The organism is Mesorhizobium sp. MC2-1-1 (assembly GCF_057597255.1).
Map to the genome: position 1 here is coordinate 5,639,507 of NZ_CP195205.1, position 230,686 is coordinate 5,870,192.

A 230,686-nucleotide genomic window follows, 5' to 3' on the forward strand; every position below is an offset into this window, starting at 1 on the left:
GATGGCCCGAAGCATCGGCCCGACTACAGTTACATACCTGCGTCGCTCTACAGCATACCGGCGGTGGCGGCCGTCGGTTTGACCGAGGCCCAGGCGAGGGAACGTGGTTTCACCGTCAACGTCCACCTGAACGACATGCACGGCTGGCTCTCCACCAGGACTTACGCGGAGCCGGTGGCGTGGTCGAAGATCATAGTCGAGGAAACGACAGGCAGGATCCTCGGAGCCCATCTGGTTGGCCATGCCGGCGAAGAACTGATCCACATCTTTGCGCTCGCGATGAAGCACGGCATCACGGCACCAGAGTTGTCTGAAATGGTCTGCGCTTTCCCGACTTTTGCAGCGGATATCAGGAACATGGTGTAACGCGTCGGCTCGGCCCGGCGAAATACGACATAGACCTGGCATGTATCGATGCACGCAGGGCATCAAAACCATGCAGGAAAAACATGGCGATTGCCGTGGGGCCACGGTGGTAGGCTATGCTGAACGCGTGAAAGTGCAGACATGGCCGCCGACGACCAGACAATGACATTCGAGCAGTCCGTCCAGGCAGCCATCGAACTTGATGCGCCCCTTAATGAACGGCTGGCCGTGATTGCCACGGCGGTTCGCCGTCTGAACCCGGAATTCGCCGACGCCGTAGAGCGACTTGTGGACCGCCTCGAGAAGCAGGGTGCCGGCACAATGGCGCCAGCTGCGGGCGAAGCCATGCCTGGTTTCCTGCTGCCTGATGATGAGGGCAGGCTCGTCAGCCTTGCCGAAATCCTGGCAAAAGGGCCGGCCGTCATCACCTTTCAGCGTGGTCACTGGTGTCCTTACTGCCGCTTGAACGCCATCGGCATTGTCGAGGTGCACCACGAGATCGCGGAATTGGGGGGACAGGTGGTTGCGATCATGCCGGAGCGGCGCAAATTCGCGAAGGCAATGAAGGCTCTGGTCGGCGCACAATTCCCGTTTCTGATCGACATGGACAATGGATATGCGTTGTCGCTCAATCTCGCGATCTGGGTCGGCGCTGAAATGGAGCGGCTCATGGGCTTGGGGCTCGACATCCCTAACTATCAGGGCAACAGCGGCTGGTTTATGCCAATTCCAGCCACGTTCATCGTCGGAACGGATGGGATCATCAAGGATCGTTTCGTCGATCCGGACTACCGTCGTCGCATGGACATCGACGACCTGATCGCGGCGCTCAGGCGGGCTCGCTGACGCCGAAGGTCGACCAGTCCGCCGCCCTCAGCAGATTGAGCAGCGTTGTCGCGACAGGCGAGCGATGCCTGCCGGCCACAGCATAAACCGAAACGATCCTCGAGACATCCAGGTCGCGAAGTTTGAGCCGGCGTGTGGTCGGGGACCGCGGCGCCGTAAGCGTGACAAAACCCACTCCGGCATTGGCCTCAAGCAGTGCGAGCAGATCCTGGTCCGTCTCGACTTCATGCGCGGTCCGGGGCGTATATCCCTTGGCGGAAAGGCAGCGCGCCAGTTCCTCGCTCGTCTCCCAATCGATCCGACTGAGCACAGGTTCGGCGGCAAGCTGCGCCAGCGCGACATCCGCCTCGTTTCGCCGGGCGAGCGGGTGATCCGAATTTACGGCGAGCTCGATTCCTTCCTGGAACAGCGGCCATGTGTCCAGACGATCCCAAGCCTGGCCGAGCGGGCCGGCAATCGCCAGCTCTGCTTCACCGGCTTTCAGCGCCTCTATCACGGCTGCCGGCGAGCCGCGGTGGATCTTGAGATGCACACCCGGGTAGGCTCGAAAGAGCTCGGTGAACGGCGAAACCAAAAGCGCAATGTTGATGCTGTTGGAAATGGTGACGTTGAGCGGTGCAACGTCGCTGCTTTGCACGGCCTTGGCCAATGACTTGGCGGAAGTGGCCGCATCATAGCACTGTTGCAGCAAGGGCAGCATGCGGCGCCCGAGTTCCGTGAGATGCGAATGCTGACGCTCGCGCCTCAGGAGCTCCCCACCCAATTCGTCTTCAAGCGTTTTGATGGCGCGCGTAAGGGCCGGCTGGGTGACGTTGCACTCCTCGGCCGCTCTCGTGAAATTCAACGTGTTCGACAGGGCCAGAAAGTATCGGACCTGCTGCATCTCCATGAAATCTCGCCCCCCTCAGCGAATGGTTTATCAGCGATGTCGCATATTGCGAGACTAACCCAACTGATCGCATTGAGCAAAGTGGCCCGCATTGCGGACCAGGTGTGATACCGCTGTGCGGCGGCACCGACTTATTGCGACGAACCGAGTGATTTGCTCAACCAGTCGGCAAATCCTCTGGCCCGCTTGCTCGGCTGGCGCCCGGCCGGGAACAAGGCATGGATGGGTATGGTCGGCAGCGCAAAATCCGGCAGCAGCCGACACAGGCGACCGTCCTCCAGTTCGGCGTTAAACATCCATCCCGAACCGAATGCTACGCCAAGCCCAGCCACAACACATGCTGTAACCCCGGCCGAGCTCGAGACCCTGATGCGAGGACTTTCGGGCAACACAAAGCGGAGCTGCGGATCGATCAGATCCTGAAAAGTAGCGCCGGAACTGTCGGAGGGCCCGAAGATCACCTGGTGCTTGGCCAGATCGGCAGGGCTGCTCGGCTGGCCGTGTCGGGCGATGTAGTCCGGCGCGGCAACGAGCAACCGAGGTGTCTGCCCGACTTTGCGGGCCATCATGCTGGAGTTGTCGAGCAGGCCAAGCCGTATCGCGACATCGGCGCCTTCCTCAGCGAGACTGCGCCGGCGATCGTCCATCATCAACTCGACGGAGAGATTGGGATGCTCCGCAAGAAGGCTGGGCAGGCGAGGAATGAGTGCGCGCACTGCGAAGGTGACCGACAGCTCGACGCGCAGAACCCCGCGCAATTCCTCATTGCCAGCGGCTGTGTCAGCAGCCGCCCCGAGATCTGCCAGCAGCGGCCGTATCTGGTCGAGGTAGACCTGTCCCGCCTCGGTCAGTGCGACCTTGCGACTGGTGCGGAAGAGAAGACGGGCGCCGATGCGCGCCTCCAAATCGTTGAGAATGCGTGACACCGATGGCTGCGACAGCCCGATTTCCCGCGCGACCTGGGAGAGGTTTCCGCGCTCGGCCACCCGCACGAAAACCTCAAGTTCCTGTAGTCGATCGGCCATTCGTTTTCTGGATGCTTGCTATGCTTTCTGGCAAGCTACCCCTCTTTCTGGAAATAGGCGAGGACATTCCGCCGCAAGCCATGCGGCCAACATTTGGAGTGTCTCATGTCTCTTCAGGAAAAGCTCGACGCCTTCAAAGCCGATTTTGAAGGCAAGGCCCCCAAGCAAGCGGTCGAGATAATGCATCGCGCGACGACTGAACTCATTGCGTCAGGTCAGGCCGCCCAGGCCCTGAAGGCAGGCGACGTTGCCCCGGCGTTCACGTTGTCGGAGGCTGATGGCGGTTCTGTCGCATCCGGTGATCTGCTTGCACACGGGCCGCTGGTGCTCAGCTTCTATCGCGGCGTCTGGTGCCCCTATTGCAACATCGAACTCGGCGCCTTGCAGGAAGCCTGGCCGGCCATCCAGGCCATGGGTGCGCAACTGGTCTCCATCTCGCCGCAGTCGCTTGCGAACGGCCGCAAGGCCAAGCGCGACAAGAAGATAGATTTTCCGATGCTGAGCGACCCCCACGGCAAGGTCGCCGATGCTTTCGGCCTGCGGTTTCGCCTGCCGGATGACTTGATCGAGCTGTATCGAACCTTCGGCGTTGATCTGCCAACGATCAACGAGGACCCGTCCTGGAAACTGCCGATGCCGGCTCGCTTCGTGGTCGGACAGGACGGCATCATCGCCCATGCCGAAGTCAGTCCGGACTACACACGCAGACCGGACCCGGCCGACCTTTTGCCGGTGCTCAGGCAACTGCAGGGCTCCATTGCGGCGTGAACCGATGGACATGGACCACCTGCCAGTCACCAACCTTATCACAGCCAGCGCATGCCGGCGCTGGCTGATGCTGATCGTCATTTCGATCGGCTCCTTCCTGCCAATGACGACATGGTTCTCTGCAACGGCCATCGCTCCGCAACTGACTGAGTTGTGGAACATTTCTCCGGCGCAGGGCGCATGGCTAACCGGCGCCGTGCAGATCGGCTTTGCCATCGGCGCATTGGCCTCCAGCATGGTCGGCCTTCCGGATGTGTTCTCACTTCGCAAGCTGATCGGCGTCAGTGCCTTTGCTGCGGCGGCCGCCAACCTCTGCCTGTTGTTCGCACCCTCGGTCGGCTTGCTGATGGTCGCCCGCTTTGTTACCGGCTTGGCGCTCGCCGGCGTATATCCACCAGCAGTGAAACTGATGTCGACCTGGTTCAGTCGCGGGCGGGGAACGGCGCTCGGCGTCCTCCTCGCAGCGCTGACGCTCGGTTCCGCATTTCCTCATCTGGTGTCCGCACGAGCCGCCGAATTGGCGTGGCAGGACGTCATCGTCACGACCTCCTTTGCTGCATTTGTGGGTGGAATATTGATCTTTTGGCTAGGCGGGGAAGGGCCTCATCCTTTCGCGAGATCGGCATTCGACCCTCGCCATATCAAGACGCTGGTGCGCAATCGCGCGCTGATGCTCGCCAATCTCGGCTATCTCGGTCACATGTGGGAGCTCTACGCCATGTGGGGCTGGATTTTGGCTTACATCAGGGCAGGCAGTCCCGGTCTGGGTATTGTTGGCCCGGGGGCTGACTCCCTGCTGGCGTTCTTCATTGTGGCGTCGGGTGGCATCGGCTCAATTGCCGGCGGCATTGTGGCGGATCGCATCGGCCGCACTGCTGCAGCGGCTGCGATGATGGCGATGTCGGGCCTCTGCGCACTGACCATAGGCTTGACCTTCGCCGGTCCGCTCTGGTTGTTCACCGTCGTCGCCATCCTCTGGGGAGCGACCGTCATCGGGGATTCTGCGCAGTTCTCAGCCATGGCAACCGAATTGAGCGATCAACGCTACGTGGGCACGGCGCTTTCCCTGCAACTAAGCGTCGGCATCGCACTCACTTTTTGCTCCATCCATCTGGTGTCATTCATGGCGGAGACGGTAGGTTGGCGCTGGAGCTTCCTGGTCCTGGCGCCTGGCCCACTGCTTGGTGTTGTCGCAATGGTAGCGCTTCGGCGGATGCCGGCCGCGCAGTTAATAGCGCATGGGCTGATGTAGAGGTCCGGCTCTGTTTTTTCGGCTCATTTTGCTGGTCGTCACAACGTTACAAACAATACAGTAAGTTATTGGCCTATATAATATATTTCAGAGTTCAGTCCTCTTCTCGCGGCACCAGTTTCCCGAAACGCCTAATTGGGCCTATACGGGGATTGCGCCGGCTCAGCTTGAAGAATCACACAGGGGTGTCGTCCTTCCTCGACGTGCGGTTGGTCGATTGCGGGTCAGTTTGTGGTAGCGGTCTCTCGGGACCTCCATTACTGCGACATGGTCAAGGTTAGCATATCGCGCCCGATAGTAGCCCTCTTCCTCAACTTCCGCGAAAGTGCATGGGAAAACGTTAAAAGTCGCAGCTTCCAATTCGAAGAAAGTGGCGGCGCTTCCGTCGTCTAGAAAATTCCACTCATCCTGTCCATTTTTGTACGTCACACGAACATATGAGACCATCCGCATGGCTTCTTCCTCGCCGATCTCTGCGATGATGATCTCGCATTCGGTTTTCACTTTTTCAGGGACCTTGGCCGTTTCCCAATCATCGAAAGCTCGATACAGTTCTGGGCGATAATATTGTGGCATCGCCACCACGTCATCCCCAACCAACTCGACGGATTGGATATAATTCGGATTAACTGCAACGATCTTGTTATTGAGGGTCAGGAAATGAATCCAATTTCTATTTTTATTTAGAGAACGAGAATTATGAAGTAATTTGAGTTGACCCAAAATAAGGGCACGGGCGCACTCATTGATTGGATATTTACGTGTTCCGACGGTCGTTTTTATCTTGAAAGTACCATAACGAATGTTTTCGCCACAGTTTGGTGAATAACTATTGAGTTCATGGCCAGTGCGTTTTTTATGGCCAAACAGCTGGTCCGTTGTGCATTTTAAAGCCATGCAAAGATCCTTCGTCTGCTCAGTGCTCAAGGGTTCCTTTCCTGTCTCCCATCGGGAGACGATCTTGGGGGTCGTTCTCATATCCATCGCCAGAGCTTTTTGGGTGGCTCCCAGCCGAGTCCGAAGCTCGCGCAGACAGATGGCGACGTGCATCCGATTCGACAGTTGGACGGCCGTCATCGCATATATCTCCTTCTCAGCTCACTTCTCGTGTCTGAAAAATTCAGTGAACGGACCCCTGAGCCGGGTCACGACCATGTCGGTTTCGGACTGCATGTCCAGGATGCGCTCGAGAAGGTTGTCGGTGGCGGTGCGCAATCGTTGACGTCGTACCTGACGGCCGGCCGCTGCAGAATGGAGGCGCGGGATTGGCAGAGTGATCAAGCTCGTCGCGCTGAGACGTCCGCGACATATAGGACTGCAAAGGTTGCGCTTCTTGGGCATTCGCAAAGTTTCGCTGTTTCCCTTCAAATTCGGAATAGCCTATTCCCCGTCGTTTGCCGCCGATTTCCCTCCCAGGACGGCTATGCAGCTGATTAAGAGGGTCGACGTGGGCACGACGCGGCCGCACTTGGAGGTCAGCATCCAATGGCAGCCGCGCCCTGCAGACGGGGAGGGGACTGTGCTAAACCTCAACCAGGAATTGGCAGGGTCGGCGGCAAAGCTGGCTGCGCTCTAGGCCCTTCGCCGCTTGGAAACCGGCCGCAAAAGGTCCGCTCCGTCTCTCGTTCCGTCATTGAAAACCTAAGGGACTTCCATAGCCAGGAATTCGCGCTGGTCCCGATCTTTTTTTGCCAACCGGCGTTCGTCGCACAAGCGGTCAAAGACCCGCTGGAGCCTGTCCAGATCAGCGCGTCAATAGACACCGCTCGGCCAAATCGCAGAAAGCCCATCGCTTACGCCTATTAGCTGCGACGGGCTTTTTCGTTTCGAAATGAGCGGAAACATTCTGCTTTTGGAGCAGCCCTAATATTGCTCCAGTTTTTAGGATTATGCCTGCTCACCGACCTCGTCCCATTTCAGGGAAGTAGGCGACGGTCCGGCCTTCCGATAGGACCGACGTCACCAAGGCGACCGGCAAGCAATTGTCGCAGGAGGCAGGAAGATCGCGAGCTCTTCCTCGCTCAAGCCCTCGCGAATGTGGCGCTGCTCTTCGTCATCGAGTTCGCCTACGAAGGCCGTCAGTTGAGCGGATCGTCACTCAACTGGCCGACGCTTTCCAAGGTTCACTCACGGGCAGCTGCACGGCCATTAGTCGTTCTATTCGAGGAGTAGGCGCCGACCGTGCGGATGATGGCGTCATCGTTTGGAAAGATGCCGTGGTAAAGTAGCTGTTCGTTCGGGCGCCGTTTAAGAGCGCACTCGCGAGGGGCGAGACCGAATAGTCTTAACGGATGTTAGTCCACCCGAAGAACTGCGATCCAACCATGGCAGGTCCGCAACATGGATGAATGGGGAGTCGGTGCGTGTCCGCCGTAGCCGGCAATTTTCGCATCGGCCCTCCAATCACTTCCGGTCCAAGCTCATTTCCACCAAGCGACGAATCGCCTCCGATCGAGTAGGCAAGTCCGGTTGTTTGCGACGCCATTCGTCAATCCGGGCTAGCAAGTCGCCCGACAGGCGCAACTCGAAACGCTCATTCTTCACTTCCGATGGGTTCGGTGTATTTGACAATCTCAATATCCGTAATGTACGGTATGTACGTAGGTGGTCACTACCCGCAGCCGAACGACGTGCCTTCAACACGCCGCCCGGCCTGACCACATCCCAAGCTGACTGGAGCTCGGATCATGGCTGATTCCGACAATACCACGAGTTTGCCTTTCGTCATCGGCCAGCAAGGCCGCAAGCGCAACGCGCCGGCAGGGGCAGAAATGGACCCCGCTTTGAGCCTCTGGGGCCGGTGGCATCAAGCTCGATACGTCTCATTGCTATTGTGTCGGGTTCAACAGCGTTTGGAGGCCCGAATAATGGCCAATACCGGAATTCAGGTATTGACCTCTGATAAGTCCGTGTCTCGGCGCATGCAGGGGGCCACGCCAGGACCGAGGACGGAATATGAGGTAGCTTGCGAGGCCGAAGTATTTGCCATGACGGAGGAACTAAGATTTCAGGATTCTATCCCCGGCGTCGCAGCTCTGTCGCTTGCTGGGATCATCGCGAAGCTGGAAATGATAGTGGGCGCCGACCGGGAAATCGGCGACCCGACGGATTTCCCGTGGCCACACATCGCGTCCGTATTGCGCGACCTGAAGGCACTTGCGGGCGATCTGCCTGCCTATCGGTCAGCCCGCGCTAATACGCGTGCGGACGTGGCGCTGCATTGGAAGGGGGCCGCGAAGCTCGTTGCCGCTTTGGAATTGGAAGAGGCCCCGGGGAGCAGCAAACAGTCTGCGCGCGTGATCTAAGCTTGAAGTGCGTAGGAGCCGACTTCATCGCCGGCAAGCTGAGCGTGGTCAGGCTGACCAAGTGCTTCGCTTCGACGCAAAACTGGAGCCGACAAATGATGTGCTACCAAACTCGACAACTGATTAGCTCCCCACACCTCTGCAGGGAAGCGCGGAGAGACGGTGTGGCGGCCGAACTGAAATCCGCAGTTCATAGCTCCGGTGTTGTAGCTCAGTTTGTGACATGCGACAGCCGCAGGCCGGCTTCGTCCGGGGCCTCGGCCATGCCTTCCTCCGCGAAGCGGAACATGTCCTCGAAATCCAGCTCATGTTCGAAGACGACGCCGCCGACGCTGATCGCAAGCGCGTCCTTTTCGCCTTTCGGTGCGAAGTAGATTTCGCCGACCGCGCCGCGAACGCGCTCGCCGATGTCCTTGGCGTCCTGTTCGCTCGCGCCCGGAAGGAAGACACCGAACATCGAGGTTCCGATCCGGCCGATCAGATCGTCCTTTCGCACCGACGATCGGATGGCCGATGCGATCAGCCGCAGGGCCTCGTCGCCCCATTCGAGACCGAACCGCAGATTGATCGTAGCCAAATGCTGCGGATGGACGACCAGAAAGGCGCCGGAGCGCGGACCTGCCGGTCTGGCCGCCCTCCTGTCGACCATCGATGTGAACACTTTGCCGTTCAGGCAGCCGGTCAGTTGGTCATAGGTGCCGGATTTGGTGAGCTCCTGCCGGTAGCGGCGGATTTCGATCTGCTGCCGGCCAAGCAGCGCGAACAGCGGCAGGCCGATGGCGATCGGCACGGCGATTGCCGTAACGGCCCCGCGGGCGAACGGCGTCAAGCTGTCGCTGAACATGAGCAGGTAGTTCAACCCGAGCGAAAGGCCGACGCAGCCGGCGGTGCCAAGCACGGCCAGCCAGAAAACCTGCTTCCATGTCCGAAACGGCGCGGTCGGCGTTCTCGTGGTCACGAGCCAATCTCCTGTTCGACGCATCGTCCTACAGGAGGTCCGTTACGATTTCGGTGTCAGGCAAGCCTACAATTTTATGCAAAGTCGGCTTCTTCTCCATGGTAAGCGGTATATCCGGCCCACGCATGTGGCCGCGGCTTGCGCGCTTGAAGCAGTCCACGGTTCTAGAATCGCTGGATCGCTCTTACCATTCTGCTTTCACGCAATTCCATGACGGAACCGGTGACGGGCTTCCAGCGATTGCGCTATTGCGGCGGGCCGAAAATGCCCATCCTGGCGTCTCTCGCCACAGCTTCGGCCTTGCCGTAGATGCCGGTCCGAGCAGCCGTGGCCCAGCCGTTCGAAACCAGCCAGGCGCCGACATCCTGCTTGCCGAGCGTGCATGGCGCGGCGATGGCGAAGCGGTCTGCGTCCGGCGGCAGCAGGCATTTGAGCGCCCGGCCGCGCAGCCAGGCGTTGAAGGCGGCTCGCGCGCGCTGGCCGCAGGGCCACCGCGTCTCGCCGAACCTGCAGGTCTGGTTGGGATCTATGTCCACCGTCCCGCTGATAGCCACCGTGCGCCCCATGGCTTCGAAGACCGTCGAGGAGGTCGCAACCGGCTGGAAGAGCAGCGTCTCGCGCCAATCCCGCGGCATCGGCGTCTTCGGGCGCGGTGCGAGCCCGAGTTCGCCGAGCGGGGCACGCGGCTCGATGCGCTCGATCCCGGATGGGTCCAGAGGCGGCGGCGCGATCAGATGCTCGGCGATCCTGCGCGCCGGCTCGCCCGGCCGCGTGTTACGAGGCGAAGGCTGGGAGGTCGGTCCAAGGTCGACGGCGTTGCGAACCGGCTTGAGCGAAGACGGGTCGGGCGGCAGCCGGCGCCCGCCCTCGGCGATCAGCAGTATGCCTGCAATCAGCCCGAGGCGGCCGAGCGTGCACGCCACCAACGGCCGGCCGGCGGGGTTCGCCAGGCTCACGCTCGGGCCTCCGCGGGATCGCGACGGCTGTTACTGTCCGCGTCCAGCCAGTTAGCTCCTGTCGGCACGGCGCCATCCCCGTTGAACCGGGTCATACATTAGACATGAGCGACATTCCTTGAAAAGCAAGGCGTTGCGTTAAGCCTCAGGCAACCAATGCGGCCTAGGATCGGCCATCGGATGTCGAGGGGATGACATGACGCGCAAGCCGATCCTGCTTTTTGCCTTTCCGGCCCTGATGCTGCTTCTGCTGGCGGCGGAGCGAATGGCGGCGCTACTTCTCGGCTTGTACCCGGCGAGCCCTGCCGTGTGGCATGCCTGGCTCGAGCTGCGCCCGTTCTCGACCATGTTCTGGCAGCAGGCGCACCTCTATCTCGGCGGGTCGATGGCCCTCGATGCAGCCGTCATCGTCTTTGCGGCAGGCGCCTGCTGGATGATCTGCCAGGCAAAAAAATCCGCGGGGTTTTTCCTCGCCAATCATGCCGCGCTGATCTTTGCCGGCAAGATGATGGCGCTGAGCAGCAGTGCGGAAACGGCGAGCATCATTGCCGCCTTCACCATACCGAACGGCTTGCACTTCTCGTTTATGCTCGATTTCAGCATTGAGAATTGCGTTGTGCTGTGCCTCGGTCTCGCGGCCTGCACCTATTGCCACGTCGCTTTCCTGCGAGAGGCAAAGCTGCGCGCCGAAGCCCGCGCGGTCCGCATGCTCTCGCTGCAGCGCGATCTGTAGCCGTCGGCTCAGGCGGCAGCGACAGCTCGCGCTCAGTTGATCTTCTTGTAATAGACCTTGCCGTCGGGCTGCTGGATGCGCTGATAGGACGGGTTCGGGCCGGGAGGCGCAGCCTTCCTGTTGAACGAGCGCCGCGCGTCGGCTGAGTCGGCGCCGCTGTCGTCGGCCGCGGATGCGTCAGCCACCCTGATATTGTCGAGCACTGTCGGCTCGCGCGCGCCAGGCGCCTGCTCGCTGGCCGCGACGGGTTGGCCTTGCTCCAGCTTGGCGATATCGCCGTTGATGCGGCCGAAATTCGCCTGCAACTGGCGGTCGAGCGTCTCGAACCGGCTCTGGAACCCGTTGTTGACGGTGTCGATTCGGGCGCCGATCCGCTGCTCGAACTGGCCAAGCTGCTCCAGCCGGGCCTCCACGGTCTTGAGGTCATTGACGCCCCGATAGAGATATACCGCGGCCGTCACGTTGACGAAGGTGACAAGCACCGCGCCGACAGCGAGGACGCTGATCATCTTGGCCCGGCTGGGTGTTCCCGGCGCGGCTTCCTTGTGGCCGAGTTCGATTGCCGGGACGTCCGGCTCGCTGATCATCGTCATTCAACCACCACCTTTGCGCCCACCGCGACGCGCTTGAAGAGATCGATCACATCGGTGTTCGTCAGCCGGAAGCATCCGGACGTGCCGTCGAACCCGACACCCTTTGGGTCGTTCGTGCCATGGATGCGATAGAGAGTGTCGCGCCCGTCGCGTGAAAGATAAAGCGCCCTCGCGCCGAGCGGATTGTAGGGACCGGCCGGCACCATCGCCGGCAGCTCCGGCTGGCGTGCGCGCATTTCCTTGGGCGGACGCCATTCCGGCCACTCGGTCTTGGAGGCGACCTTGACCGTTCCGGTCCAGCCGAAGCCGTCGCGGCCGACGCTGATCTGGTAGCGCAGCGCCTGGCCCTGGCCCGTCACCAGATAGAGCGCCTTCTCGTTCTTGCGGATCACGATCGTGCCCGGCTGCTCGCCGGTCTGGAAGGCCACCGCCTTCCGCAGGCTGGGGCCCATGGCGGGTAGCGGCGGCAGGCTCGATCGGGCCATTGCCACATCGCAAGCCGATGCCAGCGCGATGCCGACCAGGCCGGCAGCCGCAAGACGCCTGGCTATGCGAAGCACTTGCTTTGCCGCAATTCCGGACGGAAAACCGCTTCGCACTTTTCCTGGAATTGCTCTAGCGCTGGGCATTGTCCAGCCGCTCCTTGAACATGCGTTTCAGTTCCTTGTTGAAGCGCGCGCGTCCGTCAACCTCGGAAGGCAGGATCGCGCGGTTCAGCGCATCGGCCAAAAGCGCGTTGTCGAGCGCCAGCGACTTGATGTGCGGCGCCTTGAAGATCTTCTCCAGCTCGCTGCGCGAGAAGTGGTTCCCGAACCATTTGCGCTTGTGCTTGTTGGCCACCAGCGTGATGCTGACCTTGTTGCCCCGCAATTCGCGGATCTTCTTGTAGAGCCGCTTGCCTTGTCTCAGCGAAGCGACGTTGAGCTCGAAGACGATGAAGATCTCGTCGCTCGTTCGCAGTACAGAGTCATGCCACGGCGTCTCGATGTTGGGCAGGTCGATGACGATGTCGTCGAAGCGGTAGGCGATGAGGTCAAGCAGCCTGAACACGAAGTCGGAACCGTGCGGCTCGAACGGCAGTTGCGGCCGCTCGAAGGAGTAGAGCGTCAGGCCGGACGGCCGCGACAGCTTGATGACGTCCATCAATTCGACATCGAGCCGGTCCGGCTGGCCGATAATGCCGGAAAGGTCGAACTGGTTGAACTGGTTGAGATAGGCGCCGCAATTGGCGCTCTGGAAATCGAGGTCGACGAGGCAGGTGGCGGCCGCCCGCTCGGCCGACTTCGAGGCGAGGTGCTCCGCCGCCGAGATCGCAAGCGTGGTGGCGCCGGCGCCGCCGCTGGCCGCGATGAAGGTGATGATGCGGCTCTTGGTGCCCTGGCTGCCGGTGTCGTGGAAGGTGACGGCGTTGAGCAGTTCCTTGGCGTCGAGCGGCTTGTGCAGCCAGTCGGACGCGTTCATGCGCACCAGCACGCGCGTCTGCTCGGAGGTGAGCTCGTCGGAGATCGCGATCAGCGGCACCGAAGCCCAGGCCGCGCGCGCGTCGATGATCGCCGGATCGGCGAGCAGTTCACCCTTGCCGAGATCGAGGATAATGATTCCGGGTCGGCTGTCGGCGGGCGGCCCCTTCAGGAATTCCGCCGCGTCCGAGACCTTGACGTCGTAGATCGCCAGCGCGTCGAGGCGCGTGGTCACATCGCGCTTGAAATTCGCATCGCCGGAAAACAGCGCCACCTGCTTTCGCTTGGTCGGGAGAACTCTGGTGTCGATGGCGTTCATGGTGAGGTACTCTTCAAATCTTCGCCCGTTACAGTACTCAGCATGGAAGGCATGGCCATGTCATCGAGCCCGAGCAGTCCGCCCAGGAAGAAGAAGTGGTAGTTTACATTCTGCAGGCTGATGGTGATCGTCGGCACAGCGCCGCCTAGGCGCGTCTGATAGCCCAGGCCTGAGGCTGTATAGTGAATTAGGACGTTCGCGGGTGTCAGGAAGGGGTAAAAGTGGCACATGCCCGGCCGCTGGTTCGCCGCAAGCGCGGGGCAGGTGCCCGTGCCGGTCGCATCCCCCTGAAAGATCCGGTTAAAATTCGCCGCTGTCCAAGTGCCGGCCACACAGTTTGCCCCGGTGCAACTGCAGGTAGAAGTTGCGCCATCGCAAGTATAGTCGTAAGAACCGGCTACGACCGGCGCTCCTGGCATCGTGGTTGCGCCCGCTGTCGAGATCTGCGGAGCGACCGGGTCGGATATAGAAGCCAACCGTGCGCCTGCCTGCACCGCTTTGGTCGCCGCATTCCATTGATAGAGTGCGTAGCCGTAGTCGACGAAACCGAGGGTGAGAGTAAGCAGCAGCGTCATCGCGATCGCCATCTCGACCATGGTCGTTCCATCTTCTGATTCCGTGAAGCGCCTCAGCATCATCAAAATCGGATCAACCGCTCCTGATGTGCGCCTGCGATCGTTATGGAGCTAAGGCCGACGAGCGATAGCATGCCCAGGTCCTGATAGTGGAAACTGGTGGACGCCGTTACCACGCAAACTTGCGAGGTGGTCGAGAGATAGAGAACCGTGCCGGTGCCGGGATCGATCGCGTTCTGGCAGGTGCTGCTGTCTATAGTTACGTCGGCCGCTCGCCAGCCGTCGACACGCGGCGTATCCGTGGCCGTCCAACTCGTCTTGCCGAATACGGCAATACTCGCCGCCACGTTAGCGCAGTTGATCGTGAGTCCGGCATCGGTGTAGAGTTGACCGTTGCAGCGTGCGGCGAATCGAGCCGCGTCACTGAGACCGGCTTCTACGAGCAGTTTGTCGTGGAGAAACCTCCCAAATTCGAATACGCCGGCCGACAACAACACCATCAGTGGAACGATCAGTGCCATCTCGACCAAAACCGTGCCCTGCCGCTCTAGCCAAAACCGCCTTAGGCGATGTGACAACATGCTCCCCATCTGTCGTCACCGATAGAGCTGCGCTTCATCGCGCAGGAAGTTGTCGAGCGTCCCTTGTCCGCCCCGGCCGGTGATGTCGACCAGTTCGACGAACACGGAGCCGCCCGCATTGGCTCCCGACACGGGCTCGGTCATGAAGAAGCTGGCGAATGCCTCCACAGGAAGATTGGTGCTGTTGCCGTTAAGGTTGTTCCCGGCCGCCTGCAGCGCGTTGCAATTCAAAATGGCGCCGTATAGCAATCTGCGGTCGACGGTGGTTACAGGCGGCTGGCACGAACTCGGCGGCGTGCCCACCTCCCCGCCTGTCGAGGGGTGTCCAACCAAATTGTTGGCGATCTCGTATCTGTAAACTTGGTATCGGGTCGGCTTGGTGCTGTTCCATGATGAAGGGTAGCTCGTTGACCCGAAATTGGTGCTCCAGTAGCCGGACAGGTTCCAATTTCCGTCTCCCATTCGGCCGCCCATATACGGCGTGGTGGCGTCGCGCGGCAGCCCCATGTTGCCCGTCGCGTTGAAAGTCAGTTGATTGTAGGACGGGCACTGGTTGCTATTCCCGTTCCCATTGCCGTTGCCATTCCCATTGCCGCCGGTGGACGCGCCCTTACGCACATTCGTGGCCGGGCCATACTCGGCGCTGTTGAACGCATTGCCGCTGGCGCTGATGCCGAAGCGGACATTGAATGCATCCTGAATAGGCCCGTTATTCTGGCCGGTCTTGGTGCTGACCCCTTGCGCTGAGTAGCAGCCTTGGGGCCGCGAAGTTGCTATCGTCTGCGCCAGCGCCTGAGCGCCATTTCCAACGCCGTCTGGCGGCGCCAGAAAGCCGAAATTACCTGGCCCATAAGCTGCATTGTTTCCCACCAGCCTAAGTTCGATCAGCCGTCGATGCACTGCCGGATCAACAACCGCCTGTTCGAGGGTTACGCCGCCCGCGCTGTTGGTACCATTCACCATCTCATACGGGTTGCACATGAAGACCGGGGTATAGTTGCAGACCCCGGACGTGAAACCCGCAACCGAAACTGCTCCGAAACGGATGTGATCGTCGGTGGCATTTCCAGAAAGGAAGGAGACAGGGAAGATGGTCGAGAACGTCTCCGGTTGAGCCTCCACCATGATGAACCGGGTGACGGAAGCCGATGCGGCATAGTTCGCCGATGTAATCAGCGAGGCATCACTTGCAGGGATGCTGGATAGGAAACACCAGGATATTTGTCCCCGAGAGCGACAGGCCGAATAGTTCGCGTCGACGGTAGTTGTACCGGTTCCGGGCAAGGTTACGATGCCCGCATCCGAAAATGTCGTGTCGTTCGAAAGCAGATTTGAGAGCGCATTCTCGGCTCGGGTCCATGCATCCGATCTGCCGTTCAACTCGGCTGCAGCGGCAAGTGCCAGGGCGTCCGTGGCCTTTTGCATGTCGTTGTGGAGATTGTTGACGCGGCTCATGTCGATGGTAAGCGCCGAAAAGCCGATGATGGCCGGCAGCATGATGCTGAGCAAAATCAGCGCTATACCTCTCTGATCGTGCCAGAACGCGCGAATAATTCGCAACATGGCCCTGCCCCTTAGGCTTTCGTGCCGGGCTCCTCGCATGCCCGACACGCCGCATCCTTCTCTTTAGTTCGCTCCGGTGGTCGCGCTCGCTGGCCCGGCATTGACTGTCATGTTCGTCGCCGGCGCGGTTGTGCTCGGCGGGAGCTTGTATTTCTGCACGACGCCGACGGAGCGCGCCCCGTCGCCTTCGATCTTCGTGTTGTTGGAAGCCGGATTGTATGGGTCGACCGTCTGCAGCAGTTGATTGGCCTTCTGCGAGTCGCCCGCAGCCAGCGTCACCGTGTCGTAATTGTTCAGATAGTCGGCCGCGCAGCCTGCGAGCAGGCTGGTGCCGAGAAGGAGGAGCAGGAGCTTACTTCTTGACATAGAGCAGCTTGTCCTTCGATTTCACATCCAGCATGTGGCCATAAGGGCCGGTGACACCGTCGCCATGCTCATATTTCCGGATCATGTCCTTGTTGACCTCAAGCTGGCCGAGCAGCATGAGCTCCGGATCGTTGGCGGGCTTCGTCTTGTCGAAGGGCGTCGCCAGTTCCTCGCCGGGCTTCACCGGCCGCACCAGATGCGGCGTGACGATGACGACCAACTCGGTCTCCTTCTTCTGCGTGCTCGAATTCCGGAACAGCGCGCCGACAATTGGCACCTGGCCGAGCCATGGCACCTGATTCTGCAGTCGCGTGTTCTTGCTTTGGAGCAGTCCGCCAACCGCGAAGCTCTGGCCGTCGCGCAGGTCGACCACGGTCTGCAGCTTGCGGCTGGTGAAGATGGGATCACCCGCGGGCGTGAAGTCGGTTACATCGCTGACTTCCGGCGCCAGCTTCATGTGGATCTTCCCGTCGTCCAGAACCACCGGCGTGAAGTTCAGGGCCACGCCGAACTGCTTATAGTCGATTTGGACCTGACCCAACGCTCCGACGGTGCGGATAGGAACTTCGCCGCCAGCGTTGAAGCTGGCAGTCTCGCCGGAAACCGTTGTCAGGTTAGGTTCCGCAAGAGTGCGGACCACTCCCTTCGCCTCAAGTGCCTCAATGTACAAGTCAAGCTTGATGTTGCTGTCTATGACACGGGTGAGCAAGGCTCCGAACGGCGAAGAATTGGAAAGCAGGTCGCTCAGCAGGGCGCCTGATCCCAGCACCGTGCCAGTCTTATCTACCGCAGCGATGCCCGTCCCAACTTTGGTAGTGCCATCGCTATTCGTGCTCTTGATGGACACGCCAAGATCGCGGCCGGCATTGCGACTTGCCTCGAGGATGCGAACTGACAGATTGACCTGCTGACTGTCATCGATCGTGACGGCATTGATGATGGCGTCAGGGCCATATTGCTGAGTCACCTCGACGATCTGCGCCAGCGTCGCGGCATCCTTGACATGGCCGCTCAGCCTAACCTTGCCGTTGATAGAGCCGATCTCGATGCGGGCCTTTGGCGCAACCTGGCGGATCGCGGCCGCCATGTCGCCGACATCCTGGCCGACCTCGATCTGGATGGCGCCCAGCGAGCGCTTGTCGTCGGAGAAGAGGTTTACGGTCGTGGTGCCGACCGCTTTCCCGATGATGTAGAGCGTCTTGTCGGTCATCGGCTGCGCGTCGGCGATCTTCTCGTCGCCAACCACGATGTCGCCCAGCGTCGCGTTGACTGTGATCGTCGTTGATTGAGAAACGGGTACGAACACGCGGTGCAGCGATGGGTTCGATACGTCGATGAAGCGGTCAGCCCCCATGGCCGAATGGTCTGAAATCGCCGTCAACGCCACAACGGATAGCGCGGCCGCCGCAATCCTTACCCAAAACCGCTGCATCCCGTAGTCTCCCCTCTTGCCGCCAAATGGCCGCCCTCGTCTTGCCGCTCGCTTTTTAGCGCTGTCGCGGCACGTCATAGGTTTCCAGCTTCACGCCACGGAAGACACCCACCGTCGCGCGTGCCGGCGGTTCCGGTTGCACATACTTCACGGCTTCCTTGACGATCTCTGATGGTTGCGCCGCGGCCACCACCGGTGCAGGCTTGGCTTTGCTGAGTTCGTCAATCTGACTCCCGACCCGCTCGACTGCCTGGGCCAATCCATCGATCTTTTCATCAGCGCGCTTTCTGTCTGCGGCGGCGGCTGCGTCGGCAGCCTTCTGTCTGTCGAGTTCCGCCTGCCGTTTGGCGACATCTTGGGGCGTGTCGCCGGTCAGGTCCGACAGTGTGATGCGTTCGGTGGTCTCGCCCTTGTTAGCTGCGGCTTGTCGGAGCGCCAGAGACAACTGGCCAGCGCCCGCGGCAAGCGTCAGCTTCTGCGCATCCTTGGTGCTGACCTCCACAGTCACGGCTTTCACCACGGTCGGGTTGTCCTTGCTTTCGTCCGCAACCTGATCGACTGCGAGAACCTTCACGCTCTGCAACAACACGTCAACGAAGCTCTTGTCCGCTCCCTCGGCGTCGTGCTGGGTTCGTGTCAGCAATATATCGACGCGGTCCCCGGGAAAAACGAAGCCCGCCACGCCGAGCACGTCGTTGACCCTTATGGAAACCGCTTTCATGCCTTCGGTCAGCACCGCTGAAAGCGTTGCTCGCTGACCAGGACCGGTGATCTTGGTGGCAAGTATGGGCTCGTTGGGGCCGATCGCTTGTAACGCCTGTTTAGCGCCGTCGCCAGCAAGCAGGTCCTTGGTGGTTTTGAATGAACCTGCAGGAACGGCGCCCGCGGGCCACGGTATTTCACGCAACTTTTCCGTACTCAGGGTGTCGCCGAACTTGAGCGGTACAGCCGCGACCACCACTGTTTCGCGCGGAACGTCCCCGGTTCGCGCCATGGCGCTGCGCTGATTGGCAAGCCAGATATTAGCAAGCACAACCGCCAGTATGCCGAACACTCCGGCAAGCACAATCATTATAAGTGTGTTGGCGCGCATACCCCGAGCCCCTATCCATGATGCGAGCGTTTTGCCCGCTGCTTCAGGCCCGGGTCGTTCGACCCGGGCCTGAATTCAAGAATCAAGTCGCCGCAGCGCAGGTCGTGTGGCCGGTAGCGCCGTGACCGTTAAGCGAGGCGCAGAGACCGGTGAACTGTCCGCCGACCCAACCGCCGATAGCGATGATCACCAGGATCGACGCCGCAGCGATGATGCCGATCAGAATCGAGTACTCGACCATAGCAGCGCCGTTATCGTCGTCGCGGAACTGCCGGGCCATCGTCATGAGCTTCTTCATGCCAATTTCTCCCTTTGGAGGTTTGAACCCGACGAGACAGAGCTAAGGATGAACCCCATACCCAAGCATCCCCCGTCACGTTCAATCCTAGGTCGTGCGGAAAAGCAGTGTCAAACGGATTAACGGAGCTTTAACCTTGCAATACCTGAATCGAAAGAATTTAATTTTGGACAAGATCTTGATTCGGCTCGCTTTTCAAACTGTCTTAACCATTTGTTCACAATTCGGCCACTGCTCCGCCTTTGGGTGCACCTAATTAGGTACTGTGCATATACGTTTATATCGAACGGGTTAGATTCGCTATTGGACGATGCTGCGACGTAAGTCCTAAGACTTTAGTCTGCAGACCATATCCGAGCTAAATAAAAGGATTTCCGGCAGATCGATTTTTTAACTATGTTGCAAGTAATACACGATTGCAGTCACTTCGCTGCTTGTGCCCCTCGTGGTTAACGCTTAGTTTCGAGCATGGGGATTTGGCAGGGGGCTAGAGCGGCATGTTGGGTCGCTTCATCAAAGGACCGAATGAGCAGCGGGTGCCGCAGACGGTCTCCGGGCCAGGGACACCAAATGGGCCTGTGTCTGCTCCGGCAATCGAAACGGAAGAACAAAGTGACGATTTCCTCTCGCTCAAGGTCGATCTCCACCGCCACCTTATCGACCGCTTCAATCTGACCGCGCTCGAAAACGCTTCGAAGGACGAGATACTCAACGAGATCCGCCCGATCGTGCGCGAGTTCGTGCGCGGTAGAAGTGTGCCGTTGAATTCGCGCGAGCTCGATCAACTGGCCAGCGATACCGCTGACGAAATGCTGGGGCTTGGGCCAATCGAGCCGCTGCTCAAGGACGATTCGATCGCAGACATCCTGATCAACACTCACAACCACGTCTTTATAGAGCGTCGCGGCGTGCTCGAGGAAACCTCGATCCGATTCCGCGACGAGGCGCATCTGCTGCGGGTCGTCAATAAGATCGTCTCCAATATCGGCAGGCGGGTCGACGAATCGGCGCCGATGGTCGATGCCCGCCTGGACGACGGCTCGCGCGTCAACATTGCTGTGCGGCCGATCTCTGTCGATGGTCCATTGGTGTCGATCCGCAAATTCTCCAGACGCCCCTATTCACTAGAGAGGCTGGTCGCCTTCAATTCGATCCGCCCGCCAATGGTGGACCTCTTGCGCATCGCTGTGCAGTCTCGCAAGTCGATCCTGGTCTCGGGCGGCACCGGCAGCGGCAAGACTACCTTGCTCAACGCGCTGTCGAGCTACATCCCTGCCAGGGAACGTCTGATCACCATCGAGGACGCGGCGGAACTGCAACTGCAGCAGCCGCATGTCGGCCGACTGGAAACGCGTCCGCCCAATGTCGAGGGCAAGGGCGAGGTTCGTCAGCGTGAACTTGTCAAAAACGCGCTGCGCATGCGTCCAGACCGCATCATCGTCGGCGAAGTGCGCGGCGAGGAGGCCTTCGACATGCTCCAAGCCATGAACACCGGCCATGAAGGCTCGATGACAACCATTCACGCCAACACGCCGCGTGATGCGCTTTCGCGACTGGAGCAGATGGTCGGTATGGCGGGCATGCCGATGACCCACGAGTCAATTAGGGCACAGATAGCCTCGGCCATCGACATCATCGTGCAGACGCAGCGCCTTTCCGATGGCGGTCGGCGGGTCATTTCGATATCGGAGCTCACCGGCATGGAAGGCAACGTAGTGCAGTTGCAGGAACTCTATCACTTTGTTCGCCGCGATGTCGCGGCGGACGGCCAGATCGTCGGCGAATTTCGCGCCACCGGCATTCGACCGCGTTTTGCCCAGGAGGCAGCAACCCTTGGCCTGCATTTTGGCAAGGATGCATTCAACCCTCAGGTAGCGCTCTGATGCTAACAGGGCAGGCGTTGCTCTATCTTATCTACGTTTTGGCTGCGGCTGCGGTGATCCTGGCGGCCGAGTCGCTATATGTATCCTACGCCGGTCGACGCACCAGGGCTGGCACGATCAACCGGAGGCTCAAGCGTCTCGCTGAGGAAGCGCCGGCGGCAGAGACCCTGCAGGGTCTGTTGCGAGAGCGCGGCTTGACGGACAAAGGCGACTTTATCTTTCGCATAATCGGGTTGAACCGGCTTTATACCCAGTCCGGCATCACTGGCAGTCCTATCGCCTTTGCCGGTATGTTCGCGCTGGCCGGCCTTGTTCTGGCGCTTGCGTCCTCACTGCTTCTCGATTTCTCCATCACTTTCGCCCTGCTCATTTTTCTTCTTGTCGCGGTAGGTCTGCCGTTGCTCGTGCTTCGGCGTTCCCGCAACAAGCGCATTCAAAAATTTGCCAGGCAATTACCTGACGCGCTTGACATGATCGTTCGTTCTTTGCGTGCCGGCCACCCGGCATCGGTGGCAATTGGCCTCGTTGCACGAGAGATGCCCGATCCGCTCGGGACAGAATTCGGCATCGTTTCAGATGAGATTACGTTTGGCCTCAGTCTCGAAAACGCGGTCCGCAAACTGTCGCAACGCGTCGGTTTCGAAGGTCTGAACCTGCTTTCGATCTCGTTGTCCATTCAATCCAAGACCGGCGGCAATCTCACTGAGATACTCGACAACCTGGCTAAGGTGCTGCGCGAGCGGCAAAAGCTCAGGATGAAGATAAGGGCGCTTTCGGCCGAAGGCCGGCTTTCGGCCTGGATAATTTCACTGTTCCCGATCGTCATGTTCTTGATTCTCCAGGTACTCGCACCGGCTTACTACGGGACGATCTGGCACAACCCAGTCGTCTTCCCTGTGTTTGTGGTTTTCGGAGTCTGGGCCCTCCTCGGGGACTACATCATGTACCGAATGGTCAATTTCGACTTTTGACGGGAGCAAGCCATCAGCCTGTCTTCAAATATACAGGATTTAAGCTTCCTGATCTCCATCGCAGTCTTTATGGCCGCGGTGGCGCTTTTCCTGGTCGGTGCGCTGATTCTTTCGCCGGCCTTGCAGACACGAAGGCTGGTCACGCGAAGCCTGATGGCCGAGGGGATTACTGATCGTAGGTCACTTGCCGGACAAGAGGAACTCGCCAGGATTTCCGCCCAACGGCCTATCGAGGCCTATTTTCGCGCCGTTGAGAAGGAGCGGCGCGAGCCGAACGCGCTCGAGGCCAAGTTGTTTCGTGCTGGCTTCTACCAGTCAAGCGCGCCTCTGATCTATACGCTGGCGCGAATCTGCGCCGTCGGCGTCGGGTTCCTTCTGATCTATACAGTCCTGTCTCGGATAATCCCCCCGCAGGTGCCCGGTTTCATTTCACTGTCGGCTGCTGCTCTCTTCGGCCTCGCCTGCATGGTTATTCCGAGCGTCATGCTTGACCGGTTTGAGAATGCTCAGAAGCAGATCTATCAGCGTGGGTTTCCCGATTTCATGGACATGATGATCACCTGCGCTGATGCCGGCATGAGTCTGGAGGCTGCGGTCGAGCGTGTCAGCAACGAACTGGCGGGTACGCACAAATGGCTAGGCATTCAACTGGCCATCATGAATCTGCAACTGCGCGCCGGCAAACCGCTGCGGGACGCATTGCGCGAACTTGCCGATCGCATCGGACTTGAGGAGGCCAAGGCGTTGGCGGTGCTGTTTCGACAGTCTGAAGAGCTCGGCACAAGCCTAACCGGGGCACTGCGTGTCTACAGCGACGAAATGCGCAGCCAGAGAATCCTCAGGGCGGAAGAGCGCGCCAATTCACTGCCGGTCAAAATGATGGTGCCATTGGGGTTGTGCATCTTCCCTGTGGTGCTGATGATCATCATGCTGCCGGTGATCATTCGCATGAGAGGCATTTTCTTCTAAGTCGCCATATGATTATCTTCTAAAACAGAGTCTGGGACTCGGGACACACAATGACACGGCCAAAGCGCCTCGCATTCGCGGCCAGCCTCCTGCTGATCTTCCTTGCAGGTTGCCAGACGAATGACACCACGGGTGGTGTCGTTCGCGCCAACGAGCCAGCCAAAGGCGATTATACCGCCTTTGGTGACACCTTCGACGGGCTGAAGACGATCAGCGATGTGGACTATTATGCTTCAGACCAGGCGGTTGCCGAAGCTAAGACCCAGTTTCGTTCCGAGAATTATGGCAATGCAGGCGCCCTGTTCTACAAGGCCACTCGGTTGGCGCCCAATGATGGGGTCGCCTGGCTGGGCCTTGCCGCTTCTTGCGACCGCATCCGGCGCTTCGACCTTGCAGACCTCGCCTACGGACGCGCATATCGCCTGCTCGGCGCAACGCCAGAGTACTACAACAATCTCGGCTACTCCTATTTGCTGCGCGGCAAGCTGCAGAATGCACGGACCAATTTCCTCAAGGCCTATGAGCTAGCACCCAACGATCCGACGGTGGCTAACAATCTGAAGCTGCTATCGTCTAGCGTGCAGAATACTGAGCGGTCATGAGCATACTCGTCGCCGTCTCTCTCTTGCTCAAGGCGCTGGCCGTTCCGCTGCTTGGTAAGGTCGCGTGGGTCGATTTCACTACGCAGAAAATATCCAACCGTGACGTACTCTTGCTGCTGTGCCTCGCACTTGCATCACTGCAACTATTATCGCTTCAGTCGGGATCGTGGTGGAGCATGGGTTCAAGTGCGGTTGCCGGATTGTTGCTGTTCGTCGTCTTCTTCCCGTTCTGGGCTTTGCGCAAGGTCGGTGCCGGCGACGTCAAGCTGATGGCGGTCGTGCCACTCGTGATCGGGAGCGGTGATCTGACCGTATTTTCGCTGCTCCTGCTCGTATTCGCTGTAGTCATGGCGGTGGTTGTGAAAAACCCTTTCCTCCTGCCCGAAGGCGCTTTTCGCTTCTATGTCGAGCATTTGGATCGCAAGCGCGTTGTGCCGTTTGGTGTGGTGATTTCGATGGCGTCGATCTGCACGATAGCGTTTCAGATTTACGCAATTTTGACGCCGCGCCCTGGTCCAGCGATCTGAAAATCGCCGTTGCGGATCCTAACTAACCTGCTAGCGAAGTCCTCCTCGATGACGCCGAAAGTGGAAACTGAAGTTCGCAGAAATCCGGCAATTTGGCGCAGCAATCAACCATTCTTCGTGGTATTTATTTTCTATGTGTTGGCGGTCTTTGTAGCCGCAGTGCATTGGCACATTGTGCTCGACCCCGAACTTTACGGCATGCTGTTCGTTTTGTTTGGAATTGCCATTTCGACCGGTGTGCTTGTTGTGATGTCGGTCGGCGTCATGTTGCAGAAGCCGGAGCGTCTGTTTCCCGCTCTCGTCGACAGTTTCCATGCAAACGACTTCCCTGATCGGCTCGCGGTCGGCCTGCCGGTCGCGCTTGCGTTGCCTATCTTCTTCTCGCTTTTCACCAGTGTGAAAAACGGTCTCAGTAAGATGGTGCCCTTCTATGCCGATCCGATGTTGATCACCATCGATCGAAAAATCCATGGCGGCATGGATGCTTGGAAGACATTGCACCCGCTATTGGGGAATGGACCGGCTATATTCATATTGAATTTTGCTTACAATAGCTGGTTTGCCGTAATGTTCATCGTGCTGTTCTGCGTGGCTTTCTCGACAGGAACCGAGAGAGCCAGGGCACAGTATCTGGTGGCGTTCTTGCTTGTATGGGGAGTGTTGGGAAACCTAACTGCAACATTGTTCGCGTCGGTGGGACCGGTCTTCGTTAGTTCGTTCTATAGTGACGCCACCTTCGCGCCTTTAGTGGACTACCTCCAGGCGATTAACGTGCACTATCCCGTCTGGGCGCTCAGGACGCAGACGATGCTGCTGGCCAATGCAACTTCGATCGGCCCGAAGGTGGGTAGTGGGATATCGGCATTTCCCTCAATTCACGTAGCTGTGGCAACGCTAAATGCCATTTATTTTTGGCGTTTCGGCGGTTTCCTGAGATGGGCTGGGATCGCCTTTTTAGTCATGATTCAGCTGGGGTCCGTTCACCTTGCTTGGCATTACGGAGTCGATGGCTATGCTTCGCTATTGGCAACGGCAATCCTATGGATCTTCGCTGGCTGGTTTTGCCGGGGTCAGTTGAGATGGATGCGGTGACGTTTCGTATCGTATCATCGGTTATCAGTTGGATTGTTGGCGGAGCCTAGGGGCTGGTTAAGCCTCGTTCGGAGGGAAAGTTGCTCACGGAAGATTTTCTTGGTCGGATTGCCATTGTAATTGTCATGACGGTGTTAGTGATATTTAGTGGGGCGCCTCTATTGGATCATTTCAATCAGGAGATCTCCGCAAGCGCTCTAGCCGTCACCACCCAAGTCGCTTCAACAGCTTTTCTCGCGTTGCAGCTGGTTATGACGGTTGGCCGCATCCCTCCAAAAGGAACGGCGAAGGGGATCGAGCCGAGGCTTACGTCGATAGCTGGCGCGTTCCTGATATTGGCGGGACTGTTTCTAACGCCGCCGATGGAGAACGAAACCATCCAGCTGATAGCTCTCTGCTTGGTCTTTATAGGTACGGTTTGTTCGATCTTCTGCCTTTATTGGCTCGGTCGTTCGTTCTCGATCATGGCAACGGCGCGTCGCCTAGTCACGACTGGACCGTACTCATTTGTCCGCCATCCGCTGTACAGTTGCGAAGCCGTCTTCGTTTCTGGGATGATCCTGTCGCACTTTTCGGCTTTGATGATTGCGCTCGGCTTACTGCAGTTCTCATTGCAATATCGCCGCGCCAGAAATGAAGAAGCGATCCTGCGGCAGACTTTCCCCGAGTATGACGAGTATGCCCGGCGAGTGCCGATGCTCATACCGCGGTTCTTTCCTGCACGCCAAGCGGCCACTTCTCGAGATAGCTGATCTGCGGCTAAAACCCCGCCGTTTGCTTTTCCACCAGCTTCAGCTGGCCCTTTTCCACCTTGAAGAAGGGCATCGACCTTTGGCTGGAGCCGTCTGCGCGGAAGCGGAAAAGGCCGGTCGAACCTCGGAAGCCGGTCGTGTTCTCCAGCACCTTCTTGTTGAAGCCGTCGGGGCCGGCCGAGCTCGCTATGCCCGCGCTCAGCGCTATCATGTCGTAGGCATAGGCCACATTGACGTCCGGCTGGTAGTTGTAGGTCGCCTTGAAGCGGTCGGCGATCGGGCCGGTCTCGCTCTCGTCGAGCGTCGCGATGTAGGCGCCCTCGTAGAGCGGATCCATCGGGCGCTCGAGCCAGCGGTCGGTGCCGATCAGCGTCACGGCCTTGCCCGGAATGCCTTTCGCCTTCAGCGCGGCGAGCACCGCGGTCGGGGTGCCGTCGCCGCAGGCGACGACCACGGCATCCGGTGCCTCCACCAGCGAGCTCATGTCGGAGACAACCTTTGCGCCCCCGTCCCTCGCCGAATAGGGCAGCGTCACCGCAAGTGTGGCGCCGTAGATGCTGAGTGCGTTGGCGACCCGGGATTCGATGGCGCCCGAGTCCGCGCCCGCCGGCACCATCAGCACGAACTTCCTGGCGCCCTTGCCGGCGATCGCCGCCGCGCCCGCCGCGGCGCTGTCGGCTTCGCTCAGCCGCACGGAATAGACGCCGGCGCCGCCGGCGAAATTGTCGGCCAGCGCCAGCACCGGAGGCCGCTTCGTGCCGGAGAGCTTGGCAAGATGCTGCGCGGCCGCAAGCTCGGACGGCCCGATGACGACCTTCGCCGTGCCCGACGTGATCGCCTTCACCGCGAGGTCCTTGGCGTAGCCGCTGTCGCCGCGCGTGTCCTGGATGGTCAGCGTCAGAAGCTTGTCGCCGAGATCGGCCATCGCCAGCCGCGCGCCGTCATACATCTTCCTGCCGTTCTCGCCCGTGCTCCCCGGGGCGGAAAGCGGCAGCAGCATTGTCACCTTGGTAGACCCGGTGCCGAACGTCAGGTTGGCCTTGGCGGCCGCGGCCGAGGTCGGGCCGCCCGAGGTCGCGCTGCCCAAGGTCTGACTGCTTGCCTGCGGGGAGGGGGCCGCGCCACCCGCCTGGTCGGCCGGGGTTGCTATCGCCGACGGATCGAGCACGTCCGAGGCGCCGCTCTTGGACTGGCAGCCAGACGCTGCAGCCGCGACGATAATGGCCAGGGCCAGTGTTCGCGAACGCGCGCGTCGGAGATAGGCCTGGCGCGTCATGCCGGCCCGCGCGGCAGCTGGCGCCGTGGCCGCGCAGGCGTCCGCTTCCACCCCGGCTTGCGTCGTCATCACTGCAAACGGTCGGTGCTATGCACGCCCGTCAGCTCAATGCATGTACTCGACCATGCGGTCGTGGAAGCACTCGCATTTGTTGAGCGTGTCTTCGTCCTTGTAGTTTGTCTTGAGGTAGCCATAGGCCATGCCGCAGGCGACCTTGGCTTCCGAAGCCCAGACGAAGGCGGGGCGCGACGAATTGATCCATTCCGGGCTGTTGGCGACAGCGACCGATTCATTCATCAGCTTCACCACATGGTCCTTGAGCTCGACCATGTTGTCGGTCAGCACCAGGTCCGAAGTGCCCACGGTGCGGCAGTAATTAACCGCCGGCTCGCCGATGATGTCGGCGGCGAAGCCCGCCGATCCGGCCAGCAGAAGCACCGTGGCCGACGCCAACAATCTTGCGGAATGTTTCATATAAGCCCCTCTTCGAATTGCGAATTCACGGTTCTCTAATGCATAGCACAAGCATGCAGCCTTGCGCTACGCTGCCGAAAAGTCTGCGTCGTCCAAACCACCACACCGTCAAGTCACGGTTTCTGTATGGGCCGGCTGATTGTGATCGTAAAGGATGCTGATTACGGAGCCGCTTGCGACTCCCGTCAACGAGGCCACCTCGACCATGTTTCCGCCAGCCGCTGTACCATTGTTGTCAACCATCACGTGAGCCGCGCCGCCCGAGAAGGTAACATCGATCGAGGCGCCTGCCTGCGAATCGGTGGTCGGCGCGCCGGCACCCAGCGATTTGAGGAGATCAGAAAGGTCAATAACGTCCTGGCCGGGTGTGTAGTCCGCGATTACATCGGCAATGTGGACCGAAAGCTTGGATGGATCGATCACAAACGTGTCGTTGCCGGCACCGCCGGTCAAATGGTTTAGCCCCGAGCCGCCGACCAGCAGGTCATTGCCGGCGCCACCGATGAGAGTGTCGTCGCCGGAACCGCCATAGAGCTTGTCATTTCCGTCCATGCCAGTCAGCGTATCGTTGCCTTGTCCGCCAGCCAGGATGGTGTCGTGACCATTGATGCCGGTGAGTGTGTCGTTGCCGTCCTGGCCCATCACCGTCGTCTTGGTCGCGGTCGCGGTCAGCGAGTCGACGCCACTGGTGCCTTCCAGCGAGGAACTCGTCGGATAGAGGTGCGCGGTTAGGCTGCCGGCCGCCGTGTCGCCGTCGCCATCAGTTCCGGTCACCGGGATCTTGATATCGAACGGATCCACGGCGTTGGCGGTCGAGAAGCTGGCCGAGCCGAGCTTGAAGGTTCCCGACGACGCGCCATAGATCTCGACTGCGCTGAACGGATCAGAATTTGCCGCGACAGTGAAGGTGTCTCCTTGTGCCATCCCATGCAGCGTGAAAGAGCCGTCGGCATTTGCCGTCACCGTCGGCGCGGCTCCGCCTGATCCGTTCACGACAGTAACCGTGATACCGGTGGCTGTGGTTTCCCCCGAAGCGTCGCCGATGAAGACCGAGTCATTGTCGGCATTCACTGCCCGGATCGTAAGGTCCACCGTGCCTCCAACAACCTTGGTTAGCCCCTGAGTGAAGCTCGCGACTTCATAGTGGTCGGTGTAGCTGGTGCCGGCCACTGTGCCGCTGGTCGATGCATTGGTCACGAAGTCGAAGCGGATCGCCTCACCGTTCGTGATGCTCTGGCCAGAACCGACACCGAAGTTGCCGGTGCTGGTGTTGACATTGTTCGAACCATTCGCCGTCACCAGCAGATCATTCGGAGTATCGGGACTCGTCAGCGTGGTGAACGCGTTGACCTGATTGTTGCCGCCCGTCGCCACGGCCCCCTGCGTCGTGAACTCGGCTCCATTGAAGATCGTCCCGTTCAACGTGAAGGACCACGTGTCGGTTGCCGGGTCGAGCGTAGCGGTAAAGCCAAGATCAGAGCCGTTTGCAACCGATGTGAGTCCTTGCACCGTGTGGCCGTCTGGCGTGATGTGGTAGAAGAGTTGCTCGCCATTCAGGAAGACACTCGCACCATTGGCGTCAGTGACTGGAGCACCTTCGGTTACTTTGAACACGACATTGCCGACTCCGTCGGCACCGGCGCCTGGGGCAAAATTGAGATGCTCCGTCAAGGTGGTGTGCAGCGAGTCGGGCAGATTTATTCCGTCGCCGATGAACGGGCGTGGGACATCGTCCAAGACTGTCAGATTGACAGCGCCGGAGACATGATCGCCGCTGGTGTCGGTTGCCACCACCTGCAGTCCATTGATGGTTATATTTCCGGAGCCGGCAGTATGCTGCAGCTGGTCAGTCAGCGTCGCGGTGACCACAGGGGTCAAAGTGCTGTTCGGGCCGGCGCTGGTGTTCGACAGCGCCAGATAGATGGACGCTCCAAGATTAGTGGCGCCTTGCATCAGCGTGCCGACCAGTTGGCCGCCGACGAGCGACCAGCTGATTGAATATCCTGCGGCAAGACCGGAGACGGTTGGTGCCACCCAGTTCGGATCCCCTGTTGGGTTTGCGAATGCGACGCTGATCGCTTCGCCAGTGGCAGTGAAGGTGATGCCGCTGCTGGCCTGCGCAGTCTCCCCTCGGCTGCTTGGATCGGTGCCAGTCACGACGCCCGCTTGCAAGTCAGCAGGGGCCGCAAGGTCGAGCGTTGTATCGAGCGCTGCCTCATTCAGCGTCAGTGATGCAGTACCGCCGCCTGTCGGAACGGTATTGGTGTTGATGTTGACGGTGACCGTCGCCGTAGAGGTGTCGCCGTCGCCGTCCTTGATGGTGTAGGTAAAGGTGTCGGCTCCGACGTAGACGCCGGTCGGCGTGTAGGTGAACGTTCCGTCGTTGTTGTAGACGACCGTCCCGTGAGCCCCGTTCGTGGTCGTTATCACGCCGGGCGTTGTTGTCGCCACGCCATCGGCACCGAAGACGTCGTTGCTCAGCAGACCAGTAAGGGTCGTCGGACCGGTGATGGGCGAGGCCAAGGTGTCATTATGCGCCGTCGGCACGTCGTCGACGATGTTGATGACCAGGTTGCCGGCGGGCGCGCTGTCACCGTCGGTGTCGGTGACGAGGACCGCGAAGGAGGTGCTGGTGTTGTCGCCCGATGTATTGGTGGTGAGCGTATAGGCGTAGCTGATGGTGCCGGCGCCGGTGGTGGCGTCATAGACATAGCTTGCCGTCAGTGAGCCGGTGGCGTCGGTGAAGGTCTGCGGCACGCCGCTCAGCACATGGCCACCGAGCGAGACGACGGAGATGCCGTCGGGCGAGGTGAAGCCGATGGTGCCGGACGTGGTCTCGGAGGTGTTGGAGTTGTTGTTTGGATTGCCGTCGGCGATCTCGCCGGAGCCGGCCGGCAGTCCGCCATGCGGCGGCAGGCCCGCTTCATAGACGGTGGTCGAGGCGAGACCAGGGGCCGGGATGCTGTCGCTCGGCGTGGAGTCGCCGATCGAGATGGTCAGCGTGGTGTGCGACAGGTCGCCGTCGCCGTCCTTGATGGTGTAGGTGAAGACGTCGTCATGGCCGCCCTGGGTGCCGGCGTCGCGCACATAGGAGTAGGAGCCGTCTGCATTGAGCGTCAGCTTGCCGTAGGTGCCCTGGATGACCGTGCCGAGGGTCGCGGCGCTGTCGAGGTTGGCATTGGTGTTGCCGGCGGCGACGCCGGCGACGGTTGCGCCATCGGCGCCGAGCACGTCGACGCCGGTGACCGGCGAGGTGGTGCCGACTGCCGTCAGCACGTTGCCGGTCTCGGCGCTGAACTGGTTGGCGGCGACGCTGTCGGTATCGGCATGCGCCGTCGGCACGTCGTCGACGATGTTGATGACCAGGTTGCCGGCGGGCGCGCTGTCACCGTCGGTGTCGGTGACGAGGACCGCGAAGGAGGTGCTGGTGTTGTCGCCCGATGTATTGGTGGTGAGCGTATAGGCGTAGCTGATGGTGCCGGCGCCGGTGGTGGCGTCATAGACATAGCTTGCCGTCAGTGAGCCGGTGGCGTCGGTGAAGGTCTGCGGCACGCCGCTCAGCACATGGCCACCGAGCGAGACGACGGAGATGCCGTCGGGCGAGGTGAAGCCGATGGTGCCGGACGTGGTCTCGGAGGTGTTGGAGTTGTTGTTTGGATTGCCGTCGGCGATCTCGCCGGAGCCGGCCGGCAGTCCGCCATGCGGCGGCAGGCCCGCTTCATAGACGGTGGTCGAGGCGAGACCAGGGGCCGGGATGCTGTCGCTCGGCGTGGAGTCGCCGATCGAGATGGTCAGCGTGGTGTGCGACAGGTCGCCGTCGCCGTCCTTGATGGTGTAGGTGAAGACGTCGTCATGGCCGCCCTGGGTGCCGGCGTCGCGCACATAGGAGTAGGAGCCGTCTGCATTGAGCGTCAGCTTGCCGTAGGTGCCCTGGATGACCGTGCCGAGGGTCGCGGCGCTGTCGAGGTTGGCATTGGTGTTGCCGGCGGCGACGCCGGCGACGGTTGCGCCATCGGCGCCGAGCACGTCGACGCCGGTGACCGGCGAGGTGGTGCCGACTGCCGTCAGCACGTTGCCGGTCTCGGCGCTGAACTGGTTGGCGGCGACGCTGTCGGTATCGGCATGCGCCGTCGGCACGTCGTCGACGATGTTGATGACCAGGTTGCCGGCGGGCGCGCTGTCACCGTCGGTGTCGGTGACGAGGACCGCGAAGGAGGTGCTGGTGTTGTCGCCCGATGTATTGGTGGTGAGCGTATAGGCGTAGCTGATGGTGCCGGCGCCGGTGGTGGCGTCATAGACATAGCTTGCCGTCAGTGAGCCGGTGGCGTCGGTGAAGGTCTGCGGCACGCCGCTCAGCACATGGCCACCGAGCGAGACGACGGAGATGCCGTCGGGCGAGGTGAAGCCGATGGTACCGGACGTGGTCTCGGAGGTGTTGGAGTTGTTGTTTGGATTGCCGTCGGCGATCTCGCCGGAGCCGGCCGGCAGTCCGCCATGCGGCGGCAGGCCCGCTTCATAGACGGTGGTCGAGGCGAGACCAGGGGCCGGGATGCTGTCGCTCGGCGTGGAGTCGCCGATCGAGATGGTCAGCGTGGTGTGCGACAGGTCGCCGTCGCCGTCCTTGATGGTGTAGGTGAAGACGTCGTCATGGCCGCCCTGGGTGCCGGCGTCGCGCACATAGGAGTAGGAGCCGTCTGCATTGAGCGTCAGCTTGCCGTAGGTGCCCTGGATGACCGTGCCGAGGGTCGCGGCGCTGTCGAGGTTGGCATTGGTGTTGCCGGCGGCGACGCCGGCGACGGTTGCGCCATCGGCGCCGAGCACGTCGACGCCGGTGACCGGCGAGGTGGTGCCGACTGCCGTCAGCACGTTGCCGGTCTCGGCGCTGAACTGGTTGGCGGCGACGCTGTCGGTATCGGCATGCGCCGTCGGCACGTCGTCGACGATGTTGATGACCAGGTTGCCGGCGGGCGCGCTGTCACCGTCGGTGTCGGTGACGAGGACCGCGAAGGAGGTGCTGGTGTTGTCGCCCGATGTATTGGTGGTGAGCGTATAGGCGTAGCTGATGGTGCCGGCGCCGGTGGTGGCGTCATAGACATAGCTTGCCGTCAGTGAGCCGGTGGCGTCGGTGAAGGTCTGCGGCACGCCGCTCAGCACATGGCCACCGAGCGAGACGACGGAGATGCCGTCGGGCGAGGTGAAGCCGATGGTGCCGGACGTGGTCTCGGAGGTGTTGGAGTTGTTGTTTGGATTGCCGTCGGCGATCTCGCCGGAGCCGGCCGGCAGTCCGCCATGCGGCGGCAGGCCCGCTTCATAGACGGTGGTCGAGGCGAGACCAGGGGCCGGGATGCTGTCGCTCGGCGTGGAGTCGCCGATCGAGATGGTCAGCGTGGTGTGCGACAGGTCGCCGTCGCCGTCCTTGATGGTGTAGGTGAAGACGTCGTCATGGCCGCCCTGGGTGCCGGCGTCGCGCACATAGGAGTAGGAGCCGTCTGCATTGAGCGTCAGCTTGCCGTAGGTGCCCTGGATGACCGTGCCGAGGGTCGCGGCGCTGTCGAGGTTGGCATTGGTGTTGCCGGCGGCGACGCCGGCGACGGTTGCGCCATCGGCGCCGAGCACGTCGACGCCGGTGACCGGCGAGGTGGTGCCGACTGCCGTCAGCACGTTGCCGGTCTCGGCGCTGAACTGGTTGGCGGCGACGCTGTCGGTATCGGCATGCGCCGTCGGCACGTCGTCGACGATGTTGATGACCAGGTTGCCGGCGGGCGCGCTGTCACCGTCGGTGTCGGTGACGAGGACCGCGAAGGAGGTGCTGGTGTTGTCGCCCGATGTATTGGTGGTGAGCGTATAGGCGTAGCTGATGGTGCCGGCGCCGGTGGTGGCGTCATAGACATAGCTTGCCGTCAGTGAGCCGGTGGCGTCGGTGAAGGTCTGCGGCACGCCGCTCAGCACATGGCCACCGAGCGAGACGACGGAGATGCCGTCGGGCGAGGTGAAGCCGATGGTGCCGGACGTGGTCTCGGAGGTGTTGGAGTTGTTGTTTGGATTGCCGTCGGCGATCTCGCCGGAGCCGGCCGGCAGTCCGCCATGCGGCGGCAGGCCCGCTTCATAGACGGTGGTCGAGGCGAGACCAGGGGCCGGGATGCTGTCGCTCGGCGTGGAGTCGCCGATCGAGATGGTCAGCGTGGTGTGCGACAGGTCGCCGTCGCCGTCCTTGATGGTGTAGGTGAAGACGTCGTCATGGCCGCCCTGGGTGCCGGCGTCGCGCACATAGGAGTAGGAGCCGTCTGCATTGAGCGTCAGCTTGCCGTAGGTGCCCTGGATGACCGTGCCGAGGGTCGCGGCGCTGTCGAGGTTGGCATTGGTGTTGCCGGCGGCGACGCCGGCGACGGTTGCGCCATCGGCGCCGAGCACGTCGACGCCGGTGACCGGCGAGGTGGTGCCGACTGCCGTCAGCACGTTGCCGGTCTCGGCGCTGAACTGGTTGGCGGCGACGCTGTCGGTATCGGCATGCGCCGTCGGCACGTCGTCGACGATGTTGATGACCAGGTTGCCGGCGGGCGCGCTGTCACCGTCGGTGTCGGTGACGAGGACCGCGAAGGAGGTGCTGGTGTTGTCGCCCGATGTATTGGTGGTGAGCGTATAGGCGTAGCTGATGGTGCCGGCGCCGGTGGTGGCGTCATAGACATAGCTTGCCGTCAGTGAGCCGGTGGCGTCGGTGAAGGTCTGCGGCACGCCGCTCAGCACATGGCCACCGAGCGAGACGACGGAGATGCCGTCGGGCGAGGTGAAGCCGATGGTGCCGGACGTGGTCTCGGAGGTGTTGGAGTTGTTGTTTGGATTGCCGTCGGCGATCTCGCCGGAGCCGGCCGGCAGTCCGCCATGCGGCGGCAGGCCCGCTTCATAGACGGTGGTCGAGGCGAGACCAGGGGCCGGGATGCTGTCGCTCGGCGTGGAGTCGCCGATCGAGATGGTCAGCGTGGTGTGCGACAGGTCGCCGTCGCCGTCCTTGATGGTGTAGGTGAAGACGTCGTCATGGCCGCCCTGGGTGCCGGCGTCGCGCACATAGGAGTAGGAGCCGTCTGCATTGAGCGTCAGCTTGCCGTAGGTGCCCTGGATGACCGTGCCGAGGGTCGCGGCGCTGTCGAGGTTGGCATTGGTGTTGCCGGCGGCGACGCCGGCGACGGTTGCGCCATCGGCGCCGAGCACGTCGACGCCGGTGACCGGCGAGGTGGTGCCGACTGCCGTCAGCACGTTGCCGGTCTCGGCGCTGAACTGGTTGGCGGCGACGCTGTCGGTATCGGCATGCGCCGTCGGCACGTCGTCGACGATCTGGACCGAGAGCGTTCCGGGAAGCGAGACATCGCCGTTGCCGTCAGTAACGGTCACCGTGATATTGTCGAAGATTGAATCGGTGCCCGGGTTGGGCTGGTGCGCGGCGTGCTGCAGCGTGTAGGTATAGCTCACTTGGCCGGTGGCGGAGTCGTAGCCGTCGATGGTCAGCGTGTTGCCGAGCGGTGTCGCGATGTTGATCGGCGTCGACGCGCTGTTGGCAAGGGCTGCGCCCGAGATTACCACGCCGTTGATCGTCACCGAGCCGACGCCGTCGGGCGAGTTGATGGTGAACGTCCCGGTGTTGATCTCGGACTGGTCGGTGTTGGGGGCAGGATTTTGCGCCTCGCCGGAACCTTCCGACCCTGAGCTTGCCGGCAGGCCTTTCTCGTTGACGGTGGTGTCGCCGCCATCGACGGAAGGCGTCAGGTCGATGATCGTAGGAATGGAATTCTCGCGCACCAGGCCCGGGAACAGCTCGCGGTGTTCCGGCTGGCCGAATGCCAGGTCCGTCGGCGGCAGCAGGGCGGTGAGGCCGAAGCCGTCGCCGATGCCGCCGGCGGGATGTTCGAAATTGCCGCCCGCGCTGCCCGGCGAGCCATTGCCGCCGGCCGAGATCGAGCCGTCGGCGCCGAAGGCGACATCGACATGGCTTGCCTCGAGCGCGGCGATCAGGGCGACGCGCGGCACCTCGACGTCGCCGAGGATGAAGGTCGGCACGTTGAGCGCGCCGTCCTTGATGACGATCTCGGATCCGTCGGGCTGCACCAGCACGAGGTTGTGCCCGTCGACCTTGATGTTGTCGATGGAGACATTGGCCGGGAGCTTCACGACGTTGCCGGCTTCGGCGTGATATTCATGCGGAACGTTGGAGGCCGCGGTGTTTGCCGCCGGTGCGTTTCCCTTGGCGGCATTGGAGGCCGGGGCGTTGGAAGCGGGGGCGTTCGCGTCGGCCGGCGGCTGGTTTGCGGCCGGGGCATTGGTCGCGCCCTGGGCCGGCGCGCCGCTGCCGACATCGACCGGCACCGGTTCGCTCGCCGTGGTCGCCTGTGCGACCTGCACACCTGCCGGGATATGATCTTCACCGGCGCTCGCGTGCTCGTCCCAGGAATTTGAAACGGCGTCGAATTCGATATTGGTCGTCATAGCTCAAGCCCCTTCGGTATTTCCCGGAAAGAGACATGTGAGGCCTGGACTTTGCAACAGAGCCTCAATCCATTTAATATATTGGGATATGTAGCGAATTGCATTTTTTGCACTTGGTAAATCGCGATGATATATTGGGATATGCCTCTTATTGAGAGGTGCGCGGCAGTCAGCGGAACGCCGCACCAGCTTGGTAAACAGAAGTATAAATTTGAATAAAATTTGATGGAAAATAGAATAGGGTGATTCGCGGAAATTTACCCAAATTCCTTTCCTTTAATTTGAGACAAGATTGGTAGCGTCCACAGTCAAAGGTGGGCGTTATGAAAATACAAAGAGCAGCCCCGGGGATGACGGGGATCAGGCTTCTTTTGCTGGCGATCGGGCTCGCCGTTCAGGCAAATCCATCCTCGGCCAGCATGGATTTGGGGACGGATCCAGCATTGCAAGGGGTGCTTGCGCCGGCGAGCCTCGGCGGCGTTTCATTGACCCGGCCGCAGCCGTGGCGGCCAGCAACTGCATACCGCTTAGCGAATCTTTCGCCTGGCTACGCGCCGGCGGCGTCCGACGCGGATGGGACGCTTTCCAAAGCCAAGGCCGATCCCGGCGTTGACCCCATCCAGACCGCCGCGATCATTCCCGGCGTCTTCGGCTCGGTCGCGCTGTCGATGCGCAACTTCCCGGTCTCGGCGCACTGGGCTCCGGTCTATAAGGCGATCGTCGATTGCAAGGCCGGCAGCCCCTGCGATCGCAAGAACGCGGCTTTCGGCGAGATCATCGACATTGCAAGCAGGAAGGCTTTCCGCGAGAAGCTGTCCTTCATCAACAGCAGCATCAATCGGCTGATCGCCTACAAGTCGGATATGGCCGTCTATGGCGTGATGGACCATTGGGCTACGCCCTCTGAAGTGCTCGAACATCGCGCCGGCGATTGTGAGGACTACGCAATACTGAAGATGGCGGCGCTGCTGCGCGCCGGGATTCCCGCGCAAAGCATGTCGCTTGTGGTGCTTCAGGATCGCCGTCGCAAGTTCTTCCACGCCGTCGTGTCGGTGAGCACCGGAAGCGGCAATTTCATCCTCGACAGCCTCAGCAATCTCGTCCTGGCCGATACCCAGCTGCCCGACTATGTTCCGCTCTATTCCTTCAGCACGGATCGCGCCTGGATCCATGGGTCGAAGACCGGCGCGCAGGTCGCGGATATTGCCGGCGGCTTTGCGACGATCGCGCCCGGCGAAGGGGTGCCGGAAGCATCGGCCGCTTTGAATCCGAGACCGTAGCTGGTCCGTTTCGAGCCTTCGTTGAAGGGGCAGCACTCCGTCAGGTCGCACTGTCCGGCGCCGAGCGAGCAGCCGAGCTGCCAGGCACTTCAGCCGTTGAAGACGAATGCCATCAGCAGTTCCGGCTCGGCGACGGGCGCGCGCACGGCGCTGAGCTGGCCACGATAGCGCCGTTCGCCGGCGCCGATGACGAACCCGCTGGTGACGGGCGTTTCGCCATTGGCGTCGAGCCTGGCGAAGACGTCGGTGACGTTGAGGTCGAGCGCCAGCTTCAAGTCCTGCCGTCCATCCTCGCCGGGCGCGCTCGGCAATTGGCGCCTGACCAGTTGCTGGAAGGGCGCGTTGAAGGCCAGGATCTTCTTTGATGACGACAGCGCGAAGGCGGGCGACGGACAAGCGACCAGGATCGCATTGATCGTGCGGATCGATGCGAGCTTGCGCAATTCCATGCTTTCCTCGGCCAGGCCGCGCATGCAGGCCACCCGGATCGCCGAGGTGAGATTGCCCTGATCGGGATGATGTTCGGCAATCTCCTCGACCAGCATGCCGATCGTGCATTTGCGGCTTTCCGCCATCTGCTTCAGCGACACCCAGAAGGCGCGTTCCAGGCGGATGCCGCGACGCACGCCGCCGCGTGCCACGACGCGGAATTCCGGGCCGAAATCCTCGGCCGCGAGCGCCGGCAGCAGCTTTTCGCGGGACGCGGCTGGGCGGATGGCGCTATCGCTCACTCATCGCCTCCTGACGCGCCTTGTTGATCGGCTTCAAGAGATAGTTGAGTATCGTCTTGCGTCCGGTCTTGATGTCGACCGAGCAGATCATGCCGGGGATGATCGAATAGGTCTTGCCGTTCCTCATCAGGGTCGACTTCTCGGTGGCGACGCGCACCTGGTAGTATGGTTCGCCGGTCTTCTGGTCGACGAGGCTGTCGGCGGTGATGTTGGAGACCTTGCCCTCGATGCCGCCGAAGATCGAGAAGTCGTAGGCCGTGACCTTGATCAGCGCGTCCTGGTTAGGCTGGATGAAGGCTACGTCGCGCGGCGATACCCGGGCCTCGACCAGCAGCGTCTCTGATGTCGGCACGATGCCCGCCACGACCGCTCCCGGCTGCACGAAGGCGCCGATCGTATTGACGTCGAGCGTGTTGACGATGCCGTCGACCGGCGAGCGTATATCGGTGCGCGCGACCTTGTCGGTGGCGCCCCGGATGGTTTCGTCAACCACGGACAGGTCGGCGAGCGCTTGCGTCAGGTCGCTCAACGCTTCCTGCTGCAACTGCAGGCCGAGTTCGTTCACCTGAAGCTGTGCCTCGGTGATTGCCGACCGGGTCTTCTTGATCGTCTCTCCGGCGAGAGTAAGCTGTCCGTGCAGGTCGGTCTGCTCGCGCTCGACGCGGAGCTGCTCGGTCCTGGCCATCAGGCCTTTCTTGACCATCGGTTCCACCAGCGCCGCTTCCTGGTCGGTCACGGCCAGGCTCTTGGACAGGCGGTCGGAATTGGCGACCGCCTCGTCCAGTTCCTTCTCCCGCTGATCGAGGCGCGATTTGAGAACCGACAGCTTGACCTCGAAATTGTCGCGGCGCGCCACGAGCAGCTTCTGCTCGTTGTCGCAGATTTCCGGCGCGACCTTCTGGATTTCCGCGGGGCAGGGGAACGCCCCTTCGACATTGCCGCTCTGCTCGAACTGCAGCCGCGCGATGCGTGCCTGCAGGGCTCGCGCCTTGGCCTTTTCTTCGCCGAGGCTGGACGTGTTGCCCGAATTGTCGAGCCGGATGATGAGGTCGTTCTTCTTGACGATCTGGCCGATCTGGACGGCGATCTCCTGCACGACGCCGGGTTCGCTGGCCTGGATCACCTGCGTCTTCGAGGCGGGTATCACCTTGCCGTCGCCGCGCGCGATTTCGTCCACCTCGGCGAACGATGCCCAGGCCGTGAAACACACGAAAAGGGCGCCGATGATGTAGACGGACGCCGAGGCGAAAAGAGGTGGTCGGTCTTCCTTTGCAAGCATGTTCACATTCCGGTCAGGCACTGCTCTTCTGCAGCGCCTGGATGACCTGTTCCTTGGGCCCGTCGGCGACGACGCGGCCTTGCTCGATGACGATGAGGCGGTCGGCAAGTTCCAGCATGCTGTAGCGATGGGTCGATACGATCAGCGTCGTGCCGCGGTCGAACGCCACCTTGAGCTGCTTGATCAACTGCCGCTCGGAAGCGAGGTCCATCGAGCCCGACGGCTCGTCCAGGAAAACGATCTTAGGCTTGGTCAGAAGCAGTCGGGCGATCGCCACGGCCTGCCTTTGGCCCCCCGAGAGATTGGTGCCCCGCTCGCCGACATTCATGTCGTAGCCGCGCGGGTGCCGCGATACGAAGTCGTCGACGCCCGCGGCTTTCGCGGCATCGATGATCTCCTCGTCGGTCGCTTCCGGCGCCGCCATCAGGAGGTTTTCCTTGATGGTTCCCGAAAACAGGTCGCCGGCCTGCGCGACGATGCCGACCGCGGCACGAACCTCCGAAGGATGGTATTGGCGGATGTCGATGCCGTCGAGCAGCAGTTCTCCCGACGTCGGCAGGTAAAGCCTGCCAATCAGCCGGCCCATCGTGGTCTTGCCGGAACCGATGCGGCCGATGATGCCGACCCGCTCGCCGGGTCTGACCGCGATGTTGAGCCCGCTCAGGACCTCGTTTTCCGTGCCGGGATAGGCGAAGCCGACATTCTTGAAGACCAGCGCGCCGCTGCGGATCGGCCGGTTGACGAAACCGACCGTGTCGGGGCGATCCTCCGGCTGTGCCATGATCGTGTTGATGATCCTGAGCGACAGCATGGCCTGCCGGAACCGCGCGAGCGTGATGGCGATCTGGCCCAGCGGCGCCACGGCGCGGCCGGCAAGCATGACGGTGCCGATGATGGCGCCAGTCGAGACCTGGCCTTCCGAGAATGCGTAGGCGCCGGCCACGACCAGCGCGACCGTCACGAATTGCTGGATGGCGCCGGTGATGTTGCCGGCCGCTGCAGAGAGCTCCTTGATCTTCTCCGACGTGTTGGCCGCGTTTTTCGAGTGCTCGCCCCATTTGCGCAGCAGGTAGGCCTCGGCGCGCAGCGACTTGATCGTCTCCAGCGTCGAAATGGATTCGACCAGCAGGGCCTGGCGCTGCGACGCCTCGTTCATCGAGGCCGCCACCCGCTTGCCGATCCGCCGCTGCGTTATCAGCCCGACAATGACGGAGATGATGAAGGCCAGCGCCGGTATGATGACGAGCCAGCCGCCGATGGCGTAGATCACAGCCAGGAAGACGAAGACGAAGAGCGTGTCGATGAACACGCTGATGGTATTCGAGGTGAAGAATTCGCGCACGAATTCGTACTGCGTGACACGGTTTGCATATTCGCCGGTCGACCCCGGCCGCGCCGACAGCGAGGAATTCAGCACTTTCTCGAACAGCAAATAGGAGATCCTGAGATCCGCCTTGCGTCCGGCATAGTCGATCAGTGAGGCCCTGGCCGTCTTGAGAAGCAGGTCGAACAGGATGGCCGCGCCGATGCCCAGCGCCAGCACCCACAGCGTGGAGATCGCCTTGTTCGGCAGGATGCGGTCGTAGACATTCATAGTGAAGATCGGCGAGGCGATCGCCAGCAGGTTGATGAAGACCGCCGACAGCACGACCTTGGAGTAGGTTCGCCAGAAGGCCCCCATGGTGCCGGTCAGCCAGTGGCGTCTTTCTATCCGCGCGGCGGTGCCGACCGTCATCTCCTCGGCGGTATTGGCGTAGGTGATCGAAAAGGATGTGCCGCCGCTGATATAGCTTTCGGAAAGTTCCGCCCTGTCGATCGTGGTGCGGCCGTTTTCCTGGGGCGCCGTCAGATATTGTCCGCCTTCGATTTCCGCCAGGATGGCGATCGGCAATTGGCTGACGCGGAAGACGATGGCCGGAAGATCGAAGCGGCCGCGCAGGAAATCGCGATGGCTGAAATCCTGGACCTCGAGGCCGATGCGCTCGGCCAGGTGGCGGATTTCATCCGGCTCGATGCGCGTCTCCGAGATCGGCACACCGGCAAAGAGCACGGTTTCCGCGCTCGGCCTGCCGAGATAGGCCGCAACGGCGCAGAAGCAGGCTTTGAAGGCCTCCTTGGGCGACAGGATATTGGGTTGCTGGTTCACGATCTGCCCCGAAGGACCTGAGATCGACGCTTACATCTACTACTTCTTCCTGACCGGCGCGAGTATGTCGAACGGCAGGTCGTTCTTCTGCTCCGACGGAGTCCGCGCATAGGTTTCGGTGTCAGCCGTCGCGGGCACGCCGAACTCGGTCTGCGCGTACGCGGTGGCCTGCTTTGGCGGCTGTATGTTCAGCGTCTTCAGCAATTCCCCGGTTGCGGCAAGCAGCCGGTATTGCGCAAACAGCGACGCGTAGGAAGAGGTGTCGGCCAGCGTTGCGGTGTTGAAGCGCGTGTTCTGCGCATCGAGCACATCGAGCAGCGAACGCTGTCCGACCTTGAATTGCTCGCGATAGGAAGCCACGAGCTTTTCATTGGTGGCTGCCTGCTGTCGCAGCGTCTTTGCGAGCTCCGCCTGGCGGAACCGGCGGTCCCACGAGGTGCGGACGGCTTCCTCGATTTCGCGCAGCACCTGATGCATCGCAAGGCGCTGCTCGCTGGTGCGGCGGATTTGTTCCTGCTCATTGGCCTTGTCGATGCCGCCGCGATAGAGGTTCCAGCGCAACACCACCCGAGCCTGCAGGTCGCTCGTGTCACCATTGTCCCCATCTATGTCGTACCCGCCCCGGGCAACACCCTCGGCGGTGATCGTCGGGCCGTATTTCGCCCGCGCCGCGTCGACCAGGGAAGCCGCGGCGTCGATATCGCTGTTGGCCATATGGACGCGCGGATTGTTCTGTCTGGCGAGCCCGATCGCATCGTCCAGCGACCGCGGCAGGGCGGCCGAGACGTCGGCCGGCCGCGACGGGCTGATCAGGGGCTTACCGACATTCTTGAAGAAGCGGATCTTGGCCGCCTCGAGTTCTTCGGTTGCCTCCTGCATCCGCGCCTTGGCGGCAAAGAGGCGTTCCTCGGCCTGCTGCCGGTCGGCGTCGTTGAGCGCGCCGCCCGCGATGCCTTGCTTGATGTCGCCGAGAATTGACTGGTGGAAACCAAGGTTCTTCTTGGCCTCGGCCACGATCGAAGCCTGCAACATGTATTCCAGATAGTCCTGGACGACCGCAAGCCCGATGAACTCGGACCGCTCCAGAACCCGGAAGGAAGCTCCATCGACCCGCGAGGCCTGGCGTTCCAGTTCCGCCCGCCGTGCGCCGCTGTCATAAAGCGTCTGCGAAACCGTAAGATCGGCCTCGTTCGGATAGAGAGCTTTGTGATCCTCGTTGAGCGCGCGCCTTGTGTCGTTGTCCAGGCGGCGAACGCCTGTCGATGCTTCCAGATCGACGCTGGGAAGATAAAGGCCCTTTGCCTGGCGCAGCTCGAATTCAATCGCTTCGCGGTTTTCGATCGCCTGTCCAATCTCTGGATTGGATTCCACAGCGACGGCAACGGCTTCTTTGAGCGTGAGTGCGCCGGCACCACCACAAGCCAGCATCGACACCGTGACGGCAAGCGCTATGCGCCAGCCGACGGTCACTTTACCCGTCCTGGTCATTTCTACCCCGTGACTATCCCCGCGCCATTATTTTTTTGTCGGCGCTTATTGCCCAAGCCTGCCACCGGAGCTTGCGGCCACTATCTATCAGATTTTTCGGGGATGTGAGTGCATAATGGATTAGACACCTCTGAAAAGTGCGATTCCTGGCATTAGCGCAAAAACCTGTAGCAAAAATGGCACAGAAGCCCGGCGTGGCGGCAAGGCCTTTTCAGGTTAGGGCGGATCGCAATGGTTAATGACCTGGAAGAAGTGACGAATCGTGCGGTTGCTACGCACGAGCTCCTGGGAAATCTGCTGCGGCTTTGCAAAGCATGCGCAAGAAATCGCCATGTAGGTCTGGTCTTGTTGGCAAACGGCGGTCGTTCCCTGTATTGCGAGCCGGAGCAAAAAGCCGTGGATTTTCTTGTATGACCAATGTTGCCCTGACCGGACTTGCGCGTGATCTCGCCCGTCGCGCGGCCGAAGGGCGCCCCGTGCGCATTGGCGTCATCGGCTCCGGCGAGATGGGCACCGACCTGGTGACCCAAGGCATGCTGATGCCGGGCATTTCGATCGCGGCCATTTCCACCCGTCGTCCGCACACCGCCCGCGAGGCGATCCGCATCGCCTATGGTGACGAGGCGATGGCGGCCGAGGCCGAAACCGCCTCTAGGGTCACCCAGGCGATCGAGGGCGGCAGGATTGCCATCACCTCGAACGAGATGCTGGTCACCAACCCGCTCGTCGACGTCGTCATCGACGCCACCGGCAAGCCAGGCGTCGCCGCTGATTTCGACCTGATGGCCATGGAGCACGGCAAGCATCTGGTGATGATGAACGTAGAGGCCGACGTGACCATCGGCTGCTACCTGAAACGGCAGGCCGACCGGCTCGGTGTCGTCTACTCGGTCGGGGCCGGCGACGAGCCGTCAAGCTGCATGGAACTGGTCGAATTCGCCTCGGCGCTTGGGCTAGCCATCGTCGCGGCTGGCAAGGGCAAGAACAATCCGCTCAACCACGACGCCGTTCCGGACGACTATCGGGAGGAGGCGGCCCGCCGCAACATGAACCCGCGCATGCTGGTCGAATTCGTCGACGGCTCGAAAACCATGGTCGAGATGTGTGCCATCGCCAACGCCACCGGCCTGGTCCCCGATGTTCCGGGCATGCACGGACCCAGGGCGGATCGTGATCAATTGGCCAAGGTACTGATCCCGAAGGAGGATGGCGGCCTCCTGTCGAGGAAAGGCGTCGTCGACTACACGGTCGGCAAGGGCGTGGCCCCGGGAGTTTTCGTCATCGTCGAGGCTATGCATCCGCGCGTCGTCGAGCGGATGGACGACCTCCATGTCGGCCGCGGCCCGTATTACGGCTTGTTCCGGCCCTATCACCTGACCTCGCTGGAGGTGCCGCTGACCGCCGCCCGCATCATGCTCCACGGCAAGCCCGACATGGTGCCGCTGCCAAGGCCGGTGGCGGAAGTCTGTGCGGTCGCCAAGCGCGACCTTGCCGCGGGGGAGACCTTCGATGCGATCGGCGAGACCTGTTACCGCTCGTGGACCACGACGATTTCCGATGCGCGCGCCAGTCGTGCCGTCCCGGTCGGACTGCTCGAGGGCGGCAAGGTGCTGAAGCCGGTCAGGAAGGGTGAGCTTTTGACCGAGGACAATGCCGCGCCGGACAGGACGACGCGGCTGTACGCCCTGCGCAAGCTGCAGGACGAAATGCTCTACGGGGCGGCTCTTACTTCCCCAGTTCTATCGACCTCAGCCGGGCCGCTTCCACGGCTTCGGTAACGAGCTTCGTCAGCCGGTCCCCGCCCATCAGCACGGCAAGCGCGGCTGCGGTGGTGCCGTTGGGGCTTGTCACCTGCTGGCGCAGCACGCCGGGCTCCTCGTCGCTTTCGGCGGCGAGCGAAGCAGCGCCGAAGACCGTCTGCATGGCCAGCAGCTTGGCGGTTTCGCCCGGCAGGCCGGCATTCTCGGCCGCGACCGTCAAAGCCTCGATGAAATGGAAGACATAGGCCGGGCCGGAGCCGGAGACGGCGGTCACGGCGTCCATCAGGCCCTCGTCGTCGATCGTCGTCACCACGCCGCTTGCCGAAAGCAGTTCGGTGACGAAGCGCCGGACGTCGTCGGAAACCAACGGGTTTGAGAACACCACCATCATGCCCTTGCCGATCGCGGCCGGCGTGTTCGGCATGCAGCGGATGATCGGCGCGAGCTCGCCCAGGATTTCCTCGAAGGTGGCGACCGGCGTGCCGGCGGCGATGCTGAGAAAGCTGGTCCTGCCATCGCCGAAGCGTTTGTAGTGCGCCGTCACCTCGCGGATCACCTGCGGTTTTACCGCAATGACGACGAGATCAGGCACGGCATCGGCCGGAATGGCTGCGGCGTCGGCGGAGACGCGGCAGCCGAGATGTTCTGCGCGCCGGCGGAGCTCCGCTTTGGGCTCGATCACGAACACCGCTTGCGGCTCGAGCCTCGCGGACTTCAGCCAGCCCGAGAGCATGGCGTAACCCATATTGCCGCAGCCGGCGAGAACGAGCCTGATCGTCATGAAAATCTCCATACCACGGTTCTCCTTAGACGCTTGCGCGGCCACGGAAAAGCCCAGCGCGAGGGAGATCGATCGTCCAGGGCTGAGTGCAATTCCAGGAAAAGTGCGAACGATTCTCCGGCCTGAATTGCGTCAAGACAAAGAGATGGAGCGGTTCGCTGTTTGCGGGGTGAGACACCCTAGCGGGAAAGGCGAACCGGGATAGGTCGCAGCGAGACTTGCCTGAGGCCAAGGACGCCGAGCACGAAGAACAGCCAGACGGGATCGCCGCGGTGGAAGAAGAAGCTTTCCAGGAAAGCATTCAGCGCCGTGAACAGCACCACCATCATGAAGAAGTCGCCGAGGAAGATGTTTTCCTTGCGGAGCGGGATGCGCATGTAGTCGCGCAAGGGGGCGATCAGGAAGGTGTATACGGCGACGCAGAGCGCCGGGATGCCCATCAGCACGGCGATGTCGAGATAACCGTCATGGCCATGGACGATGGTGCGTATATCCCATGGCCGGTCGAAGGGCTGGTCCTGGTTGAGCAGCAGCGGCGTCCCCCAGAAGCTTTCATAGCCGTAGCCGGTCCACGGCCTCTTCGCCAGCATCTCGCCGGCGAACTCCCAAAGCGTCGTGCGTCCCGTATAGGTCAGGTTCGGAAAATAGATCGCCGCCAGATCCTTCGCCGGCGCGATGAAGACGATGCCGAGTGTGCCCACGGCTGTAGCGACGATCGCCAGCGCGAACAGGATCGGCGTGCCGAGCCGCATTCCGACGAGGCTGGGCAGCACGACGATCATGATCGAGAACGGCACCAGCCCGGCGGTCGTCTTGGAGCCGGTGTGCAGCATGAACACCATCGCGGCACAGAAAATGCCGGCGCCCCACCAGCGCTGGCCGCGCCGGAACAGAAAGAGCCCGGCGAAGCTGAAACAGGCCATCACCGGACCGGCGATGTTCTTGTGGGTGAAGACGCCGCGCCACAGGCCCGCATGCTCCGGTTCCTGCGAGTCGGCCGTGTGCAGCGCCTCGTGCGGAAAGACGATCAGCCCGACATAGGAAAGGCCGATCACCACGACGGCGGTGAAAATGATCACGCGGGCGAAGGAATCGGCGTCGCGCGGCAGCACCAGGATCGTCGCCATGGTGATGATGCCGATCATGGTGAAGGAGGCTGCGCGCATCGCCGCCGGCGGGTCGGAGGCGAGCACCACCGACAGGAAGAAGAAGCCCAGCATCAGCGCCCAGGAGGGGCTCACCAGCGAGCGCACAACACGCGGATCGGCGAAGGCAAGCAGCGCGAAGATCGAGACGGCGCCAAGTGAGCCGAAGCCGAGCTGGTTGACGATGTCGCCGCCGTCGCCGGTCAATTCCGCGCCGGCCGGCTGGAACGGGCGGAAGGAGACGATGATGACGGTGAATAAAAGCGCGGCGATGGCCGTCGCCACACCTTGACTGGTGAAGGCGGCGCCGAGCGGCGCGCGCTCAATTCTTCTCAGGCTGCCGGTACTGCTCATTGGCATATCCGAATTCGGCAAGCAGCCGGCCGAGCGCGACATAGACCGGATAAAGGCCTGTCGTCAGCGAGCCGGTGCGCGCCAACCGGACGGCGCCGCGCAGCGGCGAAGCGGCAAGCAGCGCCAGGCTCTTTAGGAGAACCTTAGGGCCGGCAAGCGGCGTGCCGGCCCGCTTCTTCTTTTCGACCAGTGTCGAGATCACGCCATTGCGCAGGCTGCGGGCACGGATCCAGTCGGCTTCGACGCGCCTGGCCGGCACGGCTTCGTTGACCTTTGCCTCGGCGCACCAGCCGAGCACGAAGCCTTTCTGCGCCGAACGGCTGAGGAAATCGGAATCGCCGCCGCCCATGAAGTTGAACCTGAGGTCGAGGAAGGGCGGCCCCATGGCTGTCAGCACGTTGCGGCCGACCAGAAGGTTGCCGGATGAGAAAAGCGTCGGCACGCGGCTCGTTTCACGATAGGGCGGCGCAAAGACGGGGTGCTCGGACCATCTGGCATGGCTCGGATCGGCGAAGACCGGCACTTGCGGGCCGCCAACGATATCGGCCTGTAGCGTCTCGGCCGTCTTGCACATGCGCTCCAGCCAGTCGGGCTCGGCGATCTCGTCATCGTCGATGACCAGCAGGTGCCTGAAGTTGGGAAATTGCAGGATCGCCGTCTGCCAGCCGGCATTGTAGGCGCTGCAATTGCCGCGTTCATGCGCGATGACGACCAGGCCCTGCATTTCGTCCCGCTCGAACAGCGGTAGCACCGCCTTGGCGCCCTCGCGCGCTTCGTCCTCGTTTTCCATGACGATCACGGCGAAACGCCTCTCGGTTCGCTGGGCCTTGAGCGAAGCGAGCGTTTCCAGCACCTGCTTCGGCCGCTTGAAGGTCGGCAGCGTCACCACAACCTCGACGGTCTCGGCGGCAAGACCCGGCGACCGTCCCGCGATCGATACAGAAGCGTCGGACGGCAGAGGGATCATTCCGTTTCCAGCAGCGTGGTTTGAGCCTCGATAGCATCGCGGTGATAACGTTTCGTTAATCACCTTCCCGCCCTGCTTCCGGAAAAGCCGGGTCGTTGGCCTTTGACAGTGCCATTTAATCAACGCTTCACCGCGCTTTGCTACCGGCTGCAACCATGGATAGTGAGATGCATCTGCTGTTCGCCACATCGATCGTGCCTGATGGCGCTCTCGCTTCGGGCTACGAGATTGCCAACGCCGCGATCATCGACGCGCTGCGGCGCGCCGGCGTGCGCGTGACGGTGATCGGTTTCATCTGGCCGGGCAAGGTCCCATCCGACCCGCAAAACACCATCGTGCTCGGCGCCGTCGAAGTTCGCACCGAAAGCGCCTCGCCGCTGCAAAAGCTTGCCTGGTTGGGCAGGGCGGTGCTCTCCGGCCTTACTTTCTCCTCGGTCAAGCTGCGCGTCGTTTCCGACGGTGAAGTCCGCGCCGCCATCGAACGCGCCGGTCCCTTCGACGGCTATGTCCTGAATTCGGTGCAGTTCGCCGGCGCCTTTGAGCAGGTTCTGGCTGGCCCGCCGTCGATCTTCGTTGCGCACAATGTCGAGCATCGTTCCGCCGAGGAAAACGCGGCCGCGGCCGGCAGCACGCTTCAGCGCTGGATGTTCCGCCGCGAGGCCAGGCTGCTGAAGGTCATGGAGGAACGCCTCTGCGGCGCCGCGCGCTTTGTTTTCACGCTGGCCGAGGAAGATCGCGCCGCGCTTGGCGTCGCTTCCGGCAGACGCTCGGAGGTGCTGCCGCTGGTGACCCGCGCGCAGGCGCCGACGGCCAAGGCGCCGCGCCACATCGATTGCGACGCCGCGCTGATCGGCACCTGGACCTGGCAGCCCAACCGCATCGGCCTCGACTGGTTCCTGACCAAGGTGGTGCCGCATCTGCAGCCGGATTTCCGCATCAGGATCGCGGGCAACATGCCTTCCGGCGTCAGTTCACCGCATCCCGGCGTCTCCTTCGTCGGCAGGGTTCCGGATGCCCAGGCCTTCGTGCGCGGTGGCGCTGTCGTCCCCTTGATCAGCACCGCCGGCAGCGGCGTGCAACTGAAGACCATCGAGACCTTCGAGCTCGGCCTGCCGTCCGTCGCCACCAGCCGTTCGCTGCGCGGCATCGGCTATCGTCCCGACAATTGCGTGGTGACCGACGATCCGATCGCTTTCGCGGCCGCCCTCCAGGCTGCGGCCGCCAATGTCCGCGACTTGGACGGCAGCGCCTTCCATCGCCGCCAGCTCAAGGCGCTCGACGCCGCGATCGGGCTTGGCCTGGAGAGGCTCGGCATCGTCAGGGAGGAGGTCGCCGCATGAACATGCACACCGTGCGCGCCGCCTTCGGCTTCGATACGCTCAAGACCATTTTGGGCATTCCGGTTCTGGCGATACGCTGGGACGAGGCCATTGCCTTGCTCACAAGGCTGATCGACGAGCGTCGCTTCACCAAGGTGAGCTTCCTCAATGCCCACAATGCCAACCTTGCCTGCACCGACCCGGTCTTTGCCGAGGCGCTGGAGAACTTCCTCATCCTCCCGGACGGCGTGGGCGTCGACATGGCGGCGAAGCTGCTTTACGGCGAGCCTTTCCCCAGCAACCTCAACGGCACCGATTTCATTCCGGCCTTCCTGCAGGCTTCGTCGCACCCGCTGACGGTGGCGCTTCTCGGCACGACGCGCGCCAGTGCCGAGGCAGCATGCGCGAAGCTTTCGAAGCTCGCCATGCAGCACAATTTCGTCGTCATCCATGACGGCTTCTTCTCCGACGCCGAGGAGCCGGCGATCCTCGATCGCATCGCCAGGCTGCGCCCGGATGTGCTGCTCGTCGCCATGGGCGTGCCGCGCCAGGAACTGTGGATCGAACGCCATATCGACAGCCGCCATTGCACGCTCCCGGTCGCCGTTGGCGCGCTGCTCGATTTCATGAGCGGCTCGGTGCCGCGCGCGCCGCTGTGGCTGCGCCGGTCGCGGCTCGAATGGCTGTTCCGCTTGTGGATCGAGCCCGGCCGCCTGTGGCGCCGCTACATCGTCGGCAATCCGGTCTTCCTGTGGCGCGTCGCCAGACAGAAGCTCTCGCTCGGGCCGCGGCGCCCGGCGGAGGCGCGCCGATGAACAGCCGCTTCGTGCCGGATACCTCCGCGGCTGTCGAACCGCTGCCGCGCGCGCCTTCGGCCGCGATCGTCACGGCGAGCTACGCGCCCGATTTCGAGCGCTGCCGGCTCTTGTGCGAGACCGTCGACCGCCATGTCACCGGCGCGGCGCATCACTACATCCTCACAGAGCATCGCGACGTCTCACTCTTTCGCCGGTTGGAAGGTAGCCATCGCAGCGTCGTCGACGAGCGGGATCTGCTGCCGCGCTGGCTGCATGTCCTCGACGACCCGCTGAGCGGCTTCCGCCGCCGCGTCTGGCTGAGCTTGAGGACACAGCCGTTGCGTGGCTGGCATGTGCAGCAGCTGCGCCGTATCGCCATCGCCGGCCACGCCGCGGAAGATGTGCTGGTCTTCTGCGATTCCGACGTTGCCTTCCTGAAACCGTTCGATGCCGGCGCCTTGTGGCGCGACGGCAAGGTGCGGCTGTTCCGGCGCGACAGCGTGCTGTCGAACGATGGGCATGACGAGCATCGCATCTGGTCGCGCAATGCCGGCGCAGCACTTGGCATCGATCCCGCCGATCAATCGAGCCACGACTACATCTCGACACTGATTGCCTGGCGCCGCGAGACGGTCAACGCGATGTGCCGGCGCATCGAGAAGGTGCATGGCCGCGACTGGGTCAGCGTCGTCGGTTCGGCGCGGCAGTTCTCCGAGTGCATGATCTATGGCCGCTATGTCAATGACCTGCTTCAAGGCGCCGGTCATTTCCACGGTTCGGAGGAGCTGTGCCGCGTCCACTGGAACGGCGAGCCGCTTTCGGACGAGGAATTCCGCCGGTTCGTCGACACCATGGCGCCGGAACAGGTGGCGATCGGCATGCAGTCCTTCATCGGCACCGATATCGGCCGCATCCGCCGCCTGATCGGGCTTGTTTAGCTGCGAAGGATACAGATCAGGCCGCGTCGAAAACAGTGGCTTCCGAGAACCGGAGCGGAGCGTACTTTTCGTACTGAGTATCGGAAGCACAGGAAGCCGCTGTTTGCAGGCCGGCCTCACCTCAATCAGATCGCCTTCGCCGGCCGGCGCATGGCCGAGTAAGTCAGCAGCATCGAGGCGAGATAAAGCAGCAGGAAGACGGTGTTGAGCGACAGGACCAGATTGGCCGTGTCGGGGATGGTCGTCAGCACATAGGTGAGCAGCACCGCCTTCAACCCGGCGAGCAGGCCGAGATTGATCGCGCGCACCGCCGTCTGGCCTCGTGCGAATAGAAGCTCGGCCTGGTATTCGACGAGGTTGCGCAGGCCGGGCACGCAGACCGCCAGCGCCACCAGGGGAGCCGCCTCGGCGACATTCCTGCCAAGCGCGTTCGGGAAGAAGTGCAGCACGATGCCGAGCGCCGCCAGCGAGAGCGTCGAGACCAGAAACACGCCGCCTTCGATCCCTCCCTTGACCGCCAGCCGCGACAGAAGCTCCGGCGCCCTCATCATGCGCTGCACCAGCATCATCGAGAAGGTGCGGATCGGGATCGCGGTGAGATCGACCAACCGCATGATGATCGCGTATATGCCGGCCAGATGCGGTCCTCCGATCGACAGCACCAGCAGCTTGTCGAACTCCATCTGCAGGTAGAACAGCACCTCGGAGCCGGCGACGTAGACGGAATCGAGAAGCCGCCGGAAATAAAGCTCGCTCCGCAGCCTCAGCCGCTGGCGCGGATAGAAGAAGGCGAAGGCGACGATGAGCGAGGAGGCGTTGGCGCCGATATAGAACAGCGACCAGACACCGATGCTGTGTTGAGCGACAAGCATGAAGAGCACCGCGCCGACTGCCCGCAGCGCAGTGGTCAGGATCGCGAGCACCGCCGCGCGTCCGAATTTGCCGAGACCGTTGTTGACGATCAGCACCACCTCGACCGGTCGCCACAGCAGCGCCTCGGCGAAGACCACCGCGGCGAAGGCCGGCAGCGGCACGGAGCCGGAAAAGAAGATCAGGTAGACGACGTAGGACGCGGCGGCGAGGAACGGCAGCGAGAACAGGCCGAGAAGCAGGAAACCGGCGGTGAAGGTGCCGATCAGATTGGGTCGGATCGTGGCGGTACGGTAGAGCGCCGAGATGAAGCCGAAGGCGAGGATGCGCGACAGCATGATGCCGGCGGCCGAGGCGGTCGCGAACATACCGAACTCGGCGATCGAAAGCGTATTGGCCAAGGCCACGAAATAGGCGAGCGAAAACACCAACCGACCGCCGGCGCCGCTGATTGCCGAGAAATAGTCGAACACCAGTTTTCGGCGGGTGGCCACGAAGTGGCCGATCCGCGCGAAGCTCCGCCTTTGCGGCATGTCGCTGGCCTGGGTCATATCCGGGGCGATAGATAGGCCGGAAAGTTTAACGCGGCGTTCTGGCGCCCGCTCCGACGGCGCCGAAAGGCCGCGAACAAGGCGAGAAACCAGGTCCGGCGGAGCGCAAAATTAACCTTTTGTTTCCTATGCCTGTTTAGCGTGGCTTAACGATTGGCCGATCCGCAGCGCGCAAGCCGCCATAGAGCAAGTTCCAGGACAATGGTCGACAGGGATAACCGTGATGACTGGAGGCGCGAGCGTTCCCTGCTCGCGCTCGGCCAGGCCATGCGCGGCGAAGACAACACCGTTTCCATCGGCGGCCGGGCCCACTCCTCCTGGCGCGAGGACGCAGCCGCGCGCCATCGTGCCACGCGTTCCGAGCGCGAAGGAAAGTTGAGTCCGCGGCCCGCCGAGACAGGCGGATTTGGCGACGATCAGCCGCAACCAGATTCGAATCCAGCCGAGACCGCGGATGGCCAGGCTCCGGGAACTTGGCCGCCTTCGCCAGAGCAGGGTTATGAGGCCTATTCGGAAGTCCACCGGCCGGAGGCCGCTCGCGAACCTCGTCATGCCAGCCGGTCACCCGCCGGCGCCGATTCCGAGGAGTGGAAACCGCTGATCGACCCGATGCAGGTCGTTCACGGCATCACGCGATCCAAGACGCTGATCCTGTCGACAACCATCCTGGGGGCCTTTCTCGGTGTCGCCGTCGCACTGTCGACGCCGAAGAAATATGAAGCCACCACCGACGTCATCGTCGACCCGCGCGACCTCAAGCTCACCGACCGCGACCTGACGCAGAACGTGGTCGCTTCGGATGCGACGCTCGCCATTGTCGAGAACCAGGTTCGCATCCTGACCTCCGGCACCGTTCTCAACAAGGTCGTCACCGATCTCAACCTCACCAACGATCCGGAGTTCAACGGCCAGGGCAAGGGCGGCCTCGGTCTGATGTCGACGCTGCGCTCGATCCTGTCGCGACAGGACGCTGGCACGGCTGACGAAGCGCGCAAGCGCGCGCTGGCGGTCGGCAATCTTTACGAGAGCCTCGACGTCGAGCGCGGCGGCAAGACCTTTGTGGTCTCTGTCAGCGCCACCACCCAGAACCCCGAGAAATCAGCCCTGATCGCCAACACCATGGTCAAGGCCTTCAAGCAAATCTCCAGCGACATCCAGTCGAGCACGGCGGGCCGCGCCAATGACGAGCTCACCGCCAGGCTCGACGAATTGCGCAAGGGCGTCCAGACGGCCGAGCGCGCCGTCGAGGATTTCAGGGCGACGCACGACCTCGTCGACGCGCAGGGACACCTCATCAGCGACGACCAGATGCTGAAGCTCAACGAACAGCTTTCGGTCGCCCGCGCCCGCACGCTCGAGCTCAACGCCCGCGCCGCCTCGGCGCGCTCGCTGAACGTCAATTCGGTCCTCAGCGGCACCTTGCCCGAGGAAATCAACTCCAACATGATGAGCGAGCTGCGCTCGCAATATGCGGCGCTGAAGCAGGAGGCCGACCGCGCCCAGGTCAAGCTCGGGCCGCGCCATCCGGAGATCGAGGCGCTCAACGCCCAGCTCGCCGGCGCGCGCGAGCGCATCAGCGCCGAGCTGCAGCGCATCGCATCCTCGCTGCAGGTCGACCTGAAGCGCTCTGTCCAGCTCGAGCAGGATCTTTCCTCGCGTCTGGCCCAGGCCAAGGTGCAGAGCGGCGACGTCAACAACAACCTGGTCTCGCTGCGCGAGCTTGAGCGCGAAGCCGCAGCCAAGCGTACCGTCTACGAGCAGTTCCTGCTGCGCGCCAAGGAAACCAGCGAGCAGAAGGACATCAACACTGCCAACATCAGCGTTATCTCGGATGCCTATGCGCCGCTGCAGGCCAAGGGACCGTCGCGCGCGGTGATGGCGCTGGCCGGCCTTTTCGCGGGCCTGTTCGCCGGCATCGGGCTCGGCGGGCTGCGCGGCATCCTCGCCAGCCTCCGCGAGACAGCCGATAGCCGCTCGCGCCGCAGGATCGAAGACCGTCCTTCTGCGCTCGAGACCAGCCGGCCCGGGCCGACGGCGCCACCTCCGACGCCGGTTCCGCCCGTCGCTCCGCCACCTCCGGCCTTCACGCGGCCACCGGCTCCGTCCCCGGCTTTCACGCCATCGCCGGCTGCTTCGTTCACACCGACGACTGTTCCGAGTCCGGCGGCCGGGCCGGCCCCGGCCCAACCTGTCACGCCACCGACGGAACCGGCCAACGATGCCGTGCGTCCCGGGCTTTTCGGCTCGCTTGCCTCGGCGGTTCGTTATTTCGTGCGGCGCGAGCCCGCCGAGACGGTGGATTCTTGACTCCGTTCCGCCCGAAAGCGCCTGGCGCGCGCCTGCGCTGGACGAACGCCACCCGCGGGCTCGAATCTCGGCGCGGGAGAGTTTCCAGCCGCTATACGAGCAGGGCTATTCCTATGCCTACCGACCCGACCATGGACGGGCCGATGCCCACAAGGATCAGTATTCGGTATCGCCTGCCTCCTACGATGCGCGGCCGTCGGCCAGTAGCGAGCCCAGCCAGCCGGCAGCCGACCAGCAGGGGGAGATCGACGAAATCCGGGCCAGAGTGCGCGAATTCCGCGAGGCGGTGCGCGAGCTGACCGAAAGCCGTACGCGCCGCCGCTATTTCTGAAACGCCCGCATTTCTCGACTGTCCTTGTTTCTTAGCTGCTCGACCTCCGATAAAAGCGACCGGTTTCGGGTTTACGGCATACGACGACGCTTTGACGGGATTGCCTTGTCGAATTTTCGTGAAAATGCCGCGCGGCATCTTGGCCCCCGCACTGCCTTTGGCGGATCGAGATGTCGGATTGAGGCATGGGGCGTGCATAGATGCGGCCTCAAAACGGAGAGTTCGTGATGACGGAAGTGATCGACGGAAAGCGTGTCGCCGAGGATGTGGTTTCGAAGGTCAAGGCGCTGACGTCGGAGCTTTCGGCCAAGGGCTCCGCCAAGCCTGGTCTGGCTGTAGTCATTGTCGGCGAGGATCCGGCAAGCCAGGTCTATGTCGCCTCAAAATCGCGCACCGCCAAGGAATGCGGCTTCCATTCGCTCCAGCACACGCTTCCGGCCGACACCAGCGAGGAGCAGTTGCTGAAGATCATCGGCGACCTCAACGCGGATAAGTCGATCCACGGCATCCTCGTGCAACTGCCGCTTCCCGGCCATATCGACGCCGGCAAGGTCATCCAGACGATCGCTCCGGAAAAGGATGTAGACGGCTTCCACTTCATCAATGTCGGCAAGCTCGGGACCGGCGAGCTCGAGACGGCCTTCGTGCCCTGCACGCCGGCGGGCTCCATGCTGTTGATAGAGCGGGTGCGCGGCAAGGACCTTTCCGGTCTTAACGCCGTCGTCGTCGGCCGCTCCAACATCGTAGGCAAGCCGATGGCCAATCTGCTGCTGGCCGCCAACTGCACGGTCACCATCGCGCATAGCCGCACCAAGGACCTGCCGACGCTTGCCCGCACCGCCGATATCCTGGTCGCCGCCGTCGGTCGTCCGGAAATGGTCAAGGGCGATTGGGTGAAGCCCGGCGCCACCGTCATCGACGTCGGCATCAACCGCATCCCGGCGCCCGAGAAGGGCGAAGGCAAGAGCCGCCTGGTCGGCGACGTCGCCTATGCCGAGGCGGCCAAGGTCGCCGGCGCCATCACGCCGGTGCCCGGCGGCGTCGGGCCGATGACCATTGCCATGCTGATGGCTAACACTGTAGCTTCCGCCTACCTCGCGGCCGGGCTGAAGCGGCCGTCCTTCTGATTCTGAGAAAGCCTTTGCGGTGCCGAACCTGACTGCTTCCGTCGAGCGGCCGATCACGAACGATCCCGTTCAGGGCGGCCGTCAGTTCGGCTTCCTGCTGGTCGACAAGTTCTCGATGTTCTCGCTTGCGGCTGCCATCGACTGCTTCCGCTCGGCCAACCGCCTGCTCGGCCGCGATTTCTATGGCTGGACGACGATCTCGGCCGATGGCGACGCGGTCATGGCCTCGAACGGCCTGCCGTTGAAGATCGACTATTCCGTCGCCGACATGCCGCCGGTCGATATTCTGTTCGTCTCGGTCGGTCTCACCACCGAATTTCCCGGCAAGAGCAAGGTGCTGGCGGCTCTGCGCAGCTGGGGCCGGCGCGGCAACGCGCTGGGCGCGCTGTCGGTCGGTTCCTATCTGCTGGCCGAGGCCGGACAGCTCGACGGCTATCGCTGCACCATCCATTGGGAGAACCGCGCCGGCTTCATGGAACGCTTCCCCGACATCAACTGCACCGGCAATGTCTTCGAGATCGACCGCAAGCGCTACACCTGCGCCGGCGGCACCACCTCGATCGACCTGATGCTGGAGATCGTGCGCGGCGATTTCGGCTCCAACCTCGCCAATGGCGTCGCCAACCAGTTCCAGCACGAGCGTATCCGCTCGGCCGGCGACCGCCAGCGCGTCGGCCCCGAGCGCGACCTAACCGGCAAGTCGGAGAAGCTGCGGCGCATCGTCGAATTGATGGCCGATCATCTCGACGAGCCGCTGTCGGCGGTGCAACTCGCCAAGTCGGCCGGCCTTTCGGTGCGCCAGGTCGAGCGCCTGTTCCTGCGCCATCTCAGCGTGACGCCCGGCCGCTATTACATGCGGCTGAGGCTGGAGCGGGCGCGCGAATTGCTGCGTCAGACCAACATGCCGATCCTCGACGTGGCGATCGCCACCGGCTTCACGTCGCATTCCTATTTCGCGCAGAGCTACAGGCTGCAGTTCGGCCGTCCGCCGTCGGAAGAGCGGCGCACCACCTACTGACCGCCGAGGGAGGACGTCGCCGGTTAGGCTACGGGGCTGCTGGCGCCTCAAATTTTCCCGGCCCAACGTTGCTCTCCGGCAACGAAGCACAGCCATTGCCGACGCCGCCGAAGAAGCATGCGCGAGGAAGGCGCTATCGGGGATCGTCGAAACCGAAGGCTTTGTCCCGGCGCAGTCGCCGGAGGCTTGACCCGTCAGCTTTTGCGGCTTGTCTCGGCAGGCCTCCTAAAATAGCTTTCCCGGCGCGTACGGGGGATCAATCAGGAGACATTCATGGCCGGACTGATACGGAGCGTCGCCGCGGCGGCCTTGCTTTTGTCGATGACCAGTTTCGGCCTTGCCGCCAACAAGGTCATAATCATTCTGGATGCGTCGGGCTCGATGTGGGCCCAGATCGACGGCAAGCCGAAACTGGAGATCGCGCGTGAATCGCTGCGGACGGTTCTGCAGTCGGTTCCGGCCGATGACGAGATCGGCTTCATGGCCTACGGCCATCGCACAAAGGGCAGCTGCGATGACATCGAGCTGATCGTGCCGCCGCAAGCCGGTTCCGCCAGCGCCATCTCGGCGGCGGCCGACAGCATGAAATTTCTGGGCAAGACGCCGCTCACGGCAGCCGTCAAGCAGGCCGCCGAAGCGCTGAAATACACCGAGGAAAAGGCAACGGTCGTGCTGATCACCGACGGGCTGGAAACCTGCGGCGGCGATCCTTGCGCGCTCGGCAAGGAGCTGAAGGAAAGCGGCGTCGATTTCACCGCCGATGTCGTCGGCTTCGGCCTGACCGCCGACGAAGGCAAGCAGATCGCCTGCCTCGCCGAGAACACCGGCGGCAAATACATCCAGGCCTCCGACCAGAAGGCGCTGCAGGAGGCTCTGGTTGAGACCGTCGCGGCTCCCGCGCCGGCGCCTGAGCCCGCTCCGGCACCTGCGCCAGCACCCGAACCCGCCAAGCCTGAATTTAACTTCATGCCGAGCGTGGTCATGGCCGAGGGAGGTCCCGAGATCTCCGACAACAGCAATGCGTGGGAAATCTACAAGGCCAACGCGGACGGCTCGCGCGGCGACCAGGTCATGACCGAGTATGGCGAGCTGAAAACCAATCTCGAACCGGGCGACTATATCGTCGTCGGCCGCGACGACGAGGCAAGAAGCGAGCAGAAGATCAAGATCGAGGCAGGTCAGGTTTACAAGCCGCTGTTCACGCTCAACGGCGGTACGCTGGTTATCCATCCGCATGCGAGCCAGGGCTCGGAGATCAGCGGCGAGGCCCGCGTCGACTTCGCCTATCCTGGCGGCAGCACCACCCATTACGGTGACGCCAAGGCCACCGTGCCTGCGGGCGAGCAAAAGGTGACGGTGCAGATCGGCGCCGGCGCGGTAACCGAGACCATCCAGCTTGCTGCCGGACAGACGGTCGAGAAGGAAGTTGTCGTCGGCGTCGGCCACGCCGTCCTCAACGCCTTCTACACGGCAGGCGGGGACAAGGCCGATAATTCCGGCATTAGCTTCGAAATCGTCAAGGCGAAGAAGAAGATCGACGGCTCTCGCGAGAGCATCGAGCATTCCTATGGTCCCGACAGCAAGTTCTGGCTGCCGCCGGACGACTATGTCGCGCTCACGACCCTCGATCTTGCCGTCGCTGAGCAGCCCTTCACCATCAAGGCCGGCGACAACCAGGACATCAAGGTCGCGCTCGACGCTGGCGTGCTGGCGATGTCGGCGCCCGGCGCTTACTCGATCGAGGTGCTGTCGTCGAAGAAGGATATCCAAGGCAAGCGCAAGTCGCTCGGCCTAAGCTATGGCGACAGCTGGCAGCAGACGATTCCCGCCGGCGACTATGTAGTCGTGCGTCACGCCCCCGATCAGGGTCAAGACAAGGAAATGCCGGTGACGATCAAGGCGGGTGAGCGGAGCGAGATCACCATTCAGTAGGCGTTACTGCCAGTCGGTCAAAAAAGGGCGGCATCGGGCCGCCCCTTTTTTTGAGAGCTGTTGGAAAATATGTCAGGCGATGCCGAACGCCGCCGCCCCATGATCGGCGCGGCCGACCAACTGACGGAAACCAGCGAACAGCTCGCGGCCGAAGCCGAACTCGTTGCCGATGAGATCGGCGTCAGCCGTACGGCGCAGCGCGAACTCGGTACCGGGCACCAGCACTTCCAGCGTGCCGGCGTCGGCGTCGAGCCGGATGACATCGCCGTCATGGATCCTGGCGATCGGTCCGTCCTCGACCGCTTCCGGTGTCACGTGGATCGCTGCCGGCACCTTGCCGGAAGCGCCCGACATGCGCCCGTCGGTTACCAGCGCCACGCGCTGGCCGCGGTCCTGAAGGATGCCGAGCACCGTGGTCAGCTTGTGCAGTTCCGGCATGCCGTTGGCCTTCGGTCCCTGGAAACGGACGACGGCGATGAAATCGCCGGTCAGCGTGCCGGCCTTGAAGGCGTCATTCAGTGCCTGCTGGCTGTCGAACACTTTCGCTGGCGCCTCGATGACGCGCCGCTCCGGCTTCACGGCGGAAGTCTTGATCACGGCGTGGCCGAGATTGCCGCCGAGCACTTTCAGGCCGCCCGTCGGCTGGAACGCTTTCTTGAACGGCGCCAGGACCTTCTCGTCGCCGCTCTGCGAAGGCGCCGCCTCGCGCACCACGCCGCCATCATCGCCAAGCCTGGCCTCGACCGCGTAGGGCCGCAGGCCTTCGCCCCACACCGTCTGCACGTCCTCGTGCAGGAGGCCTTCGTCGAGCAATTCGCGGATCAGGAAGCCAAGCCCGCCGGCGGCATGGAAATGGTTCACGTCGGCAAGCCCGTTCGGATAGACGCGCGCGAGCAGCGGCACGGCCTCGGACAGGTCGGAAATGTCCTGCCAGGTCAGCGCGATGCCGGCGGCGGCGGCCATCGCGATCAGGTGGATCGTGTGGTTGGTCGAGCCGCCGGTGGCGTGCAGGCCGACGACGCCGTTGACGATCGAGCGCTCGTCGATCATGCGCCCGACCGGCGTATAGGCATTGCCGAGCGCGGTGATCGCCAGAGCGCGCTTGGCTGCTTCCCTGGTCAGCGCATCGCGCAGCGGTGTGCCTGGATTGACGAAGGAGGCGCCCGGCGTGTGCAGGCCCATTATCTCCATCAGCATCTGGTTGGAATTGGCGGTGCCGTAGAAGGTGCAGGTGCCCGGCCCGTGATAGGATTTCGATTCCGCCTCCAGCAACTCCGCGCGGCCAACCTTGCCTTCGGCATAGAGCTGGCGAATCTTGGCCTTCTCGTCATTCGCAAGGCCGGTCGTCATCGGCCCGGCCGGGATGAAGACGGCCGGCAGATGCCCGAAGGTGAGCGCGGCGATAACCAGCCCGGGCACGATCTTGTCGCAGACGCCAAGGAAGACGGCGGCGTCGAACATGTTATGCGACAGGCCGATTGCCGCCGCCATCGCGATCACGTCGCGCGAGAACAGCGACAGTTCCATGCCGGGCTGGCCTTGCGTGACGCCATCGCACATCGCCGGCACACCGCCGGCCACCTGGGCGATGCCGCCGGCCTCGCGCGCCGCTTCCTTGATCAGCGCCGGAAACGTCTCGAAGGGCTGATGCGCCGACAGCATGTCGTTGTAGGAGGTGATGATGCCGAGGTTTGGTACCCGGTCGCCGCCAAGCGCGATCTTCTCCGACGGGCTGCACACGGCAAAGCCGTGGGCCAGATTGCCGCAACCCAGCACCGCGCGGTTGGCGGTCCGGCTCGACGCTCCCGCAATGCGGCCGAGATAGGCATCGCGGCCGGCTTTCGAACGTTGGCGGATGCGTTCCGTGATGGCTTCGATATCGCGTCTGGCTGTCATGGTCCGTCCTTTCGAGCCCGGCGACGTTCCTCCCTCTGTCACCCGGCTGGCCTCATGTGAAATCAGGGTGCCCAGAACACCTCTATCGGTCGCGGCGCCGCCTCGATCACTCTGCGGATGGGCTTCTTTGCGCCAGGCCCCATCGCGCCGTCGAATGCGGTGCGCTTGTCCTCGCCTTCGATGTGGAGCGCGACGAATCCGGCGCTGATGATGCGCGCCATCGACAGCGTCAGCCGCGGCTCGCCGCCGCTCGCCGCGTGCACTGGCAGAACGATCCGCCGCGAGGCAGGGTCGAGCAATTCCTCGAGGTTGCCGGCATCGGGAAAGAACGAGGCCGTATGGCCGTCGCCGCCCATGCCCAGGATCACCACGTCGAGCGGCCACGGGAGCGACCGCAGCGCTTCGCTGTCCGCCGCCGCTGCGTCCTCGATGCTTGCCGCTTCATGGTAGAGCGGCACGAAGCGGGCCGCCGCCGCGTTGTTTTGCAAAAGGTTTGCCGCCACCAGTCCGGCATTCGAACGCGGCGAGGAGGGCGGCACGAAGCGCTCGTCGACCAGCGTGACGGTGACCTTGTCCCAGGCGATCGGCGTGGTCGACAGCGCGGCGAACAGTTTCGCTGGCGTGGTGCCGCCGGACACGGCGAGCAGCGCCGTGCCGCGTTTCGCGACGGCGCCGGTCAGCCGGCCGGCGATCTCACCGGCAAGCGTCGTCGCCAGGTCCTGGCGGTCGGCAAAGCCGTTCCAGCCGTAGCGGGCCTCGGTCAATTGCTCTCGTGCCATGTCCGTCCGTCACGTTCGATGAGAGCGATCGAGGCCGACGGCCCCCAGGTTCCGGCCGTATAGCCCTGCGCGTCCTGCCTGGCGCTTTCCCAGGCGTTCTGGATCGGGTCGATCCATTTCCATGCCGCCTCGACTTCGTCGCGGCGCATGAACAGCGTCTGGTTGCCTCGCACCACATCCATGATCAGCCGTTCATAGGCGTCCGGCGCCCGCCCGTCGAAAGATTGCGCGAAGCTCATGTCGAGAGAGATCTGGCGCAGCCGCATGCCGCCCGGTCCCGGATCCTTGATCATGATGTACTGCTTGACGCCTTCGTCGGGCTGCAGCCGGATCACCAGCTGGTTGGCGAAGATCGGTCCGGCGCTGTCGCCGAAGATCGAATAGGGGATCGGCTTGAACTCGATGACGATTTCCGAGACGCGGGTGGCGAGCCGCTTGCCGGTTCTGAGATAGAAGGGGACACCGGCCCAGCGCCAGTTGCCGATCTCGGCCTTGATGGCGACGAAAGTCTCGGTGTTGCTGTCCTTGCCGAGCTCCTCGACATAGCCCTTGACTGCCCCGCCAGCCGAGGCGCCGGCGCGATACTGGCCGCGCACCGTCTGTTTCGGCGCTTCGTTGCCGTTGATACGCTTCAGCGCCCGCAGCACCTTGAGCTTCTCGTCGCGCACGGCGTCGGCGTCCATCGAGGATGGCGTTTCCATGGCGACGAGGCAAAGCAGCTGCAGCATATGGTTCTGCACCATGTCGCGCAGCGCGCCGGCCTTGTCGTAATAGGTGACGCGGTCTTCGAGGCCGACTGTCTCGGCGACGGTGATCTGCACATGGTCGATATGCGCCGAATTCCACAACGGCTCATAGAGCGCGTTGGCAAAGCGCAGCGCCATCAGGTTCTGCACCGTTTCCTTGCCGAGATAGTGGTCGATGCGGAAGATTTGGCTTTCGTTGAAAACGTCGCCGACCGTGTCGTTGAGCGCGCGCGCCGAGGCAAGATCGCGTCCGATCGGCTTTTCCAGCACGATGCGCGAATTCGGCGTGATCAGCTTGTGCTCCCTGAGCTTGTGCGAGATATCGCCGAACAGCGCCGGCGCCACCGCGAGGTAGAAGGCGCGGATGCGGTCGCTGTCGCCGATTGCCTTCTTTAGCTTGTCGAAGCCTGTACCCGTGGTCGCGTCCGCCGAAACGTAAGATAGGCGGGCGAGGAACGTATCGAGTTCCTTCTGGTCGATATCGGCCGGTTTGACATGGTCCGAAATTGCCTGCTTGGCGAAGGTCTGGAATTCGGCGTCGCTCATCTTGGCGCGCGACGTACCGATGATGCGCGTCGGCTCGGAGAACTGATGGTCGCGCTGCCGATGATAGAGCGACGGCAGGAGCTTGCGTTCCGACAAGTCGCCGGTGCCGCCGAAAATGATGAAGTCGAAGGGATCGACAGGGATTATCTGGCTGGTCATGGTCAGTCCGATTTGATGCCGGATACCGGGAGCGGGGCTGGTATATTCTAATCGATTTAAATTTTCCAGTGCCATGGTGTCACAGGCAGGACAAGTCGCCTGCTGTTGCGTCGGTCCACATGCCTCCCCGACACTCGGACTACCGGCAGGCTCGTCGGCAAGCCCTGGCTGCCGCAACGCGTTCGCGGTCGCACCATAGAACGCGAATATGACGAAAGCCAATGCATGTCACACGAAAGTGCGCCGCGGTTCTGGGACGCCGGCATGCAACAGGATAAAGACTTAATGCGCGTCGCCAGTATCGGTTTCAGCGCGACGCGCCTTGGGGAAACATTGCCGGCGGTCGGCCTCGTCGCGATCCCTGCCGCATCGGCAGACAAGATGAAGGCCGCAGACAGGACCACGAGAAAATCCAAATGAGCGGGAAAGCCATGCGTCTGGAAAACAAGGTCGCTATCATCACCGGTGCAGCGTCGGGCTTTGGCGAAGGCATGGCGAAACGCTTTGCCGAAGAAGGGGCTCGCGTTGTTGTCGCCGATCTCAACGCCAAGGGCGCCGAGCGGGTGGCCGAGGAGATCGGCGGCAACGCGATCTGGACCCAGACCGACGTGTCCCTGCGTTCCGAATTCGACGAGATGATCTATGCCGCCAAGGGAGCCTTCGGCCGCATCGACATCATGGTCAACAATGCGGGCTTCACCCACCGCAACGGCGATATGCTGGGCGTGGACGAGGAAACATTCGATCTGATAACCGCCGTTAACATGAAGGCGATCTATCACGCGGCCCTTGCCGTCGTGCCGATCATGGACCGGCAAGGCGGCGGCGTCATCCTCACCACGGCCTCGACGGCCGGGCTTCGGCCGCGGCCGGGCCTGACTTGGTACAATGCCTCCAAGGGCTGGGCGATCACCGCCACCAAGTCGATGGCCGTCGAACTGGCGCCGAAGAATATCCGCGTCAACTGCCTGTGCCCGGTCGCCGGCGAGACGGGCATGCTGGAGAAATTCATGGGCGCCGACACGCCTGAAATGCGCGAGAAATTCCGCGCCTCGATCCCGCTCGGCCGGCTCTCGACCCCGCTCGACATCGCCAACGCGGCGCTGTGGCTGGCTTCGGACGAAGCAGCCTTCATCACCGGCGTGGCGCTGGAGGTCGACGGCGGGCGCTGTATCTGAGCGGTTTGACTTCAAGGTCTCTCGAAAGGATAACGGATTTGAGGTGGGGGAACCGGGCGTGGTTGAGATCAGTCTGCGCGAAATTCGCGACGATCTGGGTTGGCGGTTACGCCGCTATCGAGCGGAACGCGCGCGTGCGCGAAGTACGGCGACCTTCATCGGCATAACCGGCAGTTCCGGCAAATCGACCGCAACCAGCCTGCTTGGGCATATCCTTGCCAGTCAGGGCACGGTCTATACTCAGGTTCTGGCCAACACGTTCAAGGCGCTTGTTCGCACGCTTTACAAGCGAATGAAACGCGCGGGCAAGGTCGACTATGTCGTCTTCGAAGCCGGCGCTTTTGAACCTGGCTCGATAAAGCCCATGGCGCGGATGCTGAAACCGGACGTGGCGGTCGTCACCATGGTCAGGCTGGAACATTTCTCCAAGTTCCGAACGCTGGAAGCTGTCGCCCAGGAGAAGAAAGCGCTGGTCGAAGCGCTATCCCCGGGCGGGCTCGCGATCCTGAACGCCGACGACCCGCATGTGCTCGCCATGGCGGCCGACGCAAGGTGTCGTGTCGTGACCTTCGGCCAGGCGGAGACCGCGAACTATCGGGTAACCGGGATACACGCCGCTTATCCGGATCTCCTCGGCTTCTCACTTCGCTGGCCGGGAGGAGTGATGGACCTGCAAACACCGTTCCCAGGCGAGCAGTTCTGGCTGCCGGCCGCCGCCGCCATTGTCGCGGCGTTGGAGCTTGGTGTCCCACCAGACAAGATCGTGGCAAGGACCGCATCCTTCGAACCTCTCGCCAACCGCTGCCAGGTGCTGACGACCGATGGCGGGCCGCAGTTCATCGTTGATACCGCCAAGGCGCCGTGGCATTCGCTGTCGCTTGCCTTCGACATGCTGGCAAAATCAAGATCAACGCGGAAGCGGATCGTGCTTGGCCAACTGTCGGACTTTCCCGGTTCGAACGCAAAATATGCGCGCGCCTATGGGAGTGCGCGCGAAGTTGCCGACCAGGTGATCTATGTCGGTGAACATGCCCATCGCTCGAAGGCCAGCCAGGCCGATCGCGACAGTGGCAGGTTCGTCGAATTGCGCACGCCGAAAGAGGTCTCCAATCACCTCAAGCGCACCGCGGAGCCTGGGGAACTAATCCTTCTCAAGAGTTCTTCCAGCCTTCACCTGGAGCGCTTGGCGCTGGCCTGGAAACATGATGTCAAGTGCTGGATTCCCGCTTGCGGGAAGAAGGAAGGTTGCCAGGATTGCGGCCTTTTCGAAGTGCCGTTCGAAGAGCATACGGATTTTGTCAAGAAACGCAGGCACGATCGCAGACTGCAGCGGCTGCGCCGGCTGTTCCTGCGCCAGACGGCATGAAGGCTTTGCTGGTCGGATCGACCGGCCTTACACGCCGGTCTTGACGTAGCTTTTGTAGACCCAGCCGTGCTTGCCGTTGTAGACGATCTCGCACCATTGCTTGCAATTCACCACCTGCACTGATGCCTTGGCCGGAACCGTCGTGATCACGGATGCACCCTTCTTCGGCCCGGAGCGCATGGTGACAGGCCTCAAAATGCGTCCGTTGGCGGCCGCGCCGACTTTCTGAGGTTTCGGCTTGGCGTTGTCCGTCCCTGCCGGGTCGGCGTCGGGAACCTGCGGCTTGGCTTCGGGAATGGCGGCGGTTTGGGCGCCATCCATCTTGTCGCCCGGTGTCTTCGCGTCCGCCGGCGTTTCGCCCGCAGGCGCGGCGACCTGGGACAGCGCGTCTGAAGCGTCGCTCTCGGCAGCGGGCTCGGCGAAGGCCGTATCGGCTGGCTGCGCGGCGCTGGGCTCCGCGGCCTGCTCGGATGGAGCCGATTGGTCTCCGACCTTGTCCGGCAGGGGCTTGGAATCGGACGCCGTCCAGCGCGGGCTGCTCGACGCCAGCGCCGGGATGCTGGCTTCCTGAGCCGCCGTCGCAAGCGAGACCGCGTCGGCCTTGCGGGCGGCCCGCGGTGCCGTCGCCACGCTGACCGGCGCCGCTGCTGGCGCGATCTTCGTGGTCTTCACCGAATTTGTTGGAACGCTCCTCTCGGCACTGGCCGCGGCCACTTGCCGGCCGCTGCCCGGAATGGACAGCCATAGCGCCACCGCGGCCACGCCGAGCAGCGCGGCGGTGCCCACCGCCGCAATGACCAGATGCGCGTTCGACTGCACCTTCTGCCAGAAGGACGGCCGTACGTCATATCCGAACTGCATTGTAAAGCGCTGCCGTTCCGGCGTGCCGAAACTGAAGGGCTCGTTCACTCAAACCACCTCCAACTAGCGGGCCGACGTTCTTTCGATCTTTGCCGATAGGCCTGGCATCGATCGGCATCGGTCCCGAAATCACTGCGGACAGGTCCGCGAAAGTCCCCGGATTGCCGCCCAGAATGGCATCCTTCGCTGGTGATTATGGCATGAGTGAGCCATTTTGCGAAATTCCGCGCGCCCGTTAAGGCTTCCGCAACCTGCCGCGCGCAAGCCACCTGCTTCGGATCGATGGTTGCGGCAGGCTGCGAGCCTTCAGATCCTGTCGCGAAGCGCGAACCAGCTGAGCGCCAGAAACAACAGCGGCGCACGAAAGCGGCGGCCGCCCGGGAAGGGCGGGATCTTCAGGTCCTCGATCAGTTTCAGGCGGTTGCGATTGCCGGTCACGGTCTCGGCATAGAGCTTGCCGAAGAAGTTCGACAGCATGACGCCGTGGCCGGAATAGCCACCTATCGAGATCACATTCGGCATCACTTCGCGCACAAACGGCTTTCTCGGCACAGTGATGCCGACATAGCCGCCCCATCCATGCGTGATTTCGACGTCCTTCAGGTCGGGGTAGAGTTCGGCGATCTGCTTGCGGATGTGGATATGGATGTCCTTCGGATCATTGACGGCATAGACCTCGCGACCGCCGAACAGCAGCCGGCCGTCTTTCGATTTGCGGAAATAGCGCACCACGAAGCGGGAATCGTCGACGGACTCGCCGCCCGGCAGGACTTTGGAAGTAGCGCCGAGCGGTGCGGTCGCGCCGATGAAAGAGCCGATCGGCATGATATGCGACGCGCTCACCGGCTCGAGCTTGCCGCCATAGGCATTGACAGCGATCAGGCATTTGTCGGCTGTGATCGTGCCATTGCGCGTCGTGACCTTCACCTTGCCGCGGCCTGAAACGATCCCGGTGGACGGCGTCCGCTCGAAGAGATGCGCGCCGGCTTCCGTCGCGACTCTCGCTGTGCCGATCACCAGCTTCAGCGGGTGGATGTGCCCGGTGCCGATGTCGCGGGTTCCCCCGAAGTAGCGTGTCGAGCCCAACCGTTCCGCTGTTTCCGCCACGTCCATGAAGCTGACATGCGGATAGCCGAAGCGGCCGGCCATGATCTCGGCGTGGCGCTTGTAGTCGTCGACGTAACGCTTCTTGTGCGCCACCGAAAGCTGGCCCGGCATATAGTCGATGTCGATCGCGTTGGTGGCGGCGAAGTCGAACAGATGCGCCTTTGCCTCCTCGGCCATGTCGAACAGCGCCCTGGCGCGGGTAAGGCCATATTCGGCCTCCAACTCCTCGGCCCAGGCGCGCTGGCCGGTGCCGAGCTGGCCGCCATTGCGCCCCGATGCTCCGTCTCCGAAGCGATAGGACTCGATCAGCACCACATTCGCGCCGGCCTTTGCCAGATGCGTTGCCGCCGACAGGCCGGTAAAGCCGCCGCCGACGATTACAACGTCGCACTGGCGATCGCCGTCAAGCGAGGGATATTCGGGACGCGGCCCAACTGTGTCCTCGTACCAGGACCGCCCAGGCGAAATCGGAGATTGGTATGGCATTATCGATCAGACGTTCAGCAACAAATACTCCCGCTCCCACGGGCTGATCACTTCCATGAATGTCTCGAACTCGGCCCGCTTGATCGCCGCGTAGGTGGCGGCGAACGACTTGCCGAGGAGAGTGCAGAGTTCCTCGTCGGCCTCGAAAAGATCGACCGCTTCCAGCAGGCTGCGGGGCAGGTCGATCTCGTCGGCATTGGCCGTGGTCAGCACCGGCGGTTCGGCTTTGATCTTCCCCGTCATACCGATCAAGCCGCACGCAAGCGACCCCGCCAGCGCAAGATAGGGGTTGGCGTCCGAGGAGGGGATGCGGTTTTCGACGCGTCTCGCCGCCGGGTCCGAGCGCGGCACACGGAACGCGGTGGTGCGGTTGTCATAGCCCCATTTGTTGTTGACCGGAGCCGAGGCCTGCTGCGTCAGGCGGCGGTAGGAATTGACGTAAGGCGCGAACATCACCAGCGCGTTCGGCACATGCTTCTGCATGCCGCCTATGAAGTGGAAGAAAGCGTCGGTCTCGGAGCCGTCCTCGGCCGAGAAGATGTTCTTGCCGGTCTTCTTGTCGACCACGGATTGGTGGATGTGCATGGCCGAGCCCGGCTGTCCCTGGATCGGCTTGGCCATGAAGGTGGCGTAGATCTCGTGCTTCAGTGCCGCCTCGCGGATGGTGCGCTTGAACATGAACACCTGGTCGGCGAGCTCGATCGGGTTGCCGTGGCGCAGGTTGATCTCGAGCTGGCCGGCGCCTTCCTCATGGATCAGCGTGTCGATCTCCAGGCCCTGCCTTTCGGAGAAATGGTAAATGTCGTCGATCAACTCGTCGAACTCGTTGACGCCGGCGATCGAATAGCCGGCGCCGCCGCCGATCGGCCGGCCTGAGCGCCCGACCGGCGGCGTCAGCGGATAGTCTGGATCGGGGTTCTTGCGCACCAGATAGAATTCGATTTCCGGCGCCACGACCGGCTTCAGCCCGCGCTCGTCATAAGCGGCGAGCACCCGCTTCAAGACGTTGCGCGGCGTGAACTCGACAGAACGGCCGTCCTGGTGCACGAGATCGCAGATCACCGCCGCCGTCGGATCTTCTTCCCAAGGTACGACGGTGAGCGTGGACAAGTCCGGGAGCAGCTTCAGGTCGCCGTCATCCTCCGGATAGTGGAAGCCGTTGCCGTCTTCCGGATAGCCGCCTGAGATCGTCGTCATGAACACGGCCGAAGGCAGCGCCAGCGACGTGTTGGAGGTGAATTTCTTCGACGGCATCATCTTGCCGCGGGCGACGCCCGCCTGGTCAGGCGTGATGCATTCGATGTCCTCGATGCCGCGCCATTCGAGCCAGGCGCTGGCTTCCTTCCAGTTCTTCACACCGCGTTCATTCTTCAGGAAGGCAGGCGTGCGGGCGCGTCCCCCCCGGCTTGACGGACGGACTTCCTTTTTTTCAGGCGGCATCATTCACCAGATTGTGTTTGCGGATTTCGAAGTATAGCCGGGCGCCATGGGGGAAGGGAAGGGGAGGCGCCGGATGGTTGGCCTGTCCATATCCTAGGGGCACGGGGCCTACGGCCGTTGACTGTCGGTCGCGTCGAGCCAGCGCAACAGCGCCGCCGCATAGAATTTGCGCCAGCCGCGTTGTGGCGTCGACAGGAACCAGGACTGGCGTAGGTCCCAGGTGTCGCCGGCCAGGTCGCGCAGCCTGGTGTTGATGATCCCTTTTCCCGACAATGGATAGACGGAGAACTCGGAGAAGAAGATTTCGCCATCAATCTCGTAGAAGTCGCACCGCATGTGGTCGAACGGCGCCGTCAGTCGTTCCGCGATCTCGCGCATCTTCGGGAACGATGGCGGCAGATCGATCTTTACCCATTGGCTGCCGCTCCCCGGCGGCACCGGTGCATGGTTCCCATCACGATCGAAATGACTTTTCAGCTCGCTGCCCTGTCCGTCGCGTCTTGCGGCGTAGACATAAGCCGTCTTTCCGTTCGATACGTGGAACTTGTACTCTAGCGGAACCGGCACCTCGTCCTGAATGAGCATCTCCTCGACGAAGATGAGCCGCCTCGCGCCTTTGTAGGCCCACTCGCCGAATTTCCTGCCGTAGCGACGGCGCATCCACCGCGCTGTTCGCCTCGAAAGCTTCGCCATGTCCATGTCGCCGTTGCGGATCATCATGTTCCAACGGCAGCCATGATTGGCTTTCACCACGACATTGCCGGCCAGCAGCGCCGGCGGTATTCGTGTCGCGTCGCGCCCGCTCCACAGAACTTTCGCTGTCTTGAGTTCCGGGCATGTCGACAGGGCATATTCCTTCGCCGCAAGCTTGTCGCATGCCGTCGCGTAAAGAGGATTGTGATCGAAGATCTTGCGCCACAGGAACTTGTCGACATACGAAGTCGGTCGCGCTGGATCGGGAAAGACGCCGCTGTGATCGTAGGTTCTTTTCCAGATCAATGGATGGCGAAGGAGGCACCAGGCCGTTGTCGCGGCCAGGATCGCGCGATCGGCCGTGGTCGTCGCCATCAGCCTTCACTTGCGCGCATGGCGGCGGCGTCGGGCCGGAAGCGGACAAACACATCGCGTGTCATGTTGCGCGACACGCGGGTGCGACCGACGACCTCAAGCCTCGGATCAAGTGTCTCTTCCGCCCGCTCGGACCACAAGCGGGCCAGCGAGTACGGTTCCCACAGAACGAGCTGGAGGTCGGGCGGAGCCGTATCCGCGATGCGCGACACGACGCCTGTCTTGGGCGAAACCATGCTGGCGACATAGACTACCTGCGCGCCGCGATAGTCGTAGTCGCGCCCGTCGCGGAATTCGGCGTGGCAGCGCGTGTAGCCAAGCTTGGCGGCGACAATGTTCGCTGTCTCGACCGCTTCCGGCACGATGTCCAGGCCGATTATCTCGGGAACCGTCGTCTGATCGTGGATGCGAAGCATGGTGAACGGTCGGCCGCCGCAGCCGACCATCACCGCGCGCCTGCATCGGCTGAAATCGACGTGTTCGAAGACCTCGTCGAGGCGTTTATAGGCGTCTTTCGAGGACATGACGCCGATCGTTGTTTTTTCCGCGGCTATCTGTCCGAAAGAAGTCGGCTGCTTCACATCCAGCATCTGCCTGATCTCAGCGGCGTCCTGCGCATGGACCATTTCGATGAAGGCGCGCGTGAGCATCGGCCGGTAGGAGAACAGCTCCGGATGGTTGTCAAGCAGCGCTTCGCCCGCTTCATGGCCCATGGCGAGGCCGATATCGCGAATGCCGTTTATCAGCTCGGTCGGCGTGCGCTGACGGGCGCCCGCGACGAAACGCTCCAACTCGCCTTTCCACGAATCCAGCATGCACCCCCGCGCTTTGCCGATCTCTTGCTAGCAGTGACCGGTGAACGCGTCTACACCACGAGTTAGCGAGGAGGATGACGTCGCTATGTCCGCTCTGACCACAATAGGCTTCGATGCCGACGACACGCTATGGCAGAACGAGCAGTTCTTCCGCATGACCGAGAAGCGCTTTGCCGCCCTGTTGGCCGGGCATGGCGACCATGAGCAGATCGCGGCAAGGCTTCTCGAGGCGGAGCGGCGCAATCTCGCCTTCTACGGATTCGGTATCAAGGGCTTTACCCTGTCGATGATCGAGACAGCCATCGCGATCACCGACGGTGACGTGCCTGGTTCGGTCATCGGCGAAATCCTGGCTGCGGGCCGAGAGATGCTCAGCCATCCCATCGAGCCGCTGCCGCATGCGCGCGAGACGGTCGAAAAGCTGGCCGGCTCCTACCGTCTGGTGTTGATCACGAAGGGCGACCTCTTCGACCAGGAGCGCAAGCTCGCGCAGTCGGGAATGGGCGATCTCTTCGATGCCGTCGAGATCGTGAGCGACAAGAGCGCCGCCACCTATGCCCGTATTTTCAGCCGCCACGGCGACGGGCCGCGCAAGAGCATGATGGTCGGCAATTCGCTGAAATCGGACGTGGTTCCGGCCATCGACGCGGGCGGTTGGGGCATCCATGTCCCGCATGAATTGACCTGGGCGGTCGAGCACGCCGAGGCGCCGGTCGCGGCGCCGCGTTTTCGCCAGATTGCCGACCTCGGCGAGTTGCCGAGCCTTGTCGAGGCTATCGCAAAGGCCGGCTGAGCGCCGTCCAGCCTAACTGCGGCCGATCAGTCGATCGACCACCGGTTGCAGTCTCTCGGGCGTGATCGGCTTGGCCACCACCGCATCGACCAAGCTCGACAGGCCGAGGCTTTCAGGTGTGCCATTCCTGGTTGAGAGCAGGATGACCGCGGGTAGCGGTTTGCCCGAGGCGCGCCGCAGGGCATCGATTGACGCCATAAGTCGGTCGCAATCCTTGTTGTCCGGTCCGCCATCGAGAATGACGGCGCAGGGCATATGCCCGGCCAGCGTCTTCTCGGCCGCCTCGGGCGGCTCCGAGATCGGCCTCAATCCCGATTTCTCGACGATCTTCGACACCACGACCCGGTTGATCGACGATTTGCCCACGACGAGCACCTTGGAAAAATCCGCCGCCATCGCGCCGGAGCGGACCGCCGGGCTCGGGTGTTTTCCGGAATCGCTGCGATCGGCGGGACACATTGGCGCAGGCACTCCGGTTCAATGCAGGGTTGAAACCTGAGGCAGAATTGGTTGAGATCGCGGCCGGTGTCAAGCTGAAATGGTCGGAATGGAATATATAGCAAGAAATTCCGGAATTCAGCGCAAGTCGTGTCTCTCCCTGATGCAGGCAAATTGAAAAATACGATAGTCTCCCGAGCGTATAGCGCGCGGGAGACATTCGCCGAGACTGTTGACGCTGCGTCAGGTATGGCTCTGGTGGGTAACGATGACCGGGATCAAAAGGTCGCCCCAGTTGCCGTCGCCGCCATGGTGCCTGGCCGAGCGCACCAGCTCCACCGAAACACCGGCCTCGACCGCCTTCATGACCGACTGATTGAGCCTGTGCAGGTCGTTGGCAAGCATGCGGATCGTCGCCTGCTGGTCCACACTCATCGCGCTCGATTGCTCTTCTGCCCTTTCCTTGACGCGGCTTATCGATGCCATTGGTCTTCTCCTTGATCAATGCCCTGCGGGCGTTTCCTCTGGTTGTTATCCGTTACTCGGCCGCCGGCCTGAACTGCGCGTGCTCGGTCGATTCATGCATGGCCGTGGTCGAAGACTGGCCGCCGGTGATCGCCATCGACACGGCGTCGAAATAGCCGGTGCCGACCTCGCGCTGATGCTTGGTCGCGGTGTAGCCGTTGGCTTCCGCCGCGAACTCGGCCTGCTGCAGTTCCGAATAGGCCGCCATCTGGCGGTCCTTGTAGCCGCGAGCCAGTTCGAACATGCCGAAGTTCAGCTGGTGGAAACCGGCGAGCGTGATGAACTGGAACTTGTAGCCCATCGCGCCGAGCTCCTTCTGGAACTTCGCGATCGTCGCGTCGTCGAGATTCTTCTTCCAGTTGAACGAGGGCGAGCAATTGTAGGCGAGCAGCTTGCCCGGGTGATGTTTGTGCACGCCCTCCGCGAACTTCCTGGCCTGCGCCAGGTCCGGCTTCGAGGTTTCGCACCAGATCAGGTCGGCATGCGGCGCATAGGCAATGGCGCGCGCGATGCAGGGCTCGATGCCGTTGCGCACATTGTAGAAGCCCTCCACCGTGCGGCCTGCCTCATAGTCGACAAAAGGCCGGTCGCGCTCGTCGATATCGGAGGTGAGCAGCTTCGCCGCTTCCGCGTCCGTGCGCGCCACGACCAGCGTCGGCGTGCCCATCACGTCGGCCGCCAGGCGCGCCGCGTTGAGGTTGCGGATATGCGCAGCGGTGGGGATCAGCACCTTGCCGCCGAGATGGCCGCACTTCTTCTCCGAAGCCAGCTGGTCCTCATAGTGGACGCCCGCGGCACCGGCCTCGATGAAGGCCTTCATGATCTCGAAGGCGTTGAGCGGGCCGCCGAAACCGGCTTCCGCGTCGGCGACAATCGGCGCGAACCAGGTGTCGACCGAAAGCCCGTTGCCCTCGGATGTCTCGATCTGGTCGGCGCGCTGCAAGGTGCGGTTGATGCGCTTGACGAGCTCCGGCGCCGCGTTGGCCGGATAGAGCGACTGGTCCGGATACATGGCCGAGGCGGTGTTGGCGTCGGCGGCCACCTGCCAGCCCGAGAGATAGATCGCCTTCAGCCCGGCGCGAACCTGCTGCATGGCCTGGTTGCCGGACATCGCGCCGAGCGCGTTGACGAAATCCTCCTCGTGGATGAGCTTCCACAGCCGGTTCGCGCCCATCTCGGCCAGCGTCTGGCGAATTTGCACGGAACCGCGCAGCCGCTTCACATCCTCGGGCGAGTAAGGGCGCTCGATGCCGTCGAAACGGCCTTCCGGCGCGGAGGGGACGAGGTTGTAAAAATCGGTCATTGGTAACTCCGGATCGTTTGATACTGCCTCAGCGCTGCGTCTCAAGGGTATATCTCGCGACGTCTGCGTATGACTTCATTTACATTGCAGTGCGAAACGCATCTAGAAAAAGCGCAGTCTTGGCCGAAAAATAAAGGAAAAGCTGTGTTGCCATTGACAGCTCGGCTCTGTAAATTTGTCATGATTGTAAAAGCGGCGTAGCGGGCGCCGCGTCCGATATCTATGTAAATTCTTGTCAAGGATGGCAGGGATGGCCGACCAGAAGATCTTTGCAGGGCCGCGGCTGCGCCGGCTGCGCAACGCCAGAGGCTTGACTCAGACGGCAATGGCCGAGGGATTGGGCATCTCGCCCTCCTATCTCAACCTGATCGAGCGCAACCAGCGGCCGCTGACGGTGCAGCTCATTCTCAAGCTTGCTTCCGCCTACAAGGTCGACCCGCATGAACTGCAGGGAGAGACAAAAGGCTCGATCGCGGCCTTGCGCGAAGCGTTCAGCGATCCGCTTCTTGCCGGCGAACTGCCGGGCGATCAGGAACTGATAGACCTCGCCGAGACGGCGCCGAATGCCTCGGGGGCGATGGTGAAACTCTATCGCGCCTATCGCGAGCAGGCCGAGCGTCTTTCCGATCTCAACCAGCTACTGGCAAGGGAGGGGAGGGCAACGGCTCTGTCCGGCAAGCGCCTGCCTGCCGATGAAGTCCACGAAGTGTTCGAGCGCCGGCCGAACCATTTTGCATCGCTGGAAGAGGAGGCGGAGGCTTTCACGTCGGTGCTCGAGCCGGGCGATGATCTGTTCGGCGCGCTGAAGGCCTGGCTGAGGCGCGAGCACGGCATCGTCGTCAAGGTGCTGTCGGTCGCCACCATGCCCAACTGGCGCCGCCGCTACGACCGCCATTCACAGCGCCTGTTCCTGTCCGAGCGGCTGTCGCCTTTCGACCAGTTGCGCGAGGTCGCCATGGAAGCGAGCCTGATGCGCATGTCGGTGGCCGTCGCGGGCGAGATTCAGGCGTTGAAGCTCGACACCGACGAGGCGCGCCGGCTCGCCCGCTTCGAACTCGGCCGCTATGCCGCGCACGCGCTGATGATGCCCTATCAGGCTTTCCATGCCGCCGCCCTGCGCGCCCGTTACGACATCGATGTCCTTCGTTCCCGCTTCGGCGTCTCTTTCGAACAGGCGGCCAACCGTCTGACCATGCTGCAGCGGCAAGGCGCGTCCGGCGTGCCCTTCTTCATGCTGGAGCTCGACAACGCGGGTAACCGCTTCCGCAAGGCCGGCAGCCAGGGCTATCCGCAGAGCCGCTTCGGTGGCGGCTGTCCCAAGCTTCCCGTTCATGCGGCCTTCTCGCAGCCAGGTCAGATCCTGGTCGAGGCGGTTGAAATGCCCGACGGCGCCGAGTTCCTCTGCATTGCCCGCACGCTGGAAGGCCCGCAGGGCGCCTTCTCAGAGCGGCCGCGTCGCACCGCGCTGCTGCTCGGCTGCGACATCGGCTTTCGCGACGAGATCGTCTATGGCGCGGCGCTGCCGGCCGGCGCCGCCGGCAAGTCCGGGCAAGGCTTCGCCACGCCGGTGGGCCCCGCCTGCCGGCTATGCGAGCGCGCCGGCTGCCTGGCGCGCGCCGAGCCGCCGGTGACGCGCCCACTCGGCCTCGACGAGATGGTGACGGGTCTCAGTGCCTTCGATTTTCAGCGATGACATGTCGCCTGAGCAGGCATCGGTGTGGGTCTGGCTGCGTCAACGTAAACCGCAGCGAGGTTGTCCTACAGTTGAGCGAATGCTGGATCACGCACGGCTTTCTACTTTGCGCTACGCGATTGAGATACAGTCCCGTCGTTTGAGACACAGAATCCCTGTTGTCCTTGGTGCATCGTGTCGAACGCAACTCGCTGACCGCCGTGTCCATGACCGATACCGCCTCGCCCCCCGCCACCCTGCCAGTCGTCTCGCCGCGCGAGGAGCGGGTCGGCATGCTCCTGGTCTTCCTCTCGGCGCTCATGTGGAGCTTCGGCGGCACCATCGCCCGTTTCATCCATGTCGGCGACAGCTGGACCGTGGTGTTCTGGCGCTCGCTCTGGGCCGTGGCCTTTCTCATCGCGTTCATGCTCTGGCGCGACGGTTGGCGCGGCACCCTTAAACTCTTTCGGCATATGGGCCTGCCCGGCCTGGGCGTCGCCTTCTGCTTCGCCACGGCGTCGACCAGCTTCGTGGTGGCGCTTGCTTACACCACGGTCGCCAACATCCTCCTGATGCAGGCGGGCGTGCCGCTGCTTGCGGCGCTCCTTGCCTGGCTCCTCTTTCGCGAAAAGGTCGGCCTAGCCACCTGGGTCGCGATCGCCGCGGTCATCACCGGCGTCGCCATCATGGTCTCCGAATCCCTGGACGGCGCCGTCTCGCCGATCGGCGACGGCCTGGCGCTGCTGATCGCGGTGATGTTCTCGCTGGCGACCGTGATAACCCGGCGCTTTGCCCATGTACGCATGGTGCCGGCCAATTGCCTTGCGGCGCTGCTCGCCGGCGCCTTCGCCGCATCCCAGGCATCGGCGTTCGCGGTCTCGGGATGGGATATGGGTTTCCTTTTCGCCTTCGGCGTCATCAATCTGGGCGTCGGCCTCGCGTTCTTTGCCATGGGTGCCCGGCTGGTGCCGGCGGCGATCGCGGCGCTGCTTGGCACTTTCGAGCCGATCCTTGGACCGATCTGGGTCTGGCTCGTCCATTCCGAGGTGCCGTCGGTGCGTACCATCATAGGCGGCGCGGTGGTGGTCACGGCGCTGCTCGTCCATATCGGCCTGGAGTTCAAGCGTCAGAGGCGACCGACGCGCCCCGGCGTCACAGGCCTTCCGTCACCCAATTGACTAATGCATGTGGCCCAGAAGTGTGCAGCGGTTCTGGGACAACGACATGCATCAAGACAAAGCATGTCGCCCAGAAGTGTGCAGCGGTTGTGGGACAACGACATGCATCAAGAAAGACAAAGTCCTAAAGCGCGTCGCCTGAATCCGTTTCGGCGCCATACGCTTTAGAACGATAGTCAGCCTTCCCCATTGACAACGCAGTTGCCGGGCGGGCAGGCTGCGAACACGGCAACAACAAGACAGGCGTATCTTGCCAAGTGTCTCCGCCGGCCCGCTCGGGACCGGAAAGCATCGTCATAGCTCTCGATACGCCGCGGTGGATACCGCTGACGCCGCCCGGGTGTCCGGCCGGGGAGGTTGGAACGTCTCGAACCTTGATGCCGTGATCGAGCCTGGCGTGGACGGTTCACGCTTGTCGCTCTCCGGAAAGCTCAATAGTCTGAAACCAACGCCGCCCCGCCATGTCGCGACGAGCCGGCGAGGGAACACTCACCAAAGGAGAACATCATGATCCGCAAAGCTCTATGGCTTTCGGCGACATCGGCATTTCTGACACTGTTCACACTAAGCGGCCATGCCGAGGACCGCGTCGTCAATGTCTACAACTGGTCGGACTATATCGACAGCTCGATCATCGACGACTTCACCAAGAAGACCGGCATCAAGGTGGTCTACGACACCTTCGATTCCAACGAGATCCTGGAGACCAAGCTGCTTGCCGGCGGCAGCGGCTATGACGTCGTCGTGCCGAGCGCCAACTTCCTGTCGCGCCAGATCCAGGCCGGCGTGTTCCAGAAGCTCGACAAGTCGAAGCTGCCCAACATTTCCAACATGTGGGACGTCATTACCGAGCGCACCGCCAAGTACGATCCGGGCAACGAATATTCGGTCAACTACATGTGGGGCACCGTCGGCCTCGGCTATAACGTCAAGAAGGTGCAGGCGGCGCTCGGCACCGACAAGATCGACAGCTGGGACGTGTTCTTCAACCCGGAAAGCCTGGCCAAGCTGAAGGATTGCGGCGTCTATGTGCTGGATTCGCCGGCCGACATCATTCCGGCGGCGCTGAAATATCTCGGCCTCGACCCGAACAGCACATCGCCCGACGACATCGCCAAGGCCGAGGAAGCGCTGCTCAAGGTCAGGCCCTATATCCGCAAGTTCCACTCGTCGGAATACATCAATGCTCTGGCCAACGGCGATATCTGCCTGGCGGTCGGCTGGTCGGGTGACGTCTTCCAGGCGCGCAATCGCGCCCAGGAAGCCAAGCAGGGCGTCGAGATCGGCTATTCGGTGCCGAAGGAAGGCGCCCAGATGTGGTTCGATCAGATGGCAATCCCGGCCGATGCGCCACATGTCGCCGAGGCGCTCGAGTTCATCAACTACATGATGACGCCGGAGGTCATCGCCAAATCGTCGAACTACGTGCTCTACGCCAACGGCAACAAGGCTTCGCAGCAATTCGTCGACAAGACCTTGCTGGAAGACACGTCGGTCTATCCGGACGAAGAGACGACCAAGAAGCTTTATACCGTCCTGCCATACGATCCCAAGACACAGCGTATCATCACGCGCACCTGGACCAAGATCGTCACCGGCCAGTAAGCATCGAGACACGACCCCGGCAGACAACTGCCGGGGTCGCTTTCTTTTTGGGGAAATTCAAGAAAGTAACGGAGTGGGGATCATGAAGTCGCTTGGCAGCATCCGCAGGGATTTCGCGCCATGGAATGACCCGAACGCCAAGCCATACATCCAGTTCGACAAGGTCACGAAAAAGTTCGGCGACTTCACAGCCGTCAACAATCTGTCGCTCACCATCTTCGAGCGCGAGTTCTTCGCGCTGCTGGGCGCGTCCGGTTGCGGCAAGTCAACCCTTCTCAGGATGCTCGCCGGCTTCGAGGAACCGTCGGCCGGCCGCATCCTTCTCGACGGGCAGGACCTGCGCGGCATTCCGCCCTACAAGCGGCCGGTCAACATGATGTTCCAGTCCTACGCGCTGTTTCCGCATATGACGGTGGAGAAGAACATCGCCTTCGGCCTCAAACAGGAAGGCATGCCGGCACCCGACATCGAAAAACGCGTCGCCGAGATGCTGAAGCTGGTCAAGCTCGAGCAGTTCGCCAAGCGCAAGCCGCATCAGCTCTCGGGCGGGCAGCGCCAGCGCGTGGCGCTGGCGCGCTCGGTCGCCAAGCGGCCCAAGGTCCTGCTGCTCGACGAGCCGCTCGGCGCGCTCGACAAGAAGCTGCGCGAAGAGACGCAGTTCGAACTGATGGACCTGCAGCAGGAACTCGGCCTCACCTTCGTTGTCGTCACCCACGACCAGGAAGAGGCCATGACCATGGCTGACCGCATCGCCATCATGGACAAGGGCGAGGTGATGCAGGTCGCCACGCCCGCCGAGATCTACGAGTTGCCGACGTCGCGCTTCGTGGCGCATTTCGTCGGCAATGTGAACATGTTCGAGGGCAAGGTTGCCGAGCGTACGGCAAGCACCACGCGTATCACCGGCGCGACGGGAGCACAGATCTTCGTCGACAATGGCGGCAGCGCCGCTGCCGGTTCCGATATCGTCTTCGCGATCCGGCCGGAGAAGATCAAGGTTTCCTCGAAGAAGCCGGCCGATGCCGTCAACGCGCTGGAAGGCGAGGTCTATGACGTCGCCTATCTCGGCGACATGACCGTCTATCACATCAAGCTCGACGACGGTCAGATCGTACGGGCGAGCGCGTTGAACGCCTCGCGCGTCACCGAGGATCCGCTGACCTGGAACGACCGCGCCTGGGTTTCCTTCCGGCCCGACGCCGGCGTCGTGCTGGCAAGGTAGGAGGCGGACATGACCAATATCGCAGCTACCGCCGCTCCATCATCCATTCCCGCCGCCGGGCTGCCGGCGCGGCTGGCGAAGGGCTTCGTCAACCGCCTCGTCATCATCATTCCCTATCTCTGGCTGCTGTTCTTCTTCCTTGTTCCCTTCATCATCGTCTTCAAGATTTCGCTGTCACAGACGGCGATCTCGATGCCGCCCTATACGCCCGTTCTCGATTTCAAGGACGGCATTTCGGGATTTTTCGCCGGCGTCCGCGAGCTCAATTTCGACAACTACACCTGGCTCACCCAGGACGCGCTCTATTTCAACGCCTATGTGACGAGCCTGATCATCGCGGGAATTTCGACGATACTTACCCTGATCGTCGGCTATCCGATAGCCTATGGCATGGCTCGGGCGCCGGCCACGATCCGCCCGACCCTGCTGATGCTGGTGATCCTGCCCTTCTGGACGTCCTTCCTGATCCGAGTCTATGCTTGGATCGGCATCCTCAAGCCCGAGGGGCTGCTCAATCAGGTCCTGCTCGCCACCGGCCTGATCAGCCAGCCGCTGGTGATCCTCAACACTTACACCGCGATCTTCATCGGTATCGTCTATTCCTACCTGCCTTTCATGGTCCTGCCGCTTTATTCGTCGCTGGAGAAGATGGATTATTCGCTGATCGAGGCCGCGCAGGACCTCGGCTGTCCGCCGACCGGCGCCTTCTGGAAGATCACCTTCCCGCTGTCGCTGCCCGGTGTCGTCGCCGGCTGTCTGCTGGTGTTCATCCCGGCCGTCGGCGAGTTCGTCATCCCCGATCTTCTCGGCGGCTCGCAGACGCTGATGATCGGCAAGACGCTCTGGAACGAATTCTTCTCCAATCGCGACTGGCCGGTCTCGTCGGCGGTGGCGGTCATTCTGCTTCTGGTGCTGACCGTCCCGATCATGTTCTTCCAGCAGGCGCAGGCAAAGGCACAGGAGCAGGGCAGATGAACTCGACCTGGAGCCGCTTCAACATCACCTCGATCGTGCTGGGCTTTGCCTTCCTCTATTTGCCGATCGTGCTTTTGATCGTTTTCTCCTTCAACGAGTCCAAGCTCGTCACCGTCTGGGGCGGCTTCTCAACCAAATGGTACGTGTCGCTGTTCCACAACCAGGGCCTGATGGACGCCACCTGGGTGACGGCGCGCGTCGGCGTCATCTCGGCAACGGTGGCGACCGTGCTCGGCACGCTCGCCGCCATTACGCTCACGCGCTACACGCGCTTCAAGGGGCGGGTGCTCTTCTCGGGCATGGTCTTCGCGCCGCTGGTCATGCCGGAGGTCATCACGGGCCTCTCGCTGCTCCTGCTTTTCGTCGCCGTCGGGCTCGACCGCGGTTTCTTCACGGTGACGCTCGCGCATATCACCTTCACCATGTGCTTCGTCGCCGTCGTCGTGCAGTCGCGGCTGGTCACGTTCGACCGCTCGCTGGAGGAGGCGGCGATGGATCTAGGCGCGCCGCCGGTGAAGACCTTCTTCCAGATCACCTTGCCGGTCATCCTGCCGGCGATCATCTCCGGCTGGATGCTCGCCTTCACGCTCTCGCTCGACGATCTGGTCATCGCGAGCTTCACCTCAGGCCCCGGCGCCACCACTCTGCCGATGAAGATCTACAGCCAGGTACGCCTCGGCGTGACACCCGAAATCAACGCTGCCTGCACCATCCTCATCGCGGTGGTGGCGATCGGCGTTATCATCGCCTCGATCGCCAACAAGCGCCGCGAGATCCAGCGTCAGCTCGACGAACAGGCAGCGCAACGCGGTTGAGTGAGGGGGCGGGAGCGCACGGCGGCCCGCTCTGTCTCTTTTCTTGACGCAACGCCGGACGAAGGGCCACGGCGAAGTCGCCGAGGCCGACACTTTGCCGGAATTGCCTACTGGCCTGAAACGCCGGGAGCGATCGGCGATATGAACGGGGCGCTCCAGTTGCCGCCGACGAAGAACAGCGATTGGTTCGGCGGAGGGGGAGCCGGACTGGCCGCCTGACCGTTGGCCTGCTGGGGTTGCTGCGCCGGCTGTCCGCTCGGCACGACGCCGCCCGAGAGCGCCAGGCCGCGTCCGACATAGGAGGCGATGCCTGACAGCCAGATCTTGTATTTCTGCGCATTGATCTCGGCCTTGTCGAGGCGCGCCACGCCCTTGGAGATGCTTGCCTTGATCTCGGCGCCGTTGATCGGCAGCGATCCGCCGGCGACATCGTCGAGCGCGAAGAAGCCGCCTTGCTGGTTGCGCTTGAGGAAGGCGGGCAGGTCGAGCCCGTTGAGCGTGCCCGGCCCGAAGGTAGCCGAAAACGACCCGTCTGCATTCTCGAAGATCGAGTTCCAGGCTTTGCCAGGCCCCTTGAGGATGACCGACACCGTCCCGGTGCCGGCCGGCGTCAGCCGCGTCATTCCCGCCGCCGTCGCGAAGGCCCCGGTATCCACGTCCGACGCCAGGAGCCGCATTTCGACCTGCGTTCCTTCCGGCTTGCGGTCGAAGCGCAGGCTGCTCTGGACGGTGCCGCCGAAGGCGGACGCGTCCGATATGTCGAAGACGGCGAGACCATTCTTGACCTGCGCGGTTGCCGCGACATCGGCGAGCTGCACCGGCCCCGCCGTGGCATGCGCCGCCGACAGCCTGAGGTCGAGATTTATGCGGTCGGCGAAGCTGGTGTCTATGTCCCCCGGGCCGGCCTCGCCGGTAGGCGCGACGGGCGTGAAAGCCGACAGGAAAGACCTGAGATCCAGCGTATCGAAGGCAAGCGTGCCGGCGATCACCGGGCGCCCCTCGGCAAAGGAGAAATCCAGCGCTCCCATGCCCGGATTGTTGTTGAGCGTGACGGTCGTGTTCTCGAACTTCGCGCGCCCCGCCGAGGCGTTCACCTTGCTGGTGACCGAGACCGCGCCGAGCGCGGCACCAGGCGCGATGCCTGCCTGCGACCATTCCAGCACCCGCCGCAGCGATGGGGCGGCGAACTTTACCTGGCCGTCCAGATAGGCATTGTCCGATATCGAGGCTGTTCCGTCGAAGGAGAATGTCGCGGGCGCAGCCTTGAAGGAGAGAGTCACCGGCGCCGCCCCCCCGGCAAACAGCACCAGCGGCCTCGCCGAGGAAAAATCGAGCTGCACGCTTTCGCCGCGCCAGATCCCGGCCGCGGTAAGCGATGCTTCGCTGTTCATCGCTTCCCAGTTCACCTGGCCGCTGAGGCTGCTCAGGATTTCGGTGTCCTTGCCGTCAGCCGTCGTCACTACGCGGCCGTCGCGGAACTCGACGGTGCCGAACGGATCGGAAGGCAATCTGCCGAGATCCGGCTTCTGCGGGTTGGCGCTTACCACGCCGCGCGCGGTATCGATCGAGCGCGTGATGCGCCCCCCGGTCGGAAGTGGCGGCATATAGAAGCCGCTCGCCGTGCGCTGCACCCTGATCGTCGGACGCACCAGCCTCGCGGTCGAGAATGCGACGTCGCCCCGCAGCGCGGCCATGGCAGAGAGATTGACTTCCACGCGGTCGGCCTCGACCACCGGCGGGTCGTCGGTTTCGGTCCATTGCGACAGGGTCACGTCGCTGAGGATGGCTCGGAACTTCGGCCAGACCTCGATGCGCGGAGAGCCGTCGATCGTGACCCTGAAGCCGCTCCAGGCACTCAGTTCCCAGGCGATGCGGTCGCGCACGATGCGGGTCGAGGCAATCAGCGGCAGCGCCGCGACCGCAAGCGCGATGACGAGCACGGCAACGCCGATCGCCCACACCCCGCGCCGGATCACAGATGATGGCATTTCGTCCCGTATGCTCTCATTGCCGACAAATCGCTCGACGGGTGTAACCGAGCGCCGACGCTTTTCAAGTCTTTATGGCCTTGCGATGGCATTTGCGCGCCGCTCGCCAGAAGCCGCCGAACAAAATCTTGCTCTGCTGCGCTGCAATATGCATAAGCGCACAGTACGATCCCGGTCCACGGTTGCGCGCCGTTTTTGGGACGATGGCATATGCGACGTTGAGCTAACTGGCTCGAACGCAACGCGCTTTGGGAGGAGCGATCATGGCCGCCGACAAACCTTTGTGGAGCCCAACGCAGGAGCGGATCGACGCGGCTCCCTTGACCGCGTTCAGGAAGGAAGCGGAAGCAAAGGCCGGGCTGTCGTTCGCCGGCTATGCCGGGCTTCACCGCTGGTCGACCGAGGATCGTGAGGCTTTCTGGAGCCTGGTCTGGGATTTTTGCGGTCTTATCGGCGACAGGGGCCAGCGGACCCTCGTCGACGGAGAGCGGATGCCGGGCGCCAGCTTCTTCCCCGACGCCAGGCTCAATTTCGCCGAGAATCTCTTGAAGAAGACCGGCGCCGGGGAGGCCATCGTCTTTCGCGGCGAGGACAAGGTCGAGCGCCGGCTGTCCTGGAACGAACTCCATGCGCTGACCTCGCGCCTGCAGCAGCTCTTCCTGTCGCTCGGCGTCAAGGCCGGCGACCGCATCGCCGCAATGATGCCGAACATGCCCGACACCATCGCCGCGATGCTGGCGGCAAGCTCGATCGGGGCGGTCTGGTCGTCATGTTCTCCCGATTTTGGCGAGCAGGGCGTGCTCGACCGTTTCGGTCAGATCGAGCCGGTCGTCTTCATCGCGCCGGACGGCTATTGGTACAACGGCAAGGCGATCGAGGTGGCGGACAAGGTACGCGCCGTAGCCGAGAAGCTCGCGAGCGTGCGCAAGGTGCTGATCGTCGATTATCTCGGCACCTCGGCGGACGTTGCCGCCACCATCGACAAGGCGGCAGCGCTCGAGGAAGCGCTCTCGCCCTTTGCCGCCAGGACAGTCAGCTTCGAGCGATTGCCCTTCGCGCACCCGCTCTACATCCTGTTCTCCTCAGGCACGACCGGCGTCCCGAAATGCATCGTCCATTCGGCCGGGGGCACGCTGATCCAGCACGTGAAGGAGCACCGGCTGCATGCCGGCCTGCTCGACGGCGATCGCCTGTTCTATTTCACCACCTGCGGCTGGATGATGTGGAACTGGCTGGTTTCGGGCCTCGCCTCGGGCGCGACGCTTTTGCTTTATGACGGCTCGCCCTTCTATCCCGACGGCAACGTGCTTTTCGATTTCGCCGACGCCGAGAAGATGACCTATTTCGGCACCTCGGCCAAGTTCATCGATTCCGTCCGCAAGGCCGGGCTGAAGCCGATCGCCAGCCACGATCTGTCGAGCGTGCGCACCATCTCCTCGACCGGCTCGCCGCTGTCGCCGGAGGATTTCCGCTTCGTCTATGACGGCGTCAAGAAGGACGTGCATCTGGCCTCGATCTCCGGCGGCACCGACATCGTGTCCTGCTTCGTGCTCGGCGTGCCGACCGAGCCGGTCTGGACCGGCGAAATCCAGGGGCCCGGCCTCGGCCTGGCGGTCGACGTCTGGGACGATGACGGCAAGCCGATCCGGCAGGAGAAGGGCGAGCTCGTCTGCACGAAGGCCTTTCCGTCGATGCCGGTCGGCTTCTGGAACGACCCCGAGGGCAAGAAATATCACGCGGCCTATTTCGAGCGTTTCGACAATGTCTGGTGCCATGGCGACTTCGCCGAATGGACGGGTCATGGCGGCATGATCATCCACGGCCGTTCGGATGCGACGCTCAATCCGGGCGGCGTACGGATCGGCACGGCCGAGATCTACAATCAGGTCGAGCAGATGCCGGAGATCCTCGAGGCGCTCTGCATCGGCCAGGATTTCGACAATGACGTGCGCGTCGTGCTGTTCGTGCGCCTGGCCGCCGGCGTGGCGCTGGACGACGAACTGGAAAAGCGCATCCGCGCCAGGATCCGCGCCGGCGCCAGCCCCCGCCATGTGCCGGCCAGGATCGTCGCCGTTGCCGACATTCCGCGCACCAAGTCCGGCAAGATCACCGAGCTAGCGGTACGCGACGTTGTCCACGGCCGCGCCGTCAAGAATAAGGAAGCGCTGGCCAATCCCGAGGCGCTTGAGCTGTTTCGCGACCTGTCGGAACTGGCGGGCTGACGACACGACGTGGTTAACGAAATCTCTCCGGCGAATTTACCTAGATTTTACGGGTGGTACACATTCGTAAATTTTTTCCAAGCCCGGTAAGGACTTGTTAAGGGCCGGCCCCGATAGTCGCGTGTAACTTGAGAAATCCCGTTCCTCGTCCCCTGAGGTTCAGCTCAAGCCCCCGTTGTGACAGCATCCCATTTTTCAAGGCGTCCCCCAGGACGCCTTTTTCTTGGGCTGACCCTGTTCCAAGGCGATTTTATTCGGCGAGCACGCGGGTTGAAGGGAAGGCGACCTCGACGAGGGTTCCTTCACCAGGCGTCGAGGTGATCGCGAAACGGGCGCGGTTCGCTTCGACCATGGCCTTGGTGAGAGGCAGGCCGAGGCCGGTGCCGTCGCCGCGCCCACGTTTGAGCGCATTGATCTGCTTGAACGGCTTCAGCGCCTGCTCGATCTCGGCCGGGGACATGCCGATACCGGTGTCGCGCACCCGCATGACGACATCGCCCGAGGCTTCGTAAGCGGTCGAGACGATCACCTGGCCGCCGGCCTGCGTGTAGCGGATGGCATTGGACAAGATGTTGAGCGCGATCTGGCGCACGCTTCTCAAATCCGCCACCACCTCGGGCAGCCGCGAGGCAAAGCTGGAGCGGATGATGACACGTTCGCGATTGGCCTGTGGCTGCATCATTGCGACCGTTTCGGCCAGCGTGTCGTTGAGCGAAACCGCCTCGTAGTCCATCTCCTGCTGGCCGGCCTCGATCTTGGAGATGTCGAGCAGGTCGTTGACGAGGTCGAGCACGTGGTTGCCGGATCGGTTGATGTCGCGCAGGTAGTCGCGATAGCGATCGTTGGCGATCGGACCGAATTTCTCGTCCACCATCAGTTCGGAAAAGCCGATGATGGCGTTGAGCGGCGTGCGGATCTCGTGGCTGATGCGGGCCAGGAAATCCGTCTTCTGCGAGGAGGCGCGCTCGGCCACGGCGCGTGCCTGCGTCAGATCTTCCTCCGCCCGCTTCCATTGCGTGATGTCACGCACCACGGCGCAGAAGCCGCTGTCGTTAGGCAGTCGGCCAATGGTCATGAACAGCGGGATGAAGCGTCCCTGCGCCTCGCGCCCTATGACCTCGCGGCCGTCATTGAGCACGCTCGCCACGCCAGGCTCCGAAAGCCCCGCGAGATAGTCGCGCGCCGCGCGCTGGCTTTCGATCGCGAACAGCGAGGCAAAGGGCTTGCCCGCGACCTCGTCGCTATCGAAACCGAACAGCGCTTCCGCCGGACGGCTGATCGAGCGGATGTTGCCGTCGCGACCGATCAGCACGACGCCGTCTGTGGCGGTGTCGATGATGGTGCGCATCTCGGCGATGCGCGACTTCAACTCCGGCACGTCCGGTTGCGGCGACTGCTCGTCATTTGCAGCGGTGAAATGCCCCGCATTATCCTCGCCGGAGCGCCGCACCACCAGCATCAGCGCCTTGCCGTCACGCCACGGCACGGAACGCAGCAGCGCGTCGATCGGAAATTCCTGGCCATGGCGTGTCTTGAGCTTCAAGGAGTGGTCGCTTCCGTCCGTCGCGGCATCCTCGGCGTAAGGATCGGCAAAGAGCGCGTCCAGGCCTCCCGCATCCGCGAGGTCGTCCAGCGCGTCGTAGCCGGTGAGTTCCAGAAAGGATTCGTTGGCGTAATGCAGCACGTCGCCCGAATGGATGAGCAGCGGGACCGGCAGCCTGGCGAGGATCGACGTATCGGGCGCCTTGGCTTCCTCTCCTGTCGAGAAAGCGGAGGGCACAAAGCCGGAGAGCTTGAGCGGCGGCACGTCGAGGCGCGGCCGCGCCGGCGCTGCCGTCTCGGGTTCTTCCGCGGCCGTGGCGGCGTCGGCCCCGGCCCAGTCCTCGCTGTCCTGCGCATCACGGAAATCGTCGGCGGTCATGCTGTCGTCGTCCGCCGCCGCATTGCGAGCAGGCTTTTCGGCGACTGACCGCCGGTGTTGCGGGTCGGCATGCCCGGCAACCTGTCCGGCGCGTTCCGACTGCTCGTCCCTGGAAACGGGTTCGACGCCGGCGGGTTTGTCGCCATCTGCGTAGTCGAGCAGCGAGCCGGAAACGGCCGGCGTGCCGGCCCGGCCGCTGTCGACCGTCCCGGCGTCACCGATGCCATCGAGCCGCGCCAGGTCTTCCTGGTCCTCCGCTTCGGTCTGAGCTTCAGCGGTCTCCCCGTCGTCCTTCACGTCGGCGGGTTCCGGGGCATGCCGCATGGACGGCAGGTTCGCTTCCCGCGCCGCGCTTTCGTGCTCCGCTGCGTCAAGCGGGAGCGGCTGGCTTGCCCCGGCTTTCGTTTTCCCGGCAGGTTCTTTCGCCGTCGCCGCGTCCTTGCCGGCACCGGCCGAGTGGGGTTGCTTGTCGGCTTCGGGAGCGCTCGGCTCGGCAGGGGTGGAACTGTCCCTGCGCAGCCGTTCGCCGATCTCGCGGAAGGCGCTGCGCTCGAGGATGGACAGACCCCTCTGATTTGCCGGGCTGTCGCTGGCGGCCTGCTTGTCGTTGGCCGGCTGGCGATGCTCGGCCAGCCTTATGACCTTGTCGGCGAAACGCCGCTCCGGTTTCGGCACGATGGTAAGTGCCGGCACTTCGCCCTGAAACGGATCTTCAGGTCTCGGCGGCTTCGGCGACGTCTGCTCCGCGGCTGGCTGATCGGTCGAAGGCTCCGCCGTGGCTGGGGCGCTCCCCGCAGGCGCGGCATTCGGCACTAGGGCCATGCCGAGCGCTTCTGGATCGACCACGGCGTCGGCGCTGCGCGCCACGCCGAAGCCGCGAAAACCCTCGAAGGCGCGGCTGCGGCCATAGACGGGCAGGGCCGCCAGATCGACCGGGATCTTCAGTTCGGTTCCAGCCACGGGCCACAGCACGGAGCGGCCGGACCAGGTGTCGCGCCGTTCGAGCAGGCCGGCGATTTCGCCCGAGGCGTCGAGGCCGAAAGTGGTGGCGACGTCCTTGAATCGGCGGCCGATAACGTCGGCGGCAGGCTGGCCGACGATACCGGCGAATTCCGGCGAAAGCGCGCTGAACCTGCCTTCGGCGTCGGTGCGCCAGACGAAGCGCAACGGCGGCGCGGAGCGGTCGATGTCACGGGGCGGGGCGGGTTGCGCCGGCATGGCGGTTCCGCGTTCGCCGACATCTTGCCGCCGGTCTTCCGCCATCGAGGCGCCTTCCGGCTCATTCTTTGCTTTCGCTATCGGTTGAGCGTGCCCGGTGTCGTCTCCGGCATTGAAGTACCAATGGTCATGCTGGCCGGCCTCGGGGGCGCTGGCCTTGTGACTGGTCGGAGTGGACTGGTGATCGGTCGCGGCCCGGTCCCTCGCCTCGGGCTCCGTGCCCGCTTTGGGAGTCTCCGAGACAGCCTTGGCCTCTTCTGCGGCCGTCACAAGCGGCCTGTTGTCCTGGAAAGGCTCCGCCCCGAGGGTCAGGCTTTCACCCGACAGCGTGGCGGCGACCGTCTCTGGTGCCGCAAGCTGTTGGTCGTCGGGCTGATCGTCCTGGTCACTGTCCGTGCCCTCGAGTTGGTCTTCGTCGATCACAACCAGCAGATGCCGCGTGTCGGTCAGACGCGCGAAGCCGGCCGGATAGGAAGTATCGGCGCCAGGCACCAGGCGCTTCACGACACGGTCGCCGCTGCTTGCCACATCCGCAACCAGCGCGGCCAGTGTTCCCCGGTCGATGCCGAGTGCAGCGAAGCCGGCCGACGCCGCCTCGACATCGCCTTGCGCGTCGACGAACGCGATGAAATGCCCGGCCTCGGTGAACCCGCCGATAGCGCGGCTGGCGATCTCGGCGGCGCTGCGTGAACTGGCTTGCGCCGCCGGCACCACCAGCATGATCGCCTTCTCGCCATCCGGCATCGTCACGGCGCTCGCCAGCAAGCCCAGGGCGCGGCTGACCATGCCCGTGGCCAACCTCACCGTGATGACGCGGTCGTTGCCGATATCGGGAAACCCGCTGGTCGCCATGATCTGCCGCCGGGCGACCAGCGGCAGCCGCGCGGAGGCGCCTATGATTGCCTCGATATCCGGATAGCCGAACACCGCCGCCCCCGGACCGTTCGCCCAGATCACCTGTTCGAGGTCGGCCGACAAGATGGCCAAGGCGTCGCCGGCGGCGAAGCGCTGGCGGACCGCGTCGAGCACCGCGACATCGAGGAAGGAGTAGTTTTCAGGCGGCATGCGCTGGCCAACCCTCCGGAGCAGGCATTTTCAGTTAATGCTTTGTTAATAAAAGCCTGTGGGCTCGAGGTCCACAAGCCCAGGCTTGCATCGGTCGAAATCTCTAGGCTCTTGGTTAACGCACCCGAGGCTGACGTACGGGAAGATTTTTATGGTGCGGTGCAACAAAAATATTGCAATGCACAAAATATCCTTTATATTGTGACCATACATGAACGAGACGGCTTTCTGTCAAAGCCGCTATTCCGAAAAGGTTGGAAAATGTCCAAGACCGCCGCTAAGACCGCTGCCGAGACCATCGAAAACATTGAATTCCCCAGCTTCGACGCTTCCAAGGCCACCGATCAGATCCGCGCCTTCGCCGAGAAGGGCGTCGAGCAGTCGAAAGAGGCCTACGCCAAGCTGAAGACCGGTGCCGAGGAGACCCAGAAGGTTCTGGAGTCGACCTACGAGACTGCCAGGGCCGTCTCCAACGACGTTTCGCGCAAGGCGATCGCCGCGCTGCGCACCAATGCCGAAGCAGGCTTCTCGCATCTCGAAGCCCTGGTCGGTGCCAAGACGCTTTCGGAAGTCGTCGAACTGCAGACGGCCTTCCTGCGCAAGGGTGCCGAAATGGCCGTCGAGCAAGCCAAGGAGTTCCAGGCCGTTGCCACCAAGGCGGTCGAGGACGTATCGAAGCCGGTCAAGAGCGCCTTTGAGAAGGCGATGAAGGACGCCAAGGCTGCCTAATTTTCGTGCACATCCCTGCGATGCATCAAAACGTCGCATTTGGTAAGACAAATGGTCATGCCATAGGTTTGAGCAATCAAATACCCGGGAATGGAACCTCCTCCCTCCGTTTCCGGGGTGACCAGCCAGCACCTCCTCCCGCTGGCTCGGAACAGGAAAAGGCCGGCACCTCCTCCCGCCGGCCTTTTCTTTTGCCTTATTGAAGGTGGATGAGGAAACCCGTCCTTTCGCTATCAAAGCCCTTGAATTAGAATCCGATAGCCCGTATTGGACGCATCGCCGAACGACAGAGCGGATCACGGAAAAAGAGTTTCCCCGATCCATATCAGGTACGCGTGCCGTTGTAGCTCAGCTGGTTAGAGCGCCGGATTGTGGATCCGGAGGTCGCTGGTTCGATCCCAGCCAACGGTACCATCGACTTCCCCGCTAAGTCATTGAATTTACTGGAGAAATCTACGTCGAGTGCCTCTGCGTTTGCGCCGATCTGGGCTTTTGTGATACTTATTGTGATACCAATTGTGATACAAACGGTGTCCGGGAGCCATGGGACGGCGACGCGAAGAGCACGATCCAGATCGCTTTCTGCATCTGCGAGGGAATCGATTCCATTACTATCGACGCGTCCCAAGGGAACTAGCAGGGCTCGATGATCGCGGTGAATTTGTACGCCGTGCGTTGGACACGGCAGACCGGCAAAAAGCGCGCACCGCCCGCGATCTCCACGAGGCCGCCGACAACGCGTTGTGGTCGTCGCTCATGCTGGGGGAAAACCCGGACGCTGCACGCCTTCGCTACAAGCGCGCCATCAAGCGCGCGGAGGCGTTGGGCTTCGTCTATAGACCACTCGCCGACATGCTCGTCGCCGAGCCGCTGGACGCCATTGTGCAGCGGGTTGAGGCCACGATTGGCAAGCCTGACCGATCACCCGTCGTTGAGGCCGTCATCGGCACAGTCTCCCGTCCTGACGACAAGATATCGGAAGCGTTGAAGCTTTACTTCAACGAGATCGTGCGTGACGAACTCCGCACCAAGAGCGCTGATCAAAAGAAGCGGTGGAAGGCGAAGCGCCAAATGAGCGTTGATGTGTTCGTCGCACTCGTCGGGGATAAGCCTATGGGAGAAATCACTCGCGACGACGCGCGTGCGGTGCACAAATATTGGTTGGATCGAATTGCGCCCGCAAAGGGGAAGGCAGACCGCTCGGCCTCGACCGGCAACCGGAATATGGGGAATCTGCGAACCCTATACGCGGATTACTATCGCCACCTCGGTTCTCCCGAGCAGAAGAATCCGTTTGCCGATCTCTCCTTCAGCGATAAGTCGAAACGCAGTCGGCCGCCTTTCCCGACCGATTGGATTCGCGACAAGATCTTCGCGCCGGGCGCGCTCGCGGCGCTCAATGACCAAGCGCGAGGCATAGTGCTCGCCTTCGCGGAGACGGGGGCAAGACCGAGCGAACTTGCTAACCTGCACGCTGGCGTCATCCATCTCGACCACGCAGTGCCTCACATCTCGGTCGAGCCACGAGATGATCCTGACGATCCGCGCGAAATCAAAACGGCCTCGTCCGTGCGAAAGATCCCTCTGGTCGGTGTGGCGCTCGAGGTGTTCAAAAAACACCCTAATGGCTTCCCGCGATACAAGGATCGCGAGGCCTCCCTCTCAGCCTTGCTCAACAAGCACTTCGCGAAGCACAACCTGTTCCCAACCGACAAACATACGGTCTATTCGCTGCGCCATTCGTTCGAAGATCGCATGAAGAACGGCAGGCTGGACGAGGAACTCCGCCGCATGCTGATGGGCCACACGATCGATCGCCCGAAATATGGCGAGGGTGGCGATATGAAGATGTGGCAGGAAGAACTCATGAAGATCGTGTTGCCGTTCGACCCCGCGATTGTCTGACACGTTGGTGAACCGCGGCGAGCCTTTCTTCCTTCCGTCGGTGCTCCTCCAGAGCACGCTCCAGATAGTCATACAGTGGAAGCAGTGACTCGCCCTTGTTGCCCCAGGCGACAATTATCTCGGCAACGCGGTCGAGAGCGCGCTCGATGCGTTCTGCTGTGATTGCAACGGGCCCGCGTCGCTTCACAGCTTGTTCTTTCTGTACAGCCACGAACTCCACATAACGTCTGCCTAGGGGCCCTTTGATCAGGAATGGAAGGCCTGCCTTTGGCCCGTGCGGCAAACGGCGGAACTGGCGTGCAATTGGGCGCATCAGGCTGTGACGCGGTAGGGGAGACCCTTTCAATGGAAGGCGAGAGCGGTGGTCGAAAATGCGCCCGATCGACCGTGGCGGATCGTTGGAGCCTTCACGCAGCCCTTAACTCCGAACGTCTCCGTGTCGTCGACATGAGCCCAGGCGTGCACGGATGCCATTACACAGAATGACAAATGCAGAACGACAATTCGCAGACTTCATCCGGACCACCGCGGACGTGGATGACGTGCTCCCCTGAAATGTCCTCGGTTTGAGGTTAGCCTGTTTCTCGGATGAGGTGCTCCCCGTCTTTGGATCGCCCCGGGCCGGAACTTCCGGGGTGTCTGGCTCAGGTAGCGGAAGCCGCCGATGAGCCTTTCATGAGCGAAATCGGCGGCTTGTTGCCGATCGCGCTGTGGGGTCGGACGGTATTGTAGTCCTTACGCCATTCCTCCATTTTCAAGCGGGCGTCGTCGAGCGTCAGGAACCAGTGGGCGTTGAGGCATTCGCTGCGGAACTTGCCGTTGAAGGATTCGGTAGAGGCGTTATCCGTCGGCTTGCCCGGTCGGGAGAAGTCCAACTCGACACCTTTCTGATAGGCCCACAGGTCAAGGTCGCGGGAGATGAACTCAGAGCCCTGGTCGACCCGGATGGTCTTCGGATAGCCCACTGATCGGCAGGCCCGCTCAAGGGTCGCCACGACATCTTCCCCGATAACTGAACCTCGGATCGACCGCTGGTGAGAAGCGCGAGAAGGTGTCGACGACGGTCAGCACGCGGATCTTGCGGCCGGTCGCCAGTTGGACGTGAACGAAGTCCATGGCCCAGACCTGGTTGCCGTGCGTCGCATCGGTGCGATCCTCCCGCAGCTTTGCCTTCACCCGTCGCCTCGGCGTCTTGTTGCGGATTTGCAGGCCCAGTTCCTTGCAGAGGCGATAGATTCGCTTGGGGTTCACGGCCATCCCTCCCGGCGCAGCAGTACATGGACGCGCCGGTAGCCGTAGCGCACCCGCGTCGTCGTAATCTCCTTAATCCTGGCTTTCAAGGCAGCCTGATCGCCGCGCTTCGACTTGTAGTGGTAGAGCGACGTGTCGGTCAGGAACGTCGCACATGCTCGGCGGATCGACACTTACCAGTCCGCCCGAACCTCATCCACGAGCCGCCGGCGGCGAACAGGCTTCAGAGCTTTTTTGACAGGACATCCTGCAGCATGGCCTTGTCGAGCGTCAGGTCGGCGACGATCTTCTTCAGCCGATTGTTCTCGTCCTTGAGCTGACGCATGCGCTTGACCTCCGACGGCGTCAGCCCGCCATAGCGCTTCTTCCAATTGTAGAACGTCGCGTCCGCGATGCCGGCCTTGCGACATACCTCCGCGACCGGCCTTCCTTCATCCGCCTGGCGCAAAATGAACGCGATCTGCGCCTCGGAAAACTCTGACCTCTTCATGGAATTCTCCCTCTCCCGTCATCGGGATCATAATTGGAAAATCCCAGCTCAGAACGGTCCGAAAAACCGGAGGCACGTCACAACCTCTTCGTCGACGAGGAAGGCGAGGGCCACAGCCTCATCTGTCTCGCCCCAGCAGCCGCAACGGCGAGTGAAGCGGCAAACGCCTCGCCCGGCAATCGCGCCGGGCGAGACTTCTCTAGGTCTGATCGGACCTTCGGGCAAATCGTAGGCCGGCACCGCCGCCGTTCTCCGCGAGGAATTCTATACCTGCTGCCTCGAACGCACGGCGGATCGCAGCAAGATTGTTTCGGTGCGGAATACGAATACTCCTCTCGAAGTCTACTATCGTAGTCCTCGAAATAGCCGATGCCTCGGCCAGGTCGCCCTGACTCCATCCGAGCATTGCTCTTGCAGCACGACACTGCTGAACAGAAATTGCTTCTCTCTCAAAATCGTTCTTTTTGGTTGACATAGGTCAAAAAAGCCGCTTTTAGTATGCCACCCTACGGAAGTCATTGACGCGGCCTGGCGAAATAGCTCGCCCGGCCCCGTTGCACGACGTCGTTGATAGCTCAGAATCTTCACTGATTCTGACAATAGCCACGACTTGACCTTTCGTCACGAGTGAGAAAGGGCGCTGCGAGTGAATGGAAACCAGCCTGCTTCACAGACCACATCAGTCGTTGACAACCAGCCTGCAGTGGATCCAGTCGTGGCTCTTTCTCTTGCCTGGGTTCATGCGCACGTTGCGATGCTGGCCTCGTGTGTGCGGCAGGAGCAGGCGGAAGGAGAGTTTTTGGAGAGCGGCGAGCTCTCGTCTACCGGCAACATCGGGCGCGAGGAGGGGGGTGCCGCTGACCTCGGCTGTCTCGCCGCGCGGTCAGCAGAGGAGGGTGACGCTGAAAAGGCCGACGCCTTGTTGGCTGAGATTGCGGCGACGCCTGCTCAATCCTTGGCGGGCGTGGTCGCCAAGCTCGCGGTCGTCCTTCGGGAGGCGACTGACAACACCGACCTTTGCGAATTTCCGCTGCCGCACGTCCGCTCGGCTTTGGCCGATCTGCAGCGTCTCACGCACGACGCGATAAACGACCAGCCAGCCGGCTGGCCCGCAGGCGATCAGTCGATCGGCTCACTGTTCGAGCAGCCAGCATCATCGTTCGCTGCCTGGCGCGCCTTCGAGGCGTGGAGCCAGGGCGATGATGAGGCCTATCGCGCCTGGACAAACACATTCAAGACACTGCAAGGCGCAAACCAGTAGGCATCACAAAAATCTCCACTTGATCGCTCAGCGCCGAGATCTGTCCTCGTCCATTCGTCAATGACGGAATCCAAGGATTTCGCTCAGCGTCGCGTCCTCCTATCAAATCCTTGAGAAGGGAAGGATGCGGATGAAGCCGGATACATCGCAGTGGCGTGACCCACAGGCATATGCGTTCGTCAAAGGCGCCGCCGCCGATGAGATCGCCTGGGAGTTCCTTCGACGCAATCCCCAGTATCAGCAGGACTTCGTTGCCTCCCGCTCGCCCAAGGCGATGCGCGCATTGCGTAAGCGCTGGGGTTTGCAGTTTCGCCGCCAGGCCTGACCAATCTGCGGTCGAGCAGCCCGTCTATTGGGCGCCTCAGATCGACCCTGGGGTCGTGAACCTGGTCGAGGTTCCCTCGGATTTGCGAGTGCGAGAGGGCAGCACCTCCGACGTCCCGCTGGCCGCGGGCCGGCATGACGAGGTCGGCTTCCACATACGCTTTTTGCCGGGCGGCACGCAACTAGCGCTTCTCGGCGACGCGAAGCCAGGCGAACCGCTTGCCGCCATCATCCCGCTCGACGACATGGCACACGACCGGCTCCAAGCAATTGAGCGGTTCATCCGCTCGCTTCATAGACTGCACCTTCCCGACGCCCGCTTGACCGCGGCCCGGCGCCGGCGCCTTGGCCACATGCTGCAATGCCTCGATGGCCGGGAGGAGCAGGCATCTCACTTTGAAGTCGCGACCGCCTTGTTCGGCCGGCGGCTGGTCAGCGCCGCCGACTGGCACGATTCGGTTTTTCGCTACCAGACGCATCGCCTCGTGCGCGACGGCCTGAAGATGGTCGAGCGCGGCTATCGCCAATTGCTGCGTGCGCGACGTCGCCATCTCTGAAAGGGTTCCATCCGCCTGGTTACCACCCTCTGCGCAGTTTGCAATTCCAGGCCCACCTTCGATCCCGAACGGCGGCTTTGCGCCCCATGTCAGACAGGGGGTTAAAGTCGTCAATTCCTAATAGCGGACATCGAGGAATCTCGGGCTGTTCGCCTCTGCCGTAGGAACGCCTAGCATTGCATTACATGACCGCGCAGGCGTCGGGATTTGACTCGCGGACAGCGCGGGGTAAATATATTAGCATCTTCAAATATTAGCCGGTGGGGCGATGTCAGGAGGAAGAAGCGGCAAAACTCCATCGTCTAGCGGCGCCGTCGTTGACTACGACCTGATTATTGTCGGCGGTGGCTTGGCGGGCTCTTCACTCGCCATCGCCCTTGCGGGCCACGGCCTCAGGATCCTCATCGTCGAGCACCAAAAAGAGTTCAGGGACCGAATCCGCGGCGAGGTGTTGATGCCCTGGGGAAGTCTCGAGGCGAAGCGCTTGGGTATCTATGATCTGCTTCTTGAGAGCTGCGCCGTTGAGGCAGCATACTTTTCAAGTTTCACAAATGGCTCGGCGCCCGCAGTGCGTGATCTGCTTGCGACGACTCCGGCTGCCACTTGCTGCGTGACATTTCCACATGCCGAGATGCAAGCTGTCCTCCTGAAACGTGCCGAAACGCTCGGGACTGAGGTAAGGCGCGGGAACGCGGTCTCGGGAGTGACACTTGGAGATCTGCCACAGCTTCGTATCGGAGGCGACACCAGAGAGTTCTCTGCACGCCTCATCGTTCTAGCGGACGGACGGGATTCACGGCTGCGGTCGCATCTCGGCTTCGAGGTATTGCACGACCCTGAGCAACTGGTCACGGCGGGCATGGTTCTGGAGGGCGACATTAATTGCTCGGAGTTCCTCGCCCGCGAGGCGAGGTCGACGGCGAACACTGTCAATCTCTTCTACGATCCCGCGGGCGGGCGAATGGTAATCGCCATGCGCATCGCGCCCAGACGCAACCGAATTTATCTCATCTATCACAAAGATGTTCTGCCGAAGCGGCTGTCCGGCCGCCATTCGGTCGATGAGATGATACGGCAGCTGAAGGCGGTCGGCGCTCCCGGCCATTGGTTCGATAGGGCACAACAGGTTGGTCCGTTCGCCAGCTTCGACGGGTCGCACCGTTGGGTCGAGGCCCCATACCGAGATGGCGTTGTTCTGGTTGGCGACTCAGCGGCCGCCACTGACCCAGCCTGGGGCAGAGGCTTGTCGAGGACACTTCGGGATGTGCGACTGCTGAGGGACCGATTGCTGGAGAGCTCCGATTGGAGATCGGCAGCGGAGACCTATGCCACGGACCATAACGACTTCTACGGGCGGATGCGGCGACTGGAGGCCATGCAGACGGCCTTGCTGTTCGATCGTGGAGATGCTGCCGATAAGCGACGTAACCACGCATTTGCGCTGTTTGCCCACGATCCGACGCGCGTTCCGGACGCGCTAGGGCTGGGGCCGGAGGCGCCGTCGGACGACCAGGCGCGTGCTCGCTATTTCGGGGAAATATGAAATCGTCGGCGGAGACGCCAAATAGGAAGCGACCGATCGCTGGCGCCGCGTTCTCTCACACAAACCAACGGAGGGTGACGTGAGGCAGTTCGACTTCTTTTACTTCTTGGGCAGCGGCTATGCCTATCTTTCGGTGATGCGCATTGGTGCGATGGCAAGGCAGGCGGGTATTGCCGTGCGGTGGCGGCCTTTCAATGTCCGGACCGTCATGGCCGAAAACAACATAGCGCTGCGTACCCAGGTTGCGAAGGTCTCCTACATGTGGCGCGACGTGGCGCGGCGGGCGGCGACCCATGAGGTGCCCTTCGTCAAGGCACCGATCTGGCCGACGGATGCCGATCTTCTCGCCAACCGTGTTGCTATGGTAGCGGCGGAGGGCGGCTGGTGCGAAGCCTACACGCTGGCGAGCTTCAAGGCCTGGTATCTGGAAGGAATGGCCCTGGGCGATCGCGCCCATCTCGAGCATGTGTTGCCGCCGCTCGGAAAGGACGTGGACGCTGTGGTCGCCGCGGCCAACGCGCCTTCCGCTCATCAGCGACTCAAGGCCGAGACCGATGCGGCGCGCGGCTACGGCATCTTCGGCTCTCCGGCCTTCGTTGTGGAGGGCGAGACCTTCTGGGGTGACGACAGGCTTGAGGAGGCCTTTGCCTGGGCCGAGGGCCGACATAGGCTGCAGCAGGCGGAGTGACACGGATGTCCACTCGATGTTGGCTCGCCGCGATTTCATTCGCGCAGTGTGATGCTACTCAGATTTGGGGGCGGTCATGGACCGGAAGCTCGCTGCCATTCTTGCTGCGGACGTCGTCGGCTACTCCAAAGGCAGGTCTACCGGCGCTGGCTGGTGTCGAGCCGCTGGCAGACGCTGCCGTTACATGTTCATCGGTACGAAGAAGCATCGAACATCCCGTTTGGGACCGTGGCCATGCAAGCCGCCAGGGTTGAAGCAGGCCCAGTACTGACTATCGTAACTCGGCATGGCGCGACCCCTTGGCACGAAGAATTTGCGGTCGACGACGTAACCTTCCTTAGTTTCCACAACGCGTGTCTCGTCGAGTGGGGAGCAGTCATGTTCGTTGCAACACCACGCGCCCGAGTAGGGATCACGGAACTTGTGACGGGATATCCAGCTGTCGTGCCCCGAGGCTGCAGTGGGACATACTAGAATGGCTGAGAACATGACCCCCAGCAGTCGGCTGCGCATTTGTCGAAGCGAAGCCGGTCTGCTATCAACCCGCGAGCAGTTAACGAGGCCCTTGCCAGCATAGCGCTCCTCAAAATGAACCGCCCACACTTTCATCGCCAAGCGAAGGGAGGATGGTGGTAACGGCAGCATTGTTTGATCTCAAGATGTGGACTACGCCAGAGCCTACGGGAGCCACCGTTAGGCGAGCGTTTGTTGGTTCCATTGGCCTAGCGCCGGGATTATCCCCGTAAGTTTTCGCGTGAATGAAGGGGGCCAATCGTGTACTCCTGGCTCCACGACATTGCAGGCTTAGTGGAGCAAATGGGCCGGGAACCGCGCACCTTGCATCTTGAAACCCTTGGTGGTTTCCGACTGCGAGACGCGGCATCTGGCAATGAGGTCACGGTCGTCGGTCGAAAGGCCCAGGCCCTTCTGACTTTTCTTGCACTCCATAATGGTCAACGCCTACCACGCGAACGCATTGCCGCCCTTCTTTGGGGTGACATGGACGACCCACATGCCCGCGGCAATCTTCGACTGTGTTTGCATGGCTTGCGCCGAAACCTTGGCGATTTCGCCGACATTTTGCACGCCGATCGGAACGAACTGAGGCTGGATGCAACCAGAATAAGTGTCGATGTCGTCGCCATTCGCCGGGGGCACGAAGGCCACAACCCCGCCGACTGGGACCAATCGCTTTCCCGCTATCGAGGGCCGTTTCTTGATGGTCTGACTACGGATAGCAGCGAGTTCGATGACTGGGTTAGGGAAACGCGGGAGCACTTTCTTGGCGCCGCAATCGATCTCCATAATCGTCTCCTACGTCTAGAAACAGGAGAGGCCCGCATCCGAAGGGCACGGCAGCTTCTCGATCTGGACCGCCTGAGCGAAAACTCCCACGCGGCCCTTATCCAGACTCTCGCTGCGCACGGTGAGCGGGAAGCCGCCCTCCGCCAATACCAGCTGTGTCGCGATTTGTTGAAGTCTGAATTGGACGTTGAACCCTCGGAAGATCTCAATCGGCTGATAGATTCCATTGGTGACAATGGAAACTTGCCAGCGTGCTGGCTCGTCGGTCGATCTTTGCTTGAGATGTCAGCGAACTTCCCAGCGACGGAATGGAATATCAATCCAGACACAGCCATCGCGGTGATGCCGTTCGAAAGTTTTGCTAAAGAGGACGCGACTGCGATCTTTGCGAACGTCCTCGCTGATCAGCTGATTTCCGCGCTGTCACGCTGCCGGGAACTGTATGTCGTCGCCCGCGTTCTGAGCGCTGCATATATTGGCGGCTCCACACGAAATGATACGATCGCTCGTGAGCTGGGCGTGCGCTACCTCCTGACCGGCAGCGTCCACGCGAATGCTCACACGTTCCTGATAATTGCGCAATTAGTCGACACGGTCTCGCGGACGTGCATCTGGTCAGAAAAGTTTTCTTGCTATCAAGCCGGAACAATTGCGCCATATAACGAGACCGTCCGAAGCATCACGACGTGCGTCGATACGCAGATCAAACTGGCGGCTTGGCGCGGTAAAAGATCGGACAAGCAAGAGCATATCGAGCCGACCGAACTCGCCAGGCGAGCAGTTGGACGTTTGTACGATATGACTTCACAAGGAAATGCGGACGCGGAGAAACTCGTCGAGCGCGCCCTGTTCGAAGATCCTGACTGCGCCATGGCTCACAGGGTTCGCGGCACTGTCTTCGTTTCGCGTCTCGCCGCAAACGAAATTCCCCATGACGCGATCTCGGTCGAAAAGGCATTGAATCTTTGCCGATACGCAATTGAGCTTGCGCCATATGACGAGTGCGCTCACTGGACAATGGCGTTTGCGTTGGCGGAGGCCGGTCGGCTGGAGGAGGCCCTGTACGCGTGCGATGCTGGAATGTCGCTTAACCCCAACAATTCACTGCTCTTGGGCGACAAAGGGGACTATCTCGGTGCGCTCGGGCGAACGAAGGAGGCTATCGAGACATGCAGTCTCGCCCTTCAGCTCGACCCGCGCTACCCGGTCAGCTATTGGTGGGAGAACAGCATCGCAAGCGCCCGATTCCTCAGAGGAGAGCATGCGGAAGCACTAAGCGTTGCCAAAGCTGTAGCATTGAAGAAGCCAACTCACGTGCGTGCGGGCATCGTCTGGGCTGCATCCGCAGCAGCTTCCCGAAATGCGAAGGAAGCCAAGCAGGCTGTTCAACATCTAGCTGCGGTCGCACCCGATCTGAGTCTGAGCAATGTGATGCCTGACTACACGCTCGCGCTTTGTGAACCCAAGGACGCCCACAAACTAATGGACTGCCTAGCGCTTGCCGGACTGAAGGGATGACCGATGACGGCCCAACCCAGAATTGTCACTCGATCTGCTTCAGGTTCCATACTGTCATGGTGAGGCGATTCGAACGCCCGACGCCAACCTTGGCAAGAACGGTACGCCCAGGCTGCTGCGCGAAAGAGCAAGTGAAGATGGTTGCACTGCCCAGCAATCATTTCAACTTGCGATGCCAAATCGCGCAGATCAGCCGCCCAACCAAGCGGTCTTTTCTGCGTCCGCAAGTTCTGATGGTTGCGTCCTCCCGCAACCGGTCGCTGCCCGTCTCCGCCTGGTCGCGCAATTTCGTCGAAGTGGTCGTGAAACCCATTTTACACTGGTCGTCAGGCGACTTTGCCGACCGAAATTGATAACTCGAAGCCGATTTATCTCCCGCTGGGCGAACGACAGCTTTGCGCCTCATCTCAGACGTACGGGCTGGCATCACTCTCGCCCGGAAGCAGACTGGCGCGACGACGCTAAACTCCGATACGCGGCTGCGGCCGCCCCGCATTAAACCGAGTGTCCTTCGATAAGGAAATTTCGCCCTCTGGTCGCGAAATAAAAAAATACAATCTCTACAGGTGAACTAGACTTATGCTTGATGGGCGGCCTGCGCGCGGCTGGCGCCACTGGTAGGAAATTCATTTGCCTCATTGAGCAGGATCGACAACCAAGCGGTCTTTTCTGCGTCCACAAGTTCTAATGGTTGCGTCCTCCCGCAACCTGTCGCTGCATGACTCGAAGCCGATTTATCTCCCGCTGAGCGAACGACAGCAGGCCAAGCTCGCGGCTCTCAGTCGCGCGTTAAGACCATTTCGGCGCTCCCCCAAAGCAGACCTGGGAACGCCGAGCCAGGTTAAGATCTCGATTAGTGTCGGCCCTAGCCTACCCATGCGTTTACACGCTCGTAGTCGGCTTCGGCTTAAGGAAAAATACTCAAGTCACATGCGGAAGGGTTCGGTCGCCTCGCTCATCCGAGAGAGCGAACCGCAACGCGCTGTCTAACTTCTCCTTGGAATAGGGTTTGCCGATAATAGCCGATCCTCTCGCGAAGTCTGACGCACCCTCACCATATCCGGTGGCGCACACAATTGGGATGCCCCGAAGCCTTAGAGCGTCGGCAACGCGGTCGCTTCGCTCTCCACGTATATTCAAATCCAGAACAGCCGCGTCGATTTCTTGGGTCTCGATCATCGCGATCGCGCCGTCGATGGTGGTGGCGGGCCCAACAACAGTGATCCCGAGTTCAATCAAAAAATCCTCGGCCAACATGGCGATTAGGGATTCGTCCTCGACGATGAGCACGCGTCGGCCTGACAACGTTGTCATTGGGGGAAACTCCCCTCTGCCAAGGGCGCATCGATTCTGCAGACGAGGCCCTGAGGTTGGAAATCCATCGCGACCTCCGCCTCGAGATCGGCGGCTAAGCCCCGCTCAAGGAGGCGGGAGCCAAAGCCTCGCCTGGCCGGAGATGAAACTGTGGGGCCACCTAGCTCGCTCCAGACTAGCTTAAGCCTTGGCTTGGGTTCGGCAATGTGAAACCACTCGACGGAGATTTTGCCGGCCTCGTTGGAAAGGGCGCCGTATTTTACAGCGTTGGTCAGCAATTCATGGAAGGCAAGTGCTAGCGAAAGAGCTTGGTTGGGTTGCAATAGAATTGCAGGTCCAGTTGTCGAAACACGGTTGGAGAACGCACCGCGAATCTGAAGGCTGTTGCAAACCAATTGGTCCAACGATGCATGTTCCCAATTGGTCTGCGTAAGGATGTTGTGCGCTGCCGAAAGGGCCATAAGACGGCCTTCGAACGCGGCATGAGCATCAGTGGCACTCGTTCCCCTGAACGTCTGATGAGCTATACCCTGGACGACCGCCAGAGTGTTCTTCACACGATGGTTGAGCTCAGCCATCAGCAGCTCTCTTTGTGTGACGTCCACATTTACCCCGATCAACCCGCGAAAGACACCACTAGGGGAGAAGTGAGGACAAGCAGTTGTGAGTAGAACGCGATACTCCCCTTTGCAATTTCTGTAGCGACCCTGAACCGTGACGCCCGATTGTGTTGCCAATGCTTGCGTCATGCGAGCCCCGATATCGGCTGCATCGTCGGGATGAATGGTTGGGTGCCAATTGAACGTCGGGATATCCTCCGTCTCGACGCCCCAGAACTCCCTAAGCATGATGTTCAGATTTGTGCATTTGCCCAAAGCGTCGCAGGTCCAGATCATCACCGGAGCATGTTCCGACATAAGGCGAAACTGTTGCTCGGATCCTCGCAATTCTTCTTCGGCGACTCTTCGGGCCTCTTCTGCCCGCGTCCGCTCGAGATAAAACCCGATCTGTCTGGCAATTGTCGTAGCGAGATCGATCTCGTGGCTGACAAACGAATGCCTGTGTTCGTAGTAGGTCATGAATTTTCCCACCACTTCGCCTTGGACTGTCAATGGAATGAACGCCAAGCCAATGATGCCTTCATCGGCAATAATTTCTTTAACGGCGGGAGCTTCATCCGTTTCAGCAATGTGCGAAACAAAGATGGCATCAGGGTTGCGTTCGCCCACAACCCAAGGCGAGTGCCCCTCAAGCGCCTTTCTGTACCGTTCGGACAAGCCGCGCCACGCTACGAAGCGCATGATGCCTGCATCATCGAACAGCAACATGGAAGCGCGATGGCACCCTAGACCGTCACGAATGGCATCCAGACCGGCTTCAAAAGCTTCGTGGCTCGTCTTTGCCCGGTACAGTCGATCTGTCAGCAAGTAAAGCGCGCTGAGTTCGTCCAATCTGTCTGTGAGTTTCTCGCTGCCCCCGCTCAATTGCACCGCCGACCCTCCCTTTGGCGAATGGTTATTAGCAACGACGCATAGAACGCTGATAGGTCATTTTCGTTCCGATCGCATAACTCGGCAGTTGCGCCGTCGGCGCGCTGGCAGTCGCCGACAAAGCGGTGATAGCGATCCCAGGCTACGAAGGTGCACTGGACTGGCCTCGATGCGGCAAGGAACTTGTTCAGTGCTTCGGCCGATCGCCGGCCGCACGCTACGGGTATTCGAAGCCCCTGGCGTCGTTGCAATATTGCTTGCTCTCAGGCGCGTCGATGCCATTGAAGCGGATCCGCTGACCGTGGACCTCGATCGTGTCGCCGTCGATGACCGATGCGACGCTGGCGATGGATACCGGCTTCGGCTTGATGATGTTCTGCAGGTCGATTTCCGGCAGGGCCCGCTGTTGTGAATGACGAATTGCGTGACCACGGCGGAGACCGCGGCGCCCGTCACAAGCACGAGACGAAGCGGCACGCCGGTCCATCGGCTAGCGCGTAAGCGTCTCCCGTCAGTGCGGCGCCTCCACTGGTCTGAGCGACTGTCGAAAGGGACCTGTCAGTTCCGCGGCTGCCTAGAATGACTATTTTGCCAAAGAGCGCATTCTAACCTGACATTGCGGCCAGATCGTAATGCCAACCGGCACATTAGCATGTACTAAATCTCTATTGTCGGTTAGGCTACAGGTCAATCTTGCCCGGGAGGAGTAGCCTCAAGGAGGATACAATGATCGAGCGGGGACGCATTTGGGTGCTACTGGCTTCGTGCGCCCTTTGGCTTCTGGCGCTGCCGGCGCAAGCGAGCAGCTTGGCTGATCTGGTCAAGAATGGCGACGTGGCAGCGGTGGCCGCCGCCTTGGACAAGGGCGTCGATGTCAACGAAATCGATGGCGTCACAGCGCTCTATATTGCCTGCGAAGCCGGGAATGTGGAGCTGGCAGAACTTCTGATCAAGCATGGGGCGGACGTTGCCCTGCCCGTCACTTGGCAAAGAACGCCGCTCTACGCCGCCAACAAGGGCGGGCATGCTGGCATCGTCAAGCTGCTGCTCGACAATGGAGCCGATCCAAATCAGGTAGCGAAAGCGCAGACGCCGCTACACGTGGCTGCCGAAAATGGCTGCCTCCAGTGCGTCATCCATCTTGTAGAGGCCGGAGCGGATGTTAACGCGCTGACGTCGAATGGAAGTCCCCCCATACATCTGGCCAAGATCGGGGGCCACGAGGACGTAGCCGCGTATTTGCGCAGCCATGGCGCCGCACAACCGGCGATAGCGCCGATTTCACCCCGCCTTGCATCGGCAAACGTCCAAGCGGGCAAGGACATTTTCGACAGCACCTGCGTGGCCTGTCATCTTTCCCCAAGCGTCAGGGTGCCCAAAAAGGTCAACCTTTGGGGCATCGTCGGGCGGCGGAAAGGTGCACAAAGCGATGTCCTGTATTCGTCGGCTCTGAAAGATGCTGAAGGCAATTGGACCTTTGAGGATCTCAATCTCTTCATCTCAAATCCCGCGCTCACTCTGCCCGGCACGGACATGTCTTTCCAGGGTTTGAAGGACGAGAACAAGCGGGCAGACCTCATTGCCTACCTGCGGACCTTGAGTGATGCACCGCTTCCGCTTCCTTGATCACTCCCGCGGGCCCGAATGAAGGTGACTTGTAACGGCGATGCCCCAGGCAGCCTTTCAGCTGTGATTTAACTTGTTTCCAAAGCGCTCGTTGCGCGTTGCGCATTCCTCAGGGAAAGCCGGCCTCTCTGAAGCCCGAGGTAAACCGTTCGAGGTCGACTTGGTCGGCGAACGGGAGACCTGAAATCAGCCGGCACGTCAGGTCGCTTTTCCTTGTCAAGGCTTCTTCGACTTCAGCTCGCGCCTTCTCCATCTCACCCAAATGTGCGTATGAAGCTGCGAGGAAGGCATGAATGAAGAAGTGGTCGCCGGCCTTCTGATACGAAGCGACGGCTTCCGAGTACCTTCCAAGCAGGAACAGGGAACTGCCCTTCACCTCCCAGAACCATATCGGGGGTAGCGGGTCGCGCAGCAGCGCACTTTCGAGCACTTGGAGCGCCGTCTCAGCCCGGCCACCGTAGTTGAGCCAGCTTGCATAATCGCCTGCTATGTTCACGTCCAGCGGGTTCAGCGAGCGTGCTTGCTCGAAATGGGTTCCCGCATCCCCATGCTGGCGCATATGCGTAAGCACCAGCCCCATGCTCTGGTGACAGACACCGTCGCTCCTGTCGAGAGAGAGCGCCATTTGAGCCGAGTTCCAGGCCTTCTGCAGCGTCCGCGGATCATTGTCGTACCAGAATCTGCCCACAAGGGCCTGTGCGAGGAAGGCATGGCCTTGAGCGAATGTCGGATCGAGCTCGACGCACCGGACGAATAGGGTCTCTGACTTGTCCATTTCATATCGATGAAAGTACGCGCGACCCTGCAGGTAGTAGTCGTACGCATCCCAATCGGCCGGACGCTTTCGTCTGGACCGGCTCGCCGTGTCTGCCTCCGCCTGGCCTTCGACCATCGAGGCGATCAGAGCCGCAACTTCGTCCTGCAATGCAAAGATGTCGTTGAGAGCCCGGTCGTACCGTTGGGCCCATAGGTGCATGCCGGAGGGGGCATCAATCAATTGCGTCGTGATCCGGATGCGATCACCGATCTTTCGTATGCTGCCTTCGACGAGATAGCGAACTCCGAGTTTGCGATGGACTTCGCCAATGTCCAATGCCCGATGGCGAAACTGAAAAGATGAGTTTCGGGCGATAACGAGGAGAGATCGAAACCTCGCCAATTCCGTGATTATATCCTCGGTTATGCCGTCGCTGAGATACTGCTGGTCCTGGTCACCGCCCGGATTGGCAAAAGGCAGCACCGCGATCGATGGCTTGCCGGACGACGGCATTAGTTTGGAGGATGTGCTGGCCAGCGGCTCGACAGTCCCGTTGAAGCGGTAGCCGACGCGAGGCACCGTGGCGATCCACTCACCGCCGCCGTTGTCATTAAGCCCCAGAACCTTTCTCAGTGTAGCTATCTGGACGGTAAGGTTGCCTTCCTCAACCGCAGTGCCCGGCCAGGCAGCGTCCATCAGTTCGGCCTTGGTCATGATCTCGCCGGGCCGCGCCGTAAGCGCAGCAAGCAGCGTCAGCCCGCGATGACCAACAGCAATCGGTATCTCCCCCTTAAGGAGCGTCCCAATGCCCGGATCGAGTACGAACGGGCCGAAGGCTATGCGGGTCCCTTGCATGCGGCGCATATTAGCTGTTTGCAAATTTTTCGGAACGGTTTAGGCGCCGAGTAATGCGCGGGTCGGCAACGACTACAAGACTAAAGCTAACACACGTGCAAGGCGAACGTAGGATTGTCGGCTGGCCGTTCCCACTTAGCCTGATCCGTGGTACTTTTAAGTGTGTCGTAGCCTGATCATCAGGGTAGAACCGTATGGCTGCCTCTCGGGCAATCGCGTCAGCGATTGAGACTTGCTACGACGCCGCCTTCGATTTTGGGCGGTGGCCGGAAGCGCTTCAAAACCTTGCAGATGCTCTCGGCGCTACGAGTTGTGTCATTCGAGCCTGTGATGACACCCACCCTTTCCGGAGCGACCAGCGCAAGCGGACCACCCCGACGCCGGATTCGAGGGAACATGCTGAATTTTCGGCTCTTTGGCTGAAGAACATCGAAGGTGCTCCCGATCCCCGTTGCGAGAGATTGAGGCTGCTGGCGAAACCCGCAACCTGCTTCACCGTCGAGGATGAACTCACCACCTCCGAGGAGAGAAGGCACCTTGCTTACTATCAGGAAATAGCGCGCCCGGGGAACCGCGAGTGGTGGGCAGCGGTCTACTTTTTGGTCAATAAACGCAAGTGGTTCCTGTCGATGTTCCGCGATGCCCGCAGCGGGGCCTTTGAATTGTCCGAAGCCGAGCATTTCCTGCGCGTGGTGCCTGACCTGAACCGGATTATCAGCCTAGCGGAGAAGATCTGGGATATTTCGCTCGCCCCCACTCTCGCCGTTCTTGACCAATTCAATTTTGGCGCGGCGCTGCTTGATCATCGTGGCTGCCTGACGCGTTGCAACTCGCATGCGGATGCTTTGTTCGGCTCCGGCCTTCTGGCCCGTCACCGCCGCATCCACGCAGCCGATCGCGAGAGCGACACCCGGCTGCAGCGGATGATAGGAGCTGCTGTATCAGGCGCACTGGACGGGGCGTTTGTGGTCGAGCCTGAAGTCATCGCCCGCGACGGATCGTTCTGGCTTCTTGCCGAGATCGTGCCGATGACTTCATTCGTGCGCGATCTATTCAATGGCGGCGACCTTCTGCTGTGCTTCACCGACCTAGTTGGGGAACGGTCGCCATCGGCACGGTTACTTGGACAGACATTTCAGCTCACGGCAGCCGAAGCGCGGCTAGCCTCCAGCCTGACGGCCGGCGACGGGATCGATGCGGCGAGCGATCGATTGGCCATTGGCCGTGAAACCGCGCGAACTCAGTTGCGAGCAATCCTTGCCAAGACAGGAACTCATCGCCAGGCCGAACTCACGGCGCTTTTAGCTCGCTTGCCCTCCAGACACTGAGTTACGCCCTCACCCGATCAGGTGAAGCGCGCGGCCACATCCCGATTCACACTTCCCCCTCGCATCGCCGGAATCGCGCCAGTGACGCCAGGGGACAGTGCAGGATGGCAAAAACGTTTGACCGGAAAATTTACTGGGCCCGTCGAGTGAGGCGGCCTCTGAAATTGTGCTCCCCGGCGCTGATGCTGCTTGTCAGCGGTTTATGCTCCCCATCGGCGGAGGCGGCAGAACCGGGAGCGCTAGGCGTCGATCTCGAACTGGTCCTCGCAGTCGACGTCTCACCATCAATGAGCCCCTCCGAGCAGCGGGTTCAGCGGAACGGTTACGTCAACGCTTTCCGGCACCCGGACTTGATCAAGGCCATATTGTCAGGCCCACGCGGTGTGATCGCGGTTTCGTATCTCGAATGGGCCGGGCCCAACTCCCGGCGCATCGTCCTGCCCTGGACAATCGTCGGCAGCTATGGCGACGCAAGACGGTTCGCTGATGCACTGGCGACTGAACCGATCAGCGCGCAGCCTGGCACTTCCATTTCGGGCGCTCTTCTGGCGGCGGGCGATCTGTTTGCGCAGAGCCGGATTGCAGCTGCACGCCGGGTGATCGATATATCGGGCGATGGGCCCAACAATGCCGGTCTGCCGGTCGCGCCGATCCGGGACGGTCTGACCGCCTCCGGCGTTACCATTAATGGGCTTCCACTGTCCTTGGCGCATGGTGGCTCCAACGGCTTTCAGTCCTTTGGCGCACAATATCTGAATCTTTACTTCGAGCGTTGCGTCATTGGCGGATCCGATGCATTCGTGATCGGCATTGATGATCTTGCTTTGTTCGAGATAGCAGTACGCCGAAAGCTCCTCCTTGAGATTGCGGGTATGCCCTCCCGGCCTAAGCTCGCGTCTTATAATCCGGCAGCCGGCCCTGCATTCGACTGCTCCATGATCGGAACTGCCGCGCGGTAGCGCGACAGCCGCCATGTTCCCAGATAGTTAAGGATGCCCGGCATCCTGGGTCGACCGATAGTCGCCACCCTGGCTGATAAAGGCTGCCACATAAAAGGGGCGGCCTCGCTTCCCCGGGGGCAGCGTTCGAAGTGAGAAGAAGGTTCCGTGGTGGAGATCGTGTTCAGCGCGATCGACAGGGCGACTTCCAGGATGGACGGTGCGTAATCCGCGGAATCTGCGAGGAGTCCTAAAGACAGGCGGCCAACAGCCATCAGCCGCCTGTAGAAGCAACTCAGGCCCGCGGCATTCGTGTTTCCGCCTCAGGGACCTCATTGGTGTTTTGCCCAGCCGCGATCCGCCATCCGGCAGATGATTTGACGGTCACCAGCGAAAGAATTCCTTGACGCGGCGCCCCGATCGCTCCCGACGGGTCCAGATGCCCCGTCATCCGCCACCGGACGTGGACCAGCGCAACATCGGGACCGAGGAATTTAAGCGAGGCGATGTCCCACACAAGAACACTGTTTTTAAGGAACGTCGCATGTGTATGGGCGTGCGCGGCCTGAATCGCATTGCGCCCGCGCCACCACATTCCAACTACATTTACAAACTCAGCATCGTCCGCAAACAGCGTTCCGAACGCCTGCATATCGTGGCGGTTCCAGGCGGCATCGAAACCGTTCACCAATTGGGTGACGGCGACACGATCGGCGTCGATTGGGGAGATATCTAGATTTGAAGACATGAGTTTATTCCTTTAATAGGCGGCGGCGCATACCCAGCTCGCCTCGCGAGTTGGCTTCACGATCGGTGGATGGGTCTTTCAGGCAGCTCGGTCGGCAAAGATTGCAGCGATGAGCATGACTTCACCCGCAAAACTTGCACAAAGCCGAACAATATGAAGCGTCCACCATTTGTCCCGAATGTCGGCCCAATCGTTGGGAAGCGCGGCCGCTGACCAGTGCATTATCTGCGCGTTGATCGGCTGATTTCCGAATCGCGTGACAAGGCCCGCGATTGCGATGGCGGCAAGCGCCGTCAGATAGAGGCCCAGTACAGCCGGCCGGTTCCGGCTTAGAGCCGCAAGAGCTGCCGTCGCAAGCAAACATGCCAGGCCAAGGGCCGGGAGCAAAAGGTTCAGGCCACGGATGGCCCCTTGCTGCATCTCAACGAAAGTGGACGCACTCAGAACGGCTGGATTATAACCGCGCCAGACGCCGAACACGGTCCCCATCACTAAAGAGATCAGAAGGATTGCGGTAAGTTGCAGGCCGGAAGTCATGAGGTCGGAAGACATTGTAAGCTCCTGGTGAATGCGCGGCTTGCGCCGCGAGCGATATTGATGCACTGTTACTGCATTCAATACATCTCTGGTGCATCCAAATGAGTACTGATGTCAAGCCTCGTCGCAAATACGAGTCCGTGGCACGCCATCGCCAGGCTGAGCAAACCCGTTCGGCGGTCCTCGATGCGGCCTGGAAGTTGTTTGGGCAGAATGGCTGGGAACGAACCACCATCGCAGCAATTGCCCGTGAAGCAGCTGTCTCGAAGGAGACCATTTATGCTGTGTGGGGCGCCAAGACCGCCATCCTGGCCGACCTTGCAAAGCGAGCGGTACGAGGCGCGGCTCCTGAAACTCCACTTCTGGACCAGGATGCGCCAAGGGCGGCGATGGAGGGAGCAACGGCGGCGGTCAAGATCGAGCGGTTCGCGGCGACCATCACCGAGATCCTGGGCCGCATCGCACCGATAGTGGACGTCGCACGAGCCGCTGCCGAAATAGACGAGGACTCGGCCGTGCTTTACAGGTCCCTCCACGAAGGCCGGCGCCGCAATCTCAATGTCTTTGCGACTTCGCTCGCGTCCGATCTGCGAGCCGGCATATCGGTTTCCGACGCTAACGAGGAGCTTTGGCGGCTCGCAAGCCCGGAACTGTACCTGCTGCTCATAAGGGTCGGCGGGATGACAGCGGATTCCTATGCGGCATGGCTGGCCAAGAGCATCAAGGCATTGCTCCTTGACCCACGTTAGGCCGTGAACTCATAAATGCGGAATTACCGAGCTGACGGATTAGCGATCGTTGGTGGCAATATCAATCTCTTCCCGCGTGAGCCAATTTGGTTCGAACAGCCTTCCGGCGGTTTGCCAACCATGGTTAGTTTCAATATTAATTGATGGACACTGCGAGGCTACCGGGTCGAGTAAGTCGACGCATATGATTCCCATTAGTTTTCCAATTACTCGCCGTTGAAGTTCAAATTCATGCAAGGTGGCTTGCAGTTCAAGGATGAGTTGATTGAGCAAAGGAACGGCACGGATAGACATGCAAACGATGTTTTTTGTAGACGTCTGGTCCATAGCTCGCCCCTAAGTCATGAAGGCACGTTGCCACAAAGCCCTCCAGAAACTAGCAGCGCATCGTCCGCTTCGGAGTCGTTGCCCGACTGGCGGCTTTCATATTGCGGCGGAATCTGATTCAGGCTTCGCATGAGCCGATATGACCTGACCGACTTCGAGTGGAGCGTGATCGAGCCGCTTCTCCCCAACAAACCGCGTGGCGTGCCGCGCGTCGATGACCGCCGCGTGCTGAACGGCATCTTCTGGGTGCTGCGATCCGGTGCGCCATGGCGCGACCTGCCAGAGCGCTATGGCCCGCGCACGACCAGCCACAATAGCTTTGTGCGCTGTCGAAAGGCGGGCGTGTGGGCCGCATGATGGTTGCCATCACCGCAGCATACGACAGCAATATTCAAATGATCGACACCACATCAATCCGGGCGCACCAACAGGCTGCGACAGCAAAAAGGGGGGTCGAGATCACTGTCTCGGTCGATCACGCGGCGGGCTTACCACGAAAATACATGCCGTCGTCGATGCACAAGGGCTTCCGATCCGCCTCGGCTTGACCGCTGGCCAGGCGCATGTTGGTCAGATCGCCAACGAATTGCACAGGCGCAGCTTGCGCGATCGATAGGCGTCAGCCTTCATCAACTCCAGAAATACGAAAATGCAAGGAACCGCGTGAGTGCATCCATGATCCATGAGATTGGCAAGTCGCTGGGCGTCCCTGTCAGCCGCTTTTCAAAGGCCTCCCGGGGAATGATGAGAGTGGCGGAGAGGCTGCACATCTGCCGGTCGATGTGTGCATTGACTTCATTGCAACCAAAGAAGGTCGGCACCTGATCGAGCGGATGGTCGGCTGAACGCTAGGTGCCGTGGGTGAGGGCCCGCGTGTCCGCCCTGATCGCCGCGATCGGGGAAGAACTGAGCGCCCCCAATTGCGATGAAGAGCAATGAGGGCGAACTCGAGGCGCAAAGCGGACGGAGCCAAGCTTGTTCTAACCCGTGTCCCAAACCCACCGTCAAGCAGGCCCAATGCTGGCGCGGCTCGGCGCAGACCTGGATAGATAACATTGCCGACTTACCCAAGTATGACGGAGATGTCCCCGAGTAACCATGCAACTTATGGCAGCGAGCCTCCGAGCGGGGTAGTCTGTGGCACGGGCTTTAGGGAGGGGAAATGTTTGACCCGACCCTGACCGACGCCGACTGATCGGCATCTATCGGCTATCAGATCATGAAGCCATCGGAACAAGCGACAGCTTTCGGGAAATCGGCGGGACGTTCGGAACGACCGCTAAGGCGGGATGAGGTCGGCGCGCTGACGCAGTGAGCCAACCCGCAGGCCGAAGAAGCCGCCCTTGCCATCCTCCGGTCTCGAATAGACCGAAGTTCCCGCATTCCGGGCAGAACGCCAGAACGCGACGGTTTCCGCTCGCGGCAGTTTTCACGTATGTCTTTGGTTTGCCCGACAGAATTTTGAACTTTCGATCAACTACGGAACAGTCACCCGAAACGCCGAACCGGATAGAGTTTGGCAATCCGTGCAGTGACAGATCTCGACCTGGTCGGCATCCACCTCAGCCTCATAGGTGAGGTAGCCACACAGACAATGACCATCGGCTTTCATTGTCACTCCACTATCTGCAAGCGCTGCCGGCTATCCTAGACAACAACCATCCGATGCCTCGCTTGGTAACCCTGAGCCTGCCGCCAGGGATAGGCATTGGCAAGTTCCGGGCCGTCGGCAGTTGCACTGGTTGCCCTTCGGAGGCCGCGGGACTAACGACGAATTTCCATCACGAAGATCGCTGCAATCACGACCGTGATGCCGATGCCTTGAAGGAACGAGACACTCTCGCCTAGCACAGCTATGGCGAAAAGGACGCCAAGGACCGGCTCCAGGTTGCTGATCATTGCGGCGCGCGCCGCGCCGACGTAGGCCATGCCTGAGATAAACGCGAGCGTTCCTACCGTGGAGGCGATGGCCACGCCGACAAATCCGATCCAGGCGAGCATCGTCGTGGGAAAGGCCATGGTCCCAAAGAGCGCAAAGATCACCGTGAGAGTGGCTGCCGCGGACAACATCATGTAGAAGCCGATCGACATCGCCTTTGCTTCTGCCGTGGCGCGCGAGCCGCAAACAACGATGATGGCCGTCACCGCCATTGCTAACACGGCAAGGGCCAGCCCAGTACCGCTCAACTTTTCGAAGGATAGGCCGATCGCCAGGTAAAGCCCCAACAGCGCGGCGACGAGCGCGCCGATGGAAATAATGGTCAGTTTCTCCTGACCGAGCACCACAACGATGAACCCGACAAGCACTGGATGAATGAAGTATATCAGGATCACAAGGCTGACCGGCAGATAGTTCACTGCCCCCAGATAGCCGTAGAGCATTGCGGCATAGGCCACACCCATACCTAAGGCGATCTGCATCGGCCGGCGCGGAATTGCCAAAGGCTGGCGCGACACCAGCACCAGCACGAACGTGATCAGGACTGAAAAGATGCTTCGACCGGTGATAACGCTAAGCGTATTGCTACCGCCTTCATAAGCGAGCTTGGCGAGGCTTGGAACAATGGCGATCGCGATTGTGGAGAGGACGACCAGCCCGACGCCCAGCGCCCTTTTTCTGACGTCGATCTCAACTATGCCAGCATCGGCCATCAACCGCCCCGCCGCCCTCGAAGCCGCTATCTTATCTTACGGCAGAAGCATCAGCCATCGTTACCGTATACCGCTGACCTGCGGCCCCCCTGAACCAGTTCGCTGTCGCGTTCCTTACACACCGGTCTTTGCCTCGTAGGGAATGATGCAGTCCTTCGAGACACTCTGCTGATGTTGTTTGCCCGCTAGTTTCGCCCGCAACGACCTTTCACTCCAAGCTGGTCCGCAGCTTCACAATGATGTTTCCGAGGATCGCCGCAAGCACCAATGCGCCGCCCGCGAACGTTTCCATCGCCGGCATCTCGTTAAAAAACAACCAGACCCAGAGCGGGGCCATCGGCATTTCCGCCGAACTGAGCAGAGTGGCTTGAGCGGCCGGCAAGCGTCGTGCGCCCATCGCGTAAATGCCTAAGGCAAAACCCTGAGTGATGATCCCAAAGAGGCCGAGCAGCATCACTTTGTCGAGGGGAACAGTGAGCGGTTTAGCGAAAAAGAACGCCAAGAAGGCTGCGACGAGGCCAGCCAGAGCCACTGGTTCCAGCAGGGGCGTCTCGCGATATCGGCGCATAATCACAGTCATCATCGCGATCGCGAAGGCCACGTAAACCATCGCGAGATCGCCTTTCAGATGCCCGCCACCCGCAGCGAGTGTGCCGCTCACGGTCACGACGACCCCAGCGGTAGCGACGAAAGCGCTGACGATCGTACTGATGCCAGGACTCTCCCGAAACCAGACCCAGGCAAGGATCGCTGCCATAAAAGGAACTGTCGCATAGATGACGCAGCCATTCGCTATTGTGGTGTTCTGCATCGAATAGATGGAGGAGAAAAGGCCGGTGGCTATGAGTGTCGTCGTGGCGACGCCGGCTGGTGCCATAGTCCGTCGCCAGTCAAACGACCATCGCCTCCGCTCGATCATGGCGATAGCAACGACTGACGGGCCGCCAAAGATGCAACGCCAAAAAACGACGTTCCATAGGTCGACGTCAGGCAACATCCGAACAAACAAGCCCATGGTGCTCCAGGCGACCGCAGAGGTGAGAACTAACAGGACGCCTAGCCCTGCATCGCGGCGGCTACCCGCACTGACATCCACCGTATCCATCAAGGACATCCCCAGTCGGACGTGCGAGTGACCGGTTCACCGCAATCATGCGGCGCAGTTACGAGGAGAACAAGGAGAGCCTAATATAACGAAGGTCGGAGTGGCAATCGCAACGACACACAGACGTTCTGCCTGGTACCGGCGCCATTCCGGCTGCGTAGCAACTAAACCGTTGATCAGCAGGGTACTCTGGCGGATTAAGTCTCACGCACCAGTCAACGCGCCATAGACGAGCGCACGCAGCTCTTTACGCACAGGGATTGCGCTCGAAGGCAGCAGTTGCGTAAAGAGAATGACGACCATTGTCGTCCACCGGGCTCACCCAGAAGAAGGTGCCTGCCGCGCCACCCCAGCCATAGTCCCCCGCCTGCGCCGAAATTTGTGCCTTGCCCAACAAACTGAACCCGACACCATCGAACTGGGTCTCGGCCCAAACCTCGGTCGCCATCGCCGCAAGATCGCCTGGCAGGTGATTACACGCCGCCAACCTCAATGTGCGGGGGCTGAGGATGCGCTCGCCGTTGAACTCACCTCCGCCGCGAAGCATCTCGGCGAACCGCCAATAATCGTCAATGGTTCCCACAAGTCCGCCGCCACCACAGAACGTATCGACCTTGCCTTGCCGCCATGCCGAAACCTCTGGCTTCTCGTTCAAGGCCATGCCGCCCGCAGTGACCTCATACATCGGGGGAAAGCGGCTAATCCCGGAGTCCGACACGGAGAAGCCGGAGTCGGTCATGCCGAGGGGCTCGAAGATCCGCGTCGAAAAGAACTTGTCGAGCGTCATGCCGGCAACCACTTCCACGATGCGGCCGATGGCATCGGAGCCAGCGCTGTATTGCCATCGGGTACCCGGTTCCCATTCCAGCGGCAGTTCGGCGATCCTGCGCACCATCTTGTCGAGTCCACCATAGGCCTTGGCGAGGCCGAGCACTTCCTTGGCATAAGCCTCACCGAGCAGGCGAGGTCCTGTAAACAGGCTCAGACCCGATGTGTGGGTTAGCAGATGGTGGATCGTCATTTTCGTTTTGACGGGCACCGTTTGATCGAGCGAAATAGCAACCGGCATCAGGCGTCGCATATCCTTGAATTCCGGCAGATAGGCTTCTACTGGATCGTCGAGATGCACCCGGGCTTCTTCGTACAACATCAACAGAGCAACTGCGGTTACAGGCTTGGCCATTGACCAGATGCGAGCGATGAGGTCGCGTTGCCAAGGCTTCTTGGCTTCGATGTCGGCGTATCCAGCAGAGTCGAAATAAGCGAGTTCGCCATGCCGCGCGACGAGCACCGAACCCCCAGGCCAGCGCCCGGTGTCGGCATAGCGATGCATCCACCCCTTCAGTCGGGCCAGCCGTGACTTGTCGAAGCCGAGGTCAGCGGGATCACGAACTGGGTCTTGCATCATCGCGCAGATGTCCTGTCGCTAACTAATGCCGCCAGGCGATCCTGCACGCTGCCCGCTTTGTTGCCAATAGGTGTCTGTATGTTTGGATACGGGCTCGTCGGCGGACGGCCTCTTACCTGAGGACGTTTTGCGAGGGATCTGTCCGGCGGAGCCACCAGACGACCCAACGCAAGTCCGGTGTCTTGTATAACTGAAGCGAACGTCAGCTTCTTGGCGCCGCTGCTCGAAAGCCGACAGTCAGCTTGCGTGAAGAGTTTCGGGCGCCGGCAGGCGTACGAAAGTCCCCGAGGAAGGAACCCGCGGGCCACAGGCGATGGCTATGGGGATTTCGATTTTCGGCTGATGTCGGCGATGGCGCGACCGCCGTCGGGAAGCGCCGGGATGAATGCAGACAGACCGCTTCGTTGCGCCTCCGCGCGGTGTTGTCGGGACGGCCGGCGGCTGGGCGCGGCTCTGTCGGCGTCGATGATCACCCTGGACACGCGTGGATCCGGTGCCGGAGGCCGATAGCCTGCGGCTGAATGCTGGATGATACCATGCTGGGTCATGGGGCGGTCTCCCGGTTCGTCGTCCGTGCGCCCGGCGGTCCGCGCGGCTGTCTCCATCGTTCGAAGGTCTCGATGATGATCATGCGGCCGCCGCAGCAGGGGCACGGCGGGCGGAAGTCGTCCGGTTCGTCTGTGGTGTCGTCATCAGACGGTGCGGCGACGTTCAGGAGTTCGCGAGCAAGTGCGAGGCTGGCCTTGCGAGCGGAGCCGGCAAGCAGGCCGCAATGCCGGATGCGGTGGAATCCCTTTGGCAACACGTGGAGCAGGAAGCGGCGGATGAACTCGTCGGTCGCGAGCGTCATGAGCTGCTGCCGGTCGGCGCCTTCGCGACGATAGTCCTTGTAGCGGAAGGTGACGCCGCTCTCGTCGAAGGCGATCAGGCGGCTGTTCGAGATCGCGACCCGGTGCGTGTAGCGCGACAGATAGGCGAGCACCGCCTCCGGGCCGGCGAAGGGCGCCTTGGCGTAGATCACCCAGCGCTTCTTCCGGACCGGCGACAGGTGGCGCAGGAATGCCCGCCGTTCCGCGAGATGAGCAATTGCGCCGAAGAAGGCGAGCCGGCCAGCGTCGTGTAGCGCGACCAACCGGTGGAGGAACAGGCGGCGGAACAGCTTGCCGAGCACGCGCACCGGCAGCAGGAAGGCCGGCCGCGACGATATCCACCGGCTTCCGTCCGGCGAGATGCCGCCACCCGGCACGATCATATGCACGTGCGGATGGTGCGTCATCGCCGAGCCCCAGGTGTGAAGGACGGCGGTGATGCCGATGCGCGCGCCGAGATGCTTCGGATCAGCGGCGATCGTCAGCATCGTCTCCGACGCTGCCTTGAACAGCAGGTCGTAGACGAGCGCCTTGTTATGGAAGGCGATGTCGGCGACCTCGGCGGGCAGCGTGAAGACGACGTGGAAGTAGCCGACCGGCAGCAGGTCGGCCTCACGCTCGGCAAGCCATGTCCGCGCCGTGGCACCCTGGCACTTCGGACAGTGCCGGTTGCGGCAGGAGTTGTAGGCGATGCGCCACTGGCCGCAGTCCTCGCAGGCCTCGACGTGACCGCCAAGGGCCGCGGTGCGGCAGTGCTCGATCGCCGACATGACCTTGAGCTGCTGCAGTGTCAGATGCCCTGCATGGGCGGCCCGGTAGGCGAGCCCGGCAGCGCGGAAGATGTCGGCGACCTCGATCGAGGCGCGCACGCTCAGCCGTCGGGTGAGATCTCTTCCGGCTTGAAGAGGCCGAGCTTGTCGAGCGGGCTCGTGACGGTGCGCACCGTGCGGGTCGCAACCTTGGTGTAGAAGGCAGTGCTATTTAGCTTGGCGTGCCCGAGCAGGACCTGGATGATCCGGATGTCGGTGCCGTCCTCCAGCAGGTGGGTGGCGAAGCTGTGACGCAGCGTGTGCGGCCCGACCCGCTTGGCGATGTCGGCGGCCTGTGCTGCCTCGACGACCACGCGATAGAGCTGGCGGGTGCTGATGGGCTTCATCGCATGCTGCCCCGGAAACAGCCAGCCGTCGCGATGCATCACCCCCTGCTGGCGTCCGACCTTCCACCACTGGCGCAGCAACAAGAGCAGGTCTTGCGACAGCATGGCATTGCGATACCGCCCGCCCTTGCCGCGTTCGACACGCAGCAGCATCCGCTCGCTGTCGACGTCGGCGACCTTCAGCATCGACACCTCCGCCACGCGCAGGCCTGCGCCATAGGCGACCGACAGCGCGGCCTGGTGCTTCAAGCAGATGGTGGCGTTGAGGAGCCGGGCGACCTCGTCGCGGCTCAAGACCACCGGCAGCTTGCGCGGGTGCGCCAGCCGGACGAGCTTGCGCGCCAGATCGGGACGATCGACCGTATGCGTGAAGAAGAAGCGCAGCGCCGACACGATGCTGTTTATCGTCGGCACGGGAACGCCGTCCTCCTGCTGCTCGATCTGGAACCGGCGCAGGTCGTCGGTGGTCGCTGTGTCTGGTGAACGCCCGAGGAACGTCGCCAGGCGTCCGATGTCGCGGAGATAGTTGCGCTGCGTCTCGCGTGAGAAGCGCCGCATGTTCATGTCGTCGATCAGCCGCTGACGAAGTGGACTGATAGGTGCATCAAGAACAGGATAGGGCATGGTCAGGCTCCTTGTTGAAGAAGCCCGTGATGCTCTGCCGCTGCCGAACCACCCTCAATGCGAGCGCGACGACCGGTTCTTGATCTCTACCTCAACTGCTCGCGCCTCCCGCGCAGCGGGTTCGTTCTCCGGCCCCGAGGCTGTCATTCCCAATGCGCCTCATGTCGGACGCGGCCTGCAGCTTTGTGTCTCAAGCGGCGCGGCTGCAAAGAAAGAGCAGAGCATGCCCAGTGTAAGATTACCGCTCTCGGCTGGCGGTCCAGGCGCATCCATATGGGCTGTCGCTATCCACCCATCAGCGGCCACTTTGACCCCAGTGCACTACATCTAAAGGCTAGTCCACTACGTACAGGTACGTCTACTGTCGTTAACTCTTCCTCGATTTGACTGTTGACGCAAGCTACAGTGGAGTTAATAATCTCCTAATATGAGGGGTAGCGCCAAATAATCTCCCTACCGGCAACAACGAGTTAGGGCGCTATTGGGGGAAGCCGCGCGGCTGGTGAAGCCGTCGTAGCCATCGCAGTATGATCGGCGCGGGACAGCGAATCGCCTTGTCAGCCATTCGCTCGTTGTCGCTCGGTTGTGTATTGTCGCATGGCATTTTGATCGTTTCTTCTCCCCGGAAGTGGGCGCCGATCGTATCGGCATAGTGTGGTCTGCCGATTGCGGACGGCAAATGTGCAGGCGCTGGGCGCGCCGGCCTGGGGAGATTAACAATGGCAACTCAGCAGATCGCCGACGCAGGCGGCACCACTGTTTCCTTCTCCAACACACCGCAGGCCAAGGACGACGCATTCTACTTCTCCGAAGATTCGACTGGCGTCTTGATCCTCAATGTCCTGGCGAACGACCTGGGTGGGGCCGCGAAGCTACTCTACTCCATCGACAATTCAATCAGCGCGTCGACAGCCACCAAAACGCCGGCGCCGTCGGATCTGCTTATCCGCGACACCACATATTCCAGCACCAATGACGGCGCCGGGCTTGCCGGAACCACCGATACAAGCTTGCTCGGAGCGCGGATCTGGATAGCCAGCGATGGGACGATTCACTACAATACCGCCGATATCAACACACTGTTGCAGTCGCTTGCGCAGGGCCAGATTCTTACTGACAAGCTGACTTACGCCATTCAACTCGGCAACGGCACGCTGAGCTGGGCCACGACCACCGTTCAGTTCACCGGCACCAACGACGCGCCGCAGATCACCTCGGCCGCGCTTGTCGGCGCCGTCACCGAGGATGCCCATACACCCACCGAGACCGCCACCGGCACCATCGCCTTCGGCGACGTCGACCTCACCGACGTGCATCTGGTCTCGGCGGTGTTCAAGGGCACCGACTATAGCGGCCAGCTCGGTTCGCTCGCCGCGGTCAAGACGACCGACACCACCGGCACCGGCACCGGCGGCCAGATCGCCTGGACGTTCACCGCCGCGGATTCGGCTCTCGACAAGCTCGCGGCCGGCCAGGTCGTGCACGAAACCTATACGGTCACGCTCGACGACCAGCATGGCGGTGTTGTCACGCGCGATGTCGTCGTCACCATCGTCGGCACCAACGACGCGCCGGTGATTGGCGCGGCCACGCTTGTCGGCGCCGTCACCGAGGATGCCCATACACCCACCGAGACCGCTACCGGTACCATCGCCTTCGGCGACGTCGACCTCACCGACGTGCATCTGGTCTCGGCGGTGTTCAAGGGCACCGACTATAGCGGCCAGCTCGGTTCGCTCGCCGCGGTGAAGACGACCGACACCACCGGGACGGGCGCCGGCGGCCAGATCACCTGGACGTTCGCCGCCGCGGATTCGGCTCTCGACAAGCTCGCGGCCGGCCAGGTCGTGCACGAAACCTATACGGTCACGCTGGACGACCAGCATGGCGGTGTCATCACCCGCGATGTCGTCGTCACCATCGTCGGCACCAACGACGCGCCGGTGATTGGCGCGGCCACGCTTGTCGGCGCCGTCACCGAGGATGCCCATACCCCCACCGAGACCGCTACCGGTACCATCGCCTTCGGCGACGTCGACCTTACCGACGTGCATCTGGTCTCGGCAGTGTTCAAGGGCACCGACTATAGCGACCAGCTCGGTTCGCTCGCCGCGGTGAAGACGACCGACACAACCGGGACCGGCACCGGCGGCCTGATCAGTTGGACCTTCACCGCCGCGGATTCGGCCCTCGACAAGCTCGCGGCCGGCCAGGTCGTGCACGAGACCTATACGGTCAGGCTGGACGACCAGCATGGCGGTGTCATCACCCGCGATGTCGTCGTCACCATCGTCGGCACCAACGACGCGCCGGTGATTGGCGCGGCCACGCTTGTCGGCGCCGTCACCGAGGATGCCCATACCCCCACCGAGACCGCCACCGGCACCATCGCCTTCGGCGACGTCGACCTCACCGACGTGCATCTGGTCTCGGCAGTGTTCAAGGGCACCGACTATAGCGGCCAGCTCGGTTCGCTCGCCGCGGTGAAGACGACCGACACAACCGGGACCGGCACCGGCGGCCTGATCACTTGGACCTTCACCGCCGCGGATTCGGCCCTCGACAAGCTCGCGGCCGGCCAGGTCGTGCACGAAACCTATACGGTCACGCTGGACGACCAGCATGGCGGTGTCATCACCCGCGATGTCGTCATCACCATCACCGGCACCAACGACGCGCCGGTGATCACCTCGGCCGCCCAGTCGGGCAATGTCTCGGAGGGCGACGACCTTCCGGCCTCGGCGCAGAAGGCGACCGGCCAGGTCACCTTCAGCGACGTCGACACCTCCGACACGCATACGCTGTCGGTGAGCGTGGCCGCCGCGCACGGCACGGCCAGCGTCGATGCCGACGGCACCTGGCATTATACGGTCAATGACAGCGGCGCGGTCGACGCGCTCGCCGCCGGCGAGCATCTGTCGGACAGCTTCACGGTTCAGGTCGACGACCACAATGGCGGCCTTGCCACCCAGGTGGTGTCGATCGACATCACCGGCACCAACGACGCGCCGGTGATCACCTCGGCCGCCCAGTCGGGCAATGTCTCGGAGGGCGACGACCTTCCGGCCTCGGCGCAGAAGGCGACCGGCCAGGTCACCTTCAGCGACGTCGACACCTCCGACACGCATACGCTGTCGGTGAGCGTGGCCGCCGCGCACGGCACGGCCAGCGTCGATGCCGACGGCACCTGGCATTATACGGTCAATGACAGCGGCGCGGTCGACGCGCTCGCCGCCGGCGAGCATCTGTCGGACAGCTTCACGGTTCAGGTCGACGACCACAATGGCGGCCTTGCCACCCAGGTGGTGTCGATCGACATCACCGGCACCAACGACGCGCCGGTGATCACCTCGGCCGCCCAGTCGGGCAATGTCTCGGAGGGCGACGACCTTCCGGCCTCGGCGCAGAAGGCGACCGGCCAGGTCACCTTCAGCGACGTCGACACCTCCGACACGCATACGCTGTCGGTGAGCGTGGCCGCCGCGCACGGCACGGCCAGCGTCGATGCCGACGGCACCTGGCATTATACGGTCAATGACAGCGGCGCGGTCGACGCGCTCGCCGCCGGCGAGCATCTGTCGGACAGCTTCACGGTTCAGGTCGACGACCACAATGGCGGCCTTGCCACCCAGGTGGTGTCGATCGACATCACCGGCACCAACGACGCGCCGGTGATCACCTCGGCCGCCCAGTCGGGCAATGTCTCGGAGGGCGACGACCTTCCGGCCTCGGCGCAGAAGGCGACCGGCCAGGTCACCTTCAGCGACGTCGACACCTCCGACACGCATACGCTGTCGGTGAGCGTGGCCGCCGCGCACGGCACGGCCAGCGTCGATGCCGACGGCACCTGGCATTATACGGTCAATGACAGCGGCGCGGTCGACGCGCTCGCCGCCGGCGAGCATCTGTCGGACAGCTTCACGGTTCAGGTCGACGACCACAATGGCGGCCTTGCCACCCAGGTGGTGTCGATCGACATCACCGGCACCAACGACGCGCCGGTGATCACCTCGGCCGCCCAGTCGGGCAATGTCTCGGAGGGCGACGACCTTCCGGCCTCGGCGCAGAAGGCGACCGGCCAGGTCACCTTCAGCGACGTCGACACCTCCGACACGCATACGCTGTCGGTGAGCGTGGCCGCCGCGCACGGCACGGCCAGCGTCGATGCCGACGGCACCTGGCATTATACGGTCAATGACAGCGGCGCGGTCGACGCGCTCGCCGCCGGCGAGCATCTGTCGGACAGCTTCACGGTTCAGGTCGACGACCACAATGGCGGCCTTGCCACCCAGGTGGTGTCGATCGACATCACCGGCACCAACGACGCGCCGGTGATCACCTCGGCCGCCCAGTCGGGCAATGTCTCGGAGGGCGACGACCTTCCGGCCTCGGCGCAGAAGGCGACCGGCCAGGTCACCTTCAGCGACGTCGACACCTCCGACACGCATACGCTGTCGGTGAGCGTGGCCGCCGCGCACGGCACGGCCAGCGTCGATGCCGACGGCACCTGGCATTATACGGTCAATGACAGCGGCGCGGTCGACGCGCTCGCCGCCGGCGAGCATCTGTCGGACAGCTTCACGGTTCAGGTCGACGACCACAATGGCGGCCTTGCCACCCAGGTGGTGTCGATCGACATCACCGGCACCAACGACGCGCCGGTGATCACCTCGGCCGCCCAGTCGGGCAATGTCTCGGAGGGCGACGACCTTCCGGCCTCGGCGCAGAAGGCGACCGGCCAGGTCACCTTCAGCGACGTCGACACCTCCGACACGCATACGCTGTCGGTGAGCGTGGCCGCCGCGCACGGCACGGCCAGCGTCGATGCCGACGGCACCTGGCATTATACGGTCAATGACAGCGGCGCGGTCGACGCGCTCGCCGCCGGCGAGCATCTGTCGGACAGCTTCACGGTTCAGGTCGACGACCACAATGGCGGCCTTGCCACCCAGGTGGTGTCGATCGACATCACCGGCACCAACGACGCGCCGGTGATCACCTCGGCCGCCCAGTCGGGCAATGTCTCGGAGGGCGACGACCTTCCGGCCTCGGCGCAGAAGGCGACCGGCCAGGTCACCTTCAGCGACGTCGACACCTCCGACACGCATACGCTGTCGGTGAGCGTGGCCGCCGCGCACGGCACGGCCAGCGTCGATGCCGACGGCACCTGGCATTATACGGTCAATGACAGCGGCGCGGTCGACGCGCTCGCCGCCGGCGAGCATCTGTCGGACAGCTTCACGGTTCAGGTCGACGACCACAATGGCGGCCTTGCCACCCAGGTGGTGTCGATCGACATCACCGGCACCAACGACGCGCCGGTGATTGGCGCGGCCACGCTTGTCGGCGCCGTCACCGAGGATGCCCATACCCCCACCGAGACCGCCACCGGCACCATCGCCTTCGGCGACGTCGACCTTACCGACGTGCATCTGGTCTCGGCAGTGTTCAAGGGCACCGACTATAGCGGCCAGCTCGGTTCGCTCGCCGCGGTGAAGACGACCGACACAACCGGGACCGGCACCGGCGGCCTGATCACTTGGACCTTCACCGCCGCGGATTCGGCCCTCGACAAGCTCGCGGCCGGCCAGGTCGTGCACGAAACCTATACGGTCACGCTGGACGACCAGCATGGCGGTGTCATCACCCGCGATGTCGTCGTCACCATCGTCGGCACCAATGACAACCCGACGATGAGTGCGACCGCGACCGGATCGGTGACGGAAGACACTCCGGCCGGTGCGACCGAGACGGCCTCGGGCACGGTCAGCTTCGCGGATGTCGACCTGACCGACACTCACACAGTGAACGCCAGCTTCGTGTCGTCGACCAATGCGGGCGGCGTTCAGCTCGGCTCGCTCACCGCAGCCAAGACGCTGGATACGTCCGGCGGCACCGGCGGGACCGGGACCTGGAACTACAGCGTCAACAACTCGGCCATCCAGTTCCTGGCGGCGGGTCAGACAATCCAGGAGACCTATCAGGTCACGGTGGCCGACAATCATGGCGGTTCGACCAGCCAGAACGTCGTCGTCACCATCACCGGCACCAACGACAACCCGACGATGAGTGCGACCGCGACCGGATCGGTGACGGAAGACACTCCGGCCGGTGCGACCGAGACGGCCTCGGGCACGGTCAGCTTCGCGGATGTCGACCTGACCGACACTCACACAGTGAACGCCAGCTTCGTGTCGTCGACCAATGCGGGCGGCGTTCAGCTCGGCTCGCTCACCGCAGCCAAGACGCTGGATACGTCCGGCGGCACCGGCGGGACCGGGACCTGGAACTACAGCGTCAACAACTCGGCCATCCAGTTCCTGGCGGCGGGTCAGACAATCCAGGAGACCTATCAGGTCACGGTGGCCGACAATCATGGCGGTTCGACCAGCCAGAACGTCGTCGTCACCATCACCGGCACCAATGACAACCCGACGATGAGTGCGACCGCGACCGGCTCGGTGACGGAAGACACCCCGGCGGGTGCCACCGAGACCGCCTCGGGCACGGTCAGCTTCGCCGATGTCGATCTGACCGATACCCACACGGTGAGCGCGAGCTTCGTGTCGTCGACCAATGCGGGCGGCCTTCAGCTCGGCTCGCTCACCGCAGCCAAGACGTTGGACACCTCCGGCGGCACCGGCGGGACCGGAACCTGGAACTACAGCGTCAACAACTCGGCCATCCAGTTCTTGGCGGCGGGTCAGACGATCCAGGAAACCTACCACGTCACGGTGGCCGATAATCATGGGGGCTCGACCAGTCAGAACGTCGTCGTGACCATCACCGGCACCAATGACGCACCGGTCATTGACCTGAACAGTGGCACTGCAGGAACGTCGACGAGTATCAACTACACGGTCGGATCCGCCGCTACAGCCATTGCGCCCTCTGGCACGGTCACGGACATCGACTCCGCCGATTTCAACGCCGGATCGCTCACCGTCGCATTCACCGCCAACGGCACGTCGGCCGACCAACTGACCATTCAGAACCAGGGGACTGGCGTCGGTCAGATAGGCGTGAGCGGTAGCAATGTAACCTACCAGGGTACGACGATTGGAGCCTTTTCCGGCGGCACGAACGGGTCGAACCTGGTCATCACGTTCAATGCCAACGCCACGCAAGCCGCGGTCGCGGCGCTGGCCGACCATATCCTTTACTCCAACGGGACCAGCCCGACCGCGACCAAGACCGTGACATACACGCTGGTGGATGGTGACGGAACGGTCAACGGTGGCACGGACACCGGGACTGCCACGGCTACGATCAATGTGACGGGTGGCAGCCTAGCGCCGGTTGTCGACCTGAATGGACCGGGTTCGGGAAACGATACGACAGCTAGCTATCCGTCGCAAACCTCGCCACTATCGATCGCCACCTCGGCAACAATTACCGATGCGGATTCGACGACGCTGACATCATTGACTGCGACGTTGACCAACCGGCCCGATGATGGAGTTGGCAATCCGAAGGAGTTGTTATCCTTAACGTCGACCGCAAGCACTGCCGCGACTGCTGCCGGGCTGACGGTAAACTACGACGCGTCTACAGGAATTCTTTCAATCACCGGATCAGCAACAGTCGCCACCTACCAGACTATTCTTCGAGGACTGCAATACGCAGACACGAAGACAGGCGCACATGACCAAACACCGCGCGTGATCAACGTCATCGTCAGCGATGGCGCGAATACCAGCATCTCGCACTCCATAACTGTGAGCGTGGCAAAGCCTGCTGGCACCGCCGGCGAGCCGATCAATCTCGCGCTCTCGGATCCATCGCATGAAGGCGCGCTTGTCACTGTCTCTGTGAGAGACATGCCCTCCGGCTGGAGCATCGATGGCGCGACGCAGAATGCCGACGGATCCTGGACAGTTCAGACCACTGCCGTCGACAAGCTGACGGTCACGACTCCAACCGATTACGCTGGCGCGGCTGTACTCGACATTCAGATGAGCTGGGCCAACGGCGACGGCACGACGGGCAACATGTCAATCGCCGACAACGTCGAGGCCTATGCTCCGGGATCGCCGATCTTCGCTTGGTCGGGCGATGATGTGCTTACCGGCTCCAGCGGGCACGATCTGTTCGTCTTCTCGCAGCCGATCGGCAACGATACGGTGTACAGCTTCGACGCGGCCGCCGACCAAATCGACCTGATCGGCTACAACGGGCTGGCAAGCTTTGGCGACCTGCAGACGCATATCGCCGACGATGCTCATGGCAACGCGGTGATCACACTCGCCGACGGGCAGTCGATCACGCTGGAAGGCGTGCATTCCTCAGCGCTTGGTGCCGGCAATCTCGTCTTCGACCAAACGCCGGTGGTCAACAATCCTGGCACCATGACACTCGGTGACGGCGCCTTGCTGCCGCTGAGCGGCACCGTCAACAACAGCGGCCTTATCTCCCTGAACTCGACCGGCGACGAGACCCTGCTGCAGGTCATCCAGCACGGCGTGACCCTCGAGGGCGGCGGGCAGGTTGTCCTGTCCGACAGCGCGGCAAATATCATCTCCGGCACCGGTCCGGACGTCAACCTGGTCAACATCGACAATACGATCTCGGGCGCCGGCCAGCTGGGCGATGGGATGCTCGGCCTCGACAACAGGGGCACCATCATCGCCTCGGGCACCGATGCCTTGGTCATCGATACCGGCGGCAGCGTCGTCATCAACTCCGGCACGCTGGCAGCGACCGGTTCGGGTGGCCTGGTCGTCGCCGGCGGGGTTGCGAATTCCGGCATGATCGAGGCCAATGGCGGTAATGTCGTCATCCACGGCCAAGTCACCGGCGACGGCGATGCCTCGATCGGCAACCTCTCGAAGCTGGAATTCGGCGCAGCCTCGTCGACGGACGTCACCTTCGCACAGAATGCGGCCGGCACGCTGGAGCTCGATGACTCGTTCGACTACAGCGGACGGATCAGCGGCATCACCAACGACGACAAGCTGGACCTTAACGACATCCTGTTCGGTGTCGGAACGACGGTCGCCTATCAGGCGAGCCAGGATGGCAGCGGCGGCACGTTGACCGTCTCGGACGGCGCGCACAATGCCACGCTGCACCTACTCGGCACCTACGATGCGAACGGCTTCAAGCTCGCCGATGACGGCCAGGGGCACGCCGTCGTGACCTACAACCCGGCGGAGTTCACGCTGACCGGCGTCGGCGGTGGAACGAGCGAGTTCGCGGTGTGATGGATAGAGGGTGAGCTCGCACCACGCGCGGCTCACCCGGTTTCTGCGCCGGTCGGGCGTTTAGCTTACGAATTAAGGTTTACAGCAGGTTTACGGGTGAGCGGCGTGGTCGACTGAAGGATCGGGAGTAGTATCAGTGCCGGGCACGCAGTTTGGACAGGGGGCGGTTCTCCGCTGGGCATTTTGAGTCTCGACAGCAAATCCAAGATTGTCAGGGAAGCGCTTCGCGCCTGCCGCCGCTATTTCCTGTTTGCGGCGGTGTTCAGCCTGGCGATCAACCTGCTCTACCTCGCATCGCCGCTTTACATGCTGCAGATCTACGACCGGGTGGTCACCAGCGGCAGCGAGACCACGTTGGTGATGCTCACCCTCGTGCTGCTGGCTGCCTTCCTGGCGCTGGCCGGCCTCGACCTCGTGCGCGCCGCGATCCTGACGCGCGCCAGCGCGCGGCTCGATCGGCTGCTTTCGGCCAAGATCCTGGCGGCTTCCGTCGAGATCCCGTCGCAGGGGGCTTCGCAAAGCCAGCCGATCCGCGATTTCGATACCTTCCGCCAGGTGATCACCGGCAGCGGCATCCACGCCCTGTTCGACCTGCCCTGGTCGCCCATCTATATCGGGGTCATCTTCCTTCTGCACCCGTGGCTGGGTTTCTTCGCGCTTGGCTCGTCGCTGATCCTCATCGCCATGGCGGTGTTCAACGAGTATATGGTCAGGGTGCCACTGAAGCAGGCCAACGACCTCGCCACCGCCAACTACAATTTCACCGAAATGAGCCTGAGGAATGCGGAAGTCATCCGCGCCATGGGCATGATCGACGGCCTCGTCCGCCGCTGGGGGCGCGACCGCGGCATGGCACTCCGCCGGCAGGGACAGGCCAGCGACCGCGCGGCGCTGATGTCCGGAATTATCCGCTTCCTGCGCCTCACCATGCAGTCGCTGATCCTCGGCCTGGGCGCCTATCTGGTCATCGATCGGCAGATCACCGGCGGCTCGATGTTCGCGGCAAGCCTGCTTCTGGGCAGGGGCCTGCAGCCGGTCGAGCAGATCGTCGGGCTCTGGCGCAGCCTCATCCTGGCGCGGGCCGCGCTCGGAAGGGTCGAGAAGCTGCTTGACGGCGGCGCCCAAGGGGAACGTGCGTTCAACCTGCCCAAGCCCGCCGGCCAGATCGCCGTGGAACAGCTCACCTTCGCCATTCCGAACTTGCAGAAGGTGCTGTTGCGCGATGTTTCGTTCAAGCTCGAGGCAGGCGAGGCCCTCGGCATCGTCGGTCCCTCCGGAGCTGGCAAGTCGACGCTCGCCCGTCACCTCGCCGGCATCATGCAGCCGAGCCGCGGCACGGTCAGGCTAGATGGCGCTGACATGACGCAATGGGGCAAGGAGGCGCTCGGCGACCATATCGGCTATCTGCCGCAGGACATCGAGCTGTTTTCCGACACGGTGGCCGCCAATATCGGCCGCTTCAAAACCGATGTCGATCGTGAGGTGATCGAGGCCGCCCGGCTCGCCGGCGTGCATGAGATGATCATCCGCCTGCCGCAGGGCTACGAGACGCAGATCGGCGAGGGCGGCGCGGTGCTGTCGGGCGGTTACCGCCAGCGCATCGCGCTTGCGCGTGCCGTCTTCGGCACGCCGAACCTCATCGTGCTCGATGAGCCGAGCTCCAATCTCGACTCCGATGGCGATCGTGCGCTCGCCGAATGCGCACTGGAACTCAAGCGCCGCGGCAGCACCGTGATCATCGTCTCGCACAGGCCATCGACCCTGGCCAATGTCGACAAGATCCTGCTCCTCAGGGACGGTGGAGTCGAGGCCTTCGGCATGCGCAACGAGATTTTCGCGCTGCTCAACCAGCGCGCCGCCCCGATTGCGGTGGCAACCCAATGACCGATGTCGCCGCCACATATCGCGCCCTATCCGGCGCCCAGGACGCGGGCGCCGACGCGGACTCGATCCGCGGTCCGGTCTGGGTCGGTTTGCTCATCATCGTTGCATTCTTCGGCGTGTTCGGCGGCTGGGCGGCGATCGCGCCGCTCAACGGCGCCGTGCTCGCCGACGCGATGGTGAAGGTCGAGGGCAACCGCAAGAGCGTCCAGCACTTCGACGGCGGCACCGTGAAGGAGATACGCGTGAAGGACGGCGACACCGTCAAGGCTGGCGATGTGCTGGTCGTGCTCGACGACACGCGTGCCCGTTCGGAGTTCAACCTCTACTCCCAGCAATATGCGCTGCTGCGCGCAACGGATGCGCGCATCCGCGCCGAGCTCGATGGGCGCGCGGCGGTCGCCTTCCCGAAGGATATTTCTGCCGAGCACCAGGGCTATCTACAGGACGCGATGGCCAACCAGATCGCCGACCTTGAGAGCCAGCGCGCCTCGATGGCAGGTGCTACGAAGATCTTGCAAAAGCGTATCGCCGAGCTCGAAGAGCAGATCGAGGGCAAGGAGGCGCGCGTAGAATCCTATCGCGCACAACTCAAGTCGACCGTGGACGAGAAGGCGGGTCTGAACAAGCTTTTGAAGGCCGGCTTGACGACGCGCACGCGCATCCTGGAACTCGACCGCTCCGCCTCCGACTTGCAGGGCCTCATCGACCAGGCGCTCGGTGAGATTGCCGGTAACCGTCAGAGCAAGGCCGAGCTCGAAAGCCAGATCGCGCAGCTCACCAACGAGCGTCGCGCAAAACTGTCGGCCATGTTGATCGACACGCAGTCGAACCTTGCCGATCTGGTGCCAAAGATGTTTGCCGCGCAGGCCACCGTCGACCGCGCCGAAGTGCGTGCGCCCTATGACGGCCAAGTGATGGACTTGACAGTCTTCTCGACCGGCGCGGTCGTCACCCCCGGCCAGACCATCCTCGACATTGTTCCGACCGGGAATTCGCTGATCGTGCAAGCCCAGGTTCGGGTCGAGGACATATCCAGCCTCCGCGCCGACATGACGGCCGAAATCCGCTTTACCTCCTACAAGCAGCGCACGACGCCGGTCATCCACGGCCGTGTCACCCACATCTCGGCGGACCGTGTGACCGACGCCAAGACCGGCTTTCCCTATTATGTCGCCGACATAGCGGTGGATCAGCAGGAACTCGCCGGCGCGCCGCAGATCCAGCTCTATCCAGGCATGCCGGCCTCGGTAATGATCGTGACCGAGGAACGCACCGCGCTGGATTACATTCTGGGACCGCTGACGACGTCCTTGCACACCGCGTTCCGGCAAAAGTAGACATACTACTAAGACCGCGTACAGTGTTGCTCCTTGCCGATGCGAAGGTCCGCTTCTGTCAGGGTTCTACTGAAAGCAGACCATCCGCTCCCCTGGCCGCATGGCCGGGCTGCTCATGGCCAAGATGCAGCGCCGGCCGGGCAAGGTGATCGCGATCTGCCATAGTCAGATCTACCGCGTGCATCGCGACCGCGTGCGCGGCTTCTTCGATTGCCTGATCGAGGAGGGCCGGGACTTCGAGCCGGTCGCGGCCCTTTTCGGCTTTGACGATGGCGATCGTAATGCCGAGCAGTTGCACGAGGCGTTGAAGCGGTGGCCGGACCTTGCCGGCCTCTACAATGCCGGCGGCGCCAACACCGCACTGAACAAGGTGCTGCGCAAGCACGGCAGAGGCCGCGATATCTTCTTCGTCGGCCATGAACTCACCGAGCGCAGCACCAAGGCCTTGCGCGAGGGCACGATGGATGTCGTGCTCGACCAGGCGCCAGAAGCGCAGGCGCGCCGCGCCATTGACCTGGTGCTCGCCGCGCTCAACCTGCATGACCTGCCTGTGGAAAATCCCCCGATCCGTTTCATCACCTTCACCGCCGAGAACCTTTGATCTGATTTGATCAAGGAACAAGCGGCGCCCGCCAGGGCTCGGTGTTATCTCCTCGCGAAACGGGAGGATCATCGGTGGCGAGACGGGTGACGGCCTACGATTTGCAGAGCTCCAAAGGCAGCAGAAAGTGGCTGCAGCTCCATGTCGACACGCCGGCCGAGGCTGCCGCCGCGGTCGCCTGCGGCATCGTCATCCTCTCCTGCGAGCCCGATCACAATCTGGAAGCCATCCGACGGGCGGCGCCTTACGCGTTCCTCTCCGTCGGCATGCCGCATGGGGCGGTCGCCTCGCCTGAGGAGGCGGTGCGGCTGGGCTTCGCTATGATGAAGCGCGGCGCCGATGCGGTCTATTCATCACACTCGCCGCGCTTCATCGAGGCCATGGCTGCGGAAGGGATTCCCGTCACGGGCCACGTCGGCCTGGTGCCTAACCGCGCCACCTGGACGAATTTCCGCGCCATCGGCCGCACCGCCGAGGAAGCGCTCAACGTACTGCGAGCAGCGAAGGACCTCGAGAATGCGGGCGCCGCTTGCATCGAGGTCGAGGTCGTGCCGGTGCGACTCGCCGATCACATCACCCGCTCCACCCCGCTGATCACCATGGGCATGGGCTGCGGCGACGCTTGCGACACGCAGTATCTGTTCTCCTGCGATGTGCTGGGGACGCACGCCGGCCACTATCCGCGTCATGCCAAGCGCTATGCCGATTTCGTCACGCTGGAAGCCGAGCTGCAGGAAAAGCGCATCAGTGCCTTCCGTGCCTTCGGCCGCGATGTCGCCGAAGGCAGCTATCCCGAAGCGAAGCACCAGGTGGACATGGACGATGCCGCCTACGACCGCTTCCTCACCCTCTCTCAGTCTCTGTGAGGCTACCATGGACGACCTGCAATACGGGACGCGCAACAAGCGAGGTGACTGGGCTCCGAACGAACCGGCCGGCACCGCGCCGCTCTTCGTCTTTCCGCCGCGTCCGCTCGCGGTACTGAAATGGCTGCCGAGCTATTTCCTGCCCTACAATCTGCTCTTCGCGCTCACGGCCGTCGCCTGGTGGCGCTTCGTGCTGCCCGACGTCGAAGTGATGAAGACGCTCGCTGTCGGCTGGATTCTGCGCCTCTTCCTCGTCAACTGCGCGGCGCTGCTCGTCTTCTTCGGCGCCTTCGAGCTTCGACTCTACATTCTGAGAGCCCAGGGTACCCGATTCAAATACAACGGAAAATGGCCGTCGGAGCAGAAGAGCAAGGCCTTCTTCTTTGAGAACCAGAACATCGACAACATGCTGCGGACCTTCGGCAGCGGCATGCCGATCTGGACTGCGGTCGAGGTGGCGATCCTCTACGCTTACGCCAATGGCTACGTGCCGTGGCTGACCTTCGCAGAGCATCCGGTCTACCTTTTCTGCCTGGCGCTGGTGGTGCCGATCATCCACGAGACGCATTTCTTCCTGCTGCACCGTGCGATCCATTGGGGCCCCCTCTACAAATGGGTGCATTCGGTGCACCACAATTCGGTCAACCCGTCCCCCTGGTCGTCGCTGTCGATGCACCCGGTGGAACAGCTCGGCTATCTCGGCGTCGCTTTCTGGCACCTGATCATCCCGTCGAACCCGCTCCTGGCGCTCTACCAGCTCCATTATGCCGGCTTCGGCGCCATTCCCGGTCATGTCGGATTCGACAAGATCGAGCTTACCGAAGGCGCCGGCGTCGATAGCCACGCCTATATCCATTATCTCCACCACAGATATTTCGAGGTGAACTACGGCGACGGCTTGATTCCGTTCGACCGCTGGTTTGGCACCTTCCACGACGGCAGCAAGGAAGGCGAGGCCCGCATGCAGGCCCGCTACGAGAAGAAGAAGGCACGCGCCAACGCGGAGGCCATCAAATGACATCTGCACACACAGCCGCGTGCGGGGCTCCGGGCGGCTGTGAAGGCTATTCGGAGCTGCGCCGCGATCGAATTTGACGGATGGGAAAAAAATGACCAATTGGATCAGGGCATGCGGCCTCGATGACATCGAACAGGAGGGTGCCCGACGTTTCGACCATGAGGGCCGGACCTACGCCGTCTTCCGCTCGCCCGACGACGAGGTGTTCTGCACTGACGGCCTGTGCACGCATGAGGCCGTCCATATCGCCGATGGGCTAGTCATGGATTACGAGGTCGAATGCCCGAAACATGCTGGCGCCTTCGACTACCGCACCGGCGCGGCCACGCGCCCGCCGCCCTGCATAAATCTGCGAACCTATCCTGCGAGGGTGGAAGGCGGCTCCGTCCTGGTTGCAATGCCGATAGCAGCTGTCTGAAGACTGTCGCGGACAGAGCGACCTGAGCCTGACTGCCTTAGGTCAGGTCACTGATAGGCAAGCGGCGTGCCTCCCCTTCTTCTGGCTGCTTATACCTCAAAGCTGCCGACCAGCTTACGGCCCCGATGCTGCCGCTCCGATTGCGCCTTATCTCGCGGTTCCGGCGACCAAGTTGGCTGTCGCCGTGGCGCCATTAGCCGCCGATAGGGGGCATTCCTGCCGAAAGCGGCCGCTCCGGTCAGCCGCCATACGCGGCGGCCTTAGGTGCCACCCTCGCCTTCATTCCTCGATGAAAGCGGAACCAATTGTCGAGGAGAAAATCCTCTTGCGAGTGATTGCCGGAATTAAGAAGGAGCTTATCATGGGAAGCACGTAGGACAAGGTTAAAGGCAATGCAAACGTGGCCGCTGGAAAGGCACCCTAGGCTGTAGGCAAGAAACAGTCGTATTCGCAGCATCAGCCCGTCCTGCGCCCTATCATAGGAATGAGGGCACCGAGCCTGGTTCTCGACCCGGCGTTGCGCTCACAGCCTGACCGAAACGATTGGCCTGTGGCAAAAGGCTCCGGGACGCGCGGCATTACAAGCCAGGAGATAGAGTGCAACTGCTTGAAGAGACAGATACAGTCAGAGTGGTCTTCAACAATCTTTCCGTTCATTCGATCGATACACGATCAGGTATCGCCCCCAGTTCGATCAGCCTGCGATCTTTAGCCTTAAGGGAGGCACCAAGTTATTCACGATGTGCCAAGCGATGTCGGGCCGCCTTGGCCCTGTTTCCGCAACCGTCCATCGAGCACCAGCGCCGCGGCTTTGAGCGGCTCTCGTTGATGAAGAAACCGCCGCAATTGTCGGCGTCGCAACGCCGGATGTCGTTCCCCGGCGGAAACAACAAAAGCATGGCGGCTGCAGCAGCCGATCGGCGCAGCGGCAGGTGAATGGCCTCGGCGTCTGAGGCGGAAGAGAGATTTAGGATCTGGCCAAGGCCAGCCGAGCCGCCCGCCTGCGCAATTGCCGCCTGCATATCGCGCAAGGCCGCGTTTTTTGCTGTTAGGGTGCTGACGAGATTTGTCGCCGAGCGCGTGAGCCATGATTTGAGGCCGGCGCGCAGTGTTAGCACTTGAACATGCACATCACCGGCGAGGCCTTCATGGTTTCCCGCCAACCGCCTGAGAGAGCGCGCTTCTGCTTCCGACAGCAGCCGGGCGGGAATGCAAAAGGCTAGCAGGTCCTCATAACTCGCAATGAAGTCGACCTCGTTCCCATCACGCCGGTGCACAGTGTTAGCAAGGTCGAGCGCGGGCGCGCCGCCAAGCATGCGCATTGAGCCGAGCGGCGAGACGTAGGTCCGGAGTAATTCAGTTGATTTCATCCCGTCAGTATGTAACCCCTTAACAGGTTACTCAAGAGTGTGGGGAGCATCAATGGAGAAGGCTCTGGTGACGCTGCTGGCGTGGCTTGCGGTTCCTGTCCTGGCGCACGCGGATGACGATGTGCTCTACCGCTCGAGCGTGATCGTCACCGGCGATCGCGAGGAGACGCGAGTTCCCGCCATTCAGCAAGGCTTCGACCTTGCGGCGCAAAAGCTGACCGGCGATCCCGACATCGGGCAGAACCCGCTCTTTGCTTCGCTGGCGATCGGGTCGCGTGCGATGGTCTGGTCCTACACTTATCACGACCGTATGTTCGGCATTCCAATTCATGACGAGCAAGGCACGCGCGATCGCCCTTTCGATCTGACCTTCCAATTTGACCGGAAGCGGATGAACGATGCGATGGCGGCGATGGGCGAAAAGCCGTGGCTGGGCGCGCGCCCGAGGCTGGCGATCGTCCTCAAAGTCACCGATATGGCGCGCAGCTATCTGCTGGTAGCCGATGGCACCCACGGCTCTGACCTGCGCTCAAGCTTTCAAGATGCTTCAGCGCGCTTCGCGATACCTATCGTCTTCGCCAGGCAGACCGATCTGTCAGCGATCGCGCCGGAAAGGATCGATACGATATCTCAAGAGGCGTTGGCCGACCTGAAAGCCAAACTTGGGGCTGACGCGATCCTGGTCGGTCAACTCGACTGGGAGACCAGCGAGCACGGCTGGCATGCGATTTGGCGCCTGCCATTGAGCGATCACAACCCGAGCTGGGAAATAGCGGGCGTAAACTTCGATGCTGCCTTCCGCAACGCCGTCGGCGGCGCGGCTAAGCGTTTGCGATCGACAAAATAGGTCATTACCGCAAGTTGCGGGCTGAATCTGTACAGTCGGCTGCTTCGGAGTTTTACCGCAAGCGTCCAGGCATGAGCATCCTGCGGTAGCCGCCGTTGGAGCCCGCGGGCGTCAAGAGAACCCAAATGTCGCTGAGCGAGCGATCAAAAATTGCGATGCCATGTCGGATTTGAAGGCGGTCATCCGTCTTCAATAAGACGCCACTGGTCTAACTTGCATCTGATACGAAAGGAACGATCTATGACCAGGAAGATTTTTGTGAGCTTGCCGGTGACCGACGTGGGGGCATCGAGGGCTTTTTATGAATCTCTCGGGTTTAAGAACAATCCCAAATTTACCGGCGAGACAACTGCCGGCATGGTATGGAGCGATGAAATCAACTTCATGCTGCTCAGCCGTGACACATGGCAAACGATGACCACACGTCCAATCCCGCCATCAACGTCCAGCGAGGTGATGTTGGCGTTGTGTCTCGACAGTCGCGAAGCCGTCGATGCGATGGCCGCTGCGGCTGCCGCAAACGGCGGCACAGCCGACATCAATCCAGTCGAAGATCATGGGTTCATGTACACCCGCGATCTGGCTGATCCGGATGGCCATGCCTTAGGCGCGATGTGGATGGACGCCTCTGCAACGCCTTCGGTCATGATGGAACAGGCGACGGCCTAGCCGGCGGGCTAGGCCCAACCTTTCCCGCTGGCGCGACGCCAGGGCTTCACGACCCGAACATACTGCCCCGCGGTGGGCCATGGATGTCGCGGCGAAGACGACCCCGCTAGAAACGCGAGCGTGAAACCGCGTGGGTCTTCGCTCATCCTTGAGCGCCGTCAGCATCCGTCACCCGTTTGGTTTAGGTGAGTCTCAATTTGGCTTGTTAATCGAAGTGACTGCGAGGTTCGTGAGTTTGTTGTTGGTGGCCTTCTCTTGGTCAAGGATCTCGCTAAGCAGCTTGTGCGCCTCGTCATGCCCAAGGTCCTTTGCCCACTCTCTTAGAGAGCCGTACCGAGATATTTCATAGTGTTCGACTGCCTGGCAGGCAGCTAGCAGTCCAGCGTCGAGTGCCGTTCCTGATGCTTCTTCCATAAGCCCGTCGGCTTCTTTGATGATGCCCTCAATCGCATCGCACTTTTCGCCAGAGGCCTTTTTGCCGATCGACCTGAACACTTTGTCAAGCTTCTCAATTTGGCCTTTGGTTTCCTCGAGATGGTCCTCAGCGGCCTTCTTCAGCTTCGCATCCTTGGCTGCCTTGGCCACCTTCGGTAGCGCCTTGGTGATCGCATTCTCTGCAAAATACATGTCTCGAAGTGTGTGCTCGAAAATATCGGCCAAAGTCTTCATCGTGTATCTCCCTAAGGCAATGGACTGCGGGAGAAAGGGTGGGAGAAGCGAATTGTTCCGCAGCCCTTCATGCCGATTTGGCCCACGAGCAATCGTGGATTGGGGTTCAGGTGGCCGATAGTGCCAAGAAACGAAGTCCCCTGGGGTGTCGTTCGGGCTCCACAATTCACGCCTCAGTCAGCGACCGGTATCGCCAATTCATCTCAAAACAGTCCGTTCGATTTCTGGCTCCAGGTTTTCGGCCTCAACCCAGATACCCCGAGAGAGACGTATCAACGATGAGTGCCAGGCACTCTCTCGTGCAGTCGTCGACGACGGCCAGGATGCGGAAGCGGCGCCCGTCGGCGGGCTGGTCCGATACCAAGTCGAGCGACCAGCGCTCGTCGGGCCGCAGCGGCACCAGCATCGGCGCCCTGGTCCCGATCGCCTGCTTGCGGCCGCCACGGCGTCGTTTCGCTCCCCGTGATCCATGGCCTCGAGTTAGCCCATGGCGCCTCTGCCAGCGGGCGAGATCGCGGTCGGGGGGCCCAGCAAGCGCGGATCGAGGACGCCGATGCGGTCAGGGTCACGATCAGTTGATCGCATGAATGGGCATTGCTGCGGCGGCCAAGGAACGACTAGTGTGCCTGTTGCCTGTCAATCGGACCAAAGGGGCCGGAGGTTGCTGGCGGCACGGCCGCCCAGTCTTCCCAGCCGTTGGCAAGCTGTCTTAGACGAGAGACAGGGGAGGTGGTCATGGCACAAATCCATGCAAAAGGTGCGTCCGCGCTGCTGCGGGGCCTGACCGGGCTGCTGCCCGAAATTGAGGCGCTCTACAAGGACATCCACGCCCATCCCGAACTGTCGATGCAGGAGACGCGCACCGCGGGCATTGCGGCCGACAGGCTGAAGAAATCCGGTTACGAGGTGACCACCGGGGTGGGCAAGACGGGTGTGGTGGGACTGCTTCGCAATGGCGAGGGGCCGACGGTCATGCTTCGCGCTGACATGGATGCATTGCCGATCGCCGAGAGCACAGGTCTGCCGTACGCCAGCAAGGTCACGGCAACGGACGCTGAAGGAAACACCGTTCCGGTAGGGCATATGTGCGGCCACGACATGCATGTCGCCTGGCTGGTGGGTGCCGCGACGCTTCTGTCGCAGGCGCGTGATGCCTGGAATGGCACGTTGATGGTCGTCTTCCAGCCGGGGGAGGAAACCGCGCAGGGAGCCCAGGCCATGATTGACGACGGCCTCCTGAAGCGGTTCCCGATGCCTGACGTCGTGCTCGGCCAGCATGTCATGGTCGGTCCTGCAGGGACCGTAGCTGGCAGCGCGGGACCGATCACTTCGGCGGCCGACAGCCTGCAAATCCGGCTGTTCGGACGAGGCGCGCATGGCTCGATGCCTCAAGCCAGCGTCGATCCTGTGGTCATGGCGGCATCCGCCGTACTGCGGCTCCAGACGATCGTGTCCCGTGAGGTGGCCGCAACCGACGCCGCGGTGATCACGGTCGGCGTGCTGCAGGCCGGCACGAAGGAGAATGTCATCCCCGACGACGCCGTCATCAAGCTCAACGTGCGCACATTCGACGCGAGCGTGCGCAAGCACGTCCTTGCCGTGATCGAGCGGATCGTCAACGCCGAGGCCGAAGCCTCCGGCGCTCCGCGTAAGCCGGAGATCACACCGCTCTACCGTTACCCGCTCAACGTGAACGACGAAACCGCCAGTAACCACATCGCCGAGGCGTTCCGCGGCTACTTTTCGCCCGAGCGGGTAAAGCACACCGGACCAGCCCCGGCGAGCGAGGACTTCGGCTGCTTCGGGACTGCATGGCAGGTGCCGTCGGTGTTCTGGTTCGTGGGCGGCAACGACCCCAAGGTCTATGCCAAGGCCAAGGCGCAGGGCAGGTTGAACGAATTGCCGGTCAATCACAGCCCGAAATTCGCACCGGTCCTGCATCCCACGCTGGAAACAGGCATCGAGGCGCTGGTCGTCGGCGCACTGGCATGGCTCGGCGCGAAGGGGAACTGAGTCCTTGAATCGAGTCCGTCTGCGGAGCCTCGGCCACGTTGTTGTGATTGTCCGGCCGATCGGCCGTCTGAGGGCGCCTCAGGATCTTCCGAAAGCCATTTCTGCGTGGCGCTGATGCATTAAGCTTGAGCGGCGGGCCCGTTATGATCACCATTCAAACCTTAGTGCATATTCTCGACCTGGGCGGGACCTTCGTTTTTGCTATCAGCGGGGCCGTTGCCGCGATCAATCGTCGGCTCGACATTTTTGGCATCCTCGTTCTGTCTTTCGTGACGGGAAATCTCGGCGGGATCGCCCGCGACGTGCTGATCGGTGCCGTTCCTCCGGCCGCATTGATCGATGGCCGGTATCTGCTGGTTTCAGTTGTGGCCGGTGTCGTCAGCTTCTTCTGGTATGCGGGCGTCGACAGGCTACGTAGTCCCGTACTGCTGTTCGATGCGGTGGGTCTTTCGTTCTTCGCGGTCGCCGGTGCGCAAAAGGCGATCGAGTTAGGACTGAGCCCGGTGATGGCGGCGCTTTTGGGTATGTTGACCGGAATAGGCGGCGGCATGACGCGGGACGTCCCTTCTCGTGGAAATCCCACAGGTGCTGCGTTCTGATCTCTATGCCGTCGCAGCTCTGGCCGGCGCCGCGATCGTCGTCGGCGGCGACATGATCGGTGTCTCCTACGGCATCTCGGCTCTGACTGGAGGTGTTTTGTGCTTTTGTCTCCGCTTCATGGCCATCAGATACGGCTGGCGCCTGCCGGTCGCGCATCTCTCTGCTCGCGGCCGGGCCGCTGCAGATGCTTCCGACGATGATGAGCCGCATTGAACTTGGTGAAAGGGCCTACGGACAAGCCGCCGATCATTCGCCACTGGCCAGAGCGGCAGGAATCCCGCAACGGCGCAGGTGGCGTTCGCGTAGCCCGTCGAAAAGCCATTTTCAGTGGCGGCAACAAAGTCACCTCGCAAGCAACTTCTTCCCGATGGCAGACAGTCCGATTTCGGCCCCAAAGCTGCGGGCGAATGTTGCTGCCGCCGATCCACTACGAACCAGCGCACGGGTCTTCTAAACGCGGCGGCACGACTGCTCCCTGACGTTAAGCACTGCCTGTGAAGAATGTCGGCTGCTCGACCGATTGGACCCATCACTGCGACACCATCGAGACCGACAATGACAGCTGGCAATTCAAGATCTGCGACAACGATCACGCCACCTGACCTGACCTAGTCTCGTCTCGGCAATCCCGGCCAGATCCGCCAAGTCCCATGCCCCCGCTTTATGCCCGCCGCGCCTATGGCCCGATCGCCACATGAAGCCGCAACAGTGCGCAGAGTCGCTTCTGCAACCCGGACAATGACCGCGCTATTGGCCGCGCGCGACGAGGAGCAGATTGTCGATCGTGACGCCGATCAAATGGCGCGTGCTTCTCGTCGACCACTCCGAGATCAAATCCCAGCCCGCCCAGAATTTTGACTTCGTTCGTTGTGGGTGTTTTTTGACGCAAGTCTCCAGGAGCAACCCCCGCGACGTGAGCCGTCTCGTGCGAGAAGCTCGTGGCCCTCTGGCCTTTGGACATAAGGACGATCTCGCCCGGCCCGAGGGAATTCCGCATCGGCAACAATGAGATTTGGCGGGAGGACGGGATCCGCGGAACCATCTGGCTGGTTCCACGTTGTCGGGCTTGCGGTGGATTTTACCCTGCCACCGCACGGGGCTTCGTTAATCTAGTATCCGCAATTTCACAAAACCGCTGGCTTGGGAGTGGCACTGTGAGTGTGCAGGCATCAAGAGCGCAACTCGACCGTCGTCAAATTCTCAATGCATTGAAAGCCTTCAGGCGCGGTGATTTTTCCGTTCGGATAGACAACGTCTACGACGGTTTGGATTCGGATATCGCCGATGCCTTCAACCAGATCGTCGAACTCAATGATCAGGTGACCCGTGAGTTTGAACGGCTCAGCCGGGTCGTTGGCAAGGATGGCAGGATTGGCGAGCGTGGGCACGTTCGCAATGCCACCGGAAGTTGGGAGTCGAGTGTCAGGTCCGTAAACGACCTTATCGAGGACATGGTGCAACCGACCGCCGAAGTGGCTCGCGTCATCGGTGCTGTGGCGAAAGGTGATCTTTCCCAAACAATGATGGTCGAGATTGACGGGCGACCTCTGCGCGGCGAGTTCCTGCGTATCGGCAAGATCGTCAACACGATGGTGGGGCAACTGGCGTCTTTTGCCTCCGAGGTCACGCGAGTCGCGCGCGAGGTGGGGACGGAAGGTAAGCTCGGCGGGCAGGCGCGGGTGAAGGGCGTGGCTGGCACCTGGAAGGATTTGACCGACAACGTCAACGCCATGGCCACCAATCTCACGGGCCAGGTGCGCAACATCGCTGAAGTCACCACAGCTGTCGCCTCAGGGGATCTATCCAAGAAGATCACGGTCGATGTGAAAGGCGAGATCCTCGAGCTCAAGAACACCATCAACACGATGGTCGATCAGCTGAATTCATTTGCTTCGGAAGTGACGCGCGTCGCGCGTGAGGTCGGCACTGAAGGCAAGCTTGGCGGCCAGGCACGTGTCGAGGGCGTTGGCGGCACATGGAAAGATCTAACCGACAATGTGAACTCAATGGCGGAAAATCTGACCGGCCAGGTCCGCAACATCGCGGAGGTGACCACGGCAGTGGCGTTGGGTGACCTGTCGAAGAAGATCACCGTCGACGTGAAGGGCGAGATCCTTGAGCTGAAGAACACCATCAACACGATGGTAGATCAGCTGAACTCGTTCGCTTCAGAGGTCACCCGCGTGGCGCGCGAAGTTGGGACCGAGGGCAAGCTTGGGGGGCAGGCACAAGTTCGCGGCGTAGCCGGCACATGGAAGGACCTCACCGACAACGTCAATTCAATGGCCGAGAATCTGACCGGGCAAGTTCGCAACATCGCCGAGGTCACAACAGCGGTTGCCTCTGGCGATCTGTCAAAAAAGATCACGGTCGCCGTGCAGGGGGAAATCCTTGAACTCAAAGATACCATCAACACGATGGTCGACCAGTTGAATTCTTTTGCTTCGGAAGTCACACGCGTGGCGCGCGAGGTGGGGACGGAAGGCAAGCTCGGCGGTCAAGCCGAGGTGAGGGGAGTAGGCGGCACTTGGAAGGACCTTACCGACAACGTCAATCTTATGGCGGCCAATCTCACCGGCCAGGTTCGCAACATCGCTGAGGTGACAACGGCCGTCGCCCGGGGCGACCTTTCCAAAAAGATCACCGTCGACGTCAAAGGCGAAATCCTGGAGCTCAAGGATACCGTCAACACGATGGTTGACCAGTTAAACTCCTTCGCCTCCGAGGTCACGCGCGTCGCCCGTGAAGTCGGTTCGGAAGGCAAGCTTGGCGGCCAGGCCCATGTCGAAGGCGTCGGCGGAACATGGAAAGATTTGACCGACAACGTCAACGCCATGGCCGGCAATCTGACCGTGCAGTTGCGTGACGTGTCGAAAGTGGCAACCGCGATCGCCACCGGCGACCTTACCCAGAAGATTACGGTCGATGCCTTGGGAGAGATTCTGCAGATCAAGGACGTCATCAACACGATGGTTGATCAGCTGAATTCCTTTGCCTCGGAAGTGACGCGCGTGGCGCGCGAGGTCGGATCTGATGGCAAGCTCGGCGGCCAGGCCCAGGTCCGAGGTGTGGCGGGCACGTGGAAAGACCTGACCGATAACGTGAATGCGATGGCCGCCAATCTGACTGGCCAAGTGCGCAACATCGCGGAAGTAACCACCGCAGTGGCGCTGGGCGACCTTTCGAAGAAAATAACGGTCGACGTGAAGGGCGAAATCCTTGAACTCAAGTCGACCATCAACACCATGGTCGACCAGCTGAACTCCTTCGCGGGCGAGGTGACGCGCGTGGCGCGCGAAGTCGGCACCGAGGGCAAGCTGGGAGGCCAGGCCCAGGTGCGAGGTGTCGCCGGCACCTGGAAGGATTTGACCGACAACGTGAACTCTATGGCCGAGAATCTTACCGGTCAGGTTCGCAACATTGCCGAGGTGACGACTGCGGTCGCGCGCGGCGATCTCTCGAAGAAAATCACGGTCGACGTAAAGGGCGAAATCCTTGAGCTCAAGTCGACCATCAACACCATGGTCGACCAATTGAACTCCTTCGCCGGCGAGGTCACGCGTGTGGCGCGCGAGGTGGGCACGGAGGGCAAGCTTGGAGGTCAGGCCGAGGTGCGAGGTGTCGCCGGCACCTGGAAGGATCTGACCGACAACGTCAACCTGATGGCGACAAACCTCACCAACCAGGTGCGCGGCATCGCCGATGTGGTGACTGCCGTCGCTCAGGGCAATCTCAAGCGCAAGCTCACGGTGGACGCCAAAGGTGAAATCGCGTCGCTCGCGGACACCATCAACGGGATGATCGAGACCCTCGCTACCTTTGCCGACCAGGTCACCAACGTTGCGCGCGAAGTCGGCATCGAGGGCAAGCTGGGAGGCCAGGCACGCGTGCCGGGCGCAGCCGGTCTTTGGCGCGACCTTACGGATAACGTCAATCAATTGGCGGCCAATCTGACCACTCAGGTCCGCGCAATCGCCGAGGTCTCCACGGCGGTGACGAAGGGCGACCTGACGCGCTCGATCAGCGTCGAGGCTTCCGGAGAGGTCGCTGCATTGAAGGACAATATCAACGAGATGATCCGCAACCTTAAGGATCAGACGTTGAAAAACGCGGAGCAGGATTGGCTGAAGACCAATCTCGCTCGCTTCTCGCGAATGCTGCAAGGCGAGCGCGATCTAGCCACCGTGTCACGTCTAATCATGTCTGAGCTCGCTCCCCTCGTGAACGCTCAATATGGCGTGTTTTATGTGACCAACCGCGATGAGGAGGAATCCTATCTGGAACTCGCGGCGTCCTATGGCGCCGAGAGCAAGGCGGCCATCAAGCAACGGCTTGATCTTCGGGAAGGCCTCGTCGGCCAAAGTGCCGCCGACAAGCGTGCCATCATGCTTGACAATGTCCCGCCAGATTTCCTGCGTGTGACGTCCGGCCTTGGAAGCGCCTCGCCAGCGAATGTCATTATTCTCCCGGCTTTGTTTGAAGATGAAGTCAAGGCGGTCATCGAGCTCGCATCCTTCAGCGAGTTCCGCGACACGCACCAGTCATTTCTCAATCAGCTGATGGAATCCGTCGGCATCGTCCTCAACACCATAGCGGCAACGATGCGAACTGAAGGCCTGCTCAAGCAGTCGCAATTGCTGACGTCCGAGTTGCAGGCCCGCCAGACCGAACTGACCAAGAAGCAGGAGGAGCTGCACGCCACAAACGAGGAGCTGCAGGAGAAGGCTCAGCTTCTGGAGAACGAAAAGAAGCAGGTCGAAAACAAGAACCTCGAGATTGAAATGGCGCGTCGGGCGTTGGAGGAGAAAGCCGAGCAGTTGGCGCTCACTTCCAAATACAAGTCCGAGTTCCTTGCCAATATGAGCCATGAACTCAGAACCCCGCTGAATTCGTTGCTCATCCTGTCGAACCTGCTCGCTACGAACCAGCAAGGCAATCTAAACGACAAGCAGGTCGAGTTTGCGCGTACTATCAATTCGGCGGGGACCGACCTTCTCAGCCTTATCAACGACATCCTCGATTTGTCGAAGATCGAGTCTGGCACCGTCTCGATCGACATCAACGATATGCCCATTGCGCATCTGCGCCAACATATGGAGCGAACGTTTCGTCAGCTGGCGGCGGACAAAGGGCTTGGCTTTGCAATCGATGTCGATCCGGCTCTTCCGGAGACTGTACGCACCGACGAAAAGCGCCTGCAGCAAATCGTTCTCAATCTGCTTTCGAATGCCTTCAAGTTTACGTCCGAGGGCCAGGTCAGCCTAAAATTCCTTCTCGAAAAGACCGGGCGCGGTAATGGCGCAAAACAGCCGGTTAGAGCACTTGCCATTGCCGTGACAGACACCGGGATCGGCATCCCGCAGGACAAGCAGAAGCTGATCTTCGAGGCGTTTCAGCAAGCCGACGGCACGACCAGCCGCAAATATGGAGGAACCGGTCTCGGCCTCTCGATCAGCCGCGAGATTGCGCGTCTGCTTGGCGGCGAGTTGCGGGTTGAAAGTGTCCCTGGAAAGGGGTCGACATTTACGCTCATCATCCCAATGGACGGTCCAAGCGTTTCCGCGCTGGCCCAGCCGGAATTACTTCCAGCCACCGAGGCAATTGCCACGATGGCAACTCCGAGCGGTCTGCCGTCGGCGGAATTGTTGGACGATCGCGATGCCATCTCGGCGGAAGACCGGGTCGTCCTGATTGTCGAGGACGATCCGACCTTCGCCGGTCTCCTGCTTGGCCTGGCGCGATCTGCTGGACTGAAGGGCGTATTGTCGACCGCGGGTTCCGGGACCTTGGCTTTGGCACGTAAGCTCGTTCCCGATGCGATTACGCTGGATCTGGGTCTTGCCGACATCGACGGATGGGTTCTGTTCGACTTGCTGCGCCACGATCCGAAGACGACAGGCATCCCGGTTCACGTGATTTCCGGCGCGGAAGACCTCGAAGACCTGTCTCGCAAAGGCGCAGCGAGCGTCTCCACAAAGCCCGTATCGTCCGATGAGCTGATGACGGTGTTCGAGGGAATTCATTCCAGGAAGCTACGGGTCCAGCGAAGGGTCCTCGTGGTCAATTCCGATTCCGAACGGCGCCTTTCCCTGGTCGAGACGATCAGAGACGGGGTCACCTCGGTCACTGCCATTAGTCGCGCAACTGCCGCCGACGATATTGAGCTCGCTTCATTTGATGCCGTCATCGTCGGTCTTGGAAGGTCCGCCAAGGACAATGCGCAGGCCCTCGACGAGCTTACGAAACAGTTTTCCGAGGGTCTGCCGCCGCTTCTGTTCTTTGCCCCCCACTCCGACGCGATTGAACAGGTGTTGGCGCTTAACCCAGCTTGGAACGATGTCCCGCGAGCCGAGAATTTTGCTCAACTGGCCTTACACATCTCTGCGACCCTTCCTGGAGGATTGCGGGAAGGCAGCGGGGCAGGGGAGGGGCACGCCGACGACAAATCCAGTATTGCCGGCGCAAAAGTCCTGATCGTCGACGACGATATCCGGAACATCTATTCACTCACAAGCGTCCTGGAGACTTACGACATCGAGGTCCTCCACGCCGAACGTGGACGCGATGGCATTGCCCTGCTGGAACAGAACCCCGACGTCGACGCCGCCTTGATCGACATCATGATGCCGGAGATGGACGGCTATGAGACGATGAGGAGGATACGCAGCACACCGGCCATCGCTCACATCCCGCTGATCTCGGTGACGGCCAAGGCAATGAAAGGCGATAGGCAGAAGTGCCTGGAGGCCGGTGCCTCCGACTACATTGCCAAGCCTGTTGATCTCGACTTGTTGCTGGCACTCCTGCGCGTTTGGATCGGTCGCTCTCGGACCAGGACGGTGGCGCACCAAAATCTGCTCGTATCAATAAACTGACGGGTGCCCGGTGCAAAAGTCGTCGCGGATTCGTTCGAAGAAACTTGAGATCGTGCAGTTGGCGGCTCCCCCGTCGAAGGCGCGGATTCTTGCCGTCGATGACGACGAGAGGAATCTGCTGGCCATTGATGAAGTTCTCACGCCAATTGCGGAAGTGGTTACGGTGCAATCCGGCGAGGAGGCGCTGCGCCGCCTGCTAAAGGAGGATTTCGCCGTTATCTTGCTGGATGTGCTGATGCCAGGTCTCGACGGGTACGAGACAGCCGCTTTGATCCGCCAGCGCGAACAGTCCAAACGGACACCACTCATTTTCCTCACGGCCATCAATAAGGAAGACGCCCATATGCTGCGCGGATACGACGCCGGCGCAGTTGACTATGTGTTCAAGCCTTTCGACCCGGTCATGCTGCGATCCAAAGTGGCAGTATTCGTCGAGCTGCACGAAAAGACGATCGAGATCCAGCGCAAGGCGACCGCCGAGCAGGCGTTATTGGCAAAGGCCTTGCAGGCGGAAAGGCAAAAGCTTGAGGCAGAGCGGTCGCTGCGAATTGCCGAGGAGCGGCAGGAAGCCATTCTTGGGTCCTTGCCTGTATGCTTTCACGCCAGGGCCGCCGAGCCGCCATTTGCCGCCCGCTTTGTGACCAAAGGCGTCGAACGCCTGACGGGGTTTCCTCCGGAACGGCTGACTTCCGATCCCCGGTTTGGCCTGAGCCGGGTGCATCCGGACGATCTTCCCAAGGTAGCAGAAGCATTGCTGGCGGCGAAGGCAAAGGGTTCCTATACGTGCGAGTTCCGTTGGCTGTGCGCCGATGGCAAATACCGCATCTTCCTTGACCAGGGCATCCTGTCGAAAGGTGGCGACGGACGCCGGCCGGAAATCCTGGGCACACTGCTTGACGTGACGGAGCGGCGTGCGCTTGAGGACCAGCTTCTTCAATCACAGCGCCTCGACGCAGTCGGAAGACTAACGGGTGGACTGGCACATGATTTCAACAATCTACTTGCGTCGGTCCTGAGTGGACTGGGTTTGCTCGAACGCCATGTAGCCCTCGACGAGCGCGCAAAAAAGGTCATTGAATTAACTCGCCATTCCGCGAGACAGGGCGTCGACCTTGTCACCAGGATGCTCGCCTTTTCGCGGCGCCAGAATCTGAAGCCGGCGGCGGTTAGCTTGACCGCGCTGGAAGATACGATGAACGGCCTGGTGGCACCCGTACTGGGTGGCTTGATCCGCTTTGAATGGATGGTCGACAACTCCGTTTGGCCCGCCCATGTGGACGTCGGCCAATTGGAACTGGCGTTGATGAACCTTGTATTCAATGCGCGCGACGCCATGCCGACCGGCGGAACAATAGTCGTCAGCGCACAGAACAGGAGCATTGCGGCAGCATCCGCAGATCTGGAGCCCGGAGATTATGTTGTCATCACCGTCAAGGACACAGGCGGGGGCATCCCGCAGGAAATCCTGACCAAGGTCGTCGAACCCTTCTTCACCACAAAGCCGGTCGGGAAGGGCACCGGATTGGGTCTCAGCACCGTGTACGGTTTCATGAAGCAGTCGGGTGGAGCGCTGCGCATCGACAGCATCGTTGGTCGCGGTACCTCGATGGAACTTTGGCTCCCCCGTTCAGCGCAGGAGCCACAAGCCAACGCAACGGACCCGGATCGTGACCAAACTCCTATCGAAACTGGAGGGAAAGCTCTTCCCTCCCTTCTGCTGATCGATGACAGTAGCGGTTTGCGGCAGCTAACTGCCGAATCATTGCGGCAACACGGCTTTGCAGTAACCTGTGCCGCCGGGGGTGCCGAAGCGCTGGCAATCATTGAGCGCGCGCCGCATGACTTCGATGTCATTGTCACCGATTTCGCAATGCCCCTCGTCTCTGGGGTGGAGGTCATTCGCTTCGCGCGCAATTTGCGCTCCGACTGGCCGGCGGTGATAATTACTGGCTATGCCGACGCCGACGCGCTTTCCAACCGTCCACCGGATGTGCCGTTGGTGAACAAGCCTTTCCGCGAGAGAGATCTCATAGAAAGCATTCTCCGTGTCCGACGCTGATACGGGCGCTTTGGCGTAGGTTATAAGACGTTCGTGCGCGACCGGGGCAGGCGGCAGGGGTGGCTATGTCGGCGCAAGGCTCATACAAGCGGGCGGCGACGTCAGCGTCGTCGCTCGCGGCGCGCAACTTGCAGCGACGCTGCGGGATGGTCTCCGGATACGGAGCATCGCCGGCGATCTGTTTTTACCCGATGTGTCTGTCAACGCCGAGCCGGCCGATAGCGTCGAAACTCTCAGCCGCCATGGGCCGGAAGCCACAGTGGCTGGCGGTGCCAACTGCATATCTGGCTTCATAGGCCAACCAGGTGAAATTGGCGCCGCCAAGACCGTCCTTTTCGCCATCCATCCGGTGGCTGGCCGACTTCCCGGCCACATGAACGTGCTGCTCGCCTAGGCAAAGGTGCCGTATGACGTCGTGCTCGAAATGGTCGAGTTCAACCACGACTTTCCAAGCACGGACGTGGTAATTGTTTAAGGTTTTCGGGAGGCTCTATATTCCGACTCCCATGGCAGCGCATCGAAATCAGGCTTGTATCCAGCTTCTGTGTACAGATCCCGTGTCATATAGCTCCCCTTGGGGCCATTCATCACGCAGATAAATGGTGGGAGCCCTGGGCATCGATAAAGGCCGGTGAGGGGCGTAGTGGAATTCTCCATGTCGGCAGTATTTGCACGCGTCCGCTTGTCGTCTTCATCTGTTCTGATGAACCGGCCCAATCCCCTGTGCCGCAGTCTGGCTGGTGGTAGCCGTGTTTTGTCCATAACCTGTTTTTTGGGTAGGCCAACAACAACCGCAGCCGCTGTTCTCAAGTCACTGCCGCTTTATGGTGGAAATATCCCCGCGGGCAACGCGTTAGCGAACTCTGGCGTGTGCCCGCCAGCAAAACGCGTCCGCATTTGGGGGAGTGTGCAAGGGCAAATTGACTGAAACGCCTGAATTATTGCGTTATGCTGGGTCGGGCGGCCCGGCTCGAAAGCGGGGGAGCCCACGAGCCGGGTCTGACCGGCGGGGGCACGGACTAGATACGGGGCCGCCGGCTGACCCTATTATATCAGTGTTTGCTAAACCGAATGCCATCCGAATGAAGGACGCCGGAGCTGACATGATGCGGAGCGACTACAAGTTTACGTTTGTCTCTCTCCGGCAAGAGAGATCATATCGATAGCATCATCTACATTGTCGGACTGGTGTCGTAGTCTTAGCTGCCTTGAGTTTTTACGGTTTGAGACGTTAGGGCGAGGCCAACACTCGGCTTGCCCCCTAAGCTGGTTGCCCGCGGCACGTTACCGAAAAGCGTGTGACATCTGATCGGTGAGTGGCTTCACAAGGTAGGACCAGACGCTTCGCAGGCCCGTGCTTATGTGAACCTCGGCTGGCATGCCTGGCCTCAGCCCCCTTGCGTCCGTGAGGCAATCGGTCCTGTCTTGAACGCTGATGCGGGCCGAGAAATAGGAGAGTTGGTGCTGCTGATCCTTGATCTGGTCTGCAGAAATCCACTTCACATTGCCACGGCATGCCGGTGTGGTGCTGGCATCGAACGCCGGAAAACGTATAGAGACTGATTGTCCGGACCGAATGTCGTCTATCCGCGATGGGGGAACGTGAGCGTCAACGACAAGGTTGTCCGCGTCGGGGACAATGGTCATCAGCAGCTCCCCCGGAGCGATCACGCCGCCAATGGTATGGACAGTGGATTGCTGTATCGTGCCCGATTGGGGCGCGCGGATCTCGGTTTTGGTCAACTCGTCCTGCGCCACAATCTTGCGCTCATCGAGTTCGGTTCGACTGGCCTCTGTTTCACGCAACTCTTTGGTTACTTCGCTGCGTCTTTGTTCGTCGAGTTGCAGGACCTGCAATTCGGTCTCCGTGATCTTTACCTGCGCTTCTGCAACGGCTGCCGCCAGCCGCCCAGACTCTCCTTTGGCCCTTGTCGCATCTAGCCTGACGTTGCTCAGCCTCTCTTTCGAGACCAGTTTCTTGGAATAGAGGGTATCCACATCGGTAAGATCGCGGCCGAGCAAGGCGGCCAATTCGTCCATCGCGGCCTGCTGGGCCTTTAGGCCTTCGAGCTGACGTTCAATCTGCTCGGTCTGACTTCGAAGAAGCGTCTTCTCACCAGTCAATTCGGATGTGCGCGTTTCAAGCAAAGTGCGCTCGCCATCGACCAACGCCACCACATCCGGATTGCCCATGTCCGCCTGTAGACCGCTCGGAATCGGCATTTTCGACAGCCCCTGACGTTCGGCGTCCAGTCGAGCAAGCCGCACCGTCACGCGGTTCAAATCCTCGCTGATAATCTTGAGATTTGCCCGAGCCAGCGTGTCGTCCAGCCGCACCAACACGTCGCCTGCTCGCACATGATCACCGTCTTGCGCATAAATCCCGCTGATGGTGCCACCCGTCGGATGCTGCACCTTTTTGGTGTCGCCTTCGACGACCACGGTTGCTGGAGCGACTACGGCACCTGCTATCTTGGTCAAACCGAGCCACAAACCACCGCCGAAGACCAACAGGCAAGTCACTGTCAACCCCAGCGCCAGGCTGGGTCCGAGGTTGCCAGGTGGTGTTGACCCCTTGTTGCCAGCCGAGCGCGGGCCGGCATCAAATAGGATGGAGGATGGGAGGAGACCTACCACGCGAGGAAGCACTTCACGCATGCCCGCTCACACCTTGCATGGGCATAACCGGGGACGGACGGTTCGTTGAGGAAGGAGGTTGTCGCACTATGCTCGCCAACACCTCTTCGCGAGAGCCGAACGTGCGCACCGTACCGTTTGCCAGCACCAGAATTTGATCAATGTTCGTGAGAGCGGACGGACGATGCGCAACTACGATGACGATGCCCCCACGCTTTCGCACCGCCAGAATTGCGCCGGCAAGCGCGGCGTCGCCTTCGACATCCAGGTTTGAGTTCGGCTCATCTAGAATGACAAGGAACGGATCGCCATAAAGTGCCCTGGCCAGACCAATTAATTGCCTTTGACCAGCCGACAAGGCTCTGCCTCCAACGCCGATGCGCGTTTGGAAACCGTTCGGCAAATTCATGATCAATGAATACACGCCCGCGGCCTTGGCGGCGGCTAGCACACCCTTGGGGTCGCTCTTGCCGCCAAATCTCGAAATGTTGTCAGCGACCGTTCCGTCAAAAAGTTCAACGTCCTGCGGAAGATAACCGATGTGGGATCCAAGCGAGCGCGGGTTCCATTGATCGAGCGAGGCCCCGTCCAGCCGGACTTTGCCACAAAGCGGATTCCAGGCTCCAACCAACGCCCGTACTAGTGTTGTCTTGCCTGAGCCGCTTGGGCCGACAATGGCCATGCCTGCACCGCTGGTCAGGCGAAAGCTTACGTCGACCACGGTTGGCTTTGGCATACCGGGCGGAGCAACTGTCAGGCTCTCGACGGTCAGTTGTGTGTGCGGTGGTGGCAATTCCATCGGTTCGATCGGATTTTCGAACGCCTTGAACGTGGCATCGAGCTGGAAATAGCTATGTCGGATCGACAGGAAACCTTTCCAGTTTGCGATTGCCGCATCCACCGGAGCGAGCGCGCGGCCAAGCAATATCGATGATGCGATGATAATCCCGGGGGATGCTTCGCCGTCGATCACAAGGTAGGCGCCAAGCCCCAGTGCACAGGATTGCAGCGCCATCCTCAGCGCCTTCGACATTGAAGCAGTCCCGCCAATGATGTCGGACAGCCGCTCCTGATTTGTCAGGTAGCCATGAACGACGTCGCTCCAGCGGTGCCCCAGCCTGGGCGAGAGGCCCATCGCATAAACGACCTCGGCGTTGCGGCGTCCCAATTCGGCAAGAGCGCGTTGCGAGATCATCGCTTCCGACGTCAGTCTGGCCGGCCTGCGGCCGAAAATCTCCGCGACCGCAGTTATTGCGATAACCGCAATAGCGCCAACTGTCGCCAGCACGCCAAGGGCCGGGTGAAGTAAATAGATAATCAACAGATAAAAAGGAATCCAAGGCGCATCGAAGATGACCGTCGGCCCGGATCCTGCGAGGAAGCCGCGCAGGTTATCAAGATCTCGCAATGGATCTAGTCGATCTGTTTCCCGGCCAGCTTTAAGAGGCAAGAGAAGCGAAAGGGCGAATGCCCTTTGGTGGAGGTTCTTGTAGAGCCGGCTGGCAATGCGGGCCAACAGGCGGAGTCGAACGAGATCAAGCAGTCCATAGGCCGCGTAAAGCCCTAGCATCCCAGCAGTCAACGCGACCAGCGTCGGCACACTCTGTGACGGCAGCACCCGGTCATAGATCTGCAGCATATAGAGCGACCCGGTCAGTGCCAGGAGGTTCGTCACCGCAGAAAAAAGCCCGATCCCAAACAAGCCCGGTGCGCAGTCCGACAACGCGCTACGCAAAAGAGAAGACGATTCGTTCTTGGTCTTCATAGCCTCTTGCTCTTCACGCGGAAGCGTCGCGTGGCTCTCCTGGCTTTGGCCAATATCTGAAATCCCTGCGTTCGGAACGCTCCCGTATCGGGTCAACTTCCCGCGGAAAACCCAAATATGAGACGGAGCTAAGGTATTCGAACTTTAGTCAAAATGAAGCAAAATCGTGGCGGAGCTTGCGTTTGCCGCCAGGCAACTCGGTGAAATTCGGGGATAACGCAACGGAAGTGACCCGAACCACACGTCTGATATTCTGGGCCCATTGCTCTGAAAACGCGGCGTTTTTCTTGCAAGCACGTTTCTCGCTAACGCCGCGGCAATCAATTATTTTGTCCGATGAAATCGGTTCGTGAGTAATTCCTAAATTATCTAGAAGGTCCGCCGGGCACGTTGCGCATTGCAAGCGTAGTTCTGCTGCACAATGGCGGTGGCACCAAACTCTACGCGGCTTGAAAAGCGTGGGCTGGGAAGCGGCACGTCAATCGGATCACTGGAGCTGGTGTCTGCTCCCTTGGGATGGATAGCTAGGGGTAGCGTAGCGGTGCAAGACTATCAGGGCCAGGCGACGTCTGCCGAAAGGGCAGCGCACAAAGTCTAGGCGCCGAGGCTCAATCGGCTGCAAAGCTCGCTGCACGACGGCCTCCAAGGCGAGCCACCGAACCCAGGATGATCATCGTGCTCCGAGAACGTGGCACGGCGCTTGCGAACAAGCCTTGGGAGAAACCTCAGCAATCGGCGCGCGCCAAAGCAAGGCGATCGTGCGTCATCGCTCCGCTTTTTTCATATCAGCTGCTCGGCACTTCCTCGCCCTTGGGCTGGCGCGATACGGCAGCCCGAACAGACCGCAAGTCATCGTTCAGCCAGGGATGCGGACCCGTCTGTCGCTGAACAGACTGGCCCTTTGACGGTTGTAGTTTGACCTTTCTAGGTTGCTAGCCGGTGCGCCTGGGGGCCACATCGTCCCGTCATTCGAACGGACGAGGACAAGCGTTGGGCCCCCCCGTAGCTTTGTCATGACCGAGCGCATTCTCGCAAAGATAGCGGCCATGAGAAAATACTTTGGTTCCAGCGATGTCACGGTGCTGGTGGACCGCAATGTTTGTGGAGCGGAAAGATGAAGCCGCACTTGGTCTGCGTCGGCGGCGAAGATCACGCGCTAAGAGTTCCGTTCTTCATGGAACTGCGTGACAGAGGCTTCCAGATCACGGCCGTTTCAACTTGCGACGGAGCCTCGTTTCTGAGGCGCGGGATCCCCCATAGGCGCTACGGGTTCGACCGCTTCAGCAGTGGCAGCGGGAAAGCGGGCGCGATCAGGAACCTTCGCGGATTACTCGAGGAGCTGCATCCCGACATCGTGCAGAGCTTCGATACGAAGCCTAATTTCTTGACCCCATTTGCAACACGAGGGCGGGTGCCTGTTGTCCGTACCATCAACGGACTAGGCTGGACATTCTCGTCGCTTGCGCCGCGCGCTTTGATGCTGCGACCTATTTTCGCCGGTCTGCAGTGGCTGGCGTCCTATTGGACGGCCGCGACGGTCTTCCAGAACCGTGATGACCAAGCGTTCTTTCAACGCTACCGGCTTCTCGGACATGGCAGCAACTGCCTGATTCCTGGTTCCGGCATAGACATAGGCGCCTTCGCGACTGCCCGGCATCTTGGCGAACCAGCCGCGCGGATGCGTCAGGAATTCGGGCTTCAATCGGCGGAAGTCGTCATGTTTGTCGGACGGTTGACTCTGCAGAAAGGTATCCCGACCCTGCTTAAGGCTGTCCCGAAAGTCCTGGCCAAAAGACCGAATGCGCGCTTCGTACTGGTTGGACCTTGGCAATCTGAAGGGCCGTTCGCCGTCCCAGAATCAGAAATTCTGAAGCTTGGTGCCAAGGTCGTCGTGCTGGGCAAACGCCAAGACATTCCCGCCCTTCTGGGTATGGCTGACGTGTTTGCTTTTCCAACCGAATACCGCGAGGGAGTGCCGCGCGTATTGCTGGAGGCCGGACTTGCCGGGCTGCCCATCGTGGCTTCAAGGATGCCGGGCTGCACCGATGTCGTCCAAGACGGTTGGAACGGCTATCTGGTTGCGCCCCGTGACCCGGATGCACTGGCCGGTCGCATTGTAGACCTGCTCGCGGACCGTCAACGGGCGGTAAACATGGGCGGGCGATCCGTCGACCTTATCAAGCAACGCTTCGCCCTGTCTGGGGTAGTCGATCAATATTGCGAGCTCTACAGGAGCGTCCTTGCGGCTAAATCGAAGGGCGGTCTCGCGCATTCAACCTTGGCGCAACACGCCGCGAATCGCCGATTGGGAGAGTCGCGCCGATGATGAGGGATGCTTTGCTCGCTGCGGGCGTTGCCTTGTCATTCGCATCGCAGATCTACGTGCCGGGGCTGCCATTTGGCTATGGCGAGTTGTTTCTTGGCCTTTGGATGCTGCTCTCGCTCTGCCGGATACTGGCGGGCGGCTCCATAGAGGTGACTCCTGCCTTCGCAAAGCTGGCCAAGTTCTGGTTGCTTCTATCCCTGACCTTGGCGGTCGGGACCATAGTCGGGTACTTCACCTCGGTACTTTATCTGACGGGACTGGCCCACGATACGATGGCCTATGTGCTGCTGGCGAGTGTCACCTGCCTCGCTGCACTGGAGCCAGACGCGGGGGCCCGCTTGCGGCGCAGCGCCTGGTGGGCGATCGCCATCGCCACAGGCGCTTTCCTGGTACAGCTTGGACTTGCATGGGATTGGATCCATCAGTCCGGGGTCGAGCCATGGTATTGGGACCGCTTGCGCGGCTGGTCGGAAAATCCCAATCAACTCGCGCTTTATTGCGCAGTCTTCGGTCCTTTGGCACTACATCTGGCGGCGACCACCAACAACCGGTGGGCTCAGCTCTTGGCGCTCTCCAGCCTTGTCCCGATCTTTTATGTCGGACGGCTGACCAAAAGCGATACCTATCTCTACACCACTATTCTGAGCGGTCTCGTGTTTCTTGGACTGCGGCTAAGGGCGTGGTTCGCTTCGGGTTCTGGCAAAGTCAGCCTGCCTCGCGAGATTGCACTCTTGGTGGTCATCGGGGCCGTTCCGCTGGCGATCGCGGCGGCACCCTACGCCGTTGCGGAGGAGAGCAACGTCGCAGAGTTCGCCAAGAGCCTCACCAAGGATGGAGGTGACGAGGCAACTGCAGAGACATTCGACCTGCGGGTTTTCCTGTGGTCCCAGGCGATCGAGACGGGATTGCAATCCTGGTCGCTTGGCCTTGGTCCGGGTCCACACCTTGAGCGGCCGCCGGTCGCTGACAAACAGTTCCTCGAGCGACCATTCGAAGCCCATAACACAATACTGGATCTCTATCTTCAAGGAGGGCTGGTGGCGGTTTTGGCTCTGGCTTGGATTGTGGGGTCGGCCGCGATGTCCGTTTGGCGCAGCCGCCTCGATGCACTGTCGGTGCTGCTTGCCTCGGTGGTCGTCTTCAGCTTGCCACATCTGATCATCCGCCATCCCATCGTTTGGTTCGCGCTCACGTTCTGCCTTGTGGCAGGAACGCTTCCCGAGGTTCGGCCACGGCCTCGGTATTCGGGGATTAGCTGATGTGCGGGATTACTGGAATTCTGCTCTCGCCAGAGCAGTTCGATGCGAAGTTGCTCGAGGAGATCGGGCCCATGACGAGTTCACTTCGGCACCGGGGGCCCGACGGCCAGGGCCTCTGGATGGATCGCGATGCCGGAATCGCCTTTGGCCACCGGCGACTTGCTATCGTGGACTTGTCGAGTACCGGTCAGCAGCCAATGCGCTCCGCTAGCGGTCGCTACATGATCAGCTTCAATGGCGAAATCTACAACTTTCGCCAGCTGCGAGACGAGCTCGAAAGTGCGGGCTGTCAGTTTCGTGGCACAGGCGACACTGAAGTCCTGCTCTGCGCGGTGGAGTTGTGGGGTCTGGAAGCTGCCCTGAACCGCTTTGCAGGGATGTTCGCCTTCGCATTGTGGGATCTGAAAACCCGAACTCTTCACCTCGCTCGGGACCGCATGGGCAAGAAGCCGCTTTACGTGGCGTTGGCGGGAGGTGCCCTGGTGTTCGCCTCGGAGCTCAAGGCGCTCAGGCGCTTCCCGCCTTTCGTCGCCGAACTCAATCTCGAAGCCGCCGTGTCCATGCTGTCGAAAGGCTGGGTTCCCGATCAGGCATGCATTTGGCGTAATGCGTTCAAACTGCCCCCCGGCTCGGTCCTTTCAGTAAAATCTTCAGACCTAGCGGAGTCGAGCAACGCGGATTCACTAGCCGAGCGAGTCAGTCATTGGTGGTCGCTGGCCGACATCGCGAAAACCGGCCGTACGCACCAGCTAGTCGGCAGCGACGATGATCTCACTGATCAGCTTGACGATCTGCTGCGGCTTGCGGTCCGCGAGCGGATGATCGCCGATGTGCCGCTAGGCGGTTTTCTGTCGGGGGGGGTCGACAGCAGTGCCGTTGTGGCTCTGATGCAGGTGCAATCCCGAACGCCAGTGCGTACCTTCACGATCGCTTTCGGGGAGGGCGGTTTTGACGAGTCTGGCTATGCCGCCGAAGTGGCGCGGCATTTAGGGACCGATCACACGCAGCTTCGTCTTTCTCCGGAAGCCGCGCGCGAGGTCATTCCGGAACTGCCGCGGATCTGGGATGAGCCGTTCGCCGACGAATCCCAGATGCCGAGCCTGTTGGTTGCCCGTCTCGCCAGCCAGCATGTTACGGTAGCGCTGTCGGGCGACGGCGGCGACGAGTGCTTCGCCGGCTATGGCCGCCACTTCATGGCGGAGTGGTTGACGCGCCAGCAAAGCCTACCTTTGGTTGTGCGGCAAACCATGGCTACGGGGCTTAGCCTGTTGGCCCGAGGGGCGCGCGAGGATATACTGCGCCGGCTTCCTCTCGGACCGATCATGCGCCACATGCTGCGCAGTGATCGTCTCAACCGCATGTCCGGCCTGATCGGAGCAAGGCACGAGGACGATTTGTACCAGCGGTTGGTTAGGTCGCCGACGGCCAGCCTCACTCATGGGCAGCCGCGACCAATGTGTGAGATACCGAAACTCGATGGCCTTTTGTCGCGGCTTCTCTACGACGACATGGCCAGTTATCTACCCGGTGACATATTGGTAAAGCTCGATCGCTCCACCATGGCCTATGGCCTGGAAGGACGTTCTCCCCTGCTTGATCATCGGGTGGTCGAATACGCTTGGCGCCTCCCATCCCGCGCAAAGGTGCGCGACGGCAAGGGCAAGTGGATCCTTCGCAATCTGCTGCGTCGTTATCTTCCGGACCGGCTGATCGAGCGGCCGAAGCAAGGTTTCGACGTACCGATATCGATCTGGCTGAGAGGACCGTTGCGCAATTGGGCTACCGATCTTCTCGCCGACATCCGGCATGAGGGCGATGAGGTGCTGGACAGCGCCAAGGTCGACAGATGCTGGCGCGATCACATGTCGGGGCAGGATCGCTCGCGCGAATTGTGGTCGGCTTTGATGTTTCAGGCCTGGCGCAATGAGTCCAGGAAAACGCCTTATGCGGCTTCCCCGCGCGAACTCGACATGGCAGGAGTATGAAAATGGCAAGTTCCGCCGTCAGCCGGATCAAGGTCCCGCAAGCCGTTGCCTCGCCTGTCCCCGCGGTCGTGGAAGCCGGCGAGCGAATGCGGCCTCGGCGCGAATACGAACCATCAACTCCCACGCACGAGCTGCTGGCAGTTCTGGCAAGAAGAAAATGGCTCATCCTTGCCTTGGCGATCGTCGGCGGAATACTCGCTGCAATGGTGGGGCTTGCTCGGCCGGTGCTGTTCGAGGCGACCAGCCAGCTTATCATCGATGCGCCGGCACGAATTTCCGTTGCCCCCGGCAATGCCTCCGCGCAAGACGTCATCGATTCCAGCATTGATGATCACATCACCATGCTCTCCTCGCAGGGCCATATGCGCCGCGTCGCAGCTGCGCTGCACGCCCTCGAAGGTGTCGCGCCTGGACGCGGTTCGTCGGACACGCCGGCTCCCGGATCGGCCGCGAAAACCCCATCCATACAGTCTTTTGCAGCAGGCATTATCGAGCGGCTCTGGCCGCAAAACGAGCAAGCGGCGGCCGACCCCGACCTCAAGCAACTTCGCAATAGAATAAGGATCGGGCAGGAGCTGCGCTCGCGGATAATTTCAGTCGCTTTCGCGGACGAGGATCCAGCGCGAGCTGCACTGGTGGCAAATACATTCGCCCAGGTCTACATCGACGAACTTGCAAGAAAGAGACTGGCGGACGACAAGCAGGATCTCAACGCAGTGGTCGCCAGTCTGCCGGGGGTACAAAGCGACCTGTCTGCGGCGATTGCTCGGCTGGAGAAGTATCGGTTGGGCCCCGGTGCCGTAGATCAAGGCTCAGCCGATAACGCAGCCCGTGAACGAGCTGATCTCAGCCAGCAAATCTCCATGTCGAGGGCTGATCTCGCAGCGATGGAATCGCGACTTCAGCACATCAAGGACCTTCGCAAGCAAGGCGCGCCAGTTGCCTCGCTGGCCGAAGCCTTGGGGGCGCCGGAGCTGGTTGACCTTGCGGCGCGCCAGGCTACTACCCCTGGCGACAAAGATCTCGCCGCCGCGATCGAGAAAGCAATCCAGCATGGCATTGCCAAAGTCGAGGCGGAGGTGAGCACCTACCGGGCGCAGGTCAGCTCGCTCGAAAATCGCCAAACTGTTCTGGATGCGGTCGGAGAAGATACCGCTAGCCGGCTTTCGGGATTGCGAGCGCTTGAACCGCAGGTAACGCTGCTTACCCAGAGATACAATGAACTCTTGAGCCGCCAGCAGGAGCTGACGAGACGTGTCGCGGCTCCTTCGGCAGGCGTCTCGATCCTTTCGCCGGCTTGGCCGCCGACAAAGCCTCAGACGCTGCCGCCGATATTCCTTGTCCCCCCCGGAATGATCGCATTTGCCATCCTTGCCGCCGTCCTGGTGCTGATCCGCAACAGATCCAATCGCACTTTGCGGGGAGAAGCCGAGACCGAGGCTGCGTTGAGTGTTCCATGTGTCGGAATGGTTCCGGAACCTGGCAAGATCGCGATGAAGAAATTGCGAGAACTGGTCTTGGATGAGCCCAACTCGGCCTACAGCCGTGCCGTGACGTCTCTGCTGATCAGGGCCGCGCCAAATCAAGCCAGGACCAATTCGTCACAGACCATCCTTGTTGCCTCCAGCCTGCGCTATGAGGGTGCGAATGAGCTTGCCTGGAGCTTGGCACTGGCCGCCACGCGATTGGGCGGTCCCGTTCTTCTGATCGATCTTGAGCGCTCGCATCATCAGCTCACGCAAGAGTTCATCCGTCACGGGGGGGGGACGAAAGCTTATCTGTCGTTCGGCGATTTTATCGGCACTCGTTGCAGTCTGCAGGATGCAGTCGTAAGCGTCCCTGGCGCCGGCGTCGACCTGATGACTGTTGCGCCAGGTGACGATCTGCTTGGCCTGTTAGCTCGCGTCGACAGCCTTGAATGCAGGGATGAACTGCGGGCCCAGTACAGCTTGGTGGTCATCAACGGGCCCTCCGGCCTTGCGGGACCGGAAGCAAGCCTTCTGACGAGTTGGGCCGACTCGATACTTTTCGCGGTCCGTTGGAACAAGACTCCCCGGCATATTGCCCGAGGCGTTTTGGAACTTCTTCGCAAGGATGGTGTCGTTTCGGTTGCCATAGGATGCGTGCTCACTCGGGTCAATCTCAAGCGACACGCCAAATACCGCTTCGGCGATAGCGCGGATCTCCTGGTTGCGCGGATACCGTGAAATTGGCCACGATTGGCCGCTAAGTGCAAGCCGATCGCGAGTGAGCGAGCTCGCAGTCGGACCAACACCCGTTGTTCAAAGGAACGTGCGAGACCGCTCGATCGAAGTGTCGGGACGCGATCTCAAGAGACGCAGTACTGTTTCAGCGGGAAGCTTGGCGCGTGGTGCAGACGCTGTTAGCCGACAGATTTAGCCCGGTTTGAGTTCAGCCGAGTGCAATGCGATTTTGCGGCTTGATATCGGCATATCGCCCATTGCGCGGCATTGTTGGCGAGCAGGCTAACCGTCTCGTCCGGTGATGCCGGGCAAGGGATTTGGAGCCATACCGGAGGTGATTGCCCGTGCCTCGGACGACAGCATGATCGGTATACCATCACGTACGGGGTAGGCCAGTCCAGCGCTCGCCGAAATGAGTTCGTCGTTATCCGCATTCCAGGCCAGCGAACCCTTGCTGATCGGGCACACCAGCAACTGCACAAGGGCGAAGTTTAAAGGAAGCTTTGTCATCTTCTCGTCTCCGTCTTTCTTGGCCATAGGCCACTCAGTTCCGATCGGGACGCCACTTCCCTTCGATCGGCTTTGCTAGATCGGCAGCTGCTTTCGGCAAAAAAGAGAAGTCACATTGAGTCGCTTGGCGCTCGCCAGATCGGAGCTCCCGAGGACCTCACCGCTTTCGCCGATCAGCCTTTGGCACCGCGACCACCTCGCGGTGAACACGGGCATTCCCACTACATTCAGCCATTGGCGCTGTCCTCGTCTGCTTGAATGAAATCGCGACTATAGTTTTGCCTTGCGCGAGCGATGTTTCGGATCCGCCGATGCGTGTGCCGATCATGAGAATTTGGCGGGAGCTCATTGGTGGCAATCCGGCGGTGCCACATCCTCCAGTCCGCTTTCGGGGTACTCTTGCCAGTCAATGCGGGTTACGAAGTCATAAACCGGCCCCCCGGGTAGGCCCCAGTTGCTTGACCATACCACCTGTGAACCGTCCGGCGATGGAGAGGCATGGGTCTCGTTCCAGTAATCAAAAGGAGCGTTCCTCGTTTGTGCGATGCGTCTTACCTCTCCGCTGCCGTCAATGCGTAGCGCAATGATTTCTCGCGCGTACGGTGCCCAAGCCGGACGTGCAGACACTTCATCCGGATCGCCAGAATAGCTAAGGAAGACCCAACCTGGTCTGCCCAGGGACCTGAGCGAGGCGTGTTGCGCTTCGCCGTATCTCATCAGCGAGGTGACCTTCCCGTCTGCGAGTCTCCGCTTGATGACCTGGAATTTGTCAGGGTCTGACTTGCTGATCCCGACGTAGACTTCGCAACCATCAGCATCGACCGTCATATCGCCGTGACCGGGCCTGTGATGCTCGGTCCACTTCTGAAGCAAGGTCCCGTCAACGGAAAAGATAAATGTTTGTTCGATATCGCCTTTTTGAATGCACAGGATATTGAGACCTAAGGGCGAGATCGAGCACGCCCCGTTGGTTCCCGGTATTTGGGCCAGATCGATGTCTGGAAACTTCCGTCGCTGCCGGAGGTCGAATGCAAAGACCGCCATTCTTCCATCAGGTCGAACCGCACGTACCGCAATGCGATTTCCGTCACGACTCGGATTGCCTTTATACGGTCCGAACTCAAGAACGCTGCTGTCGGCGGCGACAAACAGCAGCTGCTTGTGGTTTGTGCGGGGGCTCCACGTGAAGATTTCCTGTCCACCAACGCAGATCATCAGGTCGGGATCGCGAGGGTGCCATTCGCATTCGGCCGACTGAGCACGGCGAAATAGCGGTACGTAGGTTTGTCCGTCGAGGAAGCACAAGCCGCCGCAACCGTTGCTGATGACAAGAAGGCTTTGATCCGCATTCCACGCCTGAGCGCTGGAATAGCGGTGGCTACAATAACTCCGACAGGCGATGTCAGCGCCAAGGACGCCGGGTTTCGTGATTAATGTAAAATTCGTGCCGAATGCCGGATCCACGGCAGCATGGAGGTATCCAGGCAGGTCCATCGCTATCGGCGCCACGAACCCGGCGGATATCTCTCGCGGACTTGAAGCGCCGTTCACATCTGCAGAGATGGCGCTAACAGATAGTAGGACTCCGACCATGCCGAAAAAGTGACGCGGTTTCATGTGCCCTAAACTCGCGGTTCGCTTCTGGTGAGCCCGATGCTGGCCTTACTTCGTTGTCGCTTGTAATTTGCCGTACTTGAATTCAATGCCTGGCTTCCTCGGGCAAGAATTCTGCATGCTCTCGATCGTATCTTTTGCTATCGTTTCGAGCGCCGCTCTGCGCGCATTCGTGTCCGAGCTTTCGATAAGCATCGTGGGCACGCCATACGATCCCAAAAGCTCTCCGACCAGGTTCACCTGCTCTATCTGGTCGAGGCTGGTCTGGAGATCGACTTCGAGGAGCTTTTGAACGATTCCCAGGTGTCGCTGCCGTTCCCTAAGACGAGACTCCAGAAGATCTTTCGGCGCATGCAGTCTGATGAGGAGATTAGGTTTGGGTATAAAATCAAGCGCACGCGCAATTCGCTCGTGGTCTTTAATCCCGCTAAACATGATCAGTGAGCAGATGAATTGAACCATTCCCTGGTCAAAAACCGAGATTGTTTCATTCGAACTGAGAGCTTCATTCCAAACCTTGATCAGGAGCTCGAAATGCCAGTTAAGGCGTGTTGCCCATAGATCGTTTTTTGGTGGAAGCAGCTTGAAAATTTCGGTCGTCAGCGGATTTTGCCCGACCCATTTTGAGTGCAAGCCACAGGCCAGCTTCAAGGCGGCTCTTCTAACTGGATGTCGCCGCTCGCCGATCTGCAGTACGACCGGGTACCCGCGGCCGCGCAGAACTGGCATAAGATCGGACGTCAAAGTCGTCTTGCCAGCTCCTGAGGGCCCGAATACTTCCAGAATCATCTTTCAATCCAAGTAGATCGTGCTTCGCTACAGAGCCTTATCGCCCGGCTCCGATCGCACCCGTTCCTTTAGCATCCAACCCACGCCTGGAAGAATTCCCAGGCGGGAGTGGATATAGGCCGCTTGAGCAATGCTCCAGAAAACCAGCATCGCACTTGTGCTTATGGCTGCCCCCACCACTCCATCCAAAGCTATCCCCGCTATGCATCCTAAAATATTGACGATAGCCGAGACAGCCATGAGAGTGGCGGCCGCGCGTTCATGTCCTGCCATGGTCAGCAACTGCTGCTGCGGTCCGGCCGCGACGGTGATCAACTGCCCCACTACGAGAATTCGGGCCAGCTCCACGCCGGATGCAAAACCGCTGCCAAGCAAGTGAAATATCGTCTCGGTGAACATGAGCAAAGGGACCGCTAATGCAAGCCCGCCAGCGCAAGACAGAATGGTGGCTTTGGCGAAAACAGTTTGAAGCCGCGCAAGGTCGTTGCGCGCGGACAGACGCGCGATCGTCGGTGCGAAGGCGCTGCTCACGGCAACGCGCGGCAGTGCGATGAGCATTGCCATGTTCGCGGCCGCCGAGAAAATGCCGGCATCCTTCACATATCCGTTCCATCCGAGCAACATTACCGCCGTGCGGTTCATCAGCGTGTCGATGAAGACCATGATCACGATCGGGAGCAGGGAAGGCCACCAATCCTGGAATGCATAGACCGGCCCTGCGCAGTTCAGGTCAGTTGGCCAGTGACGCCAACTCGCCAAACCCGTGATGCCTGCCGCAACGGCTGAAGCAATCAACAGCATCCACATGACGTCCACTGCGTTCAAATGCCATGACGTCAGAAACGCTGCCATGCAAAGAAGTGTCAGCACCAGTCCGTCGCGCACGATGCGCTCAGGAAGCAGGGCAGATATCAACGCTTCGAAGGCGCGGACAAGACCTCCGCCTGCAAGATAGACGGTCACCAGGGGAAGCGTGGCCATGCCTATCATCAGACTGCTGGCAAGTTCCGGACTGAGTTCGTGCGCCTCTTGCGTGATAATCAGTATACCGATGATTGCAATCACTATCGCCGCGGCGACAGAGGCCTTGGCGCCCAAGACGATGAAACCCAACGCCATCGGGAATTGCTTGGTGGTTAGGTAGGTCGGCACGAACCGCATGACCGCCACATGAAAGCCGAGCGTCGAGCCGTACGACAATAGCGCGATCCAGGCGAAGACATAGGCGTAGATGCCGTAGCTTGCCGGGCCGACCATCCGCGCAATGGCAATTTGAGTGACGAAGGTCAGCGCGGCGCCGCACATGTAAATGAGGAATGCCCAAAGGCTCGCGTGAGAGAGCCGTTGGGTCAACCCGTGCGTGTCGCCCGTCCCTTTTGCAGTCGGGTCAACGCTGCTTTCGGCGGAACCTCCCCTGGGGCTCGCCCGATCGAACTCCGCGTCTTCGGCAGGACCGAAAATGGAGATCCCGGACGAGCTGGGGGCTCCGAGAGGGGACGCGGCCAGCGCTTTGGTAGGTATGCTTCCGGGTCGCCCTTGCATTCTCTTCCCGTTCTTTTCCCGCAAAGGCTTGCAGCAGCACGATTTTCGCAGCGACCTTCACGGCAGCACGGTATCGATGCGGTATCGCAAGTCTTCATCCGTTCGGGGGATGCGCCAGACAGAGTCATCTGGAACTTTGACGCTGCAATGGACGCGTCGATCAGATCGGACACATCAGCATGGCTTCGACGCGTGTCGCAATACCAATGCCGCGATCCCCACGGGCCGAGCAATTGCTCACAAGGGACCGGTTTGCAGCCACGTGGGGACAAGGCGCTTCGGCGTTGGCAGACCCATTCGGCACCGAAGCCCTACCGCAAAAAAAGGCAGCGCCTCAATGAACGTATTGGACAGAAATTCGCAATTGCGCCTGCGCGACAAGCTGAACGGGAGCCGGCCGATGAGCGCGGATCTCAAATCGGGTCATCCTGCCGAAGCAAGCATTGCCAAGCCGGTCAATTTTGATGCCGATGTAGCCGCCTATGAACTCACAACCAAGCCGCGATATCAAAATCTGAGCTTTGCCGAACGATATCTGGCCGGATATGCCGGCGACCTGAAACTGTCTACCTTTGCATCCTACGTCATCGCACGACGGGAGCAGAACTGCATCGCCAAAGCGCTTGAGGCCTGTTCTCCGCCACCGGCCCAGGTGCTCGACATCCCATGCGGAACCGGAAAGCTGGCTGATGTGCTCAGCCAACACGACTGCCAAGTCATAGCAGCCGACATTTCGCTGGAAATGATGGCGTTGGCAAAAACCGCCTATGAAGGTCGACCTGGATTCCAGGGCTTCATCCGATGCGATGTAACCCAGCTTCCGATGGCCGACGAAAGCTTTGACACGGTGATTTGCCTTCGGCTTATCCATCTCATTCCGCCGCATCTCAGGCGCAAGATCATCAAGGAGCTGGCTCGGGTTACCGGCCGTCGTCTCATCGTCTCCTACGGGATGGCTTCGCGATTCCAGAGAATAAGGCTAAGGCTGCGCAGGATGATCACCGGCAAAGTGTCTGCACCGCATCCGGTGGATTTCAACGTTGCTCAGGAAGATTTCTCCGAGGCTGGCCTCAAGCTGGTTCGCTCGTTCAGCATCCTGCCCCTGCTGTCGTGCGAGCAGGTGTTCGTCCTCGAGAAGATAACGCGCTAGAGCATCCGATTGGTGCGGTCAATTCGGGAGCTGGGTATGAGATCCATTGGCAAGGTCGGCGCCTCGCGGATGACATCACTCGACCTGCTTCGCTTGATGGCGGCACTCGCGGTGATGCTCTATCATTATCTGTTCCGGGGCGCGATAGCCGGAAATCTCGATGTCAGCTACCCTGCCGCGGCACCTTACGCCATCTACGGCAATCTCGGCGTCAATCTCTTCTTTCTGATCAGCGGGTTCGTTATAGCCTGGTCCGCTGAAGGCCGAACCTGGCAAGAATTCGCTGTCGCGCGCTTCGCCCGGCTTTATCCGGGATTTCTCGTCTGCATGACGGTGACGTTTATCTTTCTGGTGGTGGCCAAGGACCAGCGGCTGCCTGCTGACGCGACGACCTATGTCGCCAATCTTACCATGTTCGCACGCGTGTTTGGTCGGCAATCCATGGACGGCGTCTACTGGTCGATCATGGTGGAAATCCTGTTCTATGGCTGGGTTGCGATGCTGATGCTGGCCGGTGCCTTTCAGCGCTGGAAATTGCCGATCGTTGCCGTCTGGCTAGCCATCTCGGCCGTCAACGAACTCTGGATTGGAAACCCGGCGATGCGCATTTTCTTCATCACGGATTATGCGCCCTTCTTCGCCGGCGGGATAGTGGCCGAAGACATGGTTGCCAGGGGGCGCTCCCCGACAGCGTTGTTGCTTTTGGCTGTCGCGTTGCTGCTATCTTACAAGACCATGGTGCTGCCCCAGACCTGGATGCAAGAGCACTACGGCGTCTCCCTTTCGCGCGCTGGTCTCATTATCGCCAACACGGCAATATACGGAGTTTTCGCCGCTGCAGTATTTTTCGGGAACGTCATCAAACCTTCCAATTACATAGCGATGATTGGGGGTATCACTTACCCTCTTTACCTTTTGCATCAGTATATAGGTTATATTTCATTGAACGCCTTGGCCCCGCATGTTGGTAAAAACGCCGCGTTTTTCGTCGTCTCGGGTGGGGTTCTGTTTGCTGCTTTTCTCGTCTGCCGCTTCATTGAAACGCCGGTGCGCAAGCCGCTCGTGCGCGCCCTGATCTCTTGGGTAAATCGACTTTCGCCCACCGCGCGGCAGATAGCACCGAACTCGCATACACTGACGTCATGATCCAGGCTTTCGGGGAAGCCTGCCCGGACCGTCACGGTGCGCCCGGCCGGAACCGGCAAACAGCTCAGATGTGTGAATTTCGGGGCATAACGCGCCGATACTGCTTCACCTGCACAGGCACCCGTCAGACTCTCGCGCGACGACACCGCCGGATGATCAAGAAATCTCTCACGGTCTGACCGTTTGTGATTTGGCGCTAATTTAGCCGTCAAATAGGTAAGCTGCAGGGGCTCTGTAGAATCAGCTGAAGGAAAAGCGCATGGCCACTCTCCACTACACGTCTGGCGGATCGGGCGCCGACATTGCCACAGCCGGATTCAACTTGGCTGATGTCTCGTCTGTGGACCAGCTCAATGCGCTGCCGGCCGGTATGAAGGGATTGGTCTGGCTCGGCGAGACCAACGGAGCGACTGCATCCTTTGTCCAGAAGGTGACGCCCTTCATCGGCAACCCGAAGGTGTTTGGCTTCTTCCTCGTTGATGAGCCGGACCCCACCGGCAAATGGGGCACCTACGCCAGCGCCGAAAATCTGAAGGCCGAATCGGACTGGATCCACTCCCATCTGCCGGGCGCCAAGACCTACATCACAATGATGAGTCTGGGCACCTCGGCGAACCCAGATTTTTCGAACACATACAACCCCGCCAACACGCATATCGATTATTTCGGAGTGGATGCCTATCCGGTGCGCACTGGAGGTGAGGTCGACTATAGCATGATCGACCGATATGTCGCCGCCGCCAAGGCTGCGGGTATCCCCGTCAGCCAGATGATCCCGGGCTACCAGGCGTTTGGCGGCGGCAATTATAACACCGACACAGGTGGGAAGTACGTCGTTCCCACCGCGGCGCAGGAGCAGACGATCATAGACCATTTCGCCAAGCTGGTACCATCGCCAGCTTTTGATTACGCCTACGCCTGGGGCTCTCAGCAGGGCGACACCGCGCTTGGTCAATCAGCGGAGCTCAAAGCCTTTTTCCTTCAGCATAACAAAAGCGTGGACAATCAGACCCCACCCAGCGATGTGCCCACATCCACGACCACGCCGCCAATTACTTCCGATCCCTCGACAATCGCTCCATCCAGCGTGACCCCGTCCAGCCATCACGTATTCAACGGCACGGGCAGTGCGGATGTATTTCATGGCACCACCGGCGCGGATACGATGATTGGCTACGGCTACAACGACATCTATTACGTGAACAACCCCGGCGACAAGGTGGTCGAGCTAGCGGGTAGTGGCCACGATACGGTGCTTGCATCAGTCACATATGCGCTCTCGGCTGGATCGTCGATTGAGTATCTCGCAACGACCAACCCGTCAGGTACCGCGGCAATCAACCTGACGGGAAACGGGTTCTCCCAGACCATAACTGGCAATGCCGGCAATAATGTCATTGACGGCGGTGGGGGAAACGATGTCTTACGGGGAGGAGCAGGTAACGATGTCTTCGTCTTCGATACTGTCCTTAAGCCCGGTGATGTCACCAAGGTGGCTGATTTCAGTGTGCTTCACGACAAAATCCAGCTCGACCACAAGGTGTTTGGGGGGCTTCACCCGGGTGCTCTCGAAGCGGGGCAGTTCCAGCTAGGCGCCGGTGCACATGACAGCACCGATCACATTATCTACAACAGCTCGACCGGAGCCCTCTCGTTCGACAGCGATGGCATCGGCGGCGCACACCAGATCCAGTTTGCCGCCCTTTCCCATCATCTGCATTTGACGGCGTCGTCGTTTACGGTGGTCTGAGCGTCTGACACTTTTCAGGTTCCCCGCGACTCTAGCGTCGTGCTGATCCCCAATGCTGCTCAATGAGGCTCGTCTTCGTCGACGAGCCTCAAATTCTGGTGCGAGGAACAAGCCCACGACCGTGCGAGAGCAAGGTTTCCTGAGTGCACCGGTGATGAGCGCGCCGACTGGGAGGCATCCACGCTCCGGCTCAAGGCTTCACGGCAGCACCGATATACGTCCCAAAAGAGCAACCAATTCCGCCTGGCGTCTCGTTTCTGTCTTGGCGAACAGCGACGCTAGCTGGGTGCGAATCGTGGTCCGACTGAGCCTGCTGCGCTCAGCGATCTCCAAGGGTGCATCCCCGCTCGCCAAACGCAACGCCAAGTGCGTCTCGGCTCCCGTGAGCCCAAACATTTTGCGCAGAGTTTCCGGATTCGGCCCTGTCCGAGGTTGGCGGTCGAGAAGCGCTATCAGGATCGATCCATCTGGAGTGACAACGCCTTCTTCACTCATGATGATTGGCCGGTCGCCAGCGTTGCGGATGACGATCCACGAAAGCGATCCGGCAGCAAAATGAGCTGGTACTCCAGCTATCACGCTCCTCAGGGCCGCCGTCAAATCGTTGTGGGAATCAATTGAATCCTCGCAGGCCCTCAGGATGGTTTCGGCGGCCGCGTTCCATTCCACCACCCTTTTTGCCTCACTCAGCACAAGCCACCCACAGCCCATGCGCTCGAGCATGCCGGTCAGGGAACCAAGGCATGGCCGCACATATTCGCTCCCTGTGATTGGCCTAACCGTCGCGCAAGGGGCGCTTCGAGCGGAGCTGGTCCTTGCTCTCGCGCTAAAACCAATCGCTGCCATGCCGGGCGAGGCGAACGATCCGATATCACTGTGGCCGTGGTTCAGATCCATGGATTATCCATCCTCTTTCTCTATTCGCTAACGCGCCTAAGGATCGCTAGCCGGCTTCATAAGGCCCTGATTTCGTGAGATCTGAAAGCGAGCAAACGGACTAGCCGCACACTCTCCGGTCTAACCTCGACGGATTAGGCCGAAAGGTGTACCTAGGTGCAAGGAAGTTGCCGAGGAGGTCCAATCCTGTCGCCAACTCACTTGGCGTCGACGGCTGTGGTGGTCGCTACGCTGTTGTTTGAGGTAGGTGTCTCCCGAGCGGGTGGCGCAGACCTGGCCTTCCTCGAATTTATTCCTGCGATTGTTGTGATCGCCTTCCTGGAAAACCGTGGGATGGCGGCGGGATCGACTTTGTTGATGGCGGCCGTCGGCCTGGGCTCCCGGATAATTATGGGCCGCCAGCCTCTCGCCGACGAGTTTGCACGCGCCATTTTGCTCGTCCTTTCCGGTGGCATGATTACATTGCTTTTTGATCGGTCGAGGCGGCGTTTGCGAGCTGCACTGGACGTTAAACTCTCTGCGGTCGAAGCTGCAGAGGCGCGTTACCGGCAGGCTTTTGAAAGAGCCGCACTCGGATTTGCCACCGCGAACGACCGAGGAGAATTGCTAGGGGTGAACAAACGCCTTAGCGTTATTCTCGGTTACCCCGAAGACGATCTCGTCGGCAGACGCATAGATGAGCTTGTCCACCAGGACGATCGAACGCTGCTGGAGAACTCATTCTCCGCATTGAAGTCCGAAGCGCCGTGGTTCGGCTCGGAGATTCGCCTGATCAGACAGGACGGCAGCACACTTTGGGCATGGTTGACGCTCTCACCTGCATCGGACAGGGTCCCGTTGGACAGCCTTTTTGCGGTGATTGATGACATAACCGAGAGAAAAGCCGCGGAGGAAGCGCTTACGGCCCAAAACGAGTGGCTGGACCTTGCATTGTCAGCCGGAAGACTTGGCACCTGGCGCATAGAATACGACCATAACGTGATAGCAGGCTCACGCCAGTTCTGGGATATTCTCGGCTTATCCCCAGCCGCGTCCCGACCATTGTCCGATCTGTCATCTATCGTCCACCCTGCCGACTGGGACAAGCTGGTGTCACCTCCAGGCAAGGGCTCGCCGGACGCCAATTACGATGTTGAAGTTCGTCTCAAGCGGCCGGGCGGTCAGGTACGCTGGATCGCTCTGCGGGGGCGCGAGGAAGATCAAGGGGGCCGCAGCCAGCGCATCGGGGTCGCCGCTGATCTGACTGAGCGTCGCCAAACCACGCTACTGCGGGCTGCAGTAAGACGGCAAGAAAAACTCATGCTGGAGCAGCGCCACCGGTTCAGCAATCTGTTCCCCGTCATCACCGCGATAGTGAAAATGCTCGATCCGCCTGACGGCAACCTCAACAAATTTAAGGAAACGCTGGTCGAGCGAATTCGCGCGCTTGAGGCCACGCATCTGCTGCTCACGCGCAGCCCCGATGGATCATCGACCATTCGCGATCTGGTCGTCCAGGAACTGAGGCCGTTCTCGCAAGCTGGCAAGACGATTATCTCCGGGAGCGATATTAAGATTTCAGGCGGAGCTGCGGAGAGTCTGGCCATGATCATTCACGAACTCGCCACCAATTCGATCAAACATGGCGTGCTGCGCGACGCCGAGGGCAAGCTGGAGGTAAGTTGGGCTTTCGAGGCGGACGACACGGGCCACGACATTGTTTTTGACTGGATAGAAACTGGCCGCCGCCGCGCGGCTCCAATCACACGCCAAGGCTTCGGATCGATGGTTCTTGGGGTCGAAGGCACGCCCCTTGTCGGTCATTCCTCCAAGTTCGAAGTCAGGGAGGACGGATTCCGATATTCGCTTCGACTGTCGCCAAAGGAAGTTGGCGCTTAGACTGCCCCGAGCCAAGTCTTTATCAGAACAGCTGCTTCGGTCCGGTTTCGCACTCCCAGTTCGCGCATGATCGCCGCCACGTGAATCTTCGTCGTAGCCTCTGCGATATCGAGATCTCGCGCGATCTCCTTGTTGGAATATCCCTCCGCCATCAGCCGCAGCACATCCTTTTGCCGCGATGTGAGTCTTTCAAGAGCCCCAGCACCCGCGCTGCTGCCATAACGGTTCTCAAGGGGTTGCTGGTGACTGCCCAAATGCCGCGACAAGAGCGCCGGCACATAGATGCGGCCCGAAAGAATCTCCTTTACAGCCAGCACGACTTCCTCGTCACTCTGCGATTTCACGATGTAGCCGTGCAGGCCGACATTGAGAGCTGTCAATATTTCGGACCGTGAATCGTTCCCGGATACGATGGCAAAGCGCGTGTTCGGATACGCCACCAGGACATCGCCCAGCACCTCCTGAGTGAAAAGGCCAGGCATGTTCAGGTCGAGCATTGCGAGGCTGACGCACTCCTGCTCGGCGAGGAGGCTAACAACCGCGTCAAAACACGTGGCCTCCAATATCTCGGCATCGTCGATGCCAGCGCTCAGCGCCAGCCGTAGCCCGCGCCGATACAGTCCGTGATCATCGGCAATGACAATCTTGTACATATTACCCCAACGCACACACAAACCGCGCATTGGGGGTTCCGACGGCCATCATTCCCAGTGGTATCGAACGCCATAAAGCCCGGTAGCAAGATACCACCTACGGTTGATCCATCCCCAACGATGCGCATCCGCAGGTTTGATTATGCACCTCTAATGCGTCCGCCGGCAAGAACAAATGCTAATCTTGTGTTAACCATGCTGTGGTCAGGCCATCGGGCCAGTCCACATTGACGGTGGCGGGCCACACCGAAATAGCCGCCTACCTTTCCCGTCACAGCTCTGCCGGTCTAGGTGGGTGGGAAGCTGCTCGAGCGGCAGCTCTCCTTGCCTCATCTGCCGCGTCAGCAGCCGTCCGAACTCAGCGCCCATGGCAAGCCACCGGTGAAAGGACGTAACAAGATTCACGGCGCAAAGCGATGTGCAAGAAATCAAATCACACCGGGTCGGGCGGTGCCGCCTGCTTGATGGCTACGACAATGAAATTTTCTGCAAATCGCGCCGGAATCCGAAGCGCCCTGCTCAACGTCTCGGCCGGCTCGACCAAAACCTCGCAAACCCTGGGTGCGAAGTGGCCAGGTCGAGGAAGGAAACCATATGGGATGATTTTCTCAACCAGGAAACCCGCGTCAGCAAGGAGCTCTTTCATTTGCTCAAGGCTAAAAGTGTTATGTGTCGTGTGGCCGGATATCGCGTTTAAGAGCCTTGAGGCCATACCAGCAGGCGACGTCGCATTAAGATGAATATTGCAGACGATCCGGCCACCCGCAACAAGATGCAGTCGTATCGCAAGCAACGCGTCGCGTCTCAGGCTGTCTTCAGCATTTAGGAAGAAGCGAAAGGCCGAGACGACATGGAACCTCTCTTTGAGCGGTTTCCTGGTGATGTCAACGAGGAGGTGACGCACGTTCTGGCATGGCGCCGCGCAGGCGAGCATGGGTTCTGAAACATCCACCCCAACGACCATGCCAAAGAATCTCGCGGCCACACTTGTGATCCGTCCAGTTCCGCAGGCAAAATCAAGGCAATTACGGTCCGCCCCACCGATTGAGCGAAATATCTCCTCAACTATGGGCCTCTCAACTCTTTCCCAAAGTGCGGCACAATAGCCAGATTGAAAGGTCTGGATGTACTTGGCGCCGTAGCCTTGTTCAGCATGGCTCAAACGATAATCAGGTGAGAGCACATCGCCTGTACGCAAATGGGCTGGGGCGAATTGCTTCGGCATGCGGGCCCTCAGGTGGAATTTGTTCCAGGCGAATGTTAGTCGCTCGATCTTTGTGTCCGCATCGTTTGAACATACGACGCTTTGGGAAAGGGACCGAATTCCGATGTGATGACTCTGCCGGAACGGCCACTCCGATGAGCAGATTGGTCCAACCAAGTGCGACCGCACCAGAACGGCCCGAGGCAAAGGCAATTTCGAGGCGAGCACGTCTGCCTGGGGCTTACAATCATCTAAATGAATGTTGGCATGGGTCGCACTTGGCCTAGGCTCTGCGGGAAGCCGACGCGCTATCAGGGGACGGTCGCTGCATGATCATCGAGCTATTCGGGCCGCCTGGCGCGGGCAAGACCACCCTTCTTCGCCACCTCTGTCGTGGCATGGCTGAGCGAGACGTTTGCGTTAAGACCGTGAACGGCTACCGGCTAATCGAATACGCATCATCCCTGCAAGACGTTCCCGAAACGCGCCATGGAATTGGCAGGATTGGTCGGAAGATAGCGACTTGTGGTCCCATCCTGATGTCAACCCTGCCCAAGGACTGTGTCGCGGCGCGCCTGTTGGAGACGATTCCGCTGAAAAGCCGCACATGGTCGTGGCGAATGAAGATTGACGTCGTTCTGCTTTGCCAGTCCTGGCAAAAGGCGCAGGAGTCCGAAGGCTGCTTTGTCTTTGAAGAAGGCCTCATCCAGGCTTTGTCTGCGATGATGGTGTTCGCTCGTACTCCCAGCATCGAAGCGATACGCGAGAGCCTTTCGTTCTTGCCCAAACCGGATCTCTTGGTTCAACTGGATGCGCCGCAAGAAACTCTGCGCCGCCGTCTGGAGGACCGCTATGCGCAACAACCAATGCTCGAGGTGCTGTTGTTCGAGCTCGGTGTAGAACGGGGACTGAGACAGGCGGACATAGCAAGAAATATCGGTGAGTGCTTGCGCCGGGACGGCTGGCCTCTTCTACAAATAAACGGCGACGACCCTCACAATTTTGAAAAGGTCATCAAGCGGGTATTCGGAGAACGTATCAAAGAGACCGCTGTTGGATAATCCAGAGCATGTTCAGCTGAATTTGCCGGCAACTGCCCCACATTGCAAATGATCAGATCGCCATTCGAACGCACGACGACAGACCTCCAGCTCAGTCCTAGTTTCCCGCAATGAAGTCGAAGACCAAAAGCCGCGATGAGGCTGGTCGCTCGGCATGTCTGGTCATTGACCGTATCGGTCAGTAGTGCGGGAGGATTGTATGAAAGCGGTTATACAATGCGGTGGGATGGGCACCAGGCTTCGGCCGTTCACCTCGGTTCTGCCGAAACCGCTAATGCCAATCGGCGCTCGTCCAGTGCTTGAGCTGCTGCTCAAATGGCTACGGCGCAACGGCATCGAAAACGTCTATGTGACAACGGGCTACCTTGGACACCTGATCCGCAGCGTCTGCGGCGACGGCTCCCAGTGGAACATCAAGATCCGCTATACGCAGGAGATGGAACCACTGGGAACGATCGGCCCGCTATCCCTGATCAGGGACGAGTTGGATGAACCGTTCCTTGTTCTCAACGGCGACGTGCTTACAGACTTGAGCCTCAGCCGGTTCGTGGCGACGCACAAAGCTCACAACGATTTGGTTACCATCGCAACTGCCTCGCGCATCACCAAGATGGATTTCGGAGTCATCGACGAAGTCAATGACACAGTTCAGGTGTTTCGCGAGAAGCCTGCGCTCTCACATCTGGTGAGCATGGGAATATACTGCATGAATCCGGGCGTTCTGCAGTTCATTCCGTCGGGCATTCCATTCGGGTTCGACGATCTCATGCTGCAAATGCTGCAGAGCGGCAAGGTCGTGCACATTTACAAGCACGAAGGTCTGTGGCTCGACATTGGCCGCGTCGAGGATTTCCAGACGGCGCAGGCGACCTCCTGGGAGGAGCAGTCGGCGTCTATCGAGGTCGCGGCTGCGTGAATCCGATCAAAGCCACGCAAGTTCAGCGGAGGTTGTGATGCTTTTGGTTAGTGAGCCCGTGTTGGGCGTGCCCGAAAAGGCCGCTTTGTCGAAAGTGATCGACAGCGGCTGGCTAACCATGGGCGAGCGAGTGAGGGCCTTTGAAGAGGCATTCGCCGCGATGCACGGCGCTGATGATTGCGTCGCCGTCAACTCGTGCACCGCAGCCCTGCACCTCATCCTGCACGCGCTTGGCATCGGTCCGGGCGACGAGGTCCTTGTTCCTTCGTTGACTTTCGTGGCGACAGTGAATGCCGTCCTCTATGTCGGCGCCACGCCAGTCTTCGTGGATATAGAGTCGGAAGACGTCCCTCTCATGTCGGTCGCGGACGCAAAAGCACGATGCACGCCTCGCACCAGGGCTGTCATCCTGGTCCACTTTGCAGGCTATCTGGCCGATAGGGAAGATTGGCAGGCATTCGCAAGCGTGCACGGCCTCTACATCGTGGAGGATGCCGCACATGCCCCCGGCCTGAAGGAAGTTGGGACCTTCGGCGCTGGAGCCGCATTCAGCTTCTACGGCAACAAGAACATGACCACTGCCGAAGGGGGTGCGGTCATCTCCCGGGATACGGATCTGCTCGAGAAGATCCGCCAAGCCCGCGGCCATGGCATGACCACTGGAACCCACCAGAGGCTGAACAGCCGTACGCCGCAATACGATGTCACCATGTTGGGATTCAATTACCGCATGGACGAAATGCGGGCGGCGCTTGGGCTCGTTCAATTGCGCAATCTGCAGGAATGGAACGACGTCAGGCGCATTCTCGTTGCGCTCTACCGTCGTCTTATCGGCACGCGATGCCCCGACATTTCGATGCCGTTTAGCGAGCCTCGCACCTCGGCATACCACATCATGCCAATTCTCTTGCCGCGCTATATCAACAGGCAAGATGTGATCGACGGACTGCGTGCCCAAGGCATACAGACCACCATCCATTATTCCCCCGTGCATCAGATGACGCTCTACAGGGAACGCTGCCCTGGGGTCCGCCTGCCGTGCACCGAGGATTTCGCAGAACGTGAACTCACCATTCCTCTGCATCCCCAAATCACGTCACCGGTCGTGGAAGCCGTAGTGGATGCCTTGGCCTCGACCCTCGCCAGGAGTACCCGCAAGGGGGCTGCTGCATGAACGCGTTCGATCTGCCCATCCATCGGCCCACCATGAGATCGGCACATCACGGATTGGGCCGGCGCGCCATGGATATCATTGCTGCAGTTGCGGGCCTGATCGTGTTGTCGCCGCTGATGCTGCTCATCGCGATGGCGCTGCTGCTCGAAGGCGGTCGGCCGGTTATTTTCGTGCAGTCACGCATAGGCGTCGGCGGCCGGCCTTTTCGAATGTACAAGTTCAGAAAGTTCTATCCGCGATGCGGCGCGGGAGGCCTTGCGCTTACCCTTGCAAACGATGAACGCATGACCAGGGTTGGCAGATTCCTCGCTTCCAGCAAAATGGATGAGCTGCCGCAGTTGTGGAATGTCCTGAAAGGCGACATGGCCCTGGTCGGCCCCCGTCCGGAGAGCTTGTCATTCGCCGATTGCTTCAGGGACGGCTACGAAGCCGTCCTGCGATACAAGCCAGGCTTGTTCGGTCCTGCTCAGATCATGTACCGCCGTGAGGCACTCTTCTATCCGCGAGATGTCGAGCCGATCACTTTCTACAAAGAGGTCCTGTTCCCGGCCAAAGCCCGGATAGACCTTTCATACTATGCGAGTCGGACCCTCGCATCGGATGCGGCACTAATCGTTCGAGGCGTTTTCATCGTCCTTGGCATGGCTGTGGAGCGTCCAAGCGATACGTGAGCTTTCCCGGTGGGTCGCCGGTGTTGGCTTCGGAATCTGGGTTTTTCAGGGATTGGCTGATCATGACCTACAAAGGTAAGAGAGTCCTGGTTACCGGGGCGGACGGATTCATCGGATCGCACTTGACTGAATCCCTGGTTCGCGGTGGTGCCGATGTGACGGCATTGGCTCTTTACAATTCATTCGACAGCCACGGGTGGCTGGATGATCTCCCCGATGACATCCGAAACCAGCTCAAGCTTGTTCGCGGCGATGTTCGCGACAGCGCTTTCCTGAACCGGATCGTCCGCGGCCAAGCCGTCGTGTTTCATCTCGCCGCATTGATCGCCATCCCGTATTCTTACGCGGCCGCCCAGTCCTATGTTGAGACCAACATCATGGGGACCGTGAACGTCCTGGAAGCGGCTCGCCAGTGGGACACCGAGCGGGTGGTGCACACCTCCACAAGCGAGGTGTACGGCTCGGCGTTGACCATGCCGATCAGTGAATCCCATCCCCTCCAGGGACAGTCCCCCTATTCGGCTTCGAAGATCGGAGCCGATATGATGGCGCAGTCCTACGCGCGCTCGTTCGACGTTCCAGTAGTGCTGCTTCGTCCATTCAACGCGTTCGGGCCGCGACAAAGCGAGCGTGCAATCATTCCGACCCTCGTCAGGCAAGCAATCGATGCAAATTGCCCGGCCATTATGGTGGGCGACACGAGTCCGATCCGTGATCTGACCTTTGTCGAAGACACCGCCGCGGCCTTTCTCAGCGCCGGCTCGGCCGAGCTTGAATTCGGTCATGCCTACAATGCCGGAAGCCAACGTGCCGTGACCATTTCGGACGTGCTGGATCTGGTCCTGGAATTGAGCGGGTCCAACAAGCCGGTCCGTCGCGACGAGCGCCGGCTGCGTCCGCAAAATTCCGAGGTCCGTGCCCTGCTGGCGGATTCGTCCCGGCTTGAGCGCGCAACCGGATGGAGGGCGCAAACGGACTTGCGCGAGGGCCTGAAACGAACCATCGCGTGGTGGCGGGCACGCCTCAGCCAGGGACTGGTGCGTCATGAGATGGGCTATATGACGTGAGGCGGGCCATGCTTTCCCCCGCATTGGTGCCAGCTTGCATTGCCGGTCCCTGGCCTGCGAACCGCCGGCGGTTAAAAAGGTCACGATTCGACCGAGTTTCTGCTGTGCTCGAGCACGGATTCGCGCTTGGTCACCAAGGACAGCGACGATCGGGCCGTCCTCGGCCACGGCGGCGCTTGCGGCAGCGTATTGGCCAATCCCGCTTCGACACTTCATGGGCGCGTTGCCAGCCAGCGAAGCGACATGGCGACGGCCTTGGCTCCCGTTGCACTGACGCCAAGCCTGAATACCTCGTTTTTTCGGATGGCTTACGGGTGATCCGGTCGAGTAACGCAGACGCGCCAGGCGGCGCGATCAGTGAAATCGTCGCCGATCCCGATCAAAGCGAAGGCCAAATAGGAGCTTGTTGCCATGACCAGCCTTAGCCGGTTCTCCGTTGTGGTTCTCACGCTGTTTGGCACCATGGCGTTGCCAGCGGCAGCCGAGACCTCGATCGTCTATCGGATTTCGCCCGGCGACACGATCGAAATCGGGATAGCGTCTCTTAGTGACCGGACGCAACGCGCGGTCGTCCAGGTGGATGGGACGATCGTGTTACCGGATGTCGGCGCGGTCTCGGTCGGGGGGCTCACCGGACCGGAATTGCAGAGCCGCATGCAAACGATCCTCCCCACCAAGATCTTCCACATCCGCATGCCCGACGGCCGCGAACAGATGGCGGTGGTAAGGCCAAGCGACGTAACGGCAATCATTGCCGAATATCGGCCGATCTATGTGACCGGCGACGTGCTCACCCCGGGACAGCAGCCCTATCGTCCGCTGATGACCGTGCGACAGGCGATCGCTGTCGCAGGCGGCTTCAGCCTGTTGCGGGCGCGCAGCAACCAGGCTGGCCCTGACCCCACGGATCTGCGACGAGACTACGAAATGATCTGGGGCGAGTACACGAGGGACTACCTCCACAGCGCGCGACTACGTGCGGAGTTGGACAAGGAGGAAAGCTTTGACACGCAGCCGCCGCAAGGATCGCCTCTTTCCCCAGCACTCGCAGCGGGGATAGCAAAGGCCGAAGCGGAAGCGCTGAAGCTTTCCTTGGAGAATTTTCAACAAGAACAGGGTTTCGTGGAAAAGGGTGCAAAGGATGCTGCGGCGCAGATCGAAACGCTGAGCAAGCGCGCGCAGGACGAAGCGGACGGGGTCAAGGCTGATGAAGACGACTTGGCGCAGGTTACCAAAGCGTTCAAGGCTGGAAACCTGACCAACAACAGGCTTGCCGATGTCCGTCGCGCCGTCCTGCTTTCGTCCAGTCGGGCGCTGGAAACATCGGTAGAGCTGATGAGGACACAGCGTCAGCAGGAAGACTTTGCCAGACAGCTCGAGCGCAACGAGAGCCAAAGGCGCATCGGTTTGCTGAATGAATTGCGGGACACGGAGGTCCGCCTGGCCGATATCGGTGCGAGGCTCCGTGCCGCGAGCCAGAAATTGCAGCCCTTGGGCGCGAACGCCGCGCCTCTGTCGATTGCCGGCGAAACTGTTCGAGCTCAGATGACAATTGTTCGAAACGTCGACGGGCAATGGCGCAAACAGGCCTCCGACGAGGACGCCGAGGTAGGGCCGGGAGATACGATTGAGGTCAGGTTCAGCAACGAACTGGAAAGCGCGGCGGCACAATAGCGACCCCGCTGACGAGAACTGAGGCAACTCTTGAACGAAGATATCGACGTCGCAGGCGCCTATAGCAAAGGCAGCACCATCTTCATGGGAATGGAGATGCTGGTTGCCTCCGGTGCGCTTGTGCCGCGACCGGAGACCGAGTTGCTGGGCTCGGCCGCGGTCGACGTTTTGCGCCGAATGAAGCTCACGGCGCCGCGGGTCATTGATATGTGCTGTGGCGCCGGCAATCTCGCTTGTGGCATCGCCAATACGATTCCGACGGCGCAGGTCTGGGCAAGCGACCTTACCGACAAATGTGTCGAGGTGGCGCGCTGCAACGTCGCCCACCACGGATTAGCCAAACGAGTGTCTGTCGTGCAGGGCGACTTGTTCGAGCCCCTGGCGACATCGATATCCCCAGGCTCGATTGACGTCGTCGTTTGCAACCCGCCCTATATCTCGGAGAAACGGCTTGAGAGCGACCGCTCGTATCTGGTCGCTCTCGAGCCGCGTGAGGCCTTTGCGGCCGGGCCTTATGGCATCGCCATCCACATGCGAGTGGTTAAAGATGCCCTTCGATATCTGCGACCTGGCGGCGCGCTCCTATTGGAGGTAGGCCTTGGCCAGGATCGACAGGTCACAAGCCTCTTCGAGCGCAGCAGGAGCTATGAGGGAATCCGCGGAGTCAGCAACCCCGTCGGCGAGCCGCGTGTCGTGCTAGGCCATGCGAAGACGCAGCCTTAGATTACAGCGCAAAGCCGGTCTTGCCTTGCTGCGTGTTGTGGCACCTCAACGGCGAACGCTGAAAACATTCATTCTTTATAGATCCTAACCAGCTGATCCTTTCTTGCGGGCGATGAACTGCGCTATTCCGTGAATGGAATCGAGGTTCTCTGGCACGAGTTCGCTGTCTTCTACAATGATGCCAAAGGTCTCTTCAATGAAGCCGATAACCTCCAGCACTCCGGTGGAGTCGACGATGCCCTGGTCGAGCAGTGAGGCCGTGGCGCTGAGCGACTTTACATCTGCAATGTAGAAGTTCGAGGCCAGGAAATTGCGGATTTGCCTGGTGTACACCTCACCCGCCGGCGCCAAAATCGTATCCATAATCGCTCTCCGATGAAACTAGATCCGCTGCCCGCAGTCGAATAGCTAGGACAGGGCAACTTTCCTGAGTTTTCCTGTATCGGTCCTCGGCAGACTGGGCACGACGACGATGGACTTCGGGACCATGAAGTTCTCCAGCCGTTTCTGGCATTCCATCTGAAGCTGTCGTTCGCCAACAAACCGGCCTTGCTCCATGACGACGAAAGCTTTGATAGCCTGGCCGAGCAGCTCATCGGGGACACCCACGACAGCAGCTTCCTTGACGCCTGGAATATTCACCAGCACGTTTTCAACTTCCTTCGGCGCAACCTTCTCCCCACGTGATTTTATGATCTCGTCGCCGCGGCCAACGAAGTAGAGGTAGCCTTCGTCATCCATTCGGCAGTAATCGCCCGTGTAAAGCACCTGTTCGCCAGGTATGGGGCCAGGCTTGAGCCTCATTGCGGTCGCTTCCGGCTTGCCCCAATAGCCCTTCATCACGGTTGCGCCGCGGATGACAAGCTGTCCGACAGTTCCCGGCTCGACCCGCTCATCGCTGTCGTCGACTATCCACATCTCAGTGTTGGGGATCGGTATCCCCACACTGAGAGGCTTTCGCTCGAGATCTTCGGGCGGCAGATAGGTGCACCGTTTACACTCGGTAAGTCCGTACATCGAATAAATTCGGGCCCTGGTGAACAGCTGTCTGAGCACTCCAATGTGCTTGAGGGTCAATGCGGCGGCTGTGTTGGTGACATAGCGGATGCTTGAGAAGTCGTGCTCTGTCAGCGATCTGAGCTCCGCCAGCGAGGCGAAGATAGTGGGCACCCCGGGGAACCCGGTGATCTTCTCGTCCTTGATGATCTGAAGGATCTGCGCCGGAAAGGCGAAGGAGCGTTCCAGGACCAGCCTGGCGCCAGTGCGGAACGCCATCAGCATCTGATAAAGGCCATAGTCGAAGGCCAGAGGCAGCACGTTGAGGATGACATCGTCTTCGCAAAGCTCCAGATAGCAGGCTATCGAGGTACATGCGGCTGTCATGTTGCGGTGCGTTAGCATCACCCCCTTGGGTTCGCCTGTAGACCCAGAGGTATAGATGATGGCCGCAAGATCGATATCGATTGACTTGCGTGCCGGCGGGTCTTGTCGTCGCTCGGCCGCCGATTGCCAGGCCGCTGAATACGGCAGCCGGCTGAGCTCGTCCTCCTCGATCGGTCCCGACACGATTACGGTTCGAAGAGAGGGGCATTTGTGAACTGGTGCGTCGAACACCGAGCGCAGATGCCGGTCGGTGATCAGTGCCGCCGGTCGGCAATCATTGAGCAGGTACTCGAGCTTGCCGCTTTTGGTGAGGGGGTTGACGACACAAGCGACGGCGTTTGCTTTGAGAACCGCCCAAAAGCTGATGACCGTCTCAACCGTGTTGTCGGCGAAAATCATCACGCGGTCGCCGCGCTGTACGCCTGCCCCCACCAGAAACCGCGCGATCCCATTCGATCGCTCGTCGATTTCGGCATAGGTGAAGCGTTGCTTGTTGCAGACCAACGCCACCTTGTCGCCGAGCCGGCTCGCCGACCTCATCAGATAGTCATGCAGGAGCGGTACAGCATCGTGGATCATGCCGGCACCCTTTCCATCATCTCATGGTCGATGTCGACGCTCAGATCCCGATCCACAGTGCCGGCAGGCCGGGCCGCGACAAACTGCTGATGAAGAAGCTGCGTCGACAGCACTCCCACCAAAGCCATGTTGTCTGAGTTCGACATATCGCCGTCGCCGGTTTTGGCTTGGCACTTTCTGACCAGGCAGGTCACCGACTGAGGGTCGAAGACGCCGGCTGCACGCAATGCCGTGTCGGACAATGCATCGCGAATGTAGCTCGGCGCCTCGCCAGCGAAGAAACTCAGCGCGTTTGGTGCCCGGTAGGGCTGTTTCTTTCGGGCGACGACCTCAGGCGGCAGGATGGGCGCCGCCACCCGCTTCAGCACATGCTTCTCGTCGAGGCCTCGCAATTTGTATGCATCCGGGAGCTTGTTCGCCAAAGCCACCAAGTTGTCATCCAGGAACGGGAAGCGGCCCTCGACGGAATGAGCCATCAGCATCCTGTCGCCCTGTGAAGACAGCAGATAGCCCGACATCAAAGTTTGCACTTCCAGGTACTGATCCTGGGCGAGGGGAGTCCAGCCGGAAAATTCTGCCGGCAGTGTTGAGAGCAGTTCAGCCACGGCGTCGCGGCGCTCCAATGCGGCGGACATATCCAAACAGAAAAGCCGCTTGACAGCGCTCGTCGTGCGCCAGCGTGTGTCGTGGGCGAAGCCAGGGGCGTCATGGAACGCAATGTTTCGACCGAAGAATTGCCGGGCCAGCGCCTGCTGATGGACCGGGGAGCGCGAGAGATAGGGGTAAAGCCGTTCGAGCAGTCGGGCGCGCCTGGTCGAGGCTGGCTGGCGTCCCCAGAAGCGGCGTACCTTGCCTTCGCGGAACAGGTCGTAGCCGGCAAACATCTCGTCGGCGCCTTCCCCGGTCAGAACCACCTTGACGCCGTGGTCGCGCACCATCCTTGACAGCAGAAAGAGCGGGGCCGGGGCGGTTCTAAGGATTGGTCGCTCAATGTGGTGGATCACCTCAGGAAAGACCGCGGCGATGTCGCTGCGCGATACGACGATTTCGTGGTGCTCGCTTTTCGTACGAGCGGCTACCAAGCGCTGGAAATAGGTCTCGTCGTATTCGGCATCGGCGAAACGCAGCGAGAAAGTCTGGAAGCGCCCGCCGGCGAAGCGACTTCCGAGCCCCGCGACAAGGGAACTGTCGAGCCCACCCGATAGATAGCAGCCGACCGGCACGTCGGCCTGCACCATTCGCAAGGCCGTCGCGCCTTCGAGCGCCGCCTTCACTTGCTCAGCCGCGTCGTCCAAGGAGCCGCTGAACCCGTCCTCGCCCTGATCACCGATTGTCGGAAATCGCGGTTGCCAGAAGGCCTGTTCGTGCGCCACTCCCTTCTCATAAACGCGGACGTGTCCAGGCCGGACTTCGCGTATGCCCTGGAAGACGTGCTGTGGAGCAACAGCTGCCCATAGGGTGAAGGTCTGATCAAGCCCTACCGGATCGAAGGCGCGCGGTATGTCGGCTTCGGCCGCGAAGATCGCTTTGACCTCACTGGCGAAGAAGAGGCGGCCGCCATGCTCGCAAAAATGCAACGGGCAAATGCCGTAGCGATCGCGCGATAACACCAACCGGCCAGAAACTGAGTTCCAGATTGCCAACGCCCATTGGCCGTTCAGGCGTTCGAATGCTGCTTGCCCCCATTCCTGATAGGCATGCAGGACAACTTCCGTATCGCAACGGGTATGAAACCGATGACCCAAAGCGATAAGCCTGTCCCGCAATTCGAGGTAGTTGAAGATCTCGCCATTGAAAACTATCCAGGTCAGGCCATCCGCGTCGGCAAGGGGCTGCTGCCCGTGCTGAAGATCGACCACCGACAGGCGGGTATGCGCCAGCCCAACGCGTCGGTCGCGATATAGCCCACGTTCGTCAGGACCGCGATGTGCGACCGCGCCAGCCATGCGCAGCAACGCTTCGCGGGAAGGCGGCTTCGCCATGGCATTCAGCGCGAGTATTCCGGCTATCCCGCACATCGGCTCAGTCCACATCCATAGGCACGGATGGCAGCGGGCGAGAGTGTAGATACCGTGCGCCGCGGCGTTTGGCTTCGATGTCCCTGAAGACCTTTTCGACCTGGCTGCCGGTGAGGCCTGCGGCCGCGGCGACTTCGTCAACGCCTATTCCATGATTGATGCCATAGAGGCACAGATCCGTCAGTTGATAGGGCAGGGCAAAGTAGAATTCCTCCTGACTTTGGGCCAGCGAGAATGTGTCGGTGGTTGGGGGCCTTCGGCGGATTTCCTCGTCCACTTCGAGATATTCAGCCAGCTGATAGACCTGGGTTTTGTAGAGGTGGACGATTGGCAGGAAGTCGGCGATGCCGTCCCCCTGTTTGACAAAAAAACCCTGGTCATATTCGAGCCGGTTGGGGGTTCCGGCCACCGCGTAACCGAGACGGTCCGCATGATAATACTCTGTCATCTTGCGAATGCGCTGCTTGTAGTTGGTCGCCGCAACAATCTGTAGATAAGCTGCGAGCGGTAGTCGCACTGTGTTGGTCTTGCCGTCCGGGTCCTGAACTGTGAGACGGGTGATGTTGAGGCCCTGACTCTCCAGGATCGAGGTCAACACCAACTTGCATTTCCAACCTTCGCCATAGTCAGGAACGACGGAGCGGATAGCCTCAATCTGTCGTCTATACGCGCCTATGGCATCGAGTGCCGGAGCGATGTCTTCAATCAAGGTGGCAATGCCGAGCTGGTCCGCTATCACGCGTCCCAGCCTCAGGGAGTCTCCGGAGGAGTCTCGCTCCGGCATGAATATCCCGAGCACCTTGTCCTTCCCGAATGCACGTACGCACAAGGACGCGACAACGGAACTATCTATGCCGCCAGACAATCCTACAACCACGCCGCGCCGCCGGAGCGTGACCAGAACCTGCTCGCGTATCGACGATATGATGCGGTCCGCCTCCTTGGCGGGGTCCAATTCCAATGCTTGCCTGTTGAATGTCGAAATCACGCTGCTTGGGCCCCCAGTTGCGTAGATTCGGCTGGCGTATAAGTCTCCAGAACGGCTTTTTCGATCAGCGGTCTGTTGATCGCGACATGAGGCTCCGCGACCAGATCGATGTGGCTGCCGACGATCGGGACAACCTGAAGGTCGCTGAAGACCCGATCCCAACCAATGGCGAGCGACATGCCCGGACGGGCACAGCGAAACAGCGTGCCATGGATGGCAAGTGCCGCCTTGGGTTCCTCCAGCCAGCGGAAAAACGCTTGAGCCCTCAACACTTCCTGCAGCTCGAGCTTGATGCGGAAGCACGCCCCATTGAACTGACCATCGGTATAGCGGTCGATCGCTTTCGCGAGGCCGGCTTCATGGCCGATCCTTACCATGATTTTCGCCAGGGCGCGGCATGCGACGCGATGAAATGAGATGCGGTTCGAGCGAAGCCGGCGCATCGTGCGGGCGACCGTATCCCAGAGGCGGCTTCGCTCCCCCTCGAGGCTGGTGTCGAGAATGCCCACGAACTTTACGGACCGGCCAGCCTCAAGCAGACGCACGGCGACTTCCATGGCAACCGCTCCGCCGAGCGAGTGGCCAAGAAGCCGAACATTTCCCGAGGGCTGGACGCGATTGATCTGTTGGACCGCAGCATCCGCCATGCTTGCCAGATCACGCTGCCCCTTGAGGATCATTGCGAGACCTGGGTAGCGAACCGGCACTACCTTGGCAGTGGCCCGCATCGCCGATGCGAAGGCGGCAAGGCTTGGGCCGTAGCCAACCGATCCGGGAAACAGGAAAAGCAGCGGCGGATCATGATCCGCGGCGGCTTTGCCAGAAGAAGTCGTTTGCGCCGCGACAACCGCCGTCACCATCTCGTCCGCGGTCATCCCAACCGTGAAGCTCTCAAGGCCCAGCTCCTGGCCGACCAGCGTCTCGATTTCCATGACGCAGTGCAGCAGCTTGAGCGAGTCCCCTCCAGCTTCATCCCATCGCCCTGCGGCTGCTTGTGTGTTGAGAACCTTGTGCCATGCCTTTTGCACCACCTGGTGTACTTTGAGGTTGCTTGTCGAACTTGGTGGATCGGCGACTATGATCGGCTTCTTGGCCAGATGATCGATCTTCCCGAGTTTCGCTGTGTCGACTTTTCCACCGCTAACAAGCGGGATGTGGTCCACCCGGTGTAGACGCAGTGGCCGCAATGCTGACGGCAATGCGTTTGCAATCAGCCGACGAAGGTCGTCGATGAACTCTGGGCCAGCAGCATTGTTCGGAATTGCAAACGCGATAAGTTCGTTGGCCTCCGTCACCACCGCTACCGCGTCCTGAACGCATGAGGCCGATCGCATCACCCTCTCGAGTTCGGCCGGCTCAATGCGTCGGCCGTTGATCTTTATCTGGCGACCTTTTCGGCCAATGATTCTGAGCAGGCCGTCGCCGCCCAATTGCACGAGATCGCCGGTCGCAAAAATCCGCTCATCTGGGGTGGCCGGATCTACTTCGGCAGGAACTAACGCGCCATTCTCCCAGTGCCCGAGGAGCACGTAAGGGCTCTTTACGACGAGCTCGCCCGTCATGCCGGCGGGGGCAGCACGGCCCTCCTCGTCCATGATCGCAAAGGATAATCCCGGTAGGAGGCGCCCAACCGGCACATTCGCCTCGTCGCCTGGCGGTTCAGGGGGCAAAAACCACTGTGATCCGGTCGTTTCTGTCGACGAATAGCCGATCTGAACAAGGCAATCCGTTGAAACCGCTTTTCGCACAAGCGCAATATCGCCCCACAATATCTTTTCGCCACCGATTCGGACTACTCGGAGCGAGGTGAACATTTCAGGGGGAGCGCCAGCCAGGAGCGTGCGGAGCAAAGCGGGCACCATGTACGTGATGGTCGTGCCATGGATCCTGGCGCGAACGCCGCGCAAGCCGATTGCTTCCAAGTCGGCGAGCTGCAAAGTGGCGCCTGTGAGGACGGCTGCCAGGATTTCGCGACAGCCGGCAATCGTGGCCGCACCTGTCAAGGGAAGAAAGACATCCTCTGAATTGATGTGACATGCATCGACATATTGTTGGACACGCCAAAGCAGGGCGCGTTGGCTGTTGACTATGCCCTTGGGTCGCCCCGTGCTGCCTGACGTATAGAGAATAATCGCCGGCTGATCGACCGAGGGCGACGGAAGGGGGGGGGCTGAAAGGCTATCGTCCGGGAGCAAGCATGCCGCCATATCGAGCCATTCGACATCGGCAGGCAGGTCATCAGGCCTGTCGCCCGGGCCCAACATCGCGAAGAGGCGGGCTGCTGACACAATTTCCATGATCCGGGCGTCCGGATTCCTTGCGTTAAGCGGCACCGAAATCCGCCCGGCGGTGATCGTTGCCAGCATGGCGACAATGTTCCAGGCCGGATTTGGCTGGCAGATACCCACCGTTCTGCCTTCGGGCACAACCGTGGCTATCCGGCGGGACACGTTTTGGACTGCCGCGCCGAGAGCCGAATATGAGAGTTCATCGACGCCATCACGGATTGCGATTTTATCGGGATGTCGCCTCACGACGCTCTCCAGGTGAGTGCCGATCCCAATACCCGCAAACCCGACCGGCAATGGCAGATAGGGGCGCAGGACAGGCCCTTCACGATCGAGTGCGTAGGCAGGCACTTCAGTCCACCCCGAGGCCCCCAACGCAAGAGGGGCCTCATCAAGGTGCTGATCCGCCGCGGTTGCTTTCAAGTACGCCGGGAGCATGGCCTGCCTGAACTAGAGGTAATGTTCGGTTATGGAACGGCATGGCGGAACTTTCATCGATCATTCTGATGATGCGCCCTGGGATGAATAGACGCGAAGTGAACACGCTCGCTGGATTAGGCGGACTGTAATTTCGGGGACATTCGATGGAACCAAGCAGGCCCGTTTTGATCACTGGAGCAGCCGGGTTCATCGGCTTTCACCTTTGCCGAAGGCTGCTTTGCGACGGCTGGAAAGTCGTCGGGCTCGATTCCATGAATGACTATTATGACGTCAACCTCAAACGAGCCCGGCTCGACAGGTTGCAAGAATATCCGCATTTCCAATTCCAGCATGTCGATCTCGCCGATTGGCACCGCGTTTTGGCGCTTTTCGGCTCCTGCGACCCAGAAATCGTCGTCAATCTCGCGGCTCAGGCCGGCGTCCGCTATTCGCTGACCAATCCTCACGCCTATGGGGAAAGCAATCTCAGAGGGTTCCTCAATGTCCTTGAGGGATGCCGTCACGCTTCGGTTCGCCACCTGGTGTATGCGTCCTCGAGTTCGATCTATGGTGGCAGCACCCGGATGCCGTTTTGTGAGAGAGATTCCGCTGACCATCCGTTGAGCTTGTACGCCGCCAGCAAGAAAGCCAATGAACTGATGGCTCATACCTACAGCCATCTCCTTGGACTCCCGACGACGGGGCTGCGGTTCTTCACGGTTTACGGGCCATGGGGCCGGCCCGATATGGCGTTGTTCATCTTCACCAAGGCCATACTTGCCGGTGAGCCGATCGACGTTTTCAACCACGGCAACATGCAACGTGATTTCACCTATATCGATGACATCGTCGAGGGCGTGGTGCGTGTGATGGAGCAGCCCGCAAGAGCCAATTCGGAATGGAGCAGTGCCGCGCCTGACCCTGCCAGTAGCAACGCGCCCTTCAGAATTCACAACATAGGCGGCAGCTCCCCGGTTGAGCTCAATCGATTAATCCAAGTTCTGGAGGATGCTCTAGGCAGAAAGGCCAACCGCAACCACATGCCCCTTCAACCCGGTGACGTGGTGGCTACCTACGCTGATGTCAGCTCCCTAGAGAAGGCAACCGGGTTCAGACCTACGATCCCGGTTGAAATTGGAGTCCCGCGTTTCGTCCAATGGTATCGGGACTTCTACCAAACCTGATGGGGGTGCCTGCCGAAGAACGGAAGCAGCCACAGCTAGGAGCAGGCTCGCCTGTTGTAGGACCTCAGCGTCGTTATGAACCCGATGCCCTGCACGCATAACACAGTTTTCACAGCCCGTGCGCCATCGAGGTTCGGGATCGGCGCTGTAGATGATAGTGAATTATCTGCTGTTAGTTCACGCGTCGAGACTATTGTCGAGCAGCGCCGTTCCCATGCAACGGGCAATTGGCGATCCTAGACCCCAAAAAGCGGCCCGACAGCTCCTTCGTTGGGGTACGACTCGTGAACCATCGGGCCTAACCGACCTGGGCAAGGTCGGCTGACCTCAAAGTACCACCGTCGCCTAATTTATCGCCGTTCAAACAGACGATGTCGACACGAAACGATCTCTGCCGCCTCCTTCCATCGTCATAATCTACCGATCGAGAGCCCGACCAACCAGATGCTTGTGGCGTTCAAAAATTCGCAGTTTTTCCGGATATCCAAGGCGCAATGTTGCGCCGCAAGCAGGACATTCGAAGGCGGCGATGACCTTGAACCATGAGCCTTTCCGAACAATCGGATGGTGGCACCGTGGGCATTCAAAGCTGAGCTTCTCATCGTTTAGATACTGAGGGATTGGCACTGCAATCGCACCGTTCAATTTCCCAGCCCAGCTGCGAGCAAAGGGCGCCCCGCTTGGCGTCTTGGTTAACGAGGTCTATTCTACCCGTGGCTCCAATGATCCGGCGGGCCAATTGTTTCACGCCATGGACCAATGCTAGGCGGCATCGGACCTCGGTCTGGAACAAGTGCATCGAAAGGCGATCGGCTGATGGAACCCGTATTGCCTCTCAGTCGCCAGGCTATGGGGCCACTGGGTGCGAAGACCCTCCTGCTCACCGCGCCGGCATGGGTCACGTCACCTGCGACAGTCAATTCCCGTGGCCGAGAGGTCTAAGTGTCACGCCCTCGCAGCAAACGCACAATTTCCTCGGGAGAGACGGGCCTGCTGAAATGGTGGCCCTGGATCTCATCGCAATTGTTGCTGCGGAGGAACTCTACCTGCTCCTCTGTCTCGACCCCTTCCGCCACAACACGCATACCGAGCTTTTGACCGAGTGATATGATGGCGCTCGCCACAGCCCGATCCTCTGGGTTGCGGGCAACGTCCTTGATAAAGGATTTATCGATCTTGAGTCGGCCAACTGGGAAGGTTTTGAGGGCACTGAGACTTGAGTAGCCCGTCCCGAAATCGTCGATCGAAATCCGGACACCTAGGGCCCGAAGTTCATTCATCGTCGAAACTGTGAGCTCAATGTCCTGCATGATAAGGCTCTCAGTAACTTCCAGTTCCAGGGAGTCACCCCCCATCTGGCTTTCGCCAAGCGCGTGGACCACACGTTCAACCAGGTTCCTTTCCCTGAACTGACGGGCAGAGACGTTCACGCAAACGCTGATCGGCGGCAATCCTGCGTCCCGCCACGCCTTGTTCTGTCGGCAAGCCTCATGGAGGACCCAATCGCCAATCGGCACGATAAGCCCTGTCTCTTCAGCCGTGGGGATGAAGCTCACTGGGAGCATTGCGCCGAGTGTCGGGTGAGTCCAGCGGATCAACGCCTCGACTGCGAACACGCGTCCGCTGCGCAGATCCACCTGCGGCTGGTAGAGCAGCACGAACTCGGAGCGAGCCAGGGCATTCCTCAGTTCCTCTTGCAAGAGGAAGCGCTCGTGCGCTCTGGTGTTGAATTCAGGTGCGTAGAACTGAAAATTATCGCGCCCCACTTGTTTTGCCCGATACATCGCCGCGTCCGCATTGGCTATGAGGGTCTCCGGGACCGTCCCATCTTTAGGATAGTTTGCGATGCCGATACTCGCTGTCGTCCTTACCCAACGGTTGCCCAACTGAATCGGCTCGGCTATTGCCGTGCGCGCTTCCTGGAGGGTTTCTGCGATAAGATCGACGTTCTTGGGCTGGTCGAACAGGACAAGCACAAACTCGTCGCCGCCAAGCCGAACGACGGTATCAGTCGATTTCACGCAAGCCACCATTCGCTCGGCCAGGGTCTGGAGTAGCCTGTCACCGGCATTGTGACCCAGCGTGTCGTTGATGAGCTTGAAATTATCCAGATCAATGAAGACCACTGTAACCCATCGATCATATCTTTGGGCATGCAGGATCGCCTGCGACAGCCGGTCCCCGAGCAGCGCTCGGTTGGGAAGGCCCGTCAGTACATCGTGGTTGGCCATGAAGTGGATCTGGTCTTCAGCCACTTTCCTTTCAATCGCGATTCCGGCGATGCGAGTGGTGAAGTCGATCAGGCGCGTTTCAGCTTCGGCGGGTGAGCGTGCCGTCATGGAATACATTGCAAAGACGCCCAGAACTGCGCCTTGATGGGAGATGATGGGGGTCGACCAGCAAGAGCGATATCCGTAGCCCATTGCCAGATCGCGATATTCCTCCCACAGCGGGTCAAGCGCAACATCTGTCACGATCACTGGCTCGCGTCGAAACACAGCAGTGCCGCAGGAGCCGACCTTGGGTCCGATGGCGACCCCATCAATGGCCTTGATATAGCCTTTTGCCAAGCTGGGAGCAGCGCCATGACGCAAGTGCTTGCCGTCCTTGTCGAGAAGCAACACAGAGCCGAATATCCCGGTGAGTTGGGATTCCATCAGAAGCACCAGGCGGCCAAGCACCTCCTCGAGCGGCACTCCCGTTGCAATCATCTCGAGGATCTGGGCCTGTCCATCCCGCAACAGGTCCGCCTTCTTGCGCCCGGTGATGTCATGGGCGATGCCAACCACACCCAGGATCTCATTTTGCTCGTTGCGCAGCGGCACCTTGGTCGAGGAGAGCCATTTGCCCGCGCCTGAGGCATCAACGACGAATTCTTCCTTGTCGAAAACCGGTTGACCGGTTTGCAGGAGATGCAGTTCCATCGCCCGAAACTTGCTCGCCAGGTCGGGGGCATGAAGATCGAAATCGGTCAACCCGATCATATCGCTGGTCTTCGCCCGGCCACTGTCGGTCGCGAGCGCCCGGTTGACCACAATGAAGCGGCTTTGCGCGTCCTTGACCCAAAGATAGTCCGGGACCCAATCGATCAACGTCTGAAGGGATATCCGTTCATCGGCAATCTGACGCGTTGCCGCCAGCTCCGTGACGTCCTCATGGGTTGAAATCCAACCCCCGCCCGCCATCGGCTGGTGACAAACCTGTATTATGCGGCCGTTGGGTAGTGTGGCAGTCCACGTTCGCGGTCCCGTATCCGAATTGACCGACCGGGCCAAAGCAAGATAGGCATCGACGGACATCGCGCAGGTGCCGGCAGCGATGCGATGCGCTACAATTTCCCCGAGCGGCATACCGGTAAGCAAGTGGTCAGGAGAGAGCCGGTAGATCTCGCAGTATCGGCGGTTCGATAGTATCAGCCGCTCTTCGCCATCAAACAAGCAGATGCCTTGTGAAATGTTATCGATGACCGTTGAAAAGCGCTGCACTTGGGCTTCGAGATGTTCGATCTCCACCTCAAGATCGACGCCGTGCACACTGAAGGAACTTCTCGCCAACTTAGCCAGCGATGCAATTTCTTGCGCTTCCGAATCCCTTGCGGCTTCCCAGGGCAATTTCTTCAAAAGGCAGGACCTTCGGTCTGTTGGCGAGCACGAGACCGGCTCAAGGCTAGCCTCGAAACGTTATCGAAAGCTCACCGCCCTCATGTAAATGCCCCAGAATGGGTCCCGTCAGACAGCGGGTTGTCATTCACGCAAACTACTCTTTGACGGTCAGCCGCTGCGCGTCTGTGGCTGTCTGTTGAGGAGTGGCCCGTTCGAACCGTTGGCGCTATCCGCTATTGATCTGGAGGAGCCGTTCCGGAATTTCCCGCTCCGGTAGCCGAGCATGCTCGAATGAACCTCGAGGGGTCAGGCCGTCCGAGAGTTCCGCACCGTCCTAAGTACCGCTCCTTCAAACGAACGATCAGCGCCGCGTCAAGCGGGCGTATTATCGTCGCTAAAAGTCCAGGCCCGGTATTCTCATCGGAGGGCAAGCGCGATGTGCGGTATCGTAGGGATCGTCGGCCGGCAGGAAGTCGCGCCGCTTATTGTCGATGTGCTGAGGCGGCTTGAGTATCGCGGCTACGACTCTGCCGGTGTTGCCACCATCGAGAAGGGCGAACTTGGCCGACGCCGCGCCGAAGGCAAGCTCGTCAACCTCGAACGCCGGCTGAAGGACGAGCCGCTCGGCGGCACGATCGGCATCGGCCACACGCGTTGGGCGACGCATGGCGTGCCCAACGAGACCAACGCGCATCCGCATTTTTCCGATGGCGTTGCCATCGTCCATAACGGCATCATCGAGAATTTTGCCGAGCTGCGCGACGAACTGATCCGCGATGGCTACAGCTTCTCCTCGCAGACCGACACCGAGGTCGTCGCCCATCTGGTGGCGCGCGAACTCGCAAGGGGGCTGAAGCCGGTGGAAGCCGCGCATGCGTCGCTAAAGCGCCTCTCGGGCGCCTTCGCCCTGGCGATCGTGTTCAAGGGGGACGAAGACCTCATCGTCGGCGCCCGCAACGGCCCGCCGCTCGCGATTGGACATGGGCGCGATAAAATGTTCCTCGGCTCGGACGCCATCGCGCTGGCGCCCTTCACCAACTCGATCACCTATCTCGAGGACGGCGACTGGGCGGTGGTGCGCCACAACAGCGTCACCATCTACGACATCGACGGCAAAAAGGTCGACCGCAAGCGCCAGCAGTCGCTGTCGACCAGCTTCATGGTCGACAAGGGCAACCGCCGGCATTTCATGGAAAAAGAGATCCACGAGCAGCCGGAGGTGATCTCGCACACGCTGGCGCATTACGTGGATTTCGTCTCGGGCGTGTCGAAGCCGCTCGACCTGCCGTTCGACTTCGCCAGGATCGGCCGGCTGGCGCTCTCGGCCTGCGGAACCGCCTATCTCGCCGGGCTGATCTCGAAATACTGGTTCGAGCGCTATGCCCGTCTGCCGGTCGATATCGATGTCGCCTCCGAGTTCCGCTATCGCGAGATGCCGCTGTCGGCGAACGACGCGGCCTTCTTCATCTCACAGTCGGGCGAGACCGCCGATACGCTGGCCTCACTGCGCTATTGCCGCCAGGCCGGCATGAAGATCGGCGCCGTCGTCAATGTGCGTGAATCGACCATGGCGCGCGAATCCGATGTCGTGCTGCCGACGTTGGCCGGGCCGGAGATCGGTGTCGCTTCGACCAAGGCTTTTACCTGCCAGCTCTCCGTCCTGGCCGCGCTTGCCGTCCGCGCGGGCGTGGCGCGCGGCACGATTTCGCGCGAGCAGGAGAAGCAGCTCGTGCGCGAGCTTTCGGAGGCGCCGCGCTTCGCCACCCAGGTGCTGAAACTGGACGGGCAGATCGAGCGCATCTCGCGCGAGCTCTCGCGCTACAAGGACGTGCTCTATCTTGGCCGCGACACGAATTTCCCGCTGGCCATGGAAGGCGCGCTGAAACTGAAGGAAATCTCCTACATCCATGCCGAAGGCTATGCCGCCGGCGAGCTGAAGCACGGGCCCATCGCGCTGATCGACGAGAACATGCCGGTGATCGTGATCGCGCCGCATGACCGTATCTTCGAAAAGACCGTCTCGAACATGCAGGAAGTGGCGGCGCGCGGCGGAAAGATCATCCTGATCACCGACAAGAAGGGCGCGGCGCAGGCCGGCATCAAGACGATGGAGACGATCATCCTGCCCGAGGTGCCGGAGATCATCGCGCCGATCATCTACGCGCTGCCGATCCAGATGCTGGCCTATTTCACAGCGGTTTTCATGGGCACCGACGTCGACCAGCCGCGCAACCTGGCGAAATCGGTGACGGTGGAGTAGCGCAGAACACCGCACTGGGAGTGGCCATTCCTGCTTACTGAACAGCCTGCGACGCGGCGATCAGCTTAGCCAAGGCATGCTGCGGTCTTCAAATCTTACGATTGCAGGCCTTGTCCAGACCCTAGCAGTCACGTCTAGGGTGCATAGCGAAGGCCAGATCGGTGCGTTGTAGAATGCGTCATGCCAGAGTGCCGGCAGACTTGCCGGAACTACGAGTTGGCGTCGCCGCTTGGAGTAAGAAGCACCATCCAGTCCGCCGCCAGGAGTTTTATATATTTCGGTCCGAGCGCTCGGGGCACTCGGAAACAATTCGGCCAATCCAACGAGTTGCTCAAGAAGAAGGGACCTGTCCATTGTCGAACCCGGACAGGAAGGTCGTGCCATACGCGCCGCAATGAAGCGCTCCATGGAAGCGCTGATCCATCGTGCCCTTTGGGGGCGGTCTATGCGGCAGCCGAAGCGCGCGAACAGCTCGGGGCGTCTATCTCCTCGCGGGCGGCACCAACAAGCCCTACCGCTGCAAGGTGGCGATGACGGTGCGTGTTACGTCCCCGCGCGAAACCGTTGCAGTATTGTACCGCACCACTCCGCCGCTACCGGCCGGATAGCCACCGGCCGAGCGCAACCGCGGCGACAACGGAAAGCGAGAACAAGGCGCCGACTATCCAGATGCGCCGCGAGTGCGGAACTGACGGCACCGGAGGCAGTGCTGACGGCTTCGGCACCAGCACGACGGGCGCCGGCATGCCAGTATGGGCAGTTTTGCCTGCGAGAGGTTTGTTCATATACCTGCCCCACTCGCCCTATAACAGACAAGAGCCGGTCTGCGTTCTTGATGCGCGTCAAAACGTCGGGCGCAGAACTCTCTCGGTGTTGCGGCGGCAAACCTTCGCGGACGCCCGCGCTGATGGGCGCGGTTTCGGTGAACGCAGCCGCGGCACTGCAGTCGACATAAGGACGAGCGAGAACAGTCGGCTGTGCTTCCCGAAGGCGGAACGGACGCAGATCGGGCCCAATGCGGGCACGTCACTGGTATTGATCTCGATGTTTTCCGGATCACCTCGGATGGCAACGGCGGTAAGCGGACTGAGTCGCTGCTGTGAGGGAGAACAGGGGTACGCTTAACCCCCCACGGGTGCCGCGGTTTTCATGGCGGGCGCGATCACCCGCAACGATCGCGGCCGAATTCGGTATTGCAACGGCGGTATCGCCTCAACTGTCTCGCCGTCCAGCGCAATGCGCAGGTGTCGTCGGCGCGATCTGATCTCCAGTGTTTGAACCCTGAATAGCTCGACATCTCGGACTGGGTCGATCAACCCCAGCACAGCCTTGAACGGCAGCAGCGCGAGCCCCAGCCAGGACTGAGGCTTCACGACGTAGACGCACAGCTCACCGGACGTAAGATTGCCGCGGTGGCCGAGCGCGCGCAGATCGTAGAAATTGTTGCCAACGAACACGCAAAGCGCCTTTTGGCTTCGCTCGTTACCGATCGAAATCCTCACCCTCTTCCACGATGAAGCCTTGAGCGTGCGGACGAGCGCCGGACCGAGCGCGGCAAGCTTTCCCACCCCCAGCCGCTTCTGTTCAACGCTCCGTTCGGCGACAAGAAACGGATAAATGCCGATCGATGAGTTGTTAAGGAAGACCATGCCGTTCACCTCCGCAACGTCGATCTGCTCCACATGGCCCGCGGCGATTGTGTCCATGGCCGCGCCCAGATCGTTCGACAAACCGAGATCCCGGGCGAAATGATTGAGGGTGCCGAGTGGCAGAACGCCCAGCACGACTTCCGTTCCCGCGACCGCTGATGCGGCGGAACCAATGGTGCCATCACCGCCGCCGATCACGAGCGTCTTACGTTTGTCGCCGGGTGATTTCGCCATGGCAAAGCTATGGGCCATCTCCGCGATCTGGCTCCCGCCCGCCATTCGCACCTCGGCTTCCAATCCGCGCGTCTGAAGCCCGTTTCGAACGAATGCTTGGACATCGTAGTCGGCGCGCTGGATAGTGCCGGCGCTTGCATTGAGGAGGACCAGGACAGTCATGTGCGCCACTTGCGAAGGAGTGAAACCTGGTATCGTTTGCCCGTCTCATGAGGTCCGTTCGCGTCGGGCTCCGCCTGCGATACCGTGAAGAGGGGGAAGCGATTACCCAGTTGTTCTTCGACAACGGACCCGATCCAGAGTTCCGTCAGATGGCCGTTTCGAAGATCAATGTCGGTCGCCCAAACGCGAAGCACGAAGCGCGAACTGACCTCGCCCGTGTCGCCGCGCGGATGGACGAGCGTGAGGCTCGGCAAGCGCCCCCGCTCCATATATGGAATGAGCCCGCATCGTTTTGCCATGTAGCGAATGGCCTTTTCCGTTCGGCGCCGCAGCTAACAGTGAGACAATCAGGCAGCGACCGAACATTTTTTTCCCCACTTACGGCAACTCACTAGATGGAGGAGCCACCAGTTCGTCAAGCCGCTCGCTTCGGGGAGAGCCAGCTTGAGCACTGGCTAGCTGCTGTGCAGAGCCGACGCCGAAAGGGGGCGGAAATGAATCTCAACGAGGCGATCGCTCACCCTTTCCTCGATGAAGAAGGGCGGGCTGCTCACTATGGATATGACCTCGCCCAGTAAACGTCGCACCCGGCTGCGTCCGGCAAGTTGGCTTGCCAATCAATCCAGTTCATCCAGCTAATCTGCCAGATAGCCCTAGGTTGCGGAGCCGGACTGATTGACCGGACTTTTGACCTAAGCCAGCAAACCTCCAGGATTCCCCAGCGTAAGCTTGTCATTGTGCAGTGCAACAACGATGTGGTGGACAAGGCATTGTGCTCCGCTTCCGCCATTCCGGCGGTCCAGGAATATCGATTTGCGCAACATCTCAGACACGATTGCTCGTCTTGCCGCCATGCGAGGACGGACGGGGCTTTTCCCACAACAAGACCACGATACTTTGTCCGATTTGGCGGCCTTCGGATCCAATCCCGGTGCCTTGCGGGCGCGTTTTTATGAGGGTGAGAATCTGCCGCACGGAGCCCCATTGGTGGTTGTACTCCATGGTTGCACGCAGACCGCGGCTGGCTACGATTACGGATCAGGCTGGTCGCGGCTCGCAGCCGAGGAAGGATTTGCGGTGTTGTTCCCGGAGCAGCAGCGCGTCAACAATCCCAATCTCTGCTTCAACTGGTTCGTGCCCGAGGACATCGCCCGCGATCGAGGAGAGGTGCTCTCTATCCGCCAGATGATCGAAGCCATGGTAATAAAACATGGCCTGGACCGACGGCGCATCTTTATCACCGGTCTTTCCGCCGGCGGCGCTATGGCTGCGGCGATGTTGGCGACATACCCGGAGGTATTCGCCGGCGGAGCAATCATGGCAGGCCTTGCGTATGGCAGCGCGTCCACGATCCCGGAAGCCTTCGATCGTATGCGTGGCCATGGAGGCCCCTCCTCATCGGACCTGCAACGGCACCTGGCGGGAGCTTCGCTTCATCAAGGACCATGGCCGAAGATTTCAGTCTGGCAGGGCAGCGCCGACAATACGGTCGCACCCTCCAACGCGGAGGCGATCATAGCGCAGTGGCAAGAGGTTCACGGAGTGAGGGGCAACTCAGCTCGAAAAGAAACAGTCGATGGACAGATGCGGCAGGTATGGTGCGACGCCGATGGCAACGAGGTGATGGAGAAATACATTATTGCCGGCATGGGCCATGGCACGCCGCTGCAGGCGAGCGGTGGCGACGGCCTAGGCAGGGCGGGGCCGTTTATGCTGGATGTCGGAATCTCCTCGACACGCCACGTCTCCCGCTTCTGGGGGCTGACCGAATCGGGCACGCATCGCACGGCGAAAGCCCAGCCAGTCGAAGGCGCCGCGTTGCAACCGTTTGCGCCGAAGGAGAAGCTACGGCCTGTCCGTACCGATCCCGGTCCGGAAGCTGTCGCCGCAAGCAGCCCGAAGGAAGGGATTGCCAAGGCAATCGAGGATGCACTGCGTGCGGCAGGATTGATGCGCTAGCAAGAGCGGGCGAGGTGTCGCCCGCCGCCACGTCATTCCTTGCGGTTGGATGCGGGCTCCTCTCCGTCGACGCTGTTGTCGTTCACCCGCAGAGCGTTGCCTGCAACCTTACGCGACTTTTCGCTTGAGCGCGGCCTTGGCAGCAGATGAGAATTGGTCGAGCTTGTCCGCGCTGTTGTCAAATTCTGATCCCGTAGTGCGACATGTCCAGCTAGCACGCTTTTCTTTTCGCCGCGCAACCTTCTGACGCGAAGCACGTTAGAAGCCGGCTTAATCGCTTAGGATGGGGAGTGCGATGGACAGGATCGGCAACGGCGGTAATGGCTTTGAGGCGTTCATGATTTTCATGATCGGCCTCGCCGCGATCGGCGCCAGCATATCCATCTACGTCACCGGCCTCTAGGACGCCCCGATCTAAACCGTCGCTCGGGTGGGGCGGAAATTGGTCGACTTCAGAAAGCTTACATGCCCAGTCTGCCAGGGCGGCGGCAAGGTATTCGCCTGCAGACGCTGGAAAGCTACGGGCGGAACCTGCTGCCCATCCGGCACCCACCAGAAAGGCTGCCCGGTGTGCACAATCAGGTGCACCTCTTGCGAAGGAACTGGCATCAGAAGGTCGGCGCCGGCAGATTAAGCCGCTGTGAGATGTTGCCGCGCGGGTTCTTACTCGCCGCTGGTTCTACAACGCCGGTTTGCCTCTCGCACCCTGGCGCTTCTCTGTGGCTTGCCGCATGCTGGCGAGATCAAAGAGAGTGGACGCAAGAGACCAACATGGCCCAGATGATCCGATTCGCGATCTTTGCGGTTTCGGCCGCTGCCGCTGGCTTGGCCTTTTTCGCCTTGCATTCTTTCTGGACGTGGACCGCGCCGCTCCTAATCCTCTTCGCCGGCTCCATACTTGCCGAATACGCCTTCAACCGGCTGGCCTCGACCGGAGAAAAGCAGAGGGATCTGGAAGATCGCGTGCGCAATCCACCGACGTAAGCCAACCTAGAACGATCGTGAACTTAGGTTTGCTCGTCCCCTTCGCCCCAATGGCGCCAATGGGTAGGGGAAACATCGACAAGCATTCCAGTGAGCGCGTGCTTCCAGCCCTCAAGCGTTTTCTCGCAGGGGAACACGAGCGGATGCATGCCCTCCTCGTCCAGAACGGCGAGCTCCAGCATCCGGAAAAAGGGCACGGTTAGGATACTCTCCCACATTGAGCGATTATACGCCCAGTTAATGCGCCGGCTTTGATTTTCGTCAGTTTCTAGGCGCGTGCTCTATGCCGCCTGCCGACGATCCTGATACGCCCGCGCTAGCGCCATGCATTGCAGGGCCATCTTGCGGGACAGGCCCGGCTGCTTCTCGACCCACGGCCCGAAATGCCCGTGTGGTAGCGTTAACTTTATGTGCATGAGCCAGCACCCGACCCTGACCTTGAGCTGGGTCGACCAGCGGCCGCTGGGCAGCGTTACAGCGTCGTTGTCGGCCGGCTCGGGCTCCGGTTTGCGACATCAGCGCAAGATACGCCCTGTGAAACGCCTGCTGCCTGTCCAGGGGCAGTTTTTGAGAACTGGCGGACGGTCATGCCGCACCGAAGCCCAGGACCGCAGTATGGCGCTTCTCGCCCCCCGTTGACCGAGGCGCCCGTACTGCCAATCGTTGGGCAGACGATAGATGCCGACGCCCTCGACCTCGATCTCAGTCATGCCGCGCCTCGTGAATCAACGCGCGGATGATGCATAAGTCGGGACTATTAGCAAGGGTGCGGATTGGCAGTCCAGTGGCCTGTGGTCTCGATTACTTCAGCGACATCACTACAGCCCCGTGACCCGGATTGCTCCTGTTGTGGGCGTCAGCATCGGCTTGAGCTTCAGCCCGCGTTGAGCGATTTGGGCCTACCCAGCCGCCACTTATCCCGTCGCCCGGACAATCCCCGCAGTTTGCGTAGTAAGGTTGCGAGCCAGCAACATCCTGTGTGCCATCACCCCCGCCGCCGGGCTCATAGCCTGTACCGTGCTTCCAAGTGTGGGCCATACTGTGTTCGTCAAATGGGTCCACCTTCTTCTCGATTTCGGGCACACCACCAGGCATGGACGTTCTCCCAGGTTTGAGCGATCGGGAAATCCCGACTGAGAAGCATACCACTGAGTTGCATTAGCGATTTGTGAAGTGCTTCACGTGGCTAACCGCCTATAAACGGCAGCAGCTCAGGCTCGCAAAGCGACTACTCCCACGTCGTCCTTATGGATATGTGCCTACTATTTCGGCGAGAGCATATATTTACCCGAGCCGAAGTACCCCGGTTAGGCCCGGCGCTTGCTGGCCGACCCCGTCAGCGATGCTGGGCCGCTCCTCGACCTCCGTCGCTGACTGCGGATGTACCAGCGGCGACGGGAGGTCCTGGACCCTAAGGGCATGGCGTCCAGCCCTTCCGCTGCTCCGGGGTAATCGCGTGATTTGTGAACTGCGATCATCGCGGCCGGCGCCGCGGCACTCGTGGCAATAGATGGTCTTGAGCAGATCCCAATGTAGGCAGTGCTGATCGGGCAGGAGAGGTTCGGCAAGTTAACGCCGTATGTCATTGTGAATGGCGCCGGCCTGTAAAAAGCGTACAATCCACCCGTCGTCCGATCTATAAGGCTACGGACGCTTGAAAGAGTCGATCACGCTTTCGCCCCGCTCGAACGAGGGAAATGCGATGCATCGGACTTTGTGGGGTATTGCCGACCCTGAACAACTGGCTGCATTGGCTCTGCTGCTTGAAGAGTACGCGAAAGAGATGGGCATCTCTGGCGACCAGCAAGAACGCGACCGTCTGGCCGAGTGCATCCTGGTGCTCTTCAACAAAGGCTTTGCGCCTGACGAAATCAGGCGACGCCTCGATCCAGTCAAGCCTCACCCGCGCAACCCTGAATGACGATCTGACGACCCTGGTCGAGGTAACGCCCGTCGCTCGCAACCAAGCAGAAGTCCACGCGTTCATGCTCGTCGAGCAACTCGAGAGTGTTATGAGCAAATTGTCTACGAGCAGTGATCCGACATCCGATATCTGTCCTTACGATGTCGATCTTTTCGCCGAAAAGTACGGCCTCACAAAACGCGCCGCAGCGGTGATCCTGCACTCGAATGGACCCTCGCGTCAGAAGTGCGACAATGCGGCCATAGCGTTCGTGCAAGCGTTGAAAATGCGCGAGTTGAGGGGCAAGTCCCGCGAGTTGAGGGGCAAGCCCCCCGCCTCAAGCATCAGAGCTTAGAGGACACAAAAGCCCACCTCCAACTCGGGAGATATTGGCGACGGGCTCCTGCGATTTCTATGCGGCTACACCCCTGAGGGATCGACCACCTGAAGCTACAATCCGTAGCAGCGTCGTTGGTTGCAGACGAATTGACTTACATTAGAACTAGCTTGACGAAGGCGTTCGCTGCCCCAGAATCCTCCCATGGCGAAGGGCGGCATCAAGGTCGGCGACGAGGTGGCGATCACGGCAACCGTGCGCAAGCGCGTGTCGGAGGACCGGGTGAGCGTGCTGATCCCGTCATACGACCAGCCGCATTCGATCGTCGACACGACGCCTCATATCAGCAGCGGACAGACGATCGAGCTGAGGGGCGAGGTCACGCGGGTGGATGACGGCACGGTGATGGTCGGCGGCACGGATCTCGGGATTGCGGTCAAAGCGAATACCGTGCGGCTGGTGACGAGTCACGGACCGCCGACCCGCCGACCTAAGCCGACGGGTCATCCTCCCTCAAACTTAGTTGTGCGCCCCTTTCCCCGCATGGTCCGCCCGAACCCAGCAAGCCCCGCACCAGGCTTTCCTAATGGAGTTTCAGGTAAAGGGTGTAGCTGGGCGGCAACAGATAGAGGGACCCACTGTGGACGAACGCGATGCCGTTTACGATATGTGTGAGCGGCCCAGAGGTAGCCTTGAGAGTGAAACAAGCTCTTCCTCATCCTCGATGCCGGCCATGAAGTTGGCGAGGATGCGGGACGCCAGAGCCTCACATTGATCGGCAGTCTGGCCGTCAATTTTCAACCTGTCGAACACCCTGGCGAGAAGGTTCAGATCCGCCGGCAGTAAAACCCCGGCTTCGTGTGCTTTTTGACGCATCGGCATTGCGGCACTCCCTCAATCCTCACGATAATCCTTCAGCGAGGCATGACGTAACGTCTCCTCGCCCTTGAGGAACTTCACCCGTCCGACGAGCCCCGGCCGAAGCCATTCGGCCTTCTGCTTTGCCAATCCCTTGGGAGGCGGAGCACCAACTTTGCCCTGCACGCGATCCCAGAGGGCCTGCCGTTTGTCGGCTTTGAAGGTCACGAAGGCGCCGCCCATATAGCGGCCCTTGTCGGCCATCAGCACCATGGCCGGCTTACCCGCTTCGCGCTGCACGCCGATGATGTCCATCTCCTTCTCGACATAGCATTTGATCTTCCGCCAGTTCATGGTCGCGCCGGACCGGTAGACGCTGTCGAGGCGCTTCGAGACGATGCCTTCCAGGTTGGCTTCGCAAGCGAGGTGGTAAACGGCGTCGCCGGTGCCCGGCAAAGCCTCGGAGACCTGAATATGCCCACCGGCCGGGATAAGCGCATGCAGCACCTCCCTGCGGTCCTGGAGGGGCATATCACGCAGGTCGTGGCCGTTTAGGTACAGGAGATCGAAGGCGACTAGGTACAAATCTTGCGGCCGGCGCGTGAAGGCTGAGCGCAAAGAATGGAAGTCGGACAGGCCCTTTTCGTTGAGGACGATCATCTCGCCCTCGATGATGAAGCTGTCGGCCTTGAGGCCTTCGGCTTCCTTGGCGATCGGCTTGTACTTCGCGGACCAGTCTATGCCTGACTTTGTGAAAAGACGAATGTCGTCGTCGTCCTTGATGAGCTGCGTTCTGTAGCCATCGAATTTCATCTCATGGCTCCAGCCAGCGCCCTTCGGCGGCTGGTCGACCAGCTCGGGCTCCATAGGTTGGATGAACTTCAGGCGCACAGGCGCGTTACTCATGCACTCGCTACTCCAGGACCGGACTCAAGCCGTTTGAGGTCGTCCAGTTCCTCGCATTTTAGCGAAAGTTGATGGAAGAACGGGTATGGCGCAAGGCCACACTGTAGGACCGCCAATTGTAGGAAAGTATGCCGGCGGGGATCTCGCTGACGAGCGGCGGCATTTCTACACCTGCCCGACCTGCGGCAAGCCGGTAGATATGCGGGACCTGAGGCAGGTGATGCTTCATGAGACGCTTGGCCACGGCCAGAGGCGAACCGTGTCAAAAGCGGCAAGGCACCGCCGCCGATCCTGAGTGGACCGCTTATCTGCCTTTCACCATTCATTCACGATATTAGCGCAGTCTAACACAAGGTCATGCTTATACAGCGTACATGCTATGACCGAGCACGCTCAAACGAGCTGCACGGCAGTGACCGTGAACCTTCGATCTTAGCAGCGCTAGCACCCTTCGGCCCTTAACGATCTCACCATGCGAACGACAACCGGATCGTATGGCACTTTTTCATCCCGATTATAGTTGATCGTAAACAGCGCGGCACGGTCGGCGCATACTTGGATGGCGCGGACATACCTGATCTGGCCGCCTCTGATCCCCGAATAGCTGGCCCATGTCGGCGTAAGGCGTCTATACGTCAACCTCCAACCGTCTCTTTCGTCCTGCCTCATGCGATGCTCGATTTCGGCTTCAAAGCTGGCTTTGCCTAGCCGAGCGCCCCACACGGCCAGGAACGCCTGCTTTTCGCCTTCGAAAGCCGCACCCTGGTCCGAACGCTGCGATAGCGCAAAGCCGGGTGGAACGTCGAATATGAAGCCAAATTCCTTGACCCCGAAATGCTGCCACGGCCGCGCCTGAACCAAGGCGGTGGAGCACAGAATGCAAACGAAAGCCAAAATCATTCGACGCATCAGCGTTACTCGTCCAAAACGGCTGAGAGCCTCGGCTCTATTTCTTTAAAGCCTCTGGCTGATCGAACGTTCCATTAGCAACCGCTCGACGAGCCCGGTTGCAGCGCCAGACTCGCCTTATGACGAAGGACAACATGAAGGTCGGTGATACAGTCGCCATTAAGGCAGCGCAGTCTGCACAGCCGACATCAATCCAGTCGAAGATCATGGGTTTATGTATTACCGCGATCTGGCTGATACGGAGGACCATGCCATAGGCGCGATGTGGATGGACGCCTCTGCAATGTCTTCGGTCGACCAGGCGAAAATACACAGTCGCCCCGAGAAATCGTAGGCGTATGCCGCCGAGCACTTAAATGTTTGCGTCCCATCCGGCAACCAACAGACCCTGACGCAATTGCTCGCGGTCTTCGGCCCGTTCCATCCGGCATTCATTGACGATCTGCGCGATCGTGAGATCCGGTACCAACGCGTGACCGTGCCTGACGCAAGCGAGTGCTTTGTCGCCGTCGCCCGTAGCGGCGTAGCACACCGCAAGTCGAGCCCATTGCCAGGCGCTCTTGCGAGGAAGGCATGCGAAAGACGCGGCAGCATCCCGGTAACGCCCGGCGATCAGCAAGGCCTCGCCGCGGTCGTAATAATACCAGGGCGGATGAATTGGGTTGAGCTGAACTGCCTTGTCGAGCAGGTCCAGTCCGGCCTTGGCATCACCGCGCAGTGCCCGAAGATAGCCGGTCTGGGCAAGCGTATCGGCGTCGTAGGGATTGAGATCAAGCGCGCGAGTGAAATGCTCCTCGACCGAGTCGTATTCGTCACGCCCGCGATAAAGCAGCGTAAGCGCCAACATGCGGTGGCAGCGCGCTTCGTCGGGGCTGAGGGCGATTGCATGCAACGCCCGGTCGCGCGCCTGGTCAAGCACTCCTCGTGGCGCATCGCCGTAGCCACCGATGATCACATCAGCAAGTGCGAGATAAGCGTGGGCGAGCCCTGCAGTTGGATCGAGTTCGATTGCTTTGACAAAATGGTCCCGTGCCGCTTCGTTGACACCCGCTCCATAGCTGCGGAGCAGTTCCTTACCACGAAGGAAGTGGAGATAAGCATCGACGTTGGCGGTTGGCGGCGCCACCGATCCCCGACGCATGACAGCATTTTCTATGTTGGCGACCAGTGCGGTGGCGATCCTTTGCGCGACCAACGTCTGGAACGCAAAGATTTCACCCTTGGTGAAGCTGAAGCTCTGCCCCCAGGCGCGCCGGCCCGACGTCGTCTCGGAAAGCTCTATGCGGGCGGTATAGTCGGCGCCTCCGCCCTCGACGTAGCCCTCGGCGATATAATCGACCCCTAGACCCTGGGCGGTGGCGCGAAGCTCTGCGCCAGAATTTTGCGCCAATGCGAAAGCGGAATACCGCGCCAACACCGCAACAGTCTTGAAACACGATAGGGCATTGGTGATCTCTTCGACTGCACCGTCGAACAGCGCCTTGCCAACGGTGTCGGCGGCATCGACCCGCAACGGCAGCACGGCCACCATCGGCTCCGCTCTCAAAGCCTCCGCGCATGGCGTCGCAACATTCCCGGTCTCGGGCACCTGGAGCAGGTAGCCGCGGCGAGGCACCGTTCTGATCAGGACCTGTGCTTCATCGCCGATCGATTTGCGAGCGTCGCGGACCGACTGGGTGAGCGAATCCTCGGAGACGACAATCCCCCGCCATACGGCCTCCAGCAATTCTACCTTGCTAAGTACCCGACCGGGATTTCGTGCGAGGTAGGTCAGCAACTCCAAGGTCTTGGGTCGTATCGGCACGATCTCGCCATTGCGCCGGAGAGTGCCCCGCTCAATGTCGAGAACCGCGCTGCCAATCTGTAGCGCCAAGTCCTTGCCCCATAGACGCGCCTGATTGCGCTGCCATCATCGGAGCGGCATCATGGTAGAAAATCAAGCTGGAAACAGTCTCCAGGTTGAAAAGAAGCTGCGAAAGCGCAGTTGCGGCCTTGAACGCTTGAGGGCGGGAGCGCCTGGCTTGCCAATGGACGCTGTCGTCTCGAGGTAGGTCAACATCTCGTTGCTCTCGCCCAGACAGGAGCCCGCGAATCCCGTGGAAAGGAAGCGTAGCAGTTCCTCTCTTGCCAGTTCGGCGGATGGGAACGGTGCTTCTGCCTTGATGTACATAACCAATCTCCGACGGTGTGATTATTGCACCCCTGGGCTGTTGGAATAAGGATGGTCTATCGCGGCCTTCTTGTCCTGAACGGTTGCTGATTTTTTGCTGAAAGTCCGACCGCTTTGATTGCAGTCAGTTGGAATGGCCCAGAGCTTCGGATCCTCCGCTCCAATTGCCGTAGATGTCTTGCCTTCGGCAGACAACAAAAGTCATCGGAACGGAGCACCGACTTATAAGCCCTCGATGGGCAGCGTCATCTCCACGTCCATTTGGGCCTCATCGACCACTGTGAAAGTCATGGAGCTGGTAAAGCGAATCCTGATCACTTGTAGAATGCGATGCCTTGCAGGGGGGTGGGGCCACCAGCAAAACTAAGAAACAACCCCATGCAAAAGACTGCAGATGCATTCCCTCGATGCGGTGCGTGAGGTCGGCAAACCCGAAGCGCCGAAAGGAACAAGACGCGTTCGAACAGCAGAAACACCGCCGGCTCAATCCAAGGTTCTCTAAGGTGTGCCCTTTTCGAACCGGGTCGAGTCTGGTTCGATAAATGCCCTTTGACTAGTCAAAGCGAACCGTTTATTAGTGAACCAGTCAAACCGAACCGGGGCGCACATCATGACATTCGTTCGAGCCTACCTCAGAGCTTCGACAAGGGAGCAGGATGCAGGACGAGCACGGGGTGACCTTGAAGCGTTCTGCCGAGAGCGAGGACTGACTATCGCTGCAACCTACGAGGAGAACGAGAGCGGGGATTCGCTGCGCAGGCCAGAGCTATTCCGGCTGCTCAGGGACAGCAGGCCCGGCGACATCCTGCTCACCGAACAGGTCGACCGCCTGAGCCGCCTCTCGGACAAGGACTGGGACCAGCTCAAGCGCGAGATTAAGGACCGAGAGGTCAAGGTCGTGGCGCTGGACTTGCCGACCTCGCACATGATGCTGAAGACTGAGGATGCCCTCACCGGGCGGATGGTTGACGCGATAAACGGAATGCTGCTCGACATGCTCGCCGCCATCGCCCGCAAGGACTACGACGACCGTCGTCGCAGGCAAGCTCAAGGAATCGCAACGGCGAAGGCCGAGGGGCGCATGAGGGGCCGGCCCGAGGACACTGAACGCAACGACGCCATCATAGCCATGCTTCGGAAGGGACAGAGTTGGAACATCATCCTGAGGGCGACAAACTGCTCACGCTCGACACTCGCAAAGCTCGCCAAGCGCCTCGCATGAACTGGCCGCGAAGACCTACAACGAGCCGCGGAGCAGCTGGCTCGCTAGAGGTGGCCGCCGGGCCCAGCCGACTTGGGGCCTTTTTTCGGGGCAAGCCGATTATGCTTTCGTCGGACCACGCTCATCGTCAGCGGGGGCCTCGGCTCGGCTGGGGTGTTGCCTGGCACCACGTTTTAAACCCTGCGCAGCTTTGATCACGGCCTTGCGGCTGTTGCCGTGTTTTAAGATCAACTCCCAGACCAGGTCCGCAGCCAAACCATTCTCCGAAGCGAAACCTTCGACCTGATGGTCGTGAATAGCATCATGCCAGGCGTTATAGCCGCCCATTTGGTCTCCGCTTTAGGCGCCGCGCGGCAAAGGTATGCGCTGTTGCTAATATAAAGAAAATGCGCGGGCGCGGGCTGATCGGAGACCGATCTTCGGCAGAGAGGGGGTGGGTCGGGTGGGAAGCGACCGCGGCACCGGCTACGCAGGATGTTCATTCGCCGTCATCTTGGTCGTCGTTTCCATCGTCAGGCTGACGGTTCTGCTCCTCAACGTACGCTTGGCAGCCTTCGTTGAAGGATCGGCTATCGGCGTCGCAATCGCGCTCGTCGGTGATGTCGTTCCTTTGCGCCCAATTGTACCCAGCTTGTTGTCCCGAGCAGTTATAAGTGCAATCGTAGCCGTAGAACGTCTCTTGCGCCTTTGCCGGAGCGTCCAGTGAGCCAGCCAGCGTGACGACCCCTGCGGCCACAAGAATTCGGATGTTCATAGGATACTCCTACCAGGTTGGGCACCCGATTATGCTGCGACCTTGGCGAAGATGAGGCTGTCGATGGGTGGGTCGCCGCGGATGAGCGATTCTAGGAAAGAGGGACTGCCAACATGCAGAAGGCATCGCACGACAACCGCCTCGCTTGGTGGAAACTGCCTGCCGTGTGCGACCACTGCTTATTGCGGTGAGGCTTTGATCGCAACTTCGATAGGGCGAATTGGCCAAAACACGTCCGACCGACGAAGACAGTGTGGCGCCTGGCTCAGGGCGCTGACTTCCGGCTCCAGCGGGCTGCGCCAAGCGGGAAAGCGTAAGTCGCTGAACATTTGCTTGCGCTAATATTAAAGTGCCGTAACGTCACCTCCCAGCATCTTGGGGATGCGCAACCGTGGGGAAGTACGATGAGAGTGGTTATAGTTTGTTCGGCACTCATGATCGCTGCAACTGGCGTCGCCGTTGCCAAGGAGAAGAAGGCGGGGGTCAGTGATGCTACGGCCCTATGCTCTACCAAACATTCGAGCAAGAAACCGAAGGTACAGCTTGACTGCAACTTGACCGGAACAGCTAAATTGCCAGACGGAACCAAGCTGGAAAAGCCGCGCCTCGGGTATGACACCAACCCCTGGATTATACCAACCGGCCTTTAAAGCCAGTGGACCTAGCGATCGGCTTACATTGCGGGCGGCCTTCCCTAGACGTGGCGCGTAGGAGCAAGCATGATTAGCGTTATCCGTATCGCTATTGTCGATGATCATCAGCTGTTTCGCGAAGGCGTGACGCGCAGCCTGTTGGAGATCGGAGGCTTCGAGATCGTCGGCGAAGGCGCGACAGCGCAAGATGCCGAACGCATCGCGAGATCGACGAAATGCTCTGACCTTGCTTCCATCGCTCCCAAAGCTCGGCCTTCTGCGCTGACGTAAACCAGATCCGTGACGTCACCATGCAACACCTCCTCATCCTCTCAGATTAAGAGTGTTGCGGCGACCTATTGAACCCACCACCTCTCAAAAGCTGACATTGCCGAGGTGCAGGCGCATGAGCTGATCTCGCTACTCGGCTATGATTGGGCGTCCTTGGCGCGAGAGGCAAAAGCAATAAGGGACAGTTTTAAGCCCCCCGAGAATGCGTCCTCGTAGCTTCTTCAAATTCAGGCGCAACGTTCACGCGCGGCAGCGCCTCTGCGGATAGATTGTCGCTACACCCCCGCTCAAGCTCGGTGGAGAGCTGCACAAGATCGGTCATGCCGCAACCGAACAAGATGAACACGCGGAGGGCTATCCGCTCTCGTTCTTCCTCGTCGACAATCTCGAATTTGGAGCAATGGTCCGAAATGGCCTTCGCCAGAATCGATAGCTGATCGGGATCTGCCAGACCGTAAGTCGACATGCTTGCCTCGTATTCGGGGCGAAAGCATGGTGTCCGCTTCCAAGCGTCCGCGTGCCTCTTTCCGGTACGGACGACCTGAAAATCATATGCGTGAAATGTGCCGGTTACGAGTCAATTTGACAGGACTGAAGTCCGATACCTTAAGGGAAAGAAAAACCCGTCGACCAGAAGCCGACGGGCTATCTTCCCTCAAACTTAGTTGTGCGTCCCTTTCCCCGGATGGTCCGCCCGAACCCAGGAAGCCCCGCACGACGCATTCCTAATGCAGTCCTGGCTGGAGGGCTGTAGCCCCCGGGCAACAGCAAGGGCGATTCACAAGACTGTATCGACCGCAAGCTGGCTCGGCGATGGCGCCGAGTTTCGGCCCGCGAAGGCGTGAATGATGTGAGGTTGCCTTTCGCAAGCGTGGTGACGTTGACTGGACGAACGCGGAACAATTTCCGCGCATCGCCGTTGGGGTGCCCTTACGGGGTATTCCACGATGCTTCTCGCCTTGGACGATGCGATCTCGACCGCTGTCTTGGCTGGCAGCGGCGAAGACGCGGAAATCTTCGGTGTGATCGATCTCACGAGCAAAGTCGAAACTCGGATCGGCCCCATCAGCTTGGGGCGCGCCATCCAGTTCGTGGCCAACGCGTCGGTGCTGGGCTACGATGTTCGTGGCGCGATGATTTTGTATGGGTTGCCAGGAACGCCGAGCCTGAGGAAGTGGGACTGCGACCGCTTGTGGGCGCAATATGGTGGCGCCTTGCTCCAAGCATAAGTCCCCGCCTCAGATTCATTCGCCCTGATAGTGGCCGGCCTCGTCGCGGCTTCGTGCTGATGGCCAGCGCTGGTAATCAACCGGGCCGCTGAGCAACCGCCGCGACCTTGGTCGTTCGCCTCGCCATCAACTGCACACCGCCATAGAACCGACCACGAGCAGTTGTCGCAGGTAGCGATTACCAGCCTTGGAGATGCTGCCAAGCCTCGCCTTGCCTCCGCTCGAATTCTGTTTTGGAACGAGCCAGATCCAGGCCGATAGACAGCGTCCCGACTTGAACGCATTCGGATCGGCGATGGTCGCGGGTCGGAAAGGGCATACGGGAGCTAATGCACGAAGCCGGTTGAAACCGCCCGATCAGGAAAACCCACTGGGGCCGTGCACTTCGAGTGCGAGCTTACGATCGGGACCTGAGCCGCGCGTATGGCATGGTAGCCAGCGGCACTGGAAAGGCCGCACCTACAGGTCGGATACATGGCCGCACCAACCAGCGACTGCAAAAGCCTCAAAAATCCCTTGCCATCTGAGAGCCGTCCATACAGGGCCCCTGACAGGACCCTCGCAGTGTGTCGTCGTATGCGCTTGGCACCTGATCGGCAGACGCATTGATATGGGGCAAGCCATTGTAGGCTGACGCCCAGGCGAACCAATCCGCTTTGTCTCTGAGCCCATCGGCGCCGCCATTGCCTCCCGCCCTCATTTCACGGAGCGCACCAACGACCTCTCGAACGGGCTGATCTGGCCGAAGGACGGCTGAAGCCTCGACCGCCTATGCCGCAATGGCGCGTCGCGCGTTTCTTCCCCTGGGCGAAGCCCATTCCTCGCGGAACCAAGAAACGCGCGCCTGCACCATCCTCCGCTTCGCTGCGGTCGCAAGCGATGCGGCGGCGATAGCCTCCGGCCCTTCGATCGCCATCGAGGTCGCATGGTGCGGGCTCGAGAAACGAAGAAAACGGAGACTGAAAATGGCTACCATCGGCACCTTCAAGAAGACCAACGCGAACGAGTTCACCGGCGAGATCGTCACCCTCAGCGTCCAGGCCAAGGGCGTGCGCATTGTCCCCGATACCCGGGCCAGCGGCGAGAATGCTCCAAGCCACCGGGTGGTGGTCGGCAAGGCCGAGATCGGTGCCGCCTGGTCCAAGCGCTCCAATGAGGGCCGCGACTATCTCGGGCTCAAGCTGGACGATCCGAGCTTCACCGCTCCGATCTACGCCAACCTCTTCGCCGACGAGGAAGGCGAGGGCCACAGCCTCATCTGGTCCCGCCCCAGCCGCCGCAACGGCGAGTGAAGCGGCAAACGCCTCGCCCGGTATCGGGCGAGGCGTCTTCTCCGGTGACCGCGCAGGTTGTTCGCCCGCCGGTGGCATTAACCGGGTCATCTCTTATAGGACGCCTTGCCTGAGGCGGGAGGCGCGACAACTGTCGATCGCGGCTGTCGCCAATTGCTGCGCGCGCCGGCGCAAATCCTGAAGGCCGATAGCAGTGCGAAATAGCGCCCCTCAATTGCGCACCTGATCACGGCGCCCTTGCTCCTCCATCCTGGCCATCGATCGCCGTTCAATCGCGACGGCCGCAAGGAGACACCCCATGAACGCCGATGCCGCGTCATTGCCGCCGCGCTACCTGCGCACTTCGGAAGCAGCGCATTTTCTCAGCCTCTCGGCGCGTACGCTGGAAAAACACCGCACCTACGGCACCGGGCCCGCCTATCGCAAACTCGGCGGCCGCGTCGTCTACGCTGTCGACGATCTCCAGGCCTGGGTCCAGCGCGGCGCGATGACATCGACGTCCGATCCGCATGGCTCGGTGAAGCCCGCCAAGCCGCAAGCTTCCCGCCTGATCGCCTATGCCGGGCGTGAGCGGCGCTGAAACCCGGATTCTCCCCTTTGTCTGCACGCACACGCCAACCGTCGGAGCGCGGACAGCTTGATCTGTTCCACGCGCTGCCCGGTGTCGTCGCGCCACGCGATGCGCAGGACCTCATGGCCTATCCCTTCTTTTCCCTCGCCAAATCCAGGCGCATCGCGCCGATCGACTTTCGCGCCGGCGATGTCGCGATCCGTGTCGAAGCGATACCAGACCACGGCATGGCGACGATCTGGGATGCCGATATCCTGATCTGGGCCGCAAGCCAGATCGTCAACGCGCGGGATGCCGGATTGCGCACGTCGCGCCTGATGGCTGCCACGCCGTACGAAATCCTTACCTTCGTCGGCCGCGGTGTCTCGAAGCGAGACTACCTGCGCCTCAAGGCGGCGCTCGATCGCCTGCAGTCGACAAGCGTCGTCACCTCCATTCGCCAGCCTGCGGAAGGCCGGCGCCATCGCTTCTCGTGGATCAATGAATGGCAGGAGCGTTTCGATCGAGACGGTCGCCCGCTCGGCGTCGAACTGATCCTGCCCGATTGGTTCTATCGCGCCGTCATGAATGACGCGCTGATCCTGACAATAGACCGGGCCTATTTCGGACTGACGGGCGGGCTGGATCGGTGGCTCTACCGGCTGGTGCGCAAGCATGCCGGGCGCCAGCGCGCTGGCTGGCGTTTCGACATCCGGCACCTGCATCAGAAGTCCGGCAGCCTCTCGCCGCTCAAGCGCTTCGCCTTCGAGCTGCGCGACATCGTGCGCCGCCAGCCTTTGCCGGGATATCTGCTGTTCACGGAGGTCGAAGCCACCGGCCGTGTGTTGCTCGCTTTCGAGCCGACGCCCGCTCCGGTTGACAGGATCGTGCCATCGGGAACCCGAGCTATCGTGCCATCGGGAACCGCATCCTCGTGCTTTCGGGAACCGCGATCGGCCTTAAGGAACGGGTCGGCAACGGTGAATCGCGCTCCTAACTTAGAGTCTAACTCTCAATCAAACATCTTTGCGCGCAGGTCGCGGACTGGCGGTGAGCAGCAGAAGCGGCAGTGTGTTGTCCGGCGCGCGGGAGACGACACATGATGTCGTCCACCCAATCGACGCCGCGTGGCGACCTCACGACGGTCGAACTGATCTGGACCGAGAAGCGGGTCGAGCATCGCATCCGCTTCGGACTTGCCGCCCATGAGACGATCATCGACAAGCGGCGCCGCGTCGTCGGATTTGCGCCGGGCAGTGTCTTTGCGTTCGTGCGCTGGGCGGCGAATGATTTTGGCACTGTCGTTTCGCGCATCGACATCGTGCGCGCGGTCTTGGCCGCTGAGGCCTATCAGACGCTGCCTTATATCCGGCCAGGCGGCGAGATCCTGCTCAAGATCGCAGGCTGGGACAAAGTAGAGCGGGTACTCCAACTGATCGATGCGATCGAGGCGAACGGCCTCGATCCGGCCGAAGCCGCACCGGACTATTGGCGTCAGACCCACAACCGCCTCATTGCCGGGGGAACGCCGCGTGCCTATTCGCTCGAGCAGCACCGGGCCTTCCTGTTGCGCAAGCGAGCAACGTCATGAGCCGCGCCGCTTGCATGGCCGCCGCATTTGCGGCCGTCGTCGCGACCGTCGCTCCGGCTGTCGTGGAGATGCCGCCGCTGCTGCTGTGGAACGCATCGGCCAGCGCGCCGCTTGGGCTCTATGCGATCAGGAAAATGGCCGTTCCAACGGCTGGCGCGCTCGCTGTCATCGAACCGCCGGAGACGGTCGCTCTCTTCGCCGCCACACGTGGCTACCTTCCGCTCCGCGTGCCGATGCTGAAACACATCGAGGGCCTTCCTGGGCAGCAAGTCTGCCGCCTCGGTCGCGTCATAACGGTGAACGGGCTCGCGGTGGGTGCTGCACTGGAGCGTGACCGCAAGGCGCGCGCCCTGCCTGACTGGCAGGGCTGCCGCATCATCGCCGCCGCCGAAATCTTCGTCATGAACCGGACGGTCGCGGACAGTCTCGACGGCCGCTATTTCGGCCCGTTCCCGGCGAGTTCGATCGTCGGCCGCGCGATGCCGCTTTGGACCGACGAGAAGGGCGATGGCCGCTACACCTGGCTCGCTCCGGCGAACTGAAATTCAGCCCAGCCAACAAGAGAAGGAGATAATCCATGGCCGAGATCGGCGTCTTTCACAAAACTGAATCTGGTTACTCCGGGCGCATTCGAACGCTGCTCGTCGATGCCGAGCTGATGCTCGTGCCGACCAAGACATCGGACGGCAAGGCGCCGGATTTTCGCATCCACATCGGCGACGGCAGCGGCCCCGAGGTCGGCGCGGCCTGGAAGGAAACCGGACAGACGGCTGGCGACTATCTGTCGTGCCGATTGGAAGATCCGCTTTTCGGCCGGCGCTTTCGTGCCGGTCTCTTCCGATCCGACGACGGCTCATGGTCGCTGCGCTGGATCCGGCCGAAACCGCGGCCGGAGCGTCCATGATGAGCGGACCATCGGTGCCGAAATCTACGCACGAACGCCGCTCCGTCGGTTGGCTCTCCGGTCGGCGAGAAGCACTTGGCCTTGTCGGTGGCATGCTGATCTTCTGTCACGCAATGACGGGGGCCGTCGCGCAATCCGCGCCGGCCTCGACCGGATCCGCGGATGATCCTTATGCCGCGCCTATTGCCGAGGCGTCGCAACGCTTCCGCGTTCCCGAACGCTGGATACGGGCAATCATGCACCTCGAAAGCGCCCGCGACCCGCGTGCCGTTTCGCGAAAGGGGGCGGTGGGCTTGATGCAGATCATGCCCGAAACCTGGGCTGAGCTGCGCCTTCGCCACCAACTCGGCCGCGATCCCTATGATCCGCGCGACAACATCCTTGCAGGCACCGCCTATCTTCGCCAATTGTATGATCGATACGGTTCACCGGGCTTTCTGGCTGCCTACAATGCGGGGCCAGGGCGTTACGAAGCCTCCCTCAAGGGCCGTCCGCTGCCGGCTGAGACCCGCGCCTATGTTGCGACGCTTCGCCCTTTCTGGAGCGGCGGTGATGCATCCGGCGCGCTCACCGCCAGTCATGCCAAGGCCGTCAGTTGGACGGCCGCGCCACTGTTCGTAATGCCGTCCGGGTCCATCGCCGCTTCCGCTCTTCCGTCCGGCGTAGCCCCTTCCGTCGAGGCCTCGTTGTCACCGTTGGGTCGCAAGCTTTTCGCGGCCAGTTCGCAGCCGCGCCAGCTGTTCACCGGGTCCGACGTCCGGACATCGCAGCGATGACGAAGTCTCCCTCAGGTCGCGCGCCGACGCCTATTCTGATGCCGCAGTCTATGAGGCGCGCAGAGCACAAGGCGACAACCGAGGCATGGCAAGATAAAAGCGCGCACATTGCGCGGCGGTCGGTTGGTTGTTTTTGCTTGGCTTTTGGCCGCTTTCCGCACATTGCAGCGATTGTAGACAATGTGCTGCGAACACGCAAAGCTCTGGATTCGCTGACCTTTTGGCAGTGTGTGGGCGTGTGCCGTGTCCGATGAGCGCGAGTTCCGCATCCGCCCGGGCCGCATACGCTCGACACGATCCCAATCGTCGCGGCCCTTCATCGCCCAGGTGCTCGCGGCAGCTCAGAAGGCTGGCGGCGGCGTGTCGCGAGCCGGAGGGATCGGGTCAGGCAAGCGCTCGCAGTTCGGGCGCGGCAGGGCAGCGAGCGTGCAGGCCAACCGTTTGCTTACCGGCCGCTCCCGCGTCGTCATGATCAAGACCCGCGTGGTTCGACATTCGAAGCGTGCCGCGCCGCTGGCGATCCACCTCAACTATCTGCGGCGCGAAGGCGTCACACGCGACGACGCGAAAGCCCGCATGTTCGGACCGCAAGTCGATGAGGCGTCGCCCCTGGACTTCGTCGCGCGCTGCAAGGACGACCGGCATCATTTCCGCTTCATCGTCTCGCCCGAGGACGCCGTCGAGATGGCCGACCTGAGAACCTTCACCCGTGATCTCATGGACCGCATGCAGAAGGATCTCGGCACGACGCTCGACTGGATCGCGGTCGATCACTGGAACACCGACAACCCGCATGTCCACGTCATCCTGCGCGGCCGGGCCGACGACGGACAGGACCTGGTGATCTCGCGCGACTATATCAGCCGTGGCATGCGCGATCGCGCCAGCGACTTCGTCACGCGGGAGCTCGGCCCACGCTCCGATCTCGAAATCCGCCGGCACGTCGAGCGTCAGGTCGAGGCTGAGCGATGGACCGGGCTCGACCGCCAGTTGCTCCGGGACGCGCGCGACAACGGTGTCATCGATCTCGCGCCGCATGCCGATCGCCAGCCTGATGAATTCATCGTGCTCAAAGTGGGGCGGCTGCGCAGACTGGAAACGCTCGGCCTTGCCGAGCAACTCGGTCCTGGCCAATGGATTGTCAGCGACAGAGCCGAGGCAACGCTGCGCGAGATGGGCGAGCGCGGGGATATCATCAAACGGATGCATCGCGCATTCTCGGTCCGCGATATCGAACGCACGAGCGCCAGCTATGTGCTGGCCGCGGAGAACGTGGAACAGCCGGTTATCGGCCGCCTGATCGAGCGCGGACTGGATGACGAACTCAAGGGCACCGCCTATGCCGTCATCGATGGCATCGACGGGCGTTGCCACCACGTCCGGCTCGCCGATCTCGAGGCGGCGGGCGACGGCGCGCCGGGCTCGATTGTCGAACTGCGCAAATTCGAGGACGCCCAGGGACGCCGGCGGCTGGCACTTGCCGTGCGGTCCGATCTCGACATTCACCGACAGGTCGTTGCGGAAGGGGCAACCTGGCTTGATCGCCAGGCGCTCGCCCGTCCCGCGGCGGCACTTTCGGATGGCGGCTTCGGGGCCGAGGTGCGCCAGGCCCTTGAGCGGCGCGCCGAGCACCTGGTCGGACTGGGGCTGGCGGAGCGACAGCCCAGCGGGACCGTCTTTGCCGGCAACCTGATCGGTACGCTGCGACAACGCGAACTCGGCGCGCTGGGAAGCAGGCTCGCAGCTGAAACCGGCCAGCCACTCAACCGTGCCGGTAAGGGCGAATTCGTGTCCGGCACCTACAGGCAGCGCTTTGCCCTTGCATCTGGCCGTTTCGCGATGATCGATGACGGCCTCGGCTTCCAGCTCGTACCCTGGACGCCTTCGTTGGAAAGGCATCTCGGCCAGCATGTCAGCGGCAGCACTCGCGGCGACGGCGGTGTCGATTGGAGCTTTGGCCGCAAGCGCGGTCTAGGTCTCTAGCAGCTGAAGGAACGGATACTGCCGCGTCCGCCACGAGAATCCTGTGGGAGCCGATTCTCACGATCGTTCTGAACGTGGTGGCGCCCGGCGAAAGGACCGAAGCTGCGGCAAGATATTCCGAAACATAGCGATCCGGTCGGTACCGAGAAGAGGCAGTCTTGGCCGCGCAGATGATGCGGATATGGGATGTGCGGTCGGCTAATCCTGAATTCCTGTCCGGCCGCCCTTTGTGCTTTATCAGCGTGTCTCGACCAGGAGTGTCGCGCGCCTGATTATCGCCGATCTGACCGACTCGACGAGCTGCGCGGGAAAGTGACGCGGCAACGAAGAAATCACAACCTCGGTCCGCGTCTCGGCATTCGCGGAGATGTCTTCGAAAATCCTGCGCATCAGGGAGGTCCCCACGCCGGCAAGGTCGGCGGTCTGGATGAAGTGGCGGGGCATAATGTCATGTACGGAATAGTGCCGGCTCTTGCCCGCAGACATCGCCAACCTGAATTTCTTGCGAGGGATCTGTCCGGCATCGAGGCTGGGCTGCGCGGTCAGCACGTCATAGAGGGGCGTCATCCGAAACCGCCCGCCGGGCCCGAGGAAAATACTGAAGTTCTTGGCGTGGCCGTCGGTCGCGCCAATGAGCCAGAACATTATGCAAGCGCGCAAAAACAGCGCTATGTCGTCTTCGGGTCTGTCACTGCCCTTGAGGAGCTCGATAATCGACGGCATGCCGGGACCGCCCTCTGACTGGTACTTGCGTGTTGGCGGGACCGACAGTGCTTGACACATATCCTCCTGGGGGAGGCGGATGAGGCGGCCGTCCCTGGCCCACAACCGGTCGAACCGCTCGACGATCAGCGTACGGCGCTCCCCGAAGTCGGCGATCTCGGTCCTGGCGGCGGGAACGCCGAACGCGTCGATCAGCTTGAGGCACAGATATTCGTTCTCAACGCTGTTGGAGAGATCGATGCCATTCGGCAACCTGCCGATCTGCGGTTTCAGGATGTGGGTGGTCGCCGCCGTGCCGACCGGCTTGTACCAGCGTCCGTCCTTGCGCAGCAGCGCCGTCTTTTCCTGGGCGCCGGCGATCGAAATGCGGAAATCCTCATCCTCGCCGAGGCCAAGTGGAGCGAAAGCGAGGTTCGCGATTATCCCGGCAATATCCTTTCTGCTGACCGGCTTGCCTTCGCTGCTGCCAGGAGTGCCGGGATCGACGCCATCAGGCAGGAATTGCAAAGCGCCGACGCAGTCATGGCCGAGGGCGGCAAGCATGCTGTAGGCGTCGGTGCCATCGGCGCCGACGCGTTCGGCGACACGCTTTCGGATGGCGTCATTGTCGGGAAGCAGGTTGTCGAAGACATTGACCACAGGCGCGCCGATATAGCGGTCCTCCCGCAAGGGGAGCGAAAGCGAGACAGGGAAGGTGCCGTGCCAGTCCAGCCATTCTCGGGCATATTGAAAGTCCACGGCGCCGGTGGATTGCTGGCGCAGCACGCCCACCAGCCTGCCGTTCACAAAGACATTGAGCGGCGCGTGAGCCGGTCGCCGCGCCATCAGAACAGGTCCGCGATCTCGGTGGCGCTGCTTTTGCTGCGCGGGCGAACGACGAGCTCAAGGTCGAGGGCCGCGAGTGCGGCCATCAACGTACTGAGCTGCACTGCCGGTTCGCCGGCTTCAAGGCGAGACACGGTGGCCTGACGCAGGTGGATCTGGCTGCCAAGAGTCTCTTGCGTGAGGTTGGCCTGCCTGCGGGCGCGACGCAGGATGGCGCCGAGTTGCTTTTCGTTACGAGCGATCTGGTCGGTCATGGTAGCCTCCAGAGTTCATATACGCGATCGCGTATTTATTGTCAATATACCCGAATGCGTATAAATATCTAGTATACGCAAATGCGTATGAAAGCCATATATACGCGATCGCGTATGATGCCTGCTAACCAGATTCTGAATCCAGGGCCTCAGCATTGCCCGGCTTGTGACGGCGCTCTCACTCGTGCCCCGCGCTATTGGATTGCCGATCCCCTGTCTTCCTTGCCGACAGCGCGACACGACGCGATTGGAGCAAGCCGGCTGTTGAATCTCGCATCAATCTTGCCGACCTCTCGGCACGAGGAGAGACCAATGTCGGGAACGAAAGTCCTTTGGGGTCAGATTCTCGTCGTCTTCCTGGTCGTGCTCCTCACGATCTGGGGGGCGACGCAGTGGTCAGCGTGGCAACTGGGCTATCAGGAGCGGCTGGGGGCGCCGTGGTTCGTCATCGGCGGCATGCCGATCTATTACCCGCCCACCATCTTCTGGTGGTGGTATTTCTACGATGCTTATGCGCCTGGCGTCTTTGCGCGCGGCGGCCTCATTGCCGCCTCGGGCGGCTTCATGGCGATCGCCGTGGCGATCGGCATGTCGCTCTGGCGTGCCCGCGAGGCGACGAAGGTCGAGACCTACGGCTCCGCCCGCTGGGCTGAAGGGCGCGAGGTGCAGGCGGCGGGTCTGCTCGCCTCGGACGGCGTCGTGCTGGGGCGGTACGGGACTCACTACCTGCGCCACGATGGACCCGAGCATGTGCTTTGCTTTGCCCCGACGCGTTCGGGAAAAGGTGTTGGTCTTGTCGTGCCGTCGCTGCTCACCTGGCCTGGCTCGGCCATCGTCCACGACATCAAGGGCGAGAACTGGCGGCTCACCGCCGGCTTCCGCGCCCGCCACGGCCGGGTGCTGCTGTTTGATCCGACCAATTCAAGATCGGACGCTTACAACCCTCTGCTCGAGGTTCGCCGCGGTGAACGGGAAGTCCGCGACGTGCAAAACATCGCCGACATTCTTGTCGACCCGGAAGGCTCGCTCGAGCGGCGCAATCATTGGGAAAAGACGAGCCACGCCCTTCTGGTCGGCGCGATCCTGCATGTGCTCTATGCAGAACCGGACAAGACCCTGGCCGGCGTCGCGGCATTCCTGTCCGATCCAAAGCGCCCGTTCGAATCGACCTTGGCAGCCATGATGACGACAGCGCATCTGGGGCAGGGCGGGCCTCATCCCGTCATCGCCAGCGCCGCGCGGGAACTGCTGAACAAGTCAGACAACGAACGCTCCGGCGTGCTCTCGACCGCGATGTCCTTCCTTGGGCTCTACCGCGATCCGGTCGTGGCCGAGGTAACCCGCGCCCGCGGCTGGCGCATCTCCGACCTGGTCGACGACCCTCGTCCGGCGACGCTCTTTCTCGTCGTTCCGCCCTCCGACATCAGTCGCACCAAGCCGCTGATCCGCCTCATCCTCAACCAGATCGGCCGCCGTCTGACGGAGGATTTGCAGGCGAGGGCTGATCGCCATCGACTGCTTCTGATGCTGGACGAGTTTCCTGCGCTCGGACGGCTCGACTTCTTCGAATCCGCGCTCGCCTTCATGGCCGGCTATGGACTCAAGAGCTTCCTGATCGCGCAGTCTCTCAATCAGATCGAGAAGGCATACGGACCGAACAATTCCATTCTGGACAACTGCCATGTGCGCGTCAGCTTCGCGACCAATGACGAGCGCACCGCCAGACGTGTCTCCGACGCCCTTGGCACGGCAACCGAGCTTAAGGCGATGAAGAATTATGCCGGTCACCGGCTCTCGCCATGGCTCGGTCATCTCATGGTTTCACGCTCGGAAACGGCGCGGCCATTGCTGACGCCCGGCGAAATCATGCAATTGGCGGCTGGCGACGAGATCGTCATGCTGGCGGGCACGCCGCCGATCCGGGCGAAGAAGGCGCGTTATTTTGAAGACCCGCGCTTTCGAGAGCGCATTCTGCCGCCTCCCGCGCCCAAGGCGCGAGCCGAGCCGAAGCCCGACGATTGGACGCAACTTCCGTTGCCGCCCCCGCCACTGGGGAGGGCAGCCGCGACCGCCGTGTCGAACACCCAGCAGGAATCGACCGACTCCGGGTTGCGGCGACAGCCCGAACTCGATCCGCCGGCCGAGGCGGAGCCGCCGCTCGTCAATGAATTCGAGATCGACGCGCCCGACGAGGCCGATGATCTCGCGGCGAGCAGCAGCCGGATGGCTGGCCTCCTGCGGGGCATAGCGAGACAAGTCGCCCTCGATCCGGACGACGGCATGGAGCTGTGACGGTCGTGAAGACAGCCAAGAAAAAGGTGCAGATCTCCGTCTATCTCGATCCCGCGGTGATGGCGGCGCTGCTTGACTATGCCGCCCGGCGCGATCGCTCGCAGTCGCTCATCGCTGAAGCGGCGATCGCCTCCTTTCTGTCTCCAGACGCCGACGCGCAAAGAGAGGCGGCCATCTCCAGGCGTCTCGACCGGATCGACCGCCGGATCGCGCGGCTCGAGCGCGATGTCGGCATCTCGATCGAAACGCTGGCGGTGTTCATCCGCTTCTGGCTCGCGACCACGCCTGCCTTGCCGGAACCGATGGCCCAGGCGGCGCGCGCCAAGGCAAGCGAGCGCTACGAGGCTTTCGTCGCCGCGCTAGGCAGGCGCCTGGCCAAGGGACCAGCCTTGCGGCAGGAAATCCCCGAAGACGTCGCGCCGCACAGCGATGCGGAACGACAGTGATCCCAGGGGCATGTCGCCGGACAGGGCCCCCGTCCGAGCTCGCGCCACGCCCTCTCTGCCGACGCAGCCAGCTTCTTTTGTTTATGCTGGTCAGTTGGCGGCTCCGCACAACTGCGACGTCGTCAATCCTGGCGGCACGTTTTCCGTGGGGCCAAATCCGTATCTCGCCATGATGGTGGCGATCGTGCCGTTCGACATCACCTTCGCCAGACCGTGATTGTAGAGGTCGCGCAGGTCGCCATCGTCCTTCCTGAACGCGATGGCGATGTAGCTGATCGACTTCTCGTCCGTCGTGAACGGGCTGGCGCGCTCCAGATCGGGGCTCTTGTTGCCGGCCAGCAGCCCGATCACCGTCGGGGAAGAAAAGACCGCGGCATCGATGCGCCCGGCGCGCAGCGCCGCGATGTTGGTCTCGATGTCGGGAAACTGCAGGATGCGGTCCTCCGGCACGCCCTCCGTGATGGCGTTCTTGATGACATTGCTGCCGCGGCCGCCGCCCATGATCGTGTCGGATTTCCTGGCAAGATCCGCATAGCTGTGGATCGCCTTGGGGTTGCCGGCAAGCACGATCGCCGCGTCGTCCGATCTCAGGTCGGGAGCGCCGAAGGCGACCTGCTGGCATCGCTCCGGGGTTATGGACAGGCCGGATGCGACGGCATCGAAACGCCCGGCCATCAGGCCCGGGATCAGGGCGCCGAACTCGGTGACCTCGAAGTCGACCTGCTTGACGCCGAGATCTGCGAAGGCAGCTCTCAGCAGATCCGGATGCCACCCGAGCAACTCGCCGGTTCCCTCCTTCTTGTAGCCCCATGGCGAGCGGTTATGGATGCCGATGACGATCCGCCCTTCCTTCAAGACGCGTTCCTTTGTCGTCTCCGCCGCGGCCGGCAGAACGGATCCAACAAGCGCGGCATAAGCGATGCAGGCCAGGCCAATGGCGGTCGATCGGGCTCGAAATTTCATCCGTGCGGTCCTCCCGTGAGATTGAGTTGCGCGCAGGCGTTCCACCTGAGCCGCTCAACGTTACGTTTGAAGACGGCAGGTCGTCAATATAGATGTACAAAATATAGACAAAATATTGCGCGTGCGATTTCGATGTTTCGCGACTTGCGGCACAAGGAGACACACCGTACGGAAATTGCGATTGGGTCGACGGGCTTCCCGAAAATCCTGCTTCGGGCGCCTTTCGCGATGGCCGTCGTGCAATACCCGGTCGGTCAGACCGGCAAGACTTCCGAGCGCTTGACCTGGCCGAGCGCGAAGCTGCTTTCGATCGAAGCGATGTTGTCCAGCCGCGTCAGCTTGTCCTTGATGAACCGCTCATAGGCCTCGAGGTCGCGCACCACGATGCGCATCAGGTAATCCCGCTGGCCTGTCATCAGATAGCAGTCGACAACTTCCGGCCAGCGCAGCACCGCCTGGGAGAAGCGGTCGAGATCGTCCTCGCGTTGCCTTTCAAGCTTGATCGACGCGAAGGCGCTGATCGGCAAGCCGAGCTTCTTCTGGTCGAGGACCACGGTGTAACCTTTGATGACGCCGGCGCTCTCCAGGAGCCTCACGCGCCGGGCGCAAGGTGAAGGCGAAAGACCGACGGCTTCAGCGAGGTCGTTCGTCGTCGCCTTGGCGTTCTTCTGCAGCGCCGCAATGATCTTCAGGTCGATGGCATCAAGCGCCGGACTTGGCACATTTCACTCCTCTGGAAGGAACTGTTGGCTGGATCAGCCAATATCATCGATCCGTTTGCGCAAGAATAGTCACTTTCGGGAAGCCGATGCCGCTATCGTCGAGACGCGATTTCACGGGAGCTGACGATGAAGATCCTTTCCGAGCTTGAGCGCAAGGTTCTGTGGCTGGCTGTCTGGATGATCCACCATGCCAATCATGTTCGCGGGTCGGAGGACGGCCTCAAGATCGGCGGGCACCAGGCCTCGTCGGCCTCCGCCTCGACCTTGATGACGGCGCTCTACTTCCAGATCCTGAGGCCTGAAGACCGCGTTGCCGTCAAGCCGCATGCCAGCCCGGTCTTTCATGCCATCCAGTATCTGTTCGGCAGGCAGACGCTCGAGCAGCTGCAGAATTTTCGCGGCTATCGCGGCGCGCAGTCCTATCCCTCCCGGACCAAGGATATCGACGATGTCGATTTCTCGACCGGGTCGGTGGGACTGGGCGTGGCGCAGACCCTGTTCTCCTCCCTGGTCCAGGACTATGTCAGGGCGAAAGGCTGGAACGCGGATCGGCCGGAGGGTCGGATGGTCGCCCTTCTCGGCGACGCCGAGATGGACGAAGGCAATATCTTCGAGGCGCTTCTCGAAGGCTGGAAGCACGGCCTGCGCAACACATGGTGGGTCGTCGACTACAACAGGCAGAGCCTCGATGCGGTGGTGCGCGAAGGCCTGTGGCAGCGCTTCGAGTCCATCTTTCGCAACTTCGGCTGGGACGTGGTCATCCTGAAGCATGGCACATTGCAACAGGCGGCCTTCCAGGAGGAAGGCGGCGAAATACTGCGGGCCTGGATCGATGCATGCCCCAATCAGCTCTATTCAGCCCTGACCTTCCAGGGCGGCGCTGCGTGGCGCCGGCGGCTTCTGGACGACCTCGGTGACCAGGGACCGGTCACCCGCCTGATCGAGAAGCGCAGCGACGAAGATCTCGCCGCCTTGATGGCAAACCTCGGCGGTCACGATCTGGCGACCATCGTCGATGCGTTCGAAGAAGCGCGCGGTCATGATCGCCCGACCTGTTTCATCGCCTATACGATCAAGGGCTTCGGTTTGCCGCTCGCCGGCCACAAAGACAATCACGCCGGATTGATGACGCCGGCGCAGGTCGAGGCGCTGCGCCAGGCCATGGGTGTCCGCGAGGGGCGTGAATGGGACATGTTCGAGGGCCTCGCATATGATGAGGCCGCGATCCGCGACTACCTCACATCGTCGCCTTTCGCCGCGGCAGCCCCGCGTCGCCACAAAGCCCCTGCCGTTCCGGTGCCAGCGCGGATTGCCTGCAACACGCAGGCAGCCATGTCGACACAACAGGGTTTAGGCCTTTTGATGCATGAAATCGCCAAGTCAGACAGTGATTTTGCCAAGCGTGTCGTCACCACGTCTCCGGACGTGACTGTCTCGACCAATCTCGGCGCCTGGGTAAACAGGCGGGGCCTGTTCGCGCGCGGCGACCAGGCGGACGTCTTTCGTGAAGAACGCATTCCCTCCACATTCAACTGGACGTTTGCGCCGTCCGGACAGCATTTCGAATTGGGTATCTCGGAGATGAACCTCTTCACGATGCTGTCGGCGCTGGGGCTGTCGCACTCCATTCACGGGGAGCGGCTGCTTCCGGTCGGGACGCTCTACGACCCTTTCATCGAGCGTGGTCTCGATGCGCTCAACTATGCCTGCTATCAGGACGCGCGCTTCATCCTGGCGGCCACGCCCTCAGGCGTGACGCTGGCGCCCGAGGGCGGAGCGCATCAATCGATCGCCACGCCGCTGATCGGCATGGCGCAGGACGGACTGGCGGCATTTGAACCGGCCTATGTCGACGAGCTGGCAATCATCCTGCGCTGGGCATTCGACTACATCCAGCGCACCGGTGAGGCCGAGCCCGACGACAACAGCTGGTTGCGCGATCAGACTGGAGGTTCGGTCTACCTCAGGCTCTCGACGCGGCCGATCGAGCAGCCGGCGCGCCAGATCCAGGATCCGCTGGCGCGCGACATCGTCGATGGCGCCTATTGGTTGCGCAAGCCCGGGCCGAATGCCGCGGTGGTGATCGCCTATTCGGGAGCTGTCGCGCCGGAGGCGGTGCAGTCCTTGGGGTTGATGGCGGGTGACCGGCGCGATGTCGGGCTTCTGGCCGTGACCTCGGCCGATCGGCTGCATGCCGGCTGGTCCGCGGCCGCGCGGGCGCGCCAGTATGGCGATCCACGCGCCACCAGCCATGTCGAGCGCCTGTTGGCTGGTCTGCCCACCTCATGCGCCATCGTCACGGTGCTGGACGGGCATCCCGCGACGCTCGCCTGGCTGGGTTCGGTCCATGGTCATCGCACGCGCGCCCTCGGCGTCGAGCATTTCGGCCAGACCGGCACGGTCGCGGATCTCTACCGTCATTACGGGATCGATGCGCAGGGTATCATGGCCGCGGTGCA

179 protein-coding genes, 1 tRNA gene and 8 pseudogenes (2 of these 188 cut by a window edge) are annotated in these 230,686 nt (G+C 61.2%); 100 read left to right on the top strand and 88 right to left on the bottom strand.

Annotated elements, in window-relative coordinates; genetic code table 11:
• Both ACR64R_RS27775 and ACR64R_RS27780 read left to right on the top strand, forming a co-directional pair.
• On the top strand, positions 1 to 366 hold the 3' portion of the coding sequence (locus tag ACR64R_RS27775) for a dihydrolipoyl dehydrogenase family protein (RefSeq protein WP_487359416.1). Its footprint begins 981 nt before the window's first position; 366 of the gene's 1,347 nt are visible here — the last part of the coding sequence; the start codon falls outside the window, past its left edge; the stop codon is at positions 364 to 366.
• A 141-nt stretch (positions 367 to 507) separates the two neighbouring features.
• Positions 508 to 1,212, top strand: a complete 705-nt coding sequence (locus ACR64R_RS27780; protein WP_487359417.1) for a peroxiredoxin-like family protein — start codon at positions 508 to 510, stop codon at positions 1,210 to 1,212.
• Here ACR64R_RS27780 and ACR64R_RS27785 read toward each other — a convergent pair.
• Complete coding sequence (locus ACR64R_RS27785; protein ID WP_487359418.1) at positions 1,196 to 2,101, bottom strand: LysR family transcriptional regulator; 906 nt, start codon at positions 2,099 to 2,101, stop codon at positions 1,196 to 1,198. The genes ACR64R_RS27780 and ACR64R_RS27785 overlap by 17 nt on opposite strands.
• 131 nt (positions 2,102 to 2,232) lie before the next feature.
• Entirely contained in the window at positions 2,233 to 3,126 is an 894-nt protein-coding gene (locus tag ACR64R_RS27790) for a LysR family transcriptional regulator (RefSeq protein ID WP_487359419.1), read from the bottom strand.
• Between the two features lie 105 nt (positions 3,127 to 3,231).
• On the opposite strand from ACR64R_RS27790, the gene ACR64R_RS27795 reads away from it, so the two are divergent.
• Complete coding sequence (locus ACR64R_RS27795; protein ID WP_487359420.1) at positions 3,232 to 3,894, top strand: peroxiredoxin-like family protein; 663 nt, start codon at positions 3,232 to 3,234, stop codon at positions 3,892 to 3,894.
• A gap of 4 nt (positions 3,895 to 3,898) precedes the next feature.
• Complete coding sequence (locus ACR64R_RS27800; protein ID WP_487359421.1) at positions 3,899 to 5,146, top strand: MFS transporter; 1,248 nt, start codon at positions 3,899 to 3,901, stop codon at positions 5,144 to 5,146.
• 162 nt (positions 5,147 to 5,308) lie between these two features.
• On the opposite strand, the gene ACR64R_RS27805 is transcribed toward ACR64R_RS27800, so the two are convergent.
• Positions 5,309 to 6,223 (bottom strand): helix-turn-helix domain-containing protein, encoded by a 915-nt coding sequence (locus tag ACR64R_RS27805; RefSeq protein WP_487359422.1) that lies wholly within the window; start codon positions 6,221 to 6,223, stop codon positions 5,309 to 5,311.
• Between the two features lie 1,610 nt (positions 6,224 to 7,833).
• Here ACR64R_RS27805 and ACR64R_RS27810 point away from each other — a divergent pair.
• Complete coding sequence (locus tag ACR64R_RS27810) at positions 7,834 to 8,451, top strand: hypothetical protein (RefSeq protein WP_487359423.1); 618 nt, start codon at positions 7,834 to 7,836, stop codon at positions 8,449 to 8,451.
• 211 nt (positions 8,452 to 8,662) lie between these two features.
• Here the strand turns inward: ACR64R_RS27810 and ACR64R_RS27815 are convergent, their stop codons facing one another.
• Together ACR64R_RS27815 and ACR64R_RS27820 are read right to left on the bottom strand one after the other, a co-directional pair.
• Positions 8,663 to 9,409, bottom strand: a complete 747-nt coding sequence (locus ACR64R_RS27815; RefSeq protein ID WP_487359424.1) for a GGDEF domain-containing protein — start codon at positions 9,407 to 9,409, stop codon at positions 8,663 to 8,665.
• 245 nt (positions 9,410 to 9,654) lie between these two features.
• Positions 9,655 to 10,365, bottom strand: coding sequence for a thermonuclease family protein (locus ACR64R_RS27820; RefSeq protein ID WP_487359425.1), 711 nt, complete (start codon positions 10,363 to 10,365; stop codon positions 9,655 to 9,657).
• Between the two features lie 196 nt (positions 10,366 to 10,561).
• Here ACR64R_RS27820 and ACR64R_RS27825 point away from each other — a divergent pair, with 196 nt between their 5' ends.
• The gene (locus tag ACR64R_RS27825; RefSeq protein WP_487359426.1) at positions 10,562 to 11,098 is read left to right on the top strand and encodes a hypothetical protein; all 537 of its coding nucleotides are present in this window, start codon (positions 10,562 to 10,564) and stop codon (positions 11,096 to 11,098) included.
• Positions 11,099 to 11,130: 32 nt separating this feature from the next.
• Here ACR64R_RS27825 and ACR64R_RS27830 read toward each other — a convergent pair whose 3' ends face one another.
• From ACR64R_RS27830 to ACR64R_RS27875, 10 genes are all read right to left on the bottom strand, one after another.
• A complete protein-coding gene (locus ACR64R_RS27830) occupies positions 11,131 to 11,691 on the bottom strand; it encodes a hypothetical protein (protein ID WP_487359427.1) in 561 nt (186 codons plus the stop codon).
• Positions 11,688 to 12,251 carry a L,D-transpeptidase gene (locus ACR64R_RS27835; RefSeq protein WP_487359428.1) on the bottom strand — a complete coding sequence of 188 codons (564 nt, stop codon included), beginning with the start codon at positions 12,249 to 12,251 and terminating at the stop codon, positions 11,688 to 11,690. Before ACR64R_RS27835 ends, ACR64R_RS27830 begins: the two co-directional genes overlap by 4 nt.
• A gap of 55 nt (positions 12,252 to 12,306) precedes the next feature.
• Positions 12,307 to 13,470, bottom strand: a complete 1,164-nt coding sequence (locus ACR64R_RS27840) for a CpaE/TadZ family protein (RefSeq protein ID WP_487359429.1) — start codon at positions 13,468 to 13,470, stop codon at positions 12,307 to 12,309.
• The gene (locus tag ACR64R_RS27845; protein WP_487362564.1) at positions 13,467 to 14,105 is read right to left on the bottom strand and encodes a TadE/TadG family type IV pilus assembly protein; all 639 of its coding nucleotides are present in this window, start codon (positions 14,103 to 14,105) and stop codon (positions 13,467 to 13,469) included. The genes ACR64R_RS27840 and ACR64R_RS27845 overlap by 4 nt, the downstream gene beginning before the upstream one ends.
• Before the next feature lie 2 nt (positions 14,106 to 14,107).
• Positions 14,108 to 14,635 (bottom strand): TadE/TadG family type IV pilus assembly protein, encoded by a 528-nt coding sequence (locus ACR64R_RS27850; protein WP_487359430.1) that lies wholly within the window; start codon positions 14,633 to 14,635, stop codon positions 14,108 to 14,110.
• A gap of 6 nt (positions 14,636 to 14,641) precedes the next feature.
• Positions 14,642 to 16,189, bottom strand: coding sequence for a TadE/TadG family type IV pilus assembly protein (locus ACR64R_RS27855; RefSeq protein WP_487359431.1), 1,548 nt, complete (start codon positions 16,187 to 16,189; stop codon positions 14,642 to 14,644).
• A gap of 63 nt (positions 16,190 to 16,252) precedes the next feature.
• The gene (locus tag ACR64R_RS27860; RefSeq protein WP_487359432.1) at positions 16,253 to 16,555 is read right to left on the bottom strand and encodes a hypothetical protein; all 303 of its coding nucleotides are present in this window, start codon (positions 16,553 to 16,555) and stop codon (positions 16,253 to 16,255) included.
• A complete protein-coding gene (locus tag ACR64R_RS27865) occupies positions 16,542 to 18,065 on the bottom strand; it encodes a type II and III secretion system protein family protein (protein WP_487359433.1) in 1,524 nt (507 codons plus the stop codon). The genes ACR64R_RS27860 and ACR64R_RS27865 overlap by 14 nt, the downstream gene beginning before the upstream one ends.
• Entirely contained in the window at positions 18,043 to 19,080 is a 1,038-nt protein-coding gene (gene cpaB, locus ACR64R_RS27870) for a Flp pilus assembly protein CpaB (RefSeq protein ID WP_487359434.1), read from the bottom strand. The genes ACR64R_RS27865 and cpaB overlap by 23 nt, the downstream gene beginning before the upstream one ends.
• Before the next feature lie 82 nt (positions 19,081 to 19,162).
• On the bottom strand, positions 19,163 to 19,378 hold the full coding sequence (locus ACR64R_RS27875; protein WP_487359435.1) for a Flp family type IVb pilin: 216 nt from the start codon (positions 19,376 to 19,378) through the stop codon (positions 19,163 to 19,165).
• Between the two features lie 497 nt (positions 19,379 to 19,875).
• Here ACR64R_RS27875 and ACR64R_RS27880 point away from each other — a divergent pair, with 497 nt between their 5' ends.
• The 7 genes from ACR64R_RS27880 to ACR64R_RS27910 all read left to right on the top strand — a co-directional run bounded on the left by ACR64R_RS27880 (position 19,876) and on the right by ACR64R_RS27910 (position 26,174).
• Entirely contained in the window at positions 19,876 to 21,261 is a 1,386-nt protein-coding gene (locus ACR64R_RS27880) for a TadA family conjugal transfer-associated ATPase (protein WP_487359436.1), read from the top strand.
• The gene (locus ACR64R_RS27885; protein WP_487359437.1) at positions 21,261 to 22,232 is read left to right on the top strand and encodes a type II secretion system F family protein; all 972 of its coding nucleotides are present in this window, start codon (positions 21,261 to 21,263) and stop codon (positions 22,230 to 22,232) included. The genes ACR64R_RS27880 and ACR64R_RS27885 overlap by 1 nt, the downstream gene beginning before the upstream one ends.
• 69 nt (positions 22,233 to 22,301) lie before the next feature.
• Positions 22,302 to 23,201 (top strand): type II secretion system F family protein, encoded by a 900-nt coding sequence (locus ACR64R_RS27890; RefSeq protein ID WP_487359438.1) that lies wholly within the window; start codon positions 22,302 to 22,304, stop codon positions 23,199 to 23,201.
• 50 nt (positions 23,202 to 23,251) lie between these two features.
• Positions 23,252 to 23,803, top strand: a complete 552-nt coding sequence (locus tag ACR64R_RS27895) for a tetratricopeptide repeat protein (RefSeq protein WP_487359439.1) — start codon at positions 23,252 to 23,254, stop codon at positions 23,801 to 23,803.
• Complete coding sequence (locus tag ACR64R_RS27900; RefSeq protein ID WP_487359440.1) at positions 23,800 to 24,330, top strand: prepilin peptidase; 531 nt, start codon at positions 23,800 to 23,802, stop codon at positions 24,328 to 24,330. The genes ACR64R_RS27895 and ACR64R_RS27900 overlap by 4 nt, the downstream gene beginning before the upstream one ends.
• A 48-nt stretch (positions 24,331 to 24,378) precedes the next feature.
• Complete coding sequence (locus tag ACR64R_RS27905; protein ID WP_487359441.1) at positions 24,379 to 25,422, top strand: phosphatase PAP2 family protein; 1,044 nt, start codon at positions 24,379 to 24,381, stop codon at positions 25,420 to 25,422.
• An 80-nt stretch (positions 25,423 to 25,502) separates the two neighbouring features.
• Complete coding sequence (locus ACR64R_RS27910) at positions 25,503 to 26,174, top strand: methyltransferase family protein (RefSeq protein ID WP_487359442.1); 672 nt, start codon at positions 25,503 to 25,505, stop codon at positions 26,172 to 26,174.
• A 7-nt stretch (positions 26,175 to 26,181) separates the two neighbouring features.
• Here ACR64R_RS27910 and ACR64R_RS27915 read toward each other — a convergent pair whose 3' ends face one another.
• The 3 genes from ACR64R_RS27915 to ACR64R_RS27925 form a co-directional block, all read right to left on the bottom strand.
• Positions 26,182 to 27,519 carry a type 1 periplasmic-binding domain-containing protein gene (locus ACR64R_RS27915; protein ID WP_487359443.1) on the bottom strand — a complete coding sequence of 446 codons (1,338 nt, stop codon included), beginning with the start codon at positions 27,517 to 27,519 and terminating at the stop codon, positions 26,182 to 26,184.
• Between the two features lie 36 nt (positions 27,520 to 27,555).
• Positions 27,556 to 27,924, bottom strand: a complete 369-nt coding sequence (locus ACR64R_RS27920; protein ID WP_487359444.1) for a hypothetical protein — start codon at positions 27,922 to 27,924, stop codon at positions 27,556 to 27,558.
• 108 nt (positions 27,925 to 28,032) lie between these two features.
• Entirely contained in the window at positions 28,033 to 36,399 is an 8,367-nt protein-coding gene (locus ACR64R_RS27925; RefSeq protein ID WP_487359445.1) for a tandem-95 repeat protein, read from the bottom strand.
• A gap of 350 nt (positions 36,400 to 36,749) precedes the next feature.
• Between ACR64R_RS27925 and ACR64R_RS27930 the strand changes: the two genes are divergently transcribed.
• Positions 36,750 to 37,679, top strand: a complete 930-nt coding sequence (locus tag ACR64R_RS27930; RefSeq protein WP_487359446.1) for a transglutaminase-like cysteine peptidase — start codon at positions 36,750 to 36,752, stop codon at positions 37,677 to 37,679.
• A gap of 89 nt (positions 37,680 to 37,768) precedes the next feature.
• Here the strand turns inward: ACR64R_RS27930 and ACR64R_RS27935 are convergent, their stop codons facing one another.
• The 4 genes from ACR64R_RS27935 to ACR64R_RS27950 are packed head-to-tail and all read right to left on the bottom strand — an operon-like array spanning position 37,769 to position 43,323.
• Positions 37,769 to 38,410 carry a ribbon-helix-helix domain-containing protein gene (locus tag ACR64R_RS27935; protein ID WP_487359447.1) on the bottom strand — a complete coding sequence of 214 codons (642 nt, stop codon included), beginning with the start codon at positions 38,408 to 38,410 and terminating at the stop codon, positions 37,769 to 37,771.
• Complete coding sequence (locus ACR64R_RS27940; protein WP_487359448.1) at positions 38,400 to 39,689, bottom strand: HlyD family type I secretion periplasmic adaptor subunit; 1,290 nt, start codon at positions 39,687 to 39,689, stop codon at positions 38,400 to 38,402. Before ACR64R_RS27940 ends, ACR64R_RS27935 begins: the two co-directional genes overlap by 11 nt.
• A 13-nt stretch (positions 39,690 to 39,702) precedes the next feature.
• Positions 39,703 to 41,835, bottom strand: coding sequence for a type I secretion system permease/ATPase (locus tag ACR64R_RS27945; RefSeq protein WP_487359449.1), 2,133 nt, complete (start codon positions 41,833 to 41,835; stop codon positions 39,703 to 39,705).
• Between the two features lie 39 nt (positions 41,836 to 41,874).
• On the bottom strand, positions 41,875 to 43,323 hold the full coding sequence (locus tag ACR64R_RS27950) for a TolC family outer membrane protein (protein WP_487359450.1): 1,449 nt from the start codon (positions 43,321 to 43,323) through the stop codon (positions 41,875 to 41,877).
• Between the two features lie 410 nt (positions 43,324 to 43,733).
• On the opposite strand from ACR64R_RS27950, the gene ACR64R_RS27955 reads away from it, so the two are divergent.
• Positions 43,734 to 45,101, top strand: a complete 1,368-nt coding sequence (locus ACR64R_RS27955) for an NAD(P)H-dependent oxidoreductase (RefSeq protein WP_487359451.1) — start codon at positions 43,734 to 43,736, stop codon at positions 45,099 to 45,101.
• On the opposite strand, the gene proC is transcribed toward ACR64R_RS27955, so the two are convergent.
• The 3 genes from proC to ACR64R_RS27970 form a co-directional block, all read right to left on the bottom strand.
• Positions 45,049 to 45,864 carry a pyrroline-5-carboxylate reductase gene (gene proC / locus ACR64R_RS27960; RefSeq protein ID WP_487359452.1) on the bottom strand — a complete coding sequence of 272 codons (816 nt, stop codon included), beginning with the start codon at positions 45,862 to 45,864 and terminating at the stop codon, positions 45,049 to 45,051. The genes ACR64R_RS27955 and proC overlap by 53 nt on opposite strands.
• Positions 45,865 to 46,043: 179 nt before the next feature.
• Positions 46,044 to 47,363 (bottom strand): O-antigen ligase family protein, encoded by a 1,320-nt coding sequence (locus tag ACR64R_RS27965; protein WP_487359453.1) that lies wholly within the window; start codon positions 47,361 to 47,363, stop codon positions 46,044 to 46,046.
• Entirely contained in the window at positions 47,332 to 48,330 is a 999-nt protein-coding gene (locus ACR64R_RS27970) for a glycosyltransferase family 2 protein (RefSeq protein ID WP_487359454.1), read from the bottom strand. Before ACR64R_RS27970 ends, ACR64R_RS27965 begins: the two co-directional genes overlap by 32 nt.
• A 167-nt stretch (positions 48,331 to 48,497) precedes the next feature.
• Here ACR64R_RS27970 and ACR64R_RS27975 point away from each other — a divergent pair, with 167 nt between their 5' ends.
• The 3 genes from ACR64R_RS27975 to ACR64R_RS27985 are packed head-to-tail and all read left to right on the top strand — an operon-like array spanning position 48,498 to position 51,384.
• The gene (locus ACR64R_RS27975) at positions 48,498 to 49,670 is read left to right on the top strand and encodes a glycosyltransferase (RefSeq protein ID WP_487359455.1); all 1,173 of its coding nucleotides are present in this window, start codon (positions 48,498 to 48,500) and stop codon (positions 49,668 to 49,670) included.
• A complete protein-coding gene (locus tag ACR64R_RS27980) occupies positions 49,667 to 50,464 on the top strand; it encodes a WecB/TagA/CpsF family glycosyltransferase (RefSeq protein ID WP_487359456.1) in 798 nt (265 codons plus the stop codon). The genes ACR64R_RS27975 and ACR64R_RS27980 overlap by 4 nt, the downstream gene beginning before the upstream one ends.
• Positions 50,461 to 51,384: a DUF6492 family protein gene (locus ACR64R_RS27985; protein WP_487359457.1), complete on the top strand. Its 924-nt coding sequence runs from the start codon at positions 50,461 to 50,463 to the stop codon at positions 51,382 to 51,384. The genes ACR64R_RS27980 and ACR64R_RS27985 overlap by 4 nt, the downstream gene beginning before the upstream one ends.
• 125 nt (positions 51,385 to 51,509) lie before the next feature.
• On the opposite strand, the gene ACR64R_RS27990 is transcribed toward ACR64R_RS27985, so the two are convergent.
• Positions 51,510 to 52,805: a lipopolysaccharide biosynthesis protein gene (locus tag ACR64R_RS27990; protein WP_487359458.1), complete on the bottom strand. Its 1,296-nt coding sequence runs from the start codon at positions 52,803 to 52,805 to the stop codon at positions 51,510 to 51,512.
• A gap of 201 nt (positions 52,806 to 53,006) precedes the next feature.
• Here ACR64R_RS27990 and ACR64R_RS27995 point away from each other — a divergent pair.
• The 4 genes and pseudogenes from ACR64R_RS27995 to ACR64R_RS28010 all read left to right on the top strand — a co-directional run bounded on the left by ACR64R_RS27995 (position 53,007) and on the right by ACR64R_RS28010 (position 59,520).
• Positions 53,007 to 55,443, top strand: a pseudogene (locus ACR64R_RS27995) (GumC family protein).
• A gap of 227 nt (positions 55,444 to 55,670) precedes the next feature.
• Complete coding sequence (gene folD / locus ACR64R_RS28000) at positions 55,671 to 56,570, top strand: bifunctional methylenetetrahydrofolate dehydrogenase/methenyltetrahydrofolate cyclohydrolase FolD (RefSeq protein ID WP_487359459.1); 900 nt, start codon at positions 55,671 to 55,673, stop codon at positions 56,568 to 56,570.
• Between the two features lie 19 nt (positions 56,571 to 56,589).
• Positions 56,590 to 57,588, top strand: coding sequence for a GlxA family transcriptional regulator (locus ACR64R_RS28005; protein WP_201413496.1), 999 nt, complete (start codon positions 56,590 to 56,592; stop codon positions 57,586 to 57,588).
• A 273-nt stretch (positions 57,589 to 57,861) separates the two neighbouring features.
• Positions 57,862 to 59,520, top strand: a complete 1,659-nt coding sequence (locus tag ACR64R_RS28010; protein ID WP_487359460.1) for a VWA domain-containing protein — start codon at positions 57,862 to 57,864, stop codon at positions 59,518 to 59,520.
• 72 nt (positions 59,521 to 59,592) lie between these two features.
• Here the strand turns inward: ACR64R_RS28010 and edd are convergent, their stop codons facing one another.
• From edd to zwf, 3 genes are all read right to left on the bottom strand, one after another.
• Positions 59,593 to 61,416, bottom strand: a complete 1,824-nt coding sequence (gene edd / locus ACR64R_RS28015) for a phosphogluconate dehydratase (protein ID WP_487359461.1) — start codon at positions 61,414 to 61,416, stop codon at positions 59,593 to 59,595.
• Positions 61,417 to 61,478: 62 nt separating this feature from the next.
• Entirely contained in the window at positions 61,479 to 62,195 is a 717-nt protein-coding gene (gene pgl, locus ACR64R_RS28020) for a 6-phosphogluconolactonase (protein WP_487359462.1), read from the bottom strand.
• Positions 62,177 to 63,646, bottom strand: a complete 1,470-nt coding sequence (zwf, locus tag ACR64R_RS28025) for a glucose-6-phosphate dehydrogenase (protein ID WP_487359463.1) — start codon at positions 63,644 to 63,646, stop codon at positions 62,177 to 62,179. The genes pgl and zwf overlap by 19 nt, the downstream gene beginning before the upstream one ends.
• A 264-nt stretch (positions 63,647 to 63,910) precedes the next feature.
• Between zwf and ACR64R_RS28030 the strand changes: the two genes are divergently transcribed.
• Genes ACR64R_RS28030 through ACR64R_RS28040 form a run of 3 tightly spaced genes read left to right on the top strand, consistent with a single transcriptional unit; the run spans position 63,911 to position 66,190 of the window.
• A complete protein-coding gene (locus ACR64R_RS28030) occupies positions 63,911 to 64,066 on the top strand; it encodes a hypothetical protein (RefSeq protein ID WP_487359464.1) in 156 nt (51 codons plus the stop codon).
• An 11-nt stretch (positions 64,067 to 64,077) separates the two neighbouring features.
• Positions 64,078 to 64,824, top strand: a complete 747-nt coding sequence (locus ACR64R_RS28035; RefSeq protein ID WP_487362565.1) for an SDR family oxidoreductase — start codon at positions 64,078 to 64,080, stop codon at positions 64,822 to 64,824.
• Between the two features lie 58 nt (positions 64,825 to 64,882).
• Positions 64,883 to 66,190 carry a Mur ligase family protein gene (locus ACR64R_RS28040; protein ID WP_487359465.1) on the top strand — a complete coding sequence of 436 codons (1,308 nt, stop codon included), beginning with the start codon at positions 64,883 to 64,885 and terminating at the stop codon, positions 66,188 to 66,190.
• A 27-nt stretch (positions 66,191 to 66,217) separates the two neighbouring features.
• On the opposite strand, the gene ACR64R_RS28045 is transcribed toward ACR64R_RS28040, so the two are convergent.
• From ACR64R_RS28045 to ACR64R_RS28065, 5 genes are all read right to left on the bottom strand, one after another.
• Positions 66,218 to 67,099 (bottom strand): SH3 domain-containing protein, encoded by an 882-nt coding sequence (locus ACR64R_RS28045; RefSeq protein WP_487359466.1) that lies wholly within the window; start codon positions 67,097 to 67,099, stop codon positions 66,218 to 66,220.
• Positions 67,100 to 67,357: 258 nt separating this feature from the next.
• On the bottom strand, positions 67,358 to 68,644 hold the full coding sequence (locus ACR64R_RS28050; RefSeq protein ID WP_487359467.1) for an NAD(P)/FAD-dependent oxidoreductase: 1,287 nt from the start codon (positions 68,642 to 68,644) through the stop codon (positions 67,358 to 67,360).
• Positions 68,645 to 68,650: 6 nt separating this feature from the next.
• Positions 68,651 to 70,087 carry a glutamine synthetase family protein gene (locus ACR64R_RS28055; protein WP_487359468.1) on the bottom strand — a complete coding sequence of 479 codons (1,437 nt, stop codon included), beginning with the start codon at positions 70,085 to 70,087 and terminating at the stop codon, positions 68,651 to 68,653.
• 105 nt (positions 70,088 to 70,192) lie between these two features.
• The gene (locus tag ACR64R_RS28060; protein ID WP_487359469.1) at positions 70,193 to 71,152 is read right to left on the bottom strand and encodes an ATP-grasp fold amidoligase family protein; all 960 of its coding nucleotides are present in this window, start codon (positions 71,150 to 71,152) and stop codon (positions 70,193 to 70,195) included.
• Positions 71,152 to 71,967 (bottom strand): hypothetical protein, encoded by an 816-nt coding sequence (locus ACR64R_RS28065; protein WP_487359470.1) that lies wholly within the window; start codon positions 71,965 to 71,967, stop codon positions 71,152 to 71,154. Before ACR64R_RS28065 ends, ACR64R_RS28060 begins: the two co-directional genes overlap by 1 nt.
• 85 nt (positions 71,968 to 72,052) lie before the next feature.
• On the opposite strand from ACR64R_RS28065, the gene ACR64R_RS28070 reads away from it, so the two are divergent.
• Positions 72,053 to 72,760 carry an HAD family hydrolase gene (locus ACR64R_RS28070; RefSeq protein WP_487359471.1) on the top strand — a complete coding sequence of 236 codons (708 nt, stop codon included), beginning with the start codon at positions 72,053 to 72,055 and terminating at the stop codon, positions 72,758 to 72,760.
• Positions 72,761 to 72,772: 12 nt separating this feature from the next.
• On the opposite strand, the gene ACR64R_RS28075 is transcribed toward ACR64R_RS28070, so the two are convergent.
• The 3 genes from ACR64R_RS28075 to aceA all read right to left on the bottom strand — a co-directional run bounded on the left by ACR64R_RS28075 (position 72,773) and on the right by aceA (position 75,026).
• The gene (locus ACR64R_RS28075; RefSeq protein ID WP_487362566.1) at positions 72,773 to 73,156 is read right to left on the bottom strand and encodes a response regulator; all 384 of its coding nucleotides are present in this window, start codon (positions 73,154 to 73,156) and stop codon (positions 72,773 to 72,775) included.
• Positions 73,157 to 73,441: 285 nt separating this feature from the next.
• Entirely contained in the window at positions 73,442 to 73,684 is a 243-nt protein-coding gene (locus ACR64R_RS28080) for an SMc00767 family acetate metabolism repressor (RefSeq protein WP_042640947.1), read from the bottom strand.
• A gap of 52 nt (positions 73,685 to 73,736) precedes the next feature.
• Positions 73,737 to 75,026 carry an isocitrate lyase gene (gene aceA / locus ACR64R_RS28085; protein WP_487359472.1) on the bottom strand — a complete coding sequence of 430 codons (1,290 nt, stop codon included), beginning with the start codon at positions 75,024 to 75,026 and terminating at the stop codon, positions 73,737 to 73,739.
• A 250-nt stretch (positions 75,027 to 75,276) separates the two neighbouring features.
• Between aceA and ACR64R_RS28090 the strand changes: the two genes are divergently transcribed.
• The 6 genes from ACR64R_RS28090 (at position 75,277) to ACR64R_RS28115 (ending at position 82,493) form a co-directional block, all read left to right on the top strand.
• The gene (locus ACR64R_RS28090; RefSeq protein ID WP_487359473.1) at positions 75,277 to 76,719 is read left to right on the top strand and encodes a helix-turn-helix domain-containing protein; all 1,443 of its coding nucleotides are present in this window, start codon (positions 75,277 to 75,279) and stop codon (positions 76,717 to 76,719) included.
• 206 nt (positions 76,720 to 76,925) lie between these two features.
• A complete protein-coding gene (locus tag ACR64R_RS28095; RefSeq protein WP_487362567.1) occupies positions 76,926 to 77,876 on the top strand; it encodes a DMT family transporter in 951 nt (316 codons plus the stop codon).
• A gap of 507 nt (positions 77,877 to 78,383) precedes the next feature.
• Positions 78,384 to 79,481 carry a polyamine ABC transporter substrate-binding protein gene (locus tag ACR64R_RS28100; RefSeq protein ID WP_487359474.1) on the top strand — a complete coding sequence of 366 codons (1,098 nt, stop codon included), beginning with the start codon at positions 78,384 to 78,386 and terminating at the stop codon, positions 79,479 to 79,481.
• Between the two features lie 82 nt (positions 79,482 to 79,563).
• Positions 79,564 to 80,703 carry an ABC transporter ATP-binding protein gene (locus tag ACR64R_RS28105; RefSeq protein WP_487359475.1) on the top strand — a complete coding sequence of 380 codons (1,140 nt, stop codon included), beginning with the start codon at positions 79,564 to 79,566 and terminating at the stop codon, positions 80,701 to 80,703.
• Positions 80,704 to 80,712: 9 nt separating this feature from the next.
• Positions 80,713 to 81,678 carry an ABC transporter permease subunit gene (locus tag ACR64R_RS28110; RefSeq protein WP_487359476.1) on the top strand — a complete coding sequence of 322 codons (966 nt, stop codon included), beginning with the start codon at positions 80,713 to 80,715 and terminating at the stop codon, positions 81,676 to 81,678.
• On the top strand, positions 81,675 to 82,493 hold the full coding sequence (locus ACR64R_RS28115) for an ABC transporter permease (RefSeq protein ID WP_487359477.1): 819 nt from the start codon (positions 81,675 to 81,677) through the stop codon (positions 82,491 to 82,493). The genes ACR64R_RS28110 and ACR64R_RS28115 overlap by 4 nt, the downstream gene beginning before the upstream one ends.
• 107 nt (positions 82,494 to 82,600) lie before the next feature.
• Here the strand turns inward: ACR64R_RS28115 and ACR64R_RS28120 are convergent, their stop codons facing one another.
• A complete protein-coding gene (locus ACR64R_RS28120) occupies positions 82,601 to 84,481 on the bottom strand; it encodes an AsmA family protein (RefSeq protein WP_487359478.1) in 1,881 nt (626 codons plus the stop codon).
• Positions 84,482 to 84,744: 263 nt separating this feature from the next.
• Between ACR64R_RS28120 and ACR64R_RS28125 the strand changes: the two genes are divergently transcribed.
• Positions 84,745 to 86,703, top strand: coding sequence for an acetoacetate--CoA ligase (locus ACR64R_RS28125; protein ID WP_487359479.1), 1,959 nt, complete (start codon positions 84,745 to 84,747; stop codon positions 86,701 to 86,703).
• Positions 86,704 to 86,953: 250 nt separating this feature from the next.
• Here ACR64R_RS28125 and ACR64R_RS28130 read toward each other — a convergent pair whose 3' ends face one another.
• Positions 86,954 to 90,907 carry a PAS domain S-box protein gene (locus ACR64R_RS28130; protein WP_487359480.1) on the bottom strand — a complete coding sequence of 1,318 codons (3,954 nt, stop codon included), beginning with the start codon at positions 90,905 to 90,907 and terminating at the stop codon, positions 86,954 to 86,956.
• A 261-nt stretch (positions 90,908 to 91,168) separates the two neighbouring features.
• On the opposite strand from ACR64R_RS28130, the gene ACR64R_RS28135 reads away from it, so the two are divergent.
• The 3 genes from ACR64R_RS28135 (at position 91,169) to ACR64R_RS28145 (ending at position 93,541) form a co-directional block, all read left to right on the top strand.
• Positions 91,169 to 91,636 (top strand): phasin, encoded by a 468-nt coding sequence (locus ACR64R_RS28135; protein ID WP_487359481.1) that lies wholly within the window; start codon positions 91,169 to 91,171, stop codon positions 91,634 to 91,636.
• A 337-nt stretch (positions 91,637 to 91,973) separates the two neighbouring features.
• Positions 91,974 to 92,050: transfer RNA gene (locus tag ACR64R_RS28140), tRNA-His, on the top strand.
• Between the two features lie 129 nt (positions 92,051 to 92,179).
• On the top strand, positions 92,180 to 93,541 hold the full coding sequence (locus ACR64R_RS28145; protein ID WP_487359482.1) for a DUF6538 domain-containing protein: 1,362 nt from the start codon (positions 92,180 to 92,182) through the stop codon (positions 93,539 to 93,541).
• A 644-nt stretch (positions 93,542 to 94,185) separates the two neighbouring features.
• Here ACR64R_RS28145 and ACR64R_RS28150 read toward each other — a convergent pair.
• A pseudogene (locus ACR64R_RS28150) lies at positions 94,186 to 95,282 on the bottom strand (IS3 family transposase).
• 199 nt (positions 95,283 to 95,481) lie between these two features.
• Positions 95,482 to 95,757 (bottom strand): helix-turn-helix transcriptional regulator, encoded by a 276-nt coding sequence (locus ACR64R_RS28155; RefSeq protein ID WP_487359483.1) that lies wholly within the window; start codon positions 95,755 to 95,757, stop codon positions 95,482 to 95,484.
• 240 nt (positions 95,758 to 95,997) lie between these two features.
• Here ACR64R_RS28155 and ACR64R_RS28160 point away from each other — a divergent pair, with 240 nt between their 5' ends.
• From ACR64R_RS28160 to ACR64R_RS28190, 7 genes are all read left to right on the top strand, one after another.
• Positions 95,998 to 96,543 carry a hypothetical protein gene (locus tag ACR64R_RS28160; RefSeq protein ID WP_487359484.1) on the top strand — a complete coding sequence of 182 codons (546 nt, stop codon included), beginning with the start codon at positions 95,998 to 96,000 and terminating at the stop codon, positions 96,541 to 96,543.
• A gap of 130 nt (positions 96,544 to 96,673) precedes the next feature.
• The gene (locus ACR64R_RS28165; RefSeq protein ID WP_487359485.1) at positions 96,674 to 96,868 is read left to right on the top strand and encodes a transcriptional regulator domain-containing protein; all 195 of its coding nucleotides are present in this window, start codon (positions 96,674 to 96,676) and stop codon (positions 96,866 to 96,868) included.
• Between the two features lie 55 nt (positions 96,869 to 96,923).
• Positions 96,924 to 97,424 carry a DUF2285 domain-containing protein gene (locus ACR64R_RS28170; RefSeq protein WP_487359486.1) on the top strand — a complete coding sequence of 167 codons (501 nt, stop codon included), beginning with the start codon at positions 96,924 to 96,926 and terminating at the stop codon, positions 97,422 to 97,424.
• A 268-nt stretch (positions 97,425 to 97,692) separates the two neighbouring features.
• Complete coding sequence (locus ACR64R_RS28175; RefSeq protein WP_487359487.1) at positions 97,693 to 98,967, top strand: FAD-dependent oxidoreductase; 1,275 nt, start codon at positions 97,693 to 97,695, stop codon at positions 98,965 to 98,967.
• 79 nt (positions 98,968 to 99,046) lie between these two features.
• A complete protein-coding gene (locus ACR64R_RS28180; protein WP_487359488.1) occupies positions 99,047 to 99,655 on the top strand; it encodes a DsbA family protein in 609 nt (202 codons plus the stop codon).
• A gap of 774 nt (positions 99,656 to 100,429) precedes the next feature.
• Positions 100,430 to 102,478, top strand: a complete 2,049-nt coding sequence (locus tag ACR64R_RS28185; protein WP_487359489.1) for a BTAD domain-containing putative transcriptional regulator — start codon at positions 100,430 to 100,432, stop codon at positions 102,476 to 102,478.
• A gap of 131 nt (positions 102,479 to 102,609) precedes the next feature.
• Complete coding sequence (locus ACR64R_RS28190) at positions 102,610 to 102,831, top strand: hypothetical protein (RefSeq protein ID WP_487359490.1); 222 nt, start codon at positions 102,610 to 102,612, stop codon at positions 102,829 to 102,831.
• A gap of 568 nt (positions 102,832 to 103,399) precedes the next feature.
• On the opposite strand, the gene ACR64R_RS28195 is transcribed toward ACR64R_RS28190, so the two are convergent.
• The 3 genes from ACR64R_RS28195 to ACR64R_RS28205 form a co-directional block, all read right to left on the bottom strand.
• On the bottom strand, positions 103,400 to 103,792 hold the full coding sequence (locus ACR64R_RS28195; RefSeq protein ID WP_487359491.1) for a response regulator: 393 nt from the start codon (positions 103,790 to 103,792) through the stop codon (positions 103,400 to 103,402).
• A complete protein-coding gene (locus ACR64R_RS28200) occupies positions 103,789 to 105,243 on the bottom strand; it encodes a sensor histidine kinase (protein ID WP_487359492.1) in 1,455 nt (484 codons plus the stop codon). The genes ACR64R_RS28195 and ACR64R_RS28200 overlap by 4 nt, the downstream gene beginning before the upstream one ends.
• A 256-nt stretch (positions 105,244 to 105,499) precedes the next feature.
• The gene (locus tag ACR64R_RS28205) at positions 105,500 to 105,769 is read right to left on the bottom strand and encodes a thermonuclease family protein (protein ID WP_487359493.1); all 270 of its coding nucleotides are present in this window, start codon (positions 105,767 to 105,769) and stop codon (positions 105,500 to 105,502) included.
• Between the two features lie 239 nt (positions 105,770 to 106,008).
• Between ACR64R_RS28205 and ACR64R_RS28210 the strand changes: the two genes are divergently transcribed.
• A complete protein-coding gene (locus tag ACR64R_RS28210; RefSeq protein ID WP_487359494.1) occupies positions 106,009 to 106,908 on the top strand; it encodes an ankyrin repeat domain-containing protein in 900 nt (299 codons plus the stop codon).
• Between the two features lie 109 nt (positions 106,909 to 107,017).
• Here ACR64R_RS28210 and ACR64R_RS28215 read toward each other — a convergent pair whose 3' ends face one another.
• Entirely contained in the window at positions 107,018 to 108,529 is a 1,512-nt protein-coding gene (locus ACR64R_RS28215) for a winged helix-turn-helix domain-containing tetratricopeptide repeat protein (RefSeq protein WP_487359495.1), read from the bottom strand.
• A gap of 185 nt (positions 108,530 to 108,714) precedes the next feature.
• Between ACR64R_RS28215 and ACR64R_RS28220 the strand changes: the two genes are divergently transcribed.
• Positions 108,715 to 109,848 (top strand): helix-turn-helix transcriptional regulator, encoded by a 1,134-nt coding sequence (locus ACR64R_RS28220; RefSeq protein WP_487359496.1) that lies wholly within the window; start codon positions 108,715 to 108,717, stop codon positions 109,846 to 109,848.
• A 104-nt stretch (positions 109,849 to 109,952) separates the two neighbouring features.
• Entirely contained in the window at positions 109,953 to 110,807 is an 855-nt protein-coding gene (locus tag ACR64R_RS28225; protein WP_487359497.1) for a DUF1194 domain-containing protein, read from the top strand.
• 274 nt (positions 110,808 to 111,081) lie between these two features.
• Here the strand turns inward: ACR64R_RS28225 and ACR64R_RS28230 are convergent, their stop codons facing one another.
• Positions 111,082 to 111,534 (bottom strand): SgcJ/EcaC family oxidoreductase, encoded by a 453-nt coding sequence (locus tag ACR64R_RS28230; protein ID WP_487359498.1) that lies wholly within the window; start codon positions 111,532 to 111,534, stop codon positions 111,082 to 111,084.
• Between the two features lie 78 nt (positions 111,535 to 111,612).
• Positions 111,613 to 112,086 carry an anthrone oxygenase family protein gene (locus tag ACR64R_RS28235; RefSeq protein ID WP_487359499.1) on the bottom strand — a complete coding sequence of 158 codons (474 nt, stop codon included), beginning with the start codon at positions 112,084 to 112,086 and terminating at the stop codon, positions 111,613 to 111,615.
• Positions 112,087 to 112,172: 86 nt separating this feature from the next.
• On the opposite strand from ACR64R_RS28235, the gene ACR64R_RS28240 reads away from it, so the two are divergent.
• A complete protein-coding gene (locus ACR64R_RS28240) occupies positions 112,173 to 112,820 on the top strand; it encodes a TetR/AcrR family transcriptional regulator (protein WP_487359500.1) in 648 nt (215 codons plus the stop codon).
• Between the two features lie 39 nt (positions 112,821 to 112,859).
• Here the strand turns inward: ACR64R_RS28240 and ACR64R_RS28245 are convergent, their stop codons facing one another.
• On the bottom strand, positions 112,860 to 113,147 hold the full coding sequence (locus ACR64R_RS28245) for a hypothetical protein (protein WP_487359501.1): 288 nt from the start codon (positions 113,145 to 113,147) through the stop codon (positions 112,860 to 112,862).
• A gap of 129 nt (positions 113,148 to 113,276) precedes the next feature.
• On the opposite strand from ACR64R_RS28245, the pseudogene ACR64R_RS28250 reads away from it, so the two are divergent.
• Positions 113,277 to 113,712 (top strand): annotated as a pseudogene (locus tag ACR64R_RS28250) (IS5 family transposase); the annotation flags it as partial.
• A gap of 47 nt (positions 113,713 to 113,759) precedes the next feature.
• Positions 113,760 to 113,972: a helix-turn-helix domain-containing protein gene (locus tag ACR64R_RS28255; protein ID WP_487362568.1), complete on the top strand. Its 213-nt coding sequence runs from the start codon at positions 113,760 to 113,762 to the stop codon at positions 113,970 to 113,972.
• Positions 113,973 to 114,624: 652 nt separating this feature from the next.
• Here the strand turns inward: ACR64R_RS28255 and ACR64R_RS28260 are convergent.
• From ACR64R_RS28260 to ACR64R_RS28285, 6 genes are all read right to left on the bottom strand, one after another.
• Entirely contained in the window at positions 114,625 to 114,759 is a 135-nt protein-coding gene (locus ACR64R_RS28260) for a GFA family protein (protein ID WP_487359502.1), read from the bottom strand.
• Between the two features lie 152 nt (positions 114,760 to 114,911).
• On the bottom strand, positions 114,912 to 115,799 hold the full coding sequence (locus ACR64R_RS28265; protein WP_487359503.1) for a DMT family transporter: 888 nt from the start codon (positions 115,797 to 115,799) through the stop codon (positions 114,912 to 114,914).
• 208 nt (positions 115,800 to 116,007) lie between these two features.
• Positions 116,008 to 116,904, bottom strand: a complete 897-nt coding sequence (locus ACR64R_RS28270; protein WP_487359504.1) for a DMT family transporter — start codon at positions 116,902 to 116,904, stop codon at positions 116,008 to 116,010.
• Between the two features lie 247 nt (positions 116,905 to 117,151).
• Positions 117,152 to 118,312 carry a serine hydrolase domain-containing protein gene (locus ACR64R_RS28275; RefSeq protein ID WP_487359505.1) on the bottom strand — a complete coding sequence of 387 codons (1,161 nt, stop codon included), beginning with the start codon at positions 118,310 to 118,312 and terminating at the stop codon, positions 117,152 to 117,154.
• A 544-nt stretch (positions 118,313 to 118,856) separates the two neighbouring features.
• Positions 118,857 to 120,050 (bottom strand): IS91 family transposase, encoded by a 1,194-nt coding sequence (locus tag ACR64R_RS28280; RefSeq protein ID WP_487359506.1) that lies wholly within the window; start codon positions 120,048 to 120,050, stop codon positions 118,857 to 118,859.
• Between the two features lie 2 nt (positions 120,051 to 120,052).
• Positions 120,053 to 120,961: a tyrosine-type recombinase/integrase gene (locus ACR64R_RS28285; RefSeq protein ID WP_487359507.1), complete on the bottom strand. Its 909-nt coding sequence runs from the start codon at positions 120,959 to 120,961 to the stop codon at positions 120,053 to 120,055.
• A 719-nt stretch (positions 120,962 to 121,680) separates the two neighbouring features.
• On the opposite strand from ACR64R_RS28285, the gene ACR64R_RS28290 reads away from it, so the two are divergent.
• The 7 genes from ACR64R_RS28290 to ACR64R_RS28320 all read left to right on the top strand — a co-directional run bounded on the left by ACR64R_RS28290 (position 121,681) and on the right by ACR64R_RS28320 (position 136,288).
• Positions 121,681 to 130,164 carry a VCBS domain-containing protein gene (locus ACR64R_RS28290; RefSeq protein WP_487359508.1) on the top strand — a complete coding sequence of 2,828 codons (8,484 nt, stop codon included), beginning with the start codon at positions 121,681 to 121,683 and terminating at the stop codon, positions 130,162 to 130,164.
• Between the two features lie 183 nt (positions 130,165 to 130,347).
• Positions 130,348 to 132,048, top strand: a complete 1,701-nt coding sequence (locus ACR64R_RS28295) for a type I secretion system permease/ATPase (protein ID WP_487359509.1) — start codon at positions 130,348 to 130,350, stop codon at positions 132,046 to 132,048.
• Positions 132,045 to 133,385, top strand: coding sequence for an HlyD family type I secretion periplasmic adaptor subunit (locus tag ACR64R_RS28300; RefSeq protein WP_487359510.1), 1,341 nt, complete (start codon positions 132,045 to 132,047; stop codon positions 133,383 to 133,385). Before ACR64R_RS28295 ends, ACR64R_RS28300 begins: the two co-directional genes overlap by 4 nt.
• Positions 133,386 to 133,485: 100 nt before the next feature.
• A complete protein-coding gene (locus ACR64R_RS28305; protein WP_487359511.1) occupies positions 133,486 to 133,986 on the top strand; it encodes a substrate-binding domain-containing protein in 501 nt (166 codons plus the stop codon).
• 74 nt (positions 133,987 to 134,060) lie between these two features.
• A complete protein-coding gene (locus ACR64R_RS28310; RefSeq protein ID WP_128260198.1) occupies positions 134,061 to 134,852 on the top strand; it encodes a 3-methyl-2-oxobutanoate hydroxymethyltransferase in 792 nt (263 codons plus the stop codon).
• 7 nt (positions 134,853 to 134,859) lie between these two features.
• A complete protein-coding gene (locus tag ACR64R_RS28315; protein ID WP_487359512.1) occupies positions 134,860 to 135,870 on the top strand; it encodes a sterol desaturase family protein in 1,011 nt (336 codons plus the stop codon).
• 91 nt (positions 135,871 to 135,961) lie between these two features.
• Complete coding sequence (locus tag ACR64R_RS28320) at positions 135,962 to 136,288, top strand: MocE family 2Fe-2S type ferredoxin (RefSeq protein ID WP_487359513.1); 327 nt, start codon at positions 135,962 to 135,964, stop codon at positions 136,286 to 136,288.
• Between the two features lie 731 nt (positions 136,289 to 137,019).
• Here ACR64R_RS28320 and ACR64R_RS28325 read toward each other — a convergent pair.
• Positions 137,020 to 137,658, bottom strand: coding sequence for a CGNR zinc finger domain-containing protein (locus ACR64R_RS28325; protein ID WP_487359514.1), 639 nt, complete (start codon positions 137,656 to 137,658; stop codon positions 137,020 to 137,022).
• 52 nt (positions 137,659 to 137,710) lie between these two features.
• On the opposite strand from ACR64R_RS28325, the gene ACR64R_RS28330 reads away from it, so the two are divergent.
• A complete protein-coding gene (locus ACR64R_RS28330) occupies positions 137,711 to 138,505 on the top strand; it encodes a hypothetical protein (RefSeq protein WP_487359515.1) in 795 nt (264 codons plus the stop codon).
• Positions 138,506 to 138,745: 240 nt separating this feature from the next.
• The gene (locus tag ACR64R_RS28335; protein WP_487359516.1) at positions 138,746 to 139,174 is read left to right on the top strand and encodes a VOC family protein; all 429 of its coding nucleotides are present in this window, start codon (positions 138,746 to 138,748) and stop codon (positions 139,172 to 139,174) included.
• A 192-nt stretch (positions 139,175 to 139,366) separates the two neighbouring features.
• Here ACR64R_RS28335 and ACR64R_RS28340 read toward each other — a convergent pair whose 3' ends face one another.
• Together ACR64R_RS28340 and ACR64R_RS28345 are read right to left on the bottom strand one after the other, a co-directional pair.
• On the bottom strand, positions 139,367 to 139,843 hold the full coding sequence (locus ACR64R_RS28340; RefSeq protein WP_487359517.1) for a YciE/YciF ferroxidase family protein: 477 nt from the start codon (positions 139,841 to 139,843) through the stop codon (positions 139,367 to 139,369).
• Positions 139,844 to 140,099: 256 nt separating this feature from the next.
• Positions 140,100 to 140,294 (bottom strand): annotated as a pseudogene (locus ACR64R_RS28345) (IS3 family transposase); the annotation flags it as partial.
• A gap of 284 nt (positions 140,295 to 140,578) precedes the next feature.
• On the opposite strand from ACR64R_RS28345, the gene ACR64R_RS28350 reads away from it, so the two are divergent.
• The 7 genes and pseudogenes from ACR64R_RS28350 to ACR64R_RS28380 all read left to right on the top strand — a co-directional run.
• A complete protein-coding gene (locus ACR64R_RS28350) occupies positions 140,579 to 141,856 on the top strand; it encodes a M20 family metallopeptidase (protein WP_487359518.1) in 1,278 nt (425 codons plus the stop codon).
• 143 nt (positions 141,857 to 141,999) lie between these two features.
• Complete coding sequence (locus tag ACR64R_RS28355) at positions 142,000 to 142,455, top strand: trimeric intracellular cation channel family protein (RefSeq protein WP_487359519.1); 456 nt, start codon at positions 142,000 to 142,002, stop codon at positions 142,453 to 142,455.
• A complete protein-coding gene (locus ACR64R_RS28360; RefSeq protein ID WP_487359520.1) occupies positions 142,442 to 142,669 on the top strand; it encodes a hypothetical protein in 228 nt (75 codons plus the stop codon). Before ACR64R_RS28355 ends, ACR64R_RS28360 begins: the two co-directional genes overlap by 14 nt.
• Before the next feature lie 947 nt (positions 142,670 to 143,616).
• Complete coding sequence (locus ACR64R_RS28365; protein WP_487362569.1) at positions 143,617 to 149,331, top strand: HAMP domain-containing protein; 5,715 nt, start codon at positions 143,617 to 143,619, stop codon at positions 149,329 to 149,331.
• A 10-nt stretch (positions 149,332 to 149,341) separates the two neighbouring features.
• Complete coding sequence (locus ACR64R_RS28370) at positions 149,342 to 151,390, top strand: response regulator (protein ID WP_487359521.1); 2,049 nt, start codon at positions 149,342 to 149,344, stop codon at positions 151,388 to 151,390.
• 82 nt (positions 151,391 to 151,472) lie between these two features.
• Positions 151,473 to 151,544, top strand: a pseudogene (locus ACR64R_RS28375) (hypothetical protein); the annotation flags it as partial.
• Positions 151,545 to 151,712: 168 nt separating this feature from the next.
• Positions 151,713 to 151,862: pseudogene (locus ACR64R_RS28380) on the top strand (NAD(P)(+) transhydrogenase (Re/Si-specific) subunit beta); the annotation flags it as partial.
• Positions 151,863 to 152,674: 812 nt separating this feature from the next.
• Here the strand turns inward: ACR64R_RS28380 and ACR64R_RS28385 are convergent.
• Both ACR64R_RS28385 and ACR64R_RS28390 read right to left on the bottom strand, forming a co-directional pair.
• Positions 152,675 to 154,048, bottom strand: coding sequence for an HlyD family type I secretion periplasmic adaptor subunit (locus ACR64R_RS28385; protein WP_487359522.1), 1,374 nt, complete (start codon positions 154,046 to 154,048; stop codon positions 152,675 to 152,677).
• Positions 154,041 to 155,792: a type I secretion system permease/ATPase gene (locus ACR64R_RS28390; protein ID WP_487359523.1), complete on the bottom strand. Its 1,752-nt coding sequence runs from the start codon at positions 155,790 to 155,792 to the stop codon at positions 154,041 to 154,043. The genes ACR64R_RS28385 and ACR64R_RS28390 overlap by 8 nt, the downstream gene beginning before the upstream one ends.
• Positions 155,793 to 156,906: 1,114 nt before the next feature.
• Between ACR64R_RS28390 and ACR64R_RS28395 the strand changes: the two genes are divergently transcribed.
• The 4 genes from ACR64R_RS28395 to ACR64R_RS28410 are packed head-to-tail and all read left to right on the top strand — an operon-like array spanning position 156,907 to position 163,569.
• Positions 156,907 to 158,118 carry a glycosyltransferase gene (locus ACR64R_RS28395; RefSeq protein WP_487359524.1) on the top strand — a complete coding sequence of 404 codons (1,212 nt, stop codon included), beginning with the start codon at positions 156,907 to 156,909 and terminating at the stop codon, positions 158,116 to 158,118.
• Positions 158,115 to 159,377, top strand: a complete 1,263-nt coding sequence (locus ACR64R_RS28400) for an O-antigen ligase family protein (protein WP_487359525.1) — start codon at positions 158,115 to 158,117, stop codon at positions 159,375 to 159,377. The genes ACR64R_RS28395 and ACR64R_RS28400 overlap by 4 nt, the downstream gene beginning before the upstream one ends.
• Positions 159,377 to 161,362 carry an asparagine synthase (glutamine-hydrolyzing) gene (asnB, locus tag ACR64R_RS28405; protein WP_487359526.1) on the top strand — a complete coding sequence of 662 codons (1,986 nt, stop codon included), beginning with the start codon at positions 159,377 to 159,379 and terminating at the stop codon, positions 161,360 to 161,362. Before ACR64R_RS28400 ends, asnB (ACR64R_RS28405) begins: the two co-directional genes overlap by 1 nt.
• Positions 161,359 to 163,569 carry a GumC family protein gene (locus ACR64R_RS28410; RefSeq protein WP_487359527.1) on the top strand — a complete coding sequence of 737 codons (2,211 nt, stop codon included), beginning with the start codon at positions 161,359 to 161,361 and terminating at the stop codon, positions 163,567 to 163,569. The genes asnB (ACR64R_RS28405) and ACR64R_RS28410 overlap by 4 nt, the downstream gene beginning before the upstream one ends.
• Before the next feature lie 279 nt (positions 163,570 to 163,848).
• Here ACR64R_RS28410 and ACR64R_RS28415 read toward each other — a convergent pair whose 3' ends face one another.
• The 4 genes from ACR64R_RS28415 to ACR64R_RS28430 form a co-directional block, all read right to left on the bottom strand.
• Entirely contained in the window at positions 163,849 to 164,103 is a 255-nt protein-coding gene (locus ACR64R_RS28415) for a Trm112 family protein (RefSeq protein ID WP_487359528.1), read from the bottom strand.
• Positions 164,104 to 164,421: 318 nt separating this feature from the next.
• Positions 164,422 to 165,693, bottom strand: a complete 1,272-nt coding sequence (locus ACR64R_RS28420) for a hypothetical protein (RefSeq protein WP_487359529.1) — start codon at positions 165,691 to 165,693, stop codon at positions 164,422 to 164,424.
• A gap of 45 nt (positions 165,694 to 165,738) precedes the next feature.
• A complete protein-coding gene (locus ACR64R_RS28425) occupies positions 165,739 to 166,479 on the bottom strand; it encodes a nucleoside/nucleotide kinase family protein (RefSeq protein ID WP_487359530.1) in 741 nt (246 codons plus the stop codon).
• 27 nt (positions 166,480 to 166,506) lie between these two features.
• Entirely contained in the window at positions 166,507 to 167,832 is a 1,326-nt protein-coding gene (locus ACR64R_RS28430; protein ID WP_487359531.1) for a lipopolysaccharide biosynthesis protein, read from the bottom strand.
• A 106-nt stretch (positions 167,833 to 167,938) separates the two neighbouring features.
• Between ACR64R_RS28430 and ACR64R_RS28435 the strand changes: the two genes are divergently transcribed.
• The 3 genes from ACR64R_RS28435 to ACR64R_RS28445 all read left to right on the top strand — a co-directional run bounded on the left by ACR64R_RS28435 (position 167,939) and on the right by ACR64R_RS28445 (position 172,067).
• A complete protein-coding gene (locus ACR64R_RS28435) occupies positions 167,939 to 169,171 on the top strand; it encodes a class I SAM-dependent methyltransferase (protein ID WP_487359532.1) in 1,233 nt (410 codons plus the stop codon).
• A gap of 36 nt (positions 169,172 to 169,207) precedes the next feature.
• On the top strand, positions 169,208 to 170,317 hold the full coding sequence (locus ACR64R_RS28440) for an acyltransferase family protein (protein ID WP_487359533.1): 1,110 nt from the start codon (positions 169,208 to 169,210) through the stop codon (positions 170,315 to 170,317).
• Positions 170,318 to 170,576: 259 nt separating this feature from the next.
• Entirely contained in the window at positions 170,577 to 172,067 is a 1,491-nt protein-coding gene (locus tag ACR64R_RS28445) for a calcium-binding protein (RefSeq protein ID WP_487359534.1), read from the top strand.
• 198 nt (positions 172,068 to 172,265) lie between these two features.
• Here the strand turns inward: ACR64R_RS28445 and ACR64R_RS28450 are convergent, their stop codons facing one another.
• Positions 172,266 to 172,964, bottom strand: a complete 699-nt coding sequence (locus tag ACR64R_RS28450) for a helix-turn-helix transcriptional regulator (RefSeq protein WP_487359535.1) — start codon at positions 172,962 to 172,964, stop codon at positions 172,266 to 172,268.
• A gap of 219 nt (positions 172,965 to 173,183) precedes the next feature.
• On the opposite strand from ACR64R_RS28450, the gene ACR64R_RS28455 reads away from it, so the two are divergent.
• Complete coding sequence (locus tag ACR64R_RS28455) at positions 173,184 to 174,842, top strand: PAS domain S-box protein (RefSeq protein WP_487359536.1); 1,659 nt, start codon at positions 173,184 to 173,186, stop codon at positions 174,840 to 174,842.
• Here ACR64R_RS28455 and ACR64R_RS28460 read toward each other — a convergent pair.
• Positions 174,839 to 175,495 (bottom strand): LuxR C-terminal-related transcriptional regulator, encoded by a 657-nt coding sequence (locus ACR64R_RS28460; RefSeq protein ID WP_487359537.1) that lies wholly within the window; start codon positions 175,493 to 175,495, stop codon positions 174,839 to 174,841. The genes ACR64R_RS28455 and ACR64R_RS28460 overlap by 4 nt on opposite strands.
• Positions 175,496 to 175,928: 433 nt before the next feature.
• A complete protein-coding gene (locus ACR64R_RS28465) occupies positions 175,929 to 176,720 on the bottom strand; it encodes a class I SAM-dependent methyltransferase (RefSeq protein WP_487359538.1) in 792 nt (263 codons plus the stop codon).
• A gap of 308 nt (positions 176,721 to 177,028) precedes the next feature.
• Here ACR64R_RS28465 and ACR64R_RS28470 point away from each other — a divergent pair, with 308 nt between their 5' ends.
• From ACR64R_RS28470 to ACR64R_RS28500, 7 genes are all read left to right on the top strand, one after another.
• Entirely contained in the window at positions 177,029 to 177,760 is a 732-nt protein-coding gene (locus tag ACR64R_RS28470) for a nucleoside/nucleotide kinase family protein (protein ID WP_487359539.1), read from the top strand.
• Between the two features lie 199 nt (positions 177,761 to 177,959).
• Entirely contained in the window at positions 177,960 to 178,676 is a 717-nt protein-coding gene (locus ACR64R_RS28475; RefSeq protein ID WP_487359540.1) for a nucleotidyltransferase family protein, read from the top strand.
• A gap of 37 nt (positions 178,677 to 178,713) precedes the next feature.
• A complete protein-coding gene (locus ACR64R_RS28480; protein ID WP_487359541.1) occupies positions 178,714 to 179,850 on the top strand; it encodes a DegT/DnrJ/EryC1/StrS family aminotransferase in 1,137 nt (378 codons plus the stop codon).
• A complete protein-coding gene (locus tag ACR64R_RS28485) occupies positions 179,847 to 180,521 on the top strand; it encodes a sugar transferase (RefSeq protein WP_487359542.1) in 675 nt (224 codons plus the stop codon). Before ACR64R_RS28480 ends, ACR64R_RS28485 begins: the two co-directional genes overlap by 4 nt.
• A gap of 62 nt (positions 180,522 to 180,583) precedes the next feature.
• Positions 180,584 to 181,588 (top strand): SDR family NAD(P)-dependent oxidoreductase, encoded by a 1,005-nt coding sequence (locus tag ACR64R_RS28490; protein ID WP_487359543.1) that lies wholly within the window; start codon positions 180,584 to 180,586, stop codon positions 181,586 to 181,588.
• A 411-nt stretch (positions 181,589 to 181,999) separates the two neighbouring features.
• Positions 182,000 to 183,262 carry a polysaccharide biosynthesis/export family protein gene (locus ACR64R_RS28495; protein WP_487359544.1) on the top strand — a complete coding sequence of 421 codons (1,263 nt, stop codon included), beginning with the start codon at positions 182,000 to 182,002 and terminating at the stop codon, positions 183,260 to 183,262.
• Between the two features lie 30 nt (positions 183,263 to 183,292).
• Complete coding sequence (locus ACR64R_RS28500; RefSeq protein ID WP_487359545.1) at positions 183,293 to 183,985, top strand: N5-glutamine methyltransferase family protein; 693 nt, start codon at positions 183,293 to 183,295, stop codon at positions 183,983 to 183,985.
• Between the two features lie 84 nt (positions 183,986 to 184,069).
• On the opposite strand, the gene ACR64R_RS28505 is transcribed toward ACR64R_RS28500, so the two are convergent.
• Genes ACR64R_RS28505 through ACR64R_RS28525 form a run of 5 tightly spaced genes read right to left on the bottom strand, consistent with a single transcriptional unit; the run spans position 184,070 to position 191,592 of the window.
• Complete coding sequence (locus ACR64R_RS28505; protein ID WP_487359546.1) at positions 184,070 to 184,348, bottom strand: acyl carrier protein; 279 nt, start codon at positions 184,346 to 184,348, stop codon at positions 184,070 to 184,072.
• A 45-nt stretch (positions 184,349 to 184,393) separates the two neighbouring features.
• Complete coding sequence (locus tag ACR64R_RS28510; protein ID WP_487359547.1) at positions 184,394 to 185,947, bottom strand: class I adenylate-forming enzyme family protein; 1,554 nt, start codon at positions 185,945 to 185,947, stop codon at positions 184,394 to 184,396.
• Positions 185,944 to 187,965, bottom strand: coding sequence for an asparagine synthase (glutamine-hydrolyzing) (asnB, locus tag ACR64R_RS28515; RefSeq protein ID WP_487359548.1), 2,022 nt, complete (start codon positions 187,963 to 187,965; stop codon positions 185,944 to 185,946). The genes ACR64R_RS28510 and asnB (ACR64R_RS28515) overlap by 4 nt, the downstream gene beginning before the upstream one ends.
• Positions 187,966 to 187,969: 4 nt before the next feature.
• Positions 187,970 to 188,953, bottom strand: a complete 984-nt coding sequence (nadE, locus tag ACR64R_RS28520; RefSeq protein ID WP_487359549.1) for an NAD(+) synthase — start codon at positions 188,951 to 188,953, stop codon at positions 187,970 to 187,972.
• Complete coding sequence (locus ACR64R_RS28525) at positions 188,950 to 191,592, bottom strand: AMP-binding protein (RefSeq protein WP_487359550.1); 2,643 nt, start codon at positions 191,590 to 191,592, stop codon at positions 188,950 to 188,952. Before ACR64R_RS28525 ends, nadE begins: the two co-directional genes overlap by 4 nt.
• A 233-nt stretch (positions 191,593 to 191,825) precedes the next feature.
• Between ACR64R_RS28525 and ACR64R_RS28530 the strand changes: the two genes are divergently transcribed.
• Entirely contained in the window at positions 191,826 to 192,845 is a 1,020-nt protein-coding gene (locus tag ACR64R_RS28530; protein WP_487359551.1) for an NAD-dependent epimerase, read from the top strand.
• 938 nt (positions 192,846 to 193,783) lie between these two features.
• Here the strand turns inward: ACR64R_RS28530 and ACR64R_RS28535 are convergent.
• Positions 193,784 to 196,465 (bottom strand): EAL domain-containing protein, encoded by a 2,682-nt coding sequence (locus ACR64R_RS28535; RefSeq protein ID WP_487359552.1) that lies wholly within the window; start codon positions 196,463 to 196,465, stop codon positions 193,784 to 193,786.
• A 418-nt stretch (positions 196,466 to 196,883) separates the two neighbouring features.
• On the opposite strand from ACR64R_RS28535, the gene glmS reads away from it, so the two are divergent.
• Positions 196,884 to 198,707, top strand: coding sequence for a glutamine--fructose-6-phosphate transaminase (isomerizing) (gene glmS, locus ACR64R_RS28540; RefSeq protein WP_487359553.1), 1,824 nt, complete (start codon positions 196,884 to 196,886; stop codon positions 198,705 to 198,707).
• A gap of 1,121 nt (positions 198,708 to 199,828) precedes the next feature.
• Here glmS and ACR64R_RS28545 read toward each other — a convergent pair.
• Both ACR64R_RS28545 and ACR64R_RS28550 read right to left on the bottom strand, forming a co-directional pair.
• On the bottom strand, positions 199,829 to 200,752 hold the full coding sequence (locus ACR64R_RS28545) for a diacylglycerol/lipid kinase family protein (protein WP_487359554.1): 924 nt from the start codon (positions 200,750 to 200,752) through the stop codon (positions 199,829 to 199,831).
• Entirely contained in the window at positions 200,749 to 201,006 is a 258-nt protein-coding gene (locus ACR64R_RS28550) for a hypothetical protein (RefSeq protein ID WP_487359555.1), read from the bottom strand. Before ACR64R_RS28550 ends, ACR64R_RS28545 begins: the two co-directional genes overlap by 4 nt.
• A 559-nt stretch (positions 201,007 to 201,565) precedes the next feature.
• Between ACR64R_RS28550 and ACR64R_RS28555 the strand changes: the two genes are divergently transcribed.
• Together ACR64R_RS28555 and ACR64R_RS28560 are read left to right on the top strand one after the other, a co-directional pair.
• The gene (locus ACR64R_RS28555; protein WP_487359556.1) at positions 201,566 to 202,711 is read left to right on the top strand and encodes an extracellular catalytic domain type 1 short-chain-length polyhydroxyalkanoate depolymerase; all 1,146 of its coding nucleotides are present in this window, start codon (positions 201,566 to 201,568) and stop codon (positions 202,709 to 202,711) included.
• Between the two features lie 465 nt (positions 202,712 to 203,176).
• Positions 203,177 to 203,695 (top strand): hypothetical protein, encoded by a 519-nt coding sequence (locus ACR64R_RS28560; protein ID WP_487359557.1) that lies wholly within the window; start codon positions 203,177 to 203,179, stop codon positions 203,693 to 203,695.
• A gap of 281 nt (positions 203,696 to 203,976) precedes the next feature.
• On the opposite strand, the gene ACR64R_RS28565 is transcribed toward ACR64R_RS28560, so the two are convergent.
• Positions 203,977 to 204,165 carry a DUF3102 domain-containing protein gene (locus tag ACR64R_RS28565; protein WP_487362570.1) on the bottom strand — a complete coding sequence of 63 codons (189 nt, stop codon included), beginning with the start codon at positions 204,163 to 204,165 and terminating at the stop codon, positions 203,977 to 203,979.
• A gap of 1,184 nt (positions 204,166 to 205,349) precedes the next feature.
• Between ACR64R_RS28565 and ACR64R_RS28570 the strand changes: the two genes are divergently transcribed.
• Together ACR64R_RS28570 and ACR64R_RS28575 are read left to right on the top strand one after the other, a co-directional pair.
• Positions 205,350 to 205,616, top strand: a complete 267-nt coding sequence (locus ACR64R_RS28570) for a hypothetical protein (RefSeq protein ID WP_487359558.1) — start codon at positions 205,350 to 205,352, stop codon at positions 205,614 to 205,616.
• 523 nt (positions 205,617 to 206,139) lie between these two features.
• Positions 206,140 to 206,610: a hypothetical protein gene (locus ACR64R_RS28575; RefSeq protein ID WP_487359559.1), complete on the top strand. Its 471-nt coding sequence runs from the start codon at positions 206,140 to 206,142 to the stop codon at positions 206,608 to 206,610.
• Here ACR64R_RS28575 and ACR64R_RS28580 read toward each other — a convergent pair.
• The 5 genes from ACR64R_RS28580 to ACR64R_RS28600 all read right to left on the bottom strand — a co-directional run bounded on the left by ACR64R_RS28580 (position 206,596) and on the right by ACR64R_RS28600 (position 210,778).
• The gene (locus ACR64R_RS28580) at positions 206,596 to 206,817 is read right to left on the bottom strand and encodes a hypothetical protein (RefSeq protein ID WP_487359560.1); all 222 of its coding nucleotides are present in this window, start codon (positions 206,815 to 206,817) and stop codon (positions 206,596 to 206,598) included. The two genes, ACR64R_RS28575 and ACR64R_RS28580, sit on opposite strands and share 15 nt — an antisense overlap.
• Before the next feature lie 12 nt (positions 206,818 to 206,829).
• Entirely contained in the window at positions 206,830 to 207,684 is an 855-nt protein-coding gene (locus tag ACR64R_RS28585) for an ATP-dependent DNA ligase (protein ID WP_487362571.1), read from the bottom strand.
• 456 nt (positions 207,685 to 208,140) lie between these two features.
• Positions 208,141 to 208,608, bottom strand: a complete 468-nt coding sequence (locus tag ACR64R_RS28590) for a hypothetical protein (RefSeq protein WP_487359561.1) — start codon at positions 208,606 to 208,608, stop codon at positions 208,141 to 208,143.
• A gap of 352 nt (positions 208,609 to 208,960) precedes the next feature.
• Positions 208,961 to 210,481, bottom strand: a complete 1,521-nt coding sequence (locus tag ACR64R_RS28595) for a winged helix-turn-helix domain-containing protein (RefSeq protein ID WP_487359562.1) — start codon at positions 210,479 to 210,481, stop codon at positions 208,961 to 208,963.
• Positions 210,482 to 210,544: 63 nt separating this feature from the next.
• Positions 210,545 to 210,778 (bottom strand): hypothetical protein, encoded by a 234-nt coding sequence (locus tag ACR64R_RS28600; RefSeq protein ID WP_487359563.1) that lies wholly within the window; start codon positions 210,776 to 210,778, stop codon positions 210,545 to 210,547.
• Positions 210,779 to 211,388: 610 nt separating this feature from the next.
• Here ACR64R_RS28600 and ACR64R_RS28605 point away from each other — a divergent pair.
• Positions 211,389 to 212,000: a recombinase family protein gene (locus ACR64R_RS28605; RefSeq protein WP_487359564.1), complete on the top strand. Its 612-nt coding sequence runs from the start codon at positions 211,389 to 211,391 to the stop codon at positions 211,998 to 212,000.
• 99 nt (positions 212,001 to 212,099) lie between these two features.
• On the opposite strand, the gene ACR64R_RS28610 is transcribed toward ACR64R_RS28605, so the two are convergent.
• A complete protein-coding gene (locus ACR64R_RS28610; protein WP_487359565.1) occupies positions 212,100 to 212,327 on the bottom strand; it encodes a hypothetical protein in 228 nt (75 codons plus the stop codon).
• 151 nt (positions 212,328 to 212,478) lie between these two features.
• Positions 212,479 to 212,754, bottom strand: coding sequence for a hypothetical protein (locus ACR64R_RS28615; protein WP_487359566.1), 276 nt, complete (start codon positions 212,752 to 212,754; stop codon positions 212,479 to 212,481).
• 719 nt (positions 212,755 to 213,473) lie between these two features.
• Between ACR64R_RS28615 and ACR64R_RS28620 the strand changes: the two are divergent.
• A pseudogene (locus ACR64R_RS28620) lies at positions 213,474 to 213,617 on the top strand (DNA-binding response regulator); the annotation flags it as partial.
• A gap of 247 nt (positions 213,618 to 213,864) precedes the next feature.
• On the opposite strand, the gene ACR64R_RS28625 reads toward ACR64R_RS28620, so the two are convergent.
• A complete protein-coding gene (locus tag ACR64R_RS28625; protein WP_487359567.1) occupies positions 213,865 to 214,143 on the bottom strand; it encodes a hypothetical protein in 279 nt (92 codons plus the stop codon).
• A 481-nt stretch (positions 214,144 to 214,624) separates the two neighbouring features.
• On the opposite strand from ACR64R_RS28625, the gene ACR64R_RS28630 reads away from it, so the two are divergent.
• Positions 214,625 to 214,906, top strand: a complete 282-nt coding sequence (locus ACR64R_RS28630) for a hypothetical protein (RefSeq protein WP_487359568.1) — start codon at positions 214,625 to 214,627, stop codon at positions 214,904 to 214,906.
• A 135-nt stretch (positions 214,907 to 215,041) separates the two neighbouring features.
• On the opposite strand, the pseudogene ACR64R_RS28635 reads toward ACR64R_RS28630, so the two are convergent.
• A pseudogene (locus tag ACR64R_RS28635) lies at positions 215,042 to 215,185 on the bottom strand (transposase); the annotation flags it as partial.
• Between the two features lie 686 nt (positions 215,186 to 215,871).
• On the opposite strand from ACR64R_RS28635, the gene ACR64R_RS28640 reads away from it, so the two are divergent.
• From ACR64R_RS28640 to ACR64R_RS28675, 8 genes are all read left to right on the top strand, one after another.
• Positions 215,872 to 216,198 (top strand): DUF736 domain-containing protein, encoded by a 327-nt coding sequence (locus ACR64R_RS28640; RefSeq protein ID WP_027047842.1) that lies wholly within the window; start codon positions 215,872 to 215,874, stop codon positions 216,196 to 216,198.
• 298 nt (positions 216,199 to 216,496) lie between these two features.
• Positions 216,497 to 216,778, top strand: coding sequence for a helix-turn-helix transcriptional regulator (locus ACR64R_RS28645; protein ID WP_487359569.1), 282 nt, complete (start codon positions 216,497 to 216,499; stop codon positions 216,776 to 216,778).
• A gap of 17 nt (positions 216,779 to 216,795) precedes the next feature.
• Positions 216,796 to 217,851, top strand: a complete 1,056-nt coding sequence (locus ACR64R_RS28650) for a replication initiator protein A (protein ID WP_487359570.1) — start codon at positions 216,796 to 216,798, stop codon at positions 217,849 to 217,851.
• The gene (locus ACR64R_RS28655) at positions 217,848 to 218,339 is read left to right on the top strand and encodes a DUF2840 domain-containing protein (RefSeq protein ID WP_487359571.1); all 492 of its coding nucleotides are present in this window, start codon (positions 217,848 to 217,850) and stop codon (positions 218,337 to 218,339) included. Before ACR64R_RS28650 ends, ACR64R_RS28655 begins: the two co-directional genes overlap by 4 nt.
• Positions 218,336 to 218,881, top strand: coding sequence for a S26 family signal peptidase (locus ACR64R_RS28660; RefSeq protein ID WP_487359572.1), 546 nt, complete (start codon positions 218,336 to 218,338; stop codon positions 218,879 to 218,881). The genes ACR64R_RS28655 and ACR64R_RS28660 overlap by 4 nt, the downstream gene beginning before the upstream one ends.
• A 35-nt stretch (positions 218,882 to 218,916) precedes the next feature.
• The gene (locus ACR64R_RS28665) at positions 218,917 to 219,243 is read left to right on the top strand and encodes a DUF736 domain-containing protein (protein WP_487359573.1); all 327 of its coding nucleotides are present in this window, start codon (positions 218,917 to 218,919) and stop codon (positions 219,241 to 219,243) included.
• Positions 219,243 to 220,019, top strand: a complete 777-nt coding sequence (locus ACR64R_RS28670; RefSeq protein WP_487362572.1) for a lytic transglycosylase domain-containing protein — start codon at positions 219,243 to 219,245, stop codon at positions 220,017 to 220,019. Before ACR64R_RS28665 ends, ACR64R_RS28670 begins: the two co-directional genes overlap by 1 nt.
• 243 nt (positions 220,020 to 220,262) lie before the next feature.
• Entirely contained in the window at positions 220,263 to 222,002 is a 1,740-nt protein-coding gene (locus tag ACR64R_RS28675) for a relaxase/mobilization nuclease domain-containing protein (protein WP_487359574.1), read from the top strand.
• 237 nt (positions 222,003 to 222,239) lie between these two features.
• On the opposite strand, the gene ACR64R_RS28680 is transcribed toward ACR64R_RS28675, so the two are convergent.
• Together ACR64R_RS28680 and ACR64R_RS28685 are read right to left on the bottom strand one after the other, a co-directional pair.
• Positions 222,240 to 223,550, bottom strand: coding sequence for a type II toxin-antitoxin system HipA family toxin (locus tag ACR64R_RS28680; protein WP_487359575.1), 1,311 nt, complete (start codon positions 223,548 to 223,550; stop codon positions 222,240 to 222,242).
• Positions 223,550 to 223,804 carry a helix-turn-helix domain-containing protein gene (locus tag ACR64R_RS28685; protein WP_487359576.1) on the bottom strand — a complete coding sequence of 85 codons (255 nt, stop codon included), beginning with the start codon at positions 223,802 to 223,804 and terminating at the stop codon, positions 223,550 to 223,552. Before ACR64R_RS28685 ends, ACR64R_RS28680 begins: the two co-directional genes overlap by 1 nt.
• A gap of 312 nt (positions 223,805 to 224,116) precedes the next feature.
• Here ACR64R_RS28685 and ACR64R_RS28690 point away from each other — a divergent pair, with 312 nt between their 5' ends.
• Together ACR64R_RS28690 and ACR64R_RS28695 are read left to right on the top strand one after the other, a co-directional pair.
• On the top strand, positions 224,117 to 226,096 hold the full coding sequence (locus tag ACR64R_RS28690; protein WP_487359577.1) for a conjugal transfer protein TraG: 1,980 nt from the start codon (positions 224,117 to 224,119) through the stop codon (positions 226,094 to 226,096).
• Between the two features lie 5 nt (positions 226,097 to 226,101).
• Complete coding sequence (locus ACR64R_RS28695) at positions 226,102 to 226,542, top strand: CopG family transcriptional regulator (protein ID WP_487359578.1); 441 nt, start codon at positions 226,102 to 226,104, stop codon at positions 226,540 to 226,542.
• A gap of 90 nt (positions 226,543 to 226,632) precedes the next feature.
• On the opposite strand, the gene ehuB is transcribed toward ACR64R_RS28695, so the two are convergent.
• Positions 226,633 to 227,505 carry an ectoine/hydroxyectoine ABC transporter substrate-binding protein EhuB gene (gene ehuB, locus ACR64R_RS28700; protein WP_487359579.1) on the bottom strand — a complete coding sequence of 291 codons (873 nt, stop codon included), beginning with the start codon at positions 227,503 to 227,505 and terminating at the stop codon, positions 226,633 to 226,635.
• Positions 227,506 to 227,759: 254 nt separating this feature from the next.
• Positions 227,760 to 228,227: an Lrp/AsnC family transcriptional regulator gene (locus ACR64R_RS28705; RefSeq protein WP_487359580.1), complete on the bottom strand. Its 468-nt coding sequence runs from the start codon at positions 228,225 to 228,227 to the stop codon at positions 227,760 to 227,762.
• Positions 228,228 to 228,353: 126 nt separating this feature from the next.
• On the opposite strand from ACR64R_RS28705, the gene ACR64R_RS28710 reads away from it, so the two are divergent.
• Positions 228,354 to 230,686, top strand: the 5' portion of a protein-coding gene (locus ACR64R_RS28710; RefSeq protein WP_487359581.1) for a transketolase. It continues 49 nt past the right edge of the window; only the first 2,333 of its 2,382 coding nucleotides appear in the window; its start codon is at positions 228,354 to 228,356; its stop codon lies off the right edge, out of view.

What these genes read in the sequence shown, in the direction of transcription:
- ACR64R_RS27790 (WP_487359419.1), bottom strand. Translation starts at nt 3,126, where the DNA reads ATGGCCGATCGACTACAGGAACTTGAGGTTTTCGTGCGGGTGGCCGAG.
- proC (WP_487359452.1), bottom strand. Translation starts at nt 45,864, where the DNA reads ATGACGATCAGGCTCGTTCTCGCCGGCTGCGGCAATATGGGTTACGCC.
- ACR64R_RS28335 (WP_487359516.1), top strand. Translation starts at nt 138,746, where the DNA reads ATGACCAGGAAGATTTTTGTGAGCTTGCCGGTGACCGACGTGGGGGCA.
- ACR64R_RS28475 (WP_487359540.1), top strand. Translation starts at nt 177,960, where the DNA reads ATGAAAGCGGTTATACAATGCGGTGGGATGGGCACCAGGCTTCGGCCG.
- ACR64R_RS27800 (WP_487359421.1), top strand. Translation starts at nt 3,899, where the DNA reads ATGGACATGGACCACCTGCCAGTCACCAACCTTATCACAGCCAGCGCA.
- ACR64R_RS28435 (WP_487359532.1), top strand. Translation starts at nt 167,939, where the DNA reads ATGGAGATCCCGGACGAGCTGGGGGCTCCGAGAGGGGACGCGGCCAGC.
- ACR64R_RS28300 (WP_487359510.1), top strand. Translation starts at nt 132,045, where the DNA reads ATGACCGATGTCGCCGCCACATATCGCGCCCTATCCGGCGCCCAGGAC.
- ACR64R_RS28050 (WP_487359467.1), bottom strand. Translation starts at nt 68,644, where the DNA reads ATGCCATACCAATCTCCGATTTCGCCTGGGCGGTCCTGGTACGAGGAC.
- ACR64R_RS28480 (WP_487359541.1), top strand. Translation starts at nt 178,714, where the DNA reads ATGCTTTTGGTTAGTGAGCCCGTGTTGGGCGTGCCCGAAAAGGCCGCT.
- ACR64R_RS28390 (WP_487359523.1), bottom strand. Translation starts at nt 155,792, where the DNA reads ATGAAGACCAAGAACGAATCGTCTTCTCTTTTGCGTAGCGCGTTGTCG.
- ACR64R_RS28070 (WP_487359471.1), top strand. Translation starts at nt 72,053, where the DNA reads ATGTCCGCTCTGACCACAATAGGCTTCGATGCCGACGACACGCTATGG.
- ACR64R_RS27925 (WP_487359445.1), bottom strand. Translation starts at nt 36,399, where the DNA reads ATGACGACCAATATCGAATTCGACGCCGTTTCAAATTCCTGGGACGAG.
- ACR64R_RS28545 (WP_487359554.1), bottom strand. Translation starts at nt 200,752, where the DNA reads ATGACTGTCCTGGTCCTCCTCAATGCAAGCGCCGGCACTATCCAGCGC.
- ACR64R_RS28145 (WP_487359482.1), top strand. Translation starts at nt 92,180, where the DNA reads ATGGGACGGCGACGCGAAGAGCACGATCCAGATCGCTTTCTGCATCTG.
- ACR64R_RS28305 (WP_487359511.1), top strand. Translation starts at nt 133,486, where the DNA reads ATGGCCGGGCTGCTCATGGCCAAGATGCAGCGCCGGCCGGGCAAGGTG.
- ACR64R_RS27850 (WP_487359430.1), bottom strand. Translation starts at nt 14,635, where the DNA reads ATGGGGAGCATGTTGTCACATCGCCTAAGGCGGTTTTGGCTAGAGCGG.
- ACR64R_RS27975 (WP_487359455.1), top strand. Translation starts at nt 48,498, where the DNA reads ATGCATCTGCTGTTCGCCACATCGATCGTGCCTGATGGCGCTCTCGCT.
- ACR64R_RS28685 (WP_487359576.1), bottom strand. Translation starts at nt 223,804, where the DNA reads ATGACCGACCAGATCGCTCGTAACGAAAAGCAACTCGGCGCCATCCTG.
- ACR64R_RS28670 (WP_487362572.1), top strand. Translation starts at nt 219,243, where the DNA reads ATGAGCGGACCATCGGTGCCGAAATCTACGCACGAACGCCGCTCCGTC.
- asnB (WP_487359526.1), top strand. Translation starts at nt 159,377, where the DNA reads ATGTGCGGGATTACTGGAATTCTGCTCTCGCCAGAGCAGTTCGATGCG.
- ACR64R_RS27840 (WP_487359429.1), bottom strand. Translation starts at nt 13,470, where the DNA reads ATGAACGCCATCGACACCAGAGTTCTCCCGACCAAGCGAAAGCAGGTG.
- ACR64R_RS28530 (WP_487359551.1), top strand. Translation starts at nt 191,826, where the DNA reads ATGGAACCAAGCAGGCCCGTTTTGATCACTGGAGCAGCCGGGTTCATC.
- ACR64R_RS27875 (WP_487359435.1), bottom strand. Translation starts at nt 19,378, where the DNA reads ATGAAGAAGCTCATGACGATGGCCCGGCAGTTCCGCGACGACGATAAC.
- ACR64R_RS28230 (WP_487359498.1), bottom strand. Translation starts at nt 111,534, where the DNA reads ATGTCTTCAAATCTAGATATCTCCCCAATCGACGCCGATCGTGTCGCC.
- ACR64R_RS28630 (WP_487359568.1), top strand. Translation starts at nt 214,625, where the DNA reads ATGCTTCTCGCCTTGGACGATGCGATCTCGACCGCTGTCTTGGCTGGC.
- ACR64R_RS28035 (WP_487362565.1), top strand. Translation starts at nt 64,078, where the DNA reads ATGCGTCTGGAAAACAAGGTCGCTATCATCACCGGTGCAGCGTCGGGC.
- ACR64R_RS28155 (WP_487359483.1), bottom strand. Translation starts at nt 95,757, where the DNA reads ATGTCAACCAAAAAGAACGATTTTGAGAGAGAAGCAATTTCTGTTCAG.
- ACR64R_RS28265 (WP_487359503.1), bottom strand. Translation starts at nt 115,799, where the DNA reads ATGGCCGATGCTGGCATAGTTGAGATCGACGTCAGAAAAAGGGCGCTG.
- ACR64R_RS28645 (WP_487359569.1), top strand. Translation starts at nt 216,497, where the DNA reads ATGAACGCCGATGCCGCGTCATTGCCGCCGCGCTACCTGCGCACTTCG.
- ACR64R_RS28030 (WP_487359464.1), top strand. Translation starts at nt 63,911, where the DNA reads ATGCAACAGGATAAAGACTTAATGCGCGTCGCCAGTATCGGTTTCAGC.
- ACR64R_RS28270 (WP_487359504.1), bottom strand. Translation starts at nt 116,904, where the DNA reads ATGGATACGGTGGATGTCAGTGCGGGTAGCCGCCGCGATGCAGGGCTA.
- ACR64R_RS28640 (WP_027047842.1), top strand. Translation starts at nt 215,872, where the DNA reads ATGGCTACCATCGGCACCTTCAAGAAGACCAACGCGAACGAGTTCACC.
- zwf (WP_487359463.1), bottom strand. Translation starts at nt 63,646, where the DNA reads ATGACCAGCCAGATAATCCCTGTCGATCCCTTCGACTTCATCATTTTC.
- ACR64R_RS28165 (WP_487359485.1), top strand. Translation starts at nt 96,674, where the DNA reads ATGAAGCCGGATACATCGCAGTGGCGTGACCCACAGGCATATGCGTTC.
- ACR64R_RS27950 (WP_487359450.1), bottom strand. Translation starts at nt 43,323, where the DNA reads ATGACCAGGACGGGTAAAGTGACCGTCGGCTGGCGCATAGCGCTTGCC.
- ACR64R_RS28590 (WP_487359561.1), bottom strand. Translation starts at nt 208,608, where the DNA reads ATGCGTCGAATGATTTTGGCTTTCGTTTGCATTCTGTGCTCCACCGCC.
- cpaB (WP_487359434.1), bottom strand. Translation starts at nt 19,080, where the DNA reads ATGCGCGCCAACACACTTATAATGATTGTGCTTGCCGGAGTGTTCGGC.
- ACR64R_RS28575 (WP_487359559.1), top strand. Translation starts at nt 206,140, where the DNA reads ATGGCGAAGGGCGGCATCAAGGTCGGCGACGAGGTGGCGATCACGGCA.
- ACR64R_RS28625 (WP_487359567.1), bottom strand. Translation starts at nt 214,143, where the DNA reads ATGTCGACTTACGGTCTGGCAGATCCCGATCAGCTATCGATTCTGGCG.
- ACR64R_RS28510 (WP_487359547.1), bottom strand. Translation starts at nt 185,947, where the DNA reads ATGATCCACGATGCTGTACCGCTCCTGCATGACTATCTGATGAGGTCG.
- ACR64R_RS28580 (WP_487359560.1), bottom strand. Translation starts at nt 206,817, where the DNA reads ATGCCGATGCGTCAAAAAGCACACGAAGCCGGGGTTTTACTGCCGGCG.
- ACR64R_RS28110 (WP_487359476.1), top strand. Translation starts at nt 80,713, where the DNA reads ATGACCAATATCGCAGCTACCGCCGCTCCATCATCCATTCCCGCCGCC.
- ACR64R_RS27830 (WP_487359427.1), bottom strand. Translation starts at nt 11,691, where the DNA reads ATGACGATGATCAGCGAGCCGGACGTCCCGGCAATCGAACTCGGCCAC.
- ACR64R_RS27915 (WP_487359443.1), bottom strand. Translation starts at nt 27,519, where the DNA reads ATGACGACGCAAGCCGGGGTGGAAGCGGACGCCTGCGCGGCCACGGCG.
- ACR64R_RS28100 (WP_487359474.1), top strand. Translation starts at nt 78,384, where the DNA reads ATGATCCGCAAAGCTCTATGGCTTTCGGCGACATCGGCATTTCTGACA.
- ACR64R_RS28465 (WP_487359538.1), bottom strand. Translation starts at nt 176,720, where the DNA reads ATGCCGAAGCAATTCGCCCCAGCCCATTTGCGTACAGGCGATGTGCTC.
- ACR64R_RS28490 (WP_487359543.1), top strand. Translation starts at nt 180,584, where the DNA reads ATGACCTACAAAGGTAAGAGAGTCCTGGTTACCGGGGCGGACGGATTC.
- ACR64R_RS28680 (WP_487359575.1), bottom strand. Translation starts at nt 223,550, where the DNA reads ATGGCGCGGCGACCGGCTCACGCGCCGCTCAATGTCTTTGTGAACGGC.
- ACR64R_RS27955 (WP_487359451.1), top strand. Translation starts at nt 43,734, where the DNA reads ATGACCAATGTTGCCCTGACCGGACTTGCGCGTGATCTCGCCCGTCGC.
- ACR64R_RS28240 (WP_487359500.1), top strand. Translation starts at nt 112,173, where the DNA reads ATGAGTACTGATGTCAAGCCTCGTCGCAAATACGAGTCCGTGGCACGC.
- ACR64R_RS28090 (WP_487359473.1), top strand. Translation starts at nt 75,277, where the DNA reads ATGGCCGACCAGAAGATCTTTGCAGGGCCGCGGCTGCGCCGGCTGCGC.
- glmS (WP_487359553.1), top strand. Translation starts at nt 196,884, where the DNA reads ATGTGCGGTATCGTAGGGATCGTCGGCCGGCAGGAAGTCGCGCCGCTT.
- ACR64R_RS28115 (WP_487359477.1), top strand. Translation starts at nt 81,675, where the DNA reads ATGAACTCGACCTGGAGCCGCTTCAACATCACCTCGATCGTGCTGGGC.
- pgl (WP_487359462.1), bottom strand. Translation starts at nt 62,195, where the DNA reads ATGGCACGAGAGCAATTGACCGAGGCCCGCTACGGCTGGAACGGCTTT.
- ACR64R_RS28445 (WP_487359534.1), top strand. Translation starts at nt 170,577, where the DNA reads ATGGCCACTCTCCACTACACGTCTGGCGGATCGGGCGCCGACATTGCC.
- ACR64R_RS27885 (WP_487359437.1), top strand. Translation starts at nt 21,261, where the DNA reads ATGCTAACAGGGCAGGCGTTGCTCTATCTTATCTACGTTTTGGCTGCG.
- ACR64R_RS28610 (WP_487359565.1), bottom strand. Translation starts at nt 212,327, where the DNA reads ATGGGCGGCTATAACGCCTGGCATGATGCTATTCACGACCATCAGGTC.
- ACR64R_RS28320 (WP_487359513.1), top strand. Translation starts at nt 135,962, where the DNA reads ATGACCAATTGGATCAGGGCATGCGGCCTCGATGACATCGAACAGGAG.
- ACR64R_RS28460 (WP_487359537.1), bottom strand. Translation starts at nt 175,495, where the DNA reads ATGTACAAGATTGTCATTGCCGATGATCACGGACTGTATCGGCGCGGG.
- ACR64R_RS27865 (WP_487359433.1), bottom strand. Translation starts at nt 18,065, where the DNA reads ATGACGTGCCGCGACAGCGCTAAAAAGCGAGCGGCAAGACGAGGGCGG.
- ACR64R_RS28235 (WP_487359499.1), bottom strand. Translation starts at nt 112,086, where the DNA reads ATGTCTTCCGACCTCATGACTTCCGGCCTGCAACTTACCGCAATCCTT.
- ACR64R_RS27860 (WP_487359432.1), bottom strand. Translation starts at nt 16,555, where the DNA reads ATGTCAAGAAGTAAGCTCCTGCTCCTCCTTCTCGGCACCAGCCTGCTC.
- ACR64R_RS27805 (WP_487359422.1), bottom strand. Translation starts at nt 6,223, where the DNA reads ATGACGGCCGTCCAACTGTCGAATCGGATGCACGTCGCCATCTGTCTG.
- ACR64R_RS27990 (WP_487359458.1), bottom strand. Translation starts at nt 52,805, where the DNA reads ATGACCCAGGCCAGCGACATGCCGCAAAGGCGGAGCTTCGCGCGGATC.
- ACR64R_RS28195 (WP_487359491.1), bottom strand. Translation starts at nt 103,792, where the DNA reads ATGACAACGTTGTCAGGCCGACGCGTGCTCATCGTCGAGGACGAATCC.
- ACR64R_RS28340 (WP_487359517.1), bottom strand. Translation starts at nt 139,843, where the DNA reads ATGAAGACTTTGGCCGATATTTTCGAGCACACACTTCGAGACATGTAT.
- ACR64R_RS28400 (WP_487359525.1), top strand. Translation starts at nt 158,115, where the DNA reads ATGATGAGGGATGCTTTGCTCGCTGCGGGCGTTGCCTTGTCATTCGCA.
- ACR64R_RS28560 (WP_487359557.1), top strand. Translation starts at nt 203,177, where the DNA reads ATGCCCAGTCTGCCAGGGCGGCGGCAAGGTATTCGCCTGCAGACGCTG.
- ACR64R_RS27855 (WP_487359431.1), bottom strand. Translation starts at nt 16,189, where the DNA reads ATGTTGCGAATTATTCGCGCGTTCTGGCACGATCAGAGAGGTATAGCG.
- ACR64R_RS27895 (WP_487359439.1), top strand. Translation starts at nt 23,252, where the DNA reads ATGACACGGCCAAAGCGCCTCGCATTCGCGGCCAGCCTCCTGCTGATC.
- ehuB (WP_487359579.1), bottom strand. Translation starts at nt 227,505, where the DNA reads ATGAAATTTCGAGCCCGATCGACCGCCATTGGCCTGGCCTGCATCGCT.
- ACR64R_RS28060 (WP_487359469.1), bottom strand. Translation starts at nt 71,152, where the DNA reads ATGGCGACGACCACGGCCGATCGCGCGATCCTGGCCGCGACAACGGCC.
- ACR64R_RS28395 (WP_487359524.1), top strand. Translation starts at nt 156,907, where the DNA reads ATGAAGCCGCACTTGGTCTGCGTCGGCGGCGAAGATCACGCGCTAAGA.
- ACR64R_RS28665 (WP_487359573.1), top strand. Translation starts at nt 218,917, where the DNA reads ATGGCCGAGATCGGCGTCTTTCACAAAACTGAATCTGGTTACTCCGGG.
- ACR64R_RS28485 (WP_487359542.1), top strand. Translation starts at nt 179,847, where the DNA reads ATGAACGCGTTCGATCTGCCCATCCATCGGCCCACCATGAGATCGGCA.
- edd (WP_487359461.1), bottom strand. Translation starts at nt 61,416, where the DNA reads ATGACAGCCAGACGCGATATCGAAGCCATCACGGAACGCATCCGCCAA.
- ACR64R_RS28210 (WP_487359494.1), top strand. Translation starts at nt 106,009, where the DNA reads ATGATCGAGCGGGGACGCATTTGGGTGCTACTGGCTTCGTGCGCCCTT.
- ACR64R_RS28415 (WP_487359528.1), bottom strand. Translation starts at nt 164,103, where the DNA reads ATGGCCAAGAAAGACGGAGACGAGAAGATGACAAAGCTTCCTTTAAAC.
- ACR64R_RS28260 (WP_487359502.1), bottom strand. Translation starts at nt 114,759, where the DNA reads ATGAAAGCCGATGGTCATTGTCTGTGTGGCTACCTCACCTATGAGGCT.
- ACR64R_RS28125 (WP_487359479.1), top strand. Translation starts at nt 84,745, where the DNA reads ATGGCCGCCGACAAACCTTTGTGGAGCCCAACGCAGGAGCGGATCGAC.
- ACR64R_RS28175 (WP_487359487.1), top strand. Translation starts at nt 97,693, where the DNA reads ATGTCAGGAGGAAGAAGCGGCAAAACTCCATCGTCTAGCGGCGCCGTC.
- ACR64R_RS28130 (WP_487359480.1), bottom strand. Translation starts at nt 90,907, where the DNA reads ATGCCGCCTGAAAACTACTCCTTCCTCGATGTCGCGGTGCTCGACGCG.
- ACR64R_RS27905 (WP_487359441.1), top strand. Translation starts at nt 24,379, where the DNA reads ATGACGCCGAAAGTGGAAACTGAAGTTCGCAGAAATCCGGCAATTTGG.
- ACR64R_RS28010 (WP_487359460.1), top strand. Translation starts at nt 57,862, where the DNA reads ATGGCCGGACTGATACGGAGCGTCGCCGCGGCGGCCTTGCTTTTGTCG.
- ACR64R_RS28600 (WP_487359563.1), bottom strand. Translation starts at nt 210,778, where the DNA reads ATGTACATCAAGGCAGAAGCACCGTTCCCATCCGCCGAACTGGCAAGA.
- ACR64R_RS27980 (WP_487359456.1), top strand. Translation starts at nt 49,667, where the DNA reads ATGAACATGCACACCGTGCGCGCCGCCTTCGGCTTCGATACGCTCAAG.
- ACR64R_RS27825 (WP_487359426.1), top strand. Translation starts at nt 10,562, where the DNA reads ATGACGCGCAAGCCGATCCTGCTTTTTGCCTTTCCGGCCCTGATGCTG.
- ACR64R_RS28690 (WP_487359577.1), top strand. Translation starts at nt 224,117, where the DNA reads ATGTCGGGAACGAAAGTCCTTTGGGGTCAGATTCTCGTCGTCTTCCTG.
- aceA (WP_487359472.1), bottom strand. Translation starts at nt 75,026, where the DNA reads ATGACCGATTTTTACAACCTCGTCCCCTCCGCGCCGGAAGGCCGTTTC.
- ACR64R_RS28285 (WP_487359507.1), bottom strand. Translation starts at nt 120,961, where the DNA reads ATGCCCTATCCTGTTCTTGATGCACCTATCAGTCCACTTCGTCAGCGG.
- ACR64R_RS28075 (WP_487362566.1), bottom strand. Translation starts at nt 73,156, where the DNA reads ATGGCGGCGGATTTTTCCAAGGTGCTCGTCGTGGGCAAATCGTCGATC.
- ACR64R_RS28215 (WP_487359495.1), bottom strand. Translation starts at nt 108,529, where the DNA reads ATGCGCCGCATGCAAGGGACCCGCATAGCCTTCGGCCCGTTCGTACTC.
- ACR64R_RS27890 (WP_487359438.1), top strand. Translation starts at nt 22,302, where the DNA reads ATGGCCGCGGTGGCGCTTTTCCTGGTCGGTGCGCTGATTCTTTCGCCG.
- ACR64R_RS27880 (WP_487359436.1), top strand. Translation starts at nt 19,876, where the DNA reads ATGTTGGGTCGCTTCATCAAAGGACCGAATGAGCAGCGGGTGCCGCAG.
- ACR64R_RS28495 (WP_487359544.1), top strand. Translation starts at nt 182,000, where the DNA reads ATGACCAGCCTTAGCCGGTTCTCCGTTGTGGTTCTCACGCTGTTTGGC.
- ACR64R_RS28245 (WP_487359501.1), bottom strand. Translation starts at nt 113,147, where the DNA reads ATGGACCAGACGTCTACAAAAAACATCGTTTGCATGTCTATCCGTGCC.
- ACR64R_RS28315 (WP_487359512.1), top strand. Translation starts at nt 134,860, where the DNA reads ATGGACGACCTGCAATACGGGACGCGCAACAAGCGAGGTGACTGGGCT.
- ACR64R_RS27900 (WP_487359440.1), top strand. Translation starts at nt 23,800, where the DNA reads ATGAGCATACTCGTCGCCGTCTCTCTCTTGCTCAAGGCGCTGGCCGTT.
- ACR64R_RS28655 (WP_487359571.1), top strand. Translation starts at nt 217,848, where the DNA reads ATGATGTCGTCCACCCAATCGACGCCGCGTGGCGACCTCACGACGGTC.
- ACR64R_RS28660 (WP_487359572.1), top strand. Translation starts at nt 218,336, where the DNA reads ATGAGCCGCGCCGCTTGCATGGCCGCCGCATTTGCGGCCGTCGTCGCG.
- ACR64R_RS28425 (WP_487359530.1), bottom strand. Translation starts at nt 166,479, where the DNA reads ATGATTCTGGAAGTATTCGGGCCCTCAGGAGCTGGCAAGACGACTTTG.
- ACR64R_RS27780 (WP_487359417.1), top strand. Translation starts at nt 508, where the DNA reads ATGGCCGCCGACGACCAGACAATGACATTCGAGCAGTCCGTCCAGGCA.
- ACR64R_RS28330 (WP_487359515.1), top strand. Translation starts at nt 137,711, where the DNA reads ATGGAGAAGGCTCTGGTGACGCTGCTGGCGTGGCTTGCGGTTCCTGTC.
- ACR64R_RS27940 (WP_487359448.1), bottom strand. Translation starts at nt 39,689, where the DNA reads ATGCTTGCAAAGGAAGACCGACCACCTCTTTTCGCCTCGGCGTCCGTC.
- ACR64R_RS27985 (WP_487359457.1), top strand. Translation starts at nt 50,461, where the DNA reads ATGAACAGCCGCTTCGTGCCGGATACCTCCGCGGCTGTCGAACCGCTG.
- ACR64R_RS27920 (WP_487359444.1), bottom strand. Translation starts at nt 27,924, where the DNA reads ATGAAACATTCCGCAAGATTGTTGGCGTCGGCCACGGTGCTTCTGCTG.
- ACR64R_RS28225 (WP_487359497.1), top strand. Translation starts at nt 109,953, where the DNA reads ATGGCAAAAACGTTTGACCGGAAAATTTACTGGGCCCGTCGAGTGAGG.
- ACR64R_RS28120 (WP_487359478.1), bottom strand. Translation starts at nt 84,481, where the DNA reads ATGCCATCATCTGTGATCCGGCGCGGGGTGTGGGCGATCGGCGTTGCC.
- ACR64R_RS28325 (WP_487359514.1), bottom strand. Translation starts at nt 137,658, where the DNA reads ATGAAATCAACTGAATTACTCCGGACCTACGTCTCGCCGCTCGGCTCA.
- ACR64R_RS28615 (WP_487359566.1), bottom strand. Translation starts at nt 212,754, where the DNA reads ATGAACATCCGAATTCTTGTGGCCGCAGGGGTCGTCACGCTGGCTGGC.
- ACR64R_RS28095 (WP_487362567.1), top strand. Translation starts at nt 76,926, where the DNA reads ATGACCGATACCGCCTCGCCCCCCGCCACCCTGCCAGTCGTCTCGCCG.
- ACR64R_RS28080 (WP_042640947.1), bottom strand. Translation starts at nt 73,684, where the DNA reads ATGGCATCGATAAGCCGCGTCAAGGAAAGGGCAGAAGAGCAATCGAGC.
- ACR64R_RS28275 (WP_487359505.1), bottom strand. Translation starts at nt 118,312, where the DNA reads ATGATGCAAGACCCAGTTCGTGATCCCGCTGACCTCGGCTTCGACAAG.
- ACR64R_RS28410 (WP_487359527.1), top strand. Translation starts at nt 161,359, where the DNA reads ATGAAAATGGCAAGTTCCGCCGTCAGCCGGATCAAGGTCCCGCAAGCC.
- ACR64R_RS27965 (WP_487359453.1), bottom strand. Translation starts at nt 47,363, where the DNA reads ATGAGCAGTACCGGCAGCCTGAGAAGAATTGAGCGCGCGCCGCTCGGC.
- ACR64R_RS28065 (WP_487359470.1), bottom strand. Translation starts at nt 71,967, where the DNA reads ATGCTGGATTCGTGGAAAGGCGAGTTGGAGCGTTTCGTCGCGGGCGCC.
- ACR64R_RS28355 (WP_487359519.1), top strand. Translation starts at nt 142,000, where the DNA reads ATGATCACCATTCAAACCTTAGTGCATATTCTCGACCTGGGCGGGACC.
- asnB (WP_487359548.1), bottom strand. Translation starts at nt 187,965, where the DNA reads ATGTGCGGGATAGCCGGAATACTCGCGCTGAATGCCATGGCGAAGCCG.
- ACR64R_RS28205 (WP_487359493.1), bottom strand. Translation starts at nt 105,769, where the DNA reads ATGGACCGGCGTGCCGCTTCGTCTCGTGCTTGTGACGGGCGCCGCGGT.
- folD (WP_487359459.1), top strand. Translation starts at nt 55,671, where the DNA reads ATGACGGAAGTGATCGACGGAAAGCGTGTCGCCGAGGATGTGGTTTCG.
- ACR64R_RS28105 (WP_487359475.1), top strand. Translation starts at nt 79,564, where the DNA reads ATGAAGTCGCTTGGCAGCATCCGCAGGGATTTCGCGCCATGGAATGAC.
- ACR64R_RS28605 (WP_487359564.1), top strand. Translation starts at nt 211,389, where the DNA reads ATGACATTCGTTCGAGCCTACCTCAGAGCTTCGACAAGGGAGCAGGAT.
- ACR64R_RS28290 (WP_487359508.1), top strand. Translation starts at nt 121,681, where the DNA reads ATGGCAACTCAGCAGATCGCCGACGCAGGCGGCACCACTGTTTCCTTC.
- ACR64R_RS28440 (WP_487359533.1), top strand. Translation starts at nt 169,208, where the DNA reads ATGAGATCCATTGGCAAGGTCGGCGCCTCGCGGATGACATCACTCGAC.
- ACR64R_RS28350 (WP_487359518.1), top strand. Translation starts at nt 140,579, where the DNA reads ATGGCACAAATCCATGCAAAAGGTGCGTCCGCGCTGCTGCGGGGCCTG.
- ACR64R_RS27930 (WP_487359446.1), top strand. Translation starts at nt 36,750, where the DNA reads ATGACGGGGATCAGGCTTCTTTTGCTGGCGATCGGGCTCGCCGTTCAG.
- ACR64R_RS28135 (WP_487359481.1), top strand. Translation starts at nt 91,169, where the DNA reads ATGTCCAAGACCGCCGCTAAGACCGCTGCCGAGACCATCGAAAACATT.
- ACR64R_RS28505 (WP_487359546.1), bottom strand. Translation starts at nt 184,348, where the DNA reads ATGGATACGATTTTGGCGCCGGCGGGTGAGGTGTACACCAGGCAAATC.
- ACR64R_RS27810 (WP_487359423.1), top strand. Translation starts at nt 7,834, where the DNA reads ATGGCTGATTCCGACAATACCACGAGTTTGCCTTTCGTCATCGGCCAG.
- ACR64R_RS27845 (WP_487362564.1), bottom strand. Translation starts at nt 14,105, where the DNA reads ATGCTGAGGCGCTTCACGGAATCAGAAGATGGAACGACCATGGTCGAG.
- ACR64R_RS27795 (WP_487359420.1), top strand. Translation starts at nt 3,232, where the DNA reads ATGTCTCTTCAGGAAAAGCTCGACGCCTTCAAAGCCGATTTTGAAGGC.
- ACR64R_RS28450 (WP_487359535.1), bottom strand. Translation starts at nt 172,964, where the DNA reads ATGGATCTGAACCACGGCCACAGTGATATCGGATCGTTCGCCTCGCCC.
- ACR64R_RS27785 (WP_487359418.1), bottom strand. Translation starts at nt 2,101, where the DNA reads ATGGAGATGCAGCAGGTCCGATACTTTCTGGCCCTGTCGAACACGTTG.
- ACR64R_RS28220 (WP_487359496.1), top strand. Translation starts at nt 108,715, where the DNA reads ATGGCTGCCTCTCGGGCAATCGCGTCAGCGATTGAGACTTGCTACGAC.
- ACR64R_RS28055 (WP_487359468.1), bottom strand. Translation starts at nt 70,087, where the DNA reads ATGATGCCGCCTGAAAAAAAGGAAGTCCGTCCGTCAAGCCGGGGGGGA.
- ACR64R_RS28470 (WP_487359539.1), top strand. Translation starts at nt 177,029, where the DNA reads ATGATCATCGAGCTATTCGGGCCGCCTGGCGCGGGCAAGACCACCCTT.
- ACR64R_RS28420 (WP_487359529.1), bottom strand. Translation starts at nt 165,693, where the DNA reads ATGAAACCGCGTCACTTTTTCGGCATGGTCGGAGTCCTACTATCTGTT.
- ACR64R_RS28385 (WP_487359522.1), bottom strand. Translation starts at nt 154,048, where the DNA reads ATGCGTGAAGTGCTTCCTCGCGTGGTAGGTCTCCTCCCATCCTCCATC.
- ACR64R_RS27970 (WP_487359454.1), bottom strand. Translation starts at nt 48,330, where the DNA reads ATGATCCCTCTGCCGTCCGACGCTTCTGTATCGATCGCGGGACGGTCG.